General features: G+C 51.6%; 148 protein-coding genes, 4 tRNA genes, 1 other RNA gene and 83 pseudogenes (1 of these 236 cut by a window edge). 111 read left to right on the top strand and 125 right to left on the bottom strand.

Annotation, left to right across the window (positions count from 1 at the left end):
* Positions 1 to 155: 155 nt before the first annotated feature.
* Positions 156 to 833, bottom strand: a complete 678-nt coding sequence (locus JZM30_RS07990) for a YtjB family periplasmic protein (RefSeq protein ID WP_252318282.1) — start codon at positions 831 to 833, stop codon at positions 156 to 158.
* Positions 834 to 974: 141 nt separating this feature from the next.
* On the opposite strand from JZM30_RS07990, the gene JZM30_RS23570 reads away from it, so the two are divergent.
* From JZM30_RS23570 to nadR, 5 genes and pseudogenes are all read left to right on the top strand, one after another.
* On the top strand, positions 975 to 1259 hold the full coding sequence (locus JZM30_RS23570) for a DUF5609 domain-containing protein (RefSeq protein ID WP_286673518.1): 285 nt from the start codon (positions 975 to 977) through the stop codon (positions 1257 to 1259).
* Positions 1260 to 1266: 7 nt separating this feature from the next.
* Entirely contained in the window at positions 1267 to 1554 is a 288-nt protein-coding gene (locus JZM30_RS23565; protein WP_286673517.1) for a phosphoserine phosphatase SerB, read from the top strand.
* 3 nt (positions 1555 to 1557) lie between these two features.
* On the top strand, positions 1558 to 1896 hold the full coding sequence (locus JZM30_RS23560; RefSeq protein WP_286673516.1) for an HAD-IB family phosphatase: 339 nt from the start codon (positions 1558 to 1560) through the stop codon (positions 1894 to 1896).
* 67 nt (positions 1897 to 1963) lie between these two features.
* Positions 1964 to 3344: pseudogene (gene radA, locus JZM30_RS07980) on the top strand (DNA repair protein RadA).
* 96 nt (positions 3345 to 3440) lie between these two features.
* Positions 3441 to 4690 (top strand): annotated as a pseudogene (nadR, locus tag JZM30_RS07975) (multifunctional transcriptional regulator/nicotinamide-nucleotide adenylyltransferase/ribosylnicotinamide kinase NadR).
* On the opposite strand, the pseudogene JZM30_RS07970 reads toward nadR, so the two are convergent.
* The 3 genes and pseudogenes from JZM30_RS07970 to zapA form a co-directional block, all read right to left on the bottom strand.
* Positions 4691 to 5294, bottom strand: a pseudogene (locus JZM30_RS07970) (5-formyltetrahydrofolate cyclo-ligase).
* A 45-nt stretch (positions 5295 to 5339) separates the two neighbouring features.
* Positions 5340 to 5522, bottom strand: a non-coding RNA gene (gene ssrS / locus JZM30_RS07965) — 6S RNA.
* A 115-nt stretch (positions 5523 to 5637) separates the two neighbouring features.
* On the bottom strand, positions 5638 to 5967 hold the full coding sequence (zapA, locus tag JZM30_RS07960; RefSeq protein WP_252318281.1) for a cell division protein ZapA: 330 nt from the start codon (positions 5965 to 5967) through the stop codon (positions 5638 to 5640).
* A gap of 187 nt (positions 5968 to 6154) precedes the next feature.
* Between zapA and JZM30_RS07955 the strand changes: the two genes are divergently transcribed.
* The 4 genes and pseudogenes from JZM30_RS07955 (at position 6155) to ubiI (ending at position 10593) form a co-directional block, all read left to right on the top strand.
* Positions 6155 to 6739 carry a YecA/YgfB family protein gene (locus JZM30_RS07955; RefSeq protein WP_252318280.1) on the top strand — a complete coding sequence of 195 codons (585 nt, stop codon included), beginning with the start codon at positions 6155 to 6157 and terminating at the stop codon, positions 6737 to 6739.
* 76 nt (positions 6740 to 6815) lie between these two features.
* A pseudogene (pepP, locus tag JZM30_RS07950) lies at positions 6816 to 8164 on the top strand (Xaa-Pro aminopeptidase).
* 5 nt (positions 8165 to 8169) lie between these two features.
* Positions 8170 to 9348 carry a 2-octaprenyl-6-methoxyphenyl hydroxylase gene (gene ubiH / locus JZM30_RS07945; protein WP_252318279.1) on the top strand — a complete coding sequence of 393 codons (1179 nt, stop codon included), beginning with the start codon at positions 8170 to 8172 and terminating at the stop codon, positions 9346 to 9348.
* Positions 9349 to 9372: 24 nt separating this feature from the next.
* Positions 9373 to 10593, top strand: coding sequence for an FAD-dependent 2-octaprenylphenol hydroxylase (gene ubiI, locus JZM30_RS07940; protein WP_252318278.1), 1221 nt, complete (start codon positions 9373 to 9375; stop codon positions 10591 to 10593).
* A gap of 239 nt (positions 10594 to 10832) precedes the next feature.
* Here ubiI and JZM30_RS07935 read toward each other — a convergent pair.
* Positions 10833 to 11330: pseudogene (locus JZM30_RS07935) on the bottom strand (TIGR00645 family protein).
* Positions 11331 to 11396: 66 nt separating this feature from the next.
* On the bottom strand, positions 11397 to 12578 hold the full coding sequence (locus tag JZM30_RS07930; RefSeq protein WP_252318277.1) for a mandelate racemase/muconate lactonizing enzyme family protein: 1182 nt from the start codon (positions 12576 to 12578) through the stop codon (positions 11397 to 11399).
* 304 nt (positions 12579 to 12882) lie between these two features.
* Between JZM30_RS07930 and rhaT the strand changes: the two genes are divergently transcribed.
* Positions 12883 to 13917, top strand: a complete 1035-nt coding sequence (rhaT, locus tag JZM30_RS07925; RefSeq protein ID WP_252318276.1) for an L-rhamnose/proton symporter RhaT — start codon at positions 12883 to 12885, stop codon at positions 13915 to 13917.
* A 348-nt stretch (positions 13918 to 14265) separates the two neighbouring features.
* On the top strand, positions 14266 to 14796 hold the full coding sequence (locus JZM30_RS07920; RefSeq protein ID WP_252318275.1) for a YagU family protein: 531 nt from the start codon (positions 14266 to 14268) through the stop codon (positions 14794 to 14796).
* A gap of 10 nt (positions 14797 to 14806) precedes the next feature.
* On the opposite strand, the gene JZM30_RS07915 is transcribed toward JZM30_RS07920, so the two are convergent.
* Positions 14807 to 15655, bottom strand: a complete 849-nt coding sequence (locus JZM30_RS07915) for a helix-turn-helix domain-containing protein (protein WP_252318274.1) — start codon at positions 15653 to 15655, stop codon at positions 14807 to 14809.
* Positions 15656 to 15688: 33 nt separating this feature from the next.
* Complete coding sequence (gene rhaS / locus JZM30_RS07910; protein ID WP_438801481.1) at positions 15689 to 16486, bottom strand: HTH-type transcriptional activator RhaS; 798 nt, start codon at positions 16484 to 16486, stop codon at positions 15689 to 15691.
* A gap of 369 nt (positions 16487 to 16855) precedes the next feature.
* Between rhaS and rhaB the strand changes: the two are divergent.
* The 6 genes and pseudogenes from rhaB (at position 16856) to JZM30_RS07880 (ending at position 22249) form a co-directional block, all read left to right on the top strand.
* Positions 16856 to 18329, top strand: a pseudogene (gene rhaB / locus JZM30_RS07905) (rhamnulokinase).
* Positions 18326 to 19219: pseudogene (locus JZM30_RS24675) on the top strand (L-rhamnose isomerase); the annotation flags it as partial. The pseudogenes rhaB and JZM30_RS24675, both read left to right, overlap by 4 nt.
* A pseudogene (locus JZM30_RS24670) lies at positions 19214 to 20311 on the top strand (ISL3 family transposase); the annotation flags it as partial. The pseudogenes JZM30_RS24675 and JZM30_RS24670, both read left to right, overlap by 6 nt.
* A 362-nt stretch (positions 20312 to 20673) precedes the next feature.
* A complete protein-coding gene (locus tag JZM30_RS07890; protein ID WP_252318273.1) occupies positions 20674 to 21516 on the top strand; it encodes a CSS-motif domain-containing protein in 843 nt (280 codons plus the stop codon).
* Positions 21517 to 21579: 63 nt separating this feature from the next.
* On the top strand, positions 21580 to 21804 hold the full coding sequence (locus JZM30_RS07885; protein ID WP_252318272.1) for an EAL domain-containing protein: 225 nt from the start codon (positions 21580 to 21582) through the stop codon (positions 21802 to 21804).
* Positions 21752 to 22249 (top strand): EAL domain-containing protein, encoded by a 498-nt coding sequence (locus JZM30_RS07880; protein ID WP_252318271.1) that lies wholly within the window; start codon positions 21752 to 21754, stop codon positions 22247 to 22249. The genes JZM30_RS07885 and JZM30_RS07880 overlap by 53 nt, the downstream gene beginning before the upstream one ends.
* 33 nt (positions 22250 to 22282) lie before the next feature.
* Here JZM30_RS07880 and JZM30_RS07875 read toward each other — a convergent pair whose 3' ends face one another.
* Genes JZM30_RS07875 through JZM30_RS24660 form a run of 4 tightly spaced genes read right to left on the bottom strand, consistent with a single transcriptional unit; the run spans position 22283 to position 25247 of the window.
* Positions 22283 to 23098 carry a DeoR/GlpR family DNA-binding transcription regulator gene (locus JZM30_RS07875; RefSeq protein WP_252318270.1) on the bottom strand — a complete coding sequence of 272 codons (816 nt, stop codon included), beginning with the start codon at positions 23096 to 23098 and terminating at the stop codon, positions 22283 to 22285.
* A gap of 20 nt (positions 23099 to 23118) precedes the next feature.
* Positions 23119 to 24099, bottom strand: a complete 981-nt coding sequence (locus JZM30_RS07870; protein WP_252318269.1) for a D-threonate 4-phosphate dehydrogenase — start codon at positions 24097 to 24099, stop codon at positions 23119 to 23121.
* Entirely contained in the window at positions 24092 to 24808 is a 717-nt protein-coding gene (locus tag JZM30_RS24665; RefSeq protein ID WP_438801480.1) for a nucleotide-binding domain containing protein, read from the bottom strand. Before JZM30_RS24665 ends, JZM30_RS07870 begins: the two co-directional genes overlap by 8 nt.
* On the bottom strand, positions 24735 to 25247 hold the full coding sequence (locus JZM30_RS24660) for a four-carbon acid sugar kinase family protein (protein WP_438801479.1): 513 nt from the start codon (positions 25245 to 25247) through the stop codon (positions 24735 to 24737). The genes JZM30_RS24665 and JZM30_RS24660 overlap by 74 nt, the downstream gene beginning before the upstream one ends.
* Positions 25248 to 25477: 230 nt before the next feature.
* On the opposite strand from JZM30_RS24660, the pseudogene JZM30_RS07860 reads away from it, so the two are divergent.
* The 10 genes and pseudogenes from JZM30_RS07860 to JZM30_RS07810 all read left to right on the top strand — a co-directional run bounded on the left by JZM30_RS07860 (position 25478) and on the right by JZM30_RS07810 (position 36708).
* Positions 25478 to 26602, top strand: a pseudogene (locus JZM30_RS07860) (iron-containing alcohol dehydrogenase).
* 49 nt (positions 26603 to 26651) lie between these two features.
* Positions 26652 to 27026: pseudogene (locus tag JZM30_RS07855) on the top strand (dihydrodipicolinate synthase family protein); the annotation flags it as partial.
* A gap of 141 nt (positions 27027 to 27167) precedes the next feature.
* Positions 27168 to 28582: pseudogene (locus JZM30_RS07850) on the top strand (sodium:solute symporter family protein).
* 6 nt (positions 28583 to 28588) lie between these two features.
* Positions 28589 to 29712 (top strand): annotated as a pseudogene (locus JZM30_RS07845) (sialidase family protein).
* Between the two features lie 52 nt (positions 29713 to 29764).
* Positions 29765 to 30241 (top strand): annotated as a pseudogene (locus JZM30_RS07840) (NanQ anomerase/TabA/YiaL family protein).
* A 32-nt stretch (positions 30242 to 30273) separates the two neighbouring features.
* Positions 30274 to 30963: an SDR family NAD(P)-dependent oxidoreductase gene (locus JZM30_RS07835; protein WP_252318268.1), complete on the top strand. Its 690-nt coding sequence runs from the start codon at positions 30274 to 30276 to the stop codon at positions 30961 to 30963.
* A 223-nt stretch (positions 30964 to 31186) separates the two neighbouring features.
* Positions 31187 to 31840, top strand: coding sequence for a hydantoinase/oxoprolinase N-terminal domain-containing protein (locus JZM30_RS07830; protein ID WP_252318267.1), 654 nt, complete (start codon positions 31187 to 31189; stop codon positions 31838 to 31840).
* A gap of 392 nt (positions 31841 to 32232) precedes the next feature.
* Positions 32233 to 33351, top strand: coding sequence for a hydantoinase/oxoprolinase family protein (locus JZM30_RS07820; protein WP_368858837.1), 1119 nt, complete (start codon positions 32233 to 32235; stop codon positions 33349 to 33351).
* The gene (locus JZM30_RS07815; RefSeq protein ID WP_252318265.1) at positions 33344 to 35041 is read left to right on the top strand and encodes a hydantoinase B/oxoprolinase family protein; all 1698 of its coding nucleotides are present in this window, start codon (positions 33344 to 33346) and stop codon (positions 35039 to 35041) included. Before JZM30_RS07820 ends, JZM30_RS07815 begins: the two co-directional genes overlap by 8 nt.
* 29 nt (positions 35042 to 35070) lie before the next feature.
* Complete coding sequence (locus JZM30_RS07810; protein WP_252318264.1) at positions 35071 to 36708, top strand: ABC transporter substrate-binding protein; 1638 nt, start codon at positions 35071 to 35073, stop codon at positions 36706 to 36708.
* Positions 36709 to 36808: 100 nt separating this feature from the next.
* Here JZM30_RS07810 and yacL read toward each other — a convergent pair whose 3' ends face one another.
* Together yacL and acnB are read right to left on the bottom strand one after the other, a co-directional pair.
* Positions 36809 to 37174 (bottom strand): protein YacL, encoded by a 366-nt coding sequence (yacL, locus tag JZM30_RS07805; protein ID WP_252318263.1) that lies wholly within the window; start codon positions 37172 to 37174, stop codon positions 36809 to 36811.
* A gap of 543 nt (positions 37175 to 37717) precedes the next feature.
* Complete coding sequence (acnB, locus tag JZM30_RS07800; RefSeq protein ID WP_252318262.1) at positions 37718 to 40315, bottom strand: bifunctional aconitate hydratase 2/2-methylisocitrate dehydratase; 2598 nt, start codon at positions 40313 to 40315, stop codon at positions 37718 to 37720.
* A 444-nt stretch (positions 40316 to 40759) separates the two neighbouring features.
* On the opposite strand from acnB, the gene JZM30_RS07795 reads away from it, so the two are divergent.
* The 5 genes and pseudogenes from JZM30_RS07795 (at position 40760) to JZM30_RS07775 (ending at position 46208) form a co-directional block, all read left to right on the top strand.
* Positions 40760 to 41983: a Tar ligand binding domain-containing protein gene (locus tag JZM30_RS07795; RefSeq protein WP_252318261.1), complete on the top strand. Its 1224-nt coding sequence runs from the start codon at positions 40760 to 40762 to the stop codon at positions 41981 to 41983.
* Between the two features lie 131 nt (positions 41984 to 42114).
* The gene (locus tag JZM30_RS07790; RefSeq protein WP_252318260.1) at positions 42115 to 42831 is read left to right on the top strand and encodes a GntR family transcriptional regulator; all 717 of its coding nucleotides are present in this window, start codon (positions 42115 to 42117) and stop codon (positions 42829 to 42831) included.
* A 207-nt stretch (positions 42832 to 43038) separates the two neighbouring features.
* Positions 43039 to 44012: pseudogene (gene fraB, locus JZM30_RS07785) on the top strand (6-phosphofructose-aspartate deglycase).
* A gap of 63 nt (positions 44013 to 44075) precedes the next feature.
* Positions 44076 to 44800, top strand: a pseudogene (locus JZM30_RS07780) (PfkB family carbohydrate kinase).
* A gap of 119 nt (positions 44801 to 44919) precedes the next feature.
* A pseudogene (locus tag JZM30_RS07775) lies at positions 44920 to 46208 on the top strand (anaerobic C4-dicarboxylate transporter family protein).
* Between the two features lie 71 nt (positions 46209 to 46279).
* Here the strand turns inward: JZM30_RS07775 and JZM30_RS07770 are convergent.
* Positions 46280 to 48586: pseudogene (locus JZM30_RS07770) on the bottom strand (TonB-dependent siderophore receptor).
* Positions 48587 to 48965: 379 nt separating this feature from the next.
* Here JZM30_RS07770 and JZM30_RS07765 point away from each other — a divergent pair.
* Together JZM30_RS07765 and JZM30_RS07760 are read left to right on the top strand one after the other, a co-directional pair.
* Positions 48966 to 49948: pseudogene (locus JZM30_RS07765) on the top strand (helix-turn-helix transcriptional regulator).
* 98 nt (positions 49949 to 50046) lie between these two features.
* A pseudogene (locus JZM30_RS07760) lies at positions 50047 to 51385 on the top strand (MmgE/PrpD family protein).
* Between the two features lie 49 nt (positions 51386 to 51434).
* Here the strand turns inward: JZM30_RS07760 and JZM30_RS07755 are convergent.
* Positions 51435 to 52601: a dienelactone hydrolase family protein gene (locus JZM30_RS07755; protein ID WP_252318784.1), complete on the bottom strand. Its 1167-nt coding sequence runs from the start codon at positions 52599 to 52601 to the stop codon at positions 51435 to 51437.
* A gap of 381 nt (positions 52602 to 52982) precedes the next feature.
* Here JZM30_RS07755 and JZM30_RS07750 point away from each other — a divergent pair, with 381 nt between their 5' ends.
* From JZM30_RS07750 to JZM30_RS07730, 5 genes are all read left to right on the top strand, one after another.
* Positions 52983 to 53750 (top strand): hypothetical protein, encoded by a 768-nt coding sequence (locus tag JZM30_RS07750; RefSeq protein WP_252318259.1) that lies wholly within the window; start codon positions 52983 to 52985, stop codon positions 53748 to 53750.
* Positions 53751 to 53881: 131 nt separating this feature from the next.
* On the top strand, positions 53882 to 54247 hold the full coding sequence (locus JZM30_RS07745; protein ID WP_252318258.1) for a hypothetical protein: 366 nt from the start codon (positions 53882 to 53884) through the stop codon (positions 54245 to 54247).
* A 263-nt stretch (positions 54248 to 54510) separates the two neighbouring features.
* Entirely contained in the window at positions 54511 to 54855 is a 345-nt protein-coding gene (locus JZM30_RS07740) for a hypothetical protein (protein WP_252318257.1), read from the top strand.
* 104 nt (positions 54856 to 54959) lie between these two features.
* Entirely contained in the window at positions 54960 to 55430 is a 471-nt protein-coding gene (locus tag JZM30_RS07735) for a hypothetical protein (RefSeq protein WP_252318256.1), read from the top strand.
* Positions 55431 to 55551: 121 nt separating this feature from the next.
* A complete protein-coding gene (locus JZM30_RS07730; RefSeq protein WP_252318255.1) occupies positions 55552 to 56403 on the top strand; it encodes a hypothetical protein in 852 nt (283 codons plus the stop codon).
* 828 nt (positions 56404 to 57231) lie between these two features.
* Here JZM30_RS07730 and JZM30_RS23890 read toward each other — a convergent pair.
* The 12 genes and pseudogenes from JZM30_RS23890 to JZM30_RS07670 all read right to left on the bottom strand — a co-directional run bounded on the left by JZM30_RS23890 (position 57232) and on the right by JZM30_RS07670 (position 68079).
* Positions 57232 to 57381 carry a PIN domain-containing protein gene (locus JZM30_RS23890; RefSeq protein WP_308167144.1) on the bottom strand — a complete coding sequence of 50 codons (150 nt, stop codon included), beginning with the start codon at positions 57379 to 57381 and terminating at the stop codon, positions 57232 to 57234.
* Between the two features lie 53 nt (positions 57382 to 57434).
* Complete coding sequence (locus tag JZM30_RS07720) at positions 57435 to 57662, bottom strand: ribbon-helix-helix domain-containing protein (RefSeq protein ID WP_252318254.1); 228 nt, start codon at positions 57660 to 57662, stop codon at positions 57435 to 57437.
* Positions 57663 to 57674: 12 nt separating this feature from the next.
* Entirely contained in the window at positions 57675 to 58325 is a 651-nt protein-coding gene (locus JZM30_RS07715; protein WP_252318253.1) for a Gfo/Idh/MocA family protein, read from the bottom strand.
* Entirely contained in the window at positions 58255 to 58662 is a 408-nt protein-coding gene (locus tag JZM30_RS07710; RefSeq protein ID WP_252318252.1) for a Gfo/Idh/MocA family protein, read from the bottom strand. Before JZM30_RS07710 ends, JZM30_RS07715 begins: the two co-directional genes overlap by 71 nt.
* Before the next feature lie 295 nt (positions 58663 to 58957).
* Entirely contained in the window at positions 58958 to 59401 is a 444-nt protein-coding gene (locus tag JZM30_RS07705) for a hypothetical protein (protein ID WP_252318251.1), read from the bottom strand.
* A 27-nt stretch (positions 59402 to 59428) separates the two neighbouring features.
* Positions 59429 to 59773 (bottom strand): class I SAM-dependent methyltransferase, encoded by a 345-nt coding sequence (locus JZM30_RS07700; protein WP_252318250.1) that lies wholly within the window; start codon positions 59771 to 59773, stop codon positions 59429 to 59431.
* 305 nt (positions 59774 to 60078) lie between these two features.
* Complete coding sequence (lpdA, locus tag JZM30_RS07695) at positions 60079 to 61503, bottom strand: dihydrolipoyl dehydrogenase (RefSeq protein WP_252318783.1); 1425 nt, start codon at positions 61501 to 61503, stop codon at positions 60079 to 60081.
* Between the two features lie 216 nt (positions 61504 to 61719).
* Positions 61720 to 62940, bottom strand: a pseudogene (gene aceF, locus JZM30_RS07690) (dihydrolipoyllysine-residue acetyltransferase); the annotation flags it as partial.
* Positions 62941 to 62956: 16 nt separating this feature from the next.
* Positions 62957 to 65620, bottom strand: a complete 2664-nt coding sequence (gene aceE / locus JZM30_RS07685) for a pyruvate dehydrogenase (acetyl-transferring), homodimeric type (protein WP_252318249.1) — start codon at positions 65618 to 65620, stop codon at positions 62957 to 62959.
* Between the two features lie 169 nt (positions 65621 to 65789).
* Positions 65790 to 66554: a pyruvate dehydrogenase complex transcriptional repressor PdhR gene (pdhR, locus tag JZM30_RS07680; RefSeq protein ID WP_252318248.1), complete on the bottom strand. Its 765-nt coding sequence runs from the start codon at positions 66552 to 66554 to the stop codon at positions 65790 to 65792.
* A 422-nt stretch (positions 66555 to 66976) separates the two neighbouring features.
* Positions 66977 to 67156, bottom strand: coding sequence for a hypothetical protein (locus JZM30_RS07675; RefSeq protein WP_252318247.1), 180 nt, complete (start codon positions 67154 to 67156; stop codon positions 66977 to 66979).
* A complete protein-coding gene (locus JZM30_RS07670; RefSeq protein ID WP_252318246.1) occupies positions 67156 to 68079 on the bottom strand; it encodes a hypothetical protein in 924 nt (307 codons plus the stop codon). The genes JZM30_RS07675 and JZM30_RS07670 overlap by 1 nt, the downstream gene beginning before the upstream one ends.
* A 462-nt stretch (positions 68080 to 68541) precedes the next feature.
* On the opposite strand from JZM30_RS07670, the pseudogene JZM30_RS07665 reads away from it, so the two are divergent.
* The 3 genes and pseudogenes from JZM30_RS07665 to JZM30_RS07655 all read left to right on the top strand — a co-directional run bounded on the left by JZM30_RS07665 (position 68542) and on the right by JZM30_RS07655 (position 71265).
* Positions 68542 to 69924, top strand: a pseudogene (locus tag JZM30_RS07665) (amino acid permease).
* 652 nt (positions 69925 to 70576) lie between these two features.
* Complete coding sequence (locus tag JZM30_RS07660) at positions 70577 to 70891, top strand: autoinducer binding domain-containing protein (RefSeq protein WP_252318245.1); 315 nt, start codon at positions 70577 to 70579, stop codon at positions 70889 to 70891.
* Positions 70870 to 71265 (top strand): helix-turn-helix domain-containing protein, encoded by a 396-nt coding sequence (locus tag JZM30_RS07655; protein ID WP_252318244.1) that lies wholly within the window; start codon positions 70870 to 70872, stop codon positions 71263 to 71265. The genes JZM30_RS07660 and JZM30_RS07655 overlap by 22 nt, the downstream gene beginning before the upstream one ends.
* A gap of 198 nt (positions 71266 to 71463) precedes the next feature.
* On the opposite strand, the pseudogene ampE reads toward JZM30_RS07655, so the two are convergent.
* Together ampE and ampD are read right to left on the bottom strand one after the other, a co-directional pair.
* A pseudogene (gene ampE, locus JZM30_RS07650) lies at positions 71464 to 72310 on the bottom strand (beta-lactamase regulator AmpE).
* Positions 72307 to 72877 (bottom strand): annotated as a pseudogene (gene ampD, locus JZM30_RS07645) (1,6-anhydro-N-acetylmuramyl-L-alanine amidase AmpD). Before ampD ends, ampE begins: the two co-directional pseudogenes overlap by 4 nt.
* A gap of 279 nt (positions 72878 to 73156) precedes the next feature.
* Between ampD and ppdD the strand changes: the two are divergent.
* From ppdD to JZM30_RS07625, 4 genes are all read left to right on the top strand, one after another.
* Positions 73157 to 73603, top strand: coding sequence for a prepilin peptidase-dependent pilin (gene ppdD / locus JZM30_RS07640; protein WP_286673544.1), 447 nt, complete (start codon positions 73157 to 73159; stop codon positions 73601 to 73603).
* A 2-nt stretch (positions 73604 to 73605) separates the two neighbouring features.
* Complete coding sequence (gene gspE / locus JZM30_RS07635) at positions 73606 to 75039, top strand: type II secretion system protein GspE (RefSeq protein ID WP_252318242.1); 1434 nt, start codon at positions 73606 to 73608, stop codon at positions 75037 to 75039.
* A gap of 295 nt (positions 75040 to 75334) precedes the next feature.
* Positions 75335 to 76060 (top strand): type II secretion system F family protein, encoded by a 726-nt coding sequence (locus tag JZM30_RS07630; protein WP_308167152.1) that lies wholly within the window; start codon positions 75335 to 75337, stop codon positions 76058 to 76060.
* On the top strand, positions 76036 to 76269 hold the full coding sequence (locus JZM30_RS07625) for a type II secretion system F family protein (RefSeq protein WP_252318781.1): 234 nt from the start codon (positions 76036 to 76038) through the stop codon (positions 76267 to 76269). The genes JZM30_RS07630 and JZM30_RS07625 overlap by 25 nt, the downstream gene beginning before the upstream one ends.
* Before the next feature lie 43 nt (positions 76270 to 76312).
* On the opposite strand, the pseudogene JZM30_RS07620 reads toward JZM30_RS07625, so the two are convergent.
* A pseudogene (locus JZM30_RS07620) lies at positions 76313 to 77357 on the bottom strand (GMP reductase).
* A gap of 185 nt (positions 77358 to 77542) precedes the next feature.
* Here JZM30_RS07620 and coaE point away from each other — a divergent pair.
* The 3 genes and pseudogenes from coaE to yacG all read left to right on the top strand — a co-directional run bounded on the left by coaE (position 77543) and on the right by yacG (position 79140).
* Entirely contained in the window at positions 77543 to 78160 is a 618-nt protein-coding gene (gene coaE, locus JZM30_RS07615; RefSeq protein ID WP_252318241.1) for a dephospho-CoA kinase, read from the top strand.
* A gap of 2 nt (positions 78161 to 78162) precedes the next feature.
* Positions 78163 to 78915 carry a cell division protein ZapD gene (gene zapD, locus JZM30_RS07610; protein WP_252318240.1) on the top strand — a complete coding sequence of 251 codons (753 nt, stop codon included), beginning with the start codon at positions 78163 to 78165 and terminating at the stop codon, positions 78913 to 78915.
* A gap of 24 nt (positions 78916 to 78939) precedes the next feature.
* Positions 78940 to 79140 (top strand): annotated as a pseudogene (gene yacG, locus JZM30_RS07605) (DNA gyrase inhibitor YacG).
* Positions 79141 to 79176: 36 nt separating this feature from the next.
* Here yacG and mutT read toward each other — a convergent pair.
* The 3 genes from mutT to secM form a co-directional block, all read right to left on the bottom strand.
* Positions 79177 to 79575: an 8-oxo-dGTP diphosphatase MutT gene (gene mutT / locus JZM30_RS07600; RefSeq protein WP_291831627.1), complete on the bottom strand. Its 399-nt coding sequence runs from the start codon at positions 79573 to 79575 to the stop codon at positions 79177 to 79179.
* A gap of 88 nt (positions 79576 to 79663) precedes the next feature.
* A complete protein-coding gene (gene secA, locus JZM30_RS07595) occupies positions 79664 to 82372 on the bottom strand; it encodes a preprotein translocase subunit SecA (RefSeq protein ID WP_252318239.1) in 2709 nt (902 codons plus the stop codon).
* A 177-nt stretch (positions 82373 to 82549) separates the two neighbouring features.
* Positions 82550 to 83062 (bottom strand): secA translation cis-regulator SecM, encoded by a 513-nt coding sequence (secM, locus tag JZM30_RS07590; protein ID WP_252318238.1) that lies wholly within the window; start codon positions 83060 to 83062, stop codon positions 82550 to 82552.
* Positions 83063 to 83096: 34 nt separating this feature from the next.
* Between secM and JZM30_RS07585 the strand changes: the two genes are divergently transcribed.
* Entirely contained in the window at positions 83097 to 83627 is a 531-nt protein-coding gene (locus JZM30_RS07585; protein ID WP_252318779.1) for a DUF721 domain-containing protein, read from the top strand.
* 44 nt (positions 83628 to 83671) lie between these two features.
* Here JZM30_RS07585 and lpxC read toward each other — a convergent pair.
* The 17 genes and pseudogenes from lpxC to mraZ form a co-directional block, all read right to left on the bottom strand.
* A pseudogene (gene lpxC, locus JZM30_RS07580) lies at positions 83672 to 84591 on the bottom strand (UDP-3-O-acyl-N-acetylglucosamine deacetylase).
* A gap of 102 nt (positions 84592 to 84693) precedes the next feature.
* Positions 84694 to 85845 carry a cell division protein FtsZ gene (gene ftsZ, locus JZM30_RS07575; RefSeq protein WP_252318237.1) on the bottom strand — a complete coding sequence of 384 codons (1152 nt, stop codon included), beginning with the start codon at positions 85843 to 85845 and terminating at the stop codon, positions 84694 to 84696.
* A gap of 66 nt (positions 85846 to 85911) precedes the next feature.
* The gene (gene ftsA, locus JZM30_RS07570) at positions 85912 to 87168 is read right to left on the bottom strand and encodes a cell division protein FtsA (RefSeq protein WP_252318236.1); all 1257 of its coding nucleotides are present in this window, start codon (positions 87166 to 87168) and stop codon (positions 85912 to 85914) included.
* Entirely contained in the window at positions 87165 to 88040 is an 876-nt protein-coding gene (ftsQ, locus tag JZM30_RS07565; RefSeq protein ID WP_252318235.1) for a cell division protein FtsQ, read from the bottom strand. Before ftsQ ends, ftsA begins: the two co-directional genes overlap by 4 nt.
* A gap of 1 nt (position 88041) precedes the next feature.
* Positions 88042 to 88503, bottom strand: coding sequence for a D-alanine--D-alanine ligase (locus JZM30_RS24655; protein ID WP_438801478.1), 462 nt, complete (start codon positions 88501 to 88503; stop codon positions 88042 to 88044).
* Positions 88496 to 88960 (bottom strand): D-alanine--D-alanine ligase, encoded by a 465-nt coding sequence (locus JZM30_RS24650; RefSeq protein ID WP_438801477.1) that lies wholly within the window; start codon positions 88958 to 88960, stop codon positions 88496 to 88498. The genes JZM30_RS24655 and JZM30_RS24650 overlap by 8 nt, the downstream gene beginning before the upstream one ends.
* 2 nt (positions 88961 to 88962) lie before the next feature.
* On the bottom strand, positions 88963 to 90423 hold the full coding sequence (murC, locus tag JZM30_RS07555) for a UDP-N-acetylmuramate--L-alanine ligase (protein ID WP_252318234.1): 1461 nt from the start codon (positions 90421 to 90423) through the stop codon (positions 88963 to 88965).
* Between the two features lie 90 nt (positions 90424 to 90513).
* On the bottom strand, positions 90514 to 91575 hold the full coding sequence (murG, locus tag JZM30_RS07550; RefSeq protein WP_252318233.1) for an undecaprenyldiphospho-muramoylpentapeptide beta-N-acetylglucosaminyltransferase: 1062 nt from the start codon (positions 91573 to 91575) through the stop codon (positions 90514 to 90516).
* Positions 91572 to 92774 (bottom strand): cell division protein FtsW, encoded by a 1203-nt coding sequence (ftsW, locus tag JZM30_RS07545; protein ID WP_252318231.1) that lies wholly within the window; start codon positions 92772 to 92774, stop codon positions 91572 to 91574. Before ftsW ends, murG begins: the two co-directional genes overlap by 4 nt.
* Complete coding sequence (murD, locus tag JZM30_RS07540) at positions 92774 to 94090, bottom strand: UDP-N-acetylmuramoyl-L-alanine--D-glutamate ligase (RefSeq protein ID WP_252318230.1); 1317 nt, start codon at positions 94088 to 94090, stop codon at positions 92774 to 92776. Before murD ends, ftsW begins: the two co-directional genes overlap by 1 nt.
* 4 nt (positions 94091 to 94094) lie before the next feature.
* Positions 94095 to 95177, bottom strand: coding sequence for a phospho-N-acetylmuramoyl-pentapeptide-transferase (mraY, locus tag JZM30_RS07535; RefSeq protein WP_252318228.1), 1083 nt, complete (start codon positions 95175 to 95177; stop codon positions 94095 to 94097).
* A complete protein-coding gene (gene murF / locus JZM30_RS07530; RefSeq protein ID WP_252318227.1) occupies positions 95171 to 96532 on the bottom strand; it encodes a UDP-N-acetylmuramoyl-tripeptide--D-alanyl-D-alanine ligase in 1362 nt (453 codons plus the stop codon). Before murF ends, mraY begins: the two co-directional genes overlap by 7 nt.
* On the bottom strand, positions 96529 to 98016 hold the full coding sequence (gene murE / locus JZM30_RS07525) for a UDP-N-acetylmuramoyl-L-alanyl-D-glutamate--2,6-diaminopimelate ligase (RefSeq protein WP_252318225.1): 1488 nt from the start codon (positions 98014 to 98016) through the stop codon (positions 96529 to 96531). Before murE ends, murF begins: the two co-directional genes overlap by 4 nt.
* Positions 98003 to 99766 (bottom strand): peptidoglycan glycosyltransferase FtsI, encoded by a 1764-nt coding sequence (locus tag JZM30_RS07520; RefSeq protein ID WP_252318224.1) that lies wholly within the window; start codon positions 99764 to 99766, stop codon positions 98003 to 98005. Before JZM30_RS07520 ends, murE begins: the two co-directional genes overlap by 14 nt.
* A gap of 37 nt (positions 99767 to 99803) precedes the next feature.
* A complete protein-coding gene (gene ftsL, locus JZM30_RS07515; RefSeq protein WP_222158201.1) occupies positions 99804 to 100124 on the bottom strand; it encodes a cell division protein FtsL in 321 nt (106 codons plus the stop codon).
* Positions 100121 to 101065, bottom strand: a complete 945-nt coding sequence (gene rsmH, locus JZM30_RS07510; protein WP_252318222.1) for a 16S rRNA (cytosine(1402)-N(4))-methyltransferase RsmH — start codon at positions 101063 to 101065, stop codon at positions 100121 to 100123. The genes ftsL and rsmH overlap by 4 nt, the downstream gene beginning before the upstream one ends.
* An 18-nt stretch (positions 101066 to 101083) precedes the next feature.
* Positions 101084 to 101542, bottom strand: coding sequence for a division/cell wall cluster transcriptional repressor MraZ (gene mraZ, locus JZM30_RS07505; protein ID WP_252318220.1), 459 nt, complete (start codon positions 101540 to 101542; stop codon positions 101084 to 101086).
* 1002 nt (positions 101543 to 102544) lie between these two features.
* Here mraZ and JZM30_RS07500 point away from each other — a divergent pair.
* Positions 102545 to 102985, top strand: a pseudogene (locus JZM30_RS07500) (L-alanine exporter AlaE).
* A 91-nt stretch (positions 102986 to 103076) separates the two neighbouring features.
* On the opposite strand, the pseudogene cra reads toward JZM30_RS07500, so the two are convergent.
* From cra to JZM30_RS07480, 4 genes and pseudogenes are all read right to left on the bottom strand, one after another.
* Positions 103077 to 104039, bottom strand: a pseudogene (gene cra / locus JZM30_RS07495) (catabolite repressor/activator).
* 371 nt (positions 104040 to 104410) lie between these two features.
* On the bottom strand, positions 104411 to 104902 hold the full coding sequence (gene ilvN / locus JZM30_RS07490) for an acetolactate synthase small subunit (RefSeq protein ID WP_252318219.1): 492 nt from the start codon (positions 104900 to 104902) through the stop codon (positions 104411 to 104413).
* A gap of 26 nt (positions 104903 to 104928) precedes the next feature.
* Positions 104929 to 106623: pseudogene (gene ilvI, locus JZM30_RS07485) on the bottom strand (acetolactate synthase 3 large subunit).
* Positions 106624 to 106940: 317 nt separating this feature from the next.
* Positions 106941 to 108664: pseudogene (locus tag JZM30_RS07480) on the bottom strand (AMP-dependent synthetase/ligase).
* 143 nt (positions 108665 to 108807) lie between these two features.
* Here JZM30_RS07480 and leuB point away from each other — a divergent pair.
* The 3 genes and pseudogenes from leuB to leuD form a co-directional block, all read left to right on the top strand.
* A pseudogene (gene leuB, locus JZM30_RS07475) lies at positions 108808 to 109533 on the top strand (3-isopropylmalate dehydrogenase); the annotation flags it as partial.
* Positions 109534 to 109535: 2 nt separating this feature from the next.
* Positions 109536 to 110929, top strand: a pseudogene (leuC, locus tag JZM30_RS07470) (3-isopropylmalate dehydratase large subunit); the annotation flags it as partial.
* Positions 110930 to 110944: 15 nt separating this feature from the next.
* Positions 110945 to 111547 carry a 3-isopropylmalate dehydratase small subunit gene (leuD, locus tag JZM30_RS07465; protein ID WP_252318778.1) on the top strand — a complete coding sequence of 201 codons (603 nt, stop codon included), beginning with the start codon at positions 110945 to 110947 and terminating at the stop codon, positions 111545 to 111547.
* A gap of 175 nt (positions 111548 to 111722) precedes the next feature.
* Here the strand turns inward: leuD and JZM30_RS07460 are convergent, their stop codons facing one another.
* Positions 111723 to 112625, bottom strand: coding sequence for a LysR family transcriptional regulator (locus JZM30_RS07460; protein WP_252318777.1), 903 nt, complete (start codon positions 112623 to 112625; stop codon positions 111723 to 111725).
* 104 nt (positions 112626 to 112729) lie between these two features.
* On the opposite strand from JZM30_RS07460, the gene JZM30_RS07455 reads away from it, so the two are divergent.
* Positions 112730 to 113359, top strand: coding sequence for an NADPH-dependent F420 reductase (locus JZM30_RS07455; protein WP_252318217.1), 630 nt, complete (start codon positions 112730 to 112732; stop codon positions 113357 to 113359).
* 84 nt (positions 113360 to 113443) lie between these two features.
* Here the strand turns inward: JZM30_RS07455 and sgrT are convergent, their stop codons facing one another.
* On the bottom strand, positions 113444 to 113617 hold the full coding sequence (gene sgrT, locus JZM30_RS07450; protein WP_252318216.1) for a glucose uptake inhibitor SgrT: 174 nt from the start codon (positions 113615 to 113617) through the stop codon (positions 113444 to 113446).
* Between the two features lie 83 nt (positions 113618 to 113700).
* On the opposite strand from sgrT, the pseudogene sgrR reads away from it, so the two are divergent.
* The 6 genes and pseudogenes from sgrR (at position 113701) to ilvN (JZM30_RS07420) (ending at position 119344) form a co-directional block, all read left to right on the top strand.
* Positions 113701 to 115365: pseudogene (gene sgrR, locus JZM30_RS07445) on the top strand (HTH-type transcriptional regulator SgrR).
* A gap of 197 nt (positions 115366 to 115562) precedes the next feature.
* Positions 115563 to 116577, top strand: a pseudogene (gene thiB / locus JZM30_RS07440) (thiamine ABC transporter substrate binding subunit).
* Positions 116553 to 118147: pseudogene (gene thiP / locus JZM30_RS07435) on the top strand (thiamine/thiamine pyrophosphate ABC transporter permease ThiP). Before thiB ends, thiP begins: the two co-directional pseudogenes overlap by 25 nt.
* On the top strand, positions 118131 to 118808 hold the full coding sequence (gene thiQ, locus JZM30_RS07430) for a thiamine ABC transporter ATP-binding protein ThiQ (RefSeq protein WP_252318215.1): 678 nt from the start codon (positions 118131 to 118133) through the stop codon (positions 118806 to 118808). Before thiP ends, thiQ begins: the two are co-directional and overlap by 17 nt.
* Positions 118786 to 119016: pseudogene (locus JZM30_RS07425) on the top strand (thiamine pyrophosphate-dependent enzyme); the annotation flags it as partial. The gene thiQ and the pseudogene JZM30_RS07425, both read left to right, overlap by 23 nt.
* Before the next feature lie 34 nt (positions 119017 to 119050).
* Positions 119051 to 119344, top strand: a complete 294-nt coding sequence (gene ilvN / locus JZM30_RS07420; RefSeq protein ID WP_252318213.1) for an acetolactate synthase small subunit — start codon at positions 119051 to 119053, stop codon at positions 119342 to 119344.
* Between the two features lie 257 nt (positions 119345 to 119601).
* Here ilvN (JZM30_RS07420) and JZM30_RS07415 read toward each other — a convergent pair whose 3' ends face one another.
* From JZM30_RS07415 to cscK, 11 genes and pseudogenes are all read right to left on the bottom strand, one after another.
* On the bottom strand, positions 119602 to 120375 hold the full coding sequence (locus JZM30_RS07415; protein ID WP_252318212.1) for a DedA family protein: 774 nt from the start codon (positions 120373 to 120375) through the stop codon (positions 119602 to 119604).
* Between the two features lie 164 nt (positions 120376 to 120539).
* Positions 120540 to 121234 (bottom strand): annotated as a pseudogene (locus tag JZM30_RS07410) (ABC transporter ATP-binding protein).
* Positions 121227 to 122005 (bottom strand): annotated as a pseudogene (locus JZM30_RS07405) (ABC transporter ATP-binding protein). The pseudogenes JZM30_RS07410 and JZM30_RS07405 overlap by 8 nt, the downstream one beginning before the upstream one ends.
* Positions 121995 to 122978: a branched-chain amino acid ABC transporter permease gene (locus JZM30_RS07400; RefSeq protein WP_252318776.1), complete on the bottom strand. Its 984-nt coding sequence runs from the start codon at positions 122976 to 122978 to the stop codon at positions 121995 to 121997. Before JZM30_RS07400 ends, JZM30_RS07405 begins: the two are co-directional and overlap by 11 nt.
* Positions 122979 to 123024: 46 nt before the next feature.
* A pseudogene (locus JZM30_RS07395) lies at positions 123025 to 123923 on the bottom strand (branched-chain amino acid ABC transporter permease).
* Between the two features lie 24 nt (positions 123924 to 123947).
* Positions 123948 to 125021: pseudogene (locus JZM30_RS07390) on the bottom strand (ABC transporter substrate-binding protein).
* 504 nt (positions 125022 to 125525) lie between these two features.
* Positions 125526 to 126553 (bottom strand): annotated as a pseudogene (locus JZM30_RS07385) (substrate-binding domain-containing protein).
* A gap of 31 nt (positions 126554 to 126584) precedes the next feature.
* Positions 126585 to 127996 (bottom strand): annotated as a pseudogene (locus tag JZM30_RS07380) (sucrose-6-phosphate hydrolase).
* Positions 127996 to 129357 (bottom strand): annotated as a pseudogene (locus JZM30_RS07375) (sucrose-specific PTS transporter subunit IIBC). The pseudogenes JZM30_RS07380 and JZM30_RS07375 overlap by 1 nt, the downstream one beginning before the upstream one ends.
* 73 nt (positions 129358 to 129430) lie before the next feature.
* Positions 129431 to 130938, bottom strand: a pseudogene (locus JZM30_RS07370) (carbohydrate porin).
* Between the two features lie 104 nt (positions 130939 to 131042).
* Positions 131043 to 131969 (bottom strand): annotated as a pseudogene (gene cscK / locus JZM30_RS07365) (fructokinase).
* 491 nt (positions 131970 to 132460) lie between these two features.
* Here cscK and JZM30_RS07360 point away from each other — a divergent pair.
* Positions 132461 to 134034, top strand: a pseudogene (locus JZM30_RS07360) (sensor domain-containing diguanylate cyclase).
* Between the two features lie 73 nt (positions 134035 to 134107).
* On the opposite strand, the gene JZM30_RS07355 reads toward JZM30_RS07360, so the two are convergent.
* Positions 134108 to 135328, bottom strand: coding sequence for an ISL3 family transposase (locus JZM30_RS07355; RefSeq protein WP_252317421.1), 1221 nt, complete (start codon positions 135326 to 135328; stop codon positions 134108 to 134110).
* A gap of 197 nt (positions 135329 to 135525) precedes the next feature.
* On the opposite strand from JZM30_RS07355, the pseudogene dsdA reads away from it, so the two are divergent.
* Positions 135526 to 136311, top strand: a pseudogene (gene dsdA / locus JZM30_RS07350) (D-serine ammonia-lyase); the annotation flags it as partial.
* Here dsdA and JZM30_RS07345 read toward each other — a convergent pair.
* Together JZM30_RS07345 and JZM30_RS07340 are read right to left on the bottom strand one after the other, a co-directional pair.
* Positions 136304 to 136849 (bottom strand): annotated as a pseudogene (locus JZM30_RS07345) (metal ABC transporter permease); the annotation flags it as partial. The pseudogenes dsdA and JZM30_RS07345 sit on opposite strands and share 8 nt — an antisense overlap.
* Positions 136850 to 136864: 15 nt before the next feature.
* Positions 136865 to 137494, bottom strand: a pseudogene (locus tag JZM30_RS07340) (LysR family transcriptional regulator); the annotation flags it as partial.
* A gap of 115 nt (positions 137495 to 137609) precedes the next feature.
* Here JZM30_RS07340 and JZM30_RS07335 point away from each other — a divergent pair.
* From JZM30_RS07335 to JZM30_RS07320, 4 genes and pseudogenes are all read left to right on the top strand, one after another.
* Positions 137610 to 138251, top strand: coding sequence for an SDR family oxidoreductase (locus JZM30_RS07335; RefSeq protein WP_252318211.1), 642 nt, complete (start codon positions 137610 to 137612; stop codon positions 138249 to 138251).
* Between the two features lie 157 nt (positions 138252 to 138408).
* A pseudogene (locus JZM30_RS07330) lies at positions 138409 to 138501 on the top strand (naphthalene 1,2-dioxygenase); the annotation flags it as partial.
* A pseudogene (locus tag JZM30_RS07325) lies at positions 138499 to 138996 on the top strand (3-phenylpropionate dioxygenase); the annotation flags it as partial. The pseudogenes JZM30_RS07330 and JZM30_RS07325, both read left to right, overlap by 3 nt.
* Positions 138997 to 139107: 111 nt before the next feature.
* Positions 139108 to 139632 carry a hypothetical protein gene (locus tag JZM30_RS07320; RefSeq protein ID WP_252318210.1) on the top strand — a complete coding sequence of 175 codons (525 nt, stop codon included), beginning with the start codon at positions 139108 to 139110 and terminating at the stop codon, positions 139630 to 139632.
* Between the two features lie 103 nt (positions 139633 to 139735).
* Here the strand turns inward: JZM30_RS07320 and JZM30_RS07315 are convergent, their stop codons facing one another.
* The 3 genes and pseudogenes from JZM30_RS07315 to JZM30_RS07305 form a co-directional block, all read right to left on the bottom strand.
* A complete protein-coding gene (locus JZM30_RS07315; RefSeq protein ID WP_252318208.1) occupies positions 139736 to 140278 on the bottom strand; it encodes a single-stranded DNA-binding protein in 543 nt (180 codons plus the stop codon).
* A gap of 165 nt (positions 140279 to 140443) precedes the next feature.
* Positions 140444 to 141664, bottom strand: coding sequence for an ISL3 family transposase (locus JZM30_RS07310; protein WP_252317421.1), 1221 nt, complete (start codon positions 141662 to 141664; stop codon positions 140444 to 140446).
* 361 nt (positions 141665 to 142025) lie between these two features.
* Positions 142026 to 142806: pseudogene (locus JZM30_RS07305) on the bottom strand (acetoin reductase).
* 329 nt (positions 142807 to 143135) lie between these two features.
* Between JZM30_RS07305 and JZM30_RS07300 the strand changes: the two are divergent.
* Entirely contained in the window at positions 143136 to 144962 is a 1827-nt protein-coding gene (locus JZM30_RS07300) for a winged helix-turn-helix domain-containing protein (RefSeq protein ID WP_252318207.1), read from the top strand.
* On the top strand, positions 144905 to 145747 hold the full coding sequence (locus JZM30_RS07295) for a LuxR family transcriptional regulator (RefSeq protein ID WP_252318205.1): 843 nt from the start codon (positions 144905 to 144907) through the stop codon (positions 145745 to 145747). Before JZM30_RS07300 ends, JZM30_RS07295 begins: the two co-directional genes overlap by 58 nt.
* Positions 145748 to 145772: 25 nt before the next feature.
* On the opposite strand, the gene JZM30_RS07290 is transcribed toward JZM30_RS07295, so the two are convergent.
* The 3 genes and pseudogenes from JZM30_RS07290 to JZM30_RS07280 form a co-directional block, all read right to left on the bottom strand.
* The gene (locus JZM30_RS07290; protein WP_252318203.1) at positions 145773 to 146054 is read right to left on the bottom strand and encodes an NUDIX hydrolase; all 282 of its coding nucleotides are present in this window, start codon (positions 146052 to 146054) and stop codon (positions 145773 to 145775) included.
* Positions 146011 to 146262 carry an NUDIX domain-containing protein gene (locus JZM30_RS07285; RefSeq protein ID WP_252318201.1) on the bottom strand — a complete coding sequence of 84 codons (252 nt, stop codon included), beginning with the start codon at positions 146260 to 146262 and terminating at the stop codon, positions 146011 to 146013. Before JZM30_RS07285 ends, JZM30_RS07290 begins: the two co-directional genes overlap by 44 nt.
* Positions 146263 to 146348: 86 nt before the next feature.
* Positions 146349 to 146931, bottom strand: a pseudogene (locus JZM30_RS07280) (NAD(P)H oxidoreductase).
* 116 nt (positions 146932 to 147047) lie between these two features.
* Between JZM30_RS07280 and JZM30_RS07275 the strand changes: the two are divergent.
* From JZM30_RS07275 to JZM30_RS07235, 9 genes and pseudogenes are all read left to right on the top strand, one after another.
* A pseudogene (locus JZM30_RS07275) lies at positions 147048 to 147967 on the top strand (LysR family transcriptional regulator).
* Positions 147968 to 148210: 243 nt separating this feature from the next.
* Positions 148211 to 148394, top strand: a pseudogene (locus JZM30_RS07270) (YjhX family toxin); the annotation flags it as partial.
* Between the two features lie 73 nt (positions 148395 to 148467).
* Positions 148468 to 148938: an SAM-dependent methyltransferase gene (locus JZM30_RS07265; RefSeq protein WP_252318199.1), complete on the top strand. Its 471-nt coding sequence runs from the start codon at positions 148468 to 148470 to the stop codon at positions 148936 to 148938.
* A gap of 25 nt (positions 148939 to 148963) precedes the next feature.
* The gene (locus JZM30_RS07260) at positions 148964 to 149170 is read left to right on the top strand and encodes a hypothetical protein (RefSeq protein WP_252318197.1); all 207 of its coding nucleotides are present in this window, start codon (positions 148964 to 148966) and stop codon (positions 149168 to 149170) included.
* Between the two features lie 39 nt (positions 149171 to 149209).
* Positions 149210 to 150033: pseudogene (locus tag JZM30_RS07255) on the top strand (class I SAM-dependent methyltransferase); the annotation flags it as partial.
* A 169-nt stretch (positions 150034 to 150202) separates the two neighbouring features.
* Positions 150203 to 151333: pseudogene (locus JZM30_RS07250) on the top strand (D-alanyl-lipoteichoic acid biosynthesis protein DltD).
* Between the two features lie 129 nt (positions 151334 to 151462).
* Positions 151463 to 152598, top strand: a pseudogene (locus tag JZM30_RS07245) (membrane-bound O-acyltransferase family protein).
* 2 nt (positions 152599 to 152600) lie between these two features.
* Positions 152601 to 153923: pseudogene (locus JZM30_RS07240) on the top strand (AMP-binding protein).
* A gap of 18 nt (positions 153924 to 153941) precedes the next feature.
* A pseudogene (locus JZM30_RS07235) lies at positions 153942 to 154163 on the top strand (acyl carrier protein).
* A gap of 87 nt (positions 154164 to 154250) precedes the next feature.
* On the opposite strand, the pseudogene JZM30_RS07230 reads toward JZM30_RS07235, so the two are convergent.
* The 3 genes and pseudogenes from JZM30_RS07230 to JZM30_RS07220 all read right to left on the bottom strand — a co-directional run bounded on the left by JZM30_RS07230 (position 154251) and on the right by JZM30_RS07220 (position 155815).
* Positions 154251 to 154851: pseudogene (locus JZM30_RS07230) on the bottom strand (NAD(P)H-dependent oxidoreductase).
* A gap of 76 nt (positions 154852 to 154927) precedes the next feature.
* Positions 154928 to 155224: a YciI family protein gene (locus JZM30_RS07225; protein ID WP_252318196.1), complete on the bottom strand. Its 297-nt coding sequence runs from the start codon at positions 155222 to 155224 to the stop codon at positions 154928 to 154930.
* A gap of 15 nt (positions 155225 to 155239) precedes the next feature.
* Positions 155240 to 155815: an NAD(P)H-dependent oxidoreductase gene (locus tag JZM30_RS07220; protein ID WP_252318194.1), complete on the bottom strand. Its 576-nt coding sequence runs from the start codon at positions 155813 to 155815 to the stop codon at positions 155240 to 155242.
* 138 nt (positions 155816 to 155953) lie between these two features.
* On the opposite strand from JZM30_RS07220, the pseudogene JZM30_RS07215 reads away from it, so the two are divergent.
* Positions 155954 to 156855, top strand: a pseudogene (locus JZM30_RS07215) (LysR family transcriptional regulator).
* Between the two features lie 500 nt (positions 156856 to 157355).
* On the opposite strand, the gene JZM30_RS07210 reads toward JZM30_RS07215, so the two are convergent.
* From JZM30_RS07210 to gpt, 8 genes and pseudogenes are all read right to left on the bottom strand, one after another.
* Complete coding sequence (locus tag JZM30_RS07210; protein WP_252318192.1) at positions 157356 to 158381, bottom strand: isocitrate lyase/PEP mutase family protein; 1026 nt, start codon at positions 158379 to 158381, stop codon at positions 157356 to 157358.
* A gap of 668 nt (positions 158382 to 159049) precedes the next feature.
* Positions 159050 to 159409, bottom strand: coding sequence for a GNAT family N-acetyltransferase (locus tag JZM30_RS07205; protein ID WP_252318191.1), 360 nt, complete (start codon positions 159407 to 159409; stop codon positions 159050 to 159052).
* 572 nt (positions 159410 to 159981) lie between these two features.
* Positions 159982 to 160057 (bottom strand) — tRNA-Thr (locus JZM30_RS07200).
* Positions 160058 to 160245: 188 nt separating this feature from the next.
* Positions 160246 to 161499: pseudogene (proA, locus tag JZM30_RS07195) on the bottom strand (glutamate-5-semialdehyde dehydrogenase).
* A gap of 10 nt (positions 161500 to 161509) precedes the next feature.
* Positions 161510 to 162605 (bottom strand): annotated as a pseudogene (gene proB, locus JZM30_RS07190) (glutamate 5-kinase).
* A gap of 141 nt (positions 162606 to 162746) precedes the next feature.
* Positions 162747 to 163121 (bottom strand): sigma factor-binding protein Crl, encoded by a 375-nt coding sequence (gene crl / locus JZM30_RS07185; RefSeq protein ID WP_252318189.1) that lies wholly within the window; start codon positions 163119 to 163121, stop codon positions 162747 to 162749.
* Positions 163122 to 163218: 97 nt separating this feature from the next.
* On the bottom strand, positions 163219 to 164469 hold the full coding sequence (frsA, locus tag JZM30_RS07180) for an esterase FrsA (RefSeq protein WP_252318188.1): 1251 nt from the start codon (positions 164467 to 164469) through the stop codon (positions 163219 to 163221).
* Positions 164470 to 164638: 169 nt separating this feature from the next.
* Positions 164639 to 165097, bottom strand: a complete 459-nt coding sequence (gpt, locus tag JZM30_RS07175; protein ID WP_252318186.1) for a xanthine phosphoribosyltransferase — start codon at positions 165095 to 165097, stop codon at positions 164639 to 164641.
* 416 nt (positions 165098 to 165513) lie between these two features.
* Here gpt and pepD point away from each other — a divergent pair.
* Positions 165514 to 166973, top strand: a pseudogene (pepD, locus tag JZM30_RS07170) (beta-Ala-His dipeptidase).
* Positions 166974 to 167017: 44 nt separating this feature from the next.
* On the opposite strand, the pseudogene dinB reads toward pepD, so the two are convergent.
* Positions 167018 to 167995 (bottom strand): annotated as a pseudogene (gene dinB / locus JZM30_RS07165) (DNA polymerase IV); the annotation flags it as partial.
* An 8-nt stretch (positions 167996 to 168003) separates the two neighbouring features.
* On the opposite strand from dinB, the gene JZM30_RS07160 reads away from it, so the two are divergent.
* Positions 168004 to 169224 carry an ISL3 family transposase gene (locus JZM30_RS07160; protein WP_252318185.1) on the top strand — a complete coding sequence of 407 codons (1221 nt, stop codon included), beginning with the start codon at positions 168004 to 168006 and terminating at the stop codon, positions 169222 to 169224.
* On the opposite strand, the gene JZM30_RS07155 is transcribed toward JZM30_RS07160, so the two are convergent.
* The 8 genes from JZM30_RS07155 to dnaQ form a co-directional block, all read right to left on the bottom strand.
* A complete protein-coding gene (locus JZM30_RS07155) occupies positions 169197 to 169412 on the bottom strand; it encodes a hypothetical protein (RefSeq protein WP_252318184.1) in 216 nt (71 codons plus the stop codon). The genes JZM30_RS07160 and JZM30_RS07155 overlap by 28 nt on opposite strands.
* 61 nt (positions 169413 to 169473) lie before the next feature.
* Positions 169474 to 169968 carry a CpaE/TadZ family protein gene (locus JZM30_RS07150; protein WP_252318183.1) on the bottom strand — a complete coding sequence of 165 codons (495 nt, stop codon included), beginning with the start codon at positions 169966 to 169968 and terminating at the stop codon, positions 169474 to 169476.
* 2 nt (positions 169969 to 169970) lie between these two features.
* A complete protein-coding gene (locus JZM30_RS07145) occupies positions 169971 to 170363 on the bottom strand; it encodes a hypothetical protein (protein WP_252318181.1) in 393 nt (130 codons plus the stop codon).
* A gap of 97 nt (positions 170364 to 170460) precedes the next feature.
* Positions 170461 to 171780, bottom strand: a complete 1320-nt coding sequence (locus JZM30_RS07140; protein WP_252318179.1) for a type II and III secretion system protein family protein — start codon at positions 171778 to 171780, stop codon at positions 170461 to 170463.
* A gap of 53 nt (positions 171781 to 171833) precedes the next feature.
* Positions 171834 to 172673: a CpaB family protein gene (locus JZM30_RS07135; RefSeq protein ID WP_252318177.1), complete on the bottom strand. Its 840-nt coding sequence runs from the start codon at positions 172671 to 172673 to the stop codon at positions 171834 to 171836.
* 209 nt (positions 172674 to 172882) lie between these two features.
* Positions 172883 to 173122, bottom strand: a complete 240-nt coding sequence (locus tag JZM30_RS07130) for a Flp family type IVb pilin (protein ID WP_252318175.1) — start codon at positions 173120 to 173122, stop codon at positions 172883 to 172885.
* Between the two features lie 906 nt (positions 173123 to 174028).
* Positions 174029 to 174107 (bottom strand) — tRNA-Asp (locus tag JZM30_RS07125).
* A 100-nt stretch (positions 174108 to 174207) separates the two neighbouring features.
* A complete protein-coding gene (gene dnaQ / locus JZM30_RS07120; RefSeq protein WP_252318174.1) occupies positions 174208 to 174942 on the bottom strand; it encodes a DNA polymerase III subunit epsilon in 735 nt (244 codons plus the stop codon).
* Between the two features lie 57 nt (positions 174943 to 174999).
* Here dnaQ and rnhA point away from each other — a divergent pair, with 57 nt between their 5' ends.
* Positions 175000 to 175464 (top strand): ribonuclease HI, encoded by a 465-nt coding sequence (rnhA, locus tag JZM30_RS07115; RefSeq protein ID WP_252318173.1) that lies wholly within the window; start codon positions 175000 to 175002, stop codon positions 175462 to 175464.
* A gap of 5 nt (positions 175465 to 175469) precedes the next feature.
* On the opposite strand, the gene JZM30_RS07110 is transcribed toward rnhA, so the two are convergent.
* A complete protein-coding gene (locus JZM30_RS07110; RefSeq protein ID WP_252318171.1) occupies positions 175470 to 176204 on the bottom strand; it encodes a methyltransferase domain-containing protein in 735 nt (244 codons plus the stop codon).
* A 203-nt stretch (positions 176205 to 176407) separates the two neighbouring features.
* Here JZM30_RS07110 and gloB point away from each other — a divergent pair, with 203 nt between their 5' ends.
* From gloB to JZM30_RS07095, 3 genes and pseudogenes are all read left to right on the top strand, one after another.
* Positions 176408 to 177163, top strand: coding sequence for a hydroxyacylglutathione hydrolase (gene gloB, locus JZM30_RS07105; RefSeq protein WP_252318170.1), 756 nt, complete (start codon positions 176408 to 176410; stop codon positions 177161 to 177163).
* Positions 177164 to 177234: 71 nt separating this feature from the next.
* Positions 177235 to 178638, top strand: a pseudogene (gene mltD, locus JZM30_RS07100) (murein transglycosylase D).
* Between the two features lie 19 nt (positions 178639 to 178657).
* On the top strand, positions 178658 to 179878 hold the full coding sequence (locus tag JZM30_RS07095; RefSeq protein ID WP_252317421.1) for an ISL3 family transposase: 1221 nt from the start codon (positions 178658 to 178660) through the stop codon (positions 179876 to 179878).
* A 36-nt stretch (positions 179879 to 179914) separates the two neighbouring features.
* On the opposite strand, the gene JZM30_RS24300 is transcribed toward JZM30_RS07095, so the two are convergent.
* The 10 genes and pseudogenes from JZM30_RS24300 to JZM30_RS07050 form a co-directional block, all read right to left on the bottom strand.
* Positions 179915 to 180157 (bottom strand): DUF4123 domain-containing protein, encoded by a 243-nt coding sequence (locus tag JZM30_RS24300; RefSeq protein ID WP_367115784.1) that lies wholly within the window; start codon positions 180155 to 180157, stop codon positions 179915 to 179917.
* Between the two features lie 9 nt (positions 180158 to 180166).
* On the bottom strand, positions 180167 to 180394 hold the full coding sequence (locus JZM30_RS07090; RefSeq protein ID WP_252318169.1) for a hypothetical protein: 228 nt from the start codon (positions 180392 to 180394) through the stop codon (positions 180167 to 180169).
* Positions 180394 to 182403 (bottom strand): annotated as a pseudogene (locus JZM30_RS07085) (type VI secretion system Vgr family protein). The gene JZM30_RS07090 and the pseudogene JZM30_RS07085 overlap by 1 nt, the downstream one beginning before the upstream one ends.
* A 91-nt stretch (positions 182404 to 182494) precedes the next feature.
* Positions 182495 to 183013 carry an Hcp family type VI secretion system effector gene (locus tag JZM30_RS07080; protein WP_252318167.1) on the bottom strand — a complete coding sequence of 173 codons (519 nt, stop codon included), beginning with the start codon at positions 183011 to 183013 and terminating at the stop codon, positions 182495 to 182497.
* Positions 183014 to 183756: 743 nt separating this feature from the next.
* On the bottom strand, positions 183757 to 183900 hold the full coding sequence (locus JZM30_RS07075; protein WP_252318165.1) for a hypothetical protein: 144 nt from the start codon (positions 183898 to 183900) through the stop codon (positions 183757 to 183759).
* Positions 183901 to 184377: 477 nt separating this feature from the next.
* Entirely contained in the window at positions 184378 to 185391 is a 1014-nt protein-coding gene (locus JZM30_RS07070; RefSeq protein ID WP_252318164.1) for a hypothetical protein, read from the bottom strand.
* A 559-nt stretch (positions 185392 to 185950) separates the two neighbouring features.
* A pseudogene (locus JZM30_RS07065) lies at positions 185951 to 186092 on the bottom strand (hypothetical protein); the annotation flags it as partial.
* 111 nt (positions 186093 to 186203) lie between these two features.
* Positions 186204 to 186449, bottom strand: a pseudogene (locus JZM30_RS07060) (Arm DNA-binding domain-containing protein); the annotation flags it as partial.
* Positions 186450 to 186567: 118 nt separating this feature from the next.
* Positions 186568 to 186643 (bottom strand) — tRNA-Asn (locus JZM30_RS07055).
* Between the two features lie 76 nt (positions 186644 to 186719).
* A pseudogene (locus JZM30_RS07050) lies at positions 186720 to 187423 on the bottom strand (zinc-dependent peptidase).
* Between the two features lie 96 nt (positions 187424 to 187519).
* Between JZM30_RS07050 and JZM30_RS07045 the strand changes: the two are divergent.
* Positions 187520 to 187609, top strand: a tRNA-Ser gene (locus tag JZM30_RS07045).
* Between the two features lie 677 nt (positions 187610 to 188286).
* On the opposite strand, the gene JZM30_RS07040 is transcribed toward JZM30_RS07045, so the two are convergent.
* Both JZM30_RS07040 and JZM30_RS07035 read right to left on the bottom strand, forming a co-directional pair.
* Entirely contained in the window at positions 188287 to 188853 is a 567-nt protein-coding gene (locus JZM30_RS07040) for a hypothetical protein (RefSeq protein WP_252318162.1), read from the bottom strand.
* Positions 188795 to 189379 carry a hypothetical protein gene (locus tag JZM30_RS07035; protein ID WP_252318161.1) on the bottom strand — a complete coding sequence of 195 codons (585 nt, stop codon included), beginning with the start codon at positions 189377 to 189379 and terminating at the stop codon, positions 188795 to 188797. The genes JZM30_RS07040 and JZM30_RS07035 overlap by 59 nt, the downstream gene beginning before the upstream one ends.
* Positions 189380 to 190746: 1367 nt before the next feature.
* On the opposite strand from JZM30_RS07035, the gene JZM30_RS07030 reads away from it, so the two are divergent.
* From JZM30_RS07030 to JZM30_RS06970, 13 genes and pseudogenes are all read left to right on the top strand, one after another.
* On the top strand, positions 190747 to 191154 hold the full coding sequence (locus JZM30_RS07030) for a hypothetical protein (RefSeq protein ID WP_252318159.1): 408 nt from the start codon (positions 190747 to 190749) through the stop codon (positions 191152 to 191154).
* A gap of 347 nt (positions 191155 to 191501) precedes the next feature.
* Positions 191502 to 191762 carry a hypothetical protein gene (locus tag JZM30_RS07025; protein ID WP_252318157.1) on the top strand — a complete coding sequence of 87 codons (261 nt, stop codon included), beginning with the start codon at positions 191502 to 191504 and terminating at the stop codon, positions 191760 to 191762.
* A gap of 35 nt (positions 191763 to 191797) precedes the next feature.
* Entirely contained in the window at positions 191798 to 192079 is a 282-nt protein-coding gene (locus tag JZM30_RS07020; protein ID WP_252318775.1) for a collagenase, read from the top strand.
* A gap of 944 nt (positions 192080 to 193023) precedes the next feature.
* Positions 193024 to 194355: pseudogene (locus JZM30_RS07015) on the top strand (inverse autotransporter beta domain-containing protein).
* A 9-nt stretch (positions 194356 to 194364) separates the two neighbouring features.
* Positions 194365 to 195111, top strand: coding sequence for an invasin domain 3-containing protein (locus tag JZM30_RS07010; protein ID WP_498037994.1), 747 nt, complete (start codon positions 194365 to 194367; stop codon positions 195109 to 195111).
* Positions 195112 to 195159: 48 nt separating this feature from the next.
* Complete coding sequence (locus JZM30_RS07005; protein ID WP_252318153.1) at positions 195160 to 196584, top strand: Ig-like domain-containing protein; 1425 nt, start codon at positions 195160 to 195162, stop codon at positions 196582 to 196584.
* Entirely contained in the window at positions 196523 to 196789 is a 267-nt protein-coding gene (locus tag JZM30_RS07000; protein ID WP_252318152.1) for a hypothetical protein, read from the top strand. The genes JZM30_RS07005 and JZM30_RS07000 overlap by 62 nt, the downstream gene beginning before the upstream one ends.
* A gap of 18 nt (positions 196790 to 196807) precedes the next feature.
* A complete protein-coding gene (locus JZM30_RS06995) occupies positions 196808 to 197767 on the top strand; it encodes an Ig-like domain-containing protein (protein WP_252318151.1) in 960 nt (319 codons plus the stop codon).
* Between the two features lie 27 nt (positions 197768 to 197794).
* A pseudogene (locus JZM30_RS24645) lies at positions 197795 to 198358 on the top strand (Ig-like domain-containing protein); the annotation flags it as partial.
* A 996-nt stretch (positions 198359 to 199354) separates the two neighbouring features.
* Positions 199355 to 200047 (top strand): hypothetical protein, encoded by a 693-nt coding sequence (locus JZM30_RS06985; protein WP_252318148.1) that lies wholly within the window; start codon positions 199355 to 199357, stop codon positions 200045 to 200047.
* 148 nt (positions 200048 to 200195) lie between these two features.
* Positions 200196 to 200363 (top strand): YqaE/Pmp3 family membrane protein, encoded by a 168-nt coding sequence (locus JZM30_RS06980; RefSeq protein WP_252318147.1) that lies wholly within the window; start codon positions 200196 to 200198, stop codon positions 200361 to 200363.
* A 249-nt stretch (positions 200364 to 200612) separates the two neighbouring features.
* Positions 200613 to 200918, top strand: coding sequence for an AEC family transporter (locus JZM30_RS06975; RefSeq protein ID WP_252318145.1), 306 nt, complete (start codon positions 200613 to 200615; stop codon positions 200916 to 200918).
* A 55-nt stretch (positions 200919 to 200973) separates the two neighbouring features.
* Positions 200974 to 201525: an AEC family transporter gene (locus JZM30_RS06970; protein ID WP_252318143.1), complete on the top strand. Its 552-nt coding sequence runs from the start codon at positions 200974 to 200976 to the stop codon at positions 201523 to 201525.
* On the opposite strand, the pseudogene JZM30_RS06965 reads toward JZM30_RS06970, so the two are convergent.
* Positions 201522 to 203025: pseudogene (locus JZM30_RS06965) on the bottom strand (sensor domain-containing diguanylate cyclase). The gene JZM30_RS06970 and the pseudogene JZM30_RS06965 sit on opposite strands and share 4 nt — an antisense overlap.
* Before the next feature lie 292 nt (positions 203026 to 203317).
* Here JZM30_RS06965 and JZM30_RS06960 point away from each other — a divergent pair.
* Positions 203318 to 204200, top strand: a pseudogene (locus JZM30_RS06960) (lipid kinase).
* Positions 204201 to 204244: 44 nt separating this feature from the next.
* Here JZM30_RS06960 and JZM30_RS06955 read toward each other — a convergent pair.
* From JZM30_RS06955 to moeA, 3 genes and pseudogenes are all read right to left on the bottom strand, one after another.
* Positions 204245 to 204843 (bottom strand): annotated as a pseudogene (locus JZM30_RS06955) (nitroreductase family protein).
* A 185-nt stretch (positions 204844 to 205028) separates the two neighbouring features.
* Positions 205029 to 205811 carry a molybdopterin-synthase adenylyltransferase MoeB gene (gene moeB, locus JZM30_RS06950; protein ID WP_252318142.1) on the bottom strand — a complete coding sequence of 261 codons (783 nt, stop codon included), beginning with the start codon at positions 205809 to 205811 and terminating at the stop codon, positions 205029 to 205031.
* A pseudogene (moeA, locus tag JZM30_RS06945) lies at positions 205777 to 207034 on the bottom strand (molybdopterin molybdotransferase MoeA). Before moeA ends, moeB begins: the two are co-directional and overlap by 35 nt.
* On the opposite strand from moeA, the gene JZM30_RS06940 reads away from it, so the two are divergent.
* From JZM30_RS06940 to gsiD, 5 genes are all read left to right on the top strand, one after another.
* Positions 207033 to 207209, top strand: coding sequence for a hypothetical protein (locus JZM30_RS06940; protein WP_252318141.1), 177 nt, complete (start codon positions 207033 to 207035; stop codon positions 207207 to 207209). The pseudogene moeA and the gene JZM30_RS06940 sit on opposite strands and share 2 nt — an antisense overlap.
* Before the next feature lie 179 nt (positions 207210 to 207388).
* Entirely contained in the window at positions 207389 to 209296 is a 1908-nt protein-coding gene (locus tag JZM30_RS06935) for a dipeptide ABC transporter ATP-binding protein (RefSeq protein ID WP_438801491.1), read from the top strand.
* Between the two features lie 27 nt (positions 209297 to 209323).
* Positions 209324 to 210883, top strand: coding sequence for a glutathione ABC transporter substrate-binding protein GsiB (gsiB, locus tag JZM30_RS06930; RefSeq protein ID WP_286673513.1), 1560 nt, complete (start codon positions 209324 to 209326; stop codon positions 210881 to 210883).
* Positions 210884 to 211019: 136 nt separating this feature from the next.
* Complete coding sequence (gsiC, locus tag JZM30_RS06925) at positions 211020 to 211940, top strand: glutathione ABC transporter permease GsiC (protein WP_252318139.1); 921 nt, start codon at positions 211020 to 211022, stop codon at positions 211938 to 211940.
* A 9-nt stretch (positions 211941 to 211949) separates the two neighbouring features.
* On the top strand, positions 211950 to 212855 hold the full coding sequence (gsiD, locus tag JZM30_RS06920; RefSeq protein ID WP_252318138.1) for a glutathione ABC transporter permease GsiD: 906 nt from the start codon (positions 211950 to 211952) through the stop codon (positions 212853 to 212855).
* Between the two features lie 61 nt (positions 212856 to 212916).
* Here the strand turns inward: gsiD and JZM30_RS06915 are convergent, their stop codons facing one another.
* The 5 genes and pseudogenes from JZM30_RS06915 to bioA all read right to left on the bottom strand — a co-directional run bounded on the left by JZM30_RS06915 (position 212917) and on the right by bioA (position 218361).
* Positions 212917 to 214578, bottom strand: a complete 1662-nt coding sequence (locus JZM30_RS06915) for an NAD-dependent malic enzyme (RefSeq protein ID WP_252318773.1) — start codon at positions 214576 to 214578, stop codon at positions 212917 to 212919.
* A gap of 216 nt (positions 214579 to 214794) precedes the next feature.
* Positions 214795 to 215680: pseudogene (cdd, locus tag JZM30_RS06910) on the bottom strand (cytidine deaminase).
* A 190-nt stretch (positions 215681 to 215870) separates the two neighbouring features.
* Entirely contained in the window at positions 215871 to 216566 is a 696-nt protein-coding gene (locus JZM30_RS06905; RefSeq protein ID WP_252318137.1) for a CidB/LrgB family autolysis modulator, read from the bottom strand.
* A complete protein-coding gene (locus JZM30_RS06900; protein WP_252318136.1) occupies positions 216566 to 216976 on the bottom strand; it encodes a CidA/LrgA family protein in 411 nt (136 codons plus the stop codon). The genes JZM30_RS06905 and JZM30_RS06900 overlap by 1 nt, the downstream gene beginning before the upstream one ends.
* 92 nt (positions 216977 to 217068) lie before the next feature.
* Positions 217069 to 218361: pseudogene (gene bioA / locus JZM30_RS06895) on the bottom strand (adenosylmethionine--8-amino-7-oxononanoate transaminase).
* 132 nt (positions 218362 to 218493) lie between these two features.
* Here bioA and bioB point away from each other — a divergent pair.
* The 5 genes and pseudogenes from bioB to JZM30_RS06870 all read left to right on the top strand — a co-directional run bounded on the left by bioB (position 218494) and on the right by JZM30_RS06870 (position 222898).
* A pseudogene (gene bioB, locus JZM30_RS06890) lies at positions 218494 to 219531 on the top strand (biotin synthase BioB).
* A gap of 5 nt (positions 219532 to 219536) precedes the next feature.
* Positions 219537 to 220709 (top strand): 8-amino-7-oxononanoate synthase, encoded by a 1173-nt coding sequence (gene bioF / locus JZM30_RS06885; protein WP_252318135.1) that lies wholly within the window; start codon positions 219537 to 219539, stop codon positions 220707 to 220709.
* Positions 220702 to 221467: pseudogene (bioC, locus tag JZM30_RS06880) on the top strand (malonyl-ACP O-methyltransferase BioC). The gene bioF and the pseudogene bioC overlap by 8 nt, the downstream one beginning before the upstream one ends.
* A pseudogene (bioD, locus tag JZM30_RS06875) lies at positions 221460 to 222133 on the top strand (dethiobiotin synthase). The pseudogenes bioC and bioD overlap by 8 nt, the downstream one beginning before the upstream one ends.
* A gap of 111 nt (positions 222134 to 222244) precedes the next feature.
* On the top strand, positions 222245 to 222898 hold the full coding sequence (locus JZM30_RS06870; protein WP_252318134.1) for a hypothetical protein: 654 nt from the start codon (positions 222245 to 222247) through the stop codon (positions 222896 to 222898).
* Positions 222899 to 223728: 830 nt separating this feature from the next.
* Here JZM30_RS06870 and JZM30_RS06865 read toward each other — a convergent pair.
* Entirely contained in the window at positions 223729 to 224949 is a 1221-nt protein-coding gene (locus tag JZM30_RS06865; protein ID WP_252317149.1) for an ISL3 family transposase, read from the bottom strand.
* 114 nt (positions 224950 to 225063) lie between these two features.
* Between JZM30_RS06865 and JZM30_RS06860 the strand changes: the two are divergent.
* A pseudogene (locus tag JZM30_RS06860) lies at positions 225064 to 225288 on the top strand (DinI-like family protein).
* Positions 225289 to 225437: 149 nt separating this feature from the next.
* Here the strand turns inward: JZM30_RS06860 and JZM30_RS06855 are convergent.
* The 5 genes from JZM30_RS06855 to JZM30_RS06835 all read right to left on the bottom strand — a co-directional run.
* Positions 225438 to 225986 (bottom strand): hypothetical protein, encoded by a 549-nt coding sequence (locus tag JZM30_RS06855; RefSeq protein WP_252318133.1) that lies wholly within the window; start codon positions 225984 to 225986, stop codon positions 225438 to 225440.
* Positions 225987 to 226081: 95 nt separating this feature from the next.
* Entirely contained in the window at positions 226082 to 226612 is a 531-nt protein-coding gene (locus JZM30_RS06850; protein WP_252318131.1) for a pyocin knob domain-containing protein, read from the bottom strand.
* Positions 226613 to 226738: 126 nt separating this feature from the next.
* Positions 226739 to 227980: a tail fiber protein gene (locus JZM30_RS06845; protein WP_252318130.1), complete on the bottom strand. Its 1242-nt coding sequence runs from the start codon at positions 227978 to 227980 to the stop codon at positions 226739 to 226741.
* A 64-nt stretch (positions 227981 to 228044) separates the two neighbouring features.
* Complete coding sequence (locus tag JZM30_RS06840; RefSeq protein ID WP_252318129.1) at positions 228045 to 230576, bottom strand: discoidin domain-containing protein; 2532 nt, start codon at positions 230574 to 230576, stop codon at positions 228045 to 228047.
* Between the two features lie 92 nt (positions 230577 to 230668).
* Positions 230669 to 230686, bottom strand: partial view of a hypothetical protein gene (locus JZM30_RS06835; RefSeq protein WP_252318127.1) — the 3' portion only. It continues 318 nt past the right edge of the window; 18 of the gene's 336 nt are visible here — the last part of the coding sequence; the start codon falls outside the window, past its right edge; it ends in the stop codon at positions 230669 to 230671.

The raw sequence follows: 230686 nt of genomic DNA, 5'->3' as shown, positions 1-230686 counted from the left end.
TGACGTGATTGAAATCACAAGAATAAATGTAACGTATACGACAAACACGCAATTAATGAGAAATGCATTATACCAATAAGGCGGGAATGGTAACCAAAAGCCGAGAAGTGGCACGGCAGCACGCCACAACGCGCGCCACCGTTACTGATCTATAGTTATGACTCAGGCTTGTCCGTTTTCTCTTCCGGCACAGGCGATGAGGTATTCTCGTCATCTTCCTTTACCGGCGTGTTGACGGTGAGCAGATAGGGTGACTGCTGCCAGCGGCTGCGGCGGTGCTGCAACAGCGTGCGGGCCAGAATAATGCCGATCGCTAACGCCAGCAGAATCATCAGGCGCAAGATATTGGTAGTGTTATCGACCTGCTTGGCTTCGGTCGCCAACACGTGAGTATCGAGCGTCATGCGCAGAAACCCGATCGGGCCATCCTTGCCGTTGATGGGCTGCACAATCTGGTGGTTGAAATAACTCCCCACCCGCTTGCCATCCAGCGCCAGCCGATCGCGCACCACAACCTCTTCTCCAGTACGGGCAATCAATGAACCGTCCTGCTGATAGAGTGCCGCGTCGAGAATGCGGCTATTTTGCGTTAACTGCGCCAGCATCGTGCTGATTTTCTGGCTGTTATCATCGTTGCTTTCCATCAGCGGCGTCAGGCTGAACGCCACCTGCCGCGCCAGCGTGCGTGCAATGTCTTCAACCTGCTCGGAACGCGCCATTTGATGACTCAGGCTGAAATAGGACGCCACCTGCATCAATGCAACCAGCAGCGCCAGGCAGATCAGTACAATAGCGGTGCGGTGTAAGCGGAATTTTAACCGGGTGTGGACCATGAGAATCCCTGAGCGATTTGCATACTTTCATGTTGCCAGAAGCGATAGCGATAGGATAGCTTGTTGCCCTGTTTTCTGAGTGATGTTCTGTTATGTTTACCCGCGTCAGTACGCGCTATTTTTGCCAGAAGAGGATGCCCCATGCCGAATAGTCAGACCTACCGTGATCTCCCTAACGAGATTAACTGTTGGCCGGGACTGCCGTTATCACTCAGCGGTGATGAAGTGATGCCGCTCGACTATCGCGCGGGGGACACCGGCTGGCTGCTGTACGGCGACGTACTGGATAAAAACTTGCTTTTGCGTTACCAGCGCAAGCTCGGTGCGGCGATGGTGATCGTCAGCGCCTGGAACGTGGAAGATTATCAGGTGGTGCGTTTGGCTGGCCGGTTCGCTCACGCCACGCGCCACCAAACTGGCTCATGAACTGGGGATGGATGTGGCCCCGATGTGCAACACCCCGACGCTGCGTGCGCCCGGTTTACTGGTGATGTACATGGATTCCACCGCCATTCAGATCGAGTGTATTGATGAAATCGCCAAACTGGCCGGCACCGGAGAGAAGGTGGCGGCGATCACCGAACGGGCGATGCGCGATGAGTTGGATTTCTCCGCCAGTCTGCGCGAGCGCGTGGGCACCCTTAAGGGAGCCAATGCTGATATCCTGCAAAAAGTGCGCAAAAATCTGCCGCTGATGCCAGGGCTGACCTACATGGTCTAGCAGTTGCAGGCGGCTGGCTGGCACGTCGCCATTGCGTCCGGCGGCTTCACCTATTTCGCCGATCATCTGAAAGAGAAACTCGGCCTGGTGGCGGCAGTGGCCAACGGAATGGGTTTGCGCGACGGTAAGCTGACCGGCGAAGTGATAGGTCCAATCGTCGATGCCAAATATAAAGCCAAAACCCTGCGCCAACTGGCGGAGAAGCTGGAGATCCCCGAAGAGCAGACCATTGCCATCGGTGACGGGGCCAACGATCTGGTGATGATCAAGGCATCCGGGCTCGGCATCGCCTATCATGCCAAACCCAAAGTGAATGAGCAGGCATCCGTCACGCCGATTTAACCTGCGTCATGTGCGTACTGAGCGGCAGCCTGCGGCACGAAAAACGCTAAGAGCAGTGGGGTGAATCGTGGCAAAAGCCGTTAAACGCGCCTTCGTTTGCAACGAATGTGGTGCCGATTATCCGCGCTTGCAGGGCCAATGCAGCGTCTGTAACGCCTGGAACACCATTACCGAAGTGCGGCTGGCCGCCGCCGCGACGTCTCGCCACGATCGCCGAACTGGCTATGCGGGCGACCATGAAGGCATCAGCCGCGTACAAAAACTCTCTGACATCAGCCTGGAAGCGCTACCGCGTTTTTCCACCGGCTTTAGCGAGTTCGATCGCGTGTTGGGCGGCGGCGTGGTGCCCGGCAGCGCCATTCTGATCGAGGGCAACCCCGGCGCGGGGAAAAGTACCCTGCTGCTGCAAACCTTGTGCAAGCTCTCTGAACAGATGAAAACTGTACGTCACAGGAGAAGAGTCGCTACAGCAGGTGGCGATGCGCGCGCACCGCTTGGGCCTGCCAACCCAGCATCTCAATATGCTGTCCGAAACCAGCATCGAGCAAATCTGTCTGATTGCCGAACAGGAGCAGCCCAGGCTGATAGTGATCGACTCGATTCAGGTGATGCATCTGGCCGATATCCAATCCTCACCCGGCAGCGTGGCACAGGTGCGGGAAACCGCCGCCTATCTCACCCGCTTTGCCAAAACGCGCGGTGTCGCTATCGTGATGGTGGGCCACGTTACCAAAGATGGTTCATTGGCTGGCCCCAAGGTGCTGGAGCACTGCATTGACTGCTCCGTGCTGCTCGACGGTGATACAGATTCCCGTTTTCGTACCCTGCGCAGCCATAAAAACCGTTTCGGTGCCGTCAATGAATTGGGAGTGTTCGCCATGACCGAGCAGGGATTGCGCGAAGTCAGCAACCACTCTGCCATTTTTCTCAGCCGTGGTGATGAAGTGATGTCCGGCAGCTCCGTTATGGTGGTGTGGGAAGGCACGCGTCCTCTGCTGGTGGAGATTCAGGCGTTGGTGGATCACTCGATGATGGCCAACCCTCGCCGCGTCGCCGTCGGTCTGGAACAGAACCGACTGGCGCTTCCTGCTCGCCGTGTTACACCGCCACGGCGGACTGCAAATGGCGGATCAGGATGTGTTCGTGAACGTGGTTGGTGGCGTAAAAGTCACCGAAACCAGCGCCGATCTGGCACTGCTGCTATCGTTGGTCTCCAGCCTGCGCAACAGGCCGCTGCCGCAGGATCTGGTGGTGTTCGGCGAAGTGGGGCTATCCGGCGAGATAAGGCCAGTGCCCAGCGGTCAGGAACGTATTTCCGAAGCGGCCAAACACGGCTTCAAGCGCGCCATCGTCCCGCATGCCAATGCGCCAAAACGCCCCCCGCCAACATGCAGGTGTTTGGCGTGAAAAAGCTGACTGACGCACTGGCGATCCTCGACGATCTTTAACGCCTAACCTGCGGGAACATGCGCGCAGGTTGAGAATGCTTGTGGTATCTTGGTTTAGCATGCTAAACACACGTGCTAAACCAAGAGTGCCTGACAATGTCATCTTTTGATTACCTGAAACCCGCCATCCGCAAGAAAGGGTGTACCCTTCAGCAGGTTGCCGACGCAACCGGTATGACCAAGGGCTATCTCAGCCAATTGCTGAATGCCAAGATCAAAAACCCCAGCGCTCAAAAGCTGGAAGCGCTGCACCGTTTTCTGGAACTGGAATTTCCCCGCCACGACAAAACCATCGGGGTGGTGTTCGGCAAGTTTTATCCTCTGCATACCGGCCATATCTACCTGATCCAGCGCGCCTGTAGTCAGGTTGATGAATTGCATGTGATCCTGGGTTACGACGAATCATGCGACCGCCTGCTGTTTGAGCACAGCGCCATGTCGCAGCAGCCCACCGTCTGCGTTGGCTGCTACAAACTTTTAAATATCAGAAGAATATCCGCATTCACGCCTTTAACGAAGAAGGCATGGAGCCTTACCCACACGGCTGGGATGTATGGAGTCGCGGTATCAAGGCCTTTATGCAAGAGAAGGCGATTGAACCCAACTTTGTCTATACCAGCGAAGCCAAAGATACTCCGCAGTACCGCGAACAGTTAGGCATCGACGCGGTGTTGGTTGACCCAGAACGCTCATTTATGAACATCAGCGGCGCACAGATCCGTCACGATCCGTTCCGTTATTGGGATTATATTCCCACCGAAGTGAAGCCCTTTTTCGTGCGCACCGTTGCCATTCTCGGCGGCGAATCCAGCGGTAAATCGACGCTGGTCAACAAGCTCGCCAATATCTTCAATACCACCAGCGTTTGGGAGTTTGGCCGGGACTATGTCTTTCCCCATCTGGGCGGCGACGAGATGGCGCTGCAATATTCCGACTACGACAAAATCGCGCTAGGACAAGCACAATGCATTGATTTCGCAGTGAAATATGCCAATAAAGTGGTCTTTATCGATACCGATTTCATCACCACCCAGGCATTTTGCAAGCAGTATGAAGGACGCGAACACCCTTTTGTCCAGGCGTTGATGGACGAATACCGGTTTGATCTGGTGATTCTGCTGGAAAACAATACGCCGTGGGTCGTGGATGGTTTACGTAGCCTGGGTAGCAGTACCGCACGCAGCGCGTTCCAAACGCTACTCAAAACCATGCTGGTGAAGAATAACGCCCCTTACGTACACGTAACCGAATCAGATTATGATTCGCGCTTCCTGCGCTGCGTGGAACTGGTACAACAAATGCTGTCGCACCGTACGTCTGGCGGGCCAGATACGCCGACGCTGTAATCAACGACGGATTACCACTGCCAGCGGCGAGAGGGGGGGGGGCAGAATGGCGGGCAACGGGATGTCCCACGCTTCGTTCGGGATGGCATCGACCTGCTGGCATATGGGCCAAGCCAATCGGGTATGGCCCCCGCTGTTGCCAGCGCTGTAAGGTCCGGTCATAAAACCCGCCGCCCATGCCCAGCCGTTGTCCCTGCGCATCGAACGCCACCAACGGCGTAAACAGTACATCGAGTTGGATTAGCGGCAACACGCGGCGCACATCCAGACGCGGCTCAAAGATCTTCAGGCGATTCTTTACCAGCGGTGTCTGCGCATCGTAGTGTAAAAACAGCAAATGTCCCGGCGAAAACTGGTGCAGTACCGGCAGATACACCGCCTTTCCCTGCTGCCACAGACGGTCAATCAACGGCTGGGTATCCAGCTCACCGTCAAACGACAAAAACAGCGCAATCCGCTGTGCCTGCTGCACTTCAGGTTGTTCCAACGCACGTTCGGCAATCTGCTGGGCAAACCGGGCTTGTTGTTTCTGCGTGAGCGCGCGGCGCAACTGACGCACGCGATCGCGCATGGCCTGACGCTGTTGCTGTGGCGAAATGGGCATGGACGCAGAAGTCATAGGCAATAACAGGGAAAAGAAGGGAGAGAAGGGATCTCCGAGATGCCGCCGCAGGTGGTAACCTTGAACCCTTGGTTCAAGGTGAACATACCGTCGCAACCTTAAGGCTTCTCGGACGAACCGAGCATGCTCACCGGCTGCGGAGCGTTACATTCTGTTGGTTTGAAATATCGGCTCAGGGGACTGACACGCAGACAAACACCTCAGAGAAATTTTATTCTTTACTCGTGAATAACTCTATCACGCTTTATAGCGAAAAACATCGGGCAACTAACAAAAATCAATTTAAAAAACCAAAACGCGGAGCAAGGCGCTAGCCCCTCTCGACTCACTCGAAAGGCGTGCCATGACGCTCGGTTATGCGCCCTTGTTCCAGCAAGGCCTGCTCGATGGTCTGCTGCAACATACGGATGCGCTGCTCCATATTTGCCGCGTAATCACGCGTTTTCAAGCGCTCTTGTGCCAACTCATGGCACACGTTAAGTGCAGCGATAAACACCAATTGTTCCGTGTTGGTCACGCGTGTGCGCACTTTGAGATCCTGCAACCGCTGGTTAAGATCTTCCGCAGCCTGATTCAACGCTTCCTGTTGTTCCGGCGGACAATTGACTCTTAACGAACGGCCAAAGATTTGAATATCTACTGGTTGTGCAGACATGCCCCTTTCCTGCCTCATTTCGTTTTCTGCGCTGCAGAAAAAATTCATATCACGGACTGGCGACAGCCCCTTCACGCGGGCGCAACTATAATAACTCAACATAGAAGAAACAAGCCCTTTCTGGCATAGCAGCCGAGCTTAGTGGTAGCATAACACGATACCAACCCGCCAACGATGAACAAAGCACATGTCCATAGAAACCACGTATCCCGGCTATGAAACCCTAGACGCGCTCCTGACACAGCAACAAGTTGCACTGACGGCAGCGGAAATGCACGGGCTTATCAGCGGTATCCTGTGCGGGGGCAACACCGATGACAGTTGGAAAACGTTGTTACACGAGCTGACTAACGATGGTCTGGCGTTCTCTCACTTGGTTTCTCAGTCGCTGCAAACGCTGTATCAGGTCACTAAAGAAGCGCTAGAAGAGAGCGAATTTGAATTCCAACTGCTGCTACCGGATGACGACAACACGGCGGTAAGCGTGTTTGATCGTGCCGACGCGCTGGCCGGATGGGTCAATCACTTTCTGCTCGGGCTGGGCGTCGTTCAGCCACGTCTGAACAAGGCGCAGGGCGAATTGAAAGAAGCCATCGACGATTTGCGCAATATTGCCCAGCTTGGATATGACGAAGATGAAGATCAGGAAGAGCTGGCGCAATCGCTGGAAGAAATCATCGAATACGTCAGAGTTTCCGCCATTCTCTGCCACAGTGAATATACACGCCCGGTACAGACCGCACCGGAGAAGAAAAAACTAACGCTAAATTAATCGCGCATCCAGCCTTACCCGCAGGGGTTCTCACGCAGGAGGGAATTACCGAATGCGCATCACACAGGAGCAGGTGATGATTCAACAAGACGCTTTTGGTCAGGAATATACTCGCCGCCGCCAGCAGTTGCTGGAAAAAATGGCTCCCGCCAGCGCGGCGATATTTTTTGCCGCACCGGAAGCCACGCGCAGCGCTGACAGTGAGTACCCTTATCGCCAGAACAGCGATAAGGGTACTTCACCGGATTTAACGAGCCGGAAGCGGTGCTGTTACTGGTAAAAAGCGATGAGCACCATCACCACACCGTCCTGTTCAACCGCGTGCGCGATGTCACGGCGGAAATCTGGTTTGGACGCCGTCTGGGGCAGGAAGCGGCCCCTTCGCGCTTGAATGTCGATCGCGCCCTGCCATTTAGCGACATCAATGCGCAGTTGCACCTGCTGCTAAACGGACTGGACGTGATTTACCACGCACAAGGGCTGTACGAGTACGCGGACCGCCTGCTGTTCAACGCACTGGAGACGCTGCGAAACGGCACGCGTCAGGGGCTTATCGCACCGCAGACGCAGACCGACTGGCGCCCCTGGGTGCACGAGATGCGCCTGTTTAAATCCCCGAAAGAGCTAGAGCTGATGCGTCGGGCTGGAGAGATCACCGCCAAGGCCCATACTCGCGCCATGACAAGCTGTGAACCTGGGATGTACGAATACCAATTGGAAGGGGAAATTCATCATGAATTTACCCGCCACGGTGCGCGCTATCCTTCGTATAACACCATTGTCGGCAGCGGTGATAACGGCTGTATTCTGCACTACACAGAAAACGAACGGCAAATGCGCGATGGCGATTTGGTACTGATTGACGCGGGCTGCGAATATCGGGGCTATGCCGGTGATATCACGCGGACCTTCCCGGTAAGTGGAAAATTCAGCCCCCCGCAGCGCGCGATTTACGATATTGTGCTGGCTTCACAGTGCAAAGCGCTGGCGCTATTCAAACCCGGTGTCAGCATTCGTGAAGTGAATGAGCAGGTGATTCGTATCATGGTCGAAGGGTTGGTTAAACTCGGCGTGCTGAAAGGTAGCGTTGATGAACTGATCGCCGAACAGGCGCACCGCGCGTTCTACATGCACGGACTCAGCCATTGGCTGGGGCTGGACGTGCACGATGTTGGCGATTACGGCGCGTCAGAGCGTAGCCGTTTGCTGGAACCCGGCATGGTGCTCACCGTCGAACCGGGATTCTATATCGCGCCAGACGCCAAAGTGCCCCATGAATATCGCGGCATCGGTATCCGCATCGAGGATGACATTCTGATCACTGACAGCGGTAACGAAGTATTAACGGCGGGCGTCGTAAAAGACGCCGACGACATTGAAGCGTTGATGGCACAGGCCTGTGCCGTACGCCAGGCAGCTAGATAATCGCGATGACGATCCTGATAGTCGGCGGAGGCATGGCGGGAGCAACGCTGGCACTGGCCATTTCCTCCCTTTCCGGCGGCACCCTACCCGTCGAGGTGATAGAAGCACACTCGCCGCTGGACTGCGCGCATCCCAGCTTCGACGCCCGCGCTATCGCGCTGGCGGAAGGCACCGTGCAGCAGCTTAAGCGTATCGGCATCTGGCAAGCTATCACCAGCGAAGCGGAACCCATCACCGCGGTGCACGTCAGCGATCGCGGCCACGCCGGTGTGGTCAACATGCAGGCCAGTGATTATCGTACCGCCGCATTGGGTTACGTGGTGGAGCTACATCAGGTTGGTCAAACCCTGTTTCGGTTACTCCACAGTGCGCCAGGCGTACGCGTGCACTGCCCCCGCAAGGTAGTACACGTTGAACGCAGTGCCCAACAGGCCACCCTGCAACTGGATGACGGCAGTACGCTGTGCGGGCAGCTCTTGGTGGCGGCAGACGGCTCCTCCTCCGCGCTGGCTCGGGCCAGCGGCATGCAGTGGCAGACAGAGGAGTATCCGCAGTTTGCCGTTATTGCCAACATCCGCACCCAGTTGCCTCATGCGGGAAAAGCCTTTGAGCGCTTTACCCCGGACGGCCCGTTAGCACTATTACCCATGCGCGGTGGACGCAGTTCGTTGGTATGGTGCCACCCGTTATCAAACCAGACGCAGGTAACCGCCTGGAGCGAGGCCGAATGCCGCGCCGCGCTGCAACGCGCCTTTGGCTGGCGATTGGGCGCAATTACCCATATCGGCGAACGTCACACCTATCCGCTGCGACTGGTGACAGCAGCACGTCATATCGCGCATCGCGTGGCGCTGGTGGGCAATGCGGCACAAACGCTACATCCGATTGCCGGACAGGGATTCAATCTCGGGCTGCGCGATGTGATGTCGCTGGCAGAAACCCTGACACAAGCCGCCACATACCAGGAAGACACCGGCAGCTATCGCGTGCTGAGCCGCTACGCTCAGCGCCGAGAACCCGATCAGCAGGCGACCATTGCGCTGACAGACGGTCTGGTACGCCTGTTTGCCAACAGTGTTACCTCGCTGGAAGTGGGTCGCAATCTAGGTTTGATGACCATGAATACCGTTGCGCCCGTGCGTGATACCTTTGCACGCCGCACGTTGGGTTGGGTCGATCGTTAATGCAAGCAACAGGAAACAGGGCTTATGCAATCATTTGATGTGGTTATCGCGGGCGGCGGCATGGTCGGTCTGGCATTAGCCTGCGGGCTGCAACAATCCGGGCTACGCATTGCCGTTCTGGAACAGCGTACGCCACCACAGACGGCCGCGGACGGGGCTTATGCGCTGCGCGTCTCCGCCATTAACGCGGCCAGCGAATGCCTGCTGCGTCATCTCGATGTCTGGCAAGCGATCGAAGCACAGCGCATCAGCCCCTATAACGCCATGTACGTTTGGGACAAAGACAGCTTTGGCAATATCCATTTCGAGGGCGAGGCCTATGGTTTTTCCCGCCTCGGCCACATTATCGAAAATGATGTCATTCAACGCGCCCTGTGGCAACGAGCCGAAAAAGCAAAAGACATTACCCTGATGGCACCGGCAGTATTGCAGCAGGTGGCCTGGGGCGAGAACGAAGCATTTATTACGCTGGACGATGGCACCATGCTCACGGCGCGCCTTGTGGTCGGCGCAGACGGTGCGCACTCCTGGCTACGTCAGCAGGCCGATATTCCACTGACGTTCTGGGATTACGGTCATCACGCACTGGTGGCAACGGTACGCACCGAACGCCAGCACGACGGCGTGGCACGCCAGGTGTTCCACGGCGATGGCATTCTGGCGTTTCTGCCGTTGGCGGAGGCAAACCTGTGCTCGATTGTCTGGTCGCTGCCACCGTTGCAGGCCGAATCCATGCTGGCACTGCCCAAGGAGACTTTCGATCAGCAATTGGCGATCGCCTTTGACACGCATCTTGGGCGGTGCACCACCATCAGTGCCCGGCAAACACACCCGTTAACCGGACGCTATGCGTGCAGATTTGCCGCGCATCGACTGGCGCTGGTGGGCGATGCCGCACATACCATCCACCCTCTGGCCGGACAGGGCGTCAACCTCGGGTTTATGGATGTCGCCACGCTGATCGCCGAAATCAAACGCTTACATGGGCAAGGTAAGGATTTCGGGCAATACCTCTACCTGCGACGCTATGAACGCCAGCGCAAGCACAGTGCCGCGCTGATGTTGGCCAGCATGCAAGGGTTCAGGGAACTGTTTAACGGAGAGAACCCGGCGAAAAAATTGCTACGGGATATTGGCCTGACGCTGGCGAACCGCCTGCCGGGGGTGAAACCGGTGCTGGTGCGCCAGGCTATGGGATTAAATGACCTGCCGGAATGGCTGGCGCACACCGCTACGCCGCAGTAAGTAAAACGGTACGCCAGAGCGGACGAACTGTCAGACTGCTGGCAAAGTCACTTTCCTCCTCGTCATCCTCGGCGAAAGTCGGGGATCTCTGTGAGAAGAAACGTATTTCATCTGCACGGGATTCCCGCCTTCGCGCGAATGACGGAGGTGGCGGAAATGCCGGGGGTCGGGAAGCGTTACCGTTTTCGGTAGGTTTGTCAGTAAATTCTCGGTACGCCTGAGTGGGCGTACCGTTAACATTACTTCTTTTCGTGGCGCGTCGCCTTGTCCAGATAGCCCATCAGAAACGCCGAGAGCACAAACGTCAGGTGGATAATCACATACCACATAAGCTTGTTATCCGGCGTGTTGCGCGCATCCATAAACACGCGCAGCAAATGGATTGAAGAGATGGCGACGATCGATGCCGCCACTTTATTCTTGAGTGAGCCGGAATCCATTTTGCCGAGCCAGCTCAGTTTCTCCCGATCCTCATCAATGTTCAGCGTCGAGACAAAGTTCTCATAGCCAGACAACATCACCATCACCAACAGGCCGCCTACCAGCGTCATGTCAATCAGCGACAGCAGTACCAGGATCAGATCGGCCTATGCCAATGCAAAGACGCTTGGCAGAATGTGAAACACTTCCTGGAAAAATTTGAGCATCAGCGCAAGTAACCCGAGCGACAGTCCCAGGTAGATCGGGGCCAGTAACCAACGCGAGGTGTACATCAGGTTTTCAATAAAACGTTCCATAGTTCTTCTTTTTGCAGGTGAATAACCACCGTCGCGTAATGGGCACACGACGGCAAAACGCACAGTTTACTGATCGACCCCTGAACCATCTACATGAAGACGCGTTTTCAGTGGACGGCGACAGTATGGATATTTTTCTGCCACATTATCCGCCAGTTCGATGCCAATGCCCGGTGCCGTGGGAATCTCCATAAAACCGTCAACACACTTGAAGGTGCTCTTGACCACATCGCGCTTCAATACGCCATTTTCCACGCCGGTGGCGCCAAATTTCTCCGACAGCGCCGGTTGGTCGTCACCGGGATACTCCAGCAGAGCAAAGTTGGGGATGCTCACCGCAATTTGCAAACAGGCGGCCGTAGAGGCCGGGCTGAGCTGGTTATGCGGTACCACCATCAGGTCATGCGCTTCGGCCAGCGCTGCGATTTTCTTCGCGCCGGTAATGCCTCCGCACATGCACACGTCAGGCCGCACGTAGGAAACCGCATTGCGTTTGATCAGCATGGCAAACTCTTGCAGGTTGTTCAGACGCTCGCCGGTGGCAATCGGCACGTTAATTTTGTCTGCGACCTGCGCCATCGAATCAAAGTTATCTGCCCCGATCGGATCTTCAATAAAGTAAGGTAGATAAGGCGCGATACCCTGCGCAAACACAATCGCATCATTCGGTTTCAGACGGCGATGTACTTCGATACAGAGATCGACATCATTCCCCACCGCTTCACGATAAGCGCCAATGCGCTCGATGGCTTCGCCGATTTCTTTCGCATGGGTGATGAAATAGGGATCGCCGCGCGACTCATCCAAAAACGGCGTCAGATGCCCAATCGCGGTAAAGCCTTGTGCCTTCATCTTTTTCAGGTTGGCGATGGTCTCTTCCGTGGTTTTGCCACCAGCATGGGCATAGACCCGTGCCTTATCGCGGCAGCGACCTCCCAACAAGTTGTAGATGGGAGTGTCATAGAATTTACCCGCAATATCCCACAGCGCGATATCGATAGCGCTGATCGCCCCCATGATGGCGGCACCGCGGAAATGCCAGCAGCGGTACATGTACTGCCAATGATGCTCAATACGCAGCGGATCTTGCCCGATCAGGTAGGTTTTTAGCGTTTCCACCGCCCCCGTGGAGGCATCCAGAAACCCACAGGTGCCTGATTCACCGATCCCGACAAGACCTTCGTCCGTGTGAATCTCAACAAACAGGTAGCGATTCGCCAGGATGGTTTTGACATCCGTAATTTTCACGTTGCTTTACTCCACTTTCAGCCAGAGGGGGACCCCAAACCCTTAGCATAACCCGAGCGTGCAGTGCTTCGTCAATGCTTAAACACCCTTCCACTTGAAACGCTACTTCATTCTTTCCTTTGGTTATTTTTGTGACACCAGTGGCATTCACCTTTCGTATCTTGCCGTGTGACGTGCCGGTAGTGGCATGGAGCGGAAGGTCGCCCCCTCGTTCACTTTTTACACTTGCCCTATCGAACCATCCCCCTGAGATGCGTTCATACACGTACTCCTACTCTGATTAGAATGAAAACAAGAGGGTTCTATGAATAGCGCAATTCTCCTCTGGCTTTTATGGCATTTTGTCGGTGCTGCCAGCGCGGCCTGCTTCTACGCTCCGTTCAAAAAGGTCCGTCACTGGTCATGGGAAACCATGTGGTCATTGGGCGGTTTCTTCTCCTGGATTATTTTGCCCTGGAGCATCAGCGCCCTGCTACTGCCCGATTTCTGGGGCTATTTCGGTTCATTCAGTTTTTCTACCCTGCTGCCGGTGTTTTTGTTCGGTGCCATGTGGGGCATCGGAAATATCAACTACGGGTTGACCATGCGCTACCTCGGCATGTCGCTCGGTATCGGTATCGCCATTGGTATTACCTTGATTATCGGCACCCTGATGACCCCGCTGTTGCAAGGCAAATTTATGCAGTTGTTTGGTACCACCGGCGGGCAGCTAAGTCTGGTCGGCGTGGGCGTAGCGCTGATTGGCGTGGGCGTGGTGAGTTACGCTGGTTTGCTAAAGGAACGTGCGCTCGGCATTCGTGCACAAGAGTTTAATTTGAAGAAAGGGCTACTGCTGGCCGTAATGTGCGGTATTTTTTCTGCGGGCATGTCGTTCGCCATGGACGCAGCCAAACCGATGCATCAGGCAGCAGAGGCGCTTGGCCTGAACCCACTCTACGTGGCACTGCCAAGCTATGTGGTGATTATGAGCGGCGGTGCCATTGTCAACCTGGGTTTCTGTTTCCTGCGTTTGGCCATGAGTCCCACCATATCTATTAAAGCCGACCTGTCACAAGCCAAAACGCTGCTGATCTCCAATGCGCTGTTTTCCATTCTCGGCGGCATGATGTGGTATTTACAGTTCTTCTTCTACTCCTGGGGCCATGCCAACATTCCGGTCGATTACACCTACCTCAGTTGGATGCTGCACATGAGTTTCTACGTATTGTGCGGTGGCATTGTCGGGTTGTTACTGAAAGAGTGGAATAACGTAGGGAAAAAACCGGTTAGCGTGCTGGTGCTGGGCGGGCTAATCATTATTCTCGCGGTCAATATCGTGGGGATGGGTATGGCATCCTGATACCCCTTTACAGGCCGCTCTCGGAGCCAAACACCGCTGGGGCGGCCTGTAACACCACGCCAACATTGCGCCAACCGCCGCAAAATATGCAACAATATTGAGTCCTAACAACAATATAATGCCACATGATCAATAATATTTACATAATCAAACATTATGCAATATCAGTGTTTTACCTATAAAACAAAGAGTTATGCAAATCACGCCTTTATTTCACGTTAGAAAATAAATCCCTTCAGGCGTATTATCCCCTCAAATCATCTACTTATAACGCTATTGTCTATGGCGATAGTCGCTATTTTTAGAAATAAACTGCGATAAAAACTCGTTATTGAAGGAGAAAGAGAAATGCAACTACACACCACAAGGGATAAAATTCTGGTGGCATTGCTGGTAGGGATCATTGCCGGTGTGGTCTGCGTCTTGGCTAAATTTGGCTGGGAGATCCCATTTCCGCCGCGTACGCCCCTGCGTGACCTGACTAACCCGCCGCAGCAACTGTTGCAGCAAATGGGCGTGTCTTTAGATATGTCTCACCTGAGCTATCTGTACAATGGAAACCCTCGCCCGATCATGAGATTTATCATGCACTTCGGCTTCTCTATCACTTTCGCGGTGATCTATTGCGTGGTGGCGGAAGTGTGGCCGAAAATTAAACTGTGGCAAGGTGCGCTCTATGGTCTGGTGCTGCACGTGGTGTTCCACGTTTTCCTGCTGCCGCTGATGGGTACCGTCCCTGCACCGTGGGATCAGCCGTTCGCTGAACACTTCTCCGAAATTTTCGGCCACATGTTCTGCTTCTGGCTGGTGGAAATTGTGCGACGCGATCTGCGTAACCGTATTACCCACGCACCGGATGTGGACGAGGTTGCTCGCTGAGTTTACCCGCTCATCCTGCCAGAAAACGCTGACGATAGGCGCTGGGTGATATGCCCTGCGCCTGATGGAACACCACCGAGAAGTAGTTACTGTCGTCAAAACCGCACTGTGCCGCCACTTCACCAATGGTCTGCCTGTCATAACGCAACAGCTCCATAGCCTTGCACAACCGCAGTTGGCGCAGGTATTGGGCCACGCTCATCCCGGTTTCCTGCTTAAAGCGCGCGCCCAAGCCGCGTACGCTAAAGTCATGCTGCTGGCAGAACGCATCAAAACGGAATGGGCTGCCGATACTGGCTCTCAGCGCCAGTATCAGCATCAGCAGATCCAACTGGTGCGCATCGGCCAGCTGTGGGCTATCGGGTAAATGGCGGTAACGCAGCGCCAACAGCGCAATCTGCAACAGCAGCACTTCGCTGAGTTGCAACGACAGCGTGTCCGACTTCATGCACTCCTGTGCCAAATCATCCACCTTGTCGCGCAGCGTATCCATGCCCGCCGAGCCCAGGCACCAGTAGCGCCGAGATTGCGGCACGTCAGCCCCAGGCAGCAGGTTATGCCAGTCGGTGGGCAGCGTCAGTCGATCGCGAATAAACAGGATATTGTCCAGTTCCAGATCGTTTACCGACTCATAGCTGTGGCGATCGTTGGCACTGACGTAGAACAGATCGCCACGCGTAATGCGATAGGGCACGTCGTTCCACAGGTGCATACCGTTGCCGCGCCACACAATGACTAACTCGTCAAAATCATGATGATGCAGAGGGAAGTCAGGCTGAGGGTGACGCTCTGCCACCCGTACCGCCTGCTTATCGGTAAGGAAATAGTCTTCCGTTTGCAGCTTCAAACCGCGCGTCATGGTCACACTCACCTCACCCGCACTGGCGTTGTGTTATTCCGCAGCACTCCCAGTATGCTGACGTACGGATTTGGGAGCCACTGAGAACGCCTTGCGAAACTGAGTGGAAAAGTGATTACTGTCGCTGAAACCGCACGCATGCGCAATGGTCGTAATCGATTCATCGCTCTGCTGCAAGCGGCGGCGCGCTTCCAGCAAGCGTAAACGGTTGAGATAGCGCTGTGGCGCCATGCCGGTATTCTGCTTCAATTGCCGGTGCAAGGTACGCAACGGCAGCGCAAAGCGATCGGACAATTCCCCCCAGTTCACCTCTTCACAGTAATTGTTTTGCAACCAGCCGAGCAGCGCCTGCACCCCATGTCGATCGCCATCCAGGCTCTGGGTCTGGAAACATTTTTGCCGTAGCAGCACCAGAATTTGCAAAAACACGCTTTCGCTGGCGGCGATATCTTCCGGCGAGTCGCGCTGGGCTAGCAGCGACAAGCGCTCCAGCAGCCCTTTCAACTGCTGCATGGTCGGCGCATTGACCTGCCACTGCCCTTGCCACTCACCGTTGGGCCCGTAGGGCAGAAAGGGAGCGATATCAGATAGAAAACGAAAGCCGCGCGACGAGCGGTAGAGCACATTAGTCAGGAACAGGCCGTCAACGTCTTCGAACAGGTGGCGATCGTTATCACGAATAAAAAACACCGCACCGCTGCATAACGCAAACGGCTGGTCGTTGAAAACGTGCACGCCAGCCCCCTGCTCCACCAACACGATTTCCCAGAAATCATGATAATGCTCAGGAAACGCCTGTTGCGGCGCACGCGGCTCCACGGCAACGGTCACCGAGCGAGAAACTCATCACCTTGTAGCAAAGTCATTTCAAGCCCCCTGTTTTTCTGCTTTGCAATAATGCAAACATCGATAGAAAACAGCCTACCCACCCCGGTGAAATTTCACCCTCAAATCCCGACGTTTCGTTTTCAGGGTGACGTCATTTTTCAAAGATTTCACCGCCAATTCACGGAAGTGTGGGTAGGATCACAGGAGCAAAAGGCACGGCATAACGCACACTGATATCAACGAAGTGTGACGCCTTTCACGGCCAGCTTTGCCATTTTGCCAACCTGCTCTGTCCCATGGCATTCACTGGAAGGCAACGTGCTTACCGGCTCTTTACACTGCGCAACATGAATCAGTGAAAGAGGAACGGCAATGGCGGTGAAAAATATTGTCGCAGTGGATTTAGGCGCCTCCAGTGGCCGGTTCATGCTGGCAACATGGCAAGTCGAGAACAGGCAACTGGCGCTCAAAGAGATCCATCGGTTTACCAACCGCCTGGTAGAACAGGACGGGCACCATCTGTGGGATCTGGATGCGCTTGAACAGGAAATCCTCACCGGCCTGCATCGCATCACCGACAGAGGCATCCGCCCTGATAGCATCGGTATCGATAGCTGGGGCGTGGATTATGTGCTACTGGATGCCGCAGGCGAGCGCGTTGATCTGCCCTATGCCTACCGCGATCACCGCACCGATGACGTGATGGCACAAGCCATTACAGAGCTGGGTGCTGAGCATATCTATCATCTGACGGGCATTCATTTTCTGCCGTTCAATACCCTGTATCAGTTGAAAGCCTGGCTCAGCGCCAACCCCGGCGACATCGACAGCATTGCCCATTTTCTGATGATCCCGGACTATCTCCACTATCGTCTCACCGGTAGCCTCGGCTGTGAATACACCAACGCCAGCACCACACAGTTACTCAATTTGCACACCAAAAACTGGGATGCGTCGCTGCTGGCATGGCTCGATCTGCCCCGCCAGGTGGTTCAGTACCCCAGCACAACCCGGAAAAACGCTCGGTGCATGGACCTCCTCGGCAGGTGATGCCATACCGGTGATTACCGTCGCCACACATGACACTGGCCGCGCCGTAGTGGCCGCGCCGTTGACTGAAGGCGACAGCGCCTGCCTGAGCTCCGGCACCTGGTCGCTGATGGGTATTGAAAGCGATGTACCCTACCACGATACGTGTGCGCTGGCGGCGAATGTCACCAACTAAGGTGGCATTAACGGCATCTACCGCGTCCTGAAAAACATCATGGGCATGTGGTTACTACAACGCGTGGTGCTGGAGATGAACATTGCCGATTTGCCCGCATTGATTCGCGATGCCAGCACACTGCCGCCGTTCAGGCGTTTAATCAACCCGAACGACGATCGTTTTATCAATCCGCCGTCGATGTGTGAGGCCATTCGCGCTTTCTGCCGTGAGCACCAGCAGAGTGAGCCCGTTACCCAAGCCGAGTTCGCCCGCTGCATCTTTGACAGTCTGGCGCTGCTGTACCGCCGCGTCATGCTGGAGTTGGGAGAACTGCGTGGCACACCGCTACGCCAGTTGCACATTGTGGGCGGCGGGTGTCAGAACGCATTTCTCAACCAACTCTGCGCCGATGCTTGCCAGCTACCGGTATTGGCAGGCCCGGGGGAAGCCTCAACGCTCGGCAATATCGGCTGTCAGTTGATGGCGCTTGACGCCGTCGCCGATCTCACCGCTTTTCGCCAGCAACTGGCGGAAAGCTTTCCATTACAACGTTATATCCCCCGTCCTATTGATGATTTTGCCGGACACTGGCGCCGTTTTGAGGCGCTGTGCCACGCCACTGAGGAGCTTACCGTATGAATACCGCCATTGAATCGGCCTGGCAGTTGGCCAAGGCGCGCTATGCCGCGCTCAACGTTGATGTCGAGGCTGCCCTGAAACAACTGGATAACATCCCCGTCTCCATGCATTGCTGGCAGGGGGACGATGTGGTGGGCTTCGAGCAGTCCGGAGGCGCACTCACTGGTGGTATTGCCGCGACCGGCAACCATCCGGGCAAAGCGCGCACCGCCGATGAACTTCGCGCCGACCTTGAGCAGGCTTTCCGCCTGATTCCGGGGCCGAAGCGTCTGAATCTGCATGCGATTTACCTGGAATCCGATGAACCTGTCGCACGTAACGCCATCGAACCGAAACACTTTAGCCGCTGGGTGGCCTGGGCCAAAGAACAGCATTTGGGGTTGGACTTTAACCCCACCTGTTTCTCGCACCCGCTCAGCAGCGACGGCTTCACGCTCTCCCACCCTGATGAGAGCGTGCGCCGTTTCTGGATTGAACACTGTCAGGCCAGTCGCCGCATCTCAGCCTATTTTGGCCGCGAATTGTGCACACCTTCCGTGATGAACATCTGGGTGCCGGACGGCATGAAAGATCTCACCATCGATCGTCTGGCATTTCGCCAGCGACTGCTAAACGCGTTGGATGAAGTGATTGCCGAGCCCCTGGATGCACAGCACCACATTGATGCGGTTGAAAGTAAGCTGTTCGGCATCGGTGCAGAGAGCTTCACCGTGGGCTCCAATGAATTCTATCTTGGCTACGCCACCAGTCGCGGCACCGCGCTATGCCTTGATGCCGGCCACTTACATCCAACGGAAGTCATCTCCGACAAGATCTCCAGCGCCATGTTGTACGTACCGCGCCTGTTACTGCACGTCAGCCGCCCGGTACGCTGGGACAGCGATCAGTTAACCTGTCCAACCTGCGGGAAATCTTGTCCTATTCACGATCACCGACATCGTAAATGGCGCCATCTCGATACCTGTCAGTTCGCGACAATAGTCGAAGCTGATGTACCCCGTATTATGTGCCCGGAGCATGGCTACCAGACGCTGTCTGTTCCATGGGCCGGCCCCGGTAGCCGGTATACGCTGTTGTTCGAGTCGTTCGTTATCTCATGGCTGAAAATCAGCACCGTGGATGCCGTCAGGAAACAGCTGAGGCTGAGCTGGAATGCTGTCGATAATATTATGCAACGGGCGGTTAAGCGTGGACTGGCCCGTCGAAAAACACCTCAGGCCGCACGTCATCTCTGTGTTGATGAGGTCGCTTTCAAAAAGGGGCATCAGTACGTCACCGTTATCTCTGATACCCAAGGACAGGCATTGGAACTCAAAGATGATCGCGGAGTTGAAAGTCTTGCTGGCTATCTCCGGAGTCTGGGTGACCGCCAGATTGAATCCATTAAAACCCTGTCGATGGACATGAATCTATCCTATATAAGCGCAGCGCGGCTCCATCTGCCTAACGCGGTGGAGAAGATCGCGTTCGACCACTTCCATGTAGCGAAAATGCTCTGTGCCGTCGTAGATAAAACACGACAGTTGGAGATGAAAACCATCCCGTTACCGGCACGAAAAAGTGCACATCGTTCCCGTTATCTGTGGTTGTACGGTCGCCATAAACGTCATGGTCGAATAGCAGAAAGACTGGAAGCAGCGCAGATGGTTCTGCCTGATACCAGCCGTTGCTGGGCAATGAAGGCGCTGGCCCGGGAACTCTGGAACCGCCGGTATGACGAACACAGCAGGCGTCTGTGGCTGGAATGGATAGGGATGGCAAAAGACGTTGGTGTCCCGCTACTAAGCAGCGCCGCCCGGACGTTACGTAAACGACTGTACGGGATCCTGAATGCCATGAAACACAGGGTATCAAACGGTAATGCAGAGTCACTAAACAGCAAGATAAGGCTGCTGCGGATCAAGTCCAGAGGATACCGGAACAAAGAACGCTTTAAGGTGGCAGTGATGTTCCATTACGGCAGGTTAAACATGGGGTTATGAGTCTCCCACCATGATAGGGGAAGACCCTGGATATCTGTATAAAAAAACTAACACTTCAAGTAAGTTATATTAATTAAAAAATTACCCTGATTGATAATCGGCATTTATAATTATCATTCTCAGCAACGTCGATAGCATGGCAGGTTACAGAGACGGTATTCAGTGGCTTATAACAACCACCCACTGCGTTATCTTGCAACCGGTTCAACACATACAGGTTAAACATTGCATCATGCGGCAAACTGAAACACCTTTTCTCAAGCCACGGTAGACATGGTCGATAACTTCACCAGATTGGCAAGGATGCGATATCTGAATCCACATGCCGAGTTATGTTCATCACCACTGATTGGATAATAACGATGCTATCCTCCAACAATGCCGGATTATGGTTCAGATTAATCATTTTCATGCTGCTCAGCGCGGTATTGGCGCTGTTCATTGGTCAATCCTTTATTGCACAGTCAGAACAAAAGCGTTTGGTGAGCTACACGCAAGAGGTGTTAGCGCAAGGGGTCGCCGTCGCGCAAGAAAGTCGGGACACCATGCAGCGCATACTGTTATTGGGGAATGTACCCTGTTCCGATGCCAACCTGCGCGAACTACGCCTGCTATCCTTTTACGCGCTTAATCTGCGCGACGTAGGGCGCATCGAAAACGATCGTCTGATCTGCTCTGCGGGATGGGGAAGACTGAATCCCCCCATCCCGCTGTTGCCGCCCGATCTGACGACATCTACAGGCACACAGCTGTGGACCGCCATGGAAAGGCTGGTTGACCCCAGGATCACCGCCGATATCGCCAGCAACGGAGGCGTAGCGACGATCACCGCTTCGGCTGCTTTTCGCCGCTATTCACAACCTCCACAGGGATACAGCGCCACCTTAATCAATAAGAATCTCGACCATCCCTACCAAACCTTCGGTTCCCTGACACTCCCCCATAAAGAAGACTTAAGCAGATTAAAAAACGGCTGGCTCACCATGGGTACACGCCATTTTTTCACCTGCTCAAACAGCTTTGATATCTGTGTGCTGGCGCAGTTTGAGGATGCGGGTGTGATATATCGCCCGTGGTATGTGATAGCGGGCATCATTCTGATGGGGGCAGCATTAGGCGGCAGTTTCACGCTGTGTTACTCGCTTTACCGTGAAAAGCGGCGCTCCCTGCCCTGCCAACTGGAGCGGGCACTGAAGAACGATTAGCTGCGCGCCCACTACCAGCCACTGGTCAGCCTTACCACGCGCTCGCTGATTGGCGTTGAAGCCTTGGCGCGCTGGCGCAATGGCGCGGGTGAGGAAATTTCGCCAGAAGTGTTCGTGCGCGTCGCCGAAGAAAACGGCATGATCGATGAGTTAACCCGAGCCATCACCCGCTGTGCAATTCGGGACATGCGACCTTATCTGACGCAGCCATCGTCTTTTACGCTCAGCATCAACCTTGCGGTTAGCGACATCATCTCCCCCCGACTACCACCGCTTTTTGCAGCGTGAGTGCGAGCGCAACGGGGTGATGCGCGAGCGTGTGATTTTAGAACTGACAGAACGTTCTACCGCATCACCGCAAGCGCTGGAGGTTGCACTGCAATCGTTGCAGCAGCAATGGCATAAAATCGCGCTGGATGATTTTGGTACCGGCTATTCAAACCTGGATTACCAGAGCCGTTTCTCATTCAATCTGGTGAAGATAGATAAGATTTTTGTGGGTGCGATCGGCACAGATTCCGTTAACGCCGCCTTCACCGATGTGCTGTTCTCTTTGGTACAAAAACTGGATGCCAGCATCGTGGTGGAAGGGGTGGAAACGCAGGAACAGGCCGCTTATGTGGCGCGACACTGCCCGAATGCGATTGTGCAAGGGTGGTATTTTGGCCGACCGGCGAACATTGATCAGTTTGTCGAACCTGAACATTACCGCTGCCCGCCCATTGAATCATAACCTGAGCCGCGTGATGCAAAGCGGCACAAGACGTTACACCAAATGCAGTTGCACCGGCTGCGCGTGCAGCAGTTGCTGCGTCTCCGGTGCCAGCGCGCTGTCGGTAACGATGTCAGTCAGTGCCGTGAGCGGCGTAACGCAAAACAGCGAATAGGCGCCGTACTTGCTGCTGTCGGCCAGCAGCACGCGGCGGCTGGCATTCATGCCAAGATCCTGTTTCACCCCGGCTTTCTCTTCGGTTGGCGTGGTGATGCCTTTTTCCATACTCCATGAGTTGCAACTGATAAAGGCAATATCCGGGTAAATGCTGCGCAACAGGCGGCGACCATGCTCGCCAATGCAAGACTGGCTGCTGTCATCAATGCGGCCACCGATAATGGTCACTTCGATCTGTTTAAATTCCGACAAGAACAGCACAATCTGCAAATCCGCCGTAATCACACGCAGCGGCAGGTGAGTCAGGTTACGCGCCAGTTCGAGCATGGTGGTGCCCGCATCCAGCACCACGGCATCGCCCGGTTGCACCAGTGACGCCGCGTAGCGGGCAATCGCCTGCTTCTCTGCCATATTACGATGCAGCTTCTCATTGGTGGTTGGCTGCGAGGGAATAAAACGGTTGAGCGTGACGCCGCCATGGCTGCGGCTGATCACGCCCTGTTCATCAAGCTTAATGAGATCGCGGCGGATCGTCGCCGGCGAGGCGTCGATCACGGCAACCAGTTCGTCTACCGTCACCAGATTATGGCTTTTTAAATAATCCATAATCTGATCGAGACGGCTCTGCCCTTTTACTCTATCTCCGCTAATGCGGAAAGCATCACTCACTGTTTGCCCCACAACGATATCCATGAGTTGAATCCCCTCCCCTGTCAGGCAAGCTGCATGGCGAGTTGAATCGAGATAGTCATGCTCTCAGACTTCGCTTTACCTGTCCAGGCGATATCAAATGCCGTACCGTGATCGGCCGAGGTGCGAATAAACGGTAAGCCTGCGGTTAAATTCACCCCATCATAAAAGCCCAGCAGCTTGAGCGGAATATGGCCTTGATCGTGATACATCGCCACCACCATGTCATATTGCCCTTCATAGGCTTGCAGATAGACGGTATCCGGCGCACAAGGACCGTAGACCTCCAATCCTTTCGCCTTCATCGCTTCAACGGAAGGGCCGACAATGGTGATTTCTTCATCGCCGAACAAGCCGTTCTCGCCTGCATGCGGGTTAACCCCAGCGACAGCGATACGCGGTTTGGTGTAGCCCACACGTTTCAGGAAGGTATCCGCCATACCGATTACGGTTTCTACACGGTCGCGGTTTAGGGTATCCAGGAATTTGCGCAATGCAATGTGCGTTGTCACATGAATGACTTTTAGTTTTTCGGTATACAGCACCATGGCGTAATCCCGGCTGTTGGTCAGCTTCGCCAGCTGTTCGGTATGCCCAGGGTAGATGTGCCCCGCAGAGTGCATAGCTTCCTTGTTCAACGGCGCCGTCGCAATCGCCTGAACCTCCCCCGCCATCGCCAACGCAGTGGCCTTTTTAATGCAGCGGTAGGCCAGATCCCCTGCCTGGGCCTGCACCACGCCCGGGATGAGCGCTTGTGGGTCGGCCAGCGGCTCATCAATGATATTAATAATGCCGGGGGCAAAGCGCGCCTGAGCCGGTTCATCAATCACATTCAGCTCAACCTGCGGCACAATGTTCAGCGCGAGGATACGACGCAGCGTTTGCACGCAACCCACTACCACGGCAGATGCGCCAGACAATTCCCCTTCTGCCAGAGATTTAATAATAATCTCTGGACCGATACCCGCCGGGTCACCCATGGTTATTGCAATAATTTTACTCACTCACTCTCTCCTCAATAAAACGTAAAACGTGATGCAAGGTGGCTTCATCACCGAAGCCGCCTGCTTTAGTCATGACAGGGATATCGCCGACGATGCTGTCGATGAAGCGTCCCCAAGGTACACAGGACGCAAGCTGTCCTTTGATATGAAACCCGGTAGCACCGAGCGCAGCGGCCACGGCAATCGCCACGTCGCCACCGGAGAGATAGAGCCCTGCTGGACGGCACAACGTCACCGTGCAACGGGCCATTTCTCCCAGAAAATCACTGATCCGTTCGCCCAATTGCTGGCGACTGAGGCCGTGCTGTTGGCATAGCTGCGCAATCTCGTGGCGCTGTTGCTCATCGCGGCAGGTACGAATCAGACAATGTCGGCCAGCCAGCAACGCGGGACGTGGCGGCGGCGTGAAACGCAGGGCCTGAGCCAGCGCATCACTGAGGCCAGCTGCACCAACCAACAGCGGTTTCACCGGCAGCGTCTGCGCTGCCGCTACGATCAGAGCCAACGTCTGTGGCGTCTCAGCGTCAATAATCACGCCTTTGATACCGGCCTCGCGCAAATGCAGCAGCTTCGCGGCGAGAGCAAAATGATTATTTTCACTCACACTTAATGTGGCCGTGATCAATGCACTTTGCTCAGCGATACGTTCGGCAATCTCCGCACTGCGTACCGGCGTACCGGCGTACCGGCGTTTTCGGATCGCTGACAAATTCGGTTTCGGTCAGCAATATCCCATTGACCCACACTTTCCCCTCACGCGTGATACGCCCAAGCGCAGTAACAGCGTGGGCAATCAACGCCATTTCAGCGCCGCTGGCCGTCAAGGTCGCCGCGATCTCTGCGCCAAGGTTGCCGCACAGCGTGGAGTCAATCTTCTTGAATACCCATCCACTGCCGCCAGCTTCGCGCCAGCGGGTTACGGCGTGCACCACAGCGTCTTGCGCGTCCTGCGCCCGGCTGTCGGTATTGATGACCGTCACCTCATGCAAGGTTCCCGTCTTCAATGCGTCCAACTCCAGAATCACATTGACCTGTGCCTGCTGAAGAGCCAGTCCAACCCCGGCATCGTTAGCGCCGGTGAAATCATCCGCGACGACCAACACCTGGTGAGCTGTAAATTCCAGGCTGACATCTTGCCGCTGTGGCATACCCACCCCTTATTTATCGATAATGGCATAACGACGATGGTGTGTCGATTACCTGACAATGATTATATTGAATCATATTTAATTATATTCGAGCAACATCAAATTATTTAAAAGCAATCCAGCCTATAAATTACGCTAAAAAATGACGTCATTACGTCAATAAACGATCTTTAAGCACGTATTGATTGATAAAAATAACTTTCACTGCGTGAACACTGTAAAGGAACGCCATGAACATCAATAGCACTATCATCAGCGGCAGCCATGCCATTAACGATATCCGCTACCTGCTAACCTCACGCCAGCACGTTCTGTTCGTGACTGACCGCAATATCGTGCAGCAGCCCGGCGTACAGGCCCTGCTCAACCAGGTCAAAGCGTGTGTGCCAGCTATCACCCTTGCCGCCGGATCCGAGCCAGCACGATGTCGCTCATATTCTGGAAGCGCTGCCCAATGCTCGCACTGAGCTAGTGATTGGCGTAGGCGGCGGCAGCGTATTGGACGTGGCCAAGCTGCTGTCCTGCTGTGTGTCGGCGATAACGCAGTCTCTCTTGACACCTTGCTGGCTGGTGAAAAACCGACGCACCGCAACGCCTCCTTATTGATCCCAACGACGGCGGGCACTGGCTCCGAAGCCACGCCAAACGCCATTCTGGCGATCCCAGAGAAAGCCACCAAGGTGGGTATCATCACACCGGTAATGCTGCCGGACTATGTCGCCCTGGTGCCGGAACTGACCACCAGCATGCCGTCTCACATTGCGGCGTCCACCGGTATCGATGCGCTGTGCCACCTGATCGAATGCTTCACCGCGACTATCGCCAACCCAGTGGGCGATAACTACGCGCTGATCGGTTTGAAAAAGCTGTTTGCCAATATCGAACTGTCCATCCGTGAACCCGAGAATCTGGAAGCGCGACTGAACATGCTGTGGGCTTCCTACTACGGCGGTGCCGCGATTGCCCACGCGGGCACACATCTAGTGCACGCCATGTCTTACCCGTTCGGCGGCAAGTATCACATTCCACACGGCGTGGCGAATGCCATTTTGCTGGCCCCTTGCATGCGCTTTGTGCGCCCAGCGGCGGAAGAGAAATTCGCACAGGTCTATGACCTGCTGCCCGACGCCAACCTGTCGCTCTCCGTCACAGAGAAATCTCACGCGCTGGTCACCTATTTCACCGATCTGGTACAGCGCCTGGCGCTGCCCAGCTCACTGCAACAATTAGGTATCGAAAAAACGCATTTGCCCGATCTGGTCGAAGGGGCTTTGCAGGTTCAGCGTCTTATGAAAAACGTGCCCGCCACGGTGAAGGCGGACGACGTGCGCGATATTTATCTGACGCTGTTCTGATTCACAGACTTGGTGTTCTTTTTTGATTACGCAGTAACGAGGAAAAACAATGAGCAAACGTATTACCGGCGTGTTGACCGCAATCGTCACGCCCTTTGACGGTCAGGGTGAATTCAATCCAACAGCATTGCGCGCACAAATTCAGCGTCAGATGCAGTATGGCAACGGTATCTTCTGCAACGGTACCAACGGTGAATTCTTCGTACTACACACCGATGAAAAAGTCGCGGTGACCGAAACCTGCGTGGATGAAGTGGCAGGTAAGGTACCGGTGGTAGGCCATATCGGTGAAATCTCTACGCGTGAAACCATCAAGTTCGGCAAGCGTATCGCCGCGCTAAGTGTCGATGCGGTTTCGGTTATTACTCCCTATTTTATTCCGCTGAAACAAGAAGAACTGATCGCCCACTACCGTGCGGTGGCGTAAGTCGTTACCCCATCAAGTTCTCCGAACAGGATGAAGCGGCTATCCGTCGTATCGTCAGCGCATTTGCATAACAACGTTTATTACCCTGTTTGATAACAACCACCCTGCGACAACAACGACAACGATAGGTCGAAAGATATGAACCATTTTGATCTGACAGATACCCTCATCATCATCGGGATGATAGTGTTCTATATCGCGTTCACCTCCTGGCTGACGCTGAAATTACGCAGTAAACCCAGCTCCGAATTTATGGGAGGCTCGCGCGCGCTGCCCGCGTTTATCGTCGGTATTTTGCTGATGACCGAGTTTATCGGCGCAAAATCCACGGTTGGTACGGCGCAGGCCGCATTTGAAAGTGGCATCGCCGCTTCCTGGTCCGTGATCGGTGCCGCTATCGGCTTCCTGCTGTTCGGAATGATCCTGGTGAAGAAGATCTACAACACCGGTAAAGTCACCATTTCCGGTGCGATCGCCGAGAGGTACGGTACTTCCACCAAAAACATCATTTCGATCATCATGATCTATGCCCTGCTGCTGGTAAACGTGGGTAACTACGTCAGCGGTGCGGCGGCTATCTCCACCGTACTGAAAATATCTCTGCCAGTGGCAGCTTTGATCACGGCGATCGTCAGTACTTTCTACTTCTACTTAGGTGGGTTGAAAGGCGTGGCGTATGTCACCCTGATCCACAGCGGCGTGAAGTACATCGGTGTGATGATCATCCTGTACGTGGCCCTGAAAATGACCGGCGGTATTACCCCGATGGTTCAGCAGATGCCTGAGTTCTACTGGACCTGGGATGGCAACATCGGCGCGAGTACTATCTTCGCTTGGTTAATCGGTACTATCGGCTCGATTTTCTGTACCCAGTTCGTGATTCAGGCGATTTCCGCGACCAAAGATGCGGCATCCGCCAAACGCGCTACTTGGATTGCCTTACTGTTCTGTATGCCGATTGCACTGGCTATCGCCGTGATAGGTGTGACCGCGAAGTTTGTTCACCCGGAAATCAAGAGCCTGTATGCACTGCCGGTGTTCCTGCAAGACATGAACCCGTGGCTGGTCTGGTTACTACCTCGCTGGTGGCGTCCATCTTTATCAGCGTGAGTACCGTGGCACTGGCGATTGCATCTCTGATCGTAAAAGACTTCTACGTACCGTACTACAACCCGACGCCTGAAAAAGAGATGAAGATGACGCGCGTATTCTCGCTCATCATCGGTTTCCTGCCGCTGGTCTTCGTGCTGCTGGTGCCTGAAGTGCTGAAGCTGTCGTTCTTTACCCGTGCGATTCGTCTATCCATCTCTGTGGTTGCCATGATTGCCTTCTACCTGCCGTTCTTTAACAGCGCTCGCGGTGCCAATGCCAGCCTGATTGCTGCCTGCGTGGTGACATCGGTATGGTATGTGATTGGTAACCCGTTCGGCATCGATAACATGTATGTTGCACTGGCAACCCCAGCCATCGTGATGTGCCTGGATCGTCTGATTCCGAACAAGAACGCACCACGGCCAGAAAAGAAAACATCCGTTACTCAAACAGGAGCCTAATTCGTCATGACGACTGAAACCATCACCGTAGAGCGTACCGGCGTGATTCATCAGACCGAAGGGGATGCGCAGCGCATTGATGCCTATCTGCCTTCCGTCTGCCCTCAAAACCACGCGGCCAACCTGCTGCATTTGCCGAATGGCGATGTGATGTGCGTCTGGCTAACGGCAGCGCGCAGTGGTCACAAGCGGTTAAGTTATCGGAAGACGCCACGCGTTCCGAGCAGAACCAGGTGCTGTTTCTGGCACCAGACGGCGTGCTGTGGCTGCTGTATACCGCGCAGAAATCCGGTAATCAGGACACCGCCATTGTGCGTTATCGCCAGTCCACCGACCTGGGCTATACCTGGGGGGAAATCGGTACGTTGTTGGATCAGCCGGGCACCTTTATCCGCCAGCCGATCACCGTACTGCCTAACGGCGACTGGCTGCTGCCAGTGTTCTATTGCCGCGTAGCGCACGGTGAGAAATGGGTGGGTAACAACGATGACAGCGCAGTAAAAATCTCCAGCGACCAGGGTAAAACCTGGCAGGAATACTCAGTGCCGAACAGCACGGGCTGCGTTCACATGAACATCACGCCGCTGGCAGATGGTTCACTGCTAGCGCTGTTCCGCAGCCGCTGGGCTGACTTTATCTATCGTAGCCACTCTACGGATGGCGGTAAAACCTGGTCGGTGCCCATGCCCACCACATTGCCGAACAATAACTCCTCCATTCAGGTGACGACGCTGCAAAACGGCCATCTGGCGCTGGTGTTCAACCACATGAGCGCCACCGATGCCACCGAGCGCCGCGTGTCGTTGTATGACGAAATCGAAGATGAAGACGGCGGCAATGACGCCAAGATGCTGGAAATCACCGAAGGGCGCAGCGCCTTCTGGGGTGCACCGCGCGCCCCTATGACGCTGGCCATTTCGGAAGATGGCGGCAAGACCTGGCCGTGGCAGCGTAACATCGAAGTGGGTGACGGCTATTGTATGACCAACAACTCGCAGCAGAAGCTGAACTGAGAGTTCTCCTATCCCAGCATCAAGCAGGGGCCGGAAGGGAAATTGCATGTGGCCTTCACCTATTTCCGTCAGGCCATCAAGTACGTATGTGTCGATGAGGCATGGGTAAAAGGTTGATACATCGAGAGACACCGCAAACGCGGTGTCTCTTTTTATCAGGAGCTATACCATGATTGCAGGCAATTTGCAGCATCTGCCGTTGGCGACGCTGCCCGCGCCGCTGTTAGCGATTCTCTCCTCACCCGGCATGACGCTGGATGAACTGAACGCCAAGCCGGAAGGGAAATATCAACCGGAAGAGGCAGACTGGTTTTACAGTATTGGCACGGTATCTACCGCTCCGCAGGCAGAACGTCATACCTAATTCCACCACAACTTTCTGGATATTCAGTTGATTCTGGCTGGGGAAGAGATCATCGGTTATGGGCTGAACAGCGTGATTGGGCAACCCGCGACTGAACGTAAGCCGGATCTCTATATTTTAGACAACCCGCGGGTGCCTCATCAGATCCACTTGCGCGCCGGAGATTTCGTCACATTATACCCCGGAGAGCCGCATCAGGCGCTGTGCGCGATAGGCAATATTCCCGCACCGGTAAAAAAAGCGGTGTTTAAAGTGCCCGTCAGCTATTTTACACCGCTGTAACACCGACGAGTCTTGATACAGGGGAGCACCTTATGGCTGTCAGCGAACGCAAACATGCGCTGATTACCGGCACCAGTTCCGGTATTGGTGCTGCCATTGCCCAAACGCTATTGGATCAAGGATGGAAAGTGACGGGGCTGTCGCGTCAACCCGGCGCGCTCAAGCATCCGCAATTTATCCATCAGGCGCTGAACGTTACCAACCTCGATGCGCTGCAAGGTTATCTTGCGCACATCACCCAGGTCGATGCCGTGATTCACGCCGCAGGTATGATGAAAGCGGCCCCGTTGGGTCAACTCAACGTGGCTGACAGCGAAAAACTGTGGCGTTTGCATGTGCAGGTTGCTGAAGTGCTGGCCGATAGGCTGGTCGATAAATTGCCGAGCGGTGGACACATCATTCTGTTAGGCAGCCGCACTTCCAGCGGTGCGGCAGGGCGTAGCCAGTATGTCACGACCAAATCGGCCATGATCGGTATGGTTAGGAGTTGGGCCGCAAAGTTGGCACCGCGCGGTATCACGGTCAATATCGTAGCGCCGGGAGCCACGGAAACCCCGATGCTAAACCAACCCGGCAGACAGAGCTCACCACCAAAATTGCCCCCGATCGGGCGTTTTATCCAGCCGCAGGAAGTGGCCGATCTGGTGTGCTATCTGCTCTCTCCGTCTGCGGCTGCCATCACCGGCCAGCAGTTGGTGATGTGCGGTGGCGCATCGTTGTAGTTTCTCAACACCTACCAACCTGATTGCTGCCCCTCACAGGCTCCTCGCGGGATAACCGGTGGAGGGCGGCAAACCCCGTAGCACCCTATTGCTTATTCTGCATATGGTTAGCAAATATACTTTATTGTTTTGTCCGTTATATCGCCCGATAGTGCTTCCATCTCGTCATCTCCCCTGAGAATTGCCGTTTGCTGCGTGTTTTGACATGCGGCGCGGTGATGGTTTGGCAACAGCATTGGAACATGTTCGCGTTATGTCTGAATTACCGCTTTCCTCGCAAGATAAACCAGAGCCCATAATACGTTTGGCCGTTGATGTCGGTGGCACCTTTACCGATGTGGTATTGCTCGATGGTGAACAACGTTACACGTCAAAAACCCTGACTACCACCACTGAACCGGAGCAAGGCGTGCTGCAAGGTATCGAAGAGAACCTGAAGCTCGCAGGCCGGACACTGCACGATGTGGACCTGTTAATCCTCGGCACCACGCTTGCCACCAATGCGCTGATAGAGCGCAAAGGGGCACGCACGGCATTGATCACCACCCAGGGGTTTCGCGATCTGGTCGAAATCGGTCTCGAAGACCGCTTCGCGCAGTACGATGTTTTCCTGCAAAAACCCGCTCCGCTGGTGCCACGCTATTGGCGCTTTGGCGTCACCGAACGCATCAACACCCAGGGAGACGTGCTGCTGCCGCTCAATGAAGACGACGTAAGGCGCATTGCGCAAACGCTGCGCGAGGAAGATATCGACAGCGTTGCCGTAGTGCTGCTGCACAGCTATCGCAACCCACAGCATGAACAGCGCGTTGCCGAGCTCCTGCAACAAGAATTGCCTCACCTCGCGGTGTCGCTTTCCAGCGTGGTATGTCCGTAAATCCGTGAATACGAACGGCTCTCTACGACCTGCGCGAACGCTTACGTGCAACCACTGGTGGCAGGCTATCTGTCACGTCTTGAGCAACGATTGACCGCGCGTGGGTTGCACATTCCGCTGTTTCTGATGACTTCCGGCTGAGGAATCACCACGCTGCAAACCGGCATTGAACAGCCGGTGCGTCTGGTGGAGTCCGGCCCGGCGGGTGGCGCTATTCTGGCCCAGCGCGTGGTTGCGGAATTGGGTTAAACCCGAGCGCTGTCGTTTGATATGGGCGGCACCACGGCGAAATCTGCTTTATCGATGATTATCCGCCGCAAATTTCCCGCAACTTCGAATTTGGCCGCGTGCACCGTTACCCAAAAGGATCAGGACTGCCGAGCCGCATTCCAGTGATCGAAATGGTGGGGATCGGCGCAGGCGGCGGATCGATCGCCCGCGTGGATACCTTGCAACGCATTCAGGTTGGGCCGGATAGTGCCGGTTCTGAACCGGGGCCGGTCAGCTATGGATTAGGCGGCACGCAGGCCACGGTAACCGATGCCAATGCGGTACTAGGTCGTCTGGACCCAGCGCGCTTCGCCCGCGGTAAAGTGGCCTTAAACATTGAAGCCGCACAGCAGGCACTCGCCGCACAAATTGGTGCACCGCTGGGCTACTCCGCCGATCTGGCGGCACTCTCTGTTGCAGAGATCGTGGCAGAGAATATGGCTAATGCGGCACGCGTGCATGCCAGCGAACAAGGCAAACACGTTGAGCACTATACCCTTATCGCCTTTGGCGGTGCCGCACCGCTTCAGGCGGCACGATTAGCTCGCAAGCTGAGTATTAACCGCGTCGTGATCCCTCGCTCTGCCGGTGTCGGCTCGGCACTGGGCTTTCTCTGGGCCCCAATCGCCTATCAGGCGGTACGCAGTTTCTATCAACGGCTGGATGGTGTGAACCACGATGAGGTTAACGCGCTGCTGGCCGGATTAACCGAACAAGCGACCACCATCGTGCGCCAGGCTGCGCCGCAGGGGGATATTCAGGTACAGCGCATTGTCTATCTGCGTTATGCCGGCCAAGGGCATGAAGTCCCTATCGAGCTGCCGGACGGTAGCGTGCAGGCGCAAACCGTCCACCTACTGCAAACGCGTTTCGCACAGTGCTATCGCGAGCTGTATGGCCGCAGTCTCGACAATGTGCCGGTTGAGGCCATCAGTTGGTCGGTTGCCGCCTCGACTCATGACGATCTTGCCTCGGCTACCGCTCGCTGGACGCCAAGCAACACGCATACCGCCGCCTCATCACCACATCAGCGTCAGGTGTATCAGATTGAGGACAACGGCTTCACCGCCACGCCGCTTCATGAGCGTACTGCGTTAACACAGGAGCAATACGTATCCGGCCCGGCGCTGGTGGTGGAAGAGGAAACCACTACCGTGGTGTACTGCGGTTTTTCCGCCCACCTTAGCCCGCAGGGTCATCTGATTCTTGAGCTTGGCAGCGAGGATTTTCATCATGAGTAACCTAACCGCCGCATCCGCACCGGTAACAGCATTGCAGTATCAGGTGATGTGGAACCGTCTGATTTCCGTGGTGGGGGAGCAGGCGCAAGCGCTGATCCGCACCGCGTTTGGCACCTCAACCCGAGAAGCCGGCGATTTGTCCGCCGGGGTCTTTTTACCGGATGGGCGCATGATCGCGCAGGCGGTTACCGGCACACCGGGCCACGTCAATTCGATGGCGGAATCGGTCAAACACTTCCTACGCGCGTTTCCGTTGGAACAGATGCATGCGGGTGATGTGTTTTTAACCAACTATCCCTGGAAAGGCACCGGCCATCTATACGATATGACGATGGTGACGCCGGTATTTCGTCAGGAACAGGCGGTTGGTTTGTTCGCCTCGACGCTGCACGTCGCAGATATCGGTGGCTTAGGCCCAGGACCGGATAGTCAGTTGATCTATCACGAAGGGTTGTTTTTGCAGCTGCTGCGCTTTATCGATGGCGGCCAGATCAATCAGGTGGTGCTGGATATTATTCGCGCCAACGTGCGTGAACCGGAGCAGGTCGAAGGCGATTTGCTGGCGCTGGTGGCCTGTAACGACGTCGGTGCCCGCTTCCTCAACCGCATGATGGATGAATTTGCCCTCGATTCGCTGGTGCCAGTGGGCGAGCATATTTTACAGCACTCCGAACAGGCGATGCGTGATGCGGTGCGTCAGTGGCCGCAAGGAAGCTGGAGCAATGAACTGCTGGTGGATGGTTATGATGCACCGATCCGCATTCGCGCCACGTTACACATTCGCGACGGCGACATTGAGGTCGATTTTACCGGCACCGATCCCTATGTTCCGCAAGGCATTAACGTGGTGAAAGCCTACACCGATGCCTACACCTCGTTTGGCATTCGCTGCCTGATTGGTGCCGATATCCCTAACAATGCCGGATCGTTAGGCGTGATTCGCGTGAGCGCACCGGAGGGTTCTATCGTCAATGCCCCCTACCCTGCGGCAGTGGCCGCGCGCCACATTATCGGTCAGCTGTTGCCGGATGTTGTGTTTGGCTGTCTGCGTCAGGCGCGCCCCGGCGCGGTGCCAGCCGAAGGCTCCCCATCACTGTGGAACATCCGCCTGTCGGGCGGCCACCCGATTGTGGGCTATTCCAATGAGCGGTTGGTCAACGAACAGCGCTTTACCATCACCAGCTTTTCCACCGGTGGCACCGGTGGTCGCCCGACGCTGGATGGGCTTTCCACCACCTCGTTCCCCAGCGGCGTGCGCAATATCTCCATAGAGATTCTGGAAACCATGAGTCCGCTGGTGTTCTGGCGTAAAGAGTACCGACCAGATTCCGGCGGCGCAGGCCGGCAGCGCGGAGGGTTGGGGCAAGTCATCGAAATTTCCCATGGGCAGCAGGCACCGATGTTACTGGGCGCGGCGTGGGATCGCATTGTTTATCCCTCTCGTGGCGCAGAAGGCGGTGCGGACGGCGCACCGGGCAGAGTGAGTCTGGCCTCCGGCGCGTTACTGAAAGGTAAAGGCCGACAGGCGATCCCACCGGGCGAACATCTGGTCGTAGAAACGCCGGGCGGCGCCGGTTTGGGCGACGCGCGCGAACGTTCTGCGCACGCTATCGCCCAGGATGTTCGTAGCGGACTGGTCAGCGCGCAAGCTGCCAGCCGTGATTACCACTACGGTGATGAAAACAAATAACGACAACGCATGACAAGGTTGAGGTGCTTATGAATTGGTTAGACTTTCGTTTAGGGAAAAAGCGTCAACAGCGTCCGGTAAAGCTAGCGGCAACGCTGGCGCTGTACGCCCTGTTAGCCACCAGCGGTGCAACCGTATACGCACAAACGCCAGAGCCACAGCGCGGCGGCACGTTGAATATCGTCTTGAACGCCGAACCGCCTACGCTGGTGGCGCTGTCCACCGTTGCTACGCCAAGCCTGAGTGTGAGCGGCAAGGTGACGGAAGGGTTGCTGAAATACGATTTCGATCTCAATCCACAGCCGCAGTTAGCCACCGCCTGGGAAGTCAGTCCCGATGGCAAAACCTATACCTTTCATCTGCGCAAGGGAGTGAAATGGCATGATGGGCAGGATTTCACCTCGGCGGATGTGGCCTATTCAATAGAATTGCTCAAGAAATACCACCCGCGTGGGGCCAGTACCTTCGCCAGCGTGACTGAGGTGAAAACACCAGATGCCAACACGGCGGTGATTGAGCTGTCGCAGCCTGCACCTTATCTGTTACGCGCGCTGACCGCAGCAGAATCGCCGATATTGCCCAAGCATATCTACGAGAATACCGATCCGCTTAAAAACCAGAACGGAAGCGCGCCGATCGGCACCGGTCCCTACCTGTTTAGCCAGTGGGAACGCGGTAGCCATCTGATCCTCAAGCGCAACCCTAACTATTGGGACAAAGAAAAGCCGCATGTCGATCAGATTGTGATCCGCTTTATCCCTGACGCCTCATCGCGATCGGTTGCCTTTGAAACCGGCACCGTGGATCTTGGCTATCGCTCCCCGATGGCGCTCAGCGATCTGGATCGCCTGAAGGCGATACCAAAACTGGCGTTTGAAACCAAAGGCACCAGCTATTCCTATAACGTCTCTTCACTTCAGTTCAATCTGGATGATGAGCATTTCAAGAACCTGAAAGTGCGTCAGGCCATTGCGCATACGTTAGACAGAGAGCTTATTCGCAAAGTGGCTTATTACGGCTATGCCACGGTAACCACCTATCCCATCGCGCCGGGGTTAAAAGATTTCCACGATCCATCCCCTTCGCCCTACGCGCTGGATATCAAACGCGCCAATCAACTGCTGGATGAGGCGGGCTATCCGCGCGATGCCCAAGGAATCCGTTTTAAAACCACACTGGATTACAACCCGATATCTGATGGCTTGAAACCCACCGGGGAGATTGTGCGCTCGTCTCTGGCAAAGATCGGTATTGACGTCACGCTGCGCTCACAGGATTTAGCTGCCTTTGTGAAACGTGTTTATACCGATCGCGATTTCTCATTCACGTTAAACGGGTACAGTAATCTGTTCGATCCTACGGTAGGCGTACAGCGCATTTACTGGTCGAAAAATTTCCGCAAAGGGGTGCCTTTCTCCAATGCGTCTCACTACCAGAATACCGGGGTCGATCGTTTGTTGGAAGACGCACAAACCGAAAACGATCCGGCAGTACGTAAGCAGAAGTTTATTGAATTTCAGAAAATCGTCGGACGCGAGTTGCCGGATATCAGCTTGATTTCACCGCAGTACATAACGATTTACAATCGGCGCGTACACGATCACTCGCTCACGGCGGATGGCATTGAAAACACCCTGTCTGACGTCTGGGTGGAAGCGCAAAGGTAACAGAACAAAGGTCACGTGCTCCAGGCCGTTTGCAGAGCACATTGCCTGGAGGAAGCGTTTCAAGAGAACAGCGCCTGCGTTTATCCACGCAGGCGTTTGATTATCGAGGGTGTTGCACAAATTCCCGGTACTTGGCTGCCAGCGCTAAAAAGTCATCCACCCCACACAGCGCCAGACTTTCTTCATCGTAATAGCTCATGCCCTCTTCCATCTCATCCATGGCGAAGGAGAGCTGATTAGCGCTAATGAGCACCTCTTCGCTGTCTAGCAACAGGGTATATTCGTGCCAGACTTTTTGCCATTGGCGCTCACTCCCTGCCACATCGCGCGCCGCTTGTTCTACCTCATCAAGCAGAGCAAGCTGCTCTTTGACTTCTTCATTAAACCAGTGGCCAACGGCTTCGTGCCCCATTGACATACGCACAATGACCTGGCCTGAGACATACCGCAAAAATTCATAATCCATGACGCCATCCTCCCACGGTAGTGCTTACTATCAAGTGTAGCGGGCCACACTGCATCTCACAGTGATAGCCTGCAAATATTGCAAGGTCGCGCAGCGCGGCGGGGATGATACCCGCTATTGTGACAAAACGTGCACGTTTCTCTGGAAGAAACCAACAATAAATACTGTGACAATAAGCCAGCCGCTTGCCCAGGCTGAAAAAAGAGATGATTTACACTCGCCAGACACAGAATACGGCATGGAGCCACGATATGGATATACCTGGCGTAGCAACAGGCGACGTCTCCCCGAGGGACGACCGTATTTATGAGGATTCGAAGGGAAGGCCGGTTGGCATAGCCGCTATGTTCAACCGCATCACCAACACTCTTGAGTGCCCCAAGATGATACCGTCAATGACACCAGAGGATAAACGCATGCTGGACACACTGTTTAAGCGTTGCATCGGCCATGCAGAGGCCTACCTACGTGCTCAAGGGCGATCGGCCAAAAAAAAGAGCCCATATCATCATGGGCTCTTGTCTTATTCATCACACACAGAAACTAGACGGCGCTTTGGAAAATCACCCCGTCCGCTTTCGCCGTATACTGATCCAGCCGATCGAAATTCAGGTAGCGATAAGTATCCTGCGCGGTTTTATCCACCTGAGCCATCGCAGCAAGATATTCATCAGGCGTCGGCAGTTTGCCCAACAATGACGCCACCGCCGCCAATTCCGCAGACGCCAGATAGACATTAGCGCCAGTACCCAAGCGGTTCGGGAAGTTACGGGTAGAAGTCGACACCACCGTTGCACCATCAGCTACTCGCGCCTGATTGCCCATGCACAAGGAGCAGCCAGGGATCTCGACGCGCGCACCGCTCTTGCCAAACACGCTGTAATAGCCCTCTTCCGTCAGTTGCGCGGCGTCCATCTTGGTCGGTGGCGCAACCCACAAACGCGTCGGCAGTTGGCCTTTGTGCTGATCCAGCAGCTTACCCGCAGCACGGAAGTGGCCGATATTGGTCATGCAGGAGCCGATAAACACTTCGTCAATCTTCTCACCCTGCACATCCGACAGCCAGCGCGCATCGTCCGGATCGTTCGGCGCACACAGGATGGGCTCCTTGATGTCAGCCAGATCGATATCGATCACTGCGGCGTATTCCGCATCGGGATCGGCTTTCAGCAGTTGCGGATCGGCCAGCCATTTTTCCATACCCTGCACGCGACGCTCCAGCGTACGACGATCGCCGTAGCCTTCGGCGATCATCCACTTGAGCAGCACGATGTTAGAGTTCAGGTACTCGATAATCTGGGCTTTATCCAGCTTGATCGTACACCCAGCGGCAGAACGCTCTGCTGAGGCATCGGTCAGTTCAAATGCCTGCTCCACTTTCAGATCGGGCAACCCTTCAATTTCCAGAATGCGGCCAGAGAAGATGTTCTTCTTGCCTTTCTTCTCAACCGTCAACAAGCCCTGTTTGATGGCATACAGCGGGATGGCATGCACCAGATCGCGCAGGGTGATCCCCGGTTGCATTTTGCCCTTGAAGCGCACCAGCACCGACTCCGGCATGTCCAGCGGCATCACGCCCGTGGCGGCAGCAAACGCCACCAGTCCGGAGCCTGCCGGGAAGGAGATACCGATCGGGAAACGGGTATGGGAGTCACCGCCGGTGCCTACAGTATCCGGCAACAGCATGCGGTTGAGCCAGGAGTGGATAACACCATCGCCTGGACGTAGGGAAACACCGCCACGGTTCATGATAAAGTCCGGCAGCGTGTGATGCGTGGTGACGTCAACCGGCTTCGGATAGGCGGCCGTGTGACAGAATGACTGCATCACCAGGTCAGCAGAAAAGCCAAGGCAGGCCAGGTCTTTCAGTTCGTCACGGGTCATCGGACCGGTGGTGTCCTGAGAACCGACGGAGGTCATCTTGGGTTCGCAATACTGATCCGGACGAATCCCAGCAACGCCACAGGCGCGGCCCACCATCTTCTGCGCCAGCGAGAAGCCGCGCGTACTCTGCGCCACATCCTTCGCCTGACGGAAGACATCGCTCGCAGGAAGGCCCAACGCTTCACGCGCTTTGGTGGTCAGACCGCGACCAATGATCAGCGGAATACGACCGCCCGCCCGCACTTCATCGAGCAGTACGTCGGTTTTCAGTACAAACGTTGCCAGCACGGTATCGCTGTCGTGCAGGCGCACTTCACCTTTGTAGGGGTAAATGTCGATCACATCGCCCATGTTTAATTCGTTCACATCGACTTCGATCGGCAACGCGCCCGCATCTTCCATGGTGTTGAAGAAGATAGGCGCAATTTTGCCGCCCAGCACCACACCACCACCGCGCTTGTTCGGCACGTGCGGGATATCTTCCCCCATAAACCACAGCACCGAGTTGGTGGCGGATTTACGCGAAGAACCGGTCCCCACCACGTCACCCACGTAGGCCAGCTGGTATCCTTTCTGGCTGAGCGCTTCGATCTGTTTGATCGGGCCAACGGCACCGGATTGATCCGGCGTAATGCCATCGCGGGCGTTTTTCAACATCGCTAACGCATGCAGTGGGATATCAGGGCGAGACCAGGCATCGGGTGCCGGAGAAAGGTCATCGGTATTGGTTTCACCGGTGACTTTGAAAACGGTGACAGTAATTTTCTCTGCCAGTTTAGGGCGAGACAGGAACCATTCGGCATCAGCCCAGGATTGCACTACGCGTTTGGCGTGTACGTTACCGGCTTTGGCCTTCCCTTCCATATCGTAGAAGTTATCGAACATCAGCAGTGTATGCGACAGCGCATCGGCAGCGATGGGAGCCAATGCCTCATTGTTCAGCGCTTCAATCAGCGGATGAATGTTGTAACCGCCTTGCATGGTGCCAAGCAGTTCAACGGCTTTTTCCGGGCTGACCAACGGAGAATGGGCTTCCCCTTTCGCGACAGCCGCCAGAAAACCGGCTTTAACATAGGCGGCTTCGTCAACACCCGGCGGCACGCGGTTTACCAGCAGATCCAGCAACACTTCTTCTTCGCCAACAGTCGGTTTCTTCAGCGCATCCACCAGCGCTGCCATCTGTGAAGCGTCTAACGGCTTAGGTACGATGCCCTGTGCAGCCCGGTCGGCCACGTGCTTGCGATATTCTTCTAGCACGATTCTCTCCTCGCTCTCATTGTCTTCGTTATGTCCGGCGCTCTCGCTCCCGGTTGTGATGTCCATACCAGGTTACGCGTCAGGCGATGTGTCCTCCGCCTATGAAAATGTAGGATGGCGTACCCGGCAGTAAGATCGTCATGCACTCCAGTATATCAATTTTTGAACGTTTTGTTAATTCAGTTTACATAAAAGCAACATAAATAACGCAACATTGCCTGGCCGCGCAAAGGCACACGCCCTGTAGACCATGATGAGAATAAACGTTTTTTACTTGAGCATACCACGAGCGCACCTCGTCGACATATCCCCTGTACGCGATTGGGGTTTACATTGGGTAACTTTCAACAATTTCAGTTTGTTATACTGCCCTCGACCTATAAAAAAGACGTATGTAAGAATTCCCGTATCTTGCCGTAGCTTAACATCACCAGGGGTTGGAAAATGGATAGGTATCATCATGTCTTTTTTACGCAATATGACCATCAGAAAGGTGCTGCTGATGGTGTTGACGCTGTTTCTTTTGCTGTGGGGGGGGGTGTGGCGTGGTTTACGCTCTCTGCCCTTAATCAGGCAACGCACTATTTGATCGTGGGTAACACCCAGGTGGAAGGACTGAACACGCTGACCAAAGGCGCGAACCAATCCATGAACACCGCAATCCGCCTGAATCAGGTGGTAACGCTAATGCAAAGCGGCAAATTGACCGATGTCGATGTCACGCTGGCGCAAGCTGTTTACGAATACAAAAACAGTGCCGCCAGTCTGGAGTCCTTCAAAGTCATGCCTCACCCGCAGGTTGCTCAGCAAACGGTCGATGAAACCGTGCAAAACTGGCAGAACGTCCTGCAACAGGGTCTGCAACCGATGATGAGCGCGCTGCAAGAGAAAAAGTTTGCTGAATATCGGCGCGTATTCCGCGATGACTTTCATCCGTTGAATGAAAAGTTTATTGCTGCCGTCAATGGCTATCAGGCGGTCGCCGCCGATAACCAGACAGTGCAAACCATCGATCGTCTGGTGTCATGGTGCAAAAACATCCTGATGGTAGCACTGTTGGCTGGCGCGGTGATCCTGCTGCTCACCGATCTCTATCTGGTCGGTTGCGTCATCAAGCCTCTCACCGCGATCCGCCACCACTTCCGCACCCTGACCGAAGGCAAACTGGAGAAGAATCTGGATGGCTTTGGCCGCAACGATGCCGGGCAGTTAGTGCCCTATTTACGGGAAATGCAAGACAGCCTGAAGGCGACCGTCATTGCCATTCGCGGCAGCGCCGATGCCATCTACGTGGGGACGTCAGAGATCTATGCGGGCAATAACGATCTCTCCAGCCGTACCGAGCAGCAGGCGGCGGCACTGCAACAAACGGCGGCCAGCATGGAACAGCTGGGTACCACGCTCAAGCACAACACCGACAATGTCCATCAGGCCACGCGTCTGGCAGAAAAAGCCACCGGCGTGGCGAAACAGGGCTGGGAAAATGATATCGATGGCGTTACGCAACAAAACGCTGCATTGGTGCAACAATCCGCTGCCGCAGCGGCTTCACTGGAAGAACAAGCACGCCAGCTCACGCAGGCGGTGGCGATTTTCCAAGTCAACGATGTACCACGCTATCAGGAACAGGCAACGACATTTATTTCGCGTCTGGCGGCCTCTTCCTGAGCAATTGACGGTGGAGACAGCGGGCGTTGCACACGACCGGTATGCGTTACACAGGCGAACGTTATCCATAAGAGAAAGTATTGTATGCTATCCTTGCGCGAAGGCGAGGATAATACAAAAGGATACTTAACGTGAGTCTGCCGGATACCACGAGTGCAACACCGCTGTATAAACAGCTTGAAGAAGTGCTGAAAGAGGCGATTCTTAGCGGTGAATTCCCGCCCGGACAACAAATCCCGACCGAGAACGATCTGAGCGCCAGTTGGAATGTCAGCCGCGTCACAGTACGCAAGGCGCTGGATGCATTGACGCGTGAAAAGCTGCTGACCCGCGTATCGGGTAAAGGCACCTTTGTGTCGGAAGAGAAATTTCAGCGCAGCATGACGGGCATCATGAGCTTTAGTGAACTGTGCCGTTCACAGGGACGCCGACCCGGCGCACGTACCATCAAATCAGTTTTCGAACCCGCCAGTAAAGAGATTCGTGAGCGCTTTGGCATTAGCAAAGAGGAAAAAGCGGTGGTACTGGAGCGCATTCGTTATGCCGACGATGTGCCAGTTTCACTGGAAACCGTGTGGTTTCCACCGCGTTTTGCCTTCCTGATTAACGAAGATCTCAACAACAACTCGCTGTATGACGTTCTGCGCCAACATCACGACCTGTGGTTTACCCACTCCAGCAAAGTGATCGAACTGGTATACGCCAATTTCGATGTCGCACATTACCTTGGCGTGGCAGAGCGCCATCCGCTCATCTCGATTAAGAGTGAAATGGTGGACAATCACCGCGATATCTCGTGCATTTCCCATCAATTAGTGGTCGGTGACAAGCTGCGCTTCACCGTGTAATCACTTTTTCTTTCTGTTCACCGCATCCTATTACGGCTTAAATCGGGATCCGCATCGCGGGTTCCGATTTTTTATTGCTGCGTGTATTGCCATAAATGTATCTCAATGTTATACACATAAAACAATATATTTAGATACATTGAAGATTCAATGTGCAAGACATGGCGTAATAGAGCCAATGTCGGCAGCGACCGAAGGGGAAAAGAGATGAGTATTAAACAGATTATTAGCGACATCGTAGCCAGCAAAGCGGAGAAAGGGGGCGTTAAGCACGTTTACTACGTCGCCTGCGGGGCTCCTATGCGGCGTTTTATCCGGCGAAAGCCTTCCTTGAAAAAGAGGCGAAAACGGTGTCTGTCGGGCTGTATAACAGCGGGGAATTTATCCATAACCCACCGACTGCGCTGGGTGAAAATGCCATCGTTGTGGTGGCTTCTCACAAGTGGAACACGCCGGAAACCATTCAGGCGGCAGCGTTGGCGCAAAGCCGCGGCGTGCCGGTTATCGGGTTAACCTGGGTGACGGATTCTCCGCTGGTGGCTCACTGCGATTTTGTTGAAAGCTACAGCTTTGGCGATGGCAAAGATATCGCGCAGGAGAAAACGCTGAAAGGGCTGATCAGCGCAGTGGAGCTCCTGCACCAGACCGAAGGTTATGCCCATTATGATGATTTCCAGGATGGTCTGAGCAAAATCAACCGTATTGTTTATCGTGCCTGCGAGCACCTGAGCAAACGGGCTGCTGCCTTCGCTCAGGAATATAAAGATGACAAGGTGATTTATACCATGGCCAGCGGAGCCGGTTACGGCGCGGCCTATTTGCAAAGCATCTGTATTTTTATGGAAATGCAATGGATCCACTCTGCGTGTATTCACAGCGGCGAGTTTTTCCACGGTCCATTTGAAATTACCGATGCCAACACTCCTTTCTTTTTCCAGTTTGCCGAAGGCAGCACGCGCGCCGTCGATGAGCGCACCCTCAACTTTCTGAAAAAATATGGCCGTCGGATCGAAGTGGTGGATGCAAAAGAATTGGGCCTCTCCACCATCAAACCCAGCGTCATCGATTATTTTCACCACTCACTGTTTAACAACGTATACCCGGTATATAACCGCGCGCTGGCAGAGATTCGCCAACACCCATTAACCACCCGTCGTTATATGTGGAAAGTAGAATACTGATAACACCAGGGGATATTCATCGGCAGGGACGCCCTCAATAACGTTAGCGCATAAGGAATCACGATGAGCATTAAGGTGATAGGCATTGGTGACAACGTCGTCGATAAATATCTGCACACCGGCATCATGTATCCCGGCGGCAATGCGCTCAATTTTGCCGCCTATGCGCGACTCGCCGGTCATGAGAGTGCATTTTTAGGTGCTTTCGGTAATGACGATGCCGCTCGCCACGTGCAGGAGACGCTGCGCGAACATCCCCTGCATTTGACGCCCGAAGATCTGGATTATATCGCGCAGTTCGACCTGGTGCATTCCAGTTTAAACGGACACCTCGAAACGGAACTGGAAAAAATAAAACAACGCAATATCACACTGTCATTTGATTTCTCCGCACGAGGAACGGATGACTATTTCAAACAGGTTTGCCCGTGGGTGGATTATGGTTTTGTCTCCTGCGGTGCGTTAACGCCCGACGAAACACAAATAAAAATAAGGCAACTTTATGATTACGGTTGTCGCCATATTATCGCCACCCGGGGACATGAACATGTTTATTACCATTCTGAAAAATACGTATCACCTGGCAGCCTGACTATATCGAGCCAGTCGACACACTGGGCGCCGGAGATGCATTTTTAACCGGTTTTATGCTCTCGCTATTAACCGCCAAACCGTCTGAACCGAACGAAGACGACGTCCTTCGTGCCATGACGGCTGGCGCAATGGCGGCACGCCACGTGCTTAATCACTATGGTGCCTTCGGGTTCGGGAAACCGTATCCCGAATAATAAAAGGCCCTTCGTATAATTTACCCTTAATAGTCCTTGTAGCAGCCAACACACCTGCAACGTGAAATATGACGGGTAGCAATGTCTGGCATTCAGCCCGTAATAATCTGGGGGTAGGTATGTTTTGGACGGAATTAGCCTTTATTCTTGTTGCTTTGGTTTTTGGTGCCAGGGTCGGAGGGGTATTTTTAGGGATGGTGGGCGGTCTCGGTGTCGCCGTGCTGGTGTTTGTTTTCGGCCTGACGCCCTCTTCGCTGCCGATTGACGTGATTTTAATTATCCTCGCCGTGGTGCTGGCGGCCTCCTCGTTGCAGGCATCCGGTGGGTTGGACCTTCTGGTACGGTTAGCGGAGAAAATGCTACGCCGTCATCCGCGCCACATTACCCTGCTGGCCCCCTTTATCTGTTTTACCTCTTCACCTTTATGTCAGGCACCGGGCACGTGGTGTATAGCCTGCTTCCTGTCATCGCTGAGGTTGCCCGCGGTTCAGGGATCCTCCCGGAACGCCCGCTATCGATTTCGGTGATTGCCTCGCAACAAGCCATTACCGCTAGCCCTATCTCGGCCGCGATGGCAGCCATGATCGGTTTGATGGCGCCGCTGGGGGTTTCCATCGCCACCATTATGATGATCTGCGTGCCTGCCACCTTTAACAAAGGTAAAGAGCTGGCGGATGACCCGGAATATCGGCGCCGTTTAGCGGCTGGCCTGCTTAAACCCATTGAACACACGGAAAAAAGTGTCGAAATCGCACCGCATGCCAAGTTGTCAGTACTGCTGTTTCTGACCGGTGCAGTGGTGATTGTACTGCTTGGCCTGATCCCTGGGTTGCGCCCGCTCGTGGAAACCGCCAAGGTCCTTCAGCCGCTGTCGATGTCTGCCACCGTTCAAATGGTGATGCTAAGTTTTTCTTGCATCATCGTCCTGCTGTGTCGTCCACCGATTGATAACATCCTGAGCGGCACCGTGTTTCGAGCCGGGGCGCTGGCTATCGTATGTGCGTTTGGCCTGGCCTGGATGAGCGAAACCTTTGTCAGCAGCCATATTGGGCTGATCAAAGCGGAAGTGCAGGCCCTGCTTCAGTCCCACACCTGGTTTATCGCCATCATGATGTTCTTTGTTTCAGCCATGGTCAGCAGTCAGGCGGCAACCACGCTTATCCTGCTGCCACTCGGGTTGGCGCTGGGGTTACAAGCTTATGCGCTGATTGGCTCCTGGCCTGCGGTAAACGGTTATTTCTTTATTCCGGTTGCCGGACAGTGCCTCGCCGCGCTGGCCTTTGATGACACCGGCACCACCCGCATCGGCAAGTACGTGCTAAATCACAGCTTTATGCGGCCTGGCTTGGTCAATGTGGTGGTTTCCGTGGTGGTAGGTCTGACGCTGGGCAAGCTAATTATCGGCTAATCCACGATTCTACAGTGCATAAAAACCCCCTGCGCGTTTCGCACGTGCAGGGGGTTTAGTTTTTATACCGCTTAGAACGAGGTGTTAACGCTTACATAGAACGTACGACCCGGTTCGTTATAGGTAGCTGCACCTGCGCCGTAGGACGTGATCGTCGTGTTATTCCCGGTGGTATTCGTCAACGACTGCGCGTTGCCGGCACGGAATTGACGTTTATCGAACAGGTTATCCACACCACCGGTAACGCTCAGGTTTTTGCTCACTTTATAGGTTGAACTTAAACCAAACACCGCATATGGGCTAACTTCGTTAGTATCATAGGCCGCGGTCAAAGGCAGCGATGCCACCGGTTTGCCCTGATAGTTGTATTTCTTCGGCTTCTGACGGCCATACCACGTCATGGTACCGAGGAAAGAGAGATCCTCAGTTGCCTGCCAGCTAACATATGAGTTCAGTGTAAACTCTGGCGTAATCGACAAATAATCCCCGGTGGTTTTGTTTTCAGAACGCAGCATCCAAGTGATGTTATTGTTCCAGTTGATGGTATCGGTTACCGGCACTGTCAGTGAGCCTTCCAGACCTTCCACTAAAGCTTTCGGTACGTTTTCCCACTGGTATATGTTCGCATTCGCATACTGCGCGGTGCTCCCCGTCGTGCTTCCACCGACAGCACTGCCTGTTTTAACCCAACCGGATTCAATTTTATTACGGTAATCATTGCGGAAGTAGGTTACGCCCGCCTGATACCCATAACGTTTGAACTCAAGGCCAATTTCTTTATTAACGCTGGTTTCTGCTTTTAAATCATCATTACCCATCAGGTAGCAAGAACGACCACCATAGCATCCATTACCACGGCTATAGAGCAGATAATTCGGGTTCTACTGATAAAGGTTTGGTGCTTTATAAGCCTGTGCAATATAAGCCTGTGCAATCCCCATTTTCAAGGTAAAATCATCACCTAGCTGCTGCGATAGGTTCAGTGACGGACTCCAGTTGGTACCAACAACACTGTGGTGATCCACACGCAACGCGGGTGTCAGCATGGTGCTGTCCGTCACTTCGATATTGTCCTCCACAAACACGGAGGCAATACGCGCAGAACTAGCCTGGCTACGGTTGGTATCCGCGATCGAACCAACGCTGCCCCCTTCACTTGTGGCTTGGGTATTGGAAAAAGGATCGTGCATCTTCTGCTCTACCCATTCCGCACCGATAGTCGCCGTTTGGTTAAACAGCGCCTCAAACGGAATATTAACTTCACTGTGGGCCGTGTAGGCATCCAGTTTGATGTTCGTGTAATAACTTCCCGTTGGGCGTCCGGCAGGGCCTCCGGCCAACTCTTCAAAAATACGTGAGTTGTCGGTTCTTTCATATTGGAAGTAAGACAATGCGCTCACACCACTATCCCAGTAACCGCGATGGGTCAGCGCATATTTCTGACGATACATACGGTTGGTTTCTTGCCCAAACACAGAAAGAGTTTGGGCATTGCCGTTGTTGTTCTCAGTGTCACCCGCATAAATATTACCCTGACGACTGGAACCCGCTTCAAACTCAAGCGTTTGCTGTGGCATAAACTCCCAGCGCAGCAAGCCGTTGATATCTTTGTTGCGTACCCCTTCACGGCCCGCTGGAATCGCTGTGGATAGCGGTGTCAATTGGTGACCATTATTGATATCCCAGGCATCGGCCTGCGTTTTGCTGTAATTACCATACAGACGCATGCTCAAGGTATCAGTCAGGCCACCCATTAGGTTAAAATCGGTCCGCTTGGTCGCGCCTTCCGATTTGTGCTCGGGGAAGTTCATGTAGCTATTCCACGCGCCGTGCCACTCATCAGTAGGCTGCTTGGTGATAATATTCACCACGCCACCCGCAGCACCGTTGCCGTAGCGCGCCGCCGCCGGGCCACGCAGCACTTCGATGCGTTCAACCATGTTGCTCGGCACCCAGTTGGTGTCACCGCGGGTATCGCGCTCACCGCGCCAACCGTAACGCACTGACGAACGGCTGGAAACCTGTTTGCCATCGATCAGAATCAGGGTGTTCTCCGGCCCCATGCCACGAATGTCGATCTGGCGGTTTTTACCGCGCGAACCGCTGTTCGAGTTACCGGTCAGGTTGACGCCCGGCATGGTACGGATGATCTCTGAGAGATCGTTCGCTGGCGGACGACTCTGGATATCCTCCTGGGTGATGACCGATACGCCCGGTGCCTGAAGCGTTTGTTTCGCCGCCGTCACCACCATGGTATCGCCGCTGTTCTGTTCTGCTTCAGTGGGGGTTGCCGCCTGCGCTGAAACCAGCAAAGACGCACTGCCACAGCTGGCACCGATCAAGGTCGCCAGAGTATGGCGGGAAAATCGTTTTTTCATCAGAGTCGCCCTGTAATGCTGTCATAAGTAAGAAAATGCCATCGACCATGGCAAATGTGCTCATGGGTGGCATCGAAAATAGTTGTCGAAGTCGGAGAGAAAACCGGCGGGAGCGGCGGTTTATCGGGAAGGTGCGCAGTGCGTCATGGTCTTCTGTATGGCGTTACCCTCTCCGCTTGTCAGGCATGCGCCACTCTCGTTGCCGTAATCCGACGTCATAAAGACAAAAATGCTACTGAGAAGTATTTGCATTACCAATTTGACGCCGACATTGTTACATTTGTGCTTCTGGAAAGGGTTTGCGCCAGACGCAAAGTCTTTTGCATAAGCGCCAATATGGATGGTAAAAAACCACGTTAACCATAGGTGATAGAAACTCGTGCATAACAGCGTTCCATCCTCCAAGGCGATTTACAAAGATCATATCGTTCAACAATCCAGTCTGGTCTCTAACCAGTACCGCTTTGTCGGGCCGCGATTGATTGATGAAACACCGGTGCTATACGGCAGCTTTAGCGTGATGCCACTTAATCGCCATCTGATTTTGCACACCGCTGATGTGATCAATTTGCACAACATGAAAACGCAAGGTCAGTTGGAAGATGCGATCAAACTGGCTATCGTGGTCAACGGGCAGGCACAGGTCAGCTATGACCACCAGCAGTTGCATCTCAACAAGGCGCAGCCCGCCTCGCTGGTGTCGTCGCTGATGTCTCCGGTGCTGTTCACCCGCATCGGTAAGCGTGACGAGTACGAGCGCACCCTGTCGCTTACCTTTAGCCACGAGTGGTTGTACGGCAATCTTTTGGATTCCGTTGACCAGTGGCGCACCCTCTATGACTTCACCCAAACGCACTTAGCGGTGCACCACTGGATGCCGTCACGTCAGGCAATGGCGATCGCCATGCAGATCCTTAATTCAGATCCCTGCTCCACGCCGTTGCAGCGTTTGTAATTGGAATCCCAATGCCTGAGCCTGATCGTTGAAGCCTTCAGCTCTTTGCTAAGCACCGCGCAGGAAAAAATGCGCGTGTGCCACTGCGCATCTACCATCGGGTGCAGGAAGTACGCGATATGTTGGAAAGTGGAGCGGCGGATCAACTGTCGATGGAAGAGATCGCCAAGCAGGTCAATATGAGTGAAAGCACCTTACAGCGCCATTTTCGTCAGGCGTTTAATATGAGCGTGTTTGAGTACCTGCGCCGCAACCGACCGCAACGCGCCATGGTCGCCATGCAAAAAGAAGGGCTGGGTATCGTGCAGGCCGCCCATATCGCGGGTTATAACAGCCCGGCCAACTTCTCTACGGCATTTCGCCGCGCATTTGGCATCACGCCGGGACAGCTCAAAGACCGTTTCTGAGTGTGATGCAATGCAAATGCAAAATTTGCGCTATACAGCGTGCGGTGCTTTCAATTATACATATAGGTATTCATGTATTTACTTGATTTCCTTTTCAAATGACCACATCGCACGATATCACCGCCACACTCGCTCATCACATCGTTAACACCATACCGGATACTGCAGCGCTCAACGCCGCGCGCGACGGCGTAATGTATTTTGTCGCCACCGCCCTCCCCATTGCCCAAGGTGCCATTCACGACAGCAATCTGACGCCACTGCGTCAGGTGTTTTCCGCCTCGGACAGCCTGACGCGCAGTGTGATATTGGGTTATGTAGGGCATGCGCTCGATTTTGATGACTACCACCCCGCTTTTCGCGGCCATCCTAGCATGGTGATTCTGCCTGCATTATTTGTGCTGAGCGCTGAAGACACGCGTTTACGTGAAGCGGATTTTCTCGCTGCCTATGTGATTGGCGTAGAAGTTGCCGGGCGCATCGAGCTCGCGGCCGGCGCACGCCACTACGGCCTCGGCTATCACAATACCGCGACGCTGGGTGCGATTGCCGCCGCAGCGGCGGCGGCGCGTTTGCTGGGTGCTTCGGTAGCACAAACACAGAACATCCTCGGTCTGGCGGCAACGCAGGCGGCAGGATTGCGTGCGCAGTTTGGGTCGACAGTAAAACCGCTGCACGCCGGCTTGGCTGCCCGTGCCGGGTTAACCGCCACCAAACTGGCATTGGCGGGGTTTAGTGGAAACGCCGCGCAGGTACTGGATGATTTTCTGTCATCACACTGCGACGGACAGCAGCACCCGGAGAAATTGAGTGAAAACTGGGGCACGCCCTGGCGTATTGTCACGCCAGGTCTGGAATTTAAAAGCTATCCCACCTGTGGTGGCACGCACAGTGCAGGGGAAGCCGCTTTTGCACTACGCCAGCAATGGCTGGCGTAGCACGGTGATATTCCTTCGCTGATCGCCAGCGTTGAGAGCATTACGGTTGCGTTCCCCCCCCCCCCCCGGCGGAGACGTTGCCCCATTTATTCATAAAGCCGCCACCGGCATGGAGGGACGCTTCAGCCTGGAGTATGTGATTGCCGCGGGCCTGTTAGAAGGAGAACTGACGCTGGCGCGCTTTGCTGAAGGCCCGGTTGATGAGGTTATCGCGGCGCTGGCAGATAAAGTGAAACGTCAGCCGGATGCCAGCGCACCGCCGGATGAACTTAACCCTGATGCGCGCTTTCACCGTGTGACGCTGCACCTGACAGACGGTGAAAGCCTTACAGTGACGGTCACTCGCCAACAAACTGTGGCCCACAAAACAGATCTCATCGCCAAACTGCGACAAAACATCCAGTCGCTGCCGCAACTGGATGTTGCGCGGATTCGGGCAAGCTGTGCGCTAAATAAACCGGGCGATATCGCTTATCTGAATCAGTTGTTGCTCAACTAACAGCGAAAGCACAACCACAGGGGCGGTAATGTGCCCCGCGCCTGCGATATTACGGTTTTGGCATTAAGTAACGATCCAGCCAATCAAACACTTCCGCCTGCTGTTCCTGATAGAACACATGCCCTAACTCAGGCCACATTTTGGTTTCCAGCTTGTTGTCGGCGTTTTGTGATTTCCACACGCGGTGCATCTTATCGTAGGCACCTTGTACCGTGCTTTCCGGGAACAACTTATCTTTACCATCGTTAAAGAACAGCATGGGATTAGGTGCCGCGACGCTGGCCACATCGGGGAAATCAAACTGCGCAGGCAAACCGGGGTGCAACATATAGAACGCAGACTGACCACGAAGCACGTTATTGCCCGGCGTCATTAGCCCATCATAGGTGCCAATCCACGAAACGGCGGCCGTTGCTGCCACCTTGTCGGAAAGCGCCGCCAACTGCCAGGCGCGGTAAGCCCCCATCGAGAACCCAACGACGCCAACACGTTTGGCATCCACCTGCTTGAGCGAAGCAAGAAAATCGGTAGCGCGCATATCTTCATACGCCATCTCGCCCGCCAGTGAGCGACCAAGATTAAAGAAATTGCTCGCCAGCGCCTGTTGCTGCTCATACTTCAGCGGACCGCGATCTCCCCAACCGATAGCATCCACCGCCAACACCACATAGCCGCGTTTCGCCAACTCGTCACCGACAAAACGACCAGTGAAAAATTTATCGGCCCACGCCTGTGCCGATGCCAGTTTCTCGGCGTTGCCCCACGGCTTGATCATCTTCTCTTTGCCGATATCAAACTTTGAGCCGTGATCGTGCAACAAGATAATCGCCGGATGCGGATCCGGAGTTTTGGGTGTTAGCAGCAACCCAGCCACACGGCTTTGATCGGTGATATTGAATGCCACCTTCTCGGCGACATAGCCATCCCGCTCTTCGCGCTCAATTGTCGCTGGCGCAAAATCACGGTGCGAATCTGGCGTCAGCAACATAGCCAGCAGTTTCTGCCGTGCCTCGGTTTTCCAAACAGTGAAATCCTTCACGTTACCTGACAGCCAGGATCCAGGATAGGTGAGCTGCTGTTTGAGCTCGGGATAGAACATCGGCAACCCCTCTTCGGTTACCGCAGACGTTTGGTAGGTCATGTCGTTCGCCATCGCTGAAGCACTACAGAAACACGCCGCCATAAGTGCAGCGCAGAAGCGTACCGAAATGCGCATGATAATAGCCATTAAAATAAAACACCGTTTCTTTTTGAGAATTTATTGTAAAGCGCTGGAAGAAAAATAAACGTGTACTCGCCACACTACGAGCAATCACTGCAAGCATCCCTTAGCGGGCGAATATGTTGTGTTTCGCACACAATAATGTGACATGCAGCACATTTCAATCCAGTTAATATCAAATGCCATTAAAGAAGGTCTTTGAAAGCTATAATTGGATATATCTAAAATCATTCATTGCTATATCTAAAGTGATTAACAAGTAATGCATGTTATTTATTAATGATTATGAGATAAATGGCGTTTATTTATACTGGGTGATATTGAAGTATTTGTTTTTTAGGGGGAGAATTACTGTTTTATAGGTATATGAGTGTAATGCATATCAGACAGGCTGATTCTGCTCGAGTAATTAATTCGGTTGAACTACAACATGCAAACTCTACGATTACCGATACTAAAAATCATTTTTTAAGTAAACTCCTTTCCACGAAAAATAGTCCTTATACTTCTGAAGTGAAATCAGATCATACCAATAGAATCAAAGTGAATGATTGGAGTTTTAAATCTGTGTTTCAAAAATTTATTTTTGCTAGAAAGGAGAAAGATAAAGAACTAGAGAGAATTCTCTTCGAAGGAAAATCCCTTCAGCATATGGCAGGCATTACACGTGATTCGATTAAAGAAAAACACATGGTATATCCTCCGGCTTTCTCTCTGAAAAATAAAAAGCTGGTCGCAGGTGCTCTATTGTTAAATTATACCTTGCCAAATAACACACAAAGTGCCAACTCAATGTTAAGTATTGCAAATGATAACAAAGAATACAATCATAGATTTCCCGGAAACGCATCTTACTGGTATGATAAACAACTGGTTAATAGTGGACGTTTAAACAAAGACACTTATACCGTCGATCCTGTTACTAAAAAATCCATATCCCGTGGACATAAATTAAAAAAACATAAGCCCTTGCTGAGGTTTTCCCAAATAAATGAAATAGACAAAAGTATTGTGATGTTTTTAATGAAAATAACATTCCAGAATGCAATAATACAATCTTCACAAAAAGAGAACTTATTCCTGTTGTTGCTAAATATATTTTCAATGGATCAGTGGATTGTGTTAGCAATGCGGATGCAGTGAAAAATTTAAGCAGTTATATATTGAAGGTTACTGGTCAATACGGGGCCGCTGGCGGTGAATCACTATCTTATGAGCGGGCTGAAGTAATTCTTCGTCACTGGTTTTTTTAAAGATTTTAGGGATGATGTCAAGTGAATATATTGCAAAAAAGAGCTAGCTACTCTCATCCAGAGACTTATACATACTATGAATTTTTTCAATCTTTAACTGGAATACAAAATAATTTATTTTTGCAATGTGCTAACGATGATATATATAAACATGATTGTTCTCGCATGATTTATTATATGTTCGAAAAAGAAGTCCCTAACCTTAACGATTCTGTCTTTAAAGTTATGACTACATTATTTTCTGATTCGTATTTTTCTTCTTTCTATGTCGGGGATAAATTCCTAAAGGAAATTAATTTATTCGAATACTCGACTGAAGATGCAATAGTAGTTGGAGATATAATCTGGGATTTGGCAATTAATGAAAAAAGAGATTTATTTTATTGATCTTTTTAAGACGCCCGCTCTTTCTTTTATGACTGGTAATAACCCCAGGCGATTTACTGGAGTAAAAAAATCACAATTAGAACCTCACTTATGGCAATTAATGAGTTTGTCAAATATCGAATAAAGGGGGGGGACTTACCCGAAGAGTAGTTAATGCTTATAACGATCATCGGCAAGCTATAAAAAACCTGATTGAACATCCCCAAAAAAACTATGGTCTATATCATGATTGTCATCTTAAATCCTCACCCTTAGCATATGAGATGAATAATGTAACTTCTGGAAGAAATTATCACATAGGAAAACGTCGTAATAATATTATGAACAGGGGTGATAAATATTGTATGGCTAACTTAGATAGGTTAAACAAAGAGTATAATAATCAGATACTCTTGATGATTAATAGTTTTGCTCATCTTGAGCATACCCTCATCAGGGCTGCATTATATCGTGCACCTATAGAAGATCGTCATGTTATATTTAGCCCTGACTCAAAGGTTTATGCTTTTAATTGCAACAATAAAGATTGTGACTCATGGTATTACAACCACTATCATCGAGAAATCTATAACTTGCTAAAAAACAAAGTTAATATTTGTCATAAATAATATGAGTACATTTTTTTACAAACTCCAGCTTGATGATTCTAATAAGTACAGCCTTATTAAGATCGAACCTCACTTGAGCTCTATTTTGAAAAATATTTTTTACCATGGATATTTTAACCCTAGCCGAAAAAATTGTGGGTTGGGAGAGTATTCCAAATGGTAATAGTTTTAATGGATTAATAAACTATTTTATTTTGAGTTATAAAGCTAAAGTTTATGAAGTACTTTGCAGTGAAAGAGAAAAACCCTCAAAAAATGTAAGATTAGATATCAGAATGAGTTCATTGACCACATATTATGAAGGCAATAAGGAATTCATGCATTCCGAAAGCATTATTGATACCCCAATCTCACTCAGAGAAGCTATTCATGTTATTTCCAGCCAGAAGATTATGGCAAGATCTGAAAAAATCGTGAACGGGAATGATAATAGTACAACACCATCAAACGAGAAGATGCCAACGATATCTAAACTTTTATTGCTTAAGCCGCATGAAATGAGAGGTATCGATTTTGGATTTGAGACGATTAACGGGTTTAGTAAGGTTTTTTGGAAAAAATCACTGCGCACTTAAGTAAGTCTGAAGAAACAAATCACTTATCAAAAAAATCAAGTCGTCAGAATTTACTGAAAATTTATTATCCACATCATCAAAGCATATAGTTTTTGCGCTATTGCCAAATTCAAACGTGACTGTGCCAGTTATCAAGATTGGTAAAGTAAAGAAAAATGATGTTTATGCGATGATTAATCATGAGAAAGATGAAGTTTTTGGTAGGTATTACAGATTAAATGATGGCGTGCTTTATTTGATGAAGAAATTTCATGATAATAGGAATGATATTATACTTGATGGTGTGGTGTATAATGCTACAGAAAAAAATGTGATAAAGCATGATTATTGCGAATTGAAGTTACATCGTGAGCTTGGTTTTACTAACGATTTTGAGAAATATCATTATAGTTCAGAGTCCTGTGCTTGGCCGGCGCCAATATCTTATCTTAAAGAAAAAAATGCCAGTTATTATAATGTAATCCTTTCCTCAATAATAAATCTACGAGATCTATCAGATATCGCATTGAATATCTTATCTGATATTAAAGACGATCGTTTGATTGATTTCTATAAAAAGAATGCGGGGATAGCGATCGATCATAATGATTGCATATTTATAAAAAACAGCATGATTAAGGTTAGGAATAAAATTCATTATTACCATAAACATTTTGAACTCCTTTTTAAATTATCAAGGGATTATAATGATAGCAATTTGGCGTATTTTATCAAAGCAAGAAACATTGTTTTTATGCCACAATTGTTTGATTATAAATATCCTGGTTTTACATACGTGATACTTCATGAGATTTTTCACTCCATAGGCATGGGCGATTATTTTTACCACTTAGTTATTGATAGAGGTTACCAGGATGGTATTAGTATGATTGATTATGTAAATATTGTAACAGAAAGAGTAAGTAACCGTTTTACCCTATATAAAAATTGTTCTCCCGGTGGCAATTTTTATGCAAAGCAAGGTTATCCATAAAATTATACGATTACTAATGAAGAACTGATGGTATTAATGAAAAGATATATTGAACTTAAGCCTAAAGAACTTAAGGAAATGACATTGAATGATGCAGACACCAATACAAATCTGATGTTACAGCTTGCTCGCTTAGATGAACATGGCAGTCGAATATTATTATCATCACCATTTATTTAAATCATGAAAACCGTAGGTCCAATCATACATTGTTATTCGACGAAAAAGGTAAAGGAGAGCAATGTACTGTTTTAACTGAGTCGTTTAATGCATCGAATGATGTGTGAGCTTGCCCGCGTAATGTGGGTAAGTCGCTAGCAAAGTTTCTGGATTTAGGATTGTTCCGGGCGGAGACAGTATCAATGGTATATGTGGCTTTCTTTAGCCACATATACCCGACATACTTCAAGTTGCAGGTGCGCTGGCTACATTCACTGACCCGAATCACTTGCTTAACTAAGCTCATCGGGGTGCATTCACTTTCCGCCACAGGTATTTTACCTATAACGTTAATATCATGTTGTTAATAGGGTATGAGAAACCTATTTTCACTTTGAATTTGAAGCGGACCAGACAGATTAAAATGGATTTTAGTCCCAAAGCGCGTACGGCATGATCACACCGGATTCGGGACCAAAGTCTTTTGGATTTCGAGAAATCAGTGTTCTGAAGCTTACCTGAGTCGTCGCCCAAATAATTGCATCCGGCATTTTTATTCTAGATTCACGTGGAATGCTAAAGGCACGTTCAGATACTTCATCGGTCACAGGCAGTAACAAAAACTGCGCTAAAAACTGACGTGTTTGTGCTTCTTGCTCTTATGACATTTTATTTAGCACCGACCATCACCTCCATCCAAGTGATAACGCTGATGGCCGGTTTGTGATTAAATTTATCAAGGATATCGTTAGCTTGTGCAATACCGTTTAAGTAGTCGATCAATATCTGAGTATCAAACAAAGCCAATTGGGCAATCATTCCCACGTCTCGCGGATCTGATTTTCATAGAAAATCCCATCAACCTTGTTGTTTCACCACAAGCCAAATGCATTACTGCTGCCATCCGCACGATTCTTTTCCAAATAATCCGCCACGGCTTGTCTGATAATCTCAGCACGGGCCACATGGCGAATGGCCTTCAAGTTATCCAATTGCCGAAGATCTTCTTCAGGTAGATCGATAACGATGCGGATCATGGGTATCTCCCATAAATGACGATTGATATACACATCGTAGATCAAAATAACATTTTTCTTCACTACCGGTAAGCGTTAAGCGCCCTCTCCGGGAAACACAACCCCCCACTGTCGCCGCAATTCATCCATCTGCGTCATAATCGCCAGGCTCTTCTCAAGCGGCATCAACTCACATTCGATTTTGCCTGCGCGCAAACATGCCATGACAGCGGCTGCCTGATAGTTATAGCCATTGCCATCAAGCGGGAAGGTTACCGTGACTGGTGCTTCGCCAATCACCGACAGCGTGGCGGAGGTCGCTTTGGAGAATTCGGGAATAACAATGGTCCCCTTATTACCGATAATCCGCGCTTCTTTTTGCGTCGGGGTGTTGATCGAGCAGGACAACATCGCCACTTGCCCATCGGGATAGAGCAGCGTCATGGCAGAAAGGTCATCCACACCAGTTTCGTACAAGCTGGCAACGCCGGTGATCGTGGATGGAGCCTGCCGGAAAACCCAGGATGCAAACGAGATGGGGTAAACCCCGACATCCATTAATGCGCCGCCGCCACGATGCAAGCCCACTTTGCGATCTTCGGCAGGTCCTTCACGACGAAAACCGAAATCAGCGCTGACCATACGCACCGGGCCGATAGCATCCGCATCAAGCCATTCACGAACTTGTCGGTAAACTGGGAAGAAGCGCGTCCACATGCCTTCCATCAGAAAAAGTTTTTTTTTCACGCGCGACGCGGATTACCTCTGCGGTTTTATGACGATTCAAGGTAAAGGGCTTCTCACAGAGCACTGACTTACCGTGATTCAGGCATAACAAGATATTGTCTTTATGGGTGCTGTTGGGCGTGGCGATATACACCACGTCAACATCGGGATCGCGGACCAACGCCCCATAACTGCCGTAGTATTTCTGCGCGGGAAAACGCTCGCCAAACTGTTCAGCATGTTGCAAAGAACGAGAACCCACGGCATAAAGTTCCGCATCCGCTAATTGGCCCAGCCCCTGTGCAAAGCTTTTCGCAATAGTGCCGGTGCCCATGATTGCCCACTTGATGGTTGCCATCTCTTTTCCTCAATCAACCTGACGTTGTTTTAAAATACCGTTTTGATTTTGGATGTATAGCAGGAAAAGCAAAAAGTGTCAGTGTGATAGTGTTTAACCATCGTTAAAGCGCCTTCATAACCCTGCCCATCTCAGCATTACCATTGCTACGATGCAGGGGGCACAGTTGATGCGATGACGTGGTGGCTCCCGAGCGTGTGGCACAGCGTTGCCAAGGGCTGAGCCACTCTGCGTTGCGTGATTAATGAGAGTTGTTCAGCCATTCTGAACTCAGAAGCCTGTGTTTAGCTCCCCATCAGCTCAATGCGATTTTTAACAAACGACTCGTGATATTCTTAGTCTTTCGTCGCTTCGATAATAGCCGCATGGGGGCGTTGAGATAGTCGTCAAGTTCGCTATTTGGGGGATCAGGCGGCAACAGTTTTGGCCAACGGATAGCCTTAAGACCCGCTTGGCATAAAATGTTATTTAACGTTTGTTCGGACCAATAAAGAGCCTCAATATTCACGTTATAGAGAGGGAAGCAAAGGTGTAGATCAATAAGACTACCGTCTGAACGCGGCCCTTTTTCTGTAAGGCGAAATCCATATTGACGATAATATTCAGGATTTGGATTAAAATGTGGATGTATCGGTAAAGTTATCACACGGCCACCGGACTTCAGTAGATGGGTCATCGTCTTCGCCAGTTCAAGGAGCGTTGATTTATCCGGAATATAAGGGATAACATAGATAGCCAAGACGATATCAAATTTTTCATAGTGGCTTTAATCTATTGCTGAAAGATACGTTATTCCTTTACCGGTTCCCTCTTCTTTCTTTTTTGAGAAACGTAACATCCCCTCTGATATATCATAACCAAAAATCTTTTCGGCACCTTTTTCATGAAGCCAGCGAGTAATAATACCGGACCCACAACCAAAATCCAGAACGGTTAATCCGGTGAGATTGCCCAGTAATTTCTCCAATGTAGGAAGTTCAAGCTGATGGCGATAAGGCAATAAGAACAAATTCTCATAAAGCTCGGCGTAGTCATCAAACGTTGTCACATCGAAATGTTGTGCTGCTGGCGGTAAATCAGAGTGTGGCATCATTCTATTTTTATTTTTCATTGAAAAACTTCCTTCATACTTATCAGTCAATTATCTCCATCACCGCTGCTTTAGCATCGCGCTAATAAGACAGTGAATGCAAAGGAGGCTGAGTCATTAAAGAAAACGACCACCGAAACTATAGCGATATGCTTTATGTATAGTTTTAGCGAAAAAATTAGCAAGCATTTTGCTAAAAATAGATGTCTGGAGAGAATAGGAGCTTTTATAACAATCGATTACGTGGTTAGGGGCGAGGTGATAAAGACCGATAAAAAAAATCCGGCGTCTAAGCGCCGGATTTTCATGCCTGCAAACCTGAAAACTTATTTTTTCTTCGCTTTCGGGTTCGGCAGGTCGGTGATGCTGCCTTCGAACACTTCAGCCGTCAGGCCAACAGATTCGTGCAGAGTCGGGTGGGCGTGAATGGTCAGCGCGATGTCTTCCGCATCACAGCCCATTTCGATCGCCAGACCGATTTCACCCAGCAGTTCGCCGCCGTTGGTACCGACAATCGCGCCACCAATAACACGGTGCGTTTCTTTGTCGAAAATCAGTTTGGTCATGCCGTCCGCGCAGTCAGAAGCGATGGCACGGCCAGACGCCGCCCACGGGAAGGTAGCCGTTTCGAAGCTGATACCTTTCTCTTTCGCTTCTTTCTCTGTCAGACCAACCCATGCTACTTCCGGTTCGGTGTAGGCAATGGACGGGATCACTTTCGGATCGAAGTAATGTTTTTTGCCCGCGATAACTTCAGCGGCCACGTGACCTTCATGCACGCCTTTGTGCGCCAGCATCGGCTGACCGACGATATCGCCGATAGCGTAAATGTGCGGCACGTTGGTACGCAATTGTTTGTCAACGTGGATAAAGCCACGCTCATCAACTTCAACGCCCGCTTTACCGGCATCGAGGTTTTTACCGTTCGGCACACGGCCGATAGCCACCAGCACCGCGTCATAACGCTGCGGTTCAGCAGGGGCTTTCTTGCCTTCCATCGAGACGTAGATACCGTCTTCTTTGGCTTCTACCGCCGTGACTTTAGTTTTCAGCATCAGGTTGAATTTCTTGCTGATGCGCTTGGTGAAGACTTTAACAATGTCTTTATCCGCAGCCGGGATCACCTGATCGAACATTTCAACCACATCGATCTGAGAGCCCAGCGCATGGTACACGGTGCCCATTTCCAGACCGATAATACCGCCGCCCATGACCAGCAGACGTCCTGGAACGTTTTTCAGTTCCAGCGCATCGGTGGAATCCCACACGCGCGGGTCATCATGAGGAATAAACGGCAGTTGAATCGGACGAGAACCTGCGGCAATGATTGCGTTATCGAAGTTGATCACGGTTTTGCCTTCGGCACCGTCAACTTCCAGCGTATTCGCACCGGTAAATTTACCCAGACCGTTGACCACTTTCACTTTACGGCCTTTCGCCATACCGGCCAGACCGCCCGTCAACTGGGTGATAACTTTCTCTTTCCACAGACGGATCTTGTCGATGTCGGTTTGCGGTTCGCCAAACACGATACCGTGCTCCGCCAGCGCTTTCGCTTCTTCGATAACTTTTGCTACGTGCAGCAACGCCTTAGAAGGGATACAGCCCACGTTCAGACACACACCACCCAGCGTGGAGTAGCGCTCTACCAGTACGGTTTCCAGCCCCAGGTCCGCGCAGTGGAACGCCGCAGAGTAACCCGCTGGGCCAGCACCCAGTACCACTACCTGAGCTTTAATTTCTGTACTCATCATGACCTCTTAATTGATTTCCGGCTGGTCTGTGACGTCATTATTATTGAGTCTTAACGCCCTCTTCCACCGGGACGTGTCTTTTGCCGCTGTAGTTTACAAAATCGTTAACAATTTTGAAACAACAAGCGACTAACGATTTGTCCTTAATCACTGACAGCTATAGAAAATAACAGCTTATCAGAAAAAAGCCGACCGTAAGGCCGGCTTTTTCGATTATATCACCAGGCGGCGGATGTCAGACAAGGTGTTGTTGATGATGGTGATAAAGCGAGCACCATCAGCACCGTCAATGACACGGTGGTCGAAGGACAGAGAGATCGGCATCATCAGACGCGGCGTAAACTCTTTACCATTCCAGACCGGTTCCATCGCAGACTTGGACACACCCAGGATAGCCACTTCCGGCGCGTTGACGATCGGCGCGAAGTGCGTGGTACCGAGGCCACCAATACTGGATATGGTGAAGCAGCCACCCTGCATTTCGCCCGCAGTCAGCTTGCCATCACGGGCTTTCTTGGAGATAGCCATCAGCTCGCGAGACAGCTCGATGATGCCTTTCTTGTTCACGTCTTTAAACACCGGAACCACCAAACCATTCGGCGTATCAACGGCAACACCGATGTTGATGTATTTTTTCAGCGTCAGACGTTGAGCATCTTCAGACAGCGAGCTGTTGAAACGCGGCATCTGCTCAAGCGCAGTCGCAACGGCTTTCATGATGAACACCACAGGGGTGATCTTCACGTCAAGTTTGCGTTTTTCCGCTTCTACGTTCTGCTGTTTACGGAACGCTTCCAGATCGGTGATATCGGTTTTGTCAAAGTGCGTAACGTGCGGGATAACCACCCAGTTACGGCTCAGGTTGGCACCAGAGATCTTCTGGATGCGACCCAGTTCAACTTCTTCCACTTCACCGAACTTGCTGAAGTCCACTTTCGGCCACGGCAGCAGACCCGGCAGAGAACCACCAGTCGCAACGCCCGCAGCAGGTGCAGATTCAGCGCGTTTAACCGCGTCTTTTACGTAAGCCTGGATGTCTTCGCGCAGGATACGACCTTTACGGCCGCTGCCCTTCACTTTCGCCAGGTTTACGCCAAACTCACGCGCCAGACGGCGGATAACCGGCGTTGCGTGAACGTAAGCATCGTTTTCAGCGAACTCGCCTTTGGCGTCTGCCTTGGCAGCAGCCGGTGCAGGTGCAGCGCCTTCCACTTCAAACACCATGATCAGCGAGCCGGTTTTCACTTTATCGCCGACAGCCACTTTGATCTCTTTCACCACGCCAGCCTGAGGAGAAGGCACTTCCATGGAGGCTTTGTCGCCTTCCACGGTAATCAGCGACTGTTCAGCTTCTACTTTGTCGCCCACCTTCACCACCACCTCGGTGACTTCAACTTCATCTGCACCGATATCCGGTACGTTGATTTCGATAGCCATTACTCTTTCCCTCTTATGCTAAGCGCGGGTTAACTTTTTCAGGATCGATGTTGAATTTCTTGATGGCTTCAGCCACCACAGAAGCTTCAACTTCACCGCGTTTAGCCAATTCGCCCAGTGCGACAACTACTACGTAGGAAGCGTCCACTTCGAAGTGGTGACGCAGGTTTTCACGGCTGTCAGAACGACCGAAGCCATCAGTACCCAGTACGCGGTAATCGCTGGCCGGAACGTAAGTACGTACCTGCTCGGCGAACAGTTTCATGTAGTCAGTGGACGCAACAGCCGGCGCATCGTTCATCACCTGAGCGATGTACGGTACGCGCGGTGCGTCGGTCGGATGCAGCATGTTCCAGCGTTCGCAGTCTTGACCATCGCGCGCCAGTTCCGTGAAGGAGGTTACGCTGTAAACATCGGAACCGATGCCGTAGTCGTTGGCCAGAATCTGTGCCGCTTCGCGAACGTGACGCAGGATAGAACCCGAGCCCAGCAACTGAACCTTGCCTTTCGCGCCAGCTACCGTTTCCAGTTTGTAGATACCCTTACGGATACCTTCTTCCGCGCCTTGCGGCATGGCTGGCATGTGGTAGTTTTCGTTCAGCGTGGTGATGTAATAGTAGACGTTTTCCTGCGCTTCACCGTACATGCGCTCCAGACCGTCCTGCATGATCACAGCCACTTCGTAAGCGAAGGACGGATCGTAGGAAATACAGTTCGGAATGGTGAGCGACTGAATGTGGCTGTGACCATCTTCGTGCTGCAAACCTTCGCCGTTCAGCGTGGTGCGGCCAGAAGTACCGCCGACCAGGAAGCCGCGTGCCTGTTGGTCACCCGCTGCCCAGCACAGGTCGCCAATGCGTTGGAACCCGAACATGGAGTAGTAGATGTAGAACGGGATCATCGGCAGGTTGTTGGTGCTGTAAGACGTTGCCGCCGCCAGCCAGGATGAGCCTGCACCCAGTTCGTTGATGCCTTCCTGCAAGATCTGACCTTTCAGGTCTTCTTTGTAGTAAGCCACCTGCTCACGGTCCTGCGGGGTGTACTGCTGGCCGTTCGGGCTGTAGATACCGATCTGACGGAACAGACCTTCCATACCGAAGGTACGCGCTTCGTCAGCGATGATCGGAACCAGACGATCTTTGATCGACTTGTTCTTCAGCATCACGTTCATGGCACGCACAAAGGCGATGGTGGTGGAGATTTCTTTGGTTTGCTCTTCCAGCAGAGAGCTAAAGTCTTCCAGCGTCGGCAGTTCCAGTTTCTCGTCGAAGTTCGGCTGACGAGACGGCAGGTAACCACCCAGAGCCTGACGGCGCTCATGCAGGTATTTGTATTCATCAGAATCTTTGTCGAAAGTGATGAACGGCAGCTTTTCGATGTCAGCATCAGCCACCGGCACATTGAAGCGGTCGCGGAAGTAACGCACGCCGTCCATGTTAACTTTCTTGACCTGGTGAGCGATGTTTTTGCCTTCTGCCGCATCACCCATACCATAACCTTTGATAGTGTGCGCCAGAATAACGGTCGGTTTGCCTTTGGTGTCTTGCGCTTTTTTCAGTGCAGCAAAGACTTTCTTCGGATCGTGACCACCGCGGTTGAGGGCCCAAATCTGATCGTCGCTCCAATCGGCAACCAGCGCAGTCGTTTCCGGGTATTTGCCGAAGAAGTGCTCACGCACGTAGGCACCGTTTTTGGATTTGAACGTCTGATAGTCACCGTCAACGGTTTCGTTCATCAGTTGGACCAGTTTACCGCTGGTGTCTTTACGCAGCAGTTCGTCCCAACGCTCGCCCCACATGACTTTGATCACTTGCCAGCCAGCACCACCGAAGATGCCTTCCAGCTCGTTGATAATCTTGCCATTACCAGTAACCGGTCCGTCCAGACGTTGCAGGTTACAGTTGATCACGAAGACCAGGTTGTCCAGTTTCTCGCGGGTCGCGATGGTGATAGCACCCTTGGATTCCGGCTCATCCATTTCACCGTCACCCAGGAAGGCGTAAACGGTTTGTTTGGACGTGTCTTTCAGACCACAGTTTTCCAGATATTTCAGGAATTTAGCCTGATAAATAGCACCAATTGGACCCAGGCCCATGGAGACGGTCGGGAACTGCCAGAAGGTCGGCATCAATTTCGGGTGCGGATAAGAAGAAAGCCCCTGGCCGTGTACTTCCTGACGGAAGTTATTCATCTGATCTTCGGTCAGACGCCCTTCCAGGAAGGCACGTGCATAGATGCCAGGAGAGATATGGCCCTGGAAATACACCAGATCGCCGCCATCCTGTGCACTGCGTGCACGGAAGAAATGGTTAAAGCACACTTCGTAGAAGGTCGCGGAAGACTGGAAGGACGCCATGTGGCCACCCAGTTCCAGATCTTTCTTGGATGTGCGCAGCACGGTCATGATGGCGTTCCAACGAATAGCGGAACGAATGCGGCGCTCAAGGTCCAGGTTACCCGGATAGGCGGGTTCGTCTTCCACAGCAATGGTGTTTACGTAGTTGCTAACGGCACTGCCTGCCCCTACGTTTACGCCACCCTTGCGCGCTTCTGACAATACCTGATCGATCAGGTACTGCGCACGTTCAACACCCTCTTCACGGATAACCGATTCGATCGCCTGTAGCCAGTCGCGAGTTTCGATCGGATCTACGTCATTATTCAAACGTTCTGACATGGTGTATTCCTTATCTGTTTCTAATCAGTTAATTTTCTGGAGCCTGTCTTGCTGTACTCTGTCATTGTCGTCATATCACCGACGGCTGCCGTATCATCGACAGTTGTCAAAGCACAGTAAGACAGGTCCAATATCGTCATTTACGCGTTAAACGCCCCAATCAGAGCGCTCAATCCTTGCGTTGCTGGGGCCGACGTAGCGAACGCTCTCTTCGGCTATGTTCCCGGTTAAGATCCAGCAGTACTTCCTCAATAAACGCCAGATGACGATGCGACGCTTCGCGTGCCTTTTCAGGTTCGCGAGCGACAATCGCCTCAAAAATCCTGGCGCGATGACTGCTTACCTGGGCCAGAACTTCTCGACTCAGGTACAACAATTCAAAATTCTGCCACACGTTCTGTTCCAGTAACGGTCCCATACAGCGTAGCAAATGTAGCAAAACCACATTGTGCGTTGCTTCTGTGACAGCCACTTGATAATGCATAACGGCTTCTGACTCCGCGACCAGATCGCCCGAAGCACGCGCCTGCTCAATCTGGGTATGGCACTCACGGATGCGCTGGAAATCTTCTTCCGTACCACGCAACGCCGCATAGTAGGCAGCAATGCCTTCCAGTGCATGACGGGTTTCCAGCAGATCAAATTGAGATTCAGGATGGGTGCTCAGCAGTTCCGACAACGGATCACTCACGCTTTGCCACAGGTTGTTCTGGACAAACGTTCCCCCACCCTGACGACGTAGCAGCAGGCCTTTTGCCTCCAGACGTTGGATGGCTTCTCGCAAAGAAGGACGGGAGACATCAAACTGTTTCGCCAGTTCGCGCTCCGGGGGGAGTTTCTCGCCGGGGCGCAAGGTTCCTTCGAGGATCAAAAACTCCAGCTGTTGTTCAATCACATCTGACAGTTTGGGCTGACGGATCTTGCTATAGGCCATGGTAAGTGTTTCTCTGCGAAGTGTGGGGTCAATTGGTAATACCAATTTCAAAAACGTGACGCTAAAGTAACAAAGTATTCACCTTCTGTCCATACGGACGTTGCGCTAAATCATGTTCTCCACCAGATTTTAACAATTGCACGATCCGATTAGGTCAAAACCCTATATTCACTAGCAAGTAGCGGCTTCAACCCTATAAATGTTTTAACTTTTATGAAACGAAAACCAGTCGATGCTGAACCGTTCAACCTACAATAAAATGAATAAGAATTCATTTTATTTAAATTAAAAATCAAAGGAAGACAATGACATTGGAACTAATGATACTTATTGTTAACATTCTTCTTTTTCCGAATGGTGATATTTTCAGCAACAAAAACCTATACACAACATCACCACCCTCCTCACTTTTGCCGATAAAATCAGCTATTACCCATCAATTTTACTCTCTCGATTTGGCGATTAACATCGTTAATCGCCACGTCATAGGCCATTGATTTCATCTTGAGGTTGGTTAGGTGATCGGCAGTCTTTTCTGCCCGCTTGGTGTCAGTGCTGTACCTTGCATGATACGCATCAATAGATTGGATGATGTCACTCATCAACGCCGTTCGGCACCGTTCTGCCAGAGACCCCCATCATGGGTCTCTTTTTTCAAGGCATATTGATACGCTTTCAATACATCATGTGCATGGCAATAATCGATGAGAGTGGTCTGCCATTGCTTTCCATATAGGCTGGGTATTTCCCTTTCGATATGTTTTCTTCGGCCATAAACCCGTTGAGTGCCAAAGTATTTTTTGGCGTAAGCATCCGCAAGAAGGTGACCTTTCCATGTGGTGGGCCCACACCCAATATCTTTAGTGCTGTAAATTTTGTTTTCCACCGCCAAATGCAGAATATAATACAGGTTAGACATTCTTTTCTGCGCATGGCGCCTAATTTCACTAAGTTGATTATAAAGGAAAGCGATGTTTTTTTTGGTATCTGACAAATTATTGTTAGCTTTCTTTATTACCGTTTCAGCATCATCATCGCGCAATATTTTTAACTGCAAGCGACACGCCTCACTTTTATGTTTAAATAAATCAGCGTTATCTACATTAAGGGCTTTAATCCCTGTATGTTTTAAAATTTCTTTTTCAATTAATGATTTTTCAATTTTAATCTTATTTTGATTATTCTTATAACGACTGATATAGTGGCCTCTCACTTTGGGGTCTTTGGTGGCTCGCCTTTTTAACGCCTCTGATATTTCAGTTATTTTCTCTTTTTCCCTTTCATAATGTTTAGAGTGCTGATTCGTGAGTATCTCATACACAGGTGCAAACCTTTTATTAACATCATGCTGATCTCTGATATTCATTCGTTTAAATAACTCTATACCATTAGTAGCAAGATCTAATCCCTTAGCCACTTTTCCCATTTTGTCTAACGCCTCATGGCTTATTCTATTCTGCTTACCAAGGGATAGATAGGTAGACATAAATATATCAACATCCACCGGTTTAAATTTAATAGGCATAGCGTCGATACACTCCTGTAAAAATAGTGTTTAAAAAAACATGATGTAATGTTATCGGCTCCTTGTATTCCATAAAGCGTTCATTAAATCTGGCATTTTTTTAATCATCACAACACCTATACATTAAGCAAAAAATTACACTGGCTTTATCACCGTGAGGGCATTCCCCATTTGACATGTCGCTTATGGCAGAAGTCGTGCCACATCGCTCGGATGTCAGGGAAGGCAGCCGTCGTTTCAATGCTGGTCTAAAAATGTACACAGGCAGTATTTTCGTGGGGCCGATCGACAAATCGCGGCAAGAAATCAGTGCAATCTGTTTCGCTTACCACTATTCTCTGACAAACGGTATACATAAGCGTATTTTCATCTGACGAACACCGTAAAAATAACATTACACAAACGTAAAATGACGCGAGTATTCGCATCGTGTCTGCTGCACTCTGACAGAGGGTTACATTAATGGATGGTCAACAACACGACTGGACGCTGAAACGCGGCAATCAAAACCGTCATATTCAGTTTTGATTGCCCTGGGTGGTGCCGTCGGCACCGGGCTGTTTTTAGGGATTGCTGCCACCATAAAAATGGCAGGTCCTTACGTACTGCTGGGCTATGCCATCGGCGGTATTATCGCGTTTCTCATCATGCGCCAATTGGGAGAGATGGTCGTCGAAGAACCAGTTGCAGGCTCTTTTAGCCATTTTGCCTATAAATATTGGGGTGATTTCGCTGGGTTCGCTTCTGGCTGGAACTATTGGGTGCTCTACGTGCTGGTCGCAATGGCCGAACTTACTGCTGTGGGCATCTATGTGCAGTACTGGTGGCCTGATATTCCCACCTGGGTTTCTGCCACTGTCTTTTTCCTGGTGATTAATGCCATTAACCTCGCCAATGTCAAAGTGTACGGTGAGATGGAATTCTGGTTTGCCATCATCAAGATCGTAGCAATTATCGGCATGATCGTATTTGGTGGCTGGCTGCTGTTAAGCGGTCAGGGCGGACCGGAAGCCACGGTGACCAACCTGTAGGCGCAGGGCGAATTTTTCCCGAATGGCATCAACGGTCTGGTGATGGCAATGGCGGTCATCATGTTCTCGTTTGGTGGCTTGGAACTGGTAGGTATCACCGCAGCAGAAGCGGATAATCCGGAAACCAGCATCCCGCGTGCTACCAATCAGGTCATCTACCGTATTCTGATCTTTTATATCGGCTCGCTGGCTATTCTGCTGTCGCTCTACCCTTGGGGAAAAGTCGTGGAAGGGGGGGAGCCCGTTTGTCATGATTTTCCACAACCTCGACAGTAATGCCGTGGCAACCATTCTCAACATTGTGGTGTTGACAGCATCATTATCGGTCTACAACAGCTGCGTGTATTGTAACAGCCGTATGCTTTACGGCCTTGCCAAGCAAGGTAATTGCCCGAAAGCGCTGTTAACCGTCGATAGACGCGGTGTGCCTGTTGTTGCCATTGGTATATCTGCCGCCGCCACTGCGCTTTGCGTTCTGATCAATTACCTGATTCCGGGCAAAGCGTTCGAACTCCTGATGGCATTGGTGGTGTCTGCACTGGTGATAAATTGGGCCATGATCAGCTTGGCGCACCTGAAATTCCGCAAAGCCAAAGAGCAGGAAGGCGTGCAGACTAAATTCAAAGCGCTGCTCTATCCGCTGGGCAATTATATTTGCCTGCTGTTCCTGGCCGGCATTTTAGTGATTATGTTCATCACTCCAGGGATTCAGATTTCCGTTCTGCTGATTCCAGTATGGCTGGTCCTGCTTGGCATCGGTTATGCCATGAAACAGAAAAAACAACGGGTCGCAACCACCCGATACGTGATATGAAAACGGCCCTCCCCCCACCGTCATTCCCGCGAAAGCGGGAATCTCTTGCAGAAGATTTTCGCAGTGATCCCCGGCTTTCGCCGAGGATGACGAGGGGGGAAGTGGCTTTACCATCAGAGTAAAACGGACTGTTTTGAAGGGGTTGTGAATATGACTGGCAGCACATGAATAGGTATTGTTGCAATCAAAAGCACAGGGTAAGGCTGTACTTTAGTACATCTGGTATTAATAAATTAAAAGAATTATGGTTAGAGCATGAGAATGAGGGAATAGAGTCGAAAAAAAGTGATCCTCCAGAAGAGGATCATACACCAAATTGGCCAACACCAGGGAAAAATTTTGCATATTATTGCGGACAACAGATATGTTGTCAATCGTTGGCCATGCTCAGTGAAACCAATTAGGAATTTAGATACTCTCCATTTACTTTGAAAAGTAGCAAAAAAATTTCACATTCAACAGTTTCACCATGAAATAATACCCATCTAAATATTCACGTTTCATAGAAATCCATTCTTTTGATAGACATACCTCACGGCAAGGTAACGTCTACGTGTTCAGTCAAAAGCATTCCGTCTAATCCCCGTAACAACATGTTCTCATGTCTATGATATAGATTATCAAGAATTTTATTCGGCAATGGAGAAAATACATGCCAAATGCTTTCTGTAATAATACTGAAATTAACGTTTCAATCAGAAATCATTTAGAAAAAGAATTAGGAGAATATAACCTCATCAATTTTGCTTATGCTATAATGAACAAAAAAGACCCGACCGACTTTGCAGTAATATCAAATAAGACAGCGTGGGTTTCATTCTATACTCAACATAATTATCAATTTATCGATCCCGTCCTCATGACTGCATTATCGAGGATCACACCATTTTCTTGGCATGAAAGCATAGCAACAATTAAAGATGCAAAAAAAATATTATTTTCCAAATGGTGGGGCACTATGACATAGTTGACGGATATACCTTTTTACTTCACGATCATTGTGACCATCTTGCTGTCCTATCGATCATCATGGATAAGCACCATGATCATAATATGGAAAACACCATAACGGATTATAAGAATGATATCCAAATGTTGTTATTGACGACGTATGATAAATTAATGGGTTTTTATCATAAAGAAAATAACGTGGACAGCGTCAATATGCTGCCATCAAGAAAGGTCTTCTCAAAGAGAGAAAATGAAATATTATATTGGGCAAGCATTGGGAAATCATATCAAGAAATCGCTATTATTCTTGCAATAAAACTCACTACGGTAAAATACCATATGGGTAATGCCGTAAAAAACTGGGGGTTAATAATGCCAAGCACGCAATAAGGCGAAGCGTTGAGTTAAAACTCATTAGACCTATTTAGCCCTCTCACAATAGCTCCCCCCTTTATAATTCGGGTTTAAAGAGGGCATCAAGTGAGTGAAAACCTGTTTGAAACCGCGTTGAACAAGATTTAGGCGTCTAGGAGGATGCCCCCCCAATCAATGGCCAGGCACATTGTGGTACACACCGCCAGACGCAACTCAAAGCAACGTACCATAAATCGTGAGTGCAGCCACCACCACAGAAACCTTTTTCGCAAGTATTACCGCGGCGCGCGGCGCATCAATAGGGTCGGTGTGAGATTCGCGAACCAGAGAAAATTGTGCTAGTTGCGTAACAACCCAATAGGGAGAATGGTGCAAATCGCCCAACGATGCCAGCCAGGCAGCGCTTTTTCACCATGGCCTAACAGCGCATAGGTGATCCCCGCCAAACGTGCCGGGATCCAATCCAGCCAGCGCAACAAGGCATCAACACCTGATTGTGCACGGGCCAATGGCCAATGGCGTATGATGCCGCGCCAGACAGGTTTGACGAGCGCGTAAAATGGCATAACCAACCAGCGCTATCGGCCCGTATGGCCCAGCGACCACAAACCAGAACAACGGTGCCAGATAAAAGCGAAAGTTGAGCCACAGCAATGCATTTTGCAATTCACTCAGTTTTTCACGCTCAGTGGCATCCAGCGGTAAACCATGAATCAAAGCCAGCTCTTCTGCCAGCGCTTGCATTGCATCCTGTTCACCGCGTTGTGCTGCGCCAAGCTAATTCTGGTAATGCTGCCGCACCTCGCCAGCACCAAGACACAACAGTACGATAGCAATCCACAGCAACAGCCCTACCAGCCCAAATAATACCCCCCTTCGCCAGCCACAGCAACGCAGCAGTTGCGGCCATCCCCAACAAGGCTAACAGCAATGTCTGCAATAAAGAGGGGGCTGAGAGACGGCGAAAAATCATTTCCAGATGGGTGTCTATCTGCCAGCGATCGTTTTTTTAAAACAAACGCTCCCACGTCAGGGCCAGTAGCAAGGTAAACAGGGTCATGAGCACTCATTCCTCTTATCGTCAATTTCAGGCACCTGGATCAATTGGTGATAGTGCTGCCAGTCAAAGGCCGGGCCGGATTTTACGCTGAGGGGCTATATCGCTGTGCCCGGTAATGCACTGTGGCGTAATAGGGTAATGGTTCAACAACAACCGGGCAACACAGGTCAGCTGTTGGTATTGCTCCTGAGTAAAAGGTAGCGTATCAGTGCCTTCCAGTTCGATACCAATGGAGAAATCGTTACACCGCTCACGGCCGGCAAACTGAGATACCCCAGCATGCCAAGCACGTTTATCAAAAGGGACATATTGCACAATGCCGCCATCACGGCGAATCAAACAGTGTACCGACACCCGTAAATGGCTGATATCCTGAAAATAATGGTGCTCCTGGGGATCGAGCGTCGCCGTGAACAGTTGGTCGATGTAGGGGCCGCCAAACTCTCCCGGCGGTAAGCTGATATTGTGTATCACCAGCAATGAAGGAAGCTCTGCGTCCGGGCGCAAGTCACAATGGGGAGAAGGCACCCGTTTTAAGCCTGTTAACCAACCCGCTTCCAACTGCATACCACATGCTCCCCAAGAAATGGTGTCATACCATTATTACTCAGCTTTGGTTATTTTCCTAGCAATGGCATCCTTAAAACAACCACTAACCCATTAAAATATAATAAATTTATTAAAAACCATTTATTTTCTGCGATATCGATTTCAGATTTTAAAAGAATCATGCAATCCGAACCATTCTTTACGAGTCGGCTTTCCAGTTATCCATTTATGCGCTCGTCCCCACCCCCCTTGCATCTTCTACCTTTATGCCAAACCTGCTGACTGAAAAGGACGATGATGAATACAGAACGCGGATTCACCCTGGTTGAGTTGATGATCGTTATCGCGATTGTTGCCATTCTCGCCTCCATTGGTATCCACGCTTATCAGGGATACCTGCAAAAGGCTGCAATGACAGACATGCTGCAATCGCTGGCATCTTATCAAACGGCGGTCAATTTGTGTGCGTTAGAAAACAGCAGCGTTGCCCATTGTAATGCAGGAAGCCAAGGTATTCCCGCCGCGAGAGGCTCACGCTATGTCAGCAATCTCAGCGTAACACAAGGCGTCATTAGTTTGACGGGGCAGTCTGCCTTGCAAGGGTTGCATGTGACCTTAATACCCTATTGGGATAGCGGCAGCAGTTCCATCATTTGGCGCCGACATTGTCAGGCAACCTCGCAGGCCGAGAGTTTGATAGTCGCTTGCGAGCGGGTATTTCGTTTCGATGATGTCTCGAAGTAAACATGCGCACATACGCCCCGTTGGATCAAGAGATCAAGCAGCTGTGCCAACGCTATCAGGCACAGCTGCTGACATTGGATGAACAAACCATCACTATCGCCGTCATAGGCGATGTGGCTCCCGTATTGCTGACAGCGCTAAAATTTGCCAGTAATCGCCATATCGTGGTGGAACGCCGGTCACAAGCGAAGTTGGAACAGGCTTTTCACCCCCTACCGCAGGCGGCAGAAAGCGACGCAGTGTTCAGCGTCACACCCACCACCGAGCGAACAGACGAAGAGACATCCGTTATCCACTATATCAATCAAACGCTGGCACAGGCCTTTCAGCGACGGGCTTCGGATATCCATTTTGAACCCATGGCGGATACCTACCGTGTACGCATGCGTATTGATGGCGTGCTGCATATCTGCTCATCCCTCCCATTGGACTGGGCGGCACGCCTTACCGCACGACTGAAAATCATGGGGCAATTGGATATTGCAGAGCGCCGTCTGCCGCAAGACGGTCAGTTCTCGTTTGCGATCAATGCACAGTCGCTCTCGCTGCGTATTGCCACACTGCCCGTACTGGAAGGTGAAAAAATCGTACTGCGCGTATTACAAACCTACCAACAGATGCTCACTCTCGATAGCCTGGGCTTATCGCAGACGGCATACGCCTGCCTGACACAGGCGTTACAGCAGCCGCAGGGTATGATCCTAGTGACCGGGCCTACGGGAAGCGGCAAAACAGTGACGCTTTATAGCGCAATATGCTGGCTCAATGAGAGCCAGCGCAACATTTGCAGTGTGGAAGATCCGGTGGAAATCCCGTTGCCTGGCATCAATCAAACCGCATTGAACCTCAAGGCCGAGCTGGATTTCAGTCGCATTTTGCGTGCCTTGCTGCGTCAAGATCCTGATGTCATCATGATTGGCGAAATACGTGATAGCGAAACCGCGGAAATTGCCGTGAAAGCAGCGCAAACCGGTCATCTGGTATTATCGACGCTGCATACCAATTCTGTGATTGAAACCCTGACCCGACTCGGGCATTTGGGCATTCCGGGGTATTTGCTCGCGGGTGCGTTGACGCCGCTCATTGCCCAGCGTCTGGTACGGCGTCTCTGCCCACACTGTAAAACATCGGCTTCCCCGCCATTAACATTTCCCGCTACGCTATGGGCAACCCCCATTCCACACTGGGAGGCGCAAGGCTGTGAACACTGCGTGAAGGGGTATTATGGTAGAACCGCCCTCTACGAGTTGCTACCGCTCACTCCTGCGCTGCGACACGCATTGAGTCGCGGTGCCAGCACGCAAGACCTCGCGGTACTGGCCAACGAAACGGGTTATGACACGCTATTCATGTCGGCGTTACAAAGGGTCTCCCAAGGGGAGACATCCGCTGCCGAAATGTATCGTGTCATTGGTGCATCACCACACTCTCATTGAAACTGCGGCCATGTCACAAAAACTCTACTCTTGGCTTGCTCTCACGTCGAATAGCGAATTACAGCGCGGAGAAAGCATCGGTAATGCGCGTCAGCACGTTTATCTACGTCTGGCTCTGAGGGGGTACCAGCCGTTACGTTTACGATACCGGCAGACGCTCACGCAACGTTACTGAAAAATAACGGCCCGTATCGCCTTGTTTAAACAGGTTGCCGCATTGCTACAGGTTGGCCTGCCGCTGCTGAATGCACTGCGACTGCTGGCCGAACAGCATTAACTGCCGGGATGGCGATAACTGCCGGGATGGCGATGCCTGATTAACACATTAGTCGATGACATTGCCGAAGGCGAATCTTTTTCCGATGTCCTGCGCCACTACCCACAGGTGTTTCCTACGCTTTATCCTACCCTGGTTGCCGTTGGGAAGATGACCGGCAAACTGGATGTGTGTTGCCAACAGTTGGCGGCGCAGCAAGAGCAGCAGCTTCAACTGAAAAAGAAAGTGAAACAAGCGCTGCGCTATCCTGGTTTTGTTCTGGGCGTTAGCGTTACGCTGAGTATCATCATGCTGATATGGGTATTACCCGAATTTGCCAGCCTGTATGAGGCATTCGAGACACCGCTACCGCCACTGACTCAGTGCGTTTTGGCACTGGCAGATGTGGTAGCCCATCGCGCGCTACTGCTACTTACGCTACCATTGAGCATCGTACTGGGATATCCAGTGTGCCGCGCCCGCCCCATAGCCCTACGACGGCAGGAAGAACGTTTTTTGCTGAAGATCCCGCTACTTGGCACACTGATACGAGGAGAGGCATTGAGCTATCTTTTCACGCTGCTCGCCTTGACGCAACGCGCTGGGCTGACACTGCCTGCCGGCCTGACAGCCGCCCCCACCCTTCCCTATGTTGCCTATCAGGAAGCGCTAATCCCGATTCTGCGGAATATAGAGCAGGGGGACTCGCTGCAACAGGCAATGACACCTTACAGCAGGTTATTCCCACCCCTTGTGCACAACTGATTCGCGTAGGAGAAGAAACCGGCGCGCTGGACAACATGTTTAGCCAGTTAGCGCAATGGCACCAACAGCAGACAGCACAGCGTGCTGAAACGCTAACCCACACGCTGGAGCCACTGCTGATCGTGCTGGTTGGAGGCATAATTGGTACGCTGGTGATTGCCATGTACCTGCCCATCTTCCAATTCGGGAATCTGATGGCGAATGCGTAATCGCTTCGCCATCTTCGTGCAGTCTGCACCGTGCGTGCTGGCGCTATGCGTTGCCGTTATAGATGCGGTTTTCCTGCTCTGCCACACGAATAAACGTGGTGCGCTTGGTGAGTTCTTTCAGGCGAGAAGCGCCAACGTAGGTGCATGCCGAACGCAAACCGCCCAGAATATCACGTACGGTATTATCAACCGGACCGCGCAACGGCAGTTTGACCGTTTTCCCTTCTGCGGCGCGATACTCTGCGACACTGCCGGAATGGTGCTCCATCGCAGAGGCAGAACTCATGCCATAGAACAGCATCAATTTCTCGCCATTCTCTTCCACCACCCGGCCTTCACATTCATCGTGTCCCGCAAGCATGCCACCAAGCATCACAAAATCTGCACCGCCACCAAAGGCTTTCGCCACGCCCCCCGGCATCGAGCAGCCACCGTCACTGACGATCTGTCCGCCCAAGTCGTGTGCGGCATCGGCACATTCAATCACAGCAGAGAGTTGCGGATAACCCACACCGGTTTTCACTCGCGTGGCACACACTGAACCCGGTCCGATCCCCACCTTGACGATATCCGCACCAGAGAGAATCAGCTCTTCCACCATTTCGCCCGTCACGACGTTCCCAGCGCAAATGACCTTATCCAGCCAGGCTTCACGCGCTTTTTGCAGGAAATTAACGAAGTGCTCGGAATAGCCGTTGGCAACGTCGATGCAGATAAATTTGAGTTCAGCCGACAGCGCCAAGATCTGTTTCACCTTAACGAAATCCGCCTCCGAGGTACCGGTGGACACCATCACATGGCGTAATACCGTTTCAGGCGCGTCTTTGACGAACTGCGCCCTGCTCAACGCTGTAGTGCTTATGCACCGCGGTCAGCACGTCAAATTCCGCCAGCGCCCGCGCCATGCGAAAGGTGCCTACGGTATCCATATTGGCTGCAATCACCGGTACACCAGACCAGGTGCTCTGAGCATGAAGGAAGGTGAATTGGCGTTCCAATTCAACATCAGAACGACTTTTCAAGGTAGAACGCTTGGGGCGAATAAGGACATCTTTGAAACCGAGCTTCAGATCTTCTTCAATACGCATGACGGTTATCTTCCTGGTTATAGCGGCGAGTATGCCAGCAATGCGGCCACGTAAAGTACAAAGGGAGAGGACCATTCCCAGTTACCTCATCATACGCAGTAATAATGCAACAACAAGACTGCGATTCTCCCTTTATTTGGGCTAGAATACCATAAATTTACCTGCTCATTTTCACACAAGGCGTTATGACCTATATCGTAGCCTTAACAGGTGGCATCGGCAGCGGCAAAAGTTCGGTCGCCGATGCCTTCGCCACCTTCGGGATCCCGGTTGTCGATGCCGATGTCATCGCACGTCAGGTGGTGGAGCCCGGTGTGCCAGCGTTATCGGCTATTCAGGCGCATTTTGGTAACGATATGTTGAATAGCGATGGCACCTTGAATCGTGCCATGCTCCGCCAGCGCATCTTTTCCTCAACAGAGGATAAAACGTGGCTAAATGCCTTATTGCACCCCTTGATTCATGCAGAAACACGGCGACAATGGCAGCAGGCAAGAGGCCCCTATGTGCTGTGGGTAGTGCCGCTGTTGGTGGAGAATGGACTGCAATCCCTGGCACAGCGCGTGGCGGTCGTTGATGTCGAAAGAGACACGCAATTAGAACGCCTGCTTGCTCGCGACAAGGTAAATCGCCAGCAGGCTGAGAACATACTCGCGGCACAGGCAACGCGTGAACAGCGGTTGGCCTGCGCGGATGACATTATTGATAACAACGGTCGCCCCGGGGCGTGGATGGAGCAGGTCGCCGCGTTACATCAACGCTACCTCGCCCTTGCCGCCAACAACGACCGACAGGACAAGTAACAATGAGCGATGCCCTTTCCACCGTGTTGTTTGAATACCCACTCAATGAAAAGACGCGTACCTGGCTACGTTTGGAAACGCTGCTACAACAGTTGCATGAAAATCACAGTTGGGCAGATATGGGCAGTGCGCTTGCCTTCTTCCGTGCCGTGGTCGATTTGCTCGACGTGCTAGAACGCGGAGACATTCGTACTGAACTGCTCAAAGAGCTGGAGCGTCAGCAACAAAAGCTGCTGCAATGGAGCGATGTACCCGGCGTCGATCATGACCGTATCCATGCACTACGCCAGCGTTTGAAGCAACTCGCGGCCGTGCTGATGTCTGCCCCGCGCATGGGGCAATTCTTGCGCGAAGACAAGTTAATTGGCATGGTACGGCCGCGCCTGAGCGTTCCGGGCGGTTGTTGCAGTTTTGATGTGCCAACCCTGCATCTGTGGCTGCATCAGACGCAGGCGCAGAAGCAACAAGTGATCGATACCTGGCTACACTCGCTGTCACCGCTAAAAAACTCGCTCGACCAGGTGCTGGAGCTGATTCGCCACTCGGGTACTTTTCGGGCACAAACCAGTTTGAACGGATTCTTTCAAGATAACGCGGTAGATGCCGACCTGATTCGTTTGCAATTGGCTATCGAGCATCAGCTTTACCCTCAGGTATCAGGCCATAAATCACGCTTTGCGATTCGCTTTTTGCCATTAGACAGCGAAAATGGTCAGGTCCCTGCGCGCCTGTCCTTTGAATTAGCCTGTTGTTAACCGATATTGCTGTAGGAAAAAAACATGGATAACGAAACCTTCACTGTTAGCTGCCCTACCTGTAAAAAGTCGGTGGAGTGGTGAGAAAATAGCCCTTATCGCCCCTTTTGCAGCAAACGCTGCCAGCTTATCGATCTCGGGGAATGGGCTGATGAAGAAAAGCGCATCCCGAGCAATGAAGATATTTCGGACAGCGACGAATGGAGCGAAGAACCTCGCCATTAACGCCTGACGATTAATCAGCGGGGTTGTTGCACCGATTTAGCAATGCGTTTCCTTCAGCCAGCGGATCATCTCGGCGTTGGCGGGAGGAAATTCATCTTCCAGCAGCGCCGCGGCATCCAGCCAGCGAGAAGGCTGCCATTCACGCCCATAGGGTTCACCCTGCCAGCGTTCAACCATAAAGAAGTACAGCGTAATGATGCGCTCATCGGTTTCCACGGTTTTGCTGTTCAGAGCTATCGGTGCCAGCGCTTCAATCCCCGCTTCTTCACGCAGTTCACGAATCAGCGCCTGTTCAGCGGTTTCGCCCGGCTCCACTTTTCCGCCAGGAAACTCCCACATTCCTCCCATGTGTACGCCCTGAGGGCGACGGGCGATAAAAAACTCGCGTTGCGCATTACGAATAATGCCTACCGCAACGTTCAGGTGTTTACGCACGACTTACTCCTTCAGACTCCTTCAGACTCCAGCCAAATAAGAGGGCGGTCATTGACCGCCTCTTCGTTATATCACAGTGAGCGAGGCATTAGTGCTGCAAACGGCCATGGCACTGCTTGTGCTTTTTACCAGAGCCGCACGGGCACGGATCGTTACGACCAATCTTGCGATCGCCCTGCCCGGCAGCCGCTGCCGCCGCGCTGACCTGATCGTCGCTCTGATGGCTCAGCTGTTGCTGATGCGCCAGACACTCCGCCTCTTCGCGACGCTGTTGCTCCAGCGCTTCAACTTCTTCCGGCACTCTGACCTGCACCTTGCTCAGCGTGCTGATCACTTCATATTTCAAGGACTCCAGCATGTTGGCAAACATCGAGAAGGATTCGCGCTTGTATTCCTGCTTCGGATCTTTCTGCGCATAACCGCGCAGGTGGATACCCTGACGCAGATAATCCATCGCCGCCAGATGCTCTTTCCACAGAGAATCCAGCGCTTGCAGCATCACGCCCTTCTCGAAGTTGCGCATCACATCGATACCGATCACTTCTTCTTTACGCTGATAGACATCGATGGCCTGTTGCAGGATACGCTCACGCAGGGTCTCTTCATGCAGCGTATGCTCTTCATCCAACCAGGCTGAAATCGGCAAATCGAGATCGAAATCGTTTTTCAGGCGCTGCTCCAGCCCTTCGATATCCAACTGCTCTTCGAGCGACTGCGGCGGGATGTGGTTATCAATAGCCAGTTTAAACACATCTTCACGGATGCTGTTGATGGTTTCGCTTATATCCACCACGTCCAGCAATTCATTACGCTGGGTGTAAATGGCACGACGCTGATCGTTAGCCACGTCATCATATTCCAGCAACTGCTTACGAATATCAAAGTTGCGGCTTTCCACTTTGCGTTGGGCGTTAGCGATCGCCTTAGTCACCCACGGGTGCTCAATGGCTTCACCCGGTTTCATTCCCAGTTTACGCATCATGTTGGAGACGCGATCGGAAGCAAAAATACGCATCAGCGCATCTTCCATCGACAGGTAAAAACGGGAGGAACCCGCATCCCCCTGACGACCAGAACGGCCACGCAACTGGTTATCGATACGGCGTGATTCATGACGTTCCGTACCGATAATGTGCAAACCACCGGCTGCCAATACCGCATCGTGACGTACTTGCCATGCGGCTTTAGCTTCGGCAATCGCTGCCTCATCCGGATCGTCCAGCAGCGCCAAATCAGCCTGCAAGCTGCCGCCCAGCATGATATCGGTACCACGGCCCGCCATGTTGGTGGCGATGGTCACTGCACTTGCCTGACCGGCCTGCGCAACGATATCCGCTTCCTTGGCGTGGAATTTGGCGTTCAGGACGTTGTGCTTGATGCCTGCTTTGGTCAGCGCTTCTGACACCACTTCCGATTTTTCGATGGAGATAGTCCCCACCAACACCGGCTGGCCCTTCACGCTACGCTCTTTAATATCTTCGATGATCGCGTCGATCTTTTCCTGTTCAGTCATGTAGACCAGATCGGGTAAATCTTTACGGATCATCGGGCGGTTGGTTGGTACCACAATGGTATCGAGCTTATAAATGGAGCTGAATTCGAACGCTTCGGTATCGGCCGTACCGGTCATCCCGGCCAGCTTTTCGTACAGGCGGAAGTAGTTCTGGAAGGTGATCGACGCCAGCGTCTGGTTTTCGTTCTGGATCTTCACGTTCTCTTTGGCTTCCACCGCTTGGTGCAAACCATCGGACCAGCGACGTCCCTGCATGGTACGACCGGTGTGCTCATCCACGATGATCACTTCGCCGTCTTTTACGATGTAGTCAACATCACTGGTGAACAGCACATGGGCGCGCAGCGCTGCGGTAACATGGTGCATCAGCATGATATTGGTTGGAGAATACAGCGACTCCCCATCATCCATGATGCCTTGTTTTACCAGCAGCTCCTCCACCAGTACCAGACCGCGTTCGGTCAGGTTAACCTGACGCGCTTTTTCATCCACCGAGAAGTGCCCTTCACCGTGGAAGGTATCGGAGTCTTCTTTTTCCTGACGAATCAGGTGCGGAATGATTTTATTGACGCGAATATAGAGATCGGAGCTATCTTCCGCCGGACCGGAAATGATCAGCGGGGTACGCGCTTCATCAATCAGGATGGAGTCCACTTCATCCACCAACGCATAATAAAGCTTACGCTGCACGCGCTCTTCGGGGCTGAATGCCATGTTGTCGCGCAGATAGTCAAAGCCGTACTCGTTGTTGGTACCGTAAGTGATATCGGCCGCATAGGCTTCACGTTTGGCTGGTGCAGGCATGCCCGGCAGGTTGATGCCAACCGTCAAGCCCAGGTATTCAAACAGCGGGCGGTTATTCTCGGCGTCACGCTGTGCCAGGTAGTCGTTCACTGTCACCACGTGCACGCCACGGCCGGTCAGGGCATTGAGGTAGGCAGGCAACGTTGCGGTCAGAGTCTTACCTTCACCGGTACGCATTTCTGCGATGCAGCGTTCGTTCAGTACCATGCCGCCCATCAACTGGACGTCAAAATGGCGCATACCAAACACACGCTTACTGGCTTCACGCACCACCGCAAACGCCTCAGGCAGTAACGCTTCAAGGGTTTCCCCTTTTTCAAGACGCGCGCGGAATTCAGCGGTTTTTGCCTTCAGTTCATCATCCGACAGCGCTTCGATGGCCGGTTCCATTCGGTTGATCACATCAACCACTTTACGCATACGGCGCAGCGTACGATCGTTACGGCTGCCAAAAACTTTAGTCAGGATACTGGTTAACATAATGATTTTATTCTCACGTAGGCCGCTGTTTCAGCGACGATACGATAGCTACTCATAATTCCTTTCATCGCAATCCGGAGATCGGCGAGAAGAAGCGGTATTCGCGTTTATATTCAGAACAGTGACATTGTCCATGTTCATCGTTATACGCCAGGAAAACTCGAGTGAAACGGCGTGTCAGGCAGAGAATGCTGGCCCGGCACGGATGCCACGGACTTGAGACAACCACAGCCCGGTACGGTGAGGAGAAGCGGCAAAAACCAGGGTGCCACGCGGTAAGGGGTGTAACGCCGAGGGGGTTTCCGGCAACGTCAATAGCGCATTGAGCGTATCCAGAATCACCAGCGGGTGAGCACTCAACGCCGCCTCGGCCTCCGGCAATACGTGTGCCTGAGGCACCGTCAACGCAAACGAGAGATGGCGAATAACCGTGCGAATGGCATGTTGATGCCAATAATCGATACCAAATGACGTGCGGCGATACACCTCTTTCAAACTGGCCAGTTCGGTCAGGCTGAAAGCAACGGGATTCTGGCGACTGATACTGGCCGTCGCATTTGACGCAGAAGCATACTCGTTGGTTTCGTTAAGGCTGGTCGGCAGACCAAGGCTGGCCGCAACCATCCCCAACAGGAGATGTGGCCAAAAATAACGTCTGCCAAATTGTCGCCAACGATTTAGAATACCCATGACGAGTTTATTTGCCCACCGGAGCCTGATGCCTATGCGTGATAGCCGCCCCCAATCACTGGAGTCCCTGTTCGATAGCGTGTCAGGGGGAAATAAAGGCCCCTTGCACGATGTCCAACAGCGCGCTATTGCCTTGTTAAAACTTAACCGGGCCGTGAAAGGCTTACTGCCTTCTCAACTGCACCAGTGGTGTCGCGTCGCGAATTACCGACAAGGCCACCTGATTCTGGAAACTGCCAATGCAAGCTGGTTAATGCGGTTACGTTATGAGCAACCCTCGTTACTCTCAGCATTGCGCGCTCAGATATTACCATCATTGGCATCGATCGACATCAGGATTAATCCCGCGCTGGCCGCAAAAGGGGATGAAAATGTATCGGGAAAGTATAATTTGAGCGCAGAAAACAAAAATTCAGATACACCGCCCCGTCAACTAAGCGAACAAAGTGCCGAGACGCTCCGACATTTAGCCAGCCACAGTCCGGAAAAATTGAGGAAAATATTAGAAAGGCTGGCTTCACTCGCCGGAGAGGGTACAAGTAAAACCAGCCAACAGAAGAAATAATCTGTCACATTCGCCTGAACGACGACACTAACGCCCGATGTCGGTTACGCCAGCACCGTAGAAGGCGCTTTGAACGCCAATGGCACTTCGCGCGCTCGTTTTCAAAGGTGACGTATTCCCACGCTTCCTGCTTAGCCAACACCGCCTGCAACAATTTGTTGTTGAGCGCGTGACCAGATTTGAACGCAGAGAACGCACCAATGATGTTATAACCACACATGAACAGGTCGCCGATAGCATCCAGCATTTTGTGACGCACAAACTCGTCTTCAAAACGCAGGCCATCTTCGTTCAGCACACGATAATCGTCTACCACGATAGCACAATCCATACTGCCGCCCAGGCACAGGCCGCGGGATTGCAGGTATTCGATATCACGCATAAAGCCGAAAGTACGCGCACGGCTGATCTGGCGAATAAACGCATCGGCTGAGAAATCCAGGCAATAGCGCTGTGAGACTGCATCAATGGCTGGGTGGTTAAAATCGATAGTGAAATCAAGGCTGAAACCGTTATACGGGGTCAGTTCTGCCCATTTATCACCGTCTTCAACCCGCACAGGCTGTTTGATGCGAACAAACTTTTTGGCACAGTTCAGCTCTTCAATACCGGCATCAAGCAGCAGGTAAACGAACGGGCTGGCACTGCCATCCATAATTGGAATTTCCGGGGCATCAACATCAATCACGATGTTATCGATACCCAACCCCGCCAAGGCGGCGTTCAGGTGTTCCACCGTTGAAATACGCACGTCATGCTCGTTTACCAGGCAAGTACAGAGCATAGTATCACGCACGGATTTGGCATCAGTCGGAAAATCAACCGGTGGATTCAAGTCAGTGCGGCGATAGATGACCCCGGTATTCGCCGGTGCAGGTCGCATCGTCAGCGTGACTTTCTTGCCGGTATGCAAACCGACGCCCGTCGCCTGTACGATACGCTTTAATGTACGTTGTTTGATCATCGTATTATCTCGCAATGTTACTGAACCAACCGTCCTAGCTTACACCAGGCTCGGCGGGACAGTTTAGCACAAAGAGCGGAGATTCCAATCATAAAGCGGAGGTTAGTCCGCTTGTTTGCGCAAAAATGCGGGAATATCCAAATAGTCAGGCTCTTTGTTAGTTTGTACCGTTTGGTCATTAACCACCTTGGCCGCCGGTTTTTCCTGCGTCAGCGGCGTCATACCGTGCTGCTGATAACGGTGATCCATAACCGGTTGGCTGGCTTGCTTGTTGGTCACCAGCGTAATTTCCGGACGCTTGTCCATGCCGATACCGGTCGCCACCACGGTGACGCGCAGTTCGTCGTTCATGTCCGGATCCAACGAGGTACCAATCACCACGGTGGCATTGTCAGAGGCGAACGCACGAATGGTGTTACCCACGGTTTCGAACTCATCCAGACGCAGGTCAAAGCCCGCCGTGATGTTGACCAACACGCCACGCGCACCAGACAGGTCGATATCTTCCAGCAGCGGGCTGGAAATCGCCATCTCAGCCGCTTCTTCGGCACGGTCTTCACCGCACACCACGCCAGACCCCATCATGGCATAACCCATTTCTGACATCACGGTGCGCACGTCCGCAAAGTCCACGTTCATTAGGCCCGGACGGGTAATCAGTTCGGCAATACCTTGGACAGCGCCTTTCAGTACATCGTTCGCTGCACCGAACGCATCCAGCAAAGAAATACCGCGACCCAGCACTTTCAGCAGTTTGTCGTTAGGGATGGTGATGAGCGAATCCACATGTTTGGACAGCTCAGCAATCCCCTGCTCGGCAAACGCCATGCGTTTTTTGCCTTCGAAGTTGAAGGGCTTGGTCACAACCGCAACCGTCAGGATACCGAGATCCTTTGCCACTTCAGCCACCACTGGGGCTGCACCGGTGCCGGTACCGCCGCCCATACCGGCAGCGATGAACACCATGTCCGCGCCATCAAGCGCAGCGCGCAGCGCTTCACGGTCTTCTTCCGCCGAGTTACGACCCACTTCCGGGTTGGCACCTGCGCCCAGCCCTTTGGTGATGCCGCTACCAATCTGAATAGTCTGACCCACCGCAGTCTTGCGCAGTGCCTGCGCATCGGTATTCACTGCGAAGAATTCGACACCTTCGATGCGCTCGCGCACCATATGTTCGACTGCGTTACCGCCGCCACCGCCGACGCCGATGACTTTAATCACCGCGTCGTTGGTTAACTCCATTGGTTCAAACATAATTTCTCTCCGTTTTGTGCCTGTACCGCGAGACCGTAAAGTGTGCCACACGGTCTCTGATAAACATTAAAATTCCTTTCTCAGCCAGCTACTGATGCGTTTAAACCAATTGCCCACTGAGCCACGTTTTTCTACTTCGTGCTCACCGCCCAGGTGAGACTCTTTGCCGTAATGCAGCAGCCCAACCGCCGTTGAGTAGAAGGGCTCCTGCGCATAATCCGTTAAGCCTGTTATATTCAGTGGCTGGCCGATACGCACCTGCGTGTGGAATACGCGCTTGGCGCAATCAACCAGCCCGTCGATCTGAGCGGCACCGCCTGTCAGCACAATGCCGGCGGCCAAATGGTGCTTCACGCCCTGCTGACGTAGTTGCTCCTGCAATTGCAAAATTTCATCGTTCACCAAATTGAGCAATTCTGTGTAACGCGGTTCAATCACTTCTGCCAGCGTCTGTCGTTGCAGACTGCGTGGCGGCCGACCGCCAACGCTCGGTACTTCCAGATTTTCGTCTTTGCTGACAATCGCGCCTAATGCACAACCGTGGCGTACCTTGATGGCTTCCGCATCCGTGGGCGGCGTGCCAAATGCATAAGAGATGTCGCTGGTCACCACATTGCCCGCGTAAGGGATCACTTTGGTGTGGCGCAGCGCACCGCCGGTATAGACCGCGATATCCATGGTGCCACCACCGATATCCACCACGCAAACGCCCAACTCGCGCTCATCTTCTGTCAGCACGGCATAGCTGGAAGCCAGGCCGGCGAAAATCAGTTGATCCACTTTCAAACCGCAGCGCTCTACGGCTTTGACAATGTTTTTCGCCATATCGTTATGGCAGGTGATCAAATGCACCTTTGCCTGCATGCGCACGCCGGAAAGCCCAATCGGGTTCTTGATCCCTTCCTGGTAATCAATGGCGTACTCTTGCGGAATCACATGCAAAATACGGTGTTCATCGCGCACGCGCACAGATTTCGCCGTGTGCACCACGCTCTCGACGTCATCCTGCGTCACTTCTTCTTCCGAAATCGGCACGATACCGATTTCATTCTGGCAACTGATGTGCTTGCCCGACAGCGCCAGATAGACGGAAGAAATTTGACAATCCGCCATCAGTTCGGCCTGGTCGATGGTCCGCTGTACACATTTTACAACGGACTCCAAATCGTTAACGCCGCCTTTATCCATCCCGCGTGACGGACAACTGCCCACGCCGATGATATTGACCATGCCATCGGACAGAACTTCCCCTACCAGTGTAGCCACTTTTGCTGTACCGATTTCCAGCCCAACTACCAGTTTTCTGTCCGTCGACTTGATCATTGTTGTTTAGCCTGTGCCTGATTCTGTTGCTGATTACCGTTCTGTTTTTGATCAACGTCTTTTCGCTGAGCATTTCCATGCTGCTGATCCAGCAGAGGCGGCGCCCATCCTACCGCGGCACCGGTGTCGTAACGTAAGTCCACGTAGCTAACACGTTTGTTGTCGTTCTGAGCCTGCCGCTGCAACAGCGGGTAAAGCTCAAGAAAACGTTCCAAACGCCGGGCCCGTTCATCACGCCCCAATTCCAGACGGATGTCATCTTCCAGCCCCAACTGCCACGAATGCCGTGCACTCATCGCCACCATTTTTAATGTCATCTTACTGCTCGCCAACACCTGACTCATGGTGCGGTAGCCTTCCAGCACATCGTTTTCACTGCCTTCTGGCCCGTACAGCAACGGCATTTTGCGATTACCGACCCTTTCGGCGGGCACGCTGAAGGAATTTCCTTCTGCATCCACCATCAGTTGGTCATTCCACCGCGCTACGGGCACATATTCAACCAGATGAATCTTTAATTCGTCAGGCCACTGCTTACGCACGCTGGCCTGTTTGATCCACGGCAGACGTTCAATCTGCTGTTGGATAACATCCACATCCTGCGTCATAAAGGTGCCCGGCGCGCCCAGCGACAATATCGCCTGGCGAATATCATCATGGGTGGTGTAGTGCCGCTCACCGGTAACCACCAAACGAGAAAGCGGTAACCGACTGGCATCCTTCATCCACTGCAACACCATCCAGCCGCCCCACAGGATGGTGCCCAGCACCATCAGCAGGAACAACAATCCGGCCAACTGCCCACCGTTACTGCGACGCCCGCCTTTTGGCTCTTCGTCGCGTCCGCGCAAATTCCGCACCGCCTGCGACATATCAAACAGCCGAGGCCAGGATCTGCGCGACGAGCTGCGAGAAGCTCATCCCGTGCTGCCTGGCAGCCATCGGTACCAGGCTGTGATCCGTCATACCGGGCGAGGTGTTCACCTCCAACAGGTAAAACGCCCCGTCCGCGTCCAGCATCAGGTCAACGCGTCCCCAGCCGCGACATCCCAATGCCGCAAAGGCCGCTTGTGCTAGTACACCGATGGCCTGTTCCTGCTCTGCCAGCAGCCCACTGGGACAAAAATACTGCGTCTCGTCAGAGAGGTACTTCGCGTCATAATCGTAAAACGCGCCCGCCGCCTGAATACGAATCAAGGGCAGAATCGTCTCGCCTAACAGCGCCACCGTGTACTCCGGCCCACTCAGCCACTTCTCAACCAGCACATCGTCGTCATACTGAAACGCGGTATCCAGCGCCGTCACCAGTTCCTCTTGCTGCGTCACTTTACTCATACCGACGGGAACCCTCACGGCTCGGTTTCACGATCAGCGGCAACCCGAGGTGCGCGCAGGCTGACTGCAACTGCTCAGACGTTAACGCGTTATACTGTGCCCGCGTCAACGCGACATAAGGGGCTATCGGTAATCCCAACGACTGCCACACCAGCTTGGTGCGCCACTTACCCATGGTCAGCGCCGACACCATCACCCCACTGCCGGTGTAAGGCAACTGCAAAAACTCCAATACCACTTGCAGCGTGCCGTCTTCACCGCCGCGACCGTGCAGGGCGATAAACACTTTGTCAAACCCTGCCTCTTTCAGGCGAGTGACCGGAAAATCGCGCTGGTCAACGGCTTCGGCATTAACCCCAGCCTCTTTTAGCCCGGCAACCAACGCCTGACCGGAACGCAGTGACACATCACGCTCCGCCGATGTCCCTCCCAGCAGCACTGCCACTTTTTCCGCCATACTCACTCCGTAACCAGAGGTTGTAAGCTGGTATCCGCCAGTTTACGCGCCAGCTTACCCACATTGCCCGCGCCTTGAATCAGCACCAGATCGCTATCGTGTAACGTCGGCGCCAGCAACGTGGCCAGCATATCCGGATCGGTAACCAGAATCGGATCGACCTTACCGCGTCCACGAATGGTACGGCACAGCGAGCGACTATCAGCACCAGGAATGGGGCTTTCTCCCGCCGAGTACACATCCAGCATCAGCAACACATCCACTTGCGACAGCACGTGGGCAAAATCGTCATACAGATCGCGCGTACGCGTGTAGCGGTGCGGCTGAAACACCATCACCACGCGTTTATCCGGCCAACCGGCACGAGCGGCTTTGATCGTCGCATCCACTTCTGTCGGATGGTGGCCGTAGTCATCCACCAACATCACACTGCCTGCGCTGCCATTTACCGCATCCAGCGGGAATTCGCCCAGGAAATCGAAACGACGCCCGGTTCCCTGAAAACTGGACAGTGCGCGCAAGATTGCCGCGTCATCAATGCCCTCTTCCGTCGCCACGGCAACCGCTGCTGCTGCGTTCAACGCGTTATGGCGGCCCGGTGCATTCAGCGTAACCTGCAACAGCGGCTTACCCTGACGCGCCAGCGTAAAGTGCCCCTGTGCACCGGACTGACGGTACTCCGCCACGCGCACATCGGCGTCGTCGCTAAAACCGTAGGTGGTGATATGACGCCCTACGCGCGGCAGCAATTCACGGATCACCGCATCGTCCACGCACATCACCGCACGGCCATAAAACGGCAGATTGTGCAAAAAGTTGATGAACGTCTGCTTTAAATTTTCAAAATCTCCCTGATAGGTATCCATATGATCTGCTTCGATATTGGTGACAATCGCCACCATCGGTTGCAGATGCAGGAAGGACGCATCGCTTTCGTCCGCTTCCGCAATCAGGTAACGGCTGGAGCCCAGGCGCGCATGCACACCCGCAGCTTTCACCAACCCGCCGTTGACAAAGGTCGGATCCAGACCCGCCTCGGCATAAATACTGGCGACCATCGCGGTGGTCGTGGTTTTGCCGTGAGTTCCGGCAATCGCTATACCGTGGCGAAAACGCATTAATTCGGCCAGCATTTCGGCGCGACGGATCACCGGAATACGCGCCTCATGGGCCGCAACGATTTCCGGATTATCTGCGCTGATGGCGCTGGATACCACCACTACGCTGGCATCTTTCACGTTCTCAGGACGATGATGAAAATAGATCTGCGCCCCCAGCGCCGCCAACTGCTGCGTCACCGCGTTCGGTGCCAGGTCAGAGCCGCTGATGTGGTATCCTTCGTTCGCTAACACTTCGGCAATACCGCCCATGCCAGCACCACCGATGCCGACAAAATGGATGTGCCGCACGCAATGCATTTCGGGCACGATGGAACGCAGTTTTGCCAATTGCTGTGTATTCACTTTTTCTACCGCTACCTTTTCACTTGTACTTCATTCATTTGTCATGGGGAGACGACCTGCACACATGCATTCTATTCTGTCAGCCGCACCTTACTGCGCGGCAGCGGCCACTTCGGCAGCCACGCGTTCAGTGGCATCCGGCATCGCCACGGAACGGGCACGCTGTGCCATATCGCGCAACGTGGCACGATCCCAACCGGACAGCACATCGCTTACTGCATCAACACTCAGTGCCGACTGCTCAATAATTTTGGCCGCACCTGCTTGTTCCAGCGGCAGCGCATTCCAATATTGCTGCCGGTCTTTATGCTGAAAGGGCACAAACAGCGCAGGCAAACCGGCGGCGGCAATTTCACTGACGGTAAGCGCACCAGAGCGGCACACCACCACGTCGGCCCAACTGTAGGCTTGCGCCATGTCATCAATAAATTCGGTGACTTTATGCTGCGGCACACCTGCTGCATAAGCCTGCTGTACCTCAGCCAACGCGCCTTTGCCCGTCTGGTGCCAGACAGTGACGTTAGCACCCAGTCGCGCGGCCACGTCCGGCAACGTGCGGTTTAGCACCCGAGCCCCTTGGCTTCCGCCCACCACCAGCACACGGATCGGGCCTTCACGCCCGGCCAAACGTTCATCGGGTGTAGGCAACGCCAACACATCGGTACGAACCGGGTTGCCCACCACGTCAGCGTTGGGAAACGCACCGGGAAAAGCCTGTAATACCTTGCGCGCAATGCGCGATAGCCAGCGGTTGGTTAATCCCGCAATGCCGTTTTGCTCATGCAGCACCACCGGGATACCGCATAACCACGCAGCGAGACCGCCCGGTCCAGACACATAGCCGCCCATGCCCAGCACCACGTCCGGTTGATAGTGTTTCATGATCGCTTGCGCCTGACGCACCGCGCGATAAATCCGCAATGGTGCACACAGTTGCGCCGTAATGCCTTTGCCGCGCAAACCGGAAATACGAATAAAATCAATCTTAATGCCGTTTTTTGGCACCAAATCGGCTTCCATGCGATCGGCAGTTCCCAGCCAACGAACCTGCCAACCATGCGCCATCAAATGATGTGCGACCGCCAGCCCCGGGAAGACATGTCCTCCGGTGCCACCTGCCATCACCATCAATCGCTTACCTTTGCCACTCATTTGGCACTCCTCGTGAACGCCTGCGCCTTGGTCAGGCGCGTCTCAAAATCGATCCGCAACAGCAACACAATGGCGGTCGACATGATGATCAAACTCGAGCCACCGTAACTGATTAACGGCAGCGTCAGCCCTTTGGTGGGTAACATTCCCGCAGCAGCACCTACGTTTACCAGCGTTTGGAAACTAAACCAGATGCCGATAGAACATGCCAAAAAGCCGGAAAATCGCTGATCGATCTCCAACGCGCGCTTGCCGATGGACATGGCCCGAAAAGCGACGAAGAATATCATTAACAACGCCAAAACCACACCGATATAGCCGAGCTCTTCGCCTAAAATGGAAAAAATAAAGTCGGTGTGCGCTTCCGGTAAATACTCCAGTTTCTGCACCGAGTTCCCTAATCCTTGCCCCCACAGCTCGCCGCGGCCAAATGCCATCAGCGACTGGGTTAACTGGTAGCCACTGCCAAACGGATCTTCCCACGGATTCCAAAACGACGTCACGCGGCGCATACGGTAGGGTTCCGCCACAATCAGCAAACCGACGGCAAACATGCCGCAGCCAATGATGGCGAGAAACTGCCACAGCTTGGCACCAGCCAAAAACAGCATCGCCAGCGTGGTGATAAACAGCACAACCACCGTTCCCAGATCTGGCTGCGCCAGCAGTAGAACGGCCAGCACCACCATCACGCCCATCGGTTTGCAAAAGCCCCAGAAGTTGTTACGAACTTCCTCTACCTTGCGCACCATGTAGCTGGAGAGGTAGCAAAACAGCGCCAGCTTCGACAACTCCGCAGGCTGCACACGCAGTGGCCCTAGCGCAATCCAGCGTGAAGCACCATTTACCGAACTGCCGACCACCAGCACCACCAGGAGCATCACCAGTGTGAGCAGCAGTAATATCGGGCTGTAACGCTGCCAGACTTCCATCGGCACGCGCATGGTGATCAACGCCAACGCAAATGCCAGACCAAGGTAAAACGCGTCCCGCTTGGTAAAAAAGAACGGGTCGCTGGTCAGGCGCTGCCCCACAGGCATGGATGCCGAGGTCACCATTACGAACCCGATGACGGCCAGCCCGAACGTCAGCCAGAGCATAGTGCGGTCATACATCACGATGCTCTGCACATCGCTTTCCCGCGTCCCCATGACCCAGCCTTTCAGTCGTTCAATCACTGGCAGCCCAATAAAACGCATCAGCCAAGTTCCTCCGCCAATCGGGCGAACTCATCGCCACGCTGTTCGAAGCTCTTGAACTGATCGAGGCTGGCACACGCCGGAGACAGCAGTACCAGATCGCCCGGTTCGACGCGCGTGGCAATAACGCGCAGAGTTTGCTCCATAGTCTCGGTTTGCTCTGCTATCTCTGGACGCAACGCCGCCAGTTGGGCGCCATCAAGCCCGAAGCAATACAGGCGAATATTGTCACCCTGGACATAACGCAGCAGCGGCGAAAAATCGGCTGACTTAACGTCGCCGCCTAACAGCAAGTGCAGCGTGCCTTTAACGTGTAATCCGTTCAGCGCCGCTTCAGTGCTACCAACGTTGGTTGCTTTGGAATCGTTAATCCAGCGCACGCCGTTACGCTGCAACACGCACTGGAAACGGTGCGGCAAACCGGTAAAGGTGGTGAGTGTCGTTAACGCTGGCGCGCGAGGAATTCCCACCGCATCCGCCAATGCCAGCGCCGCCAGCGCGTTGATGTGGTTATGTTGCCCCACCAGGTAAATCTCTTTGGTATTCAAAACGTGCTCGCCTTTCACACGCAACCAGGTTTCGCCCTGCTGGGTGTTGAGGTGATAGTCGCCCACATCCACGCCAAAGCTGATGCAGCGTGCGTCAGCGCCTTTGATCGGCATAGTTAGCGCGTCATCAGCATTCACCACACACACCTGCGCATGGTCATAGATACGTAACTTGGCAGCACGATACTGTTGGATACCAAACGGATAGCGGTTGGTATGATCTTCCGTAACGTTGAGAATGCTGGCAGCGGCGGCGCGCAGGCTGGACGTGGTTTCCAATTGGAAGCTCGACAGCTCCAGAACATACAGTTGGCACGGCTGTTTCAGCAGCGTCAGCGCCGGCAGGCCAATATTTCCGCCGACACCGACCAACCAACCGGCTGCCTCAGCCATTTCGCCGACCAGCGTAGTGACCGTACTTTTACCGTTGGAGCCAGTGATCGCCAAAATCGGTGCCTGCGCTTCACGGCAGAACAACTCGATATCGCCCACAATCTCTACGCCTGCGGCGGCGGCATCGGCCAGCGCGGGTGTTGCCAGTGCAATACCGGGGCTGACGACGATCAGGTCAGCCGCTAACAGCCACTCTTCATTTAACGAACCAAGGTGGCGATCAACCTCGGCAGGCAACTTATCCAAACCAGGCTGACTAACACGGGTATCCACCACGCGCGGCGTCACACCGCGCGTCAGGAAGAAATCAACACAGGAAAGCCCGGTTATCCCCAGGCCAATAATGACAACGTTTTTACCCTGATAGCCCATCATAGTGTTACCGTACCTTCAGCGTTGCCAGGCCAATCAGCACCAGCATCAGCGAAATAATCCAAAAACGCACAATCACGCGCGGCTCTGGCCACCCTTTAAGTTCATAGTGATGGTGAATCGGTGCCATGCGGAAGATACGCTGCCCGCGTAGCTTGAATGAACCGACCTGAAGGATCACCGACAGGGTTTCAACCACGAACACCCCGCCCATAATCACCAGCAAGAATTCCTGACGCAGCAGGACGGCAATGGTGCCCAACGCGCCGCCGAGCGCCAGTGAGCCGACATCGCCCATAAATACCTGCGCCGGATAGGTGTTAAACCACAGGAAACCCAGGCCCGCGCCGACGATCGCCGTACAGACGATCACCAGTTCACTGGCGTGGCGGATATAAGGGATATGCAGGTAACCGGCAAAATTCATATTGCCCGTCGCCCACGCCACCAGCGCAAAACCAGCGGCAACAAACACGGTCGGCATAATCGCCAAACCATCCAGTCCGTCAGTGAGGTTGACCGCGTTACTGGTGCCGACGATGACAAAGTAGGTCAGCAAAATGTAGAGCAGACCCAGTTGCGGCATCACATCTTTAAAGAACGGTACCACTAACTGCGTGGCCGGTGTGCCTTTGCCGATGGCATACATGGTAAACGCCACCGCCAGCGCAATCAGCGATTGCCAGAAATATTTCCAGCGCGCGATCAACCCTTTGGTGTCTTTGCGTACCACTTTGCGGTAATCATCGACAAAACCGACGATACCGTAGCCTAGCAGCACCAGCAGCACACACCACACATAGGGGTTGGACAAGTTGGACCACAGCAGTACCGAAACGATGATCGCTGCCAGAATCATGACACCGCCCATGGTTGGCGTGCCGCGTTTGCTGAAATGAGATTCAGGCCCTTCATTGCGCACCACTTGCCCGATCTGCAATTTTTGCAGCCAGGCGATCAGATGCGGTCCCATCCACAAGGAGATCACTAACGCGGTCAGCAGGCTGACAATGGCGCGAAACGTCAAATACGAGAAGACGTTAAAGCCGGAATAAAACTTGACCAGATGTTCGGCCAGCCACACTAACATGCTGTATTCTCCTGTAATGCGTGTACCACATGCTCCATCGCAGAACTCCGGGAGCCTTTAACCAAAATGCTGATCGTGCCATGCGCCGACAGCAACGTTTGCAAACGCGCGATCAATGCGGTCCGATCGGAAAAATGTTCACCACGTTCACTGGTGAGGCTGATGGCCTGACTCAAGGTGCCAATACTCAACACCGTATCAATGCCTGCGTCACGCGCCACTTCGCCCACCTTCTGATGACACGCCTCGGCATCCTCGCCAAGTTCACCCATGTCGCCAACCACCAGTACGCGGTAGCCCGGCATCTCCGCCAGCGTGTGCACCGCCGCAGTCATCGACCCCACATTGGCGTTGTAGCTGTCGTCCAGCAGCAGTTTTTTTGCCGCCAGCATGATGGGGAACAAGCGCCCCGGCACGGCCTTGAGCTGCGCCAGCCCGTCTTTTACCTGCTGCAGCCCTGCACCTACGGACATCGCCAATGCGGCAGCCGCCAGCGCGTTTGCCACGTTATGTCGACCCGGCAGCGGCACGTTGATCTCCAGCGCGCCAAACGGCGTATGGAGTTCAAACAGGGAGCCCCCACCTTCATTGCGAATATCGCTGGCGTAGTAGTCTGTGTATTCACCTTGCTGCGGTGAAAATTGCCATACTGTTTTGTCGCGCAGCACGTCGTGCCACCGCGTCAGGTCATTGCTGTCGGCGTTAATCACCGCAATACCCTTGGTGGGCAAACCGTTAAAGATCTCCCCTTTGGCGCGCGCTACGCCGTCCAACGATCCAAACCCTTCCAGATGTGCGGCTGCCAGGTTATTCACCAGCGCGCTATCCGGACGTACCAGATTGGTGGCATAGGCAATCTCGCCAATATGGTTAGCTCCCAACTCAATCACCGCAAAGCGATGATCAAGGGTGAGGCGCAGCAGCGTTAACGGCACGCCAATGTCATTATTGAAATTGCCGTCGGTGTAAAGCACGTCACCACACTGACGCAAAATCGCTGCCGTCATCTCCTTGACGGAGGTTTTGCCGGAAGAACCGGTCAGTGCCACCACGCGCGCAGAAGATTGGCGACGCATCCAGGCACCCAGTTCGCCCAAGGCCAGACGGGTATCCCCCACCAACAGTTGTGGCACGTCGATAGGTAAGTGCTTACTGACCAACAGAGCCGCCGCACCACCGCGTACTGCCTGATGGGCATAATCATGGGCATCAAACTTTTCATCGCGCAGAGCGATAAACAGGCAGCCCGGCGTCAATTTTCGGGTATCGGTGCACACTGTTTCCACCGCCACATCCTCACCCAGGAGTGTGGCATTTAACGCCGTGGCCAGTTGCTGCAACGTAACGCGAATCATGCGATAACCCCCAGCAGACGCGCGGCAGTCACGCGATCGGAATAATCGAGACGCTGATTGCCCACCAGTTGATAATCTTCATGGCCTTTACCTGCAATCAACACAATATCGTCCACGTTGGCCTGCATAATGGCACTGGTCACCGCTTCAGCGCGACCATGCACCGCCAGTGCTCGTCCGGCATCCACCAAACCGGCAAGAATGTCTTTCACGATAGCCTGCGGCTCTTCGCTCCTGGGGTTATCGTCCGTCACCACAACGCGATCGGCCAGTTGTTCCGCGATGGCCCCCATAAGTGGGCGCTTACCTTTGTCACGATCGCCGCCGCAACCAAATACGCACCACAGTTGACCGGAGCAATGCGGACGCGCCGCCGCCAGCGCTTTCTCCAGCGCATCCGGCGTGTGGGCGTAGTCCACAATCACAGTCGGTTTACCCGGTGCTTTAAACACTTCCATGCGACCGCAAACCGGCTGCAATTGTGCGCCGGTTTCCAGTAATCTATCCAGTGGGTAGCCAAGGGAAAGTAACGTTGCCAGTGCCATTAGCGGATTGCTGACGTTAAATTCACCCATAAGGCGACTTTCTATGCGGCCGCTGCCCCATTTAGAGTCAAACGCAATTGAAGCGCCTTCGTCGTGATAATCGACGGCGGTGGCTTTCAGCCAGCGGCCACGGCAACCTGGCACCAGATTATTGTACAGCGTCACCGCCACGGCATCCGGCAACTGCGCCAGCCAGCGTCGCCCCACCTCATCGTCGGCATTAATGATCGCCTGACCCACTTTATGTTCTGAGAACAGAGACCACTTGGCAGCCTCATAGCTTCCCATATCACCGTGGTAATCCAGATGGTCGCGGCTCAGGTTGGTGAAAACCGCCGCCGCAAACGGCAACGCGGCAACGCGATGTTGTACCAAGCCGTGCGAGGAAACTTCCATCGCAGCAAAAGTCGCGCCTTGTTCAACCAACTGATTCAGAACGTGCTGTATATCGACGGCTGAGCCCGTGGTGTTCGCTGTGGGATTGACGCGCCCTAACAGACCATTACCCACAGTGCCCATCACGGCGCTGGTATCGCCCAGCAGTTGGCTCCATTGGGCCAGCAACTGTGTGGTTGTGGTTTTGCCGTTGGTGCCGGTCACACCGACCAGCCGTAATTTTTCCGCAGGCTGCTGATAAAAACGCCCCGCCAACGCCGACAAACGTTGGTTCAAATTACTCAGATACACAACCGGAACGCCGTGCATTTCACGTACCGTGCCATCGGCAGCTTCACCGTCTGCCTCTGCGATCACGGCCGCCACCCCTTGCGCAATCGCCTGAGGAATATAGCGACGCCCATCCACGCTGTGGCCAACTACGGCCACAAACAGATCGCCCGCCGCTGCAACACGGCTGTCCAGAGTCATTTCCCGCAGTTGGCGCGGTGGGACATCTTGCAACCACGGTGCCAGTAAATCGCACAGATTACGATCTGCCACCTGAAACCTCTTTATGGTTAATCACAAAATCATTTTTGTCGCCGACGGGCAGCGCATCCGGCTCAACGTTCATGGTGCGCAGTACGCCGCCCATGATGGCGCCGAACACCGGCGCAGAAACCGCACCACCATAGTAGTTACCCGCCTTAGGATCGTTAATCACCACCACCAGCGCAAAGCGCGGGTTGCTGGCAGGCGCGACGCCTGCGGTGTAGGCAATATATTTATTGATGTATTTGCCGTCCGGTCCCACTTTTTTTGCCGTACCGGTTTTAATGGCAACACGGTATCCCTTGATCGCAGCCTTGGTTCCGCCACCACCGGGCAGAGCAACACTTTCCATCATATGCACAACTGTGCGCACGATAGGTTCGGCGAAAATGCGTTCCCCCGGCACTGGTGGATCGACTTTGGTAATGGAGAGCGGACGATAGATGCCATAGCTACCGATAGTGGCGTAAACGCGTGCCAGTTGCAGCGGCGTCACCATCAATCCATAGCCGAAAGAAAAGGTGGCCCTCTCTATGTCAGACCACCGTTGTTTTTGAGGGTATAAGCCACTGCTTTCTCCGACCAACCCCAAATTGGTCGCTTTTCCCAAACCAAAACGCGAGTAAGTGTCTACCAGCGCTGAGGAGGGCATCGCTAACGCCAGCCGTGAAACACCGACGTTACTCGACTTCTGTAGTATCCCGGTCAGGGTCAGTTCCGCGTAGCGGGCAACGTCTTTGATCTCATGACAGTTGATGTAATAGGGCAAGGTATTGAGCAGGCTGTTTTCTTTGACAACGTTACGTTGCAGCGCCGTCATCACCACCATCGGTTTTACCGTCGAACCCGGTTCAAAAATGTCGGTAATAGCGCGGTTACGCATGACATCGGAGGGGGTGCCCGCCAGATTGTTCGGATTGTAGGAAGGGCTGTTAGCCATCGCCAGCACTTCACCAGTATTGACATCCACCAGCACGGCGGTGCCAGATTCGGCATTATTGAAGGCCACGGCGTTGTTCAGCTCACGATAAACCAACGCTTGCAGGCGCTCGTCAATGCTCAACATCAGGTTGTGTGCAGCCTGACTGTCAACGGAAGAGATATCTTCAATCACGCGACCAAAACGGTCTTTGCGCACCGTACGCTCACCCGGTTGCCCGGTCAGCCAACGATCGAAACTTTTCTCAACGCCCTCAATGCCATGCCCATCAATATTGGTGAAACCAATCAGGTGAGACGTGACCTGACCAGCAGGATAGTAACGGCGTGACTCTTGGCGCAGATAAATGCCCGGCAGCTTGAGTTTGTGAACATATTCACCGATAGCGGGGTTCACCTGACGCGCCAGATAGACAAAACGCCCTTTCGGGTTAGCGTTGATTTTCGCCGCCATCTGATCGAGCGGCAAATCCAGCGCATCAGAAAGCGCTTTCCAGCTGGTGTCGAGCGACACGCCGCCGTGTTCATTCAACTCTTTGGGATCGGCCCAGATGGCGTTAACGGGCACGCTGACCGCCAACGGACGCCCAGCGCGATCGCTGATCATGCCGCGCGCGGTGGGAACCTCCTGCACACGCAGGGAGCGCATATCCCCTTCACGTACCAATTGATCCGGGTTGATCACCTGCAAATAGGCGGTGCGCAACATCAGCCCCACCATTGCCAACAGTATGCCTGTACAGAGCAACGCAAAACGCCAGCTTACAAAGCTGGCCTTATCTTCCTGTCGTTTCAACTTTCCTGTTCGCGCTGCTTTCATGCCAAATGAGTACCTATGTTCTCATGCTAAACCAGACTCACTGTTTGACTACGATATTTTCCTGCGCCGGGTCCACGTGCCCCATGTGCAGCTTTTCCGTTGCGATACGCTCCACCCGACTGTGATCGCCCAAGGCGTTCTCTTCCAGAATCAGGTTGCGCCATTCGATATCCAACGCATCACGCTCCAACAACAACTGCTCGCGCTGTGCGGTCAGCAAGCGCGTCTTGTGCGCGGTCGTCACCACCAGCACCGCAGAAACCAACGCACCAATCAGCAGCAGCAGTGGCAATTTGCCGTGACGAAGAATGTCCTGGCCGATAATGCCTGCCAGGCTGTGCCGCTCGTTGCTTATCATTCCGCTAGCCGTTCCGCGATACGTAACACAGAGCTACGCGCTCTCGGGTTTTCTGCCACTTCGGCTTCCGGCGGCATCATCTTGCCTACCGTTTTCAGCGTTTGACCGCCTTGCGCACGCAGTTGTGCTTCAGTAAGCGGGATCCTCCCGGCCGGCACCTGTGGCCCACGGCTGTGATGACGCATAAAACGCTTCACAATACGATCTTCCAGCGAATGAAAACTGATGATCGACAAGCGGCCCTGCGGTGCGAGTGCCGTCAGCGCGCCATTCAGCGCCTGCTCGATCTCATCCAGCTCACTGTTGATATAGATACGGATTGCCTGAAAACTGCGGGTTGCCGGGTGCTTATGCCGCTCTTTGATCGGGCTCGCCGCCGCAATCAGCGCCGCCAACTCGCCTGTGCGCGTCATCGGTTCTGTGCTGTTACGTTCCACAATCGCGCGCGCAATCCGCTTGGCAAACCGCTCTTCGCCAAAGTTTTTCAACACCCAGGCAATGTCATCGACTTCTGCCGTTTGCAACCATTGCGCCGCTGACTGCCCGCGCGTCGGGTCCATACGCATGTCCAACTGGCCATCGCGCATAAAGGAAAAACCGCGTTCAGGATCATCCAGTTGCGGCGAAGAGACGCCCAAATCGAGCAACACGCCGCCAATACGCCCGGTTAACCCCAGGGTCTCCACGTAACTTGCCAGCGCGGAAAAAGGTCCGTTAACAATAGAAAAACGGGAATCTTGAATCGCCTCTGCTGCCTCTATAGCTTGAGGATCGCGATCGATAGCCACAAGGCGTCCTTCCGGTCCGAGACGGGAAAGGATCAGCCGCGAATGGCCACCACGGCCAAACGTGCCATCGATGTATGTGCCGTCAGCGCGAATATTGAGGCCATTAACCGCTTCATCCAACAGCACAGTGGTGTGTTTATAATTTTCCGGCATGTATTTCTTTCAGCATGACTACAGTGATAAATCCTGCAATCTCTCGGACAACGGGGCGTCAGAGGATTGCTCAGCGTCAATATCGTCTTTGACCTGTTGATACCAGGCCTGCTCATCCCACAGTTCAAACTTGTTGAACTGGCCGACCAGCATCACTTCTTTCGTCAGGCTAGCATGTTGCCGTAGCGTACTGGCAATCAGCAGACGCCCGGCATTGTCCATCTGGCACTCACTGGCATGCCCCAACAGCAACCGCTGCACGCGGCGCTCAGCGGGATTCATGCTCGACAGACGTGACAACTTTTGTTCAATGATTTCCCACTCAGGCAGGGGATAAAGCAGCAGACAGGGCTGATGGAGGTCAATGGTGCAAACCATCTGACCTTGCGATGTCTCTGACAGCGTTTCCCGATAACGGGTAGGAACGGCGAGCCGACCTTTACTGTCGAGGTTAATCAGAGTAGCCCCACGAAACATGCTTGAGTTGCCCATTCATGACCATTTTCACCACTTTATCCCACAAATTCCCACAAATTCCCACAAATTCCCACATTTATGAGTTTACGGAGGGTATGAAAACCTTGTCAAGCCAGAGCGGACGCGCTTTGGAATTATTTCTGCCTCAACACGGACATGAATGGCATAAAATGGAATAACAGACGGAAATTAAGGGAGATTAACGCCATGAAAATTTGAGGAAAAATTATTTCTGGATAAACAATCAGAAAGAAAGAGTAATAATTTCTCATTTTTACTTAAATTTACCATTAATCATAAAACGCTTGTGTCACCGTCGCCGTATTCCTCCTCCATCACCCGAGCACGGCGCTTGCCCGCTGCGCACTCCAGACCGATATCGGTCACATTTTTACCCAATGATATCGTTCATTCCATTCTACTGTTACAACAATGTCGGCACGCTATTCTATTTTCTTTTTGGCAATGATGCCGCCAATTTTTCTTTATTTAAGGTTACGAAAAACAATTGAGGCTTTTTACCGTTAACCACTAAGTTCGTCGGTTAATTGTTATATTATAAGGGTATTCCTAAAACCCACGTGTTCCACGCTGTTATTTGGGTTAAGCGGGGACTTTTGCCCACCGAAAAATTAGTCGCCAAACGCAAAAGCACAACCAATTGTTTATAAACATAATTCCCCCTACTGCCGCGCTTAATAAACCGCCATGCCACCTTTCTTCTATAAAGTAGCGTCCATAAGAAAAAAGCATGAAAAAATAAAAATTTATCGCTACTTACAACTTCAACATCCAGTGAAGTACACTACACACATAAAATACACCGACATAATTAACTACATTTAACCCAATTAACTGCATACCCTAAATAATTAGAGTTGCAGGAAGGCGGCAAGCGAACGAATCCCCTGGAGCTTACTCAGGTAAGTGACTGGGGTGAGTGAACGAAGCCAACGCACCTGCAACTTAAAGTATGACGGGTATATAACGGAGTCTCTCTGCATGTTCTCCCCTGAATCCCGATTGCGTAGTGCGGTAGCGGACACAGTCGCTATGGTAATCTACTGTTTTATAACTGGTATGCTGATTGAGATCTTGCTGTCTGGCATAAGCTTCCAGTAGTCGCTCTCTTCGCGACTGGTGTCGATCCCCGTTAATATTGTTATTGCCTGGCCCTACGACCTGTACCGCGATCGTATCCTGCGTCTGTCTCAGCGCTTCATGACGCACGGTACCTGGGTAAAAAATCTGGCAGACCTGTTTGCCTACGTCAGCTTTCAATCATCGGTGTATGTTGCCATCCTGTGGTTTATTGGTGCCAACCCACAGCAGATCGTCGCAGCAGTAACCAGCAATGTTTTGATATCTATGGTAATGGGTGTCGCCTACGGCTATTTTCTCGATTACTGCCGCCGTCTGTTTCGCGTCGCCGTACCTGGCTGAACGTCAGGCCGAGACCGCAACTACCGCCAAATACAGGCAACAAAAAAGCCATCCTGATACCGGATGGCTTTTTATTAGGAATAATCCCAAACTAACGACGACTGAGTGAACTGCGCCGAATGCGCGTCAAACCGGGCTTGGACTTCTTAGGTTCATCGAGACTTGCCAGCACCAACTCCAACACTCGCTCAGCCACTTCGCGATGACGTTGCGCCACGGAGAGCACCGGGCACTCGAGGAAATCGAGCAGTTCGTTGTCACCAAACGTGGCAATCGCCAAATTGTTCGGCAGCCGTCCGCTCTGCTTCAGCGTAATATCCATCACCCCTTGCAACAGCGGAAACGAGGTAGTGAATAGCGCCTGCGGCATCGGGTGATGCTGCAAATACTCTTCAAACGCCGTCTCCGCCGCTGAGCGTTCGTAGCTGTTGGCATAAAGGAAATTCACCTGACGCGGATCCTCTGCCCATGCCATACGAAACCCTTGTTCGCGCAGGAAACTCACCGAAAGTTCCGGCAACGCCCCGAGGTAGAGCACTGACTCCGCTGGAATATTGCGCAGTTCCTGCGCCAGCATTTCCGCATCCTCACAATCGGCACCCACTACACTTGTGAAGTGTTCGCGATCCAGCGCGACAATCGGCAAGCTGTCTCCAGCTCAACGCTGATAGAACGGATGCTCCGGAGGCAACGCTGTCGACACGATAATGGCATCAACCTGACGTTGCAGCAGATGCTCAATGCAGCGCATCTCGTTATCCGGCTGATCTTCAGAGCAGGCAATCAGCAATTGATAATCGCGCTGACGCGCCTGACGCTCCAGATAATTGGCAATTTTGGTATAGCTGGTGTTTTCCAGATCCGGAATCACCAGCTCGATAGAACGGGTACGCCCAGCGCGTAATCCAGCAGCCACCGCATTGGGATGATAATTATGCTCACGCACCACCGACATCACTTTTTCTACCGTTTTATCACTGACGCGGTATTATTTGGCCTTGCCATTGATAACGTAGCTGGCAGTAGTGCGTGAAACGCCAGCAAGGCGCGCGATTTAATCCAGTTTCACGTTAGCCCCTTTAAATAAGCTGGAAAATAAAAAATAAGGATGTCCATATTTTAAGCATGGATATCGTATAGATCTAACCGCAGAAGCTGGCAATCAGCAACCGCTTTATTGTTGTTCAGGGTTATAGAGAGAAAAATAAAAAGCTCACCGACACAGTGAGCCCTCAGACTGCTGAAAAAGCCTACCAACCTCTTCGTCATCCTCGCCGTAGGCCGGGGGCCTCGGGCAGAATGAATGCGTTTAGCCTGTATGAGATTCCCGCCTGCGCGGGAATGACAGTTTTAGGTAGGTTTGCCAGCAACCTCAAGGTTCACCGACACAGTGAACCTCTTTATCATAGATCAGCGGAAGGAAAATTAGCGCATAATCTTATCGCCGCGTGATACGCCAACAATACCCGAACGCGCCACCTCGACAATTTCAGCCACGTCACGCACCGCGCTCAGAAACGCATCCAATTTATCACTGGTGCACGCTAACTGCACGGTGTAGAGCGTTGCCGTGACATCCACAACCTGCCCACGGAAAATTTCCGTGCTGCGTTTCACTTCTTCCCGGCCATAACCCATGGCCTGCAATTTCACCAGCATGATTTCACGCTCAACGTGCGAACCCTGCCCCAGTTCGCTCACGCGCAGCACGTCAACCAGCTTGTGCAGTTGCTTCTCAATCTGTTCGATAACCTTGGCATCGCCCACCGTCTGAATGGTCATACGCGACAGCGTTGGATCGTCGGTCGGTGCCACCGTCAGGCTTTCGATATTATACCAGCGCTGGGAAAGCAGGCCAACAACACGCGACAATGCCCCAGATTCGTTTTCCAATAATACAGATAAAATCCGGCGCATGATCAGGTCCTCTCCGTTTTGCTTAATCACATTTCATCTATGCCGCCACCGCGTACCTGCATCGAATAAACGTGTTCACTGCTGTCGATAGTGATATCCACAAACACCAGACGATTTTTCACCGCCAGCGCTTCGCTCAGCTTGCTTTCCAATTCCTGCGGCGACGTAATGGCAATACCAACGTGCCCGTAGGCTTCCGCCAGTTTGACGAAATCCGGCAGCGACTCCATGTAGGAGTTGGAATGCCTTCCGGAGTAGATCATGTCCTGCCACTGCTTCACCATGCCAAGGAAGCGGTTGTTGAGGTTAATCACCACCACCGGCAAATCGTACTGCAACGCCGTGGACAACTACTGGATGTTCATCTGGATACTGCCATCACCCGTCACACAAATCACCGTCTCTTCCGGCAATGCCAGTTTGATACCCAGTGCCGCTGGCAGGCCGAAGCCCATAGTGCCGAGACCACCGGAGTTGACCCAGCGACGAGGCAGATCGAACGGATAGTAAAGCGCTGCGAACATCTGGTGCTGCCCTACGTCCGATGCCACATAGGCTTTGCCGTCGGTCAAACGGTGCAAGGTTTCAATCACCGCCTGCGGCTTGATCTTGTCGCTGTCTAACGGATATTTCAGGCATTGGCGCGCACGCCACTGCTCAATGCGCTGCCACCAGTCGCGCAACGCTTCAAAATTCTGCTGCGTTTCGCCCTGTTCCAGCAGTTCCAGCATAAGCGCCAGCACCTGGCGCGCATCACCAACAATGGGAATATCCGCATTGACCGTTTTCGAAATGGAGGCCGGATCGATATCGATATGCAGCACCGGGGCATTCGGGCAGTACTTCGCCAGATTGTTGGTGGTGCGATCGTCAAAACGCACGCCGACGGCGAAGATCACGTCTGCATTGTACATCGCCATGTTGGCTTCGTAAGTGCCGTGCATGCCAAGCATGCCCAGACACTGACAGTGCGTCCCAGGAAAACCGCCCAATCCCATCAGAGAGTTGGTGACCGGCAGGTTCAAACGTTCTGCCAGTTGGCGCAGTTCTTCATGGCACTCCGCATTGATAACTCCGCCACCCGCGTAAATGATCGGTGACTGGGCGCTTAGCAAGGTTTGCAGCGCACGACGAATTTGCCCCTTATACCCTTGAATCGTCGGGTTGTAGGAACGCATAGTGACCGCATCGGGATAGAGATACGGCAGCTTGTTGGCCGGACTCATCACATCTTTCGGCAAATCCACCACCACCTGGCCGGGACGCCCGCTTGATGCCAGATAGAACGCCTTTTTCAGCACCGTGGGCACATCTTCAGCCTGTTTGACCAAGAAACTGTGCTTCACCACCGGACGAGAAATGCCGACCATGTCGCATTCCTGAAACGCGTCGTAACCGATAAGCGAGGTGGCTACCTGCCCAGACAACACCACCATCGGGATGGAGTCCATATAAGCGGTGGCAATACCGGTAATCGCATTGGTGGCACCCGGACACGAGGTGACCAGCACCACGCCGACATCACCGGTGGCGCGCGCATAACCATCGGCCATGTGCACTGCACCCTGTTCGTGGCGCACCAGAATATGGTCAATACCGCCCACGGTGTGTAGCGCATCGTAAATATCCAATACTGCCCCGCCTGGATACCAGAACACATATTTCACGCCCTGATCGATCAACGATCGAACCACCATCTCGGCGCCTGACAACATCTCCATGGGATTGCCTCTTTTCGTTCTGAAAGCGGCATCGCGGCACTGGCATCACAGCGCGACACGCGTCATTGTCTTATCCAGAATTTGAATATAGCCGATTACCATAACGTTAGACGATGGCATAGGCAAACAAGGGTGAAGCGAGGAACAAAGCAAGTGGAAACGGGTTTACACCGCCAGAAGGGATTCGACTGAGATAAAACGCTAAACGGCGTCATCGCTGATAGTGATTATTCCGCGATGACAGCCAATTGCAGCGGGAAATTTTCAGCAAAAAAGTTAAAAATTCGTGTATCTCACCCGCAGCAAGTTACTCGGGGTTATTCGCCGTACATGGCATCAATTTCCAGCTGATAGCTCTGGGCGATGATCTTACGTCGCAGTTTTAATGTCGGCGTTAACTCCCCGCTCTCCATGGAGAAAGGGGTCGCCAGCAGGGTAAAGCGCTTGACCTGTTCGACGCGTGACAGCTCTTTTTGCATCTCGCGCAGACGCTGTTCAAACAGTTCGATAATGTGGCTATGACGTAACAATTCGAGGCGATCGTGATACTTGAGGTTGGCCGATACCGCTTACTCTTCCAGCGCTTCAAAGCAAGGGACAATCAACGCAGACACGTATTTGCGCGCATCGGCAATCACTGCCACCTGCTCGATAAAACGGTCTTGACCCAAGGTGCCTTCCAAGTGCTGCGGCGCAATATATTTTCCGCCGGAGGTTTTCATCAAGTCTTTCAGGCGCTCGGTGATATACAGGTTACCCTCGCCATCCAGCTTCCCGGCGTCACCGGTTTTCAGCCAGCCATCGGCGGTGAAGGCTTCAGCGGTTTCCTGCGGACGGCGGAAATAACCGCGCATCAGCGTAGCACCGCGCACCTGTATTTCGTTTTCGTCACCAATGCGCACTTCGATACCTGGTAGCGGCGTGCCGATCGAGCCCAGCCGCACATTATCCGCTTCCCAGCACGATACCGTGGCGCGGGTTTCCGTCATGCCGTAACCGTAAATAACGCGCACGCCCATCGACTGGAAAAACAGAATGATATTCTCATCCAGATGTGCGCCAGCCGCAGGCATAAAGCGAATCTTACCGCCCAGCAGGTGGCGCAGCTTGGTCAGCACCGGCCGATCGGCGACGCGATGCAGTAGCGCATGCAACGGTGAACGTGATTTACCTGAAATACGAGCCAGAAACGTCTTGCATCCCTGCGCGATGGCCCAGTTAAACAGCGTGCGACGATGCCAGGGTGCCTGCGCGACTTTTTCGTGAATGGCGCTATACACTTTCTCGTAGAAACGCGGCACCGCACACATCACCGTCGGTGAAACGGCTTGATCGCATTGCGTACCAGATTGGTGTCGGTCAAATAGACGTTTTGTGCACCGGTGTGCATCATGTAAAACGACCAGGCGCACTCAAACACGTGAGAGAGCGGTAGGAAGCTCAGAGAGATATCGTCCTGCGACACACACAGGCGCTCATCGTGCAGCTTCAGCACCATCGCCATGTTGGCGTAATCCAGCATCACCCCTTTCGGCTCACCGGTCGTGCCGGAGGTGTAGATCAACGTGAAAAGATCGTCCAGATTACGCTCATCAATGCGCTGTTGCAGCGCAGGCTGCCAGTAGGCGTCATCCACATCGGCCTCAAACGCCGCCAGCGTCAGCGCCAATATCGCATCATACTGAGGCTGAGAACCGACAAAAATGGTGCGAATATCCGCGTCATTGATGATAAACGCAGCCTGTGTCGCCGTGTTGGTGGCATAAATCGGGACGGTCACGCCACGCACGTACAGTATCGAGAGATCTGCCAGCGACCAGTTGAGGGAATTATGAGAGAACAACGCGACACGCTCTTGGGCATCAATCCCCAGCGAGAGCAGTGCACTGGCAATGCGGCGAATACGCGCACCGGCCTGAAACCAGGTAAGCTGCGTTTCGCCAGAGGCAGACCATTCACGCAGTGCGGTACGGCCGGAACAATGAGCAATCTGGTGTTGGATGCGTTCAACCAAATGATATTGCGACAAATGGGTAGACATAAAAAATGAGCCTGGGAAATTTCAGCGTACAACTGTTTATTATTTTGGCTCAGTCTACTGATCTTGCCAGAAACCGCAACGATCTTTCACATTGACATGATGGAAGGTTGACGCCACGCACATCTGCCCATTTGCGCGCCCCACGTGACGACTGCAACGCAAACGGTTTCGACATTCTGTGCGTGCGCGAACTGACCGGCGGTATCTACTTCGGCCAGCCGAAAGGCCGTGAAGGCAGCGGCCAGCACGAGCGTGCGTTCGACACCGAGGTCTATCACCGTTTCGAGATCGAGCGTATCGCCCGTATTGCCTTTGAGTCGGCACGTAAGCGTCGCAGCAAAGTCACGTCCATCGATAAAGCTAACGTGCTGCAAAGCTCCATCCTGTGGCGTGAAATCGTCACCGAAGTCAGCAAGGACTACCCGGACGTGACGCTGGCGCACCTGTACATCGACAACGCCACCATGCAGTTGATCAAAGATCCGTCCCAGTTCGACGTGATGCTGTGCTCCAACCTGTTTGGTGACATCCTGTCTGACGAATGTGCGATGATCACCGGTTCGATGGGTATGCTGCCTTCCGCCAGCCTGAACGAACAAGGTTTCGGCCTGTACGAACCAGCGGGCGGTTCTGCGCCTGATATCGCGGGCAAAAACATCGCTAACCCTATCGCACAGATCCTGTCACTGGCACTGTTGCTGCGCTACAGCCTGGAAGCCGATGATGCGGCCAACGCCATCGAAAACGCGGTAAACACCGCGCTGGCCGAAGGCTATCGTACTGGCGATCTGGCGGGCCGTGACGGCAAAGCCATCAGCACCGACGAAATGGGCGATGCCATTGCCCACTTTGTGGCGCAAGGGGTGTAACCATGAGCAAGACCTTATACCAGAAGTTGTTTGATGCCCACGTGGTGTACGAAACGCAGAATGAGACGCCGCTGCTGTATATCGACCGCCATCTGGTGCATTAAGTCACTTCTCCGCAAACTTTTGATGGTCTGCGTGCCATGGGGCGCAAACTGCGCCAGCCGGGCAAAACCTTTGCCACCATGGATCACAACGTGTCCACCCAGACCAAAGATATCAATGCCTGTGGTGAAATGGCCCGCATCCAGATGCAGGAACTGATCAAGAACTGCGCCGAGTTTGGCGTGCAGTTGTACGACCTGAATCACCAGTATCAAGGCATCGTCCACGTTATCGGGCCGGAACAGGGCATGACCCTGCCGGGTATATGACGATTGTGTACGGAGATTCCCATACCGCTACCCACGGTGCCTTTGGCTCACTGGCGTTTGGGATCGGCACCTCCGAAGTGGAACATGTGATGGCGACGCAAACCCTGAAGCAGGGTCGTGCCAAAGCTATGAAAATTGAAGTAACAGGCCAAGCCGCGCCCGGCATCACCGCAAAAGACATCGTGCTGGCGATTATCGGTAAAACCGGCAGCGCAGGCGGTACAGGTCACGTGGTGGAATTCTGCGGCGACGCCATCCGCGCGTTGAGCATGGAAGGCCGCATGACGCTGTGTAACATGGCGATTGAAATGGGCGCAAAGGCCGGTTTAGTGGCACCGGATGAAACCACGTTTGCCTACCTGAAAGGCCGCCAGTTCGCACCGAAAGGGGCCGATTGGGACGCTGGCGTGACGTACTGTAGCACGTTGAAATCCGATGCAGATGCGGTGTTTGATACCGTCGTCACACTGGATGCCGCCGATATCGCGCCGCAGGTAACCTGGGGTACCAACCCTGGGCAAGTAATCGCTGTGAACCAGAATATCCCCGATCCTGATTCCTTCAGCGATCCGGTTGAGCGTGCCTCTGCCGCCAAAGCGCTGGCGTATATGGATCTGCAACCGGGTATCAAGCTGACCGATGTTGCCATCGACAAAGTGTTTATCGGTTCCTGTACTAACTCGCGTATCGAAGATTTGCGCGCCGCCGCCGCTATCGACAAAGGGCGTAAAGTGGCCGCCGGCGTGCAGGCTATCGTGGTGCCCGGCTCTGGCCCGGTGAAAACCATGGCGGAGCTGGAAGGTCTGGATAAAGTGTTTATTGAAGCTGGGTTTGAATGGCGTCTGTCGGGCTGTTCCATGTGTCTGGCGATGAACAATGACCGCCTGAACCCCGGTGAGCGCTGTGCATCCACCAGCAACCGTAACTTTGAAGGCCGTCAGGGGCGTGCGGGCCGTACTCACCTGGTCAGCCCGGCGATGGCTGCCGCCGCCGTGACAGGGCATTTCGCGGATATCCGCGAATTAATAAGGAGACGCCTGATGGCTAAATTTACCCAACATACCGGGCTGGTCGTGCCGCTGGACGCCGCCAACGTGGACACGGACGCTATTATCCCCAAGCAGTTTTTGCAGAAAGTGACGCGTACCGGCTTCGGCCAACATCTGTTTCACGACTGGCGTTTTCTGGATGACGCTGGGCAGCAGCCCAACCAGGAGTTTGTGCTGAATAAACCGCGCTATAAAGGTGCCACCATCCTGCTGGCGCGCGAAAACTTCGGCTGTGGTTCCTCCCGTGAGCATGCCCCCTGGGCACTGACCGACTACGGTTTTCACGTGGTGATCGCGCCAAGCTTTGCGGATATTTTCTACGGTAACGCGTTTAACAACCAGTTGCTGCCGGTAAAACTGAGTGATAGCGATATCGACGACCTGTTCAAACTGGTCGACGGTACACAGGGCATCACCTTTACGGTGGATCTGGAAGCGCAGACGGTCGACGCTTGCGGGAAAAAATACCCGTTTGAGATAGACAGCTTCCGCCGCCACTGCATGCTCAACGGGCTGGACAGCATCGGCTTGACGTTACAACACGAAGAAGCCATTGCGCGCTACGAACAGCAGCAACCGGCCTTTTTGCGTTAAGTCACAAGGCACCGCTCTGCGGTGCCTTACTGGTAATTCCACCTACCTCGGCCATGCCCGTGTACCTCCGTCATTCCCGCGCAGGCGGGAATCTTTTGCAGAAGTAACGCGTTTCTTCTCACAAAGATCCCTGGCTTTCATCGAGGATAACGGGAAAGTAGCTTTGCCTGTTATTTTACAGCCCCATCCCTTCGCTAAAAGCCTCTCTCAGCGCATCGACAAAGCAACGGATCTTAACCGTTTGCCGCCTTGCCGCAGGCACCAGAACATGCATCGGGCTGGCTGGACCTTCATAGTCCGGCAGAACCTGAACCAAACGTCCGGCTTCAATCTCTTTGCCCAACACATCGGCGGGACCCAAGGTGACGCCATAACCTTCGATTGCCGCAAACAGCAGCGCTTTCCAATCATTGGCGCGAAACCGTCCGGTTGGCCTGACTTCTTCGCTCTGCCCATCACGCTGGAACAACCAGCGGCACGGCACAGTGGGCGTCCATTCGCCGTACACCAGACAAGCGTGATGCGCCAAATCGCTGGGTTTTTCAGGGAAACCCTCGCGCACCACATAAGTGGGTGATGCGCAGGCAATCAGCCGATAGGGCCTTAACGGCCAGGCGATCATCGAACTGTCGGCCAGTTCACCGATGCGCACGATCACTTCAAAACCTTCTTCAATCGGGTCGATCATGCGATCGTTAAGCGTCAGTTCGATCTGCGTATCCGGATAACGATCGAGATAGCGGGTAATAAAGGGCGCAAGTGCATAAGCGCCAAAGGTAACGGGCGCATTAACCCGAATGGTCCCCGACGGCGTTGCTTTCATCTCCAGCGCAATCGCTTCTGCCGCATCGACCTCCGCCAACACTATCTTACAACGTTCGTAATAGCTGTGGCCGATATCGGTCAAACTTTGACGCCGCGTGGTGCGGTTGAGCAATCGAGCCCCCAGACGTGCCTCTAGCCAGGCCACATGCTTAGCCACCCCTTGCGGAGAAAGGTGCAACACCTCGGCCACCGCAACAAAAGAGCCCAGCTCAGCGGCTTTAACAAAGATGTGCATGCTGGTCAGACTGTCCATCATTCACTCCAATTGGTTGTTTATTTATATGTCATTTGTGATTTTATCTTATTTTAGTGGTGAATTACGCTCCCTGTTGATGAATGACGCAACAGGAGATCAGCATGAAAATAGGCATTATTGGCGCGGGCTTTGTCGGACGAACGATTGCCACGCTCGCGATTAACACCGGACATCAGGTTATGCTCAGTAACTCACGTGGCCCGCAAACGCTGTTTAGCTTCCGCTCGATGGTAGGCTGTCAGGCTGGAACGGTTGAAGAGGCCATTCAGTTTGGTGATGTAGTGGTGATAGCCGTTCCGCTGACGGCAATCGATCGATTGCCTGCCGCGCTGCTGGCGGGCAAGCAGGTGCTCGATGCGGTCAATTATTACCAGGAGCGTGATGGTCAGGTTGATGTGCTCGACAGCGCACAAACCACCACCAGCGAACTACTGGCACGCCATTTACCCGGAGCCCTCATCACCAAGGCGTTCAATGCTATTCAGATGACGCAATTGGAAAGCGATGGTTTACCGGCTGGCAGCCCCAACCGTCGCACATTGCCACTGGCGGTGGACAATGCGCAAGGCAAGCAGATTGCCCATGAATTGTATGAAGCTTTCGGTTTTGATGCGGTAGACGTTGGCGCGCTCACCGAAGAATGGCGCTTTGAACGGGGCACTCCTGCTTACTGCGGGCGCATGACCAAAGAGGCGTTGCTGGCGGCACTGGAAGGCGTACAACGCAACTGATGGGCAATAAAAATGCCAGCGGCGCAGGCCGCTGGCTGGTGAAAAGCACCATTACTCAGAAGTTTCTCTACTACCAGAACAGCACTAGAGCCAGTGCCGGTACTCTTCTTCCGACATCGCATCGGTATGCCATTGCGTCACTTGCTGTAACAACGCCAGCTTTTGCTGAGCGCTGATCCCCTCAGCCAGCAGCCAGGGCAATGCAAGAAGAAGTAGTGCCGGTAAAATTGATTGAGCCGTGAAATCGCCATTAGCCACCTCCGTGCTTTCCTTGTTGTGCAGTATCGCCGTAATATAGGAAAAGATAAATTGATGACTTTGGTTCGCGGAGTTCCTCTTTTATGTCATCGACACGTTTGCAACAGCAGTTTGTCCGCCTCTGGCAGCGCTTTCAGGGGCAGGATACCGACACCACGCTTGAAGAGCTGGCCGGGGTATTACTCTGCTCGCGCCGCCATATCCGTTCACTGCTCGGAGCCATGCAAAAAGAGGGGTGGCTGCTGTGGCAGGCGGAAGCGGGACGCGGAAAACGCTCCCGTCTCAGTTTTATCTATACCGGCTTAACGTTGCAACAACAGCGCGCGGAAGACTTGCTGGAGCAGGAACGCGTCGAGCAGTTGATCAGTGATAAAGAGACGGTACGCCAGATGTTGCTTTCCCACCTGGGCCGTCGTTTTCGCCAAGGGGAACATCTGTTGCGCGTGCTTTATTATCGACCACTGCGCAACCTGCTCCCCGGCTCCGCACTGCGACGCTCTGAGATGCATATCGTCAGGCAAATCTTCAGCGGGTTAACCAAGATAAATGAGGAAAACGGGGAAATCGTACCGGACCTCGCGCACCACTGGCAGCAAATTACGCCACACCGCTGGCGTTTTTATTTACGCCCGGCGATCCGCTTCCACGATTGACGCGAGCTGGTGATGAAGGATGTGATCGCCTCGGTGATGCGGTTGACATCGCAGGCATTATTCTCACACATCACACGCGCGACCTCCCCTATTCCCTTTGTGATTGATGTGGAACTTAGCAAACCAGATGGTTGGCTCCCCTGGCTGCTCGGTAGCGCGCATGCCATGATCCTGCCCCACGACTGGCAGGCACAGGCCGATTTTGCGCGCCCCCCTGTCGGCACCGGCCCCTATGCGGTGGAGAAAAACAGCGACAGTCAGCTGAAAATAAAAGCCTTTGATGACTATTTCGGCTACCGGGCGCTGATCGATGAGGTCAATATCTGGGTGTTGCCAGACGCCTCCGAAGAGCTGCCGGTGTCCATTCAGGTACAAAGCGACACCTCCACGCGCGACAAGCTCGAAAGCCGCATGGAGGAAGGATGCTATTTCCTGCTGTTTGACACCAGCTCTGCGCGAGGCGCAAACAGCGAGGTGCGCAGCTGGATCAGCCAGATCTTCCACCCTATCACGCTGCTCAGCCAGACGACGAGCACCCACCGACATAGCTGGTCGCCAGCGTACAGCTTACTGCCTCGTTGGCATCACCAACGTTTTGAGAATCAACCACTGAAACCTGCTGGCCTGACTGATATCACCCTGACGTTTTATCAGGAGCACCCCGAGTACCGCATCATTGGCGAGATCATGCATGACCTGCTGGCACAACAGGGCGTGACACTGCACATACAGAAAGTCGACTACGAGCAATGGTATCTGGGAGAAGCGGAAAGCGACATCTGGCTGAGCAGTGTCAACTGCTACCCTACGCTGGAGTTTTCGCTGTTCGCCCTGCTGTATGAGTTGCCGCTGCTGCGTCACTGCCTGAGCGATTCGTTACAACAAGACGCACGGCGCTGGCACGCTCAAACGCTCTCTATCGCCGACTTCAGCCATCGCCTGATTGACAGCGGTGAGATCCACCCGCTGTTTCACCACTGGTTACAGTTGCAGGGACAGCGCAGCATGCGCGGCGTGCGCATGAACATGTTGGGCTGGTTCGACTTTAAATCCGCCCGGTTTGTGCCGCCGGAGCACGACGCCGACTTTCCCTGATGCTACAAACCCTTTACAATAATGACGTTCTCAACGGGTGTAGGCCGTTTGTTGGCGATATCGCATTGTCAACGCAAGGTATTTATGCTGAGAAAATACCCGTCGAACCTGATCCGGTTAATACCGGCGAAGGGATTTAAGGGTGCATTCGCCTGCCTCAAAGTCCTTTGCCACCCTAATATACCCAGGAGTGCAAAGTGTTACAGTCGCTATTATCCCGTTTATTACTTCCTGTATTCGGCCTCTCTGCCGTACTGTTCGGCTCTGCTGCCGCTAATACCAAGCCCGCATTGACCGTTTACACCTACGATTCCTTCGCGTCTGAATGGGGCCCCGGCCCGGCGATTAAAAAAGCCTTCGAAAAAGAGTGCGAGTGCGAATTAAATTTCGTCGCGCTGGAAGATGGCGTTGCCCTGTTGAACCGCTTGCGTATGGAAGGTAAAAACAGCAAAGCGGATATCGTCCTGGGGCTGGATAACAACCTGCTCAAAGCGGCAGCGGATACCGGGCTATTTACCCCACACCACGTGAAAACCGACGCGTTAACGCTGCCCGGCGGCTGGAACAACGCCACGTTCCTGCCTTACGATTACGGCTACTTCGCGTTCGTCTACAACAAAGACACGCTAAAAAATCCACAGACCAGTCTTGATGCCTTGATCAACAGCGAGCAACCGCTGAAGGTAATTTATCAAGACCCGTGCACCAGTACGCCGGGGCTGGGCCTGCTGCTGTGGATGCAAAAGGTGTATTGGCGATAAAGCGCCTGACGCCTGGCAAAAACTGGCGCGTAAAACCGTTACCGTCACCAAAGGGTGGGGTGAAGCTTACGGTCTGTTCCTTAAAGGCGAAGCAGATCTGGTGCTGAGCTACACCACCTCTCCGGCCTATCACATTATCGAAGAGAAAAAGACTAACTACGCAGCGGCGCTGTTCAGCGAAGGCCACTATATGCAAGTTGAAGTTGCCGGACAGTTGACCGCCAGCAAGCATCCGGAACTCGCTAACCGCTTTATGCAGTTTATCCTCAGCCCGACGTTCCAAAGCCTGATACCAACCACCAACTGGATGTATCCGGTCACTGGCGTGGCACTGCCAGAAGGTTTTCAATCGCTGGCGCTCCCGGAAAAAGCGCTGTCCTTTAGCGCACAAGAGGTGGCAGACCTGCGTGGGCAGTGGATTCAGGCATGGCAACGCACCGTCAGCCGCTGATCCCACACTGGCTCTGGCCTGGGCTGTTTATCGCGGCATTGCTGGCAGGTGTTGCCCTGCTCGCGTTTGGCGCTCTCTGGCATCAGGCTCCTGATACCCCATGACAGACGCTATGGGGTGACAGCTATGTATGGTACGTAGTGCGCTTTACCTTTTGGCAGGCATTGCTTTCGGCGCTACTCTCCACGCTGACCGCCATTGTGCTGGCACGCGCCCCCTACCGCCGCTATTTCCCCGGCAGAACCTGGCTGTTACGCCTGTGCGCCATGACGCTGGTGTTACGGTGTTGGTGGCGGTATTTGGCATACTGTGCGTCTACGGGCGACAGGGCTGGCTGGCACAAGGCTTAAGCGCACTCGGCATCGACTACACCTTTTCCCCCTATGGCCTGCAAGGGATTCTGTTGGCCCACGTGTTCTTCAATCTGCCGCTGGCGACACGTCTGCTGTTGCAAGCCCTGGAGTCCATCTCCAAGGAGCAGCGTCAGTTAGCGGCCCAGTTGTGCATGAATGCCTGGCAAACCTTTCGTCTCATTGAATGGCCGTGGTTACGGCGTCAAATACTGCCCAGTGCGGCACTGATTTTCATGCTCTGCTTCGCCAGTTTTGCCACCGTACTCTCACTCGGTGGAGGCCCGCGCGCCACTACGATCGAATTGGCTATCTATCAGGCATTGAGCTTTGATTACGATCCTGCGCGCGGCTAGATTGGCATTGATCCAGATGGTCTGTTGTCTGGGGTTGGTGCTACTGAGCCAACGACTCGGATCGTGGTTCGCCGTGGGCAATACCCAGCAATTGCGCTGGCGCAACCCACAGGATTCGCTGGCTGGACGGTTGGGCGATACCGCGATTATCGTTGCTGTGCTGTTATTGCTGCTGCCACCTTTGCTAGCCGTGGTGCTGGATGGTCTCAGTCCTGCGATGCTGGCGGTGCTCAAACAGCCCGCGCTGTGGCAAACGCTGTGGACATCCCTGCGTATCGCGCTCGGCACAGGTGTGCTTTGCGTCATCCTGACCCTGATGCTGCTGTGGAGCAGCCGTGAGCTGAAACTGCGTCATCAGCGGCCTGCTAATTCTGGCGATGCCGGGCATTGTGTTGGCGACAGGCTTTTTTCTTGTGCTTAACAACACCGTAGGGCTACCGACATCCCCCTATGGGCTAGTGGTCGCCACTAACGCGCTGATGGCCATACCCTATGCGCTCAAGGTGTTGGAGAACCCGATGCTCGACATCGCTCAGCGCTATAATCTGCTGTGTCAGTCTCTGGATATTCGCGGTTGGAACCGTCTTCGTCTGATTGAGTTGCGCGCGTTGCAACAACCGATCGCGCAGGCAATGGCATTTGCCTGCGCGATCGGTTGGGGATTTCGGCATTATCGCCCTGTTTGGCAATGAGCAGTTCCGCACGTTGCCCTTCTATCTTTACCAACAAATTGGCGCTTATCGCAGCGCAGACGGTGTGGTAACCGCACTGCTGCTGATGCTGCTCTGTTTCGCGTTGTTTACCGTGATGGAGACATTGACCCTGTGGCAAAAACGGGCGGGCCGACATGCTGTCGTTGAATAAACTCACTTATCTCTATCAACAGGCCCCCATGCAGTTCGATGTCAACATCGCTGCGGGAGCGCGCGTTGCCATGTTGGGGCCAAGTGGTGCGGGAAAAAGTACGCTGCTCAGCCTGATTGCCGGTTTTTTATTACCGAACAGCGGCGAACTGTGGCTAAATGGCGACAATCATCGCTATACGCCGCCCGCCGAGCGCCAGGTGTCAATTCTGTTTCAGGAAAACAACCTGTTCCCACACCTGACGCTGGAGCAAAATATTGCGCTTGGCCTACACCCCGGTTTGCGTCTCACGGCAGCACAGCGTCAGGCATTGCACGCTATTGCAGAACACGTGGGCTTAAACAGCCTGATGCAGCGCCTGCCCGCGCAGGTGTCTGGCGGTCAACGCCAGCGCGCCGCATTGGCCCGCTGCCTGCTGCGCCAACGCCCTGTCCTGCTGCTGGATGAACCGTTCTCCGCGCTCGATCCGGCGCTGCGTCAGGATATGCTCACACTGGTTGATAGGGTGTGTGCAGAGAAGCAGCTTACGCTGCTGATGGCCACTCACTATCTGGATGACGCATTGCGTATTGTTCCACTCAGTCTGCTGTTGGTCGACGGGAACATAGCCTACGATGGCCCCACGATGTCGCTGTGTGACGGCAGCCGAAGAGGGGCTTAACGTTAAGGTCATCCTGATGAACAATCAGGCATTAGGGCTGGTGCACCAACAGCAAGACCTGTTCTATGGGCAGCGCATCTTCGCCGCTGACTACCGCTATCAAACCGATTTTATCAGCATCGCTCGTGGCTTTGGCTTCGCGGCGTATGACCTGAATAACGCAGACGATCCGACTGCCATGTTGGCAGATGCCCTGCACACGCCGGGCGGGGCCAACACCAACATGATTGGAGACTGACACTATGCAAAATCAATCAACTTCGTCTCACGTAACACTAGAACTGGCGGTACGTAACCACCCAGGCGTCATGTCTCATGTGTGTGGACTGTTCGCCCGTCGCGCTTATAACGTGGAAGGAATTCTGTGTATGCCGCTAGCCGGAGGCAAAGAGAGCCGCATCTGGCTTCTGGTGCAGGAAGACAACCGACTACCGCAGATGATAAGTCAGATGGAAAAACTGGAGGATGTGCTACAGGTGCGCCGCCACGGTGCCGACATGCGCATTTTTGATCAGGTGGCTGAGTTTTATCGTTGAGCGATCTGACGCTAATCTCACTGAGCTGGACGGCGTTGCTGACAAACAGCACTGCTTCCAGCGTCATTCCGACCCACCACCGCCATTCCCGCGAAAGCGGGAATCTCTTACCGAGGAAACGCTTTTATTCTCAAAGAGATCCCCGGCTTTCGTCGAGAATGACAAGAGAGGAACCGGGAAACACGGACATGCCGAAAAGGGGACAGCAACCTCACTTCTATCGGATATTTCACCGAACCAAACGCGCCCCAATAACGTTATCCTCGCAGCACCACTTTACCTAGCAGATTGGTGTACACCGGCATCATCGGGTGTTGAAGCAACATCACTACCCCCGCGACGGCGGCCGTCATGGTCAACGGAGCCAACCAGTGTAAACGCGCCACGGTTAACCACTTCAAGCGTTTACGGCTTTTGGTTTGCTTACGACTGTTCCACCAGCGCCAACCTAGCCATCCGGCAAGCCACACCAGTATTGCCACCCCCAGCAGCAACCAGCGGAATGACGCGCTGTTGCTACCAGACGGAATGTCATACGCGACGCCCGCCAAAATGCCCGGCATAAAATAGACTGGCGGCCAGACAATGCAGCCAATGATATTAGGCAGCGCAAAGCGCGTGGGGGGAAGCGCCAGCATCCCAGCTACCATCTGGATCAACAGGCGGGTTGGGCCAACGAAGCGCCCGATGATGATCGTGGGCATCGGGTGTTGGTGCAAGGCGTGCTCCGTGCGGCGCAGTAAAGTCTGGTGTTTCTTTAAAAACGACCAATTGTGCAGTGGCGTTTTGAATTTCCAACCGATGAAATAGGATATCCAATCGCCTAGCAGGCAGCCCATCGACCCGGCACCCCATGCCGCGTACAGGCTCAGTTGCCAGCTACCGATGAGCGCGCCCAATGTCGCCATCATCACCGTGCCGGGCAGCAACAGCCCCACCAGCGCCAGCGATTCCAAAAAAGCCACTAACATCACCGCAATCAGCGAATAGGTGACAGATTGGGTCACAAAATGATCCAGCCACGCTTCCATAAAGTCCTACCGGGTTATCAACGGCACCTTTGGTTTAATAAACAGAGTGTTCAATAAACAGGACATTGGATAAAAGGGAGAACATTGTCAGGATCATAGCAGACGGCATCAATAGCGGGTTTTTCTATACATACAATCATGAGTAAAAAGGCACTCGCGCGGGATCATCCCCCGAGATACATCCGTTTCACCTCAGGATTGGCGAGAATATCCGCCGCCGCCCCGTGCAGTACGATATTGCCATTCTCCAGCACATAAGCACGGTCGGCGATTTTCAATGCCGCCGTCGCATTCTGTTCTACCAGCGGAATGGTAATGTTCTCATTCTGCAACTGCTTGATGATGTTGAACACCTCGCCCACAATCTTCGGTGCCAACCCGAGGCTGGATTCATCCAACATCAGCAAGACAGGCTCGCTCATCAGGGCGCGTGCAATCGCAGCATCTGCTGTTCGCCGCCGCTCATGGTGCCCGCCATTTGATGGCGGCGCTCCTTTAAGCGAGGAAACAGGGCATACATCTTCTCACACAGATAATAGAAATTGACTGGGTTGTTGTACGCCACCATTTTCAGGTTTTCTTCAATCGTCAGGTTGGTGAACACCTTGCGCCCTTCCGGCACCAGCGCCAGCCCTTTGCGCGCAATCTGGTGCGTTTGGCTGTGTGTGACCTCTTCATTGAGGAAGGTTACCGTACCCGACGATTTCACCATGTTGAGGATACCGCTCAGCGCCGAGGTTTTTCCTGCGCCGTTACTCTCAATCAGGGTAACAATTTCGCTGTTATTGACCTCTATATCGACGCCTTTCAGTCCATGAATCAACCCGTAAAATACCTGTAGATTTTCGGTCTTAAGCATAGTCGATGTCCCCCAGATAGGCGGCAATCACCTCTTTGTTGTTGATGGCCTCCTGCGTCTTCCCGCTAAACAACGGCTTGCCGTAGTCCAGCACCATGACACGTTCACACAGCGTGTTGACAAACAACATATCATGTTCGATCAACAGCACTGTCAGTTTGAAGTCATCGCGCATTTTGAAAATCAGCTGCGCTAGTTCGCTGGTCTCTTTCTGGTTCATGCCTGCAGCGGGCTCATCCAACAGCAGCAGTGATGGCGACGTCGCCAATGCGCGGGCGATCTCCACCTTGCGTTGATTCCCATAGCTGAGGTTAGTGGCCAGGGCATTGGCATGCTGGGCAATCCCGATGTACTCCAGAATCTTCATAGCCTCTTCTTTGGCTTTGCGTTCTGCCGAAAAGAAACGCCCCATATGCAGTGCCGCCTCAATAAATGAGTAATGAATCGCGCGTCGAAACCGCTCAAGACGTTCTCCAGCACCGTCATGGAACCGAACAGGCGGATATTTTGAAACGTGCGCGCAATCCCCTTGTTAACCACTACATTAAGTTTTAGCCCCGTGATGGTGGTATCTCCTAAACTGACGCAGCCCGAGGTCGGCTTGTAGTTCGAGGTAATCACGTTGAACATGTTGGTTTTGCCCGCACCGTTCGGGCCGATAAGCCCAAAGATCTCGGCTTCATTGATGCTGAAACTGACGCTATCAATCGCACGCAGCCCGCCAAACTGCATCACAATGTTGTCGACGTTAAGAACCGTTTTATTTTCCATGACGGCGCTTCCTGTTGATTTCCCAAATCTCCTGTTTTCCCAGCAGCCCTTCGCGGGCAAACAACATGATGACCAGCAACACCAGGGAGAACACCACCATACGTAAGCCGGGGTGTGAGCCCAGATCCTGACCGAACAGATTGAGCGGCTGATCGAGGAAGCGCAGCCATTCACCGCTACCCACCACAATGATGGTGCCAAGGATCGCCCCCGTGGTTCTGCCCAAACCACCCAGCACGATGATGATCAGCAGTTGGAAAGTCAGCATGAAGTCAAACAGGTCGGGAGAAGTAATGGTCAGCAGGCCACCGCCGATACCTTCGAAAAAGGCGCTAGTGGCAAAGGCATAGGTTTTCATGCGGAAGGTGTTGATGCCCATGGCAATCGCCGCATCCTCATCATCACGCACCGCTTTCATGGCACGGCCGTATTTGGAATACACCACCTGCAACACCAGCACGATGGCCACCAGCGCCACCAATCCACACCAGAACAGCATATTGCTGGCCTGCGGGATCTCATTGATGCCGATAGCGCCGTTGGTGATTTGCGGGTTATTGATCGCCAGGATTTTGATAATAAAACCGAACCCCAGGGTTACTATCGCCAGGTAGTCGCCGCGCACCCGAAACACAGGGAACGAGAGACGCACCGCCAGCACCGCAGCACACAGGCCGCTGATCAACAGCGCCGGTAAAAATGAGGTGTGAATAGCCAAAATGAACGGGCTGGTCGCGGCCATTTCGTACATATTGGTTTTGGCATCGGCTGTTAACAGCAAAATAGCGGTCACGTAAGCCCCTACCGCAACAAAGCCGTTTGGCTCCAGAGAGAGTTGCCCGGTGACGCCGTTAATCAGGTTGTAGCTAACCGCCAAGATCATAAAAATGAAGATGTTGCAGATAATGCGGATGATGTAGTCGTTAAACAGGTTTTGAAAAACGCTCAGCATCAGCACACTGACAACCAGCAGCGCTGCATAACAAAAAAAGTTGAGAGAGACGTGGCTGGCATTTTCATCAGAAGCGACTCCTTTCCAACCGCTCGTCGCCCATGATGCCGACCGGTCTGAATAGCAAAACCAAAATCAAAAACATAAATGCAAAGGCGTCTTTATACCCCCCAGTTCCGGCACCGCGGCAACCGCCACCACTTCGGTGAACCCCAGGATAAAGCCGCCGATCACTGCTCCGGTGACGCTGCCGATCCCCCCGAGCACGGCGGCGGCAAAGGCTTTCAGACCGATCAAGACCCCCATCAGCGGATCAATGGTGGGGTAGCTGGTGGCGTAAAAGATCCCGCCGAGAGCGGCCAGCGAGCTGCCGAGCGCAAACACAAACGCAATGATATGGTTGGCATCGATCCCCATCAGGCGCACGGTGTTGACATCAAAGGCCACGGCGCGGATCGCCATGCCTTGACGGGTGCAATAGAGAATGAACAAGATCCAGGCCAACAACACCAGCGTCACCAGCGGCACAATCCAGGCCACGTTGGTGATTATGATGCTGCCGAACGTGATAGTGCGGTTGAAAAATGGCGGCGTTTCAAAGAAACGCGGGCTGCCGCCAAACAGCACGTTGAACAGGTTTTCCAAAAAGAAGCTGACACCGATGGCGGTGATCAGCATGGGGATTTTTGACGCGCCGCGCAGTGGCCGATAGGCAATCTGATCGATACAGACCCCGAGCAGCGCAGAAAACAGCACGGCAAACAGAATTGCTGCCCCGAAGGGCAGCGCAAAATAGGTGGTACCAAACATGGCAAGAAATGCCCCCACCATCATGATATCGGCATGAGCAAAGTTGATCAGACGTAGCACGCCATACACCATGGTATAACCAATAGCGATCAACGCGTACATACTGCCCAAACTCATGCCGTTAACGACCTGTTGGAAGAAAATGGCTGCATCCATTTTTTAATCCTTATTTTCCCGCGATTACGGGTTTACCACCGTTTTGAACGCCAGTTCGCCGTTTTTCACTTCGTTGATCACCACGCTGCGGATAGCATCGCCATCTTTCAGCGTCAGCGTGCCAGTGATGCCGCTGGTAGCACGGATTTTGTCATTAACGCACACGCGATCTTTCGGATTATCACACTGGTTCATGGCATTGATGATCATCTTGTAGGCATCGGCCGTCATCGCGCCCCAGGTGTGGGTCGGTTCACTGTATTTTTCCGTCCAGGCTTTGATGAATTTCTCCCCTTCCGGCGTTTGCTCTTTGGCATTCGGTGAGTAGTAATCGGTGGTCATGTAACCTTTTACCGCATCCTGGCCCAGTTTGAAGAACACTGGATCCGCCGCCAGACCGTCACCGCCTACCACCGGCACGTTCAGGCCCAGTTGTTTGGCCTGCACCGCAATCAGCGCGCCTTCGGTGTAGTAGATCGGCATATAAATCATGTCGACATTCTTGGCTTTAACCGAGGAGAGTTGTGCTTTGAAATCTTTGCTGCCGCCAGGAGCCTGCACTTCGATAGGAATGGTGCCCCCGTTTTTCAGGAACTGAGTACGGAAGGCTTTAGCGAGACCAACGGAGTAGTCGTTGCTGCTGTCATACATAATCGCCGCGTTTTGGCACCCAGATCGCGTTATGCCAGGTTAGCGCCAACGATCCCCTGGAAGCTGTCAGAGAAGCACACGCGGCTCACATATTGACGGCCACTGGTTACACGGTCGTTAGTGGCCGTGGGAGAAACCAACGGGGTTTTGGTGTCTTCCGCCATTTTGGTCATCGCCAGCGTGTTGGTGGAGGTCACTTCACCGATCACCGCATCGACTTTATCGCTCGAAACCAGACGCTGCATGGCGTTAGCCGCTTCTACCTTGTCGCTTTTGTCATCGATAATGATTCAGTTTGACGGTATCGCCATTTTTCAGCGTCGGCTCCATGCTGTTTACCAGCTCAACGCCTTTCTGAGAGGGCTGACCATATCCGCTGAGCGGGCCGCTTAACGGTAACACTACGCCGATTTTAATTTCTTCCGCCATCACGTTGGCGGCACCCATGACAGAGGAAACCAATGCTGCTGCTACCGTCAGTTTGACCAGTTTGTGATTCATATCATCGCCCCATCAGTAATAAGAGATTACGTCCCTTTAGTAGAATGGAGCCACAGAGTTGGCCCAGTGCGTCGATCAGTTAGCGTGCCACAGGGATATATTCTGTTAGCGGAGAAAGAATCAGCAACAAATGTGCCAGAAGTAAAACTCAGCAATCAATTAGTTGATAAATATGAATAAAACTCAGGAAGGAACGTGGAAAACCAGGGCATTGAAAAAACACAGCCAAGTACATTGCACCAATTCGATTCGGGCGGGCCAGCTAAAAGTGCAGTCGGTAGAAATATAACTTTCTATTAAAAATCAATTAACCTTTTTAGTGCTTATAGACATTTCTCTTATTTGCAAAACCTATGATCACCGAGCCAGTGTTAATTCGTTCTCATGTTTATATTTCAACACTGGCAGCGTTAATTTGGTTTTTAATTTTTTAATGCTGCAAAAACACCATTAATCACTATTTTTATTTTCGGCTTCATGTCGCCACTGTAAGGTTGCGGGCAAATAACGTTGCAGCGCGGTGGGCTCTTCATCATTGACTAACTGCGTAATCATTTCGAAGCAGTGATAGGCCAGTTGGCGGCAATCCTGTTGCACGGTATCGATACGAATAGACAGCGAATCATACAGATAGTGATCGTCGAAACTGGCCAAATGGATATCGCTATTGAGCAGATTGTGTTGACTCATATAGCGCAGAACGCCCCCCAGCAACCCACAGGAGGCTGTAAACAAGGCTTTGGGGGGCGCCCGAGTCGCGCGCACAATGATGCAAACATTTCATAACCGCTGCTGGGGTGGTAATTGCCATGAATAATCCACTCCGGTTTCAGCCCAACACCGGCACGTGCCAACCCCTGACGAAACCCTTCCAACCGATCTCGCGTAGGCGACAAACGAGATTGTCCGCCAAGAAAATAAAACTCGTCAGGGTGCTGGCGCGCAATGCGCTCCACCAGTTGCGCCGTGGGAGTAATGGAATCGGTGATCACCAGCGGCAGCGTGGTGTCATTCATGTGCCTGTCAAACAGCACCACCGGCAGTTGCTCGTTAAGCTTAACGTAATCACTGTCGCTCAACATGCTGGAAGCCACAATCAACCCATCTACCTGACGTGAAACCAGGTTGTTCACCACCACCGTTTCCTGACCGGGATTCTCATCGGTACAGGAGATCAGTAATTGCAGCCCCGCTTCTCGACACAAATTTTCCAATTAATGAGAAAAAACCGCAAAACCATAATTGGTGATTTCCGGCACCACAAACCCCAACGTATGGCCGCGGTTATCGCGTAGCAGCCGCGCATGAATACTGGGTTGATAATGCTGCTGTTGAGCTATAGCCAGAACGCGTTCGCGCGTTTCCTGCGCGACACGCAGCTCTTTACCGCGCCCGTTAAGCGCCAGACTGGCGGTTGCCTTGGATACTCCTGCCAATGCGACGATATCACTAATGGTGATGCTTTTGGTTTTTCTCACAACAAGTGCGTCATTTTAGTAAAATAATCTCCTATCCTACCATGCACGATCGCAACGACCAGTAGCGCGCTCGCAGATTCGCACCACCGCTCAACGCCAACGTGGCGGGATGCACGGGGAAATAGCGGCTGCTCATCCCCCCCCTTCTCCGTCGTTAATGAAAATTTCTACGATGGAACGATCGCACAAGATGTGCAGTTCGCGCACGTCTCCCGGCCAATAGCGGTATTGCCACTCGCCGGTTATCCGGCTAAGCCTTGCCAGACGCAGGCCATCAGATCGCCAGGTGAGTATCAGCGTATCGGCAAAATTGAGCATTATCGGCCCTCGGCTGGCAAGTTCCAGTTCCAGGCTTTGCGCTTCCAGCACCGGGGCGTCATCAGCCACACCTTGCCAGTGTTGCTCATCCTCGCGCAATCCTTGCAATTCACGTATCGGACGTTGGTAAAGCGTGCCATTGTGTTGCGACAGCTCACGCACGCAGGTCATCTGGTGGATCCAGCCATGCGCGGTAGTAGGTTGAGACATCTCTTCACCATCCGGCACGCCCATCCATCCCACCAGCAAGCGTCGCCCGTCCGCGCTGAGCGCCGTTTGCGGGGCATAAAACTCAAATCCGGCATCCATCTTCACCAAAGGGCCGTGGCGATAACTGGCCTGATGGTAATCAAGTTCACCAGATACATAGGCGCTCGGGTAACTGTTGAGAAAACGCGTTTCTTCCCGGGCCACCCCCTGTGGGCAGACAATCAGAAAATCTTTATCATCCAAGGTAAACAAATCTGGGCATTCCCACATTAATCCGGCATCGCCAAGCCCGCCGATGCCGCTGCCGGCTATCTCTCCCAACGGTTGCCACTGCATAAGATCGTCAGACCGCAGGAGCAACACCTTTCCCTGTTTTTGGTGATCCTGCGCGCCCAGCACCATGTACCAATGCTGCTGGTGATGCCACACTTTCTGGTCGCGCACGTGGCCAGTGTACCCTTCCGGCAACGGGATAACCGGCCCCAGTTTGTCAAAACCGCCGCGGGCATTTTGTACCGCCAGACACTGCCAGGCCGTACGCCCACCGTTATCAAACTTGACGTTGCCGGTATAGCACAGTGTCAGCACGCCGTGATTATCCACCGCGCAGCCAGGGTAACAGCCGCTGCGGTCAAACTCGCTGTCCGGCATCAGCGCGATAGGTTCATGCTGCCAGTGCAACAGATCCGGCGAACTCCAATGCCCCCAGCATTTATTTGCATGCTGGCAACCAAGGGGATTCCACTGATAAAACAAGTGATAACGCCCCTGGAAGTGAATAAAGCCATTGGGATCGTTAAGTAATCCGGTCATCGGAGCCAAATGCCAGCCGGGATAGTGACTGTCTTGTTGAGCCCGTGATTGACCTTTCATCACTGCCTGCAAAATGGCAGGCAGCAGAGGCTGTAGCGTCATTACTCTGAATCCGTTTCGTATTTAAGTAGGTAAGAAACCACAAAGGCAGCACCAAAAGCGATGACCATCCCGATGATATAATTCATCAACGAATTGGCCTGCACGATAGCCATGCCCGGTATCCCGGTTAAGCCCAACGATGTCATGTACACATGCACCGAGACCACCCAGGCGCCGCCTGCCGCCCCCCGATCAATGCCGCGATAAACGGCTTCAAAAAGCGCAGGTTGATGCCGAAAATGGCCGCTTCCGTAATGCCCAACAGAGCGGAAAATGCGGAAGGCAGCGCAATCGCTTTGATTTTCACACCACGGGTTTTAAACCATACCGCCAGACAAGCCCCCCCCCCCCCCCCCCCGCGCCACATTCGCCATTGCCCAGATGGGTAGCAAAAAGTTGACACCAATCGACGGGTTGCCGAGCAACCCCGCTTCGATGGCGTGGAAACTGTGGTGCACCCCGGTAATAACAATAGCTGAATAGAGCCCACCGAACAGCAATCCAGCCAACCAACCGGCGTGCGCGATAAGCGTGCTGAGTACAAATGAGATGCCATCGCCCAGTGCACGACCCGCCGGTCCGATGATCAGCAAGGCAACAAACCCGGAGATAATCACCGTGAGGAAAGGCGTCAGGATAAGATCGAGCGCATCAGGAATCACACTGCGCAGTTGCCGCTCCACGATACTCATAAACCACACTGCCAGCAGGACGGGAAAGACCGTGCCCTTATCAATCATCGCCACTTCAATGCCGAAAAAGTTCATGGTATGGAAGCCGGCAGCCACCCCCCAGGCATTAGTGAGTGCGGGGTGCGTCAACCCCCCCCAAGCGTAGTCCCGAGATAGGGGTTACCACCAAACTCACACGCTGCGGTAAAGCCAATCAAAATCGGCAGAATGATAAACGCGGCGGAACTGCACATGTCCAGCATGATATAGAGCGCATTATCCGCACTTACCCAACCATAGGTTTTCACCATGCCGAGCAGGCCCATCAGTAAACCGGATGCAACAATGGCAGGGATAATCGGCACAAAAATATTGGAAAGCAACCGGGCCACACGCTGGAGCGGATTCAGTTTACGCGCAGCGATTTTCGCTACGTCGGCTTTACTGGTTTCGCCAATCCCAGCCACCTGAATCAGCGCTGCGTAGACCTTATTAACGATTCCAGTACCGAAGATAACCTGCAACTGTCCGGCATTACGAAAACACCCCTTAACCCCGTCCACTTTACCGATAGCTGTCATATCCGCCTTGGCATCTTCCACCAGGACAAGGCGCAGGCGCGGCGCTGGCAATGTTCTCTTTTCCGCCCAGTAACGGCAACAATGACCGGGCAATCTGTTCAAAGTCCATAGCAACCTCTGTGTTTTCATTATTGTCGTTGTCAATACCCCTGGCGAAGCCTCCTCCGCCAGGGTGATATCAATCAGAACCAGGTTTCCATCTGTACGCCAAAATTCCACTCGCCCCAGGCGACAAAACCATTGCTGCCAAAGCTATCGCTTTTGGTATAGTTATCCAGCCGGTGATCCCAATCCATCCAGGTAGCAAACAGACGGATCTCTGGGCGCTTGAGTAATTCGCCAATGTCTCCGGCTTTTAGCGTCGGTGCGACGGTAAGCTTGTAGAAATTACCGCATTGCGACTGTTGTAGCCCTGCGGTCGCAAATCCATATATTGATAGCTGCCTTCATATTGCATTTCAAAGTTACTGGTGATTTCTTGAATCAGCCGCAGGTTGAGGGTTGCCCACTCATAGCTATCCCCTTTTACGTAGCTATCCTTGCTGGTCTGCGCCAGCAGCGCGGGCGCGATGTGCCAGCCGCCGCCGAGCGGTGTGATACCGTAGCTTGCCAGTCGCCAGGTATTCGCGTCTGGCAACAAGGCACCGTCAGAGCCTATCGACTTCACCTCAGCCCCCAACCCGTGTCCATACAGCAACGCGGTTTTTGAGCTCCCTTCGCGCACGCCATAGAAACTCTCATTGTGCAATCCCAGCAGCGCGTGGACCCCATTGTTAGCGGCATCACCTTTCACCAGATGGTTATCCACATCTCGCCGCGCATCGTTATCTTTGGCGCGCATACCGCTTACCATCAGTTGAACCGGCCTCTGGAAATGATTGACGCTGAGAATGTAGTTCTGCGCCGTATTCTCGCTGTTCTCTATGTCCCCAAAGGTGCGGCCATAAACAGAGAAATTGCTATGCGCGTTCTCATCCCAGCGCATATCGTAGATACCTGCGCCAGTGCCAGCGAGGAATACCACATCGGAATCAATCCAGTGGATATCGAAGTTATCGCGATCGAAGCGTTTCCCCGCCCACACCGTACTGTCTTTAAACGCCCCCGTGAATGTCGGCAAATGGCCCAGTTCGGTAAACGCCTGACGCAGATTGAGATCGCTTCTGGACGCCGTCCAGTCGTTATAGCTGCGCTGTCCATCGGCCAGCATCACCTTGAACCGGGTAGTGGCACCGCTCGCCAATGTCTGTTTATGTTCAAGGTTTAATTCAACGTAGGTATCAGGCTCGTTGCCCAGACGTCCGACATGGCCGCCGGTTTCTCCCGCAGGCGTCACCGAGGGGCCACCTTGCGTTTTTGCCGCGGGGTTATTCATCAACAGGCCGGAACGCGCATAGCCATGAAATTCGAAACCGCCGTTGTCACTGGCTTTCTGCTCCAGCTTGGCAGTACGCTGCTCAACCTGCTCCGTGGTAGTTTGCGTTTTCTGCTGCACGTCAGCCAGCTCACGCGCCTGCTTTTCCGCCGCATCAGCCCGGTTTTCCGCCATACTAGCGCGCTGCTCTGCAGCCTGAAGTCGCTGCTCCAACGCTATCAGGCGCGCTTCAATACTGTTCTTGCCAGAATCAGCAAGAGCAGTACCTGAGCCCATTAACAAGCCGAGGGTGAGGGTAAGAGTACTTTTTTTCATTATTGTGTCTCCCTAAGGAAGCATAGGTATCGGTGTATTAAATTGCTAAACCGGTTTAGTCATTATGAAGCAAGTCGCAAAATGCCGATCAGATGCGGGATTCCTCAGGGGAACTGTTGCTGAAGTTGTTCAAGATAAGGCAGCGCAGTCATTGCGCCTTTTGCTGTGGTGGCAAGTGCACCGCAGAGTTGTGAATAGCCTAAATGGCGGGTGAGCGCAGTAACGTCATGTGGCAAACCGTGTTCAGCCAACCCCCACAGCAGTCCGGCGACAAAAGCATCTCCAGCGCCCGTGGTGTCCACACTTACCACGGGTCGCGCTTCATAATGGTGAATTTCACCGTTAAACCACGCGAGCACGCCAGACTTACCCTTAGTAACCAACAGCAGTCTGATGCCATTTTCCTGCGCAAGCCTGGCCATACTATGCGGTACGTCCTCACTGTCGGATATAAACAACCGTTCCTCTTCAGACAGCTTCACCACATCGGCCAGAGGCAGCCCCTGCCGCAGACACTCTCGCAATAACGTTTTATTCGGCCAGAGATCTTCACGGATATTCGGATCGAAACTGACGAAACCGCCTTGGGCACGCATACGCGTCATCGCGGTATAGGTGGCGGTACGCTATGGCTCGGCAGACAAGGCTATCAAGCAGGCATGCAACCATTCGCCAGTGTGAAATGCAGGCAAATCTGCAGTTTCAAGGAACAGATCGGCACTCGGGCGCACCATAAAGGTAAATGAGCGCTCCCCCTGCTCGTCCAGTGCAACAACCACAGTTGAGGTACGGTGCGCAGGATCGCAACGCAGGTAGCTGGTATCCACGCGCTCATCTTGTAATGTTTGCCTCATAAACTGGCCAAAAGGATCGTCGCCCACGCGACCGATAAAACAGCTACATCCATTCAGCCGTGCAATGCCCACGGCTACATTGGCAGGAGCACCGCCGGGGCACTGCAACAAACGGCTCTGACCTTCAGGGAGTAAATCCACCACTGCATCGCCCAGCACCCATACTTTTGCCGTCATGATTGTCTCCTAATAAACCGCAGGCTAAACATTAATTAAAACGGTTTAGCTATGCAATAGACATAAAGGGTAACGCCATCAAGGCTGACTGTAAAATTGTGATTTAAATCACAATAAAAGCAGTATGGCATTCATGAATTATTATAATAATGCGAGGTTGGAACGTAATAACGTATTTCAACACAAGTATGTGTTTGTATATATTATTTTTATCCCTTGGTATGTTCAAAAAGTGTTACGTTTTTTACTGATAAATGACGAACTTGCGCCATTTTTCCCTTTTGAGAATACCCCGATTAATACAATCCTTATTATTTCCTATCTGACAGATTTTAATGAAAAAAAACGGTTTCAGGGGAACATAATCAAAATGCGTTAACCGTAAAACAGAGCAACAATAATGCAGCCATTCGATAAAATATGAAGGTATACATAATAGTCAACAACCATTATCATGAATAACCTTTTCGTCAGGCTCTTTATCACTGTTTATGTCTTCTAGCGTATTTCATCATGTCGGATTACGCCGTTTAATCCTGCTATTGGCGGTAATGAGTGCCCTGATCACGCTTGCGAATAGCTTTTATGCTACCTATCGCGTGCAGCGCGATTTGTTGATTACCAATACGCTGGAATCAAACCGGGTTTATGCCAGCAAGTTGGCCGCCGAAACGCAGACTTTTTTGAGAATGCGCAACAGCAGTTGGCCTACAGCGCCACAATCCTGGCAGAAGACTTTAACGATACGGTTAATCTGGTACAAGAAGCCGATCGGCTACGTTTACAAACTCACAGTTTTAATTCCGTGCTGGTGGCAGATGCCAAAGGCGTAGTGCGCGCCACGTCGCCGGATACTTTCCAACTTATCGGGCATAAGCTTACCACCGAGGGCGCACTGGCTGCGCTTAAAGAGCGCGTGCCGCTGATCAGCCAGCCCTATATCTCAGCGGCAGAAAATCTGATTGTCTTGATATCCAGCCCCATTTTCGATCGGTCTGGGCGCTATCTGGGGTTTGTCGGTGGTTCTATCTATCTGAAAAAAACCAGCATCCTGAATACCCTGCTCGGGCAACACTACTATCGTGATGGCTCCTATATTTATGTGACTGACAGCCAGCGGCGCATGCTCTATCACAAAGATAACGGGCGTATCTGGCAAACGGAAACCAATAATCTGGTGGTCCCTCATCAAGGCCCGACGAACGGCAGCCAACAAATGGTGAACTACGTCGGTGAGAAGATGCTGGCAGGCTTTGCAATCGTTCCCGCCACGGGTTGGGAAGTTGTCGCCCTGCGGCCAACGTTAGAAACATTGAAGCCACTTGAAGGGCTGATGTTCAACGTCCTGCGCCACACCCTGCCATTGGCACTGCTGACCGTTTTGTGCGTTTGGTTGCTGGCTCGTCTGATTGCTCAGCCGCTTTGGCTGCTGGCGCGCAGCGCCAATAAGATGGATGCCAACGATATTTCCGAGGATATCGACAAGATTCCATCCTGGTATTTTGAGGCCACACAACTCAAACAGGCCATGCTGATTGGGATCAATCCGTTACAGCAAAAGATTGGCAAACTGCGTTTCGAAGCGCAAACTGATCCCATGACCGGCCTGTACAACCGCCGTGGGCTGGACACTATTCTGAAGCATTGGCATACCCTGCACCGGGATTTCTCCATTATCGCACTGGATATCGACCATTTTAAACGTGTTAACGACACCTTCAGTCATGATACAGGGGATGCGGTCATCAAATTTATCGCGGAGCAGTTAAGAGATGGTTCTCGCGACAGCGATATTTTGTGCCGCAGCGGCGGCGAGGAATTTTTAGTGCTGCTCCCGGAAACGTCACAGGAAATTGCCGAGCAGATCGCCGAGCGGCTGCGCACCAGCACGGAGGCGATGGCATCTCCTGCGGGTCATATCACCATTTCACTGGGCGTTTCCCTGTGGCGCGCGGACAAAAACGGCGATTTTACCATCGATCAGGCACTGAAGTTGGCTGATAAAGCGCTCTACCGCGCCAAGCAGGAAGGCCGTAATCGCGTGGTACTGGCTACAGGTGCTTGAAGATTGCGGGAGTGAAGATAACGCTAGACTATAACTGTATATATAAGGGTCTTCCCCTATCATGGTGGGAGACTCATAACCCCATGTTTAACCTGCCGTAATGGAACATCACTGCCACCTTAAAGCGTTCTTTGTTCCGGTATCCTCTGGACTTGATCCGCAGCAGCCTTATCTTGCTGTTTAGTGACTCTGCATTACCGTTTGATACCCTGTGTTTCATGGCATTCAGGATCCCGTACAGTCGTTTACGTAACGTCCGGGCGGCGCTGCTTAGTAGCGGGACACCAACGTCTTTTGCCATCCCTATCCATTCCAGCCACAGACGCCTGCTGTGTTCGTCATACCGGCGGTTCCAGAGTTCCCGGGCCAGCGCCTTCATTGCCCAGCAACGGCTGGTATCAGGCAGAACCATCTGCGCTGCTTCCAGTCTTTCTGCTATTCGACCATGACGTTTATGGCGACCGTACAACCACAGATAACGGGAACGATGTGCACTTTTTCGTGCCGGTAACGGGATGGTTTTCATCTCCAACTGTCGTGTTTTATCTACGACGGCACAGAGCATTTTCGCTACATGGAAGTGGTCGAACGCGATCTTCTCCACCGCGTTAGGCAGATGGAGCCGCGCTGCGCTTATATAGGATAGATTCATGTCCATCGACAGGGTTTTAATGGATTCAATCTGGCGGTCACCCAGACTCCGGAGATAGCCAGCAAGACTTTCAACTCCGCGATCATCTTTGAGTTCCAATGCCTGTCCTTGGGTATCAGAGATAACGGTGACGTACTGATGCCCCTTTTTGAAAGCGACCTCATCAACACAGAGATGACGTGCGGCCTGAGGTGTTTTTCGACGGGCCAGTCCACGCTTAACCGCCCGTTGCATAATATTATCGACAGCATTCCAGCTCAGCCTCAGCTGTTTCCTGACGGCATCCACGGTGCTGATTTTCAGCCATGAGATAACGAACGACTCGAACAACAGCGTATACCGGCTACCGGGGCCGGCCCATGGAACAGACAGCGTCTGGTAGCCATGCTCCGGGCACATAATACGGGGTACATCAGCTTCGACTATTGTCGCGAACTGACAGGTATCGAGATGGCGCCATTTACGATGTCGGTGATCGTGAATAGGACAAGATTTCCCGCAGGTTGGACAGGTTAACTGAGTGTTTTTCGCAATCTCAACTGTAACGGTAACAGAACCGGCATTTTCATCGAGAGAAAGAGACTTTACCTGCCACGGAATAGACAGGTTGAGGATATGAGCGTAGAGAGACTTTTCGTCCATGGTGGTGACCTCTGGCGATTTAATACGCCATTATCATGCCTTCAGCCACCACAACAAGGGAAGACCCCAGATATCCATATCGACATCGCGTATCGGTACGTTTTTTTGGCAACGTGGGTGATGCTGCCGCAGATGATCCCGGTTGGGATTCGGCGTATGGTTGGCGAAGCATTAGGCGAAAGGGAGACAGGGAAACAATAGTTGATATTCACATCAAAACGCTGATTGAGCGCGATCCGCTCATGGCCTGCCTGGTTGCGCTACGTGACGTGACCTGGTTTAACCCAGAGAGCACCACGCTTGCCGAGGGGTTGCCCTACGTCGGGCTTGGGCACGCGGATGTGCAGGCGGCGGATGCGCGCTTACGCCGTTTTGCTCCCTATCTCCGCCAGGTTTTTCCCGCGTTGGCGGCGAGTGAAGGCATCATTGAGTATGATATGGTTGACATCGCCGCGATGCAAACCGCGCTGGATTCACGATACGGCAAGGCATTGCCTGGAAAACTGTGGCTGAAAAAAGATAGCCACTTGCCGATTTCCGGCTCGATCAAGGCGCGCGTCGGTATCTATGAAGTGCTGGTACACGCGGAACAATTGGCGTTACAGGCGGGATTGATTACCGTCACGGATGATTATCGTCAACTGGCGAACGAAGATGCGCGGCACTTCTTTAGCCAATACCGTATTGCCGTGGGGTCGACCGGCAATCTCGGTATGTCGATCGGAATTATGGGGGCGACCCTGGGCTTCAAGGTTTCGGTACACATGTCGGCGGATGCGCGCCAATGGAAAAAAGACAGATTGCGCGCACACGGCGTTGACGTCGTGGAATATCAACAGGATTACGGCGTCGCCGTTGAACAAGGACGCAAAGCCGCGCAGGACGATCCCTACTGCTTTTTTATTGATGACGAGAATTCTCGCTCGCTATTTCTTGGCTATGTGGTTGCCGGCGACCGGCTCAAAGCCCAGTTTGTGCGAGAAATAACGCGTGGATCAGCGTACGTCCTCGCGGTGAGGCGAGCTGCATAAAGGTGGTATCAAATGATTCGATCACCAGCGCACGATAGAGACATGCCAACAGCAGTATCGAGACCGAGCAGATCAGGCCGATATCGATCAACGCGCCGCGATCGACCGCCAAAATTGATCCAAACAGCACGTGTAGCAGATCAACACTGGGGCCGCGCAGTGACACTAACGTCACACCGAGCGCTAGCGAACCCAGATAGAGCCCGGCGAAGCTGGCGTCCTCTTTTAACGCCGTGTTACGACTAACAAAACCGGAAAGCAGCGCCACGATCAGTCCGGCGATAAATCCGCCGGTCCCCATTGCCAACAGCGACATGCCGGAGAGCAGATACCCAATGGCGACGCCGGGCAGCACCGTGTGCGATAGCGCATCGCCGATCAAACTCATGCGGCGTAGCAACAAAAAGCAACCCAGCGGCGTGGCACTGAGCGTGGGCGCGATACATCCCATCAGTGCGCCATCCAGCAATAAACGGGTATCAGGTGTCATCACTCGATGTGTTTTGTCCGCCAACTGAAAGTGCCAGGGGGCGGCATAGCCCTCTTTCAGCGTGCCGATCAGGATGTGGCGATGGAGATCGTCTATGCCGTGAAGCGGTGGTAACTGAGCAAAGTAGCCTGGTGTGCCGCACAGGACGATGCGTTGCGTGCCTAACCTTTTGGCGACAATCCCCGCCGCATCCGGCAGCTCTCCTACACGCACGGCAAGATCGACTGATCCATCGAACAAGTTGGCCATTTCGACAGAGGCTGAAACACTGATACTCAATTGCGGCCACTGCTGGCACAGCGCCAACAGGGTGGGTGTGACGACCTGAGCGCCGAGCAGCGGCGGTACGCTTACCGCTAGCTGGCCTGCGGGTTCTGCTGTGATACTGGCAAGCAGCATTTCGACGCGATCAACCTCGTGTCTTGCTGTTCGGCAGGCATCCCGATAAATCACACCCTCTGCCGTTATGGTCTGCTGACGAGTGGTGCGGGTAAATAATGGGGTTTTCAGGCGGTTTTCAAGGCGCTGAATGGCTTTGGTGACCGCTGAAGGGGTGAGCCCTAGCAGGGCTGCTGCTGTGGTGAAGTTGCCGCTGTCACATACGGCCAGAAATACGCCGATGTCATCTCCAGGGTAATGTCGCATAACGCCTATTGCTGAATTTCAGGAATGAATGTTGATAGTTTATTTCATTTTACCGGAATGATATTCGTCAATAAGCTCTGTTTTATGAAAAAGACACAGACTTACGCCATTATTGGTGGCACTTCAGGCATTGGATTCGCTCTGGCTCAGCGATTGGTCGCGCGCGGCGATTGACGGACGTTCGGCGCAAAAGCGGGCCACTGCGCTCCGGTCACTCGGCGAGCGGGCATCCGCCTATGCTGTTGACATTACCGATCGCGCTTCTCTGGCCGCCTTCTTTGCGCAAACCACCTCTCTTGCCGGGTTGTTTACGCCCGCTGCATCTTACACTACGGGTGCGTTTCAGGAGGGGAGCCTGGAGACCAGCGAAGCGCTGTTTCAGGCAAAATTTTGGGGACAATATTGGGCGGTTTATGCTGCGCTGCCCTCGCTGTTGCCGGATGCGGCGGTGGTATTTATGTCGGGGGCCGCTTATGCCGCGTGCAATGCGGCCCTGGATGGTTTGGCGCGCGGACTGGCCGTTGAACTGACCCCACGCAGGATAAACTGCTTATCACCGGGAACGACCGACAGCACGCTGTGGCAGCAACGTCCGGCGCAGGTGCGCAAAGCGGCTTACCAACAGTGGTGCAAACTCAATGTGTTGCAACGCCCTGCTACGGTAGAAGAGCAGGCCGACACGGCGCTGTTCCTGATCGACAATACACACATGACGGGAAACACGCTCTATTGCGACGGGGGATATACATTACGTTAAGCGTGTGCAGCGTCACTTACTGGCGTTGCCCTTGCCGTCTCAGCGTTTATTGCTTTTCCCATCAACACTGCCTGTATCTGGATAGCGCCTTTTAACAAATTCCACTCTTGATTTACCACCATCCTTGACGATTTAAGCATCAATTTTATTGTTGTTCGAAGACGATAGCGTTGAGTGCTCCTTACTCGGCGCGGTGTTTGATATTAAAACCGGACAATGTCTCAGTGGGCCGGGTGAACGTGACCAGCATTCCGCTTCTCATTCCATGGCTCTGGGGACGCGTAAAGCAGAGATAGTGCTCGATCCAACATCAAGCGGTTTTATCTTCAAGAAAAAAACCAACCTGGCATTAATTTTGATTGGGTAGAGTTAGGCATCAGTGGTGTTTACTGGATGCGGTTTTCAATTCCCTATCAGCAACGTTTCTGGCCCGGCGGACCTTTCTGGGCTGTCAGCATGGTAGTGTTGGAAGATAACGAAACTGCCGCGTTTTTTCTGGCGTATTCGCTGTGTGGCGGGCTAGCAGCGTGATATGTGGCGTTTTATGTACCGAAACCGTTTAGAGAAATTGCACTGGGCCGTGCTGGAACAGGATCGCATCTTGCTGGAGAACCTGGCACCGGACGCGAGCGCTTATGAATACCTTTATCAACATGATGTTGGGCTTTCCAGCTTGCGCCGAATAATGCAAAAAACGGCAAAAGCACAGGTGGCTGAGCGGGAAACACAGCACGCGTTGCGATAATCGATTCAGACGCCGGACGGGACCATGATAGCGAACTGTAAATGGAAGATTATCCGTTGATCACCTTATAGCATTTCCGCTGAATTTAATAATGGAAGGGTATCAGCGGTAATGATAAGTATTTCGACAGCAAACAGTAATCAAACCAGTGCGGCCAATGGAGAAACCACAACCAGTGCCAAAACGGTCCGCATGAAGGATATCCTGGAATTGAGAAAGGCCGTGAAATACGTTGAAAATCAGGTGACGACATTTAATTGCGATTTGCGAAATCCTACACTCTGGCAGCGTCCTAATGCAAACAGCCTTATGCGGGTGTTAACGGATATAGACACGGTAAGCGCGCGTGTAAAGCAACTGACAGGTAAAATAGAAATATCTTCTTACCCGCATCATGCATCAAAAATGGCCAACCTGGAAAAGATCAAGGTAACCATTGACACGTTGAGTAAAAGCGCTAGTGCCAGCTTTAATCGCTCACAAAAAAACATGCAAGTTATACGCGAACGAGAGGAGCAATATCTGGAAAATCGAGCGAAGAGTGCGAGAGCGCGCTCTGAGCGTCGGCAGTATATTGAAGAAATGATTAATTCAGGAAGGGGCGATGAGTTGTATAACGGGGGAATGGTGAAATAGTGGATGGCGGGCGGTGTCGTACCATTATGAATATTTCAACATGAATGTTTCAAACATAACGCCCTGCTTTAGCAGGGTGTTATGTTTTTGCTGAACCAACAACTTAAAACGGAATATCGTCGTCAAAGTCCATAGGAGGTTCATTGCCGCCAGGCATCGGAGCATTGTTCTGTTGGCGCGGTGCTTGCTGTGCGCCGCCGCTGAAGGCCTGACCACCCTGAGGCTGCTGCGGTTGTCCCCAGCCACCCTGCGGTGCGTTGTTGCCTGCGTTGCCGCTTGCCGGGGCACCACCGCCCTGACGGCCGCCCAGCATCTGCATGGAGCCGGAAATGTCTACCACTACTTCCGTGGTGTAACGATCCTGCCCGCCCTGATCCTGCCATTTACGCGTGCGCAGTTGACCTTCAACATACACCTGTGAGCCTTTGCGCAGGTATTCTCCAGCCACTTCAGCCAGCTTTCCGTACAGCGTGACGCGGTGCCATTCTGTGCGCTCTTTCTGCTCGCCGGTCTGCTTGTCGCGCCAGGTATCTGACGTGGCCAGAGTCAGGTTAGCAACGGCACCACCGTTCGGCAGATAACGGACTTCCGGGTCTTGTCCCAGATTCCCGACAAGAATCACTTTATTAACGCCTCTGCTGGCCATGCTTGTGTCTCCTGATGAGTCAATACGTAAAGTCTAAGCCAGAAATCATAACATGCCAGCCCTGTGCTGAGTACCCGCGATGTTGCATCCATACTTTTTTATTGGTTACATTGTTGCATTAGAATACTGGGTATTTATGGGTCTTCCCCTATCATGGTGGGAGACTCATAACCCCATGTTTAACCTGCCGTAATGGAACATCACTGCCACCTTAAAGCGTTCTTTGTTCCGGTATCCTCTGGACTTGATCCGCAGCAGCCTTATCTTGCTGTTTAGTGACTCTGCATTACCGTTTGATACCCTGTGTTTCATGGCATTCAGGATCCCGTACAGTCGTTTACGTAACGTCCGGGCGGCGCTGCTTAGTAGCGGGACACCAACGTCTTTTGCCATCCCTATCCATTCCAGCCACAGACGCCTGCTGTGTTCGTCATACCGGCGGTTCCAGAGTTCCCGGGCCAGCGCCTTCATTGCCCAGCAACGGCTGGTATCAGGCAGAACCATCTGCGCTGCTTCCAGTCTTTCTGCTATTCGACCATGACGTTTATGGCGACCGTACAACCACAGATAACGGGAACGATGTGCACTTTTTCGTGCCGGTAACGGGATGGTTTTCATCTCCAACTGTCGTGTTTTATCTACGACGGCACAGAGCATTTTCGCTACATGGAAGTGGTCGAACGCGATCTTCTCCACCGCGTTAGGCAGATGGAGCCGCGCTGCGCTTATATAGGATAGATTCATGTCCATCGACAGGGTTTTAATGGATTCAATCTGGCGGTCACCCAGACTCCGGAGATAGCCAGCAAGACTTTCAACTCCGCGATCATCTTTGAGTTCCAATGCCTGTCCTTGGGTATCAGAGATAACGGTGACGTACTGATGCCCCTTTTTGAAAGCGACCTCATCAACACAGAGATGACGTGCGGCCTGAGGTGTTTTTCGACGGGCCAGTCCACGCTTAACCGCCCGTTGCATAATATTATCGACAGCATTCCAGCTCAGCCTCAGCTGTTTCCTGACGGCATCCACGGTGCTGATTTTCAGCCATGAGATAACGAACGACTCGAACAACAGCGTATACCGGCTACCGGGGCCGGCCCATGGAACAGACAGCGTCTGGTAGCCATGCTCCGGGCACATAATACGGGGTACATCAGCTTCGACTATTGTCGCGAACTGACAGGTATCGAGATGGCGCCATTTACGATGTCGGTGATCGTGAATAGGACAAGATTTCCCGCAGGTTGGACAGGTTAACTGAGTGTTTTTCGCAATCTCAACTGTAACGGTAACAGAACCGGCATTTTCATCGAGAGAAAGAGACTTTACCTGCCACGGAATAGACAGGTTGAGGATATGAGCGTAGAGAGACTTTTCGTCCATGGTGGTGACCTCTGGCGATTTAATACGCCATTATCATGCCTTCAGCCACCACAACAAGGGAAGACCCGTATTTGTTCAGTATTTGTTGGCTCGTTGGACGTTGATACGTTTTCTGGCCATTGTTGAAAAAAGCCCGGCAATCATTCCACCAGAGACTGATGATTTGTCTCAATATACCTTCCCTTTCACTGATAGCCATGCGCCAAAGACAACACGTATTGCTGGCCGTTTGCATAAACGGCAAAAGCATCATCATAAATGCCAATCAGTAAAAAGCGAGTGTTTGTGGAGTGAGAGAATGCAAATAAGGAGGGGAATTTCCCGAGCCGCGTTGAGCACACGGCGACTCGGGCAACGTGACTTAGCGGTAAACAATCCCACCATCAATCAGAATAGCCTGACCGGTGACATAGTCTGAATCGGGCCCTGCCAGATAGGAGACCAGACTGGCCACATCATCCGGCGTCTCAGCACGACCCAGCGCAATACCTTCAACATATTTTTTGTAGGTTTCACCGACAGGGGCACCGGTGATTTCTGAGAAACGCTTATCGATTTCTGTCCACATTCCCGTCCCAACAATCCCCGGGCAATACGCGTTTACCGTAACGCCGCGGCTGGCATATTCCTTTGCAGCAGCCTGAGTCAGTGCACGCACGGCAAATTTTGTCGCAGAATAGATGCCTAACATCGCAAAACCATCGTGCCCCGCAATGGAATATGCATTGATGATTTTGCCTTCCTGTTGGCGCTCAATGAATTTTTTCGCCGCGGCCTGAATCCCCCCACAGCGTGCCATGAACGTTGATGCGCATAATGCGATCAACCTCTTCCGGCGTCACATCGGACAATGGCTGCACCTGGGCAATGCCTGCATTGTTGACGATAATATCGAAGCCACCCAGTTGGCGTTCAGCCTCATCGATAGCCGCATACACCTGAGCACGATCGGAAATATCAGCGACAAAGATCGCCGCCTTACGCCCTAATGCCGCCACCTCTGCGGCTACGGCCTCAATCCTCGTAGCATTCACATCCACAAGCATCACGGATGTGCCATCTTTAGCCAGACGCAGGGCGATACCTCGTCCGATACCCTGCCCAGCACCGGTTACTAACGCGACTTTATTTTCGATAGCCATACTCTGTATTCACCTCGTCGTGATTAACAATGCACTAGATGATTTACTTTATAGGCACGCATAAGCATGGCCTACCCCCCTGTTGGGGGGGCAATGAGAGAGAAAAATGGAAGAGATCAACGATTATCAATCAGTAAACGTGGTTCTACTGGTTGTCCTTCGGTACACTCAGGTCACTGACGATATAATGAGGTAGCGGCAGTATGGCGTTTTTGCCCCCGATGCAAGCATCATCTGCAACATTGGTTAACCAAGAACCTTTTCGCTTCACACGCAAGCTACCGCTCATTCTCACCAAGTTCACGCCTCCGCGATCGCCTGGGGCTTTATTGCAGCGCGATCGTTTGCTGCAACGCCTCGATCGTGCACTTTCCAGCAACCTTACATTAGTGTGTGCTGCGGCGGGGTTTGGCAAAACAACGCTGTTAACCCAGTGGTATCAGCATCGGCAGCGGCAGGGTGATACGCTGGCGTGGCTCAGCCCTGAAGACGATGACAATACCCCGCTGATGTTTACCCGCTATCTGCTGGAGGCACTGCGGCCGCTGTATGATGGCTGGAGCATGGCGTTTCAACGCTATTTTCAGGGCAATTTCCCCGTCGATTTTTCGCTGTTTGTCGCGGAGTTGGTCAATCAATTACACGGTTGCCCACATACGCTTTACCTCATCCTTGACGATTACCAGAGCATCAGTCACCCGGATATTCACGATGGGTTGAGTTACCTCCTTAACCATGCGCCGGCGTACCTTCACGTGATCATTGGCAGCCGCAGCCAGTTGCCTGTGGCGCTTGGCCGACTTCAGGTACAAGACCAACTGGTTGAAATTTACCACGATGAACTGCGTTTCAGCCTCGACGAAGCCAGCAGCTACTTTGCGCAGTCAGCCACTACGTTGCTAAAACAACAAGAGATACAGCAGGCGATCGCGCTGACCGAAGGCTGGATTGCCGGCATGAATATGGCTGCATTGTCTCTGGGTGACACCACGCCCTCTCATCACGGGGTTAGATATCTGAATGCCAATTCTCGGTCGATGAGTCGGTATATGGAGGAAGTGATTTTTGACCCCCTCCCTCCTGATGTGCTGGATTTTCTACTGCAAACCTCGATGCTTAATTGTCTCCATCCCGATCTGTACGATGCCGTCACCGGATACCGCAACGGCGAGGCGATGCTCTCCTGGATAGCGCAACATAACCTGTTTCTTTCCACCCTGGATGAAGCCGGATTCTGGTTTCGTTACCATCCGCTGATGCGCGATGCGCTACAAAGCCGTCTGCAACATCGCATGGGTAATGATATCCACCGGTTACATGAACGAGCCGGTAACTGGTTTGCGGCTCAACAGCTCTGGGCGGAGGCGAAACGCCACGCGCTGGCAGCGGGGAAACCGGGCACCCTGCATGCTGAAGCCGGCGCGCAATCGCTGGCGGAGGAGGGCGATATTGATACGCTGGTGCGCTGGATTCGCTACTTACCGGCAAATGTCGAACCTTCACGTATCGCGTTGCAAATCAATCTGGCCTGGGCTTTATCACATCATTTTCAGTTTAACGATGCACGCCAACTGCTTGATGCCATCGAAACGTTTGTGGCTACTCATCCAGACGCCTTGGACCACACCACTTGGGTAAGATTACGCGTGGTGCGAGCCATCTGCGAAGCCTTCGCAGAAAACATCGCCTACAGCATGACGCTGGTTGCCCCCCTGCTGCGGGAGGTTCCCTGCGGGGATATCTGGGTGGATGGCCTGGTGTGCAATATTCTGAGCTATTGTCATCTGGCAAACGCGCGCCCACAGCACGCGCTGGATGTACAAGCCCTGATACCCAACACCAAAACAGCGAACCGCAATCTTTTCGTTGAGGTGTATCGCGAGTATGTCATCGCGCAAGGGCTTCTGCGGCATGGCAACCTGGGGGATGAAGAGCGCCACGCGTCACAGGCATTGCAACTCGCAGAACCGTTAACTGGCCCCTACTCCAGTAGCAGTGCCACACTGGCCCTGCTTCTGGCAGAGATCGCCTGGGAGCAAGGGGATGTAGACCGTATCAATGCTCTGTTGACGCCGCGCCTGCAAATGATTGACGACGTTTGCCACCCGATGGCTTCAGCCGTTGCTACATTGTGCTGGCACAACAGGCTCAATTAACCGGTCGGGAGGAAGAGGCTAACGCACTGTTGTTGCACGCGGAAAACCTGACGCTCCAGCGAGGATGGCGGCACGCACGGTTTTCCCTGTTGGCGCAGCGCATCACTTTCCGGCTCCAATCTGGAGATAACGGAGAAGCGGCTCAGTTGCTTGATCAGTTACAGCGACTGACCGATGAAATGGCCGCAGAAAAAAATGACGCTCTGCGCTGGTATAGCGAACAGAGTCGGGCTCGCTTACTGATTGCCACTGGCGATCTGATGGTGGCAGCGGAGGTGCTTCACGCCGTCATGCTCGAGCAAGAGCACTGTGGCGAATGGCTTGCCGCCACGCGTTCAAGGCTGTTGTTGTCGGTCGTGCTATGGCGTACCGAAAAAACAGAACAAGCAATAGCGGTGTGCAAACCGGCAATCCTGCGTGCGGTTAAACAACATCTGCGTCGGAGCCTGCTGGATGCAGGACCGGAATTGCTGTCACTATTACGCCATATGAACCAACAGCAGACGCCCGATGAGATGTTCAACCGCGCAATAGCCGCATTATGGGCTACGCTTGCCCCTTCCCTGCCTGCAAACACCTCGCCGATGGCGTCACGGCTAACCGAGCGGGAGCACCAGACATTGCAACTGATCGCGGATGGTTTTTCAAACAAGGGGATCGCCCGCGCACTGGGCATTTCGTCGGAAACGGTAAAATGGCATCTGAAACAGCTCTATGAAAAACTTCAGGTAAATGGCCGCATTCAGGCGGTGAATCAGGCGCGAAAATGGCAATGGTTGACGTGAAAGGGCGAGATCGCCCCACCAAATCTCAAGGAATAACCTTGGGTGACGGCGGAATACCGTTCAACAGAATGCGGTTTAGCTCCTGAGCTAAACAAACTGGCCGAAGCGCCTCCTCAGAGGCCAGCATCTCGTCGATGCTCCACCAGCGTTTTTGCAGCAGATTTCTTTTTTCATTATCACTCAGGTTCGGCTCTCCAATATCGCAACTGCTGACATAAACCAGGTAATAGCGTTCATGACTGATAAACTGACTGCCGTTGCGCTCAAAAACTACCTCTTCTTGACCACACCCACTCCGGCTTCTCATTTATGATTAAGCCCGTTTCTTCCATCAACTCTCTGCCAAGCGCCTGCTCAAACGTTTCATTCCCTTCCAATCCGCCACCGGGCGTGATCCAAAACTCGTTGATACCGGCATTGATATTGTCTTTGATATTTTTGAATCTGAACTTAAAAAGTAACACGTTGTTATCGTTATCAATAAGTAACGCGCGTGCGGAATGACGAATATTCATACTATTCCCTTAATAGAATCCTCGTCATTTTATGTGATTGCCAGAACATTTGTCAGCACGTTAGGCTCTTTCCTGCCTGAACACTATTACTCAAGCACAGAATCAACGATGCCACGCGCCTGAGTGAAGAGCTGCTGATAATGGCCTTCACGATCGTCAATCCCCTCTTCGACACCGATAGTGTTATAGAGAAAATCGATGTTTGCGTCCTCAACGCCCAAATACCCCATACCGCCCTTGATGTAGTCGGTCATGTTCTTTTCCCAGCCAAATTTGATAAATCCGGATTGAGAACCGCCAACCAGCGCCAACCAGCGGATTTTTTTGCTTCAGCGCACTGCCTTCTCCGTAGGCCAAACCGTAATTCCACACGCGCTCCAGATAACCTTTGAGCATGGCGGGAAAACCATACTACCACACCGGAAACACCAATACCAACGTGTCTTTATCTTCCAGTTCACCAAACAGACGATGCACTTCCGGCGAATAGGTTTTCTGCGGATTGTTCCAGTCCGGCTCATCGTCCTCCCTTAGCACCGGATCAAACCCACTGCGGTAGAGATCAAGCGTGGAAACGTTAAACCCCTGACGCACAGCTTCACCCTGAATTTCCTGTACCACCTGCGCAGTTAAAGAATCACGGCGCGGATGGGACCAGATAATATATATATTGTTTTTTTCATACTGTTAACCCTATTTCATGAAGAAGTGGTTACTACTTTACGGAGGGAGTATAATTCTGTAAAATGTAGTATTTGAGGTAGGTTAATGAAGGGTTTTCACTAATGCAGCTTAACTTTTCCGACTTCACGGCGTTCATTAGCGTCGCGCGCCACAAAAGTTTCCGGGAAGCGGGCAACGAGTTATGGCTTTCCCCTTTAGCCATTAGTCATGCCGTTAAGCAACTGGAGCAGCAGTTAAAAGTTCGGCTGTTTAACCGCACTACTCGCAGCGTAGCGTTAACGGAGGCAGGGGTTAATCTCTTTGAGCGTCTGCGTCCGGTATTTGACGAGTTCGATACCCTGCTCGATGAGATGAATTGTTTTCGCGACACGCCGATGGGCACGCTGAGAATCAACACCTCACGACTGGTCTCACGACTGGTGCTGACCCATTGATAGCCGGGTTTAGCTGCCAGTATCCCGATATCAAGGTGGAGATCACCACTGACGACAAACTCGTCGATATCGTTCAACAATCGTTTGATGCAGGGATTCGTCTGGATACTACCGTTGAAAAGGACATGATCACTGTCCCGATTGGCCCCAAAATCAAACGGGTTGTGGTCGCCACGCCAGACTACTTTGAGCGCCATCCTGCCCCGGCACATCCACACGCTCTGGTGAATCACCAAAGCGTTATTTTTCGTTTACAAAGCGGCCGTATCTATAACTGGGAATTTGAAGGCCCAGAGGGAAAGCTGGAGATTGCGCCTGTCGGTAGCATCATCCTGGATGATATGGACTCAACGCTCGAAGCCGTATTGTGTGGCGCTGGATTGGGTTATCTCTATTACGACCAGGTGAAAGCATATCTGGCAAACGGCACGCTGGTGACAACGCTGGGGAAATGGTTACCAGAATTCCCTAGCCTGCAACTTTACTACCTGAGTCGACAATATATGCCGAGCCCGCTACGGGCTTTTCTGGACTACGTAAAAGCGCATCTGGTTGCAGAAACGCCCTATAAGAAGGAAAAGACATAATGGCGATGCGCCAGGCCTCTTTGCGCTGACAACCGGGAAAAGTAGCAATAATGCTTTTTCAAATCACACTTTTCAGGCTTGTTTATTCCCTTACAAAGCATGCGTGCTATCCTCTAGCTGTAATGTCCTATCAACTCTCACCGAGGCTTTGATGCTGGAGAATGTAATCATCCGATAATCAGTTTGCCGACCCTATTCAGGCCGGGCTGATTTTTTGCCTATGATGATTAACAGGTTTCTAGCATGAATTTATCCCGTCATGAACAACGGACGCTGCACGTTCTCGCCAAAGGAGGACGTATTGCACACGTCCGGTCGCATCACCGCCGTCGAATGCTACAGCCGCGAAGGTTTGCTGCTGAGTGACTGCACGCTCGCCGTCTTCAAAAAACTTAAAGCCAAAAAACTGATCAAGTCAGTGAAGGGCCAGCCGTATCGCATCAATACCTCAGGACTGAGAAATGTCCGCGCCCAATCAGACAACCGCTAAGGAAAGGATCATGAACCCGATGTTTTCGCCTGAATTTATTAATGCCAATTTAATGGGGCCAAGCGCGTTACTGCTGGCAGAAGAAGTCAGCGCCGCTCTGGCATTAAAACCCGGAATGCGAGTGCTCGATTTAGCCTGCGGTACAGGCCTGACATCCATCTATCTGGCAAGCCAATATGGTGTTGAAGTGGTCGCAATGGATTTATGGATTGCTGCCGAAGATAACGCGCGCCGTTTCGGTGAGCATGGTTTATCTAACCTGATAACGCCATTACATATGGATGTTGCCGACCTTCCCGCTGTAAAGCCGTTTCCCGAAAACCACTTCGACGCGCTGCTTAATATTGATGCCTACCACTACTTTTGGTGCCAGTTCAGCCTTTTTCGACAGCCACCTTGCGCCGTGGATCAAACCCGGAGGCTGCGTCGCTATCGTTATTCCGGGTTTAAAAAGGCCTTTCGATCGCGGTGTTCCTCCTGAACTGGCCCCCTTTTGGCAGTCCGGAATGAACTTCTTTACCGTCGATTGGTGGCGGCAAATCTGGCAGCAAAGCGCCTATTTGCAGATAGCGGAGTGCACCGAGAGCGCCCGTTGCGAGCAGGCATGGCTAGCTTGCTCACACCCCTATGCCATACGCGATCGCGACATGATGGCCGCCGAAGCTGGACACTGGTTTAACTTCACTAAAATGACGGGCGTTATCCGTAAATGAAACAATCCCCCCTCTTCGGAGGGGGAATGAGGTGAATCGATGAACATCAGCGACATGGTTAACGGTTTTCACCCCCTAAAGCTGTCCTGTGACGACAGCAAAATCCCCTGGAACGATCCGGCCTTTAGCCAGCGCATGCTCGAAAATCATCTGTCCCAAGAGCACGATTGGGCCAGCCGCAGGTTTAGCGTCATTGAACAGCAAGTGGCATGGATCACCAGCCAACTCCCGATGGGCGCACGGATTCTAGACCTCAGTTGCGGCCCAGGTTTTTATACCCACCGACTGGCACAGCAAGGTTTTCACTGTACAGGAGTAGATTTTTCACCGGCGTCCATTACCTATGCGCGTCAGCAAGCACAGGTAGCAGGGTTGAACATTGATTACCTACAGCAGGACGTGGGGAGTATGCGCCCACCGCCCGCTTCGATTTCATCATGATGACCTTTGGCGAACTGAATGTTTTCAACGCAGCCGACGCTCGCACGCTCGTTAGTCGCTGTGCACAGTGGCTGCGAGCCAGCGGGAAACTGCTTACCGAAGTGCATACCTTCGAGGAGGTAAAACGCCAGGGGCTGGCTGCACCAACCTGGCAGTGATGCACGCAGGGGCTGTTTCTTGCTCGTCCTCATTTGTTGTTAACAGAGCACCAGTGGGATCAAGAGGCACAAACCAGCTCAACACATTTTTGGGTGATAGAAGAAAATGGCACAGTAACGCGATTCGGCAGACAGATGACGGCATGGCAAGACAAAGCGTATCGAAAGTTACTGATAGAAAGTGGGTTTCACTCATCGCTACGGGTCGAACCCACCGATTGGCCAGCGAGTGACACCTTTGCAGGCAAATTATTTGTGCTGATAAATCAAATTATGTGAGCAGGACAAACACTGTACATACCGTTACACAGCAACGCTCATCATCGCCGATAAGCCTGGTATATAATGCAAAAAACGCAGGAACCGACACCCTGTAAAGATATAAGGCAACAAACTTTAAACAAATAAATATCATGTAATTATAAATTATATAATGAAAATCAAAAATACTTTCTGCCTGCATATCCTGATGGCGATCCTGTTCCTCAGCGTTCCCCCGCTGGTGAGAACCACTGATCCAGCGCTGACATTCCAACCGCTGATTAAATCAATGGAAGGAACGCCAAAGGAACGCCAAAGGAACGCAAGCAAAACATGGCGACTATTTCCCATGCTTTACAGGGCAATGCGATTTTCTTTATCGGTGCATCTGAAGTTTCTACTTCCGAAGATGAACATTACGCCGTTTATAATTACTTCAATAACCAGTTGCATCGTCCTTTAGTGGCTTACGGTGATAGTTACGTTGATAGCATCACGCATTTTTTACTGCTCTCGCGTTTTAAAAATGACATTAACGCCAATAGTAAAATTGTTCTGATGTTAGCACCTGATACTTTTTATTCTGAAGGCATTCCTCCGGCCATTTTTGCCAACAACTTCCCCTAATCAGTGTTTAATCCCTTGATGAAGGATATGTTGGCGCGCCCTTTGCTGGTCAAATACTTACGCAATATTGATAAAGAAGATATCAGCCACTTAACCTTCAGCCAGATGGAAATCTATGGCTGGTATCCGGAAATTATCTGGCAGGAAGTGAGTTACCTCTTTGCTAATTTCTGCGAGATGGTAAAAAACGAGTGGCTGGCAATGCTGAACATTACCCCACAACCGGCAAAACCCTGGCCGGAGCAACTCGTCAATCCGGATTGGGATATGGCGTTGGCCCACGCGCGCGCTCAACAAATCGCGCCAACAAAGCGCTGACACTATGTGTATGGATAAGTCGATTTTTGCCGACGATAACACGCCGGATGAGTGGGACAACGCGCCAGCAATCCCCTCGCAACTGGAAGCTTTGCGGGCGACGGTCAAACTGCTGAAAGCGCGCAACGCCCAGTTTGTGGTGGTGGTTGACCCGATTAACCCCTGGGCGATTAAAAACTCAGAGAAATTCCAGGTAGTCGATCAACAGATCCGAACGATGCTGGAGCAACATCGGGTTCCCTATTTTGATATGTATGCCCAGCCTTATCAGAACGGCTGGAACTGGGATCGTTTACATCCCACTGAACTGGCTTGGGTTGCCATAGACCGCTTTATTGCTGAGAGTTTTAAACGATGAAAACAGCCATTCGCCTTTTTTTCCTTTATTTCTTTCTGGCGGTCACCATTGTTGCGTGGACCTCTGTTGATGACAGCATGGATTTGAAAGCGCATTTCGAATACCAAAAATTCTGAGGGGTAGTAAATGATGTACAGCTCCGGAACGTTTTTTTCCTTCTGTTTTCATCAGCTCTACTGTTTGCGCTGGTTAACCGCGTATTGCATTATCGGCTGACCTATTTGTCTGCTTTTTCTGTGCTGGCGGCATTTGGCTGGGCGTATATTTTCCAGGGGGGATTATCTCATTCCCGTGGCGGTTTTTCTTGGGTTTTATCTCCTTGTCACATTAAAAGAAAAAGGCTGGTTAAAAACCTGGCAGGCCGTTAGTCTGACATTACTTCCTATGTTCCTGGTGAAATTAGATCTCAACAACCACTGGAACATGATTGGCTTGTCATTCATGACCTTCCGTGCCGTTGACGTGCTGCTTTATCGCAGCAAAAAAGATGGCCAACGTTTTCTGCATTATTTCTGCTACCTGTTTATGCCGTTTATTATCCTGGCGGGCCCAATGTATCGCTGGCGCACATGGATTAATGACATTAATAAGCCGGTCTTCACGCTTACCCGTGAACAGTTTTTACTGTCCATGGAACAAATTTTTACCGGTATTATCCAAAAATACCTATTAGCCACGCTCATTGATACTCTGGTCGTTCAGCCGTGGAGCCATCAGCCATTTACGTTGAGCGTTGGCGTGGTCATGTCTCTGGCTTCGCCTATCTCTACTTTGACTTTGCTGGCTACAGTAATATGGCTATCGGGGCCGGACGTTTATTTGGCCTGAATATCCCGGCAAACTTCAATATGCCGTTTCTGGCAAAGAACCCACAAGATTTTTGGCGACGCTTTCACATCAGCCTGTCTGAATGGCTGAGGGATGTGGTCTTTATGCCGATTTATATGAATCTGATGAAGCTCAATTTTTTCCGTCAGAACAAAAAGCTGGCGCAGAATATTGGTATTTTCTGCACCCTGTTTTGTATGGGGGCGTGGAACGGGCTGGAACGACACTATGTCATCAGCGGCGCACTGTTTGGCGCCATTTCTGTTGCTCACAATATGCTGCAATGGTCAGCGAAACGCAGCCCGGTACTGAGCAATTGGTTAGATCATCCGGTTAGTGAGTTTACGGGTCGAATTTTGACGCTAGCAAGCGCCGCGGCCTCCCTCTATATCTTTAGCGGAATGTCACCTCTACGAACCAACACAGCGAGCTTCTAGAACTGCAAGATTTTCTGCGTGCGGCATTACTCGACCCCGCGAACCCACAGCAACCGGCGATTAGCGGCAGTGATGAATCCCTGACCTGGCAACAGCTTTCTGTTGCTGCTACCGACTGGGCGAAACGCTATCACCATTGCCAGCAGTCCGCTGGCAATGGTGATAGTGATCTACGGACACCAGCAGGCAGAGTTTGCCGCCGCTATCTACAGTTGCCTGTTGCACAACATTCCGTATATTCCGGTGGACTGCATCTACCCGCAGGAACGGCTCAAAGAGATTTGCCAACTGGCAAGCGCCCCTTACTATTATGACGTGGCGACCCGACAATTTATTGCCACGGACGTGACCGAACAGGCACTCGTTGAGCAGGATCTCGCCTATATCATGTTCACCTCTGGCAGTACCGGAAAGCCCAAAGGTGTGCAAATCGGGCGTGAAAGCCTGTGGCATTTCATGAAGTGGGTGCGTCAGGATTTTGCGCTGCCGGAAGTGCCAGTGCTGATGAACCATGCTGTGTTCAGCTTCGCTCTCTCTGATTCCACTGCTGGCAAATCTGGCAACCAGCGGGCATATCGTGCTGAATGCGAAAGAGGATATCGCCGCAGTTTAGCAGTGACTATTTGCCCGATCTGAGCGTCTTTGTGTTCATCGGCGAAGTGCTAAACAAAGCACTGGTAAAACAACTGCGCCGCCGCTTCCAGCACGCAAAAATCCTAAATTCTTACGGCCCAACGGAAGCTACCATCGCGACCACGGTTATCGAAATTACCGATGACATCCTGCACAGCGAGAACGATCTGCTGCCGATTGGCGTGATGATGCCGGATTCCAGAATGGAGATTACCTCTGACGGTGAGCTGATTATTTGGGGAAAAAACGTGATGCGTGGCTACCTCGGGCTGGCGAAAGAGAATGCCGAGAAATTGCTGCATAGGGAAAGCGAAATGTTCCGCGGCTATAGAACCGGTGACCTGGGCTACGAAAATGTGGATGGGCTGTTCTACTGCCAGGGCCGCAATGACAGCCAGATTAAACTCAATGGTTATCGTATTGAAATCAACGAAATTGAAAATCGACTGCTGGCGATGTCCGATATCAGCGAAGCGGTGGTTCTGCCGCTGATGAAATCAGGTGGTGGCGTTTTGCGTATTGCCGCATTCTGCGTGACGCACTTAGCCCAGGAAGCGATTAAAACTTCGCTGTCGAAGGTGATCCCGCATTACATGGTGCCTTCTCAAATTATCATTAAAGACGCACTGCCGCTTAACCCTAACGGCAAAATTGATCGTAAGTTGCTGGACTCTCACGCCCGCACGAACTAATTACACCAGGAAAAAATGATGGAACAAGAAATTCTCGCTCTGTTTGAAAAGGTCTTATCCCGCAAAGTGGGCTTTAACGATTAGCTGATTGAGTCCGATATTCTCGACTCTATTCTGGCGGTAGACCTTGTGTTGGAAGTGCAGGACGTTTACGGCTGCATGATTCCTCCCACCGAAGTCGCGACCGTACTGAAAACCACGGCGGATTTAGCGCGTTACATTGAAGAGAATCGCGGCTAATTTCCTAACAGCGAAGATATTTATTGCTCACCGTTATCACCTCTGGTGGCGTCACCCGAGGTGAGCGTTGAGAGAGAATCGCCTCCGCTACATTTTCAGGCGCTCAATCAATTGGCGCTGATAATCAGGCAGCTTGCTGCTGCTGGCGTTCTGAAATACAAGCGGCGTAAGATACGTCATACCCGCATGCAGGGCGCTTGCTTTCATGGGTAAAAAGACATCCACAAGCGTAACACCAATTCTCCCCGTTTCTCAGTAAGTAGACGACTCCAGCTGCGGTGCTGACAATGAGCATCTATTTACCCTGCCACACTCCCGGCCCCACGCTGCCCCAGGTGTCATTCAACCAGGCTTTCATCATGGGCGTAATATTAAACCAGTGGGTAGGAAAGATGAAAACGACACGTGAATACTCGCGCATAATCCGGCGTTCTTCTTCACCATTAATATTACGTGTGTCAAAACCATAGACCGTCTCAAGATTACGTACCGTTACGCCTTCAACGCGCTCCGCCGCCTCCTGTAATCCCTTAGTCAGAACAGAGCGTTCTGTATAAGGATGAGAAACAATAACCAGTGTATTCACGGCACTCTGATCATTGCTAATGGCTTCGCGGAGCGGTAACAGGAAAAGAAAAGTAACGGCAAATACCCTTTTTACGACGCTAAAAAAGTGTGCCCAATTCATCTTTTCGCTCCTTCATTAATTCAGAGTTTCAACGGTTCTGATTACCGCCAGTCCATCACACCTGTATTGCGATTTTTCAGAATGCCTGAAACTGATGCAGATTTTCTGCAATCATTTTGGGAGAAAATCCCCGTATATCGTACTTTGCCAGATCGGGAAAATAGGAGTCCTCAGCCAGGATTGTCATAAGTTCATCACGATTTTTGGCATTGGCAATAATAACACCGGTTCTTTCGCAATCGGTGTAAGGCCCAATCATCAGAAAGTTACCTGCACCAAAATATTTTTTAAACCATTGAGCATGATGAGGAAAAAGGGACTCGTGTTGCTCTGCCGTAATATTTTCGTTTACCGTGATCTGGATAAGAAACATTTATCCGCCCCTTTTTTATACGACCATTTCTGGTTCAGACGACAACGTGAGCAGTACAGTAACCAGACGCGAGGCATGCTCTTTCGCCATGATTTTCTGTTGCGCTATTTTGGTTTCGTCGCGATCTGAATAGCTCACGCCACAGGTGTAAACCGGTTTCTGCATATCCAGATTGCATAGCGCTGCGGTGGTTTCAAACTGAATTAAGTAATCTTCGACATCGTTTCCAAAGAAACCGTTAGAGGAATATAGCGCCTGCGGTGCTCCCGTCGTAAAAGAGAGAATCAGCTTTTTGCCGCCCAGTTTTGCAGTCGAACCGTGAGCAAACCCGTGGACAAAAACCTCATCCAGCCATAACTTCATTATCCCAGGCAGTGAATACCAGGAAAAAGGAAACTGCCAGACAATCACATCAGCCTTCAGCAACGCTTCCTGCTCTGCGGCAACATTGATTTTAAAATCCGGGTAGAGCGTATCAAGGCAACGGATCTCAGCGCCAGGCAAGGCACGGGCAACCTCCAGCAGGATAGTTATATTGCCAACAGACGCCGCAAGATTTGGGTGCCCTGAAATAATCAATACATTAGGCATTTTCAGTTCATTCACAGTGGGTGATTCAATGGATGCACAGTATAAGCAAGCTCAATTCTGTTTTTTAGGGTATCAATAGCTCAAAGACTATTAGACAATGGCTAATAATCAGAAACTCATTGGCATCGGGATGGCGGGATGAATAACGTGATTTACAATCAAATACGCATCTTTCAGAGTATTGCGTATGAGGGCAGCATCTCCGCTGCCGCAAGGAAGCTGGAGATCACCCCGCCCTCAGTCAGTAAGGCACTCAAACTCCTTGAGCAGCACATTGGATATCCACTGTTTCTTCGCACGATCCGTAGAATCGAACTGACTGACGCAGGCCAACAGTTATTACAGCAGACATCCGACGCCATAAATTCGCTGGAAAAAGCGCTTGAAAACATTAAAGAACTGAATCAAAAACCTTCAGGCCTTATCAGGATTACGCTCGCGCGCTTTGCTTACCTTCTTATACTCAAACCAGCGATGAAAGCGTTCTGCCAGCAGTACCCTGGGATCCAACTGGAAATTTCCGTTTATGACGGGACCCTAAATATCATTGATGAACGGTTTGATCTGGGGATTCGCTTTGGAGACATTCTTGAGGGAGGTGTTGTCGCTCGTCAACTGATGAAGCCCTTTCGCGAAGGGTTATATGCTTCAACTGAATATCTTAAAGCATTTGGCACACCGGTATTACCGGTTGATCTTCACCAGCACAGGCTCATCGGTTACCGGTTTATTACAAATAATCGCATCCTTCCACTGATACTGAGTGATAAGGGAGAATAGCTAACCGTTGATATGTCGGGCCAATTAATTAGCAATGACATTGACGTTATGGCTGATGGTATACGTAACGGGTTGGGGATTGGGAGATTATTTGAACCTATTTACCAACTACAGCCAGACAAGGAAAAATTTATTCCGGTGATGGAAGATTACTGGAAAACCTATCCCCCGTGTATCTCTATTATCCCAAAAATGCAGGTAAATCCAAAAGGGTCAAAACCCTGGTTGATTTTTTAATCAAAAGGGCTGAACATGAATAAAAAAGCCATAGCGACATTCGCCAGGGCTTTTAGGTTACGATTAACTTAAGATTTAACATTAATACACTTAGATACTTAGTACTGCTATTTGTACAGCCTTGATGTACACGTTACGACGATAATATTGGGTACTGAAAAGATAACAAATCCCTCCCATATAGTTACCGGTTGAACGTTCTGCCTGCTCCATCAACCTATGAAGCCATGGCAGGCTAAATAAGTACATCTCCCATCGCGATATAAAATGGTTGATGCATAGCCTTACTGCCGTTGCGATATTCAACACCTAGAACCAACCAAACACACTCGCAACCAAATATAACTAAAACATGGCGTTACATCATCGCGCTTTCGTTCACAGCCTGCGATTGTAGATACTGACTACATGGCCTGAATGCATTACCAAACGAGAATATTACCCACTCTCAGTTTGGAAAACTCATAAAAAATACACTTCGTGGCCTTTATCGCATCATTATTAAAGAGCGTAAAAACACTTCTCAAATAAACAGCAAACTAATTTCTTTTGCTGTTAAAATACAATTTACATGCTTTTTCAGTGGTGTCAACACTGTTATTAACAGGGTCTTCCCTTGTTGTGGTGGCTGAAGGCATGATAATGGCGTATTAAATCGCCAGAGGTCACCACTATGGACGAGGAGTCTCTCTACGCTCATATCCTCAACCTGTCTATTCCGTAGCAGGTAAAGTCTCTTTCTCTCGAAATACGATGCCAGTTCCGAAAATCCCATAGCGTCTTTGGAATAATTGAACGTGCCTTTTGACATGATTTCTTGAGCCGCATGTACAAACATACCATAGGCAAACCGCGTCATGGATGCTCCAACGCTGATTCGCTTTACACCTGCATCGGCCAATTCAGCAATGCTAAATATCTCTCCGGGCAACCCCATCACAATATTGACTGGTTTTGTCAGTTCTTGGCATACCGTTTTAATCATTGTAATATCCCTGAGGCCAGGAGCATAAAGAACATCCGCCCCGGCTTTTTCAAAAGCCTGTAATCTCAGGATGGTTTCATCCAGATCGGTGATTCCCCACATAAAATTTTCGGCACGGGCCGTTATGACAAAATCAGTCGCCAGCGCATCTCGTGCTTTAGCCGCGGCCTCAATTCTTTCCACTGCCAGGCTAAAATCATAAATAGGTTTACTGGTTATGCCGGTATGATCTTCCAGAGAGCATCCCGCCAAACCGATGCCCGCAGCAATTTCAACAGGCTGTGCGGCACTTTCAGGGCAATCCCCCATCCCTTTTTCAAGATCGGCGGACACCGGCAGAGAGGTGGCATTAACGAGAGACTGACAATGCAAAAGAGTCTGCTCCCACGGAACAGTCCCTTCCTGAACCCCTAGCAAAAAAGCAAGCCCCGTGCTGGTTGTCGCAAGCGCTTTAAACCCCATGGTTTCGAGTATCCAGGCAGTGCCGATATCCCAGGGGTTAGGAATAACGAAAACATCATCAAGCTCATGTAGCCTGCGGAAAATCTTTCCTTTGTCTTCCATGTGTAACCCCATGCATCATTGTCAAATAGAAAGAGCACTACGCTCAGTTGAAACTATCATAAAATCCAACGCCATTCAGAACCAAAACATGGTATCAGGAGGTTTCTACCGCGAATAAATGCGCCATCATTCAAAGAGTGCCCTTCAAAAACCGTTCATTTAGCTCCCACGCTGCCGTTCTATTACTATCCCATGAATGATATTTGCTCAAATCAGAATACTTTATTATATTTACTTCGCTATGTTCATCGCTCAAATTTATTTTGCAGTTCATAGGTAATCTAACAGCAAAAGAATATTCTGTAACAGTGTGGAAATCATCCCCCCATGTCTTATCACTGTTGAAATGACACCGTGGAATAGAACACACCGATTCAAGCTGTACAAAATCTGATGTTTTAAACATAATCCCCAGCTCTTCAGATGATTCTCGTATCGCTGCACTTTAATATGGTTTCATTTTACTCTACCCCTCCTGCTACCCATTGCCAATAGTCTATATCTTTTCTTTTCAGAAGATACAAATACAATTCACTCTCATAAATTGCATTAAGAAACAACTAACACTTGTTTAGGTTGGCGCATCAATACTCCATACTTATAACATTAAATATTAATTATCGCACTCTTTCACACATAAACCATTTAATAAAATAATACACCCAACCCTACTTAATAACACTAACTGAAGGCGCTATCCACTCATCACGTAACATACTCATTATGGCGGTATCCCAGCGTTCATCGCCCACTTTCACTGAGGATCGGCGAACACCCTCACCAATAAATCCAATGCGGGAATAGGTTTTGATGGCTATTTCATTCCAAGCGTACACGTTAAGCTCTACGCGCTCTATTTCGGCATATGAAAATGCTTTTTCTAAAACCATGCCAATCATTGGCATTGCGAAACCACGTCCTCGATGCTCAGGCGCAATGACAACCCTACAAATTTTTGCCACTCCATTTCTCCAGTCAAACACCTGTTGGCAATGACTGCATAATTCGCCTGCATTATCTTCAACCATCTAACAAAAATAGTTAGTGGGAATGACCTTGGTTTTACTCAACATCGAATTAACTTGTTCTTCATCGAGAGGATAAGATAAATCCGGTTCGTCCCATTGAACAATATCCTTTTCACTAAAAACCACCCTATCAATATTGGAAAATGTTGCTCAGTGAAAGGGATAAGATAGAGTTTGTTGCTGGGTGAGTTTCTATTCTCAAGAGAGGCTGACCTTTTCATAAAAAATCTATCGACCGAGGGATTAACATGATACGAAGAAATATATTACTAAAAGGAGATTCAATACAGCACTTTATTTTATCATTCAGCCTTATTGTTCTATCTAACGTTTTGCCACTTTTGACATTCACTCAGGTATCGCGGACAAACAATCTATAGGCCAGCGGCAATCGCTCACGCTTTTCTGATGTGATTTGTTTCTATTGAGGCGTGAATCTTATGCGGTCTCATGTTGAGACGGCCTCAGATGTGAATAGCAACACAGACAAGATAAGTTCTGCTGCTAAAGCGATACAGACCAATCTCATTATAGTTGAGATTAAAATTAATAAAATCAATAAAATATAGAAATGGTGCCGATAATAGGAGTCGAACCTACGACCTTCGCATTACGAATGCGCTGCTCTACCAACTGAGCTATATCGGCCCTGATACACGTCAGTGAGCACTGACGATGGACTACGGGGTGACAAAGTAGTGAAATCACCGTAGCAAGTCAATAGCTTTGCCGTCCGTTTGCTGGTTTTGTAAACGACCAGAGGAATAACAGGATTCTCTCATTATTTTCACTGCTAATAACGGAGAATCCTATAACTTTCAAGCTTAAGGCAGCTATCATGCGCGGATTAAATCTTCGCCGTAACCAATCCACTTGTAGGTGGTCAACGCTTCCAGTCCCATCGGGCCGCGCGCGTGCAATTTCTGCGTGCTTACCGCCACTTCGGCACCCAAGCCAAACTGGCCGCCATCGGTAAAGCGGGTGCTGGCATTGACGTACACCGCCGAGGAATCCACCTCGCGCACAAAGCGTTCCGCATTGCTGATGGAGCGCGTCAAAATCGCATCGGAGTGCTGCGTGCCGTGTTCACGGATATGGGCGATGGCAGCATCCATATCGTCCACCAGTGCCACGTTGAGGTCGTTAGAGAGCCATTCGTCATCGTAGTCCTTGGCTTCCACCGCAATCACGTTGGCAGGCCCGTTTTGCAGCGTGCTCAAGGCTTCCGGGCTGGCGTGCAGCGTCACCCCTGCTTGTGCCATTTTCTCGCTCAGTGCAGGCAGGAACTGCGCGGCAATGGCGCGGTGAATCAGCAGCGTTTCCAGGCTGTTGCACGCGCTCGAACGCTGTACCTTGGCGCTTTCAATCACGGTCAGCGCTTTGGCAAAATCAATGCTCTCATCGGCAAAAATATGGCACACGCCAATCCCGCCCGTGATCACCGGAATAGTCGATTGCTCACGGCACAGTTTATGCAGCCCGGCACCACCGCACGGGATCAGCATATCCACGTAGCGATCCAGTTTAAGTAGTTGATTGACCAGATCTCTGTCTGGGCTTTCAATCGCCTGAACCGCAGCAGCGGGCAGTCCACTCTGCGCCAGTGCGCGTTGAATCACGCTCACGGTGGCTGCATTGGTGCTATAAGTCTCTTTGCCGCCGCGCAGAATCACCGCGTTACCGGTTTTCAGGCACAGGCTGGCGACGTCCACCGTCACATTCGGGCGCGCTTCATAGATAACGCCCACCACGCCCAGCGGCACGCGACAGCGTTCCAGTTTCAATCCATTATCCAGCAGGCGGCCATCAATCACCTCACCCACCGGGTCATTCAGGCGGCAGACCTGGCGCACATCATCAGCAATAGCGCTCAACCGCTGAGGCGTGAGCAGCAACCTGTCTTGTCACGCGGCGCTCATGCCGTTTTGCCTAGCATCCGCCAGGTCCAGTGCGTTAGCAGCCAGAATCTCTGCGCTTTCCGCTTCCAGCAGGTCAGCAATCACGTTCAGCGCCTGGTTCTTCTGCACCGTACTCAGCACCGACAGGTGATAGGAGGCTTGTTTAGCCGCTTTGCCCATTTTTTCCAGCATGGCGTGCTCCTTAATTAATAATCATGTCGTCGCGATGAACGGCCACCGGGCCATATTCATACCCCAGAATATCGGCAATCTGCTGCGAGTGATGCCCGGCGATCATGCGTGCGCAGCGCATCACTGTTGTAACGGGTTACCGCATGCGCCAAATCACGTCCGGAAAGCGTACAAACGCGGATGACCTCACCGCGAGAAAAGTTGCCCTTCACCTCGCGAATGCCTTTTGGCAACAGCGAGCTACCACGCTCAACGATCGCGGAAAGCGCACCGTCATCAATGGTAATTTCACCCGCTGGTGGTGCACCGAAGATCCAGTGTTTGCGGCTTTCCAGCGGTGCTTCCACGGCGTGAAAACGGGTGCCGACCGACACGTTGCCAATCACATCGGCGCGGTTGCCCGCGGCAATGATCACATCAATCCCGGCGCGGCAGGCCACGTCAGCAGCCTGCAATTTGGTCGACATACCGCCCGTGCCAAGGCCAGAAACGCTGCCACCGGCAATCAGGCGCAGTTCGTCGGTAATGTCTCCCACTTCCCGGATCAATTCGGCCTCCGGGTTAGAACGCGGATCGGCGGTAAACAGACCAGCCTGATCGGTCAGCAACAGCAGCTTGTCCGCATCCGCCAATATCGCGGCGAGTGCCGACAGGTTGTCGTTATCGCCAACCTTGATTTCGGCGGTGGCTACCGCATCGTTCTCATTAATTACCGGAACAATACGGTTATCCAGCAATGCACGCAGCGTGTCGCGGGCGTTGAGGAAAAGTTCTCTGTCTTCCAGATCCGCGCGCGTCAGCAACATTTGGCCAATATTGATACCGTAAATAGAAAATAGTTGTCCCCATAGCTGAATCAAACGGTTCTGCCCGACCGCGGCCAACAGCTGTTTGGTGGCGATGGTGGCAGGCAATTCCGGATAGCCCAAATGCTCGCGCCCAGCGGCAATCGCCCCAGACGTCACAATCACAATACGGTGTCCGGCCGCGTGCTGCTGTGCGCACTGGCGAACCAATTAAACAATATGGGCACGGTTCAAGCGTCGCGAACCGCCGGTCAACACGCTGGTACCCAATTTCACAACCAAAGTCTGGCTGCCACTCATGATTAATCTGCCGTTAATGTTGGTCAAAACACGAAATAGTGAAAACGTTGCCACAGAGCACGTTCATAATGGCAACAGAGATTACGCGAATCTGCCCCGCTCCCGCAAACGGTAACGCGGCGCAGACTCAAAAGAAAGGCTTCACGGTCGCTCGGTGAACGTCAAGGCGGGTTCCAAAGAATGTAATAACTTTTCCAGACGCGTATGAAACTGCCGTTGCGTCTCCTGCACTTTCGTCAGCACTTCGGTATCCTTAATTTTCTCTTCTTGCCAACGGCTCGTTTTATCGTACAAGCCGGTATGGTAGGAATAAACGAGCGTCTTTTCCTGGGCTTCCAACTGGAGCCACCATCCCCAGAATTCCCGTTTTTCCGGCACAGGTTTCACACTAACGCATACCGCCAGGCAATCAAAGAAAAAACGTTCGTTGTCGCACTGATTCTCTCTTAGATAGGGCCCCAATGAGGCAAAACTTTTCATGAGCCGGGCTTTCGGGTGTCCACTCGGTAATGTCATCGGTTTACTCCTCAGGTTGAAGCTTCTCTTTTAACAGATGGCAACAATAAATTAAACCGCTACGCTTCAGGTTATTCTTTCTTTGTGAGTCCGATGCTTAGGCGTTCAGCGCGTCCTTTAGCCAATCGCTGATATGGCCCAATGCCTGATGAAAATTACGGTATATCGGCGCCGACTTGATGGGCAACAATTTACCGTTGGTGGACGAATTGACGATCAGGCTCGCTTCTTCTTTCGGGCACAGCAGGTCATTATCCCAATAGCCCGCCAGCATTGGTGTCGGGCAACGGTGGCCCAGTAGCCCCTGCGTTTTAAGCGAGTAGCGACCCAATTCCGTTTTCAGCGCTGCGTCAGTGGCATTTGCCATGCCAAGGCGACTGGCCAGCACGTCCATATACATATCCGGCACCTGATGTTGGCGCTGCGTATCACACAGCAAATGGTGCACGATGGGGCCAAGCGTTGCGACACAGCGCAAACGGCCTGGATCCAGATAAGCCAGCCGCACCGCGATATTGGCACCGAAACGAAAACCAAAGGCACCAACGCGACAGTGATCGACCCAGGGGATATCAGGCAGTGCGCGCAACACCTGTCGGTGCAGGAAACTGCTGTCTTCACTTAACTTCCAGCGCGATGAAAAGCCTACCGACGGCACATCAATGGTCAGCATAGCCATGCCAGCCGGAGCCAGGTAGTCGCGGAACAGGCGATAATAGTCGCTTTGCAGCATATAGAGCGTGCCACACATCAGCACGGTCGGGAACGGTGCTGAGCCCTGCTCAGGCAAGTGCAAAAAGCCGCACAGATTACCGCCGCCTTCGATGGGAAAATCCAGCGCTTTTAACTGATACGGCAGATAGTTAGCCGCTTCTTCATAGGCGCGGTTCGCCAGCGTTTGTGCCTGCTCCGCCAGTTCATCCCCTTTGATATAGGGATAAGCCGCAATGCTGTAGAGATTGGCCGCATTCAGCCAATAGTGGCCATCGTGCTGGGTCTCTTCGCTTTCCATCGCTTTGGTTTGCCAGGCGGCCCCCTGCTTGGCCCACTCATAAATCCAGTTGCCGCTGCGGTAACCCACCACGGTATCCAGAAAATGTTCATTGCTGCGTTTAGCCGTGCTGACCGTAATCCGTGCCAGCACTTCTTCGATTTCACGTGGATCGACACCGCGCCAGATCCACATCAGGCGGTTCAGTGTGCGATACCAGTGTTTTGAATACCGCCCTTCCAGCGCGGAATGGCATTCAACGTCTTCATGGTGGCGAGCGCGCCTGACCAACGTTGATGTCTCTTGATGTTTGAACGAGGGTTTAAACAGTGTCTCAGAGAGATTGGCTTGAACCACGGCAGTCTCCTAGATACGGCATGATTGAGAACACGAAAACGCACAGCAGATGCGCATCGGAATGAAAGTACTGCACAGGCTTCTTTGAGCCTTTAAAAAAATTGCCCGGCACAAAGCCGGGCAATTAACATAACATTAGTTAGCGTCTGAACGCTATGCCAGAAGGCGATTACCGTCCGGCCAAGGACGGAACAAACACTACGCCCATGTCCCACGGTTGCTCAATCCAGGTGTCCTGTGGGATATCAACCACGTAGTCATCAACCAGTGGGCGCCCGGCAGGCTTGGCGAAGATGGTGATAAAATGCGCTTTCGGATACATATCGCGAATCGCTTTCGCCGTTCTCCCGGTATCCACCAGATCGTCGATCACGATAAACCCTTCACCGTCTCCCTCGGCACGTTTCAGGACAGTCAGCTCACGCTGGTTGTCGTGGTCATAGCTGGAGATACACACGGTATCCACATGACGTATGCCTAATTCACGCGCCAGCAGTGCACCGGGAACCAACCCGCCACGGCTAACGGCAATAATGCCTTTCCATTGTTCGGCTGGCAGCAAACGCTGCGCCAGTTTACGGGCATGAATTTGCAACATATCCCAGGTGACGACGTACTTTTCGCTCATAAAAATCTATCCTGACCAACGTTAAATTGGCTTAATTCGAGTCTGATGGGGGAAAAGATTGCGCGAGATTATAGATAGCCGCCAGCATAAAAACCAGTATTTATCCACGTAATCGCTGCGTACCTCTTGCTTTTGCCCTCGAATTGCCGGGTAAACACACCCTAGCACAAAGCGGAAAATAACGGCCATACCAGTTACTTAGCGCAAAGTATCAATTCGATATACTGAAATTCTCATCTTATAAAGCATAAAATGCTATGACTATCGGTAATACAAATTGAAGATGCATCAAAAGATAAGGAAAGTGATATTCTGTCACTAAAGTGCCGATTGCGGCGGCACAACCCGAAACGTTTAACTTGCAGTCCTTACGCACCTGATGCGCAGACGGGTCTGCTAACGAGGAGACGCTAATCGTGTCTGAACTGTCTCAACTTACTCCCCAGCCTTTGTGGTATATTTTTGCCACCATCTGTTCCATTCCCCATACTTCTTACCATGAAGAGGCGTTGGGGCATCACATTTAGCCTGGGCCAAAGGGCGTAATATTCACGCCGAGCGCGATGCAGTAGGAAATATCCTGCTGCGTAAAGCTGCGACGCCGGGGCTGGAAAACCGCAAAGCGGTGGTATTGCAGGCGCACCTGGATATGGTGCCGCAGAAAAACAATGACACCGTACACGATTTTACCACTGACCCTATCCAACCTTATGTGGATGGCGACTGGGTCAAAGCACGTGGCACTACGCTGGGTGCGGATAACGGTATTGGTATGGCCTCGGCGCTGGCGGTGCTGGCAGACGATCGCGTGAAACATGGCCCGCTGGAAGTGCTGCTGACCATGACGGAAGAATCCGGTATGGATGGCGCCTTCGGCTTGCAGCCCAACTGGTTGCAGGGCGATATTCTGATCAACACCGATTCAGAAGAAGAAGGTGAAGTGTACATGGGCTGCGCCGGCGGGATCGATTTTATCACCCGTCTGCCGCTGACGCGCGAAACGCTGCCCACAGATCTTTCCACGTTCAAACTGACGTTGAAAGGGCTAAAAGGCGGCCACTCCGGCTGCGATATTCATTTGGGTCTGGGTAACGCCAATAAGCTGCTGGCACGTTTTCTGTTCCAGTACGCCGCGAAAACGGATATTCGCGTGCTGGATTTAAATGGCGGCACCCTACGTAACGCCATTCCGCGTGAGGCCTTCGCCACGCTGGCCGTTCCGGCGGGCAACGTCGCCACGCTGAAAACGCTGGCAGAGCAGTATCTGGCAACGCTGCAACACGAACTGGCTGCCGTGGAAAAAAACCTGACGCTGGTTCTGGAAGAAACCTCCAGCGATGCTCTGCCACTCACCGCCGAATCCCGCGATCGCCTGCTGACCTTGCTGAATTCCACCCCGAATGGCGTCATTCGTATGAGTGATGAAGTCAAAGGTGTGGTAGAAACCTCGCTCAATTTGGGCGTGGCCACCATGAATGCAGAACAGGCAGAAATCGTCTGCTTGATCCGTTCGCTGATCGACAGCGGTAAAGATGCCGTGGTAGGAACGTTAACGGCGTTGGGTCAGTTAGCTGGCGCTCACACCGCACCGAAAGGCGGCTACCCTGGCTGGAAACCGGATGCCCATTCACCGGTGATGCAACTGGTGCATGAAACGTACCAGAAACTGTTCGACACCACGCCGAACGTCATGGTTATTCACGCCGGGCTTGAGTGTGGGTTATTTAAAAAGCCCTACCCGAACATGGACATGGTTTCCATTGGGCCCACCATTACCGGACCGCATTCACCCGATGAACAAGTGCACATCGCAAGCATAGGCCGCTACTGGCAACTACTGACAGCGCTACTGGCGGCTATCCCAGAAAAAGCGTAATCAAGGCGCGCCGGGGTATTTACTGTCACCGGCGCGTCGTCCCATTACTCCAAATTCAGTAGCAGTTGGCGTTCCATTTGCGGATCGAGCAAAGTAACGTGCAATCCAACCAGCCTGACGCCTCGCGTCTGACGCCACTCTTACCAGGTTTGCCGTGCCAACCGCAGCAGATCCTGCTTATTCAGTTCAGGCCATACGTGTTCCTGCGTGGTCTGGCAAAAATCATCAAACTTCAGTTTTACGCCCTGGCGGGCTATATGCAGGTCCGGTTTCACGCGCCGCAGGCGCAATCCCAGTTCCTGATAGAGTTGTTCCACCAGCCCCTCGCACTCATGCCAATGGTGGATATCGGCAGCCAGCGTCTTTTCCACGCCCACAGATTTACGCAAACGATCGGGAGACACTGCACGCTCATCAATGCCATGGCAGCGCTCCCATAGCACACGGCCAAATTTGCCAAACTGGCGCAGCAATTCGGCCAAATCGTACTGCCTCACATCTGCGCAACTGTGCAAACCATTCTCTTCCAACCGTTTTGCAGTCACCTTACCCACGCCGGGGATTTTTCCCAGCGGCAGCGCTAGCAGAAAGGCGTCCATATTGTTAGGGGTAATCACAAACTGGCCGTTAGGCTTATTCTGTTCCGATGCCACCTTGGCAAGAAACTTGATGGGAGCCACGCCCGCAGATGCCGTGAGCTGTAATTCATTGGCGATTGTCTGGCGAATATCCTGAGCAATCAGCGTCGCAGAACCGTTACACAACGGGCTGTCTGTCACATCCAGATAGGCTTCATCCAGCGAAAGTGGTTCGATCAGCGTAGTGTAGCGGGAAAAGATATAGCGAATCAGGCGCGATGTGACCTTGTACACCTCCATACGACCCGGCAGAAGCTTAAGCTGGGGGCACAAGCGCAACGCGGTCGCCGTCGCCATGGCGTTGTGTACGCCATAGCGTCGGGCGGGATAGTTGGCGGTGCTGATCACGCCACGTCGATCTGCACTGCCGCCAATCGCCAGAGGTCACCACCATGGACGAAAAGTCTCTCTACGCTCATATCCTCAACCTGTCTATTCCGTGGCAGGTAAAGTCTCTTTCTCTCGATGAAAATGCCGGTTCTGTTACCGTTACAGTTGAGATTGCGAAAAACACTCAGTTAACCTGTCCAACCTGCGGGAAATCTTGTCCTATTCACGATCACCGACATCGTAAATGGCGCCATCTCGATACCTGTCAGTTCGCGACAATAGTCGAAGCTGATGTACCCCGTATTATGTGCCCGGAGCATGGCTACCAGACGCTGTCTGTTCCATGGGCCGGCCCCGGTAGCCGGTATACGCTGTTGTTCGAGTCGTTCGTTATCTCATGGCTGAAAATCAGCACCGTGGATGCCGTCAGGAAACAGCTGAGGCTGAGCTGGAATGCTGTCGATAATATTATGCAACGGGCGGTTAAGCGTGGACTGGCCCGTCGAAAAACACCTCAGGCCGCACGTCATCTCTGTGTTGATGAGGTCGCTTTCAAAAAGGGGCATCAGTACGTCACCGTTATCTCTGATACCCAAGGACAGGCATTGGAACTCAAAGATGATCGCGGAGTTGAAAGTCTTGCTGGCTATCTCCGGAGTCTGGGTGACCGCCAGATTGAATCCATTAAAACCCTGTCGATGGACATGAATCTATCCTATATAAGCGCAGCGCGGCTCCATCTGCCTAACGCGGTGGAGAAGATCGCGTTCGACCACTTCCATGTAGCGAAAATGCTCTGTGCCGTCGTAGATAAAACACGACAGTTGGAGATGAAAACCATCCCGTTACCGGCACGAAAAAGTGCACATCGTTCCCGTTATCTGTGGTTGTACGGTCGCCATAAACGTCATGGTCGAATAGCAGAAAGACTGGAAGCAGCGCAGATGGTTCTGCCTGATACCAGCCGTTGCTGGGCAATGAAGGCGCTGGCCCGGGAACTCTGGAACCGCCGGTATGACGAACACAGCAGGCGTCTGTGGCTGGAATGGATAGGGATGGCAAAAGACGTTGGTGTCCCGCTACTAAGCAGCGCCGCCCGGACGTTACGTAAACGACTGTACGGGATCCTGAATGCCATGAAACACAGGGTATCAAACGGTAATGCAGAGTCACTAAACAGCAAGATAAGGCTGCTGCGGATCAAGTCCAGAGGATACCGGAACAAAGAACGCTTTAAGATGGCAGTGATGTTCCATTACGGCAGGTTAAACATGTTGTTATGAGTCTCCCACCATAATAGGGGAAGACCCTGTCCTGTGTTATTCATCACGCGTTGAATGGCGTCGTTAACTTCTCGAAACAGCGCATAGCGCTGATTTTTCAACTCATCAATGCGCTCTAAATCGATATTTTTAAGCACCTGCTCGCGGAAATAGAGCAGTATGCTGGTCATTTCAGTTTCAATATTCATCACTTTTTCCCTCTTTCACTTGTTCCGTTTCCCGCTGCTCAGATATCAAAAAGACAAAAAATCACACGACCGTATTTTGACGCGCAGTACGACGAAAAGTCGGCAGGGAAAACAGAATCTTACGAGAGGGCTTAGGGCCCAACGACTTGCCTAACAGGTGAGCAGCAAGTCGATAAAGTGAACTCTCTGAGGAGGGTTGATTACGATGAACGTTGTAGGCATTTACGCTAAAAATAGCGAGCCCGAGATATTCTTCAATATCAGTATTAACAAGCTCATCCGTACTTTTGGGATGACTCTCGTTTAAACACAGAAAAATACGCGTTTCTTTCAGTGGGTTTGCCAGCAAGAAACGTTTATGCTCTTCCAGTATATTTTTCGCCACACGCAATGAGGCTAACGCCCGTGAAATTACCAACACAATGACATGGGACTGCATAAATACCTGTTCCAGTTGCTGTTCGAGGTGTGTATGAATTCCATGATCAAAGAAAGCCAGATTATATCGATTAAACGCGGTATCCTCATACAGCCATGCTGCGTCGCACGTTTCCATCTTTACCGGCTGATGAGCGGTAAGATCGGCAATGCTGCCGTCGTTTTGGGTAACGCTTTAGCTAACAATAAATCCAAATCCCGACTGCCGCTGCAACCCTGCACCAACAGCATGGGTATTGAGGTCAGCATTCCCGCAGCCTTAAAAAGCTGATGCGCCACAGTGGATGCTCCTGCCCCACCCTTGCATCCCAGAACGCTGATTTTCATCGTCACTCGGTTATGCGTAGCCGGAATAGGGTCACGAATCAGATCGGGCAATTGCGCTAACTGTGATCCAATATGCCGATAGTTGGTTCCTGCCATCATCAACGCATGTGCAAAGCGGATTGAGTCATTATTGCCCACCAGAATCGGTTTTGCCGAAACCGGGATGAGTAGTGCAACCATCTGCATAATAAGTTCAACATTATCCACATCGCCAATATCGACAATAACCGCGATGGCATCACTGGCAAGCCGTCCTTCACGGGTATTTTTATCTACACCACTATTAAAAAAATAATTGAACGGATGAGCTACGGTGATATTCAGGTAACTGAATTTTATGTCGTGATGCCGAAGACACTGGTTTAACCAGATCGACAGTCGCAAAGACCACCAATTCTGTTTTATTTCTTTCCGTGTGAGATTTACGCGCCAGCGCCCCAAGAATAGGAATATCATTAATGAAAGGGACCTTGGTCAGTGATTCCACATCCTCTTCATTAAGTAAGCCTCCAATCACAAAGCTATCACCATCGGCCACTTCTATCGTAGAGCTGGAACGCCGCGTTTTTATCTGAGGTATGCTGTAATTATTATATGCATAACTCCCTGAAAAACTGCTGATTTCGTTAGAAACCAACAATTTTATTTTCTGTTTCTTTTCAACTTTAGCAGCAACATTTAATCGAATACCATATTCTTTATATTGTATGGTTGTACCCTCTTTACTTTGTACTAACAGCGGGATTTCACCGCCGACTAAAAAGCTGGCCACTTCACCGGACAACACGGTGAGATTAGGTTGAGCGAGTACCCGAGCCAAACTGTCATTATTAACAGCGCTGATTGTGGTACTGATATTTTCTGCATCGAATCCACATTTAAGACCAATCAAACTGAAAACACCAGGGTCATTAATAACCCCATTTACTTTAATCAGTCCACTAAGGGTTAAATTACTCCATTCGATCCCCAAAGTGTCTGTGAATTTTTTACTTACCTCAACAACGCTGAGCTTTACGTTAATTTGATTGGATGAGGGTAATTGTAATCTGTTTATTACATTGCTATAGATTTTGTTTGCCATAAAGAAAACTTCTGAGCTTTCCCGATCATCAGTATTATACTTTACCTTCAGATCTCGGCTTTCCTTCCCTACGACACTGCCCACTAACTGATATACCGCCCCACGGGTTTCCTCATCGGGCATAGTCCCCGTCAGGATATAAGATTTACCTTCACTGCTGATAAAACTCTTAACTACCACCTGACTACCGGGAAACTCAACCACAATGCGCTGATTGATATCCCCCAGAAATGAATCAACATTTATTTGTAAATCAGCCAAAATTTTTGTGTCAGCATCATAGGCAGTGACCTCTGAAATACCGGGGACCTTCGCATACAATACGATGGTGTTTTCATTCAATACTTTATAGTCCGCTACTGAGGGATCTGAGATAAATACCGTATTAACACGCCCTTTGGTTCGTAATGTTTTTGACTGCCCAGGCTTTAAAAAGAGTTGATCGGCCATTGTGGTTAACGGACACAATAAAATCAGTGCTAGCATCAGGCGAGCGTGAAATGGGAAGCGCTTCATCATCAAACTTTTTCCTCTGTTAAAATTTCCCTATCAGCCCCAACAGGCAAGACCTGTTAACCGCGCCACTCGTGTGTGGGCCGCGAGCGAGGTTCATCAAACAGTGGGGGGGCACTACTGACGGGCCATATTGCCTCTTTGCCGGATAGCGTTTCACTACCTCTCGAACGTAAGTCAATAGGGTTTCTGGCCGTGGGAAATAGCAGTATTCTGGCGTTGCCTTCTAATCTTTTTAGCAGCTTGATTTCTGCATCTCTCAGTTCAACCAGGAGTTGGCTTCTGCTTTCTTGAGACTTCTCTTTTTCATCCTGGTTTACCCGACGAATTGCCAATACACGCCTATTGATCATCAGGGGTTTAAGCCGTGTATCGCGAATCGACTTCGCGGGCGAGATGATGTCCTCACTTCCGTTATCGTCTTGACGGAGTCCATAGGAAAGATAGATATCCACACTGGCACCTGGCTTTAAATTGGTTAACAGATAATTATCAGAAACATCTAACTCAAAGGGATAAAGCACATTTCCTGGCATGATAAACATAGCGATATAATCATCACTACCTTCAACCAACGCAGTTGGTTGAAGGTAGGTGCCTTTGGCTACCGCACTTTTAAGTGCCCAATGAATAAGGTCATTTTCTTTTATATTGAACTGCATATCAGTGCTTTCTGGTGATACAGATATATTTTTCAATTGAAAATCTTCTTTCTTCAGAACATTGTTGGCAGACAGGTCTCGCTGGGCGACGGCCACGACAATGGTTTCTGTTAAAGAATTTCCCCGCATTTCACTCGTTCCTGGTGTCGGCGTACGTGCGGATTTCATATAGAATAAAATACCAATGCTACCAGTCAGAATCATTAACATGTAAATAATCAATGCGCTCTTTTTCATTTCAACGCTAATCCGCTTTCGCTGTTGTTATAAAATTATAATCAGGTATAATACCCATTATAAGAACCCCCTCTTTTTTTGACATATAGCTACCGCATGAGCTCAACAAAAGCGTTCGAAACAGGCACTTTATACACACATGCAGATACAAAGTACCTGTTTTCAGGTTAAAGTATCGCTTCAATTTTTCATAGGGTAGTTAATAACCTCTATTTTACAGAACTCTCCACTGTAGTTTTGATCTTGGTGAAGATGCCTGACAACATTTCTCTAACAGGTCCGTTTTCACCAAAAATAACCGTAACCACCGCAGCAATACCAGCGGCCACAATAGCATATTCAACAGCGGTTACCCCACACTGATCATTTTTAAAATTGTGCATTGCTTCAGTAAAATACACATAACTCACGATCGACTTTCCCTGAACATAACTTGCTAAAGAATACATATCCAATCCTCTCCATTTATTAATGCTATTATTTCACCACGTCTTTTTTCGACTTGGTAATATTCAACACTCATTATTTTGCGGGGATTTTATAACATCTCTTTTTCGCCATTAACAATGGCAATATTTACAAAGAAAACCCAAGAAAAACAATTGCCAAAACCTATCAATTAACAAAACACTAGCAAAAATCAAAAAATAATAAGATTTCTCTTACTTATGAAAAGTACACACATAAAACAAACAACAATTAATATTACCTTTCTTCAAACACACGATAAGAATAACCAACAAAAACAAATCAAACAGATATTCATTAATAAAAGCATTAAAAAACGACCTATTTACATCAGCTCATTATAAAATGAATGAGAAATCAACATTTAGCAGTTCACACTAAACATTCGAAGACAAAAGAATAAAATATCGATCTTTATAATAAAACAACAAGTAAAAATAAGCGGACAAGTAGAGGGATGAGAGTGTGAACCCTTCACATACACATTATTTATCTGGCACCCGTTCTTTCCATCATGGATAATATATTGTTTTATTGTGAATTTATTAGCATTCAAACGTAATAACAAGCACAGACAGAGGGTAACGCACATGATCTTCAGTAAAGGAGGTATGGAATAGACTGAGAAAATAAAACATAAATTATCTGTTCAAAACTCTTATAATCGATAATATCTAACACGGCGGGGAACGCGCTCATTCACACGATATAATAAATAGATGTCATCTAGCCAGCGCTAAAAGCCAGCATCGTGGCTAATACTTAGCATTTTCAACGCAGGAAATGCTACACCATTTCGTTTTCTTTACTGGTGATAAATTCAACACGCATCGAAAAAGCAAAAAAATGCTGATATAAGCGAACTTATATCAGCATCCTTTAGTTATTGGCGGAACGGACGGGACTCGAACCCGCACCCCCCCCTGCGTGACAGGCAGGTATTCTAACCGACTGAACTACCGCTCCCCATTAACATGCCCTTACGAGCGGGATGAATACTAAGGTGATCATACTGTTTGTTTATAATTCCAGCGCCATGCTGCAATCATCATCAATGGAATGATGATTACTGGCGCCACAAGCAACTGCCCCCCTTTTTGGCAATCAGATCGAGGCGCGTTTCATGAGCTGCCAGTTCTTCCGGACTGGCATAAATGATGGGCAAAGCAGACGCTTGGTGCGTAATTCGCTGCACGCTCTCACTTTCTGTACTCACTTGCTGCGTGTCACTCTCCATGGCAAACGCCAAAGAGGTTTGTCCCCCCGTCATGGCCAGATAGACATCAGCCAGAATTTCGGCGTCGAGTAACGCCCCGTGTAGCGTTCGTTTGCTGTTATCTATCTGATAACGGTCGCACAATGCATCCAGGCTGTTTCTTTTACCAGGAAACAGCTTACGCGCGACCATGAGGCTATCAGTTATCTTGCAAAAAGTCTCTGTCTTCGGGATATCCCGATTCAGCATCCGAAATTCGTAGTCCATAAAGCCAATATCAAACGCGGCATTATGAATAACCAGTTCCGCACCGCTAATGAACTCAATAAACTCCTCGGCTATCTCAGCGTAGGCAGGTTTATCTTGTAAAAATTCATCGCTGATGCCGTGGACCATGAACGCTTCCGGATCAACCAGCCTATCAGGCTTGATATACACATGATAATGGCGCCCCGTCAGGCGGCGATTAATGACCTCTACCGCACCAATCTCAATGATTTTATGGCCTTCATAATGAACGCCGAGCCTATTCATCCCCGTGGTTTCGGTATCCAGAACGATCTGTCGTGTAATTGCAATGCTCATCGCTTTCGTTTTATGTCAGACTTACGGTTTTTATGATTAAGGCAGAGTCTACCAGAGATGACAAAGCAGGTAGAAATTTTCACTGATGGTTCTTGTCTGGGAAATCCCGGCTCGGGTGGTTATGGCGTTGTACTGCGCTACAAGCAGCACAAAAAAACCTTGAGTGCCGGTTATCACCTGACAACCAATAATCGCATGGAGTTGATGGCAGCGATTGCCGCTCTGGAAACATTGACGACTCCGTGTACGGTGGTACTGAGTACCGATAGCCAATATGTGCGGCAGGGTATCACGCGCTGGATCCACAATTGGAAACTTAAAGGCTGGAAAACCGCTGACAAAAAGCCAGTTAAGAATATCGATCTCTGGCAGCGGCTGGATGCCGCCATTCAGCGGCATACGATGCGTTGGGAGTGGGTTAAGGGCCATGTGGGTCATCCCGAGAACGAGAAATGTGATGAACTGGCACGCCAGGCTGCCTCGCACCCGACGCAGGACGATACGGGCTATCAGCCGGAATAATCCGCTCAGAATGGGCGGTACCCTTTACGGTAACTCTTGGTTGCCCCAACGGCTCTGCGCACCGGTAGCTTGTTGAACCTTTGGCGCAAAGGGGACATGGTAAGCGGGATGGTACGTTTACGTGCAACAAGGAGCATCAGGCAACCTAAGGGAGTTGAGTGAGGTGCTGATGTTGTGATCATCTGCGGTATCTTCCACGGCACCACGTGGAAGGTTCCCTGATACAGCACTTCATAATTGAGCAAGCTGAGCCAATCGATCATACGCATCTGCGTGAACATGCGCGCACAATAGGGCTGGCATTGACGAAGGCCGGGCGTCAGCTTTCCAGCCACGAGCAGGCTTATTGGATTAAACCCACTCAACAATAACCATCCATCATTGATCAGCACCCTATCCACTTCACGTAGAATACGGTGTGGATCCGATGAATAAGAGAGCGTATGCGCCAGCAAGCAGGCATCGATAGATTTCTTAGAAAAGGGCAACTGGTAAGGATCGGCCAAAACATGCACATCATCAGCAACACTCGGGTTGATATTAACCTGATGGGAAATGGCACACGTGTCCGTCGCGATAGCGTTGCTGAGCGCGCCGACTTTCAGTAAATGGAAGCCGAACACACGCGGCCACCATGCTGCCAATGCATGTTCAAGCGCCTTCTGGTAATGTGCGCCCCAAGGGATATCCTCCCAACACATTGGTGAAGAATATGCCTGAGGCGTATGCGCTGGCTTCATATATTAGTATTCTCCCTCAGACCCAATAGCTATCTCAGACCACGTAATATACACTAAATAATTCGAGTTGCAGGAAGGCGGCAAGAGAAGGACAAATGAGGTTCATCCATACCGATATGCTTACTCAGGTAAGTGATTCGTGTGAGTGAACGCAGCCAACGCACATGCAGCTTGAAATATCACGTGTATAAATGGAGTATCACATGAATCTTATCAGTATTGCCGCACTTTCGGACAACTACATTTGGCTATTACATGACGCACAGCACCGTTGTGTCATTGTTGATCCCAGTGAAGCAGAACCAGTATTACAAGCGCTACGTAAACACCAACTCACACCGGTAGCAGTGTTACTCACCCACCATCACAATGACCATGTGGCGGGGGTACCTGATATCCAGAAGACTTACCCTGACTTGCCGATTTATGGCCCTGAGGAGACAGCGCAGCATGGTGCAACACGCATTTTGCGCGATGGCGATCACATTCAGTTACTCAATTCGGATTTCTCCGTATTTTCTGTGCCGGGTCACACTTTAGGTCATATTTCGTACTACTCTGCCCCCTATTTGTTCTGCGGAGATACGTTGTTTTCGGCTGGATGTGGGCGAATTTTTGAAGGAACCCCCAAGCAAATGCATGAATCAATTGAGGAAATATCAAAATTACCTGATGAAACACGCATTTGCTGTGCACACGAGTACACCCTGTCAAATCTTGAGTTTGCTCACACTATCTGGCCTGAAGAGTGCAATATTGCCGCTTATCTTTCTGAAATCAGGCTATTACGAGATAAATCTCAATCAACGTTGCCAACCACCCTTGGTCTTGAACGAAAAATCAACCTTTTTCTTAGGTGCTATGACAATGATTTAAAAGGAAAATTAAAAACAAAACCTGAAAACATAAAGGATTGGCAAGTTTTCGCCCAATTACGTAGCAAGAAAGATTGCTTTTGAAGGTTTTTGTTGTGCTGATCGGCTAATCAAAGTATTATTGCTCGTCTTTTAAGCAAACTATTGACACATATATGAAGGCTCACGCGATTATTATCGCCTCAGTCTTGTTGGCGTTGCCAAGGGGTCTACCAAGACACCTCGCAACCGAAACAACATGGGCAGAGTCTGTCTTCAGTAGGTCAAGGTGAAGCAGGAAAGTACACAGGAAGTCGAGAGATATCCGCGCGCTGGTTGGATAATAATGGCCTAGCGCAGCGTAGCCTGTGGAACTTCATTAGCGACGAGCTGAAGATGGAGGTTCCGGATAACGTCCGGAACCGCGAGCAAAAAAACACGATACTTAAAAAATAAGAGCTATCTCCACGATGTAACATTACGGGCAGAGCCGTACATGTACTGGATAGTCGAGCAGATTAAGCAGCGCAAAATGCCGATGGAACTGGTACTGCTACCCATAGTGGAGAGCGCTTTTGATCCCAATGCCCGGCACAATCTGCCAATGCCGCATGGCTCTGGCAGATTGTGCCGGGCATTGGGCGTAACTACGGTTTGAAACAGAACCAGTGGTATGATGGTCGTAGCGATGTTGTTGCATCAACGACGGCCGCCTTAGACATGATGCGGCGCCTCAACACAATGTTTGATGGTGACTGGCTACTTACCATAGCCGCCTATAACAGCGGTGAAGGGCGTGTTTTGCAAGCAGTAAAAGCAAATAAGGCAAAAGACAGGTCAACGAGTTACTGGGCATTGGCGTTACCACGTGAAACATCACTTTATATCCCGAAAATGTTAGCCTTAAGCAATATTCTTGAGAATAGCAAAAAATACGGCATTGAGTTACCTAAGCCCAACGAAAGTCGGGCACTGGCGCAGGTAGACCTGGGTCAACAGATGGAGTTGACGCAAGCGGCTGAAATGGCTGGCTTGTCGCTAACAAAACTGAAGAGCTACAACACAGGCTACAAACGTGATGTGACCGCTCCGAACGGGCCACATTACATTATGGTGCCTAAAGCACATGTTGAGCAGTTGAAGGATTCGTTGGCAGATGGCGAATCGCCGTTGTACAACCCGCTAAACTGGCGCAGTTATCCGCAAACACGGAATACAAGGTTCGTTCAGGTGACACCTTGTCAGGTATTGCGGCGAAACTGAAGGTCAGCGCGCAGGATCTGCGCAAGTGGACCAACCTAGCCAGCGCTAACGCTTTGAAGGTTGGTCAATCGCTTCAGGTTGTACAGGCCTCTGCGGGCAGTAAAAAGGGTAACAGTAATTCCATTACCTATCAGGTGCGTAAAGGAGACTCTCTCGCGAGTATCGCCAAACGTCACGGGGTAGATATCGCAGATGTTATGCGCTGGAATTCGGTCATCAATAAAAAGGCAAATATTCAGCCTGGAGATCGGTTAACGCTGTTCGTGAATGGGTCTTCCCTTGTTGTGGTGGCTGAAGGCATGATAATGGCGTATTAAATCGCCAGAGGTCACCACCATGGACGAAAAGTCTCTCTACGCTCATATCCTCAACCTGTCTATTCCGTGGCAGGTAAAGTCTCTTTCTCTCGATGAAAATGCCGGTTCTGTTACCGTTACAGTTGAGATTGCGAAAAACACTCAGTTAACCTGTCCAACCTGCGGGAAATCTTGTCCTATTCACGATCACCGACATCGTAAATGGCGCCATCTCGATACCTGTCAGTTCGCGACAATAGTCGAAGCTGATGTACCCCGTATTATGTGCCCGGAGCATGGCTACCAGACGCTGTCTGTTCCATGGGCCGGCCCCGGTAGCCGGTATACGCTGTTGTTCGAGTCGTTCGTTATCTCATGGCTGAAAATCAGCACCGTGGATGCCGTCAGGAAACAGCTGAGGCTGAGCTGGAATGCTGTCGATAATATTATGCAACGGGCGGTTAAGCGTGGACTGGCCCGTCGAAAAACACCTCAGGCCGCACGTCATCTCTGTGTTGATGAGGTCGCTTTCAAAAAGGGGCATCAGTACGTCACCGTTATCTCTGATACCCAAGGACAGGCATTGGAACTCAAAGATGATCGCGGAGTTGAAAGTCTTGCTGGCTATCTCCGGAGTCTGGGTGACCGCCAGATTGAATCCATTAAAACCCTGTCGATGGACATGAATCTATCCTATATAAGCGCAGCGCGGCTCCATCTGCCTAACGCGGTGGAGAAGATCGCGTTCGACCACTTCCATGTAGCGAAAATGCTCTGTGCCGTCGTAGATAAAACACGACAGTTGGAGATGAAAACCATCCCGTTACCGGCACGAAAAAGTGCACATCGTTCCCGTTATCTGTGGTTGTACGGTCGCCATAAACGTCATGGTCGAATAGCAGAAAGACTGGAAGCAGCGCAGATGGTTCTGCCTGATACCAGCCGTTGCTGGGCAATGAAGGCGCTGGCCCGGGAACTCTGGAACCGCCGGTATGACGAACACAGCAGGCGTCTGTGGCTGGAATGGATAGGGATGGCAAAAGACGTTGGTGTCCCGCTACTAAGCAGCGCCGCCCGGACGTTACGTAAACGACTGTACGGGATCCTGAATGCCATGAAACACAGGGTATCAAACGGTAATGCAGAGTCACTAAACAGCAAGATAAGGCTGCTGCGGATCAAGTCCAGAGGATACCGGAACAAAGAACGCTTTAAGGTGGCAGTGATGTTCCATTACGGCAGGTTAAACATGGGGTTATGAGTCTCCCATCATGATAGGGGAAGACCATGCTAAACTTCATGACGCCAATCCTGTCGCATTCAAACGTAGCGAATAATCGCTTACTGCAAGGGAATATCGCCATTCTGTTATTCCTTGCAGCATTTCTTCCCTCTGTGGCTGCGCTAAGATATCTTTGACCCGGTGTAATACCCTGGGGTCATAAAATCGAAAAAGTGCGATCCGTCCATCTTCCAGTCTGACGTTCAACTGTTGTGCAAAGTGGGCGGCCAACAGGTCGATATCATTTTCACTTTTTATCCATGTGACTTATGGACACTTCTGAGCGAGTTCGAGCAATTGATCTCGATACCCTGGTGCAGCATCCAGTTGGATAATCCAGGGACCGCTCCAGGCTATCTGTGCGTCAGGATACGTTCGAAATAACGGTAAAACTGTGGCCTTTTCATAAACCAGCTCCTTTTGAAAGTAGCGTTCATATTGCAGGTCGCATACCAAACCATAGGCATTCAGGTGAGTGTTGAGTTCATCAGCCATTATTTCTCCCCTCTGACAACCAATGTTTGCCCACTGACTGCGGCCTTCATCAAACAGGTCAGGCACAGGGGTTTTGTCTCTGCCAGAGAAATCGCTGGTGTTATCTCGGCAAGCAATGAGGGGGATTTTTGATTAACGATTTCAGGTAGTTTCCCCTTCCAACCGCTGCCCTCTCCGGGAGTGCCACTTCCCATATTGACGATGCTGCTGGTGCTGATACCTGACGAGTCAATTTTTATGAAATGTCCTGCCGCCTGTAACGTTATTTCACTTCCTGCATCGATCACTATTTTTTGACCGGATGACGGATGAATTTCCTTTGCGCCATTCACAAATAAGCCATCATCCGCTTTTACATGAAGTGACGTATTGGTTGTAAGGGATGCCTCTTTTTTCACCAGCATGCGATATTCGTTATCGATGGTGTGGTGCATGTTATTTTTTATGTGTGAAAACTGATCGTTTTCTACCAAGGTAGACTGATTATTCAGCACTACGGTGTTCATGTCCTTCTGGGCATGAATAAACACCTCTTCCTGTCCGGCCAGGTCTTCAAAACGCAGTTCGTTGAAACCATTGCCCTGGTGTGTTGCGGTGCGCAATACGGTGCGCGTTTTGTTGGCGGGCAGCGGATATGGCGACGGATTGGTGGCATGGAAAATGCGACCAGTGACAATCGGCTGGTCCGGATCGCCCTCCAGAAAGCTGACAATCACCTCATGGCCGATGCGTGGGATGGCTATCAGCCCGTACTGACCGCCTGCCCATCCCTGACTGACACGCACCCAGCACGAACTCTGGTCGTCACTCGAGCCGTAGCGGTCCCACGGGAATTGCAGTTTCACCCGGCCATGTTCATCGCAGTAGATTTCCTCACCGGCAGGGCCGACCACAGTCGCTATCTGCGGACCATCCACCATCGGTTTGTACGGCAGCTCAGCGCGCCAGGTGGCGCTGGCTTTGATGACCTCGAAGCGGTTGCTGTAGGTGGTCGGCTCGCCGCCGCCTTCCTCTTCCAACGCCTGCGGTTGCTGACCACTGTGGATGATCGCCACCAGTTGCCATGGGATGTTGAGTGCCAGATTAGGGTGTTCCGTGAGCGTAAAGCTGTTGCCCGGCATCAGCATCGCGGCGTTGGATTCGCCGGAGCCGGTCATCGCGCCAGCGCGTAGTGCATCCAATCGGTAGCCCGTAAAGGCCTTACCGCTCTGGTCTTACTTGAAGCGCCCCGGGTAGTCGAAATGCTGGTAGCTTTCACGCTGGTGCGCCAGCTCAGCGCTCAGCTTGCTGTGCAGCAGGCCATAGGCTGGCGTTTTGAAACTGTGATCCTTTATGGCAACTTCGGCGGTGCTGACCGCCTCGGCATAGCGAAAACGGCGCACATACTCGCCTTCGCTCAGCCCCTGTGCCGCAAGATTGAAGAACAGCTCAGGACCTTGGCCGAGCGCCACGGCATCATCGGCAAACACCACTCGGTGCTTACCCGCTTCAAACTCGTGGAAGAAATACAGACCTTCCTCTGCGGCCAGCCTGGTGACAAAGGCCAAATCGCTTTCCCGGTACTGCACGCAGTATTCACGCACCGCATGGTCGTTACGCAGCGCAAAGGCATAATCGGTAATGCCGGATTCTTCCAGCAAGGTACCGATAATTGCCTCCGGTTTTTGTGCTTGAAAGATGCGGGCGTTGGTACGCAGACCCAGCCGCCACAGTGCCGGACGCACTTCCGCCTGATAGCGGGTGCGCCGAAAGCCGGTGTCACCCTGGGCAAAGGCGCTGACAATCCCGCTCACCTGGCGCTTCAGTTCACCCTCATACCACACCAGCAGCTCGCAGGGCTGGTCCAGCACTGCGCCAAAATCGATACCCGGCTGAGCACTGGCCAGATTCAGCGACATGGTGAACGGCTGATTCAGCACCTCGCTCAGTTGAAAATCCACCACGGCAAAGGTGCTTTCGGGCAATGCGCCAACCTTTACCGTGAACTGTAATCCTGTACTGTTTGCCACACGTCCTCCTGATACCATCATCCACACTCAGGCATGGCGCAGGCCATGAATCAGGGCAGAAAACCCGGCACATGGCCGTGTCAAAGGCGCATTACGCTTCGACCGGCGCACGCCAGTCATCAGAACCAGAGGTTCCGGCAACAGTGTGCTCCCAGTCGATTTTGCGGTAGGCCAGAGGGACTTCGATAAGCTGGGTATAGTCCAGCTTTGACGGGGCCTGGCTGTGTGGCATCTGGCAGTTGATGTCCACGATGGTGGCGTCAGTCAACACGGTAGAGAAGAAGTGCTCCTGCTTGCCTTCCACGGAAGTGCGATACCACTTCAGGGTCACGGTCGGCAGCATTTCACCGGAGGCCAGCGCGTTGTACATCAGCGGAACGGCTTTGTTCAACGCGACGGTGAATTTGAACGGTTTGTGGACGCGTTGACCAGAAGGCTGGCCTGATTGCGGGTCAGTCGGTACGGTGACAACGTGTTTGAATTCCTGTACCAGCATTTCATCTTCGTGGCCCTGCACGTATATGTTGCCGACGGAGTCAGAGGTGAAGGCACCTGCGGTGATATTGCCCTGCGTTTTTCCTTCGATGCTGATATAGCATGGCGTTGGCATAGTGTTGCTCCTTGTTGTTAAACGGGTTTTAAAATAACACCGGTGAATTAGCAATATTTGCGCTATTAATTATATGATTGTTTTAATTGAATAAAATTAGCCGTTCGCTGTTTGTAAATGAAATTTGCGCAAGATATTGCGCAGAATGCGTGTTTGTGCTGAAAACGGCTGAGTGAGTTGCCGACAAGCAACTTAAGATATAGGGGCGATGATTGATGACACTGGAGGGGTATCGCCTGATGGCTGAGAAAACAGAAATCTCAAAAAGTGTGTGGAATTAAAACGGGTGTGCTTACAATGTTTTCAGTCGGCGTTAACTGCATACTGAACAGCTCATAAGTATCTTTGATAAAGAACGGCACCGGCAGGTTCGTGACTCTGCCAAAGGGGGGGGGGTTAAGAGTATCTTACTTATCTATTTAAATTAAAGAGAATTTTTCATAAATGCGAGCGATGTAAATTGTTTATTTCAATGTAAACTATGCTTGGTTAACATAGCAAAATCAGATTTACTATACCCGCTGACAGCAATAGTTCTCATCGCTCAATGGCAGCAACAACGAAAATTACAGTAAAGTGCTCTCCGGCTGTACCCATATATCACCGTTTTCCGGCGCATAAGTTGTTTCAGGCACGCTATCAGCATGCCTTCTGGTTTAGTGGCACTCAGGGTGAACGGCAGGATGCCGAGTTACCGCCACGCTATGGACTATCAAGCTGACGGTAAAGAAATTTCCTACGTCTCAAGCGTTGTTTCCCGCCAGCGCTTTGTCTAACTGTTCACGAATTTTTTCGTCTGGTTCCTGCTGTCGTGCAACCTCAAGCAACTCGTGTAGTTCCACCGGGAGCTGAGCGGGCGACCAACTCTCAATCGCGTTGAGCGCCATATGACGGTTGCGGATAACCGGGCTGTGTAAACCGTTTTTATCAGTGTCCAGCCCATACCCGGAAAGCGATGGAGATCCTGAAGTATAAAATCGAGCGCACTGTGTTGCTGATATTGAGGGCCGAAGCCCAGTTGCGTATCGGGACCAGTAGCAATTGCATCCAGATCAAGTTGTGATTCTGCAAGGGATAGGATGTGCTTCAAACGCTTTGGAACACTGGTGCGCATTAATTCGTACCAGTTATTCTCTTGTGAAGAAGCAGACTGTCTGGCAAAAATAACATCCCAGGTATCAATGCCCAATAACTTCGCTGAGTGGACGGTTAAGAAAAAGTCAGACTGGTCGCTGGCAGATAAATCCCTTTCTACCTTTGTCCGCCATTTCGGTTGAGCCAGTATCGCCTGCGCATCTTCGCCAATTTTCTGTCTAATCTCTTCGCTCCATCCTTGAGCCAGTAGGTGTTCCCAGTTTTTATCCTTATCGCTGATAAAGTCGCTGATAACCCCGGCTCTCAGTTAAGTTGCGCGCGTTGTCATCGGTTGACTGCCGAATTAACACCAGGTAGTGATGGCAGGCCAGTGAGCCGTCAACATAGTCATGGATATCACGTGCTGGGCCACCGTAAATCAGTGCAGAAAGTATTTCACCAGCACCGAGCAGTAGTTCAGCGTCAACGTTCCCGCTCGTCAACACCGTTAAAAGTTTGCCTTTGGTGGCACAATCCCAGGCGGTGTATTCCGGCATCACTGAGTTTGAATAGCCTTCGCGCAGTAGCCAGTCACGGGTGGTTGACGACACCTCATCCGGCAAACGCTCGATAAGCTGAATGCGTCCCCAACTGGCCACTCGTTTTGCCCGTGCCACCAGTGCGGTTTCGTGAGATTCGGCAGGCAATATATTGTGTAATGCGACGGCGCTGAAAAGAGTAAATTCCCCGTGTAATCCAAGCAGGCTAACCAGCGCCTGATTCTCCTGTGAAGGGAAATATGCCAGCAGCGCAACGGCACATTTCACGGGGTTACGATCGGGGCTTTCCATCGCCAGCCACAGCATCATATCGTGCACTTTCTGCGAGGATAACGCAGAGGCTTGCGGTAGTTTCTCCATCAGGATATCGATGTAATCTAGCGGAGGCTCATTTCTCAGCAAGGCATACAGTTTCTGTATATTTGCCAGTGAGGGGGATTCAGTCGCAGCGCCAAGTGCGCTGAGTAATTGTATGGCAGTCTCTTCTGAGCCTGCGCTACCGCCATGATGACCAAATGCGCCGTCCATGCCGCCTGCTACCCAGCGTAGCTCTCCTGCTTGTGTATTTTCATCCGGGAGCGTTTGCGCGTTTTCCGGCAGCGGTTCGCTGCCTTGCGCATAAGGGGATAAAAAAAGGTAGATGCTCTGCCGGCTACCTTCCCAGGGGATCGGGAATGCCGTGCCAGCATCCATTTGTTCTTCGATGTGTTTCTTGCCAAAGAGTTTTGCCAACCATTGCTTCACGCTGATTTCCTTATTAGATAGTCTATTACGTCACAAACCTACTTGCTCTGCCGCCATCCTGCAAATGTCCACGTGGTTTACACCCTATCAATGCTGCTCAAAATGGTGTGTAAGTATCACGTCAAACTGAGCCATTGATGGTGAGAGCCCTTGCAACATACTGATTTCGTTTTTGCCAGTGTGGTCGATGTCCTGATCGATGGGGTACAGCTTAATTTTCGTCGTGTTAAGCAAGTCACACAGAGCATATCCGGTAACCAGAATACTGACTCATCAACGTCGGGGTTGATGAGTCAGTATCCCTGTTACTGTGGGATCCGCCCTGGCTGGACATTGTGTCATGTTGTTTGATTAGACTTACTGAATGGGGCCCGTGAGTACATCAAGTAAAGAGTGAGTCACTGGTCTTATATAATCCGATATCGCATCAAAACCATGAGTCGGAATGCCCGCAGCAGAATATCGCTCATTAAGTAAATGCTGACAGTGCTTTTGCGTGTCCTCGTCAAGCTTCCCTGTAGCGGCTAAATACCGGGAGAAACTCGAGATCTCACTTTCCTTCATGTTGTTCTACCACAAAGTTAACCCGCACTCCTAAGGCCTGTTGATGAAAGCTTTCATAAAAGATCTTATAACGCTGATATTCCTGCGGCATGCTGCTACGAAAAACGGTAACTGTATTTAGCTAAGCTGGCAAGCAGCCGGGCGGCGTTGTTTTCTGACCAGGCCTTGTTGCTGCCATGCCAGCTTAGGGCGACGACTTTAAGGCATTTTTTAGGGGAGTGGGCGGCTTTTTCAGCGATGCGCTGCTGCATTGGGTTGATGTTGTTCGCCAGTTGTTTTCGGAGTACATCGCGTTTCTGACGCGCTTCAGACAGACTGATTAACGGATACGCGCCCAATGCGATGCGGGTTTCTTTGCCGCCGAAGTAATATCTGAAATACCAGAAGCGCGAACCTGTTGGTTTAACGTGAAGATACATACCATGAGAATCGGACAGTTTTATGGGGGTAACGGGAGGCTTTACGTTGCGGATTTTCGTGTCTTTAAGGGACATATGAGGGTCACTCCTTTATCGAACCGGAAAGACCCCATACCTGACCACCAAATTCACCCGATGCGGAGGGAAAGTTAGCGCGTGTCGGGAAAGGATTCTTGCATTATTTTTTTGAATTTGGCTCCTCTGACTGGACTCGAACCAGTGACATACGGATTAACAGTCCGCCGTTCTACCGACTGAACTACAGAGGAATTGCGTAAGCGGGGCGAATATTATCGGTCGGCTGGCAGGCTGTCAACGGTAAATTCGCCCGTATTGTCTGATTGCTTAGGCTGTGTACAGCCAAGACCAATTCTTCATCAATATAGCACGGGGGGTCCGCTGATTCGCCTGCTGCCAGGATTTTAATCGCGCCAGTGTATCCTGCTGGTAGAAGCAACTAAAACAGCCATAAAGCGTAGGAAAACGTTCGAAAAGAAGCTCTGGTGCGCTGAAAAAATATTCAGAGAGCACCGCAAAGCACTCGGTCGGATCCTGGGCCGCATAGGGATCCATGCTGGCGGCATCCTCTCCAACTTGTGCGTGACTTCATGAATGACCAGATTGAACCCCGATAAATCGAAACTGTCCTGTACTTCTTGCCAGTTCGATATGATGGGACCATGATCCCAGCTTTGTCCGGATTGCACCACTGGCCCGGCGTGCACCAGACCGATATCATCCTGCCATTCATCATTAACAATAAAAGGGCCGGGATAGATTAACACCTCATGGAAACCGTTTAGCCATTCAATGCCGAGCTTGAGAACGGGCAAGCAAAACAGCAGTGCGATTCGCTGCTCCATAACGGAAGTCAGCGTCAGTCCCTGTAAAGGAATGATACGTTTTTGATGTAAAAAATCACTGGCAAGCAGGATAAGTCGCTGTTGCTCGCTATCGCTTAACGGTGCCAACAGCGGAATGGCAAGAGCATCTTGCCACTGAATGGGGATGCTTTCCGGTGCGTGCTGTGTTTTCCATGGCCATTTCATCGTCGTGTTGCTCGCTAAGTCGTCACTTGAATACAAACGCAAGGATATCTGCTGTTAAAATGCCGTAAAACAGGGCATGATAGCAACCACTTAAACGGAGAGGTGCCAGAGCGGCTGAATGGACCGGTCTCGAAAACCGGAGTAGGGGCAACTCTACCGAGGGTTCAAACCCCCCCCTCTCCGCCAATAAACCTGTAAAATCAATTAATTACGATGCATTTTTGATTTTTTCCTGCATAAAGCCCTGCATTAAATATCCCTTTAAAATCATCTTCCGTCCCTAACTCTCGCATTTTTATCATGTTGTAATTTTCTGAGCAGCCCTCCTGGCTCACACTCTTGAAATAAATTATTTTTAGCCTTCGCTGGCGTTTAAAAGGCGGGCAGCAAAGTTGATGGTTTGTCAGAGAAAAAGGTATGTCGATGAAAGTCAGTGGAGTCATGAAGGCAGTAAAGCAGTGGTTTAAGCTGAGTAACTATGATGTTTTACAGGAGATAACAGTTAATGACCTGAAGAGGGCGGTGATTACTCGATTAGAGTTAGCTGAACATTGCCAGCTTTAGCGCTTCGCAATCATCGTCTTTGTCTGCCACTACGTCTGCATCAGTTTTTGCTACAAAATGATTGGTTTCCCTCTTCATTAGGCTACGTTTTTTACTTTTCTGGTAAAGCTGAAATGAAGTTAAGTAGATGACTTAATAACCCTTTCTATATAATATAAAAGCTTTGATGAGTTGATGCAGTTAAACTTTAAATGTATTTTTTCGTAGTTCATGTAAATAGGTAGAACGTGTTTTTTCGATATGAAAATATATTTTTTTCGTGGTTTTTGATGATTTTTATGACATGTTTAATTTCTAAGTTAAAAGAAAGTAATGCCAATATTCCCAGCAGAACGATAGGTTTGATTATTAGACATCATTGTATAATAACGCATTAAACCTGTATTATCATCACGGATCATACGTCTGGCAAATTGCATACTATTTTTTTTGTAGTCTTCATTGAAATTTTTATCCCACAACCCTATGATTTGTCCTGATTTATATTCTGTTACATTATAAATAACAATGATGTCAACGAGTTGTGTTTTGTCAAAGTTTTTGCTTTTCGAGTACGGAAAAACAGCTGTTTCGCCAGATCGTAAAATTGGTGATCTAGTTTTGTGTATATCATCTACAATGGACATGGCACTGATACATAAACAGGAATCTAAATAGTTCCGTATTGTAAGTGTAAGGGTTATGGGATCTATTTTATTTATCTGCATTCTAATTGAACTAAAAGCAGCGAATCCAGCTGCTAACGATATTGCTCCAGCTGAAATTAGTGTAGAAATAGCTGGGCCGCCACTAATTTTTGACACGTCTTCACTGTTTGGTTTTAATTGAAAGCCAAAAATCAAGCGCTGCCAGTTTTGCCCATTCAAAACCGACTCCGGATTTTTCTCCGATGTCGATAATTTTTCGTGGGATACATGTACCAATAACATCATCAGCAATTAAATACAACGGAGTAAAAACAATATCGGCACGTATAGTCTCTCCCTTTTTTCCAGTTACCTTAACTTTATTAAAACAAACGCCAAACGATGGAGATTTGCTTGATTTATATCCTTGAAATGCTCCATATGTTAAGTCAATAGTATCAATGTAATTACTATCGTTGATTAACACACCTTGCTCATTAACCCATAAATAATAAAATATTAAAAAGTCATCTTTAACTTTAATGTATATACTTATAATGGGGATGTCAAAGTCTTTATAAAAATCAGGTGCTGAGGTATCAACGTACTTTATTGGATCTAATCTACCATTGTCGGTTGTGATAGCTACAAAATCAACTTTATTAACATGCTCTTGATCAAAGCTATTGCATTCTATTATCAAATTACCTTGTGAATTTCTTACTAGTGGACTTAATGATTGCCTATAATAAAAACCCGTAGGCATATTTATAAAAACAGGAACTAGTATTATATCAGCATCATTTGTTATATTTAAGTCTAGACAAACTTTATCAGGTGGTGCATCAGTTGAAGAGTATGTAACACCAAAGGCTATGGCAGCAGCTGTTAAATTAACGACATCTTCTACTAACCTTAGCTGTACAGGCTCTATCGTGTCTTTATTTGAATCTACCCGTGTTTGATTCTCATAACCAAACCAATTAACATTTCTGCTGCTTCTTCATATTGAGAGTATAAACTTTTCCACCTTTTGGCTTATCTTTCATTGTTTTATCACCTGATATTTATTTTTAATATCATTTTAAGCTACACTATCAACATAGTCTATGATGGGGTTAATCTCGCATGCTTTTCGTTTGTATTGCGTTTATTTTTTTAAAAATAATGTTCTATTTGGGATCGGGGTTATTGTAAGGCAATGTTTTTAGTACGTTGATATTCCACATTTATATGCTATTTGGCACAGTATAGTCTTCAATGCTTTCCAGTTGGGGAGGTATCTCTTAAAGTTCGATATTTAATCAGTATTTTTTCTGTGAAAGGTGAGCCACTTTTTCTCAATATAGGTCAGGTATGAAGAAAAAAATTTTTCGTGCGGGATAACATATGATAACAAGTATTATATCATTGTAATGACAATTTTCAGACAAACTATCTTATTTATACCATCTAGGGGAAGTAACTCGACCCCTGTTACCCTTTTATACCGTTTGGTTTTTATCATGACTTGATTTTTAATTATTTAACAAAGTATCCACAATAACAAAAATAAGGTATTTAGCTGGTTTTATGAGGGTTATTTACATTAGATAATGGGTGAAAAAGAAAGAGCTGAATTATTGATTTCAAACATGGGATGAGTATGGAACTGTTTAAATTTAGTGATTATTACAAATAGACCTGGTTGAATTTACTGGTAAATATCGAAATTCATCGATACGTCTTATGTTTTGCGTTGTTTTCTCACTATCAAATAGTGGGTATTGTTGGTTTATATATAAATTAATTAACGTTAACAAGGAGTGTTCAGTAAATATTGGTTCTAAATTTAACTTATGACTTGCAAATAGATGTATGCATAATTGCTATAGATGCTATATCGCTATGATTTATTAGTGTTTTGTAATTAAATGGGGATTGTTATTTATGTCAGTAAATTTAAGTGGTGTCGGTTATAATCATCATTCAAATGTTTTCTTCGATGAGGTGAATAATGTAAAAAATAAACAAAATGAAGCTGTTTTAGAAAAAACATTCACATGTCGAAAATGAAACTGGAAAAAATATTCCATCAACATATTTAAATCCTCTTCAAAGTAAAGTGAGGTTTACCGTACTAGAAAAAAATTAATGGGAGATCTTCATGATGAAAAAGAGTTGTTCTTAAAGACAGGTTATCAACACTCTAAAAAAACATTAATAGCCTCAATTAAAGTTATTAATAAGTTAATGCTCGAGCCGGAGATAAACAAACGCGATCTTGGTTTGTTGTCAAAATATATTGAAAGTTTTTATCATAGAGTTGATACATCTAGTCCATATTGGAAAAGCGAAAATAATATTGTGTCTAGAACATTAAGCAAAATAGGAGACTATCTTGCTAAGGCATATAATAATCTTCATGGTATATCAAATGAACCGGATGAAGAATTATCAGGTTTAACAAGCTCTTGGGTAGCTGCGATGATAGAGATGGCCAAGGATAATTCCACTATAAATTATAAAATTTCAATGCAATATTGGAGTATCATGTTTTAAACCAAGAAAAACTATTAAACAATTATGAATTCTCTGTTAATACAGGGAAATTACTAAATTTAATTTATCATATAAGGCCGGAGACACTCGATAGTCAGATATTATCTAAGAGTAAGGATGCGATAGAGAGAAATTTATTGAAACTTGTCAATCAATCTTTAAATATTGTCAATTCAAAAAAACAATTTCCCTCTTTATCATATTCGTTGTGCCTTGGATGTATTGTCATCCATCATCAATTCTGAGAAGGGAAACAATCCTAAAATTAGCTTTGAAACACAAAAAATATTGATTTTAATTTAAATAATATATTAAAGAAATATAATTCCTTACCAGCCAAAAGTAAATTGCGTGAGGAAATTAATGTTGTTTTGACTAAATTTTTAGAAGATACCGGGAGAAGTTTTGAAAAGAATGACTCGTCTATATTTTCTGGTTTTTTAAAACCTATTTTAGAAAAAGAATTCATTCCCCATGATTTCAAACTTAATAGTGGATATAGAATAAAATCTTCTTATCATTTTAATAATAAGGAGGAAAATAAACTAAATGTTATAGCAACTAAAGTTCTAAAAAATTTTCATGAATCATTCGGGGGAAAAGTGTAAGAGATGATTATTTAAAACCATTGGAAATTATAGTGATGAAGAATAAAGATCACTACCATCGATATGGTAACTATCCTTTCCGTATAGACACAAATAATGGAGGTATTTATATTGAGGGGAATTCTAACAATCCTAATAATCAACCACGTATTTTTGTTTATATGAAAGACAATAATATTCATAATTTTGGACATGAAATTGTTCATTATCTTGATGGTAAATATAATAAGTATGGTGATGCTAATATGTTTCCCTCAGAGGAAATTACATGGTGGAGCGAAGGTCTGGCAGAGTATATATCGCATGGAAAAAAATGAATATGCAGAAAGTGTTTTAATGAATTGCCCGCCAGAAAATAGATCTAGCTTAAGGTAAATAATTGATATAGATGGGTTTTCTGCTAATAGTCATAGTGAGAGATTATACGCCTGGCCATATTTTGTGCAAAAATTTCTCGATAGTTCACCACAACTGCGTTCTATTCGTGGTGAATTAGTTCGCCCCCTAAGACAAGAAATTGGATCCAGCGGTGATAAACCTTCTTATTCTAGAGTTTTAAAAAATTTTGGACAAAAATACAATGAGGAGTTTTATTATTGGCTAAATCAACAGTCTAACCATTCAATAAACATAAATAGATATTCTAATCGTGGATGATTTGATTCAATGATTAAATAGAATGTTAAATAAATGATATCTTAGGTTGTGTCTCTCTGTCGCGTAATTACGTGTTAAAAAGAGTGACGCAACCTAATTACGATACTTCAAAGTGATTTTTTTTGGAACAATAGCGCTCCCACTATTTTTGATTTCTAAGACTTCATTGCAGAATTCAGCAAATGTCTTTCTCTTATAGGCGTTAGTTATTGATTTCCTGCTAAAAAACAATCGGCATATTATATCGTCGAGTATAAAGCACCTAAGGAATAAGTAAAAATAACCAACTTAGTAGGACCATGAACCATGAACAAATGAAGAATTGGATATTCGTTATAACCACAATAATCATCGGTAATGGTGAGATGAGTCAGAATGAGGACTCCGGGAATTGTGCTGGCATATAGACTTTCATAAGCCGTGTTCGGCGAACATTGTTTGAACGCTTACTCCTAAAATTTGCGCGATAAGTGGTGATTTAGAAAACTCTGCAACATAATTAACTATCTCTGTTTATTATTTTTTTGTGAAAGCAAAGCGATAGGTAATAGTGTCATATTCATGTAGTCAGGCCGAATAATGTATAATTAAATTGGTGTCGACAATGGAAACAATTAACACGCAGTCTAAGGTATTACGTTTAAAGTCGTTTGTCTGGTTACAAATGGCTTTTCACGTCTGTTTTATTTTGTCGGCAACCCTAACACCATCAATTGTCACGGCTAACGAGGAGTTGCGCTTTTTGCAAAGGCCTGCGGGCCAAAGTGGTTTGCAGACTCAGGATTACGTGCTGTCACCTGGTGAAACGACAGCCTCAGTGGCGAAGAAATTCAATATAAGCCTGGACGAATTACGCAAACTTAACCAGTTTCGTACGTATGCGCGCGATTTTGAACAGTTGCAACCTGGCGAGAAACTAGAGGTTCCATTAGCGCCAGTGCAATGGGATGAGCCCGGACAAAAGGCAACGCCTGCCCCACTCAAGCAAGATGATACGCAGGCTAAGAAAATAGCTGGACTCGCGTCCCAGACGGGTTCGCAGTTATCTAACAATAAAAGCAGCGATGCGGCCTCTTCACTGGCCCGAGGAATGGTCACTAACGAAGCTAATGTGCACATCCAACAGTGGCTCAGTCAGTTTGGTACTGCGCGAGTGCGATTAAATGCTGATGAAAACCTGAATCTCAAGAATTCCCAAGTTGACTTGTTAGTTCCTTTATACGATCAACAGGACAAATTGTTTTTTACTCAAGGTAGCCTGCACCGTACCGACGATCGCACCCAGTCAAACGTGGGTCTCGGCCTACGCTGGTTCAATGATGATTGGATGCTGGGTGGCAATACATTTCTTGATTATGACTTGTTACGTGACCACGCGCGTATGGGCGTCGGAATTGAATATTGGCGTGATTTTATGAAATTGGGTGCCAACAGCTACCATCGCCTGACAGGCTGGAAAGACTCCCCTGACTTTGCTGATTTTCAGGAGCGTCCTGCGAGTGATTGGGATATCCGAGCACAAGGATGGCTACCTGGATTGCCGCAATGGGGAGGTGCGCTGACTTTTGAGCAATATTATGGCAATGACGTTGCGCTGTTTGGTAAGAACAATCGTCAGCGCGATCCTTAAGCCTTTACCGCTGGTGTGAACTACACGCCATTTCCTTTCGCTACGTTCAATGCAGAACAACGCAAAGGCAAGGCGGGAGAAAGTGATGCGGGTTTAGGCGTGCCTTGGCGCCAGCAAATCGATCCGGATGCAGTAGGCGCGATGCGTCAGTTGGCTGGGAGTCGTTATGATCTGGTCGATCGCAATAACAATATCATCCTGGAATATCGCAAGAACGATGTTATTTCTCTGCAAACGGCTAATTTGGTTACTGGTTTTGCCAGGGAGAAAAAATTACTGTATGTCACAGTGGAAAGTAAATACTGATTAGCCCGCATTGACTGGTCTGCGCCAACGCTAATGGCTGCTGGCGGACTCATTGTGCCAGAAAGTGATGATGATTACATCGTAATACTGCCTCATTATCAATCTGCCCAGGGGGGGAACAGCTACACCATTACAGGCGTAGCGGTGGACAAACGCGGCAATCAATCCTCGCTGGCCAATACCCAGATTTTGGTCACTCAGGCGGCTATTTACGCAGAGAGCAGCACATTAACACCCAAAAATATCAGCCTTCCCGCCGACGGCACCGCGCAACAACAGTTGGTACTCAACATCAACGATCGCGAGGGGACTCCGGTTGATGTCTCAGACAGCAAAATCAGCGTGGAGAAGGTAGGGATCAATCGCGCAAGCAGCGACACAACCTTAACGCCCTTCATTCGTCAAACAGTCGGTGAGTACGTTGCTACCCTGACAGCTGGGACATACCATGAGGCGTTTACCATCACGCCATCAGCACGTGGCACCAGTTTTGCGTCCGCCAACGTGTCAGTGGTAGCAAATAGCCTCACCGCACGTATCGAAGCGATGAACGTGGTAGCCGACGGTGCCATTGCCGATGGAAATGCACAGAATAGCGTTCATCTGATTGTTTCTGATGCGGAAGGGAACCGCGTACAAAACGTGCGCGTCAGCCTGCAAGCGACAAACCAAGCGATTGTTGCCGAGAGTGTGTTGACGGACAGTAATGGAGAGGAAACTGTGTTGGTCACCAGTATTCGGGCTGGCAGCAGTTAGCTAACTGCAACGGTTGGCGACAGTAATCGACGGGCTGACATCAATTTTGTGTCTGGTAGCAGCACTGCTCATATCGCTGATGACGATCTGTCAGTTTTCCCCGAAATCAGCATTGCTGATGGCAAAACGCTGAAAGCCATTCGCGCTCAAGTGAATGATGCACAAGGAAATCCAGTGGCAAATATTGCCGTAGGGTTCAGCGCTGATAACGGCGCGGTTGTGGCGGCATCATCAGTGAACACCGATGCTCAGGGTATCGTCGAGACGACGCTTCTCAGCACGATGGCGGGCATATCTCGGGTAACTGCGGAAGTCAATCGACAGCGGACGACGAAAGAGACCGTCTTTATCGGGAACAACGCATCAGCGCAGGTCGTCGCTGTCACACCCGCATCAGGTCCTTATATTGCGGATGGCCGCACCCCGGTGATATTCAGTGCCAAAGTTGAGGACAGTAATGGGAACTTGTTGTCCAACGTGGCGGTTGATTGGCATTCATACCGGGATAGCAACCAGGTACGTTTTAGTCAGCGCCAAAGCAGCACTAATGCGGATGGGATTGCACAAACCAGCATTACCAGCACCCAGGCGTTTGCCGTCGCGGTAACTGCTTCCAGCAATGCTTCGACACACACGGCGTCTCCGATTACGTTCGATGGGGATCGCAACAATGGCACGATCGCGCTTTTGTCCAGCGATCGCCCAACGTTGGTTGCTGGTACGACCGATCGTGCTACGGTCACCATCAGGGTAGAAGATACGCAGGGTAATCCACTAGAGCGAATCAGCGTCAATTTTGACGCTGATAATCAAGCCACTATTACGCCAACTCAAGGGCAAACAGATGGGCAAGGAGGCGTCTTTGCAATCTTGACGACACTGAAGGCGGGCGCGATCCAGGTTCGAGCGACGTTGGATAATGGGCAGATGCAAACGTTGCCACTTAATGCGCTGGCTGATACGCATAATGCAACAGTGTCGTTACGTGCGGCATTCCCCACGGCCATTGCTGGAGGAAGTGGTGTGATGCTAACGGCAACGGCAGTCGATGGGCATAACAACCCGGTACCCGAGACCAGTATTGCATGGCGTAGCAGCAATAATCAGCTTAACGCAACGGTGGCACAGACGGATGGGTTGGGAAATGCTTCGGTCATGCTGTCAGGCACTCAAGCTGGCGCGACCGAGGTGACTGCAATGCTGTTTAACGGTAACAGCGATAATGCTCAGGCGCAGTTCGGATCAGGGGGCGCTGTGGCTGAACACAGTGGGTTAAATGTTCATCCGCAGTCGATAACGGCTGATGGCACAAGTGCTGCCACCGTGCAACTCACACTGAGAGACACCTTGGATAACCCGGTACTGGGTCAGACAGTGCGCTGGGCGTCGGATGAACCCAGTATTACATTTAGTGCAACGGAGTTGGGGGGGCGGCGTATATCAGGCGCTGGTCACTGGCAGGCAGGAAGTTAGCTGGACGCTGACTGCAACCAGCAACGATGTCGTCAAGCAGGCTGAGTTGGGGCTATTGGCTAACCAAAGTACAGCGCTGCTTACCTCAGTGACAGTGATCGGCACGACCACCGCTAAAGCGGACGGTATTGAGACAATCAGGTTGCGGGCGCAGGTTCAAGATCAAAATGGCAATACGGCGCTGGAAGGTGTTGCGGTGGGCTAGCAAAGTTCGCTTGGAACGTTGGCCTCTCCGCTCAGCCACACTAATCAGGAGGGGATAGCGGAAATCACACTGACTAGCACCCAGGCTGGGCAGAGTACTGTCTCCGCGGTGTTAGGTGGAGCGCAGCCCGTTACGGCTGATAGTCTGGTGACCTTCAGTGCGGGTGCGGTAGCGGCAGACAGGTCGGTGCTAATGGTAACCCCTGGCACCATCGTGACCGCGCTGGAGCAGGCCACCGTGCGGGTTGTGGCGCGGGATACTGAAGGTAATCTGCTGGGGAATCTCAGCGATCGGAGCACGTTGACCTACACGCCAGAACTGTTGATGTCTACCGGGATGTTTACTGAAGTCGCCAACGGTGTGTATATCGCTATGGTCACCGGAAATCGCGCTGGAATGACAACGATATCGGCGGTCGTTGACGGTGTCACGCTGAATCAGCAAGGTAGCCTCACAGTGAAGGCGGATAACAGCACCGCTGCTATACAGGGCGAAATAGTCGTCACTCCGACATCAGCAGTGGTGGGAGAGCGGGTGACTTACACGGCTACCTTAGTGGATGGTCACGGAAATGCACTTGGCGCCGGGATACCGGTTACCTGGAGCGCCAATGAAGGTAGCGCGTTGGACGCGCCGATGATACACACTGACGATAACGGCAGTGCCTCGGTAACGCTCACACGCATGCTGGTTGGCGCGGCGCAGGTAAGCGCCATCCTGCCGTCAGGGGCAACAGCGGCCCCGGATGTGGTGTTTAGCGCAGCAGCAGCGGATGAACCCGGTTCTCAATTAACGCTTGAACCTGCGACCATCATTGCGGGCCAGACAACGGCTACGCTGCGTCTGTTATTGCGAGACAAACACGGTAATGCATTAGCGGGACAGTCAGTCAGCGGAGTTAGCGATAACAATACGGTAAGCCTGGGCGCGAGTCATGAAGTGTCTGACGGGGATTACCGCATCACGGTGTCCGGCTAGCGCGCCGGTAACGCTTTACTGTCCGTCATGGTCAACGGTTCGGCATTTAGCGAAAGCAGAATGTTGTCCGTAACGGGTGACACTAGCAGTTGGCGTCTTTCTGAGGTTACAGCGAACACCACCTGTTTTACCGCCGGAGATGCGCAGGGCGTGACCTACAGCGCGCGAGTAACGGATGCTCATGGCAATGTGCTGGCGGGGGTGGTTGTCTCATGGCACTTGAGCGGGCAGGCAAATAGCTTTGCGCCAACGTCTCGCACCAATGAGGACGGAATTGCCACCACGCAAGTGCAGAGCCAGACAGCAGGTGTATTGCGTATGACGGTGCATCTGGATGAGGAGAACAGTCTGCAAGCCGATCCGGTGACGGTGATCACTGGAGCCATAGATGACACTCGGTCAACGTTCAGTAGTGACAGAACCATGCTGGGCTCTAACGGTATAGACGCTGCCAACCTGACCTTCATCCTTGCAGATCAATACAGTAACCCCATTTCAGGTAAGGTCGTGACGATCAGTGGCGCTGAGGCGTTAAGCGGCTTCACTATCGGCGCGGTAACGGATAATGGCAATGGTAGCTACCAGTCGCAAGCAACCTCAATGGCTAAAGGACAGGTAACGCTAACGGCCGAGGCCGACGGTATCCCAATAGGTGCCGGTATCACTATTGTCGTCGGCGCTGTGACGCCTGAACTGCGTTTTGCAAATGCGAATCAGCAGGTGGTCTTTACGTGGGATTTCACCGAGTCTCAACCTGTTGAGGGACTGCCAGATGGCATGTCGCAACAGTGGTCTAGCACCGATGAGGGGGTTGCAGTCGTTGATGGCACAACGGGGATTGTTACCCTGCTAAAATCAGGGGAAACGACAATTTCAGTGTATATGCCGGGCAATGCGCAATACAACCCAGCGCTGGGAAGCTACCGGCTGACCGTGGCAAAAGCCGATCCGCTGATCAGCGCTGGCGACGGCGATCCGATCAATGCGACCTGGTCTGACGGTAAAACCCATTCCGTTGTTGCACGATTTGGTAATCCGGATGCACAGGCCATGTTGATAGCACAGTATGGCAGCAATGATACGGGGGTGGTGACCGTTAACAGCGAGGGGATCCTTACCGCCGTGCGTCCTGGCAATACCCTGATAACGGTGAGGACGCAGGAAACGGAACAGTTCAGACCCAGTGAAGTTTCAGTAGTCTATATCCTAGATAAGGGAACGTTGAGTATCCGTTTTGCAACAGCAGAAGTGAGCACTACGGATGAAGAAGACTTTACGCTTCAGACTCCGGAGCAATCGGTGCCTTCGGACGCAGACATCCTCTGGCAATCCAGCAACAGTGGTGTAATCAATATATCTGAGGCGGGCGTTGTTCAGGGCGCCGTGAGTAAGGGCCAAACCCGTCTTACCCTCAGCGTACTGGCAAACGATTTTTATCATGCAAGTACTGGTTACCACGATGTGTTGGTATTCTCCCGCCCCTTACTGAGTGTCGGCACGGTATTCTACATCTCCCGCGGGAGCAGTAATACCAGTGGTGCCTGACTCCCGCTGTTTACTGATGACAACATGTCAGTCCCCTGGAGTGTGGATAACGCCAATGAGTTCAGTGCAACCCGGAGTGTCGAAATTTCTCTCAAAGATGCCTTTGGTGCGGTATTGGCACGACAAACCGCTGCGTCGTTGACTGGCCCCCAAATCGCGACGATTACGCCAACGGCTAATTTTTGGGGCAAAGCGGCGACGCTGTCTGTGGTGGCTCAGGGGTATGGTTCATTAAAGACGGAGTCAACCCAAAATGTGACTATTTCTTCTGCTGGCATTGCGCATGTTAAAGATTTTGCGTCAGGAGTGGCCCAGGTTGGCACCACGTATAGCGATGGTACCTACGCGTCCTACTGTAGAACAATCTGGCTAGGTAGCAATACTGACTGGCGCGGTGCGGGAGACATCTATCTGAAAGTAGGGGAATTCGGTAATAAAACGCTAATATCGCCGATGAGTATAGTCGTCTTCACTGGGATTGATGGCTTTAATGAGAGAAAAGAGACGGTGAGATTATCAAATGCGTCCGTTTCTGTGGCGCTAACGCGAGTGGGATTGATACAAGGTCCCATACTAAGAGGCTCATGCTGGGCTAATCATGAATCTTATTTTACGGCGTCTTATGAAATTATTTTTAGAGGGGTGAGTAAGCGCTTTTCTATCGTTAACAGCTCGTGGCTGGGTGGCAACAGCGCTTCCAATGCGCATGGCTATTTCTATTTTAATAGAAACTGATCGCCCATGTCAATGGGCGCCTGCGCTGTGGTATTCGTTTGTAGCGAAAAAGGGGCTGGAAAGTACCGTTATTGTCAGTGTATTTACTTTGTACTAGGCTCAAAAGGAACGAGTGACTCGTTCCTTTTGACTTATAGCGGAGGTGACCATGGGATTCTGGCGTATTGTGTTAACCATTCTTCTTCCGCCGTTGGGTGTGTTACTAGGGAAAGTGGTAGGGTTGGCGTTTTTGCTTAATATCATACTGACATTGCTGGGTTATATTCCGAGTTTGATTCACGCATTCTGGGTGCAGACCCGACCAGAAACGCTCTGATCGCCTGCATCGCGGTATTCATCAACACCACGGCGTGCCGTGGTGTTTCATTAAAGAGCATTTGCTGCTTTTAGAATAGCTGTGATGCCGATCGTTGATGTATCTGGCCTTTTTGTGCTCATCAAATGCGATTGTCATGATATCCCTCATTACTGGCATAGCGGAGAATGGTATCGTTACGCCTTCACTGCTGCTGCATTTAGCCCTGCTCAAGTCTGATGCGGTGCGGTCTGTTTTCGGGGATAAGAGATGGTTGATGTTCTGATAAAAGCGTTTTCATTTATTCTGGTTATTATCATTGGCTATCAATTAAAATGGCGTGGGGTGTTACAGCCGGAAACTGGAACGGCGCTGTCCAAGCTGATGATGAATTTTACGTTGCCAGCCGCCGTTATCACGGGTTTTGCCAGTTTTCTGGTCGATCACTCGCTGTTGATTTTGGTGGCGTTTGGGCTTGGCTGTAATCTGCTTTCTGTTGGGTATTGGCTATATGATTGGCCGCCGTCGCCCGGAAGGACTGAAAGCGTATTACATGATCAACTCGCCCGGTTATAACATTGGCTGTTTTACGTTGCCCTATGTGTAGAGTTTTCTCGGGCCAGTTGGTATTGTGGCGACGTGCCTGTTCGATGCCAGTAACTCGGTCATCTGCACTGGGGGGAACTTTGCTGCGGCGTCGGCCGCAACCGGCAGAAGCTCCGGTTGGCTTAACATTATCAAACGCTTGTTTTCATCCGTGCCGTTTGATGTCTATGTGTTCCTGATGATTGCCGCCTTGATGGGATGGCATTTGCCGCCTCAGATAACCCTGGTGGTCTCCACGCTTGGCAACGCCAACCCATTTGTGGCGATGTTGATTATCGGCATGCTGCTGGAGATCAATATCGAACGCTCGCAGTTGAAACACGTGTTAACCATCCTGCTGCTGCGCTACGGTTCGGCGGCGGCGTTTGCCTGTTTGTTCTATTTCTTCACGCCCCTGCCGCTGGAGATCCGGCAGGTGTTGGCGGTGGTGGTGTTTGCGCCGTTCTCTTCGTTATCACCGATATTTACGTCGCGCTTTAGCGGCAATTTATCCGTGGTCGCCAGCTTTGCCAACTCAGCATCGATCATGATAAGCATTGTTATCATGACCGTGCTGCTGACCAGTATGCAGCTTTAAAGTGATGGGTTGCGGCGATGGCGCTCTGCGTTATTGTCCGCACTTTCTACCCGGTTGCGGCCGAGCTGTTTGGCACGATATAGCGCAATGTCGGCGCGATTGATAAAGGTATCCAGGTTCTCATTTTCGCGGTACTGGGTGACGCCCACGCTGATGGTGATGTGGATTTTTTCTTTCTGGTATGACACTTCGGCGATTTCCACTGCGCGGCGCAGAATATCCGCCCGTTGCAGCGCATTCCCCAGCGTACAATCATCCAGTAACACCACAAACTCCTCGCCCCCCAGCGACACTCCTGATCGGAACTGCGGATCGCCTGAAGCAGAAGCTGTGCGATATTTTGCAGCACCAAATCGCCCACGCCGTGGCCGTAGGCGTCATTAACCCGTTTAAAATGGTCGATATCCAGGATCAGGATTGACATGGGTTTGCGATGAGTAAAACTCATGGCACGTAGGCGTTTGAAAAAATAATCAAACGCCTGGCGATTCATCACACCGGTCAGCTTATCCGTGGTGGCCATACGTTCGAGGCGACGTTGGTAGCAGCCGATGGTTAACCGCAACAAAAACAGAAACAGCAGACTTGCCGCCAGGCTGACGCCCAGATTTTTCATCAACGTAATCCACAGCCGATGTTCACTGGGATGGCTACGTTGTTCGATCATCAAATACCAGTCAAATTCGGGAATCAGGCGCGTATTGAGAAATACCGGACCGTCGTCGTCATATTGATAGCTGCCGCCTGGATTGGTCAAAATGGCTGTCGCGATGGCAGATAATTCTGGCTGCTGGCGGATATTTAGCGCATTGCGAAAATCATCACCGTGTAACACCACCTGACCGCTCTTGTCCGTAAAATAGATGGTTCGACGATAACGTTCCTGATATTTTTCTATCAGATGTTTGACCTTTTCAACCGAAATACCGACGCCAGCAATGCCGATAAAATTACCGTTGTAGTCTTTGACCTTGTGATTGATAAAGATATCGAGGCGGTCGCGTTTTTCCGGATCGTGCCCCACGTCAATGAGATAAGGATGCTCATCCGAAAGTTCGCGTGCCTGAAAATACCACTGATCTTCTTGAACGCTCTCTGACATGGTTTTTAAAACCCGCTGCGGATCGTAATAACGTTTGGTTTTGTCAGAAATAAAAAGGAAAAAATGGTATCGAAGCGATTATCTATTTCACGCAGATAGCGGATCATGGCTTGCGGATCGGATTCATTCTCCAACACCCAGTCGCGCACGAAGGTATCGTGCGCCATCAGCGAGGAGATAAAAATAGGGCGTAGCAGGTTCTGCTGAATTTCTGAATAGACATTGTCACTGGTGAGCGGTAGGGTATTTTCTTTGATCTCCGCCTCTAGCGATTGTTGAGCCACTTTAAAGCTGGTCCAACTGATGATCAGAAATGCGGTCAGTAGCATGACAGTGAACAACATGGCTGCTCGTGTTTTATTTAACCATACAGCGCTTGTCATTAGATCTACACGCAAAGCTGTACCCTCATAGTGTTCTGTGCGGGAGTGAAGGACGCCGCTGATTATGCATCAAGATGATAGATGAAGCTAACTGAAGTTAAGCAGTCGCCTGACAAAACGGCAAACAGGCGTGTCATTTCTGTTGCGCGTCCTCCAATGTTGCTCAAGCGAAATTCGAAAGCCATTCAATGTCATGTTTTGTAGACTAATGTCGCCTTAGGCAAGAGGGGTTGAGCGAGCAATTTATCCTGTGGTTGAATCAAGGGTTATTTAGGCACGCCATACGGGAAAGACAATCATGCCGCCGATGCTGACAAGCCAACAGCAACCAGCCACCGCCTTGTTGTTGATTAATGAAAAATCAAGGAAGGGCGACTGCGCACGCAAAGAGGCGCTGGCTCAGCTGACGGCGCAGGGACTGCGAGTGATCGTTCCCAACGCAGACCTAACGATGACCTACAGCGAATTGATCGAGCATTATGCCGATCGCGTCGATAGTGTCATCGTCGGGGGCGGCGACGGCAACCAGAACGCGGCCGCTTCGGGCTTGGTGGCTACAGGATTGCCGCTGGGAGTGCTTCCGCTGGGAGCGGCCAATGATTTTGCTCGCACGCTGGGTATCCCCTTCGATCTGAAAAGTGCCATTTCTGTTATCGTTGCTGGTCACCGTCGAGCTGTAGATTTAGGAAAGGTGAACGGTCACATGTTCTTTAACGTGTCCAGTATCGGTTTTTCTGCTGCTTTGGCGCGTGAACTGACGGCTGAATCCAAAAAACGCTGGGGAACGCTCGGCTATGCGCTGGCTGCCTGTAAGCTGTTGCGCCAAAGTCGGCCATTTCGTGCGGAAATTGTTCATGAAGGCACGGCCGAACGTGTCAGAACGATACAAATCTCAGTGGGTAACGGGCGTTTTTATGATGGCGGTAGAAGAGCGTGCCGCGCCAGATGACGGGCTGCTTGATGTCTACAGCCTTGAAGTGACCCATTGGTGGCAGATGGTTGCGCTGATCCCATTTCTACGCCGTGGTACTCAAGGGCGTTGGCGTCAGGTGCTGGCTTTTTCCACGACAGAGTTGATACTGAACACCCGGCGACCGCACGATATCAACGCGGACGGTGAGCTGATTGGCCGCACTCCGGCACATTTTACCATTGAACAGAAAGCCATTGAGGTGTTTGCTCCGCGCTGATTAGAGGCGTAAATACGCCCCTGAACGTTTGTGCGGTTTATTCCTTATTTGAAAACGCGAAAACTGGTTTCGTCATCAATATAGGTTTTCTCTCCGGCCGGTTGCTCAATGGAGCCGAACGGTAACTGCGCCCGCAGTTTCCACTGCGCGGGCAAATTCCACGCTTTTTTCACATCGTCATCAATCAGCGGGTTGTAGTGCTGTAGTGATGCACCGACGTTTTCTTGTGCCAAGGCGGTCCAGACGGCGAACTGCGCGATACCGGTGCCGTGTTCAGACCATATAGGGAAGTTGTCTGCATAAAGCGCGAACTGCTTTTGCAACGTCTCGATCACGTCAGTATCTTCAAATAACAGCACGGTCCCGGCGCCCGCAGCAAATGAGGCCAGTTTTTTTCGGTGGGCTCAAAAGCATCCGCAGGCACGATTTTTTGGAGCTGATGTTTGACGATATCCCACAGTTTCTTATGCTGCGCGCCGAACAGAATCACGACGCGAGAGCTTTGCGAGTTGAAAGATGACGGGCTCTGCTTGACTGCTGTAGTGACGATCTCGGTGATTTTCTCTTCATAAATCGGCAGATGTGAACCGATGGCGTAGATGGAACGGCGAACCTTGATAGCCTGCAAAAATGCGTTGCTCATGCGTTATTCCCCTCTAATCATTCCTCATCAGGATGTTATTTCGCAACCTTGACGTAAAATACCCATGATACTCTGGCACCCTTGGGTGACAGGTTCAAGTCTGATAACTCAATACCATAGAAGAATAGCTGCTAAGCAAAAATGTGCTCAACCTATGGGGAGGAACTAGCGCTACCGCAGCCAGATCAGTGTTCGCACACCTCACAGTGTGGACTTTTGGGTAGCGTAATCGTGCGAAACTGTGTGGTCATGGCGTCATACAATACCAACCGACCGACGGCCGGTTCGCCAAAATGCGCCAGCAGTTTGATCGCCCCCATCGCCTGTAAGGCACCAATGATACCAACCAGCGGGGACATCACCCCAGCTTCGGCGCAGGTTAACACGTTTTCACCAAAAAGTCGGCTCAGGCAGCGGTAGCATGGCTCTTGTTCACCGTAGGTAAACACGCTGATCTGGCCTTCCATGCGAATGGCGGCACCAGAAACCAGCGGCGTTTTGCTGTGAAAACAAAAGCGGTTAAGACGATCGCGTATCGCTACGTTGTCGGTGCAATCCAGTACCACCTGATGGCGGTTTACCAGCGCTTGCAAGGCTTCATCCGCCAGATCGTCGTTAATGCACTCGAATGAAATATGGGGATTAATCGCGGCCAGCTCCGTAGCGGCAGAGGTGACCTTCGCCATGTTGATACGCGCAGCACGGTGCAAAACCTGGCGTTGCAGGTTGGAAAGCGCAACAGTGTCAAAATCCAGCAGCGTCAAATGTCCTGTGCCCGCCGCTGCCAGGTACTGTGCTGCGGCACAACCCAAGCCGCCTAACCCCACCACCAGTACGCTGGCCGCTTTCAGCGCTTCCTGTCCATCGAAATCGAAGCCTTTCAGCATAATCTGGCGGTTGTAGAGCAGCATTTCGCTGTGGCTCAGCGCATCCTCACTCTCTGGTGCTTCGGGAGCGGTTGTTGACATGATCCTCTCCCAGCAGCGCATTGAAGGGTTCGATCTCAACCCACTCTCCGGCGGCTACCGCACCGCGCTCGGCTTCCAATACGATAAAGCAGTTGCCAAGGCTGAATGAGCTGAAGATGTGCGAGCCCTGATGGCCCGTGGCCCTGACTTCCAACTCACCGTGATCGTTTCGGCTAACAATACCGCGTTGAAAATCGAGGCGGCCGGGGGTTTTCTTCAACGCCGAGGCCGCTTTTACTCGCTGGCGCGGCGGGAAGTGCCACTGGCTGTGGCCTGAAAGCTGCGCGATGAGCGGTTGCACCAATTGATAGAATGTGGCGGAAGCAGAGACCGGATTACCGGGCAGGCCGCAGAACCAGGCCTGACGCAGTTTGCCGAAGGCGAACGGCTTGCCGGGCTTGATCGCCAACTTCCAAAAATGGATGTTACCAATATCGTCCAGAATATGTTTGGTATAATCGGCTTCTCCCACAGAAACGCCGCCGCTGCTGATGACCAAATCGGCCTCACTGTCGGCGCGTTGAAACGCGTCGCGCAGGGCTACCGGATCGTCGCAGATGATGCCGAGATCGAGAATATCGCAGCCCAGTTTTTCCAGCATCAGGCGTGCCGCAAAACGGTTGGTGTCGTAAATTTGCCCTGCCTGTAATGGCTGACCGATACGCTGTAACTCATCGCCAGTAGAAAATAGGGCCACGCGCAGACGGCGTATCACGGTGACATCAGCCACGCCCAGCGATGCCAGCAGCGGCAAACGGGCTGGCCCCAATGCGCGGCCCGCCGCGCTGAATGTCTTCCCCTACCAGACGGATATTTTGCCCCACCTTCACCGGATGCGTGAAACGCACGCCGTTAGCCTCTGCTTCGGCGTATTCCTGCATGATAACCGCCTCTGTCCCCGGCGGAACCGGTGCGCCGGTCATGATGCGGATACAACTTCCTGCGGGCCAGTCACCAACGAACGGGTTACCGGCAAAGGCTTTCCCAGCCACGGGCAGTAGTGCATCACCCTGTGCCAGATCGGCCATGCGTACGGCATAGCCATCCATCGCGGCATTGGCAAATGCGGGCACGTCGAGAGGGGAGGTAATATCGGTGGCGGTAATGCGGACGGCAGCCTGTTCAAGAGAGACGATTTCGGTCTGCGCCAGCGGTGAAACCAGCGCCAGCATACGTTGCAGCGCTTGCTCAAGCGCGAGTAAACCTGAGGTAAATGCTTCCATGATGACTCCATTCGCCGACGTCTTTGCGTCGGGAGATCGGGCAAAACGCGATGCGGTGCACTGGGATTACGCCAGCAAAGTGAACGCTATTATGTCAGAGAACACCCAGCGGGTGAATGTGACAACGTCAAGGTTATGGCAGGAAAGCGTATCATCAGGGAGTAGCACCCTTTAAGTCTCATGAGGTATAGACGGATTGATTATGTGCTGTAACGCAATGTTATAAGAGACATATTTTATTCATTGCACGGCAGTTTTATGCTAAATTTCCCTCAGTGTGCTAAATAAAACTAAAACCGTTTTTCAAACGAACTGATTCCGTTACACGTTAAACAAGGAGAGAAACCGTTCATGATATCCCATGCGCCCGTGCGTGAAGCGGCTGATACTACACTGATTCTGCCGGAACAGCAGATTCTGTCAGTGCGGTCACTCGGCGTGCGTTTTCACGCGCAGCGGGAGCCGGTATCGGTGATCCACGATCTCTCGTTGACGGTTGCTCGCGGTGAGACGTTGGCGATTGTCGGTGAATCTGGCTCTGGAAAATCGGTCACAGCGTTAGCGATCATGCGTTTGATCGAGCAGGCCGGGGGTGATATTCATCACGGTGAGATTATGTTTCGCCGCCGTAACGGCCATATTCTGGATGTCACAACTGCCAGCCAGCGTGAGATGCGTCGTTTACGCGGTGCGGACATGGCGATGGTATTCCAGGAGCCAATGACCTCGCTCAATCCGGTGTTTCCAGTTGGAGAGCAGATTGCCGAGTCCATCCGTTTGCACCAGGGTATGTCTGCGCGGGATGCGAAGGCAGAAACGTTGCGCATGCTCGATCTGGTCAGAATTCCAGAAGCGAAAAGCGTGCTGGGTCGTTATCCACACCAGCTTTCCGGCGGTATGCGTCAGCGTATCATGATCGCCATGGCGCTCTCTTGTAAACCAACATTGCTGATAGCCGATGAACCGACCACCGCGTTGGACGTCACTATTCAGGCACAGATTTTACAACTGATTCAGCTATTGCAGCGCGAAATGGCGATGGCCGTGATTTTCATCACCCATGATATGGGGGTGTTAGCGGAAGTGGCCGATCGCGTGCTGGTGATGAATAACGGCCACTGTGTTGAAACCGCGGGCGTGAGCGAAATATTTGCCACGCCACAGCATGTGTATACCCGTGCATTGCTGGCGGCCGTACCGACGTTAGGAGAGATGCGCGGGCGTAGTGAACCGGCACCGTTTTCACTGCATCTCACCGACGCCCAGGGGCAGGCGATTGCCCCGCAAGCCGTAGTCGGCGGGGCATCGGCGAGCCTACCCGAACCGTCGATGCCCGTGTTGCAGGTGCGCGATCTGGTCACGCGATTTCCGCTGCGCCGGGGAATACTCAATCGCGTTACCCATCAGGTACATGCGGTGGAGCACATCAGTTTCGATCTTTATCCAGGTGAGACGTTGTCGCTGGTCGGGGAGTCCGGCTGTGGAAAATCGACGGCAGCACGCGCCTTGCTGCAACTGGTGCCGGGCCAGCGCGGCACTATCACCTTCGCCGGTGAGCGCATTGAAGGTCTGGGTAGCGAGGCGCTGCACCGGATACGCCGCAATATTCAACTGATTTTTCAGGACCCGTATGCATCGCTGGATCCCCGTCTGACGGTGGGGTTCTCGATCATGGAGCCGCTGTTGGTCCACAAGGTGATGGATAAGCAGGCTGCTGAAGTGCGGGTGGCGCAACTGCTCAAGCGGGTGGGGCTGTTGCCAGAACATGCCGGACGCTACCCGCATGAGTTTTCTGGCGGGCAGCGGCAACGCATATGCATTGCGCGCGCACTGGCGCTAAACCCCAAAGTGGTGATCGCCGATGAGGCGGTGTCAGCGCTGGATGTCTCTATCCGTGCACAAATCGTCAACCTGATGATGGAATTGCAGCAGGAATACGGTATCGCTTTCCTGTTTATTTCTCACGATATGGCGGTAGTGGAGCGCATCAGTCACCGTGTTGCTGTGATGTATTTGGGACAGATTGTGGAAATCGGCCCGCGTCAGGCGGTGTTTGAGAATCCTCAACATCCTTATACCCGTAAACTGATGGCAGCAGTACCGATCGCCGATCCGGGCCGCCGCCATCACCGCCATGCACTGCTGGCGGATGATATACCCAGCCCTGTTCGGGCGCTGGGCGATGAACCAACGATCGTACCGCTGATTGAGGTGGGTGAACGGCACTATGTGGCCCACCATGCGATTGCGGGCGCTTATTGAAAGAGGATACAGGGAGATACGACCACAATGACACTTTTGACTCGCGTTAATCTGCTCACTGCCAAACGGGCGGGGGCGCTGGCAGTGGCGGCAGCCTTGATGGCGTCTGCACCTGCCTGGGCGGTGAAAGATGCTGTAATTGCCGTGGCATCCAACTTCACCACGCTCGATCCCTATGATGCCAACGACACCTTGTCGCAAACGGTAGATAAATCGTTCTATCAGGGGCTGTTTGGTTTCGATAAGGACATGAAGTTAGTCAACGTGCTGGCCGAAGGCTATCAGGTCAGCGACGATAACCTGACCTATACCATCAAACTGCATACCGGTGTGAAATTTCATGACGGCACCGATTTCAATGCACAGGCGGTGAAGGTGAACTTCGATCGTGCCAGCAATCCGGAAAATCGCCTAAAACGTTATAACCTGTTCAAGGTGATTGCCAAAACGGAAGTGGTGGATCCGCAGACGGTGAAAATCGTGCTGAAACAGCCGTTCTCGGCCTTTATTAACAACCTGGCACACCCTGCGGCGGTGATTATTTCGCCTGCCGCGTTGCAGCAATATGGCAAGGAGATTGGTTTTCACCCGGTGGGCACCGGCCCTTACAAGTTTGTCACCTGGAACCAGACGGACTATGTGAAAGTGGAGAAATTCTCGGGTTATTGGCGTGCGGGGCTGCCCAAGCTCGACAGTATTACCTGGCGTCCGGTGGTGGATAACAACACGCGTGCCTCGCTGCTCCAGACGGGGGAAGCGCAGTTCGCTTTCCCGGTGCCGTTTGAGCAAGCCAAGGTGCTGGAGAAAAATGACCAATTGGCGGTGGTGATATCGCCCTCTATTTTGCACCATTATCTTAGCTTTAACGTCACACAAAAGCCGTTTGACAATATCAAGGTGCGGCAGGCGATTAACTACGCCATCAACAAAGACGCGCTGATCAAGGTAGCATTCTCCGGTTACGCGGTTCCGTCACAGGGACCTTTACCAAAGAGCATCGATTTTGCCCAGCAGTATCAACCGTGGCCTTATGATCCGGCAAAAGCGCGTGAACTGTTGAAAGAAGCGGGCTACCCGGAAGGATTTACGACCACACTGTGGGCATCGCATAACCACAGTACGGCGCAGAAAGTGCTGCAATTTACCCAGCAGCAGCTGGAGCAGGTAGGGATTAAAGTGCAGGTTACGGCGATGGATGCCGGGCAGCGTGCCGCCGAAGTGGAAGGCAAAGGCGTGAAGGAAACCGGTGTGCGCCTGTTCTACACCGGCTGGTCTGCCTCAACTGGGGAAGCCGATTGGGCGCTGACGCCGCTGTTTGCCACGGCGTCCTGGCCGCCGGCGCTGTTTAATACGGCATTTTACAGCAGCGAGCAAGTGGATGCCGATCTGGCGAATGCGTTGAAGACCACCGATCGCGCGCAGAAGGAAAAACTGTACAAAGACGCGCAGGACAAAATCTGGGCGGATGCTCCTTGGGCGTTTTTGTTGACGGAACAGCTGGTTTCAGCTAACAACAAGAAACTGAGCGGGTTCTACGTGATGCCTGATACCGCATTCAGTTTTGATGAGGCTGATTTAGCGCAATAAGTGATGCAGGTTTTTTCTCAGCCGCGTGATAGACGCGGCTGAGAACCTGGTAATTTCCGTGTTGCCGCCGCGTGTAAAACAGGGGGGCAGAGAACGCCATGCCAGACAATGAAACAAGAAGGATAATCATGTTGTTATGCTGAATTACTTCCTCAAACGGCTGCTGGGCATGATCCCTACCTTGCTGATTGTGCTGGTCGTGGTGTTTATGTTTATACACCTGCTGCCAGGCGATCCTGCGCGCCTGATGGCTGGGCGTGAGGCTGATGCTGCCGTGATTGCCATGGTTCGACAGGATTTAGGTCTGGATAGACCGCTCTACGAACAATTCCGGCGCTTTTTTACTCATGTGTTGCAAGGAGATCTGGGCACCTCGATGGCCTCTAAACGCCCGGTCGCCAATGAGATTGCCATCCGCTTTCTGCCGACTCTTTGGCTTACCTTAACCAGCATGGTGTGGGCGGTGATCTTCGGCATGAGCATCGGCATGATTTCCGCTATCTGGCGCAATCGCTGGCCTGACCGTCTGGGGATGACGCTGGCGGTATCCGGCCTGTCATTTCCATCGTTTGCGTTGGGGATGCTGTTGATGCAGGTGTTTTCCGTTGAACTGGGCTGGTTACCTACCGTCGGCGCGGAGAGCTGGCGTCACTATGTGTTGCCCTCAATCACCCTCGGCGCTGCCGTTGCCGCTGTGATGGCGCGTTTCATGCGTGCATCCTTTGCCGATGTGCTGCAAGAAGATTACATGCGCACCGCACGCGCTAAAGGTGTCCGTGAATTTTTGGTCATCACCAAACATGGTTTGCGCAACGCGCTGATCCCGGTGGTGACGATGATGGGGCTTCAGTTTGGCTTTTTGCTGGGCGGGTCTATCGTAGTGGAAAAAGTGTTCAACTGGCCGGGGTTAGGCCGGTTGTTAGTGGACGCGGTGGAGATGCGCGATTATCCCGTAATCCAAGGATTAGTGCTGTTATTCTCACTGGAGTTTATTGTAATTAACCTGCTGGTGGATGTGCTTTATGCGGCAATCAACCCGTCAATTCGCTATCGATAAGGAACCGCGATGAAACATTGGCGACGCAAGGCCGTGCTGGCAACGCTGCCGCTGCTGCGGGAAACTACCATCCGCACTCCGTTCGGTGAGTTTTGGCGACGCTTTTTGTTGCAGCGCACGGCAGTGATGGCGGGCGTCTTTGTGTTGTTACTGATTGCCGTGGCGCTGCTTGCGCCTTATCTGGCTCCGTTCGATGCGGAAAATTATTTCGATTATGACCGTTTGAACGAGGGACCCTCTTCGCTGCATTGGCTCGGCGTTGATGCGCTGGGTCGCGATATCTTCAGCCGTATTCTGCTCGGCGCGCGTATTTCGCTGGCGGCAGGCATCTTGTCCGTGGTGGTGGGTATGATCATCGGTACGTTGCTGGGGCTGGTGGCCGGTTACTATGAAGGGAGTTGGGATCGGCTGATTATGCGCTTGTGTGACGTGCTGTTTGCCTTTCCGGGCATTCTGCTGGCGATTGCCGTGGTGGCGGTGATGGGCAGCGGTATGGCCAATGTGATTGTCGCCGTGGCGATTTTCAGCATTCCGGCCTTTGCGCGTCTGGTGCGTGGTAATACCTTGGTGTTGAAACAGCAAACGTACGTGGAATCGGCGCGTAGCCTCGGCGCATCTGACCGCACCATTTTGTTGCGCCATATTCTTCCCGGCACCTTTTCGTCGATTGTGGTCTATTTTTCGATGCGTGTGGGCATGTCGATCATTACGGCGGCTAGCCTCTCTTTTCTTGGCCTCGGGGCGCAGCCGCCGACGCCGGAGTGGGGGGCGATGCTCAATGATGCGCGGGCTGATATGGTAATGACACCGCATGTGGCGTTGTTTCCCAGTCTGGCGATTTTCCTGACCGTGCTGGCGTTTAATTTGCTAGGGGATGGTTTGCGCGATGCGCTCGACCCTAAATTACGCCCGTAGCTCAACACAAATAAAAACGGCCCCATTATCGGGGCCGTTGTGTTTCAGGTGGCAGAAACGCTTAGAATGAGGTGCGCTTATAGCTGCGGTATTGCGGTTGCCAGAAGTTGTGCGTAATGGCCTTCGCCAGCGTATCGCTGGAGGTCACTTCTGCTACACCATGCAACTGCGCGGCTTTTGCTACGTCCATCGCGATACAGCGAGACACATCCTGGATGTCTTTCAGGTCAGGCAACAAGGCACCTTCACCGTTGTTGGCAAGCGGTGAACAGTCTGCCAATGCGCGGCTGGCGGCCATCAGCATGCCATCGGTAATGCGTTTGGCACCACAAGCCAACACGCCTAAGCCAATACCGGGGAAGATACAGGAGTTGTTGCATTGGGCAATCGGGAACAGCGTGTCCTTGTGCTTAACCGGCGCAAACGTACTTCCGGTTGCGACCAGTGCGGCACCGTCGGTCCAGCGGATAATATCTTCCGGACGCGCTTCCACGCGGGAGGTTGGGTTGGAAAGCGGCATCACGATAGGACGTGCGCAGTGGGTGTGCATTTCGCGAATGATCTCTTCCGTGAACAGACCCGGCTGACCAGAAACGCCAATCAGGATAGTCGGCTTGGCGTTGCGCACCACTTCCAGCAGTGAGATAGCGTCACTGGCAACGTCCCACTCGCTCAGCAATTCACTCTTCTGCACCAGCTTGCTCTGGAAATCGAACAGGTTCGGCAGTTTGTCGGTCAGCAGACCGAAGCGATCCACCATAAACACGCGGGCACGCGCTTTTTCTTCGCTCAGACCTTCAGATTTCATCTGCGCGATAATTTGCTCGGCGATACCGCAACCGGCGGAACCGGCACCCAGGAAGGTGACCGTCTGATCGCGCAGTTGTGTGCCAGCAGCACGGCTGGCGGCAATCAGGCTGCCCAACGCCACGGCGGCGGTGCCTTGAATGTCGTCGTTAAAGCAGCAGATTTCATCGCGGTAACGGTTTAACAGCGGCGTGGCATTGCTTTGCGCAAAGTCTTCAAATTGCAGCAACACGTTCGGCCAGCGGCGTTTTACTGCCTGAATAAATTCTTCCACGAAGGCATCGTACTCTTCGCCGGTAATGCGTGGGTGGCGCCAGCCCATATAGAGTGGATCGTTCAGGCGCTGCGGGTTGTTGGTGCCCACATCCAGCACGACGGGCAAGGTATAAGCCGGGCTGATGCCGCCACAGGCGGTGTAGGGCGACAGTTTACCGATAGGGATCCCCATGCCACCGATGCCCTGGTCGCCCAGGCCAAGGGTACGCTCACCGTCGGTGACCACGATCACCTTCACGTTCTGCTTGGTGGCGTTTTGCAGCATGTCATCGATGTTTTCACGGTTCTGATAGGAGATAAACAAGCCGCGAGCACGACGGTAAATATCTGAGAAGTGTTCGCACGCCTGACCGACCGTTGCGGTGTAGATGATCGGCATCATTTCGGTCAGGTGTGCGTCCAACAGGCGGTAAAACAGCGTCTCGTTAGTATCCTGAATGTTACGCAGGTAGACGTGCTTCCCCATATCATTTTTGAATTCCTGATACTGACGCCAGGCGCGTTTTGCCTGTTCTTCAATGGTCTCCACGGCTTCAGGTAACAGGCCATGCAGGTTGAAGTTGGCACGCTCTTCATTGGTGAAGGCGCTACCTTTGTTCAGCAAAGGGAATTCCAACAGAATGGGGCCAGCATAAGGGATGTAGAGGGCGCGTTTGCTTTAGTATTCTAATTCCATGACTTTTCTTACTATTCGGGTAACAGAAACGAATTTAGGTAATGACACGACATGGCAGCGCGGATCTTAAATTACCCAAAAAATATGTACAGAAAATGTTAATTAAAATAGTTACACATGACTTGCGTCACAACATTTTGTCAATGCTCACCGGTTCATCCATCATTTTTGTGCGCTGTATCAGTCGATAAAGTGCTGCTGTACGTCGGTACACCCGGCTTCCGCCAGAATAATTTGCAACATCACACTGACTGATGGTGGTATTGCGCGGCTCAACCAGTGCCGCGAGGCGCACCCTGTGAATATCTTCACCGACCAGATTCATCAGGTTCAATGCCACCTGAAGCGGCGGCAGGCTGGGGTTGAACGCGGCATTCTCTGCGTAGCGCCCGGTATACACTGTGCCGCGATCGGTTTCCAGCGCGACGCCGCTCAGCGCATTGCTGTAAGGCGCATGGCTACGGTTTGCGGCGTCCAACGCGGTCTGCGCCAGCAGATCGGCATCGAGCAGGGTGCGTCCGTGATTGACCGGGTCCATCAACAGCGTGGTGATATTCAGATTCTGCGGTCCAAAGGCGTCGGGTAAATAGTGATGTAACTGCGCGGGTTCGCGCCCCGGCAGGTGTATATGCAGCGTGTTCGCCCGATTCAGTTCATTCATAAACTGACGGCAGTGCCCGCAGGGCGTGTAGTTCACCGTGATACTGGTCAAACCTAGCTCCTGGCGCAGCCAGGCATGGGCTATGGCGCTCTGCTCCGCGTGCAGCGTTTGTTGTAACGGCACGGCAGTGAACTCCATGTTGGCACCAAAGTAGAGGTTGCCACTTTCGCCCTGAGCAACGGCACCCACCTGAAATTGAGAAATATGGGCAATGGCGCAGGCAGCCGCAATGGGGAGTAAGGCGTAGGCTAACGTCTCTGGCGTCAGATCGCATTGGGTACAAAGGGTCGTTACGTCGTCAGCAAGCAACATCCCGACAAAGTCAGGACGTTCAAGTATTGGTAGCAAGGCGTGTTGCAGTGTGTCAGAAAGTTGTGCAAAAGGGGCGTGATATCGTGTATGCATAGCGATGTACTCTTTTTGCCATTATTGTTTGTTGTCAGGGTAAAAAGGTAGCCTATCAATAAATCGTGATCATTATCTCGTCGAACGTGAACTTATTGAAATTAAGATGCATTCTGCGCGATATATCTCAAATTATCGAGCAGAATGCAACGGCGCGGCGATTATCGCGCCGTCTGCATCATCTGTGTCGCTAGTGAAACAGTTGTACCAGCAGCGGAAAGATAAAAGGCGCAATCAGCGAGGTCATGATACCGCAAATCACCAATGCTAATGAGCTGAACGCCCCTTCCTGAAAATCGATCTCGACGCAACGGGTCGTGCCCAGCGCGTGTGACGCTGTCCCCATTGCGAGCCCGCGCGCTGCCTTGGTGCGAATACCCACACGATTAAACAGGGTGTGTCCGAAGACCGCACCAAGGATGCCGACAAAAATCACACAGACCGCGCTGATGGCGGGAATACCGCCGATGGTGCTTGCGACTGCCATGGCGATGGGCGTGGTTACCGATTTAGGCAGCACCGATGCGGCGATCTCGGGCGTGGCACCAAGCCACAGCGCAATGAGCGTACCGGAAATAATGGCCGCCATACTGCCGGTAAAGCAGACGCTGATGATGGATTTCCAACGCGCACGGATCTGATGAAGCTGTTCATAGAGCGGAAACGCCAACGCCACCACGGCGGGCTGCAACAGATCGTTCAGCACTTTACTGCCTGCGAAGTAGTTTTCGTAAGGGATATTGAGCAGCAGTAATACCGGGATCAGGATAGCCATCGACACCAGCAGTGGGTTTAGCAGTGGCATTTTGCATTTTATCGCCAACTTGCGCGCCGCGAAGAAGGTCAGCAAGGTCAGGGGTAATGACCACCAGATGTTGGACAACATTATTTTTTCCCTTCCTCATCGGGTGTTTCGTGCGTGGTGATGATGTGTTCGCGTTGCATCAACTGCGTGCAAAAACCGACGACCAGCATTACCACCAGCGTACTGATAAGACAGGACACCACGATGGGGCCAAACTGCTTGCTCAGCAGATCATAGTAATTCATGACGCCCACGCCGATAGGCACAAACAGCAGCGCCATGTAGCGAATCATCAAATGGCAGCCGGGCTTTACCCAAGGCGCAGGAAGGATCTGCGAAGCCAGCAGAGCAAAGAGGATAAGCATACCGATAATGCTGCCGGGAATAGTCAGCGGGAGTAACGCGGATATCGCATTACCTGCGAACAGACACAGATAAATAAGTGCGAAAGCGCGTAAATACTGCCCGCAAAGGATTGTCGTATTACGCATGGGAAGTTCCTGATAAGTTGAGGCAATTATCATAGCGCTAATCAATTTGGTGTGCCACAGATCACAGGTTTTTCCGCTGACTTTCCCCGCCGTTATTGAAACAATTCAGGCCGATGTACGGCGTCACGCAGTGCGCGGGTCAAGCGTGTTAAGGCCTGTTGAGAGATAATATAGGGCGGCATAACATACAGCAGCTTACCAAAAGGCCGGATCCATACACCGCGCTCGACAAAAAAAGCGCTGCACTCGCGCCACGTTCACAGGTCGTGTGGTTTCCAGTACGCCAATCGCGCCCAGAACGCGCACGTCCTCCACCAACGCGGCATCCAGTAATGGCAGTAATTCAGCGCGCAATTGGCGCTCAATTGCCATCACCTGTGGCTGCCATTCCCCGTCTGCCAGCAGTTCAAGACTGGCATTGGCGGCGGCACAGGCCAATGGGTTAGCCATAAAAGTCGGGCCATGCATAAAACAACCCGCTTCGCCGTTGCTGATGGTGTCGGCGACGTTACGCGTGGTCAAGGTGGCTGACCGCGTCAGGTATCCTCCGGTCAGCGCTTTACCCAGACAGAGAATGTCGGGGGCGATATCGGCATGTTCACAGGCAAACAGCGTCCCCGTGCGGCCAAATCCGGTCGCTATTTCGTCTGCTATCAGTAAGATACCGTGGTTATCGCACAACTCGCGCACGCGCTTGAGGTAGGTGGGGTGGTAGATACGCATTCCGCCTGCGCCCTGAACCACCGGTTCAAGGATAACGGCGGCGATATCATGACGGTGCGTTTCCAGCATATCGCGTAGCGTCTGGATATCAGATTCATACCACTCGCCATCAAAGCGGCTGCGTGGTGCATCGGCAAACAGGTGTTCAGGCAGATATCCCTGATAGAGGCTGTGCATGGCATTGTGCGGGTCACACACCGACATCGCACCAAAGGTGTCGCCATAATAGCCGTGGCGCAGGGTCAAAAAGTGCGCCCGACGCTCGCCGCGCGCCTGCCAATATTGCAGCGCCATTTTGAGCGCCACTTCTACGGCCACCGAACCGGAATCGGCCAGAAACACACACTCCAACGGCGCAGGCGTAATAGTGACCAGCCGTTAGCATAGCGCGATGGCTTGAGGGTGCGTAATGCCGCCAAACATCACATGCGACATTTGAGCTATTTGCTGCCGCAAGGCCTGGTTCATACGCTGGTGGTTATAGCCGTGGATCGCCGCCCACCAGGAAGACATGCCATCCACAAGTTCTCGCCAATCGTCCAGTTGCAGGTGATACCCGTGTGCCGCTACCACCGGATAACAGGGAAGGGGGGTGTCATTTAGGTGTAAGGATGCCAGATATGGCGTTGATCAAATTCCAGGTCTGCGTTCGAAAGCAACATTATTAATAAACCGTTTTGTAAACTAAATTAACACTCATATGGTTGACGGTATAGCGTTGTCATTTACACTTACGCCACATTTTCATGCCGCACTGGCGGCATGGCACCCTGTCGAACAAAGAGGCCAACCATATGGCAGAACGTATTCATTGGACGCTGGGGCAAGCGCAACAACTGTTTGATAAACCGTTTTTAGAGTTGATGTTTGAGGCGCAGCAGGTGCATCGTCAGCATTTCGATCCGCGTCAGGTGCAGGTCAGCACGCTGCTCTCCATCAAAACTGGCGCCTGCCCGGAGGATTGCAAATATTGCCCGCAGAGTGCGCGTTATCGCACCGGGCTGGAAGCGGAGCGATTGATGCAGGTCGAGCAGGTGCTGGATTCCGCGCGTCAGGCTAAAGCGGCAGGCTCAACCCGTTTCTGTATGGGAGCCGCCTGGAAAAATCCCCATGAGCGCGATATGCCTTATCTGGAACAGATGGTGAAAGACGTCAAGGAAATGGGGATGGAAACCTGCATGACGTTAGGCGCTTTACACGGCGATCAGGCGGAACGATTGGCTGACGCCGGGCTGGATTTCTATAACCATAACCTAGACACCTAGCCGGAGTTCTACGGCAACATCACCACCACCCGTACCTATCAGGAACGACTGGATACGCTTGACAAAGTGCGCCACGCGGGAATTAAAGTCTGCTCAGGCGGCATTGTCGGATTAGGCGAAACGGTGCGCGATCGTGCAGGATTGTTGGTGCAACTGGCAAACCTGCCGACGCCGCCGGAAAGCGTGCCGATCAATATGCTGGTGAAAGTAAAAGGTACGCCGCTGGAAAATAACGACGACGTTGAACCTTTCGATTTTATCCGCACTATCGCCGTCGCTCGCATCATGATGCCCACCTCCCACGTGCGCCTGTCTGCGGGTCGCGAACAGATGAGCGAGCAGACCCAGGCCATGTGTTTTATGGCTGGTGCCAACTCCATTTTTTATGGCTGCAAGCTGCTGATCACCCCCAATCCGAAAGAAGACAAGGATTTGATCCTGTTTCGCAAACTGAGTCTCAATCCTCAGCAAACGGAAACGGAGGCCGGTGACAACCAACAGCAGATGCGGCTGGCGCAGCAGGTGCTGGAAGCCGATACTGAACAGTTCTATAACGCTGCCGTGTAACACTTATGGGATGGCAAAAACGCATAGATACGGCGCTGATCGCACGCCGTGAGCAAGATGCTTATCGCTCACGTATTGTTAATCAGGGCGGTGGGCGTTGGTTGACGCAGCAAGGACAGCGCTACCTGAATTTCTCCAGCAATGACTATCTGGGCTTAAGCCAGCATCCAGCCATTATTGAGGCCTGGCAAACCGGTGCAACGCGCGATGGCGTGGGCAGCGGTGGTTCAGGACATGTCACAGGGTATACTGATGCGCATGCGGTGTTGGAGGGTGAAGTGGCGCAATGGCTGGGTTACCCGCGTGCGCTGCTGTTTGTCTCCGGTTATGCTGCGAATCAAGCGGTGGTTGCCGCCCTGATGCAGGGACAAGATCGCATTCTGGCGGACAAGCTCAGCCATGCGTCATTACTGGAAGCTGCCGCCCAGTCACCGGCCACTCTGCGGCGCTTTGCGCATAATCAGCCGGCAGCGCTGCAACGCCTGTTGGGATGGGATTGCCCGGGCGAAACCCTTGCCGTCACGGAAGGTATTTTCAGTATGGACGGTGACAGCGCATCGCTGGGGGCACTGCATGCGTTGACGCAGGCGCACGGCGCCTGTCTGATGGTGGATGATGCACACGGGATAGGCGTGTGCGGCCAGCAGGGCCGTGGCAGTTGCTGGCAACAGGGGATAAAACCCGAATTGCTGGTCGTGACGTTCGGCAAGGCGTTTGGCGTGAGCGGAGCTGCACTGTTGTGCAGCGAATCGGTGGCCGACTATTTCTTGCAGTTTGCCCGTCATCTGATCTACAGCACCAGCATGCCACCGGCCCAGGCTTGCGCATTACGCGCGGCGTTGTCCTGTATTCAGCAGGGTGACGCGCTACGTGACAGGCTAGGCCGCCATATTGCTCAGTTTCGCGCCGGAGTTGGTGATTTGCCTTTTACCTTGATGCCGTCCCACAGTGCCATTCAACCGTTGATTGTCGGCGACAATGCTGCCGCGTTGCGTGTGGCGCAGCGTCTGCGTGAACAGGGACTCTGGGTCAGTGCGATGCGCCCGCCCACCGTGCCGCCCTGTAGTGCGCGGCTGCGTATTACGCTGACTGCCAGCCACACGGATTATGACATCGCCTGTCTGCTTGCCGCTTTGCACTCGGTGGCGTATGAGCAAGGAGAGGGTGTCAATGAGTAATGAATGGCATAACAAGCGGGCCATTGCGCAGGCTTTTGGTCGTGCGGCACAGCGCTACACCCGATTTGCCGAACTGCAACGCACCAGCGGTGAGCATCTGATGACCTTGGCGCTACCGCTTGCTGGACAGCGGATACTGTATGCTGGCTGGGCTGCGGCACCGGCCATTTCAGTCAACGCTGGCGCGCGCTGGGTAAACAGGTGATCGCCTTGGATCTTTCTGCTGGCATGTTGCAACAGGCTGTGGCTGAACACAGTGCAGATGCCTACGTACAAGGGGATATTGAACATTTGCCGTTAGCGGATGCCAGCATCGATCTTTGCTTCAGCAATCTGGCGGTGCAATGGTGCGAAGATCTGCCGCGTGCGATTGCGGCCTGTTATCGGGCAACGCGTCCCGGCACGTGGTGGTGTTTTCTACGCTGGTTGAAGGTTCCCTCGGCGAACTGGCGCAAGCATGGCTGAGCTTGGATGGATCAAAACGCGTCAATGATTTTTTGCCGTTGGCACAAATCGCCGATGCCTGTCGCCCTTATCGTCATCGGCTCTACCAGCACACGATGAGCTACTGCTTTGCGACCGTAAGCGATGTGATGCACTCGTTGAAAGGGATTGGCGCCACCTGGCTACATGGCGATCGTTCGCGCGGTTTGCTTACCCGGCGGCGGTTACAAGCGCTGGCGCAGGTTTATCCTGCTGCACCGGGCGGCTTTCCCCTCAGTTATCATTTGGTTTATGGAATTATTTATCGTGACTAAACGTTGGTTTATTACCGGAACAGACACAGAAGTGGGCAAAACCATCGCCAGCGGCGCATTGCTATAGACTGCTGCACGGGCAGGGTATCGCTGTGCGGGCTATAAGCCGGTAGCTTCCGGTGCAGAGATGACCACACAGGGCATTCGTAATGAAGATGCTTGCCATCTGCAAGCGTGCAGCAGCGTGTCGCTTACTTACGATGAGGTCAATCCGTTGGTGTTTATTGAGCCAACCTCGCCGCATATCGTGAGCCGGGTTGAGCAGCAGCCCATCGATTTCGAGGTGATGTCGCGCGGTCTGGCGGCCTTGACCGAAAAGGCTGATTGGGTGCTGGTGGAAGGCGCGGGGGGCTGGTTCACGCCACTGACTGTGCAGCAGACGTATGCCGACTGGGTACAGCACGAGCAATTGCCGGTGATTCTGGTGGTAGGAATCAAATTGAGCTCCATCAATCACGCGTTACTGACGGCTAAGGCCGTTACGCAGGCAGGATTGACGCTGGCGTGGTGGATTGCTAACGATATTCAACCGACCGGACGCTGGCATCAAGACTATCTGGAGACGCTGCAACGTCAGCGCCGCTGCTCGGCGAAATTCCCTACGTCAATGCACCCTATAGGCAGGATTTGAGCACGTATCTGGATATTGGATTGCTGCCAGTGTGACACGTTATTGTCTGAAACAAAAAATACGGCGTTAACCTTCTTACTGATATATAACCATCTGACAATAATGTGCGTTCATTCGTTAAGTGTTTTTTATCAGATAAGGGAATTATGATGGCTAGCATAAGTACATTATACAATATTACAGCATGTGCCGCTGGTGAGGGAAATCAGGATGAGATAAATAAGGCTGTATCTCCTAAGGGATTGCTGGAATATATTATTAATTTTTTCACTTTTGGCGGTGTACGAAGGGATAATAAGGAGTTATATCGTCAGATTGATAATAATATTATGCGGCTCATAAACTCCCCAGAAGCCATGAATGAATGTTCAAAAACAGGGGTTATTACTCTGGATGACATTCACGGTAATAAAGTGACCTTTACCCTACCGGGTAATAATAATGAGAACGGTATGGTCACCGTGACAGTCAGTAAAGGTAAAAATATGGCAACAGGGGAGATTCCTGGTGATAAGTTTAAATTTCCAGTTACAACGCAGTGGAAACAGGATCCGGACGCGTTAAACACCATTGATAAAGACAATGTAATTGACATTGAGTCTGATGATGATAGTGATGATTATTATTATGATTATAACTATCATCGTTATGATGGCGATGTCTCTAATCATTTTAAAACGCTTTGTGTGTCTAATACAAGGTTTGCCGATCTCGATAGTGATATAGTTAAAAATATGTACTTACAAGATATTGAAGCTGAGATGAGCGATATCATTCGGGAAGGCGGGATTTTTTCTTAATCGAGTCAGGATGGCGCTGACCTAGCCATTCTGACTTGCCTGATTCTATTCAATAGCATATTGAGAGCCTATCATTGATGCGATCGCGAGTAGTGCGTAGAAACTGGAGCGTACACCGAGTGCGCGAGGATTTCTAGCACTGTGCAGACGGGTCGCGTCAATTACGCCTATCTGGGATAGGCTCTTGGTTGATAGTGTTGAACACTATTTCTTCGTAAAATTTTCCCCATGCCTGCCACTCTATTCTCAGTTGGCGTCTCTTGCTTCGACTCGCCAGTTTGTGCGCCAAGACGATTTTTTTGTGCAAAATGTTTAAAAGCCATGCATAAGTGAAATCCTTGCAAAAACGCTAAAAAAATTCTGATTTCCCTCAGCCCCATAACGATAAGATATTTCACTAAAGCAGCAGGCATGCGGGCTTGTGGGAGTTATCCACTACTTCTGTGGATAACCATGTGCATTAGGTTTAGAAAAACGATGGCAAGCGAGAATTGGCGCGGGTTTTGGTTGAGTTGATGTGATTCTCTGTTTTTTGTTTAATTGATATAAATCAGTCAGTTAATTAAAATCAAGTCTCGGTTTATCTCCGACTGATGGTTGCATGTTTTACAGCACATGTCTAACCACTTTGTTAAGACAAATACGCATTCTGGGGATAAATAGCACATTTTTAACTGGATAAATGCGTAACGCTGTGTTAGCGCTTTTTGCGCTCGCTTTCCTCTTTCCAATGCCCTACGCTGGCCGATGATTTACTCCGCGCATCATTTTCGCCAACAAATGGCTGGATGCTGTTTTTATATGGGTCTTCCCCTATCATGGTGGGAGACTTATAACAACATGTTTAACCTGCCGTAATGGAACATCACTGCCACCTTAAAGCGTTCTTTGTTCCGGTATCCTCTGGACTTGATCCGCAGCAGCCTTATCTTGCTGTTTAGTGACTCTGCATTACCGTTTGATACCCTGTGTTTCATGGCATTCAGGATCCCGTACAGTCGTTTACGTAACGTCCGGGCGGCGCTGCTTAGTAGCGGGACACCAACGTCTTTTGCCATCCCTATCCATTCCAGCCACAGACGCCTGCTGTGTTCGTCATACCGGCGGTTCCAGAGTTCCCGGGCCAGCGCCTTCATTGCCCAGCAACGGCTGGTATCAGGCAGAACCATCTGCGCTGCTTCCAGTCTTTCTGCTATTCGACCATGACGTTTATGGCGACCGTACAACCACAGATAACGGGAACGATGTGCACTTTTTCGTGCCGGTAACGGGATGGTTTTCATCTCCAACTGTCGTGTTTTATCTACGACGGCACAGAGCATTTTCGCTACATGGAAGTGGTCGAACGCGATCTTCTCCACCGCGTTAGGCAGATGGAGCCGCGCTGCGCTTATATAGGATAGATTCATGTCCATCGACAGGGTTTTAATGGATTCAATCTGGCGGTCACCCAGACTCCGGAGATAGCCAGCAAGACTTTCAACTCCGCGATCATCTTTGAGTTCCAATGCCTGTCCTTGGGTATCAGAGATAACGGTGACGTACTGATGCCCCTTTTTGAAAGCGACCTCATCAACACAGAGATGACGTGCGGCCTGAGGTGTTTTTCGACGGGCCAGTCCACGCTTAACCGCCCGTTGCATAATATTATCGACAGCATTCCAGCTCAGCCTCAGCTGTTTCCTGACGGCATCCACGGTGCTGATTTTCAGCCATGAGATAACGAACGACTCGAACAACAGCGTATACCGGCTACCGGGGCCGGCCCATGGAACAGACAGCGTCTGGTAGCCATGCTCCGGGCACATAATACGGGGTACATCAGCTTCGACTATTGTCGCGAACTGACAGGTATCGAGATGGCGCCATTTACGATGTCGGTGATCGTGAATAGGACAAGATTTCCCGCAGGTTGGACAGGTTAACTGAGTGTTTTTCGCAATCTCAACTGTAACGGTAACAGAACCGGCATTTTCATCGAGAGAAAGAGACTTTACCTGCCACGGAATAGACAGGTTGAGGATATGAGCGTAGAGAGACTTTTCGTCCATGGTGGTGACCTCTGGCGATTTAATACGCCATTATCATGCCTTCAGCCACCACAACAAGGGAAGACCCTTATGCATACAGTATAAATACCTCATTACATTAATGAGGATCTCGCCATGAAAGTTGAAGTCACGATCGCCAAAGAGAAGAAGTTACCCAACGGTGCCGTTGAAGCGCTACAAAAGGAGTTTGGTCGTAGACTGGAAGCCAGATATCCCGATTGTCAGTTAACAGTACGCAGAGCGTGAAGTGATGGATTGACAGTATTTGGTGGGGATCGGGATGAAGTGAGCGAGATGCTACAGGAAACGTGGGAATCAGCAGACGATTGGTTTCATTGATATGAATGAAGCGTCCGACATTACCACCGGGCGCTATCATTTCAATTCGCCACGGTGTTGCAGTAAACATTACTGTGTGTGCGTTAAGCCGGTAGAACATAGGGGAGGAAATTATAATAATAACGCTGACCGTCAATAACCCACTCCTACTAAACATGAATCTCAGTTCCTGCATAGCTTGCTGGTAGTTTAGGCGCGTCAGCGAATGATTTATTAGCAATACCATAGACATTATCTACTCTGCCGACGCCTAAAATATTAATTTGCTCATCGACAGGAGTTGTTGGTGTCCATACAGAGCCGGACTGCACGCCTGATGTTGAGGTCTGAATAATGTTTCGGTTTGCATAAAAAAATCTTGCAACACTTGATGTAACAGAGACCGTATGTTGAGCCTGATCGCTCAGTAGGAGAAAGGCATAAAATCCCCCCTGAGCTCCCGAATACCCATTACTATAGTATAAGGGGGTATAACCCTGCGGGGTATTTGCCCCTACGCGAGACATTGAACCAATAACCCACACTACATCAATCACGCCAGAGGTTCCGGCGTCTATAGGCCCGCCTGGATATACTTTTTTAAATACCCCACCATCATTCACCCACATTGCCTGCACATTTTTAAATGTGTCGTCATGCTTCATTTTTAATGAGTTGACAGGGGCAAAAGTGCCCCCTGATTTGCGAAATAACGGCATTGTTATGACTCCACCTGATACCAAATGTGCCTTCCGCGTACGCACTGGCACCGCTCGTGGAGGCCTCAGTCGATACCGTGTACCCCAACCCCATGTTATCGCGCAAGCGCTTTATTTGGCGCATCTGCCAGATTCTGCGATTTATCCAGATAGTTATCGCCGGATTTGCCCCATGCACCAAACACAACAGGATTTGCACTCACATAAACACAGTAACGGTGATAAACATCTGTGTTGTTGTAGGGGTAGAAGACCTGACGAATCCCCGTACCCGTTGTTTTAATGACATCCAACATGCCAGCCAGTGCTATAGGATAGTTACGTGCCACTGTTGCGTTGCTCGTTAGTGACTGGAACTTATGCCCCAACGCAACCACGGTATTTAGGTTTTCAGTACCGAGAGTGGTATCTGCCTGAGGAACGGCACCAACATCAGATGCAGTAAGAGCATCTTTTGTCGCTAGCGATTTTAGCCCCAAATTAGTACGTGCTTCCTTTTGCGCAGCAGCACCTTCTCCCCCTATTTCAGATAGTTTTTCGCTAATCTGGAGATATTTTTCGACGACAACCTTCGGCGTAACCGTGACCTGCTGTGATGCAGTAATGCCAGAGTAACGGCCCGTCACGCTGGTCGTAGCCGTCCCTGCCCCTACACCCGTTACAATACGCCGACAATGCTAGCAATCTGTGCATCGCTGCTAGCATAGTCTGCTGGTTCTGTGTAGTTTGCCGGATTGAATGTCACAGCGATATTAATATGTGCCATCCACCTGTATGTTTGGTATTGCTTCAATAGCAATATTGGTCAGATAGATATGCTGATCAAACGTTACCAGTGTCGTTAGTCCGGTACTGATGGATGCGATTACCGATTGACTGCCTGTTCGCCCTGCGATTGCTGTATAGCGCCCTGTTGCGTCAATAGAACCCAACGAGGCATCACTGACAGACCATGAAACAGGGTATTCTACGCCGAAATTAGACGGCAAAACCTGCCCTGAAAACTGCACGAATGTACCTGCGTTAACAGTCGCAGGTCGCGGTGTGACAATGACCGCAGGTGGAACTGGTACGCCGGGTTTCGAATCGGCCTTATCTGTTTTAATGATGAACATCGTTGCAACGTTGCAGGGGCGCGTTTCTGTTGATGTTCTCGCAACATTTCCGGCTTTGAACTCGACAGCCAGACCGCCGTCCTGCGAGTCCCAACCGCCACTTCGCCCGCCGACAATTCTAAACAGTTTCCCGTCCACCCATCCCCAGTCATCGATAACAAACTCGCCCTGAATTTCTTGTAGTGCATCATCCTGTAGACTATTAATTTCACGGTTTGAATCAGGATCAACGAGAGAACCATTTGCCCAGCCACGCGGGAATCGCCCTCTATAATCCGGTAACTGTCCTGATAGAAACATTATGGCCAGTTTATGGTTTTCAGTTACATCAAACTGCTGACCGTTTAATTCCAGCCACCCATCTGGTGGCGTTTCTGACGGCCACATAATGATTGCGCCGATCGGCAACAAATACGGCGTCAACGCGGTTTTTAGTTGCTCATCGAGATAACTTGCTCCATTGTGCAAGCTGCGTGGGGTGATTAGGGAGTGGCTATCTTTTCCGTCGATGGCATCCTGCTCAGTCGCTTCTCGTTGGATGTAAGGTTGCCATACATCATTGTTTGTGCCGGGCACAAATTTATTATCATTGATTAATGAAAGGTACAGCGCCACGCCATGATATACCACCGCTCTATTATAGTACGACACTATATTCTCCCACTGGGGATAGCCATAATTTCTATAATGGTTAATAATAGATGTTATTTTCTCAATTATTTTACTTATCTGCTCATCATCATTCACATCTAGAGTTAATCCTGCGTTTTCTACAATAGCAACCAATTCACGCTGGACAGTATTGAACCATTCCGCATAACCATTGGTAAATTCACCCTTCTCATCAGCTGAATTCGTAATAGTTCCAATCTTACGCATATGAAAATTACTCCAAAAATAAAAAAACCGCATTTAAGCGTCCGATCAACGATAGCTCAATAGATCAGGGGATTTGATAGGCGAGTTTGTAGTTACCCGCCGCTACCGTGCGGAATGTCACGCTGTTGGTACGCCAGAGAATTTCTACTTCAGCGGGCGTCTGAAGCTTCCAACTCGACACCTCATTAACATTCAAGGCCAGGCGATCGATTGTCGCTACATCCGTAGCAGGGTCTGTTATTTCCAGTGCAAATGAAAATGCCAGATAATCCGGCACGCTATTGTTAGATGCGAAAAGCAGCGTCCATTGTGCAGCAGTGATGCCTCCGAGCTCTGCCGGCGTCATACCATCAGAGATAAGTTTCGTTGCCCCTGCCGTATCTGCTGTCAGCGCACCAAGATCAACCCATTGGCCACTACGCCATACTAACCAGTTAACTAAATCGCGGGTAACGGCAACACGTAATGCGCCATTGTTAGTTTGAGTGGTGGTTAATGTCGCTGAATTGATTTTTGCCCACGACACTGCCGACGTTAAATGCTGTTGTATCGCTATTTGGTGTGATGGCGTGTATCTGGTATTACACCTGAGTCGTTTATTTGATATCAGAGTAACAGGCGGGGTCCAGGCAGGGGCTATGGTACCAACATTGCCCGTTGCAGAAACACCACTTGATTCAATTTTCTCCGCAGTTAAAGCACCCGTAATTTCAGTGAGCGCCCCATTCAAAATACTGTAGTTCTTCCCGCCATGATTAATGACAAACTTTCCGATAGGAGAAAATAGGTTGAGTTCTCCCACGGTCAGCCAGGGTTGACTACCGTTTTTCGCCGTTATCAAAAGTCTGTATGACCTGTATGCCACGACTTGCCCTATCTCAAAATGACGCACCGCGCTGGCTGTGTTATTTGTGTCATTAGAAACCGAGTGCAGATTAATCCATGTGGTGCCGCCATCATCGCTCCCCTGAAACGTCCATGAGCGCGGGTTACCCAACTCATGTTGTCCTCGATTGACAATCTGATAGTGATCTATCGCCACTGCCGAAGGGAGATCTATTCTTAGCCAGTACGGGTTGCCCACGCTCGGTAACCACGCTCCATCCGTACTCCAGCAATCCGGGCGTGAAGTTCCTGCGTTATTTTTCCCATCAAACGCAACCCAGGGCGCATATGAATTATCGGAAACAGCATAATTTGACGCGCTGGCAACATAGCCAAGGGGAGTAGAGTTTGATGTCATCGCGGGTACAATAGACTCAGTGATCACTGAAATGTTTATCTTCGAGCCATCTGCTTTTATTTCTGATGAATAAAAATCACCATTGCTCGACAGTTCATATATTCCGCCGTTAAATGTTCTCAATACCCCATCGAAAATAACGGCATTTGTTACGTTATAGCCCTGTTCACTTGATGTAGCGAAGTCATCAACAACATAAGTCTGATTTGTTGCGCCAGCGTCTTCTTTCAGCGCATAGGCGGTGAGATTAAAAGCACTCTGAGGGCTGAAGCTGAATACGTGATCCTGCCCCACCGTCGCACCCGGTCGATCAACGACAATATAACCCGTGCCACTACCACTCCCGCCCCCTGAACTTATGATCATCTTGCCGGTGATTGGGTTCTGTCCCAGCGTAATACCGGAACCAGCCACTAACGAACCGATGATCAGCAGTTGCGCCTGCTGTGTGAAATCTGAAATATCAGCCGTTGTGTGCGTATGAACCGCCGCCGCCCCCATTTGCGCGGGTGTCGGTGCAAGATTTCCAGAGCCGAGCAACGAGTTACCGAACAGCGATCGGATGTTGCTACCTGACTCTAACGCAGTCTGTTTCGCATTCCACGCCGTTTTTTCCGCTGGCGTGGCAAACTTACGCGTTGCCGTCTCCGTGATTTTGTCTGCATCATAATCGCCGTTTTGCGCCACCACTGCGCCAGTGCGGCCATATACGGAAGAAACCCAGGAGACTGTAGCTGACTGCCCCTGCACCCAGTTTGCGGCCACCGCCGGATTATCACCACCATTGAGATAAAACAGCGTGTCAATGTCCACCTGAGCACAGATCGTGAGGTTTGCCGACGATGATAGCGCCAGTCGCGCGGCCTGATTTGCAACGACGACATAACGTGATGCCAGCGTTTGCAGCATAGCTGCCGGGATTTTGCCTGCGGCGTCGAGTTGCAGCCATCCGTTAGACTGGTTCGCTAGTGTGCGCTGAACGTAGCGCGCATCACCGCGCGTTTCGTCAAGATACTGAGAATGCGGATCGAGCGCGGTTAAATGCGCCGTCATCAGTGCGTCAGCCGTTCCTGCTGCGTCAGCTCCAATGTCAGTGTATGTAACAACAACGTTGCCCGTTTTGCCGTTCACCGACAGCACCAGGCGTGTTGACAGACTCAATAGTTTGTCACGTAACCATTGCGTACGATTGGCAAGCGCCTGAGCTTGCCAGTTTGCCGGATTGATGTCTGCTCCGTCATATCCCAGTACAGGTGTTTCTGTTGTCAGTAATTTAACCGCTGGGGAGAATTCCGAATTTTCAGTTATGTCCGGCAGATCGTTGATATTGGGTATTTCAACCTGTTCTGACATTCTCAACCTCTATAAGTCACTCGCCCGTCAAATTTGACGACGCCATTAAAAAAATGTTTGTGGCAACTCGATTGCTCTGAACGTTTTCCCATTCACATAACGGCGTTAAT

The sequence above is a fragment of the Candidatus Symbiopectobacterium endolongispinus genome (assembly GCF_018777385.1).
GTDB classification, from domain to species: Bacteria; Pseudomonadota; Gammaproteobacteria; order Enterobacterales; family Enterobacteriaceae; genus Symbiopectobacterium; species Symbiopectobacterium endolongispinus.
This window is presented reverse-complemented; position numbering and strand designations above follow the sequence as displayed.

What these genes read in the sequence shown, in the direction of transcription:
- JZM30_RS07990 (WP_252318282.1), bottom strand. Translation starts at nt 833, where the DNA reads ATGGTCCACACCCGGTTAAAATTCCGCTTACACCGCACCGCTATTGTA.
- JZM30_RS23570 (WP_286673518.1), top strand. Translation starts at nt 975, where the DNA reads ATGCCGAATAGTCAGACCTACCGTGATCTCCCTAACGAGATTAACTGT.
- JZM30_RS23565 (WP_286673517.1), top strand. Translation starts at nt 1,267, where the DNA reads ATGGATGTGGCCCCGATGTGCAACACCCCGACGCTGCGTGCGCCCGGT.
- zapA (WP_252318281.1), bottom strand. Translation starts at nt 5,967, where the DNA reads ATGTCTGCACAACCAGTAGATATTCAAATCTTTGGCCGTTCGTTAAGA.
- JZM30_RS07955 (WP_252318280.1), top strand. Translation starts at nt 6,155, where the DNA reads ATGTCCATAGAAACCACGTATCCCGGCTATGAAACCCTAGACGCGCTC.
- ubiH (WP_252318279.1), top strand. Translation starts at nt 8,170, where the DNA reads ATGACGATCCTGATAGTCGGCGGAGGCATGGCGGGAGCAACGCTGGCA.
- ubiI (WP_252318278.1), top strand. Translation starts at nt 9,373, where the DNA reads ATGCAATCATTTGATGTGGTTATCGCGGGCGGCGGCATGGTCGGTCTG.
- rhaT (WP_252318276.1), top strand. Translation starts at nt 12,883, where the DNA reads ATGAATAGCGCAATTCTCCTCTGGCTTTTATGGCATTTTGTCGGTGCT.
- JZM30_RS07920 (WP_252318275.1), top strand. Translation starts at nt 14,266, where the DNA reads ATGCAACTACACACCACAAGGGATAAAATTCTGGTGGCATTGCTGGTA.
- JZM30_RS07915 (WP_252318274.1), bottom strand. Translation starts at nt 15,655, where the DNA reads ATGACGCGCGGTTTGAAGCTGCAAACGGAAGACTATTTCCTTACCGAT.
- JZM30_RS07890 (WP_252318273.1), top strand. Translation starts at nt 20,674, where the DNA reads ATGCTATCCTCCAACAATGCCGGATTATGGTTCAGATTAATCATTTTC.
- JZM30_RS07875 (WP_252318270.1), bottom strand. Translation starts at nt 23,098, where the DNA reads ATGGATATCGTTGTGGGGCAAACAGTGAGTGATGCTTTCCGCATTAGC.
- JZM30_RS24660 (WP_438801479.1), bottom strand. Translation starts at nt 25,247, where the DNA reads ATGCCACAGCGGCAAGATGTCAGCCTGGAATTTACAGCTCACCAGGTG.
- JZM30_RS07835 (WP_252318268.1), top strand. Translation starts at nt 30,274, where the DNA reads ATGGCTGTCAGCGAACGCAAACATGCGCTGATTACCGGCACCAGTTCC.
- JZM30_RS07815 (WP_252318265.1), top strand. Translation starts at nt 33,344, where the DNA reads ATGAGTAACCTAACCGCCGCATCCGCACCGGTAACAGCATTGCAGTAT.
- JZM30_RS07810 (WP_252318264.1), top strand. Translation starts at nt 35,071, where the DNA reads ATGAATTGGTTAGACTTTCGTTTAGGGAAAAAGCGTCAACAGCGTCCG.
- yacL (WP_252318263.1), bottom strand. Translation starts at nt 37,174, where the DNA reads ATGGATTATGAATTTTTGCGGTATGTCTCAGGCCAGGTCATTGTGCGT.
- JZM30_RS07795 (WP_252318261.1), top strand. Translation starts at nt 40,760, where the DNA reads ATGGATAGGTATCATCATGTCTTTTTTACGCAATATGACCATCAGAAA.
- JZM30_RS07755 (WP_252318784.1), bottom strand. Translation starts at nt 52,601, where the DNA reads ATGCGCATTTCGGTACGCTTCTGCGCTGCACTTATGGCGGCGTGTTTC.
- JZM30_RS07750 (WP_252318259.1), top strand. Translation starts at nt 52,983, where the DNA reads ATGCATATCAGACAGGCTGATTCTGCTCGAGTAATTAATTCGGTTGAA.
- JZM30_RS07740 (WP_252318257.1), top strand. Translation starts at nt 54,511, where the DNA reads ATGAATAATGTAACTTCTGGAAGAAATTATCACATAGGAAAACGTCGT.
- JZM30_RS07735 (WP_252318256.1), top strand. Translation starts at nt 54,960, where the DNA reads ATGGATATTTTAACCCTAGCCGAAAAAATTGTGGGTTGGGAGAGTATT.
- JZM30_RS23890 (WP_308167144.1), bottom strand. Translation starts at nt 57,381, where the DNA reads ATGATTGCCCAATTGGCTTTGTTTGATACTCAGATATTGATCGACTAC.
- JZM30_RS07710 (WP_252318252.1), bottom strand. Translation starts at nt 58,662, where the DNA reads ATGGCAACCATCAAGTGGGCAATCATGGGCACCGGCACTATTGCGAAA.
- JZM30_RS07700 (WP_252318250.1), bottom strand. Translation starts at nt 59,773, where the DNA reads ATGAAAAATAAAAATAGAATGATGCCACACTCTGATTTACCGCCAGCA.
- lpdA (WP_252318783.1), bottom strand. Translation starts at nt 61,503, where the DNA reads ATGAGTACAGAAATTAAAGCTCAGGTAGTGGTACTGGGTGCTGGCCCA.
- aceE (WP_252318249.1), bottom strand. Translation starts at nt 65,620, where the DNA reads ATGTCAGAACGTTTGAATAATGACGTAGATCCGATCGAAACTCGCGAC.
- pdhR (WP_252318248.1), bottom strand. Translation starts at nt 66,554, where the DNA reads ATGGCCTATAGCAAGATCCGTCAGCCCAAACTGTCAGATGTGATTGAA.
- JZM30_RS07675 (WP_252318247.1), bottom strand. Translation starts at nt 67,156, where the DNA reads ATGAGTGACATCATCCAATCTATTGATGCGTATCATGCAAGGTACAGC.
- JZM30_RS07670 (WP_252318246.1), bottom strand. Translation starts at nt 68,079, where the DNA reads ATGCCTATTAAATTTAAACCGGTGGATGTTGATATATTTATGTCTACC.
- JZM30_RS07660 (WP_252318245.1), top strand. Translation starts at nt 70,577, where the DNA reads ATGCCAAATGCTTTCTGTAATAATACTGAAATTAACGTTTCAATCAGA.
- JZM30_RS07655 (WP_252318244.1), top strand. Translation starts at nt 70,870, where the DNA reads ATGGTGGGGCACTATGACATAGTTGACGGATATACCTTTTTACTTCAC.
- ppdD (WP_286673544.1), top strand. Translation starts at nt 73,157, where the DNA reads ATGAATACAGAACGCGGATTCACCCTGGTTGAGTTGATGATCGTTATC.
- gspE (WP_252318242.1), top strand. Translation starts at nt 73,606, where the DNA reads ATGCGCACATACGCCCCGTTGGATCAAGAGATCAAGCAGCTGTGCCAA.
- coaE (WP_252318241.1), top strand. Translation starts at nt 77,543, where the DNA reads ATGACCTATATCGTAGCCTTAACAGGTGGCATCGGCAGCGGCAAAAGT.
- zapD (WP_252318240.1), top strand. Translation starts at nt 78,163, where the DNA reads ATGAGCGATGCCCTTTCCACCGTGTTGTTTGAATACCCACTCAATGAA.
- secA (WP_252318239.1), bottom strand. Translation starts at nt 82,372, where the DNA reads ATGTTAACCAGTATCCTGACTAAAGTTTTTGGCAGCCGTAACGATCGT.
- secM (WP_252318238.1), bottom strand. Translation starts at nt 83,062, where the DNA reads ATGGGTATTCTAAATCGTTGGCGACAATTTGGCAGACGTTATTTTTGG.
- JZM30_RS07585 (WP_252318779.1), top strand. Translation starts at nt 83,097, where the DNA reads ATGCGTGATAGCCGCCCCCAATCACTGGAGTCCCTGTTCGATAGCGTG.
- ftsZ (WP_252318237.1), bottom strand. Translation starts at nt 85,845, where the DNA reads ATGTTTGAACCAATGGAGTTAACCAACGACGCGGTGATTAAAGTCATC.
- ftsA (WP_252318236.1), bottom strand. Translation starts at nt 87,168, where the DNA reads ATGATCAAGTCGACGGACAGAAAACTGGTAGTTGGGCTGGAAATCGGT.
- ftsQ (WP_252318235.1), bottom strand. Translation starts at nt 88,040, where the DNA reads ATGTCGCAGGCGGTGCGGAATTTGCGCGGACGCGACGAAGAGCCAAAA.
- JZM30_RS24655 (WP_438801478.1), bottom strand. Translation starts at nt 88,503, where the DNA reads ATGAGTAAAGTGACGCAGCAAGAGGAACTGGTGACGGCGCTGGATACC.
- JZM30_RS24650 (WP_438801477.1), bottom strand. Translation starts at nt 88,960, where the DNA reads ATGGCGGAAAAAGTGGCAGTGCTGCTGGGAGGGACATCGGCGGAGCGT.
- murG (WP_252318233.1), bottom strand. Translation starts at nt 91,575, where the DNA reads ATGAGTGGCAAAGGTAAGCGATTGATGGTGATGGCAGGTGGCACCGGA.
- ftsW (WP_252318231.1), bottom strand. Translation starts at nt 92,774, where the DNA reads ATGCGTTTTATTGGGCTGCCAGTGATTGAACGACTGAAAGGCTGGGTC.
- murD (WP_252318230.1), bottom strand. Translation starts at nt 94,090, where the DNA reads ATGATGGGCTATCAGGGTAAAAACGTTGTCATTATTGGCCTGGGGATA.
- mraY (WP_252318228.1), bottom strand. Translation starts at nt 95,177, where the DNA reads ATGTTAGTGTGGCTGGCCGAACATCTGGTCAAGTTTTATTCCGGCTTT.
- murF (WP_252318227.1), bottom strand. Translation starts at nt 96,532, where the DNA reads ATGATTCGCGTTACGTTGCAGCAACTGGCCACGGCGTTAAATGCCACA.
- JZM30_RS07520 (WP_252318224.1), bottom strand. Translation starts at nt 99,766, where the DNA reads ATGAAAGCAGCGCGAACAGGAAAGTTGAAACGACAGGAAGATAAGGCC.
- ftsL (WP_222158201.1), bottom strand. Translation starts at nt 100,124, where the DNA reads ATGATAAGCAACGAGCGGCACAGCCTGGCAGGCATTATCGGCCAGGAC.
- rsmH (WP_252318222.1), bottom strand. Translation starts at nt 101,065, where the DNA reads ATGCCGGAAAATTATAAACACACCACTGTGCTGTTGGATGAAGCGGTT.
- mraZ (WP_252318220.1), bottom strand. Translation starts at nt 101,542, where the DNA reads ATGTTTCGTGGGGCTACTCTGATTAACCTCGACAGTAAAGGTCGGCTC.
- ilvN (WP_252318219.1), bottom strand. Translation starts at nt 104,902, where the DNA reads ATGCGCCGGATTTTATCTGTATTATTGGAAAACGAATCTGGGGCATTG.
- leuD (WP_252318778.1), top strand. Translation starts at nt 110,945, where the DNA reads ATGGCTAAATTTACCCAACATACCGGGCTGGTCGTGCCGCTGGACGCC.
- JZM30_RS07460 (WP_252318777.1), bottom strand. Translation starts at nt 112,625, where the DNA reads ATGGACAGTCTGACCAGCATGCACATCTTTGTTAAAGCCGCTGAGCTG.
- JZM30_RS07455 (WP_252318217.1), top strand. Translation starts at nt 112,730, where the DNA reads ATGAAAATAGGCATTATTGGCGCGGGCTTTGTCGGACGAACGATTGCC.
- thiQ (WP_252318215.1), top strand. Translation starts at nt 118,131, where the DNA reads ATGCTGTCGTTGAATAAACTCACTTATCTCTATCAACAGGCCCCCATG.
- ilvN (WP_252318213.1), top strand. Translation starts at nt 119,051, where the DNA reads ATGCAAAATCAATCAACTTCGTCTCACGTAACACTAGAACTGGCGGTA.
- JZM30_RS07415 (WP_252318212.1), bottom strand. Translation starts at nt 120,375, where the DNA reads ATGGAAGCGTGGCTGGATCATTTTGTGACCCAATCTGTCACCTATTCG.
- JZM30_RS07355 (WP_252317421.1), bottom strand. Translation starts at nt 135,328, where the DNA reads ATGGACGAAAAGTCTCTCTACGCTCATATCCTCAACCTGTCTATTCCG.
- JZM30_RS07320 (WP_252318210.1), top strand. Translation starts at nt 139,108, where the DNA reads ATGATAAGTATTTCGACAGCAAACAGTAATCAAACCAGTGCGGCCAAT.
- JZM30_RS07315 (WP_252318208.1), bottom strand. Translation starts at nt 140,278, where the DNA reads ATGGCCAGCAGAGGCGTTAATAAAGTGATTCTTGTCGGGAATCTGGGA.
- JZM30_RS07310 (WP_252317421.1), bottom strand. Translation starts at nt 141,664, where the DNA reads ATGGACGAAAAGTCTCTCTACGCTCATATCCTCAACCTGTCTATTCCG.
- JZM30_RS07290 (WP_252318203.1), bottom strand. Translation starts at nt 146,054, where the DNA reads ATGAGAAGCCGGAGTGGGTGTGGTCAAGAAGAGGTAGTTTTTGAGCGC.
- JZM30_RS07285 (WP_252318201.1), bottom strand. Translation starts at nt 146,262, where the DNA reads ATGAATATTCGTCATTCCGCACGCGCGTTACTTATTGATAACGATAAC.
- JZM30_RS07265 (WP_252318199.1), top strand. Translation starts at nt 148,468, where the DNA reads ATGAACCCGATGTTTTCGCCTGAATTTATTAATGCCAATTTAATGGGG.
- JZM30_RS07260 (WP_252318197.1), top strand. Translation starts at nt 148,964, where the DNA reads ATGAACTTCTTTACCGTCGATTGGTGGCGGCAAATCTGGCAGCAAAGC.
- JZM30_RS07225 (WP_252318196.1), bottom strand. Translation starts at nt 155,224, where the DNA reads ATGTTTCTTATCCAGATCACGGTAAACGAAAATATTACGGCAGAGCAA.
- JZM30_RS07220 (WP_252318194.1), bottom strand. Translation starts at nt 155,815, where the DNA reads ATGCCTAATGTATTGATTATTTCAGGGCACCCAAATCTTGCGGCGTCT.
- JZM30_RS07210 (WP_252318192.1), bottom strand. Translation starts at nt 158,381, where the DNA reads ATGGAAGACAAAGGAAAGATTTTCCGCAGGCTACATGAGCTTGATGAT.
- JZM30_RS07205 (WP_252318191.1), bottom strand. Translation starts at nt 159,409, where the DNA reads ATGGTTGAAGATAATGCAGGCGAATTATGCAGTCATTGCCAACAGGTG.
- crl (WP_252318189.1), bottom strand. Translation starts at nt 163,121, where the DNA reads ATGACATTACCGAGTGGACACCCGAAAGCCCGGCTCATGAAAAGTTTT.
- gpt (WP_252318186.1), bottom strand. Translation starts at nt 165,097, where the DNA reads ATGAGCGAAAAGTACGTCGTCACCTGGGATATGTTGCAAATTCATGCC.
- JZM30_RS07160 (WP_252318185.1), top strand. Translation starts at nt 168,004, where the DNA reads ATGGACGAAAAGTCTCTCTACGCTCATATCCTCAACCTGTCTATTCCG.
- JZM30_RS07155 (WP_252318184.1), bottom strand. Translation starts at nt 169,412, where the DNA reads ATGAATATTGAAACTGAAATGACCAGCATACTGCTCTATTTCCGCGAG.
- JZM30_RS07150 (WP_252318183.1), bottom strand. Translation starts at nt 169,968, where the DNA reads ATGGAAACGTGCGACGCAGCATGGCTGTATGAGGATACCGCGTTTAAT.
- JZM30_RS07145 (WP_252318181.1), bottom strand. Translation starts at nt 170,363, where the DNA reads ATGCAGATGGTTGCACTACTCATCCCGGTTTCGGCAAAACCGATTCTG.
- JZM30_RS07140 (WP_252318179.1), bottom strand. Translation starts at nt 171,780, where the DNA reads ATGATGAAGCGCTTCCCATTTCACGCTCGCCTGATGCTAGCACTGATT.
- JZM30_RS07135 (WP_252318177.1), bottom strand. Translation starts at nt 172,673, where the DNA reads ATGAAAAAGAGCGCATTGATTATTTACATGTTAATGATTCTGACTGGT.
- JZM30_RS07130 (WP_252318175.1), bottom strand. Translation starts at nt 173,122, where the DNA reads ATGTATTCTTTAGCAAGTTATGTTCAGGGAAAGTCGATCGTGAGTTAT.
- dnaQ (WP_252318174.1), bottom strand. Translation starts at nt 174,942, where the DNA reads ATGAGCATTGCAATTACACGACAGATCGTTCTGGATACCGAAACCACG.
- rnhA (WP_252318173.1), top strand. Translation starts at nt 175,000, where the DNA reads ATGACAAAGCAGGTAGAAATTTTCACTGATGGTTCTTGTCTGGGAAAT.
- JZM30_RS07110 (WP_252318171.1), bottom strand. Translation starts at nt 176,204, where the DNA reads ATGAAGCCAGCGCATACGCCTCAGGCATATTCTTCACCAATGTGTTGG.
- gloB (WP_252318170.1), top strand. Translation starts at nt 176,408, where the DNA reads ATGAATCTTATCAGTATTGCCGCACTTTCGGACAACTACATTTGGCTA.
- JZM30_RS07095 (WP_252317421.1), top strand. Translation starts at nt 178,658, where the DNA reads ATGGACGAAAAGTCTCTCTACGCTCATATCCTCAACCTGTCTATTCCG.
- JZM30_RS07090 (WP_252318169.1), bottom strand. Translation starts at nt 180,394, where the DNA reads ATGGCTGATGAACTCAACACTCACCTGAATGCCTATGGTTTGGTATGC.
- JZM30_RS07080 (WP_252318167.1), bottom strand. Translation starts at nt 183,013, where the DNA reads ATGCCAACGCCATGCTATATCAGCATCGAAGGAAAAACGCAGGGCAAT.
- JZM30_RS07075 (WP_252318165.1), bottom strand. Translation starts at nt 183,900, where the DNA reads ATGGCGCTCAACGCGATTGAGAGTTGGTCGCCCGCTCAGCTCCCGGTG.
- JZM30_RS07035 (WP_252318161.1), bottom strand. Translation starts at nt 189,379, where the DNA reads ATGCCTACGGGTTTTTATTATAGGCAATCATTAAGTCCACTAGTAAGA.
- JZM30_RS07030 (WP_252318159.1), top strand. Translation starts at nt 190,747, where the DNA reads ATGGGAGATCTTCATGATGAAAAAGAGTTGTTCTTAAAGACAGGTTAT.
- JZM30_RS07020 (WP_252318775.1), top strand. Translation starts at nt 191,798, where the DNA reads ATGAAGAATAAAGATCACTACCATCGATATGGTAACTATCCTTTCCGT.
- JZM30_RS06980 (WP_252318147.1), top strand. Translation starts at nt 200,196, where the DNA reads ATGGGATTCTGGCGTATTGTGTTAACCATTCTTCTTCCGCCGTTGGGT.
- JZM30_RS06975 (WP_252318145.1), top strand. Translation starts at nt 200,613, where the DNA reads ATGGTTGATGTTCTGATAAAAGCGTTTTCATTTATTCTGGTTATTATC.
- moeB (WP_252318142.1), bottom strand. Translation starts at nt 205,811, where the DNA reads ATGTCAACAACCGCTCCCGAAGCACCAGAGAGTGAGGATGCGCTGAGC.
- JZM30_RS06940 (WP_252318141.1), top strand. Translation starts at nt 207,033, where the DNA reads ATGATGACTCCATTCGCCGACGTCTTTGCGTCGGGAGATCGGGCAAAA.
- gsiB (WP_286673513.1), top strand. Translation starts at nt 209,324, where the DNA reads ATGACACTTTTGACTCGCGTTAATCTGCTCACTGCCAAACGGGCGGGG.
- gsiC (WP_252318139.1), top strand. Translation starts at nt 211,020, where the DNA reads ATGCTGAATTACTTCCTCAAACGGCTGCTGGGCATGATCCCTACCTTG.
- gsiD (WP_252318138.1), top strand. Translation starts at nt 211,950, where the DNA reads ATGAAACATTGGCGACGCAAGGCCGTGCTGGCAACGCTGCCGCTGCTG.
- JZM30_RS06905 (WP_252318137.1), bottom strand. Translation starts at nt 216,566, where the DNA reads ATGTTGTCCAACATCTGGTGGTCATTACCCCTGACCTTGCTGACCTTC.
- JZM30_RS06900 (WP_252318136.1), bottom strand. Translation starts at nt 216,976, where the DNA reads ATGCGTAATACGACAATCCTTTGCGGGCAGTATTTACGCGCTTTCGCA.
- bioF (WP_252318135.1), top strand. Translation starts at nt 219,537, where the DNA reads ATGGGATGGCAAAAACGCATAGATACGGCGCTGATCGCACGCCGTGAG.
- JZM30_RS06870 (WP_252318134.1), top strand. Translation starts at nt 222,245, where the DNA reads ATGATGGCTAGCATAAGTACATTATACAATATTACAGCATGTGCCGCT.
- JZM30_RS06865 (WP_252317149.1), bottom strand. Translation starts at nt 224,949, where the DNA reads ATGGACGAAAAGTCTCTCTACGCTCATATCCTCAACCTGTCTATTCCG.
- JZM30_RS06855 (WP_252318133.1), bottom strand. Translation starts at nt 225,986, where the DNA reads ATGCCGTTATTTCGCAAATCAGGGGGCACTTTTGCCCCTGTCAACTCA.
- JZM30_RS06845 (WP_252318130.1), bottom strand. Translation starts at nt 227,980, where the DNA reads ATGCGTAAGATTGGAACTATTACGAATTCAGCTGATGAGAAGGGTGAA.
- JZM30_RS06840 (WP_252318129.1), bottom strand. Translation starts at nt 230,576, where the DNA reads ATGTCAGAACAGGTTGAAATACCCAATATCAACGATCTGCCGGACATA.